Source organism: Pedobacter sp. GW456-11-11-14-TSB4 (genome assembly GCF_059424425.1).
The window spans coordinates 505,058-735,743 of record NZ_JBWKZK010000002.1 but is presented as its reverse complement, the minus strand read 5'-3'; the positions used below and the strand labels follow the sequence as shown (position 1 = coordinate 735,743).

212 protein-coding genes and 1 tRNA gene (1 of these 213 only partly in view) are annotated in these 230,686 nt (G+C 34.1%); 91 read left to right on the top strand and 122 right to left on the bottom strand.

Annotated features, from left to right (window positions below):
• Nucleotides 1-638, bottom strand: the 5' portion of a protein-coding gene (gene recQ / locus AC07XU_RS10600) for a DNA helicase RecQ (RefSeq protein ID WP_494943806.1). The gene continues 1,552 nt to the left of window position 1, outside the view; 638 of the gene's 2,190 nt are visible here — the first part of the coding sequence; the start codon lies at nt 636-638; its stop codon lies beyond the left edge, outside the window.
• Nucleotides 639-725: 87 nt separating this feature from the next.
• On the opposite strand from recQ, the gene AC07XU_RS10595 reads away from it, so the two are divergent.
• Both AC07XU_RS10595 and AC07XU_RS10590 read left to right on the top strand, forming a co-directional pair.
• Nucleotides 726-1,691: a KpsF/GutQ family sugar-phosphate isomerase gene (locus AC07XU_RS10595; RefSeq protein WP_494943621.1), complete on the top strand. Its 966-nt coding sequence runs from the start codon at nt 726-728 to the stop codon at nt 1,689-1,691.
• Nucleotides 1,692-1,712: 21 nt separating this feature from the next.
• Nucleotides 1,713-2,804 carry a mannose-1-phosphate guanylyltransferase gene (locus AC07XU_RS10590; RefSeq protein WP_494943620.1) on the top strand — a complete coding sequence of 364 codons (1,092 nt, stop codon included), beginning with the start codon at nt 1,713-1,715 and terminating at the stop codon, nt 2,802-2,804.
• A gap of 58 nt (nt 2,805-2,862) precedes the next feature.
• Here the strand turns inward: AC07XU_RS10590 and rlmB are convergent, their stop codons facing one another.
• The gene (gene rlmB / locus AC07XU_RS10585) at nt 2,863-3,627 is read right to left on the bottom strand and encodes a 23S rRNA (guanosine(2251)-2'-O)-methyltransferase RlmB (protein ID WP_494943619.1); all 765 of its coding nucleotides are present in this window, start codon (nt 3,625-3,627) and stop codon (nt 2,863-2,865) included.
• Nucleotides 3,628-3,877: 250 nt separating this feature from the next.
• Between rlmB and dnaB the strand changes: the two genes are divergently transcribed.
• On the top strand, nt 3,878-5,440 hold the full coding sequence (gene dnaB, locus AC07XU_RS10580) for a replicative DNA helicase (protein WP_494943618.1): 1,563 nt from the start codon (nt 3,878-3,880) through the stop codon (nt 5,438-5,440).
• Between the two features lie 405 nt (nt 5,441-5,845).
• Here the strand turns inward: dnaB and chrA are convergent, their stop codons facing one another.
• Complete coding sequence (gene chrA, locus AC07XU_RS10575) at nt 5,846-7,045, bottom strand: chromate efflux transporter (protein ID WP_494943617.1); 1,200 nt, start codon at nt 7,043-7,045, stop codon at nt 5,846-5,848.
• Between the two features lie 31 nt (nt 7,046-7,076).
• Entirely contained in the window at nt 7,077-7,412 is a 336-nt protein-coding gene (locus AC07XU_RS10570) for a tetratricopeptide repeat protein (RefSeq protein ID WP_494943616.1), read from the bottom strand.
• A gap of 111 nt (nt 7,413-7,523) precedes the next feature.
• On the opposite strand from AC07XU_RS10570, the gene AC07XU_RS10565 reads away from it, so the two are divergent.
• The 5 genes from AC07XU_RS10565 (at nt 7,524) to AC07XU_RS10545 (ending at nt 12,690) form a co-directional block, all read left to right on the top strand.
• Nucleotides 7,524-8,261 (top strand): electron transfer flavoprotein subunit beta/FixA family protein, encoded by a 738-nt coding sequence (locus tag AC07XU_RS10565; RefSeq protein WP_494943615.1) that lies wholly within the window; start codon nt 7,524-7,526, stop codon nt 8,259-8,261.
• A 111-nt stretch (nt 8,262-8,372) separates the two neighbouring features.
• Complete coding sequence (locus AC07XU_RS10560; RefSeq protein ID WP_494943614.1) at nt 8,373-9,341, top strand: electron transfer flavoprotein subunit alpha/FixB family protein; 969 nt, start codon at nt 8,373-8,375, stop codon at nt 9,339-9,341.
• Nucleotides 9,342-9,419: 78 nt separating this feature from the next.
• The gene (locus AC07XU_RS10555; RefSeq protein WP_494943613.1) at nt 9,420-10,034 is read left to right on the top strand and encodes a bifunctional nuclease family protein; all 615 of its coding nucleotides are present in this window, start codon (nt 9,420-9,422) and stop codon (nt 10,032-10,034) included.
• Between the two features lie 117 nt (nt 10,035-10,151).
• A complete protein-coding gene (locus AC07XU_RS10550) occupies nt 10,152-11,537 on the top strand; it encodes a nucleoside permease (RefSeq protein ID WP_494943612.1) in 1,386 nt (461 codons plus the stop codon).
• 28 nt (nt 11,538-11,565) lie between these two features.
• On the top strand, nt 11,566-12,690 hold the full coding sequence (locus AC07XU_RS10545) for a DUF3667 domain-containing protein (protein ID WP_494943611.1): 1,125 nt from the start codon (nt 11,566-11,568) through the stop codon (nt 12,688-12,690).
• A 394-nt stretch (nt 12,691-13,084) separates the two neighbouring features.
• Here AC07XU_RS10545 and AC07XU_RS10540 read toward each other — a convergent pair whose 3' ends face one another.
• The 5 genes from AC07XU_RS10540 to AC07XU_RS10520 all read right to left on the bottom strand — a co-directional run bounded on the left by AC07XU_RS10540 (nt 13,085) and on the right by AC07XU_RS10520 (nt 16,939).
• Nucleotides 13,085-14,353 carry a citrate synthase gene (locus AC07XU_RS10540; protein ID WP_494943610.1) on the bottom strand — a complete coding sequence of 423 codons (1,269 nt, stop codon included), beginning with the start codon at nt 14,351-14,353 and terminating at the stop codon, nt 13,085-13,087.
• Between the two features lie 103 nt (nt 14,354-14,456).
• Nucleotides 14,457-14,981 (bottom strand): DUF3347 domain-containing protein, encoded by a 525-nt coding sequence (locus tag AC07XU_RS10535; protein ID WP_494943609.1) that lies wholly within the window; start codon nt 14,979-14,981, stop codon nt 14,457-14,459.
• A gap of 147 nt (nt 14,982-15,128) precedes the next feature.
• Nucleotides 15,129-15,659, bottom strand: a complete 531-nt coding sequence (locus AC07XU_RS10530) for a hypothetical protein (RefSeq protein WP_494943608.1) — start codon at nt 15,657-15,659, stop codon at nt 15,129-15,131.
• Between the two features lie 61 nt (nt 15,660-15,720).
• Complete coding sequence (locus tag AC07XU_RS10525) at nt 15,721-16,266, bottom strand: hypothetical protein (RefSeq protein WP_494943607.1); 546 nt, start codon at nt 16,264-16,266, stop codon at nt 15,721-15,723.
• A 169-nt stretch (nt 16,267-16,435) separates the two neighbouring features.
• Nucleotides 16,436-16,939: a hypothetical protein gene (locus AC07XU_RS10520; protein WP_494943606.1), complete on the bottom strand. Its 504-nt coding sequence runs from the start codon at nt 16,937-16,939 to the stop codon at nt 16,436-16,438.
• A gap of 352 nt (nt 16,940-17,291) precedes the next feature.
• Here AC07XU_RS10520 and AC07XU_RS10515 point away from each other — a divergent pair, with 352 nt between their 5' ends.
• A complete protein-coding gene (locus AC07XU_RS10515; protein ID WP_494943605.1) occupies nt 17,292-17,762 on the top strand; it encodes a BON domain-containing protein in 471 nt (156 codons plus the stop codon).
• Between the two features lie 6 nt (nt 17,763-17,768).
• The gene (locus AC07XU_RS10510; RefSeq protein ID WP_494943604.1) at nt 17,769-18,191 is read left to right on the top strand and encodes an SH3 domain-containing protein; all 423 of its coding nucleotides are present in this window, start codon (nt 17,769-17,771) and stop codon (nt 18,189-18,191) included.
• 43 nt (nt 18,192-18,234) lie between these two features.
• Here AC07XU_RS10510 and AC07XU_RS10505 read toward each other — a convergent pair whose 3' ends face one another.
• From AC07XU_RS10505 to AC07XU_RS10475, 7 genes are all read right to left on the bottom strand, one after another.
• Complete coding sequence (locus AC07XU_RS10505) at nt 18,235-18,849, bottom strand: hypothetical protein (protein WP_494943603.1); 615 nt, start codon at nt 18,847-18,849, stop codon at nt 18,235-18,237.
• Complete coding sequence (locus tag AC07XU_RS10500) at nt 18,828-19,982, bottom strand: DNA adenine methylase (RefSeq protein WP_494943602.1); 1,155 nt, start codon at nt 19,980-19,982, stop codon at nt 18,828-18,830. Before AC07XU_RS10500 ends, AC07XU_RS10505 begins: the two co-directional genes overlap by 22 nt.
• Nucleotides 19,983-20,036: 54 nt before the next feature.
• The gene (gene miaA, locus AC07XU_RS10495; RefSeq protein WP_494943601.1) at nt 20,037-20,969 is read right to left on the bottom strand and encodes a tRNA (adenosine(37)-N6)-dimethylallyltransferase MiaA; all 933 of its coding nucleotides are present in this window, start codon (nt 20,967-20,969) and stop codon (nt 20,037-20,039) included.
• 1 nt (nt 20,970) lies between these two features.
• Nucleotides 20,971-21,813: a hypothetical protein gene (locus tag AC07XU_RS10490; protein WP_494943600.1), complete on the bottom strand. Its 843-nt coding sequence runs from the start codon at nt 21,811-21,813 to the stop codon at nt 20,971-20,973.
• On the bottom strand, nt 21,804-22,184 hold the full coding sequence (locus AC07XU_RS10485; RefSeq protein WP_494943599.1) for a hypothetical protein: 381 nt from the start codon (nt 22,182-22,184) through the stop codon (nt 21,804-21,806). The genes AC07XU_RS10490 and AC07XU_RS10485 overlap by 10 nt, the downstream gene beginning before the upstream one ends.
• 62 nt (nt 22,185-22,246) lie before the next feature.
• On the bottom strand, nt 22,247-23,323 hold the full coding sequence (locus AC07XU_RS10480) for an MBL fold metallo-hydrolase (protein ID WP_494943598.1): 1,077 nt from the start codon (nt 23,321-23,323) through the stop codon (nt 22,247-22,249).
• 105 nt (nt 23,324-23,428) lie between these two features.
• Nucleotides 23,429-23,899, bottom strand: a complete 471-nt coding sequence (locus tag AC07XU_RS10475) for a YMGG-like glycine zipper-containing protein (RefSeq protein WP_494943597.1) — start codon at nt 23,897-23,899, stop codon at nt 23,429-23,431.
• A 356-nt stretch (nt 23,900-24,255) separates the two neighbouring features.
• Here AC07XU_RS10475 and AC07XU_RS10470 point away from each other — a divergent pair, with 356 nt between their 5' ends.
• Both AC07XU_RS10470 and AC07XU_RS10465 read left to right on the top strand, forming a co-directional pair.
• Complete coding sequence (locus AC07XU_RS10470) at nt 24,256-24,441, top strand: hypothetical protein (protein WP_055133765.1); 186 nt, start codon at nt 24,256-24,258, stop codon at nt 24,439-24,441.
• Between the two features lie 126 nt (nt 24,442-24,567).
• A complete protein-coding gene (locus tag AC07XU_RS10465; protein WP_494943596.1) occupies nt 24,568-25,953 on the top strand; it encodes an MBL fold metallo-hydrolase in 1,386 nt (461 codons plus the stop codon).
• Here AC07XU_RS10465 and AC07XU_RS10460 read toward each other — a convergent pair.
• The 4 genes from AC07XU_RS10460 to AC07XU_RS10445 all read right to left on the bottom strand — a co-directional run bounded on the left by AC07XU_RS10460 (nt 25,948) and on the right by AC07XU_RS10445 (nt 28,357).
• Nucleotides 25,948-26,286, bottom strand: a complete 339-nt coding sequence (locus AC07XU_RS10460; RefSeq protein ID WP_494943595.1) for a hypothetical protein — start codon at nt 26,284-26,286, stop codon at nt 25,948-25,950. The genes AC07XU_RS10465 and AC07XU_RS10460 overlap by 6 nt on opposite strands.
• Before the next feature lie 121 nt (nt 26,287-26,407).
• Nucleotides 26,408-26,791: a DUF3037 domain-containing protein gene (locus AC07XU_RS10455; protein WP_494943594.1), complete on the bottom strand. Its 384-nt coding sequence runs from the start codon at nt 26,789-26,791 to the stop codon at nt 26,408-26,410.
• Nucleotides 26,769-27,566, bottom strand: coding sequence for a HipA family kinase (locus tag AC07XU_RS10450; RefSeq protein WP_494943593.1), 798 nt, complete (start codon nt 27,564-27,566; stop codon nt 26,769-26,771). Before AC07XU_RS10450 ends, AC07XU_RS10455 begins: the two co-directional genes overlap by 23 nt.
• Nucleotides 27,567-27,655: 89 nt before the next feature.
• Complete coding sequence (locus AC07XU_RS10445) at nt 27,656-28,357, bottom strand: DUF4397 domain-containing protein (protein WP_494943592.1); 702 nt, start codon at nt 28,355-28,357, stop codon at nt 27,656-27,658.
• A 247-nt stretch (nt 28,358-28,604) separates the two neighbouring features.
• Here AC07XU_RS10445 and AC07XU_RS10440 point away from each other — a divergent pair, with 247 nt between their 5' ends.
• From AC07XU_RS10440 to AC07XU_RS10405, 8 genes are all read left to right on the top strand, one after another.
• On the top strand, nt 28,605-29,411 hold the full coding sequence (locus AC07XU_RS10440; RefSeq protein ID WP_494943591.1) for a hypothetical protein: 807 nt from the start codon (nt 28,605-28,607) through the stop codon (nt 29,409-29,411).
• The gene (locus tag AC07XU_RS10435) at nt 29,401-30,750 is read left to right on the top strand and encodes a ComEA family DNA-binding protein (RefSeq protein ID WP_494943590.1); all 1,350 of its coding nucleotides are present in this window, start codon (nt 29,401-29,403) and stop codon (nt 30,748-30,750) included. Before AC07XU_RS10440 ends, AC07XU_RS10435 begins: the two co-directional genes overlap by 11 nt.
• Before the next feature lie 54 nt (nt 30,751-30,804).
• The gene (locus tag AC07XU_RS10430; protein WP_494943589.1) at nt 30,805-31,437 is read left to right on the top strand and encodes a hypothetical protein; all 633 of its coding nucleotides are present in this window, start codon (nt 30,805-30,807) and stop codon (nt 31,435-31,437) included.
• A gap of 4 nt (nt 31,438-31,441) precedes the next feature.
• Nucleotides 31,442-33,529 (top strand): ComEC/Rec2 family competence protein, encoded by a 2,088-nt coding sequence (locus AC07XU_RS10425; RefSeq protein WP_494943588.1) that lies wholly within the window; start codon nt 31,442-31,444, stop codon nt 33,527-33,529.
• Nucleotides 33,530-33,533: 4 nt separating this feature from the next.
• Nucleotides 33,534-34,313: an enoyl-CoA hydratase/isomerase family protein gene (locus tag AC07XU_RS10420; RefSeq protein ID WP_494943587.1), complete on the top strand. Its 780-nt coding sequence runs from the start codon at nt 33,534-33,536 to the stop codon at nt 34,311-34,313.
• 22 nt (nt 34,314-34,335) lie between these two features.
• Nucleotides 34,336-35,013 (top strand): hypothetical protein, encoded by a 678-nt coding sequence (locus AC07XU_RS10415; RefSeq protein ID WP_494943586.1) that lies wholly within the window; start codon nt 34,336-34,338, stop codon nt 35,011-35,013.
• Between the two features lie 224 nt (nt 35,014-35,237).
• A complete protein-coding gene (locus tag AC07XU_RS10410; protein ID WP_494943585.1) occupies nt 35,238-36,938 on the top strand; it encodes an LTA synthase family protein in 1,701 nt (566 codons plus the stop codon).
• Nucleotides 36,939-36,951: 13 nt separating this feature from the next.
• Nucleotides 36,952-39,123, top strand: a complete 2,172-nt coding sequence (locus AC07XU_RS10405; RefSeq protein WP_494943584.1) for a S9 family peptidase — start codon at nt 36,952-36,954, stop codon at nt 39,121-39,123.
• Between the two features lie 411 nt (nt 39,124-39,534).
• Here AC07XU_RS10405 and AC07XU_RS10400 read toward each other — a convergent pair whose 3' ends face one another.
• Complete coding sequence (locus tag AC07XU_RS10400; RefSeq protein ID WP_494943583.1) at nt 39,535-40,251, bottom strand: DUF3307 domain-containing protein; 717 nt, start codon at nt 40,249-40,251, stop codon at nt 39,535-39,537.
• Nucleotides 40,252-40,863: a SatD family protein gene (locus AC07XU_RS10395; RefSeq protein WP_494943582.1), complete on the bottom strand. Its 612-nt coding sequence runs from the start codon at nt 40,861-40,863 to the stop codon at nt 40,252-40,254. It lies immediately after the preceding gene.
• A 149-nt stretch (nt 40,864-41,012) separates the two neighbouring features.
• On the opposite strand from AC07XU_RS10395, the gene AC07XU_RS10390 reads away from it, so the two are divergent.
• From AC07XU_RS10390 to pdeM, 4 genes are all read left to right on the top strand, one after another.
• A complete protein-coding gene (locus AC07XU_RS10390; protein WP_494943581.1) occupies nt 41,013-42,038 on the top strand; it encodes a ligase-associated DNA damage response exonuclease in 1,026 nt (341 codons plus the stop codon).
• 40 nt (nt 42,039-42,078) lie between these two features.
• Nucleotides 42,079-43,671 (top strand): ATP-dependent DNA ligase, encoded by a 1,593-nt coding sequence (locus AC07XU_RS10385; RefSeq protein ID WP_494943580.1) that lies wholly within the window; start codon nt 42,079-42,081, stop codon nt 43,669-43,671.
• Nucleotides 43,672-43,867: 196 nt separating this feature from the next.
• A complete protein-coding gene (locus tag AC07XU_RS10380; protein WP_494943579.1) occupies nt 43,868-46,342 on the top strand; it encodes a ligase-associated DNA damage response DEXH box helicase in 2,475 nt (824 codons plus the stop codon).
• A gap of 161 nt (nt 46,343-46,503) precedes the next feature.
• Complete coding sequence (pdeM, locus tag AC07XU_RS10375) at nt 46,504-47,142, top strand: ligase-associated DNA damage response endonuclease PdeM (protein WP_494943578.1); 639 nt, start codon at nt 46,504-46,506, stop codon at nt 47,140-47,142.
• A gap of 141 nt (nt 47,143-47,283) precedes the next feature.
• On the opposite strand, the gene AC07XU_RS10370 is transcribed toward pdeM, so the two are convergent.
• From AC07XU_RS10370 to AC07XU_RS10350, 5 genes are read right to left on the bottom strand one after another with little or no spacing between them, the layout of a single operon-like run.
• The gene (locus AC07XU_RS10370) at nt 47,284-47,901 is read right to left on the bottom strand and encodes a hypothetical protein (protein WP_494943577.1); all 618 of its coding nucleotides are present in this window, start codon (nt 47,899-47,901) and stop codon (nt 47,284-47,286) included.
• Nucleotides 47,902-47,903: 2 nt separating this feature from the next.
• On the bottom strand, nt 47,904-49,172 hold the full coding sequence (gene bioA / locus AC07XU_RS10365) for an adenosylmethionine--8-amino-7-oxononanoate transaminase (protein ID WP_494943576.1): 1,269 nt from the start codon (nt 49,170-49,172) through the stop codon (nt 47,904-47,906).
• Nucleotides 49,169-50,044, bottom strand: coding sequence for a CPBP family intramembrane glutamic endopeptidase (locus AC07XU_RS10360; RefSeq protein ID WP_494943575.1), 876 nt, complete (start codon nt 50,042-50,044; stop codon nt 49,169-49,171). Before AC07XU_RS10360 ends, bioA begins: the two co-directional genes overlap by 4 nt.
• 3 nt (nt 50,045-50,047) lie before the next feature.
• Nucleotides 50,048-50,482, bottom strand: a complete 435-nt coding sequence (locus AC07XU_RS10355; protein WP_494943574.1) for an NUDIX hydrolase — start codon at nt 50,480-50,482, stop codon at nt 50,048-50,050.
• Nucleotides 50,479-51,456, bottom strand: coding sequence for a cation diffusion facilitator family transporter (locus tag AC07XU_RS10350; protein ID WP_494943573.1), 978 nt, complete (start codon nt 51,454-51,456; stop codon nt 50,479-50,481). The genes AC07XU_RS10355 and AC07XU_RS10350 overlap by 4 nt, the downstream gene beginning before the upstream one ends.
• A 115-nt stretch (nt 51,457-51,571) precedes the next feature.
• On the opposite strand from AC07XU_RS10350, the gene AC07XU_RS10345 reads away from it, so the two are divergent.
• Entirely contained in the window at nt 51,572-52,768 is a 1,197-nt protein-coding gene (locus tag AC07XU_RS10345) for a pyridoxal phosphate-dependent aminotransferase (RefSeq protein WP_494943572.1), read from the top strand.
• An 85-nt stretch (nt 52,769-52,853) separates the two neighbouring features.
• Here AC07XU_RS10345 and AC07XU_RS10340 read toward each other — a convergent pair whose 3' ends face one another.
• Entirely contained in the window at nt 52,854-54,098 is a 1,245-nt protein-coding gene (locus AC07XU_RS10340) for an ABC transporter permease (RefSeq protein ID WP_494943571.1), read from the bottom strand.
• 498 nt (nt 54,099-54,596) lie between these two features.
• Here AC07XU_RS10340 and queA point away from each other — a divergent pair, with 498 nt between their 5' ends.
• On the top strand, nt 54,597-55,646 hold the full coding sequence (queA, locus tag AC07XU_RS10335; protein WP_494943570.1) for a tRNA preQ1(34) S-adenosylmethionine ribosyltransferase-isomerase QueA: 1,050 nt from the start codon (nt 54,597-54,599) through the stop codon (nt 55,644-55,646).
• Nucleotides 55,647-55,717: 71 nt separating this feature from the next.
• Nucleotides 55,718-56,383 carry a 2-C-methyl-D-erythritol 4-phosphate cytidylyltransferase gene (locus AC07XU_RS10330; protein ID WP_494943569.1) on the top strand — a complete coding sequence of 222 codons (666 nt, stop codon included), beginning with the start codon at nt 55,718-55,720 and terminating at the stop codon, nt 56,381-56,383.
• A 53-nt stretch (nt 56,384-56,436) separates the two neighbouring features.
• On the opposite strand, the gene AC07XU_RS10325 is transcribed toward AC07XU_RS10330, so the two are convergent.
• The 7 genes from AC07XU_RS10325 to AC07XU_RS10295 all read right to left on the bottom strand — a co-directional run bounded on the left by AC07XU_RS10325 (nt 56,437) and on the right by AC07XU_RS10295 (nt 59,715).
• On the bottom strand, nt 56,437-56,589 hold the full coding sequence (locus AC07XU_RS10325) for a lmo0937 family membrane protein (protein WP_494943568.1): 153 nt from the start codon (nt 56,587-56,589) through the stop codon (nt 56,437-56,439).
• Between the two features lie 20 nt (nt 56,590-56,609).
• On the bottom strand, nt 56,610-56,762 hold the full coding sequence (locus AC07XU_RS10320; protein WP_494943568.1) for a lmo0937 family membrane protein: 153 nt from the start codon (nt 56,760-56,762) through the stop codon (nt 56,610-56,612).
• A gap of 146 nt (nt 56,763-56,908) precedes the next feature.
• Nucleotides 56,909-57,130 (bottom strand): DUF2795 domain-containing protein, encoded by a 222-nt coding sequence (locus AC07XU_RS10315; RefSeq protein WP_008240955.1) that lies wholly within the window; start codon nt 57,128-57,130, stop codon nt 56,909-56,911.
• Between the two features lie 87 nt (nt 57,131-57,217).
• Nucleotides 57,218-57,766 (bottom strand): cob(I)yrinic acid a,c-diamide adenosyltransferase, encoded by a 549-nt coding sequence (locus AC07XU_RS10310; protein WP_494943567.1) that lies wholly within the window; start codon nt 57,764-57,766, stop codon nt 57,218-57,220.
• Nucleotides 57,767-57,837: 71 nt separating this feature from the next.
• A complete protein-coding gene (locus tag AC07XU_RS10305; RefSeq protein WP_494943566.1) occupies nt 57,838-58,596 on the bottom strand; it encodes an ABC transporter ATP-binding protein in 759 nt (252 codons plus the stop codon).
• 109 nt (nt 58,597-58,705) lie between these two features.
• Nucleotides 58,706-58,996, bottom strand: a complete 291-nt coding sequence (gatC, locus tag AC07XU_RS10300; RefSeq protein WP_494943565.1) for an Asp-tRNA(Asn)/Glu-tRNA(Gln) amidotransferase subunit GatC — start codon at nt 58,994-58,996, stop codon at nt 58,706-58,708.
• Nucleotides 58,996-59,715 (bottom strand): lysophospholipid acyltransferase family protein, encoded by a 720-nt coding sequence (locus AC07XU_RS10295; protein WP_494943564.1) that lies wholly within the window; start codon nt 59,713-59,715, stop codon nt 58,996-58,998. Before AC07XU_RS10295 ends, gatC begins: the two co-directional genes overlap by 1 nt.
• Before the next feature lie 958 nt (nt 59,716-60,673).
• Here AC07XU_RS10295 and trpS point away from each other — a divergent pair.
• The 4 genes from trpS to AC07XU_RS10275 all read left to right on the top strand — a co-directional run bounded on the left by trpS (nt 60,674) and on the right by AC07XU_RS10275 (nt 63,860).
• Nucleotides 60,674-61,672: a tryptophan--tRNA ligase gene (gene trpS, locus AC07XU_RS10290; protein ID WP_494943563.1), complete on the top strand. Its 999-nt coding sequence runs from the start codon at nt 60,674-60,676 to the stop codon at nt 61,670-61,672.
• Between the two features lie 87 nt (nt 61,673-61,759).
• Nucleotides 61,760-62,374 carry a deoxynucleoside kinase gene (locus AC07XU_RS10285; protein WP_494943562.1) on the top strand — a complete coding sequence of 205 codons (615 nt, stop codon included), beginning with the start codon at nt 61,760-61,762 and terminating at the stop codon, nt 62,372-62,374.
• A 196-nt stretch (nt 62,375-62,570) separates the two neighbouring features.
• Nucleotides 62,571-63,299 carry a 3-deoxy-manno-octulosonate cytidylyltransferase gene (kdsB, locus tag AC07XU_RS10280; RefSeq protein WP_494943561.1) on the top strand — a complete coding sequence of 243 codons (729 nt, stop codon included), beginning with the start codon at nt 62,571-62,573 and terminating at the stop codon, nt 63,297-63,299.
• 36 nt (nt 63,300-63,335) lie between these two features.
• Entirely contained in the window at nt 63,336-63,860 is a 525-nt protein-coding gene (locus AC07XU_RS10275) for a hypothetical protein (RefSeq protein ID WP_494943560.1), read from the top strand.
• Here AC07XU_RS10275 and AC07XU_RS10270 read toward each other — a convergent pair.
• Nucleotides 63,857-66,748 carry a triple tyrosine motif-containing protein gene (locus tag AC07XU_RS10270; RefSeq protein WP_494943559.1) on the bottom strand — a complete coding sequence of 964 codons (2,892 nt, stop codon included), beginning with the start codon at nt 66,746-66,748 and terminating at the stop codon, nt 63,857-63,859. The genes AC07XU_RS10275 and AC07XU_RS10270 overlap by 4 nt on opposite strands.
• A 274-nt stretch (nt 66,749-67,022) precedes the next feature.
• Here AC07XU_RS10270 and AC07XU_RS10265 point away from each other — a divergent pair, with 274 nt between their 5' ends.
• The 4 genes from AC07XU_RS10265 to AC07XU_RS10250 are packed head-to-tail and all read left to right on the top strand — an operon-like array spanning nt 67,023 to nt 74,002.
• Nucleotides 67,023-70,124 (top strand): SusC/RagA family TonB-linked outer membrane protein, encoded by a 3,102-nt coding sequence (locus AC07XU_RS10265; RefSeq protein ID WP_494943558.1) that lies wholly within the window; start codon nt 67,023-67,025, stop codon nt 70,122-70,124.
• 9 nt (nt 70,125-70,133) lie between these two features.
• Entirely contained in the window at nt 70,134-71,645 is a 1,512-nt protein-coding gene (locus AC07XU_RS10260; RefSeq protein WP_494943557.1) for a RagB/SusD family nutrient uptake outer membrane protein, read from the top strand.
• Between the two features lie 11 nt (nt 71,646-71,656).
• Complete coding sequence (locus AC07XU_RS10255) at nt 71,657-73,069, top strand: PKD domain-containing protein (protein WP_494943556.1); 1,413 nt, start codon at nt 71,657-71,659, stop codon at nt 73,067-73,069.
• 54 nt (nt 73,070-73,123) lie between these two features.
• Nucleotides 73,124-74,002 carry a glycoside hydrolase family 16 protein gene (locus AC07XU_RS10250; RefSeq protein ID WP_494943555.1) on the top strand — a complete coding sequence of 293 codons (879 nt, stop codon included), beginning with the start codon at nt 73,124-73,126 and terminating at the stop codon, nt 74,000-74,002.
• A 58-nt stretch (nt 74,003-74,060) separates the two neighbouring features.
• On the opposite strand, the gene AC07XU_RS10245 is transcribed toward AC07XU_RS10250, so the two are convergent.
• The gene (locus AC07XU_RS10245; protein WP_494943554.1) at nt 74,061-75,761 is read right to left on the bottom strand and encodes a PAS domain S-box protein; all 1,701 of its coding nucleotides are present in this window, start codon (nt 75,759-75,761) and stop codon (nt 74,061-74,063) included.
• Nucleotides 75,762-76,101: 340 nt separating this feature from the next.
• Here AC07XU_RS10245 and pyrG point away from each other — a divergent pair, with 340 nt between their 5' ends.
• The 5 genes from pyrG to AC07XU_RS10220 all read left to right on the top strand — a co-directional run bounded on the left by pyrG (nt 76,102) and on the right by AC07XU_RS10220 (nt 85,465).
• A complete protein-coding gene (pyrG, locus tag AC07XU_RS10240) occupies nt 76,102-77,718 on the top strand; it encodes a CTP synthase (protein WP_494943553.1) in 1,617 nt (538 codons plus the stop codon).
• 20 nt (nt 77,719-77,738) lie between these two features.
• On the top strand, nt 77,739-79,550 hold the full coding sequence (gene yidC / locus AC07XU_RS10235; RefSeq protein WP_494943552.1) for a membrane protein insertase YidC: 1,812 nt from the start codon (nt 77,739-77,741) through the stop codon (nt 79,548-79,550).
• A 416-nt stretch (nt 79,551-79,966) separates the two neighbouring features.
• On the top strand, nt 79,967-82,837 hold the full coding sequence (locus AC07XU_RS10230; RefSeq protein WP_494943551.1) for a S9 family peptidase: 2,871 nt from the start codon (nt 79,967-79,969) through the stop codon (nt 82,835-82,837).
• A 158-nt stretch (nt 82,838-82,995) separates the two neighbouring features.
• Nucleotides 82,996-84,150, top strand: a complete 1,155-nt coding sequence (locus tag AC07XU_RS10225; RefSeq protein ID WP_494943550.1) for a M14 family zinc carboxypeptidase — start codon at nt 82,996-82,998, stop codon at nt 84,148-84,150.
• 34 nt (nt 84,151-84,184) lie between these two features.
• A complete protein-coding gene (locus tag AC07XU_RS10220; protein WP_494943549.1) occupies nt 84,185-85,465 on the top strand; it encodes a nucleoside recognition domain-containing protein in 1,281 nt (426 codons plus the stop codon).
• 401 nt (nt 85,466-85,866) lie between these two features.
• Here AC07XU_RS10220 and AC07XU_RS10215 read toward each other — a convergent pair whose 3' ends face one another.
• The 4 genes from AC07XU_RS10215 to AC07XU_RS10200 all read right to left on the bottom strand — a co-directional run bounded on the left by AC07XU_RS10215 (nt 85,867) and on the right by AC07XU_RS10200 (nt 91,325).
• Nucleotides 85,867-87,309 carry a SusD/RagB family nutrient-binding outer membrane lipoprotein gene (locus tag AC07XU_RS10215; RefSeq protein WP_494943548.1) on the bottom strand — a complete coding sequence of 481 codons (1,443 nt, stop codon included), beginning with the start codon at nt 87,307-87,309 and terminating at the stop codon, nt 85,867-85,869.
• A gap of 11 nt (nt 87,310-87,320) precedes the next feature.
• A complete protein-coding gene (locus tag AC07XU_RS10210) occupies nt 87,321-90,431 on the bottom strand; it encodes a SusC/RagA family TonB-linked outer membrane protein (protein ID WP_494943547.1) in 3,111 nt (1,036 codons plus the stop codon).
• A 106-nt stretch (nt 90,432-90,537) separates the two neighbouring features.
• A complete protein-coding gene (locus tag AC07XU_RS10205; protein ID WP_494943546.1) occupies nt 90,538-90,792 on the bottom strand; it encodes a hypothetical protein in 255 nt (84 codons plus the stop codon).
• A gap of 89 nt (nt 90,793-90,881) precedes the next feature.
• Nucleotides 90,882-91,325, bottom strand: coding sequence for a PaaI family thioesterase (locus tag AC07XU_RS10200; protein WP_494943545.1), 444 nt, complete (start codon nt 91,323-91,325; stop codon nt 90,882-90,884).
• Nucleotides 91,326-91,365: 40 nt separating this feature from the next.
• Between AC07XU_RS10200 and AC07XU_RS10195 the strand changes: the two genes are divergently transcribed.
• Nucleotides 91,366-91,767, top strand: coding sequence for an OsmC family protein (locus AC07XU_RS10195; protein ID WP_494943544.1), 402 nt, complete (start codon nt 91,366-91,368; stop codon nt 91,765-91,767).
• Between the two features lie 107 nt (nt 91,768-91,874).
• Here AC07XU_RS10195 and AC07XU_RS10190 read toward each other — a convergent pair whose 3' ends face one another.
• The 6 genes from AC07XU_RS10190 to AC07XU_RS10165 form a co-directional block, all read right to left on the bottom strand.
• Nucleotides 91,875-93,461, bottom strand: coding sequence for a M1 family metallopeptidase (locus AC07XU_RS10190; RefSeq protein WP_494943543.1), 1,587 nt, complete (start codon nt 93,459-93,461; stop codon nt 91,875-91,877).
• 273 nt (nt 93,462-93,734) lie between these two features.
• On the bottom strand, nt 93,735-94,769 hold the full coding sequence (locus AC07XU_RS10185) for an aldo/keto reductase (RefSeq protein ID WP_494943542.1): 1,035 nt from the start codon (nt 94,767-94,769) through the stop codon (nt 93,735-93,737).
• A gap of 40 nt (nt 94,770-94,809) precedes the next feature.
• The gene (locus AC07XU_RS10180) at nt 94,810-95,820 is read right to left on the bottom strand and encodes an LLM class flavin-dependent oxidoreductase (protein WP_494943541.1); all 1,011 of its coding nucleotides are present in this window, start codon (nt 95,818-95,820) and stop codon (nt 94,810-94,812) included.
• 41 nt (nt 95,821-95,861) lie between these two features.
• Nucleotides 95,862-96,167: an ArsR/SmtB family transcription factor gene (locus tag AC07XU_RS10175; RefSeq protein ID WP_494943540.1), complete on the bottom strand. Its 306-nt coding sequence runs from the start codon at nt 96,165-96,167 to the stop codon at nt 95,862-95,864.
• Nucleotides 96,168-96,237: 70 nt separating this feature from the next.
• Entirely contained in the window at nt 96,238-96,411 is a 174-nt protein-coding gene (locus AC07XU_RS10170) for a hypothetical protein (RefSeq protein WP_494943539.1), read from the bottom strand.
• A gap of 87 nt (nt 96,412-96,498) precedes the next feature.
• A complete protein-coding gene (locus tag AC07XU_RS10165; RefSeq protein WP_494943538.1) occupies nt 96,499-96,888 on the bottom strand; it encodes a response regulator in 390 nt (129 codons plus the stop codon).
• Between the two features lie 459 nt (nt 96,889-97,347).
• Here AC07XU_RS10165 and AC07XU_RS10160 point away from each other — a divergent pair, with 459 nt between their 5' ends.
• On the top strand, nt 97,348-97,716 hold the full coding sequence (locus AC07XU_RS10160) for a hypothetical protein (protein WP_494943537.1): 369 nt from the start codon (nt 97,348-97,350) through the stop codon (nt 97,714-97,716).
• A 10-nt stretch (nt 97,717-97,726) separates the two neighbouring features.
• Here the strand turns inward: AC07XU_RS10160 and AC07XU_RS10155 are convergent, their stop codons facing one another.
• From AC07XU_RS10155 to AC07XU_RS10145, 3 genes are all read right to left on the bottom strand, one after another.
• Nucleotides 97,727-97,942 (bottom strand): hypothetical protein, encoded by a 216-nt coding sequence (locus tag AC07XU_RS10155; RefSeq protein WP_494943536.1) that lies wholly within the window; start codon nt 97,940-97,942, stop codon nt 97,727-97,729.
• A 125-nt stretch (nt 97,943-98,067) separates the two neighbouring features.
• Entirely contained in the window at nt 98,068-99,132 is a 1,065-nt protein-coding gene (locus AC07XU_RS10150; protein WP_494943535.1) for a glycoside hydrolase family 130 protein, read from the bottom strand.
• Between the two features lie 5 nt (nt 99,133-99,137).
• Nucleotides 99,138-100,844, bottom strand: coding sequence for an FAD/NAD(P)-binding protein (locus AC07XU_RS10145; protein WP_494943534.1), 1,707 nt, complete (start codon nt 100,842-100,844; stop codon nt 99,138-99,140).
• A 166-nt stretch (nt 100,845-101,010) separates the two neighbouring features.
• Between AC07XU_RS10145 and AC07XU_RS10140 the strand changes: the two genes are divergently transcribed.
• Nucleotides 101,011-101,373 (top strand): response regulator transcription factor, encoded by a 363-nt coding sequence (locus AC07XU_RS10140; protein WP_494943533.1) that lies wholly within the window; start codon nt 101,011-101,013, stop codon nt 101,371-101,373.
• Nucleotides 101,374-101,379: 6 nt separating this feature from the next.
• Here the strand turns inward: AC07XU_RS10140 and xth are convergent, their stop codons facing one another.
• Nucleotides 101,380-102,153 (bottom strand): exodeoxyribonuclease III, encoded by a 774-nt coding sequence (gene xth / locus AC07XU_RS10135; RefSeq protein WP_494943532.1) that lies wholly within the window; start codon nt 102,151-102,153, stop codon nt 101,380-101,382.
• Nucleotides 102,154-102,159: 6 nt separating this feature from the next.
• Complete coding sequence (locus AC07XU_RS10130; RefSeq protein ID WP_494943531.1) at nt 102,160-102,408, bottom strand: hypothetical protein; 249 nt, start codon at nt 102,406-102,408, stop codon at nt 102,160-102,162.
• A gap of 215 nt (nt 102,409-102,623) precedes the next feature.
• On the opposite strand from AC07XU_RS10130, the gene AC07XU_RS10125 reads away from it, so the two are divergent.
• The gene (locus AC07XU_RS10125; protein WP_494943530.1) at nt 102,624-102,947 is read left to right on the top strand and encodes a hypothetical protein; all 324 of its coding nucleotides are present in this window, start codon (nt 102,624-102,626) and stop codon (nt 102,945-102,947) included.
• A 56-nt stretch (nt 102,948-103,003) separates the two neighbouring features.
• Here AC07XU_RS10125 and AC07XU_RS10120 read toward each other — a convergent pair whose 3' ends face one another.
• From AC07XU_RS10120 to AC07XU_RS10100, 5 genes are all read right to left on the bottom strand, one after another.
• On the bottom strand, nt 103,004-103,459 hold the full coding sequence (locus AC07XU_RS10120) for a PA2169 family four-helix-bundle protein (protein WP_494943529.1): 456 nt from the start codon (nt 103,457-103,459) through the stop codon (nt 103,004-103,006).
• Between the two features lie 288 nt (nt 103,460-103,747).
• Nucleotides 103,748-105,976, bottom strand: a complete 2,229-nt coding sequence (locus AC07XU_RS10115; RefSeq protein ID WP_494943528.1) for a peptidase domain-containing ABC transporter — start codon at nt 105,974-105,976, stop codon at nt 103,748-103,750.
• Nucleotides 105,973-107,172: an HlyD family secretion protein gene (locus AC07XU_RS10110; protein WP_494943527.1), complete on the bottom strand. Its 1,200-nt coding sequence runs from the start codon at nt 107,170-107,172 to the stop codon at nt 105,973-105,975. Before AC07XU_RS10110 ends, AC07XU_RS10115 begins: the two co-directional genes overlap by 4 nt.
• Nucleotides 107,173-107,260: 88 nt before the next feature.
• On the bottom strand, nt 107,261-107,458 hold the full coding sequence (locus tag AC07XU_RS10105) for a hypothetical protein (protein WP_494943526.1): 198 nt from the start codon (nt 107,456-107,458) through the stop codon (nt 107,261-107,263).
• 83 nt (nt 107,459-107,541) lie between these two features.
• Entirely contained in the window at nt 107,542-107,775 is a 234-nt protein-coding gene (locus AC07XU_RS10100; protein ID WP_494943525.1) for a bacteriocin, read from the bottom strand.
• A 315-nt stretch (nt 107,776-108,090) separates the two neighbouring features.
• Here AC07XU_RS10100 and AC07XU_RS10095 point away from each other — a divergent pair, with 315 nt between their 5' ends.
• The 3 genes from AC07XU_RS10095 to AC07XU_RS10085 all read left to right on the top strand — a co-directional run bounded on the left by AC07XU_RS10095 (nt 108,091) and on the right by AC07XU_RS10085 (nt 109,932).
• On the top strand, nt 108,091-108,357 hold the full coding sequence (locus AC07XU_RS10095) for a helix-turn-helix domain-containing protein (RefSeq protein WP_494943524.1): 267 nt from the start codon (nt 108,091-108,093) through the stop codon (nt 108,355-108,357).
• Nucleotides 108,358-108,417: 60 nt separating this feature from the next.
• Nucleotides 108,418-109,002 (top strand): DUF4142 domain-containing protein, encoded by a 585-nt coding sequence (locus AC07XU_RS10090; protein WP_494943523.1) that lies wholly within the window; start codon nt 108,418-108,420, stop codon nt 109,000-109,002.
• A 159-nt stretch (nt 109,003-109,161) separates the two neighbouring features.
• On the top strand, nt 109,162-109,932 hold the full coding sequence (locus tag AC07XU_RS10085; protein WP_494943522.1) for an alpha/beta hydrolase: 771 nt from the start codon (nt 109,162-109,164) through the stop codon (nt 109,930-109,932).
• Between the two features lie 119 nt (nt 109,933-110,051).
• On the opposite strand, the gene AC07XU_RS10080 is transcribed toward AC07XU_RS10085, so the two are convergent.
• Entirely contained in the window at nt 110,052-110,912 is an 861-nt protein-coding gene (locus tag AC07XU_RS10080) for a ferritin-like domain-containing protein (RefSeq protein ID WP_494943521.1), read from the bottom strand.
• A 17-nt stretch (nt 110,913-110,929) separates the two neighbouring features.
• On the bottom strand, nt 110,930-111,649 hold the full coding sequence (locus tag AC07XU_RS10075; RefSeq protein ID WP_494943520.1) for a ferritin-like domain-containing protein: 720 nt from the start codon (nt 111,647-111,649) through the stop codon (nt 110,930-110,932).
• Between the two features lie 210 nt (nt 111,650-111,859).
• On the opposite strand from AC07XU_RS10075, the gene AC07XU_RS10070 reads away from it, so the two are divergent.
• Nucleotides 111,860-112,549, top strand: coding sequence for an RNA polymerase sigma factor (locus AC07XU_RS10070; protein WP_494943519.1), 690 nt, complete (start codon nt 111,860-111,862; stop codon nt 112,547-112,549).
• A gap of 465 nt (nt 112,550-113,014) precedes the next feature.
• Nucleotides 113,015-113,545: an RNA polymerase sigma factor gene (locus tag AC07XU_RS10065; RefSeq protein WP_494943518.1), complete on the top strand. Its 531-nt coding sequence runs from the start codon at nt 113,015-113,017 to the stop codon at nt 113,543-113,545.
• Between the two features lie 323 nt (nt 113,546-113,868).
• On the opposite strand, the gene AC07XU_RS10060 is transcribed toward AC07XU_RS10065, so the two are convergent.
• On the bottom strand, nt 113,869-114,603 hold the full coding sequence (locus AC07XU_RS10060; RefSeq protein ID WP_494943517.1) for a LytR/AlgR family response regulator transcription factor: 735 nt from the start codon (nt 114,601-114,603) through the stop codon (nt 113,869-113,871).
• Between the two features lie 191 nt (nt 114,604-114,794).
• Here AC07XU_RS10060 and AC07XU_RS10055 point away from each other — a divergent pair, with 191 nt between their 5' ends.
• The 7 genes from AC07XU_RS10055 (at nt 114,795) to AC07XU_RS10025 (ending at nt 121,390) form a co-directional block, all read left to right on the top strand.
• Nucleotides 114,795-116,390 carry a cysteine peptidase family C39 domain-containing protein gene (locus AC07XU_RS10055; RefSeq protein ID WP_494943516.1) on the top strand — a complete coding sequence of 532 codons (1,596 nt, stop codon included), beginning with the start codon at nt 114,795-114,797 and terminating at the stop codon, nt 116,388-116,390.
• 96 nt (nt 116,391-116,486) lie between these two features.
• Nucleotides 116,487-116,729 (top strand): hypothetical protein, encoded by a 243-nt coding sequence (locus AC07XU_RS10050; RefSeq protein WP_494943515.1) that lies wholly within the window; start codon nt 116,487-116,489, stop codon nt 116,727-116,729.
• Between the two features lie 48 nt (nt 116,730-116,777).
• A complete protein-coding gene (locus AC07XU_RS10045) occupies nt 116,778-117,440 on the top strand; it encodes a hypothetical protein (RefSeq protein WP_494943514.1) in 663 nt (220 codons plus the stop codon).
• A 16-nt stretch (nt 117,441-117,456) separates the two neighbouring features.
• On the top strand, nt 117,457-118,599 hold the full coding sequence (locus AC07XU_RS10040) for a peroxiredoxin family protein (RefSeq protein WP_494943513.1): 1,143 nt from the start codon (nt 117,457-117,459) through the stop codon (nt 118,597-118,599).
• 70 nt (nt 118,600-118,669) lie between these two features.
• Entirely contained in the window at nt 118,670-119,356 is a 687-nt protein-coding gene (locus tag AC07XU_RS10035; RefSeq protein WP_494943512.1) for a hypothetical protein, read from the top strand.
• On the top strand, nt 119,316-120,143 hold the full coding sequence (locus tag AC07XU_RS10030) for a TlpA family protein disulfide reductase (protein ID WP_494943511.1): 828 nt from the start codon (nt 119,316-119,318) through the stop codon (nt 120,141-120,143). Before AC07XU_RS10035 ends, AC07XU_RS10030 begins: the two co-directional genes overlap by 41 nt.
• Before the next feature lie 197 nt (nt 120,144-120,340).
• Complete coding sequence (locus AC07XU_RS10025; RefSeq protein WP_494943510.1) at nt 120,341-121,390, top strand: HlyD family secretion protein; 1,050 nt, start codon at nt 120,341-120,343, stop codon at nt 121,388-121,390.
• Between the two features lie 114 nt (nt 121,391-121,504).
• Here AC07XU_RS10025 and AC07XU_RS10020 read toward each other — a convergent pair whose 3' ends face one another.
• On the bottom strand, nt 121,505-121,864 hold the full coding sequence (locus AC07XU_RS10020; RefSeq protein ID WP_494943509.1) for a hypothetical protein: 360 nt from the start codon (nt 121,862-121,864) through the stop codon (nt 121,505-121,507).
• 312 nt (nt 121,865-122,176) lie between these two features.
• Between AC07XU_RS10020 and AC07XU_RS10015 the strand changes: the two genes are divergently transcribed.
• Nucleotides 122,177-124,957, top strand: coding sequence for a lantibiotic dehydratase (locus tag AC07XU_RS10015; RefSeq protein WP_494943508.1), 2,781 nt, complete (start codon nt 122,177-122,179; stop codon nt 124,955-124,957).
• Here the strand turns inward: AC07XU_RS10015 and AC07XU_RS10010 are convergent.
• Complete coding sequence (locus AC07XU_RS10010; RefSeq protein WP_494943507.1) at nt 124,905-126,014, bottom strand: sensor histidine kinase; 1,110 nt, start codon at nt 126,012-126,014, stop codon at nt 124,905-124,907. The two genes, AC07XU_RS10015 and AC07XU_RS10010, sit on opposite strands and share 53 nt — an antisense overlap.
• A gap of 245 nt (nt 126,015-126,259) precedes the next feature.
• Nucleotides 126,260-126,994 carry a LytR/AlgR family response regulator transcription factor gene (locus AC07XU_RS10005; protein WP_494943506.1) on the bottom strand — a complete coding sequence of 245 codons (735 nt, stop codon included), beginning with the start codon at nt 126,992-126,994 and terminating at the stop codon, nt 126,260-126,262.
• 420 nt (nt 126,995-127,414) lie between these two features.
• On the opposite strand from AC07XU_RS10005, the gene AC07XU_RS10000 reads away from it, so the two are divergent.
• Nucleotides 127,415-129,937 (top strand): tetratricopeptide repeat protein, encoded by a 2,523-nt coding sequence (locus AC07XU_RS10000; protein WP_494943505.1) that lies wholly within the window; start codon nt 127,415-127,417, stop codon nt 129,935-129,937.
• Between the two features lie 37 nt (nt 129,938-129,974).
• Here the strand turns inward: AC07XU_RS10000 and AC07XU_RS09995 are convergent, their stop codons facing one another.
• From AC07XU_RS09995 to AC07XU_RS09985, 3 genes are read right to left on the bottom strand one after another with little or no spacing between them, the layout of a single operon-like run.
• On the bottom strand, nt 129,975-131,984 hold the full coding sequence (locus AC07XU_RS09995; protein ID WP_494943504.1) for an OmpA family protein: 2,010 nt from the start codon (nt 131,982-131,984) through the stop codon (nt 129,975-129,977).
• A gap of 13 nt (nt 131,985-131,997) precedes the next feature.
• Nucleotides 131,998-132,990, bottom strand: a complete 993-nt coding sequence (locus AC07XU_RS09990; protein ID WP_494943503.1) for a PorP/SprF family type IX secretion system membrane protein — start codon at nt 132,988-132,990, stop codon at nt 131,998-132,000.
• A gap of 23 nt (nt 132,991-133,013) precedes the next feature.
• Nucleotides 133,014-143,138 (bottom strand): Ig-like domain-containing protein, encoded by a 10,125-nt coding sequence (locus AC07XU_RS09985; protein WP_494943502.1) that lies wholly within the window; start codon nt 143,136-143,138, stop codon nt 133,014-133,016.
• Between the two features lie 189 nt (nt 143,139-143,327).
• On the opposite strand from AC07XU_RS09985, the gene AC07XU_RS09980 reads away from it, so the two are divergent.
• The 8 genes from AC07XU_RS09980 to AC07XU_RS09945 all read left to right on the top strand — a co-directional run bounded on the left by AC07XU_RS09980 (nt 143,328) and on the right by AC07XU_RS09945 (nt 151,380).
• Nucleotides 143,328-145,799, top strand: a complete 2,472-nt coding sequence (locus tag AC07XU_RS09980; RefSeq protein WP_494943501.1) for a hypothetical protein — start codon at nt 143,328-143,330, stop codon at nt 145,797-145,799.
• Between the two features lie 169 nt (nt 145,800-145,968).
• Nucleotides 145,969-146,868 carry a MerR family transcriptional regulator gene (locus AC07XU_RS09975; protein ID WP_494943500.1) on the top strand — a complete coding sequence of 300 codons (900 nt, stop codon included), beginning with the start codon at nt 145,969-145,971 and terminating at the stop codon, nt 146,866-146,868.
• Nucleotides 146,858-148,357, top strand: a complete 1,500-nt coding sequence (gene crtID / locus AC07XU_RS09970; RefSeq protein WP_494943499.1) for a bifunctional phytoene desaturase/3,4-desaturase — start codon at nt 146,858-146,860, stop codon at nt 148,355-148,357. The genes AC07XU_RS09975 and crtID overlap by 11 nt, the downstream gene beginning before the upstream one ends.
• Nucleotides 148,354-149,190, top strand: a complete 837-nt coding sequence (locus tag AC07XU_RS09965) for a phytoene/squalene synthase family protein (RefSeq protein WP_494943498.1) — start codon at nt 148,354-148,356, stop codon at nt 149,188-149,190. The genes crtID and AC07XU_RS09965 overlap by 4 nt, the downstream gene beginning before the upstream one ends.
• Nucleotides 149,187-149,702 carry a hypothetical protein gene (locus tag AC07XU_RS09960; RefSeq protein ID WP_494943497.1) on the top strand — a complete coding sequence of 172 codons (516 nt, stop codon included), beginning with the start codon at nt 149,187-149,189 and terminating at the stop codon, nt 149,700-149,702. The genes AC07XU_RS09965 and AC07XU_RS09960 overlap by 4 nt, the downstream gene beginning before the upstream one ends.
• Nucleotides 149,687-150,208 carry an isopentenyl-diphosphate Delta-isomerase gene (gene idi, locus AC07XU_RS09955; RefSeq protein ID WP_494943496.1) on the top strand — a complete coding sequence of 174 codons (522 nt, stop codon included), beginning with the start codon at nt 149,687-149,689 and terminating at the stop codon, nt 150,206-150,208. The genes AC07XU_RS09960 and idi overlap by 16 nt, the downstream gene beginning before the upstream one ends.
• A gap of 3 nt (nt 150,209-150,211) precedes the next feature.
• Nucleotides 150,212-150,676 carry a sterol desaturase family protein gene (locus AC07XU_RS09950; protein ID WP_494943495.1) on the top strand — a complete coding sequence of 155 codons (465 nt, stop codon included), beginning with the start codon at nt 150,212-150,214 and terminating at the stop codon, nt 150,674-150,676.
• A 2-nt stretch (nt 150,677-150,678) separates the two neighbouring features.
• On the top strand, nt 150,679-151,380 hold the full coding sequence (locus AC07XU_RS09945; protein ID WP_494943494.1) for a lycopene cyclase domain-containing protein: 702 nt from the start codon (nt 150,679-150,681) through the stop codon (nt 151,378-151,380).
• A 16-nt stretch (nt 151,381-151,396) separates the two neighbouring features.
• Here the strand turns inward: AC07XU_RS09945 and AC07XU_RS09940 are convergent, their stop codons facing one another.
• The 3 genes from AC07XU_RS09940 to AC07XU_RS09930 are packed head-to-tail and all read right to left on the bottom strand — an operon-like array spanning nt 151,397 to nt 154,008.
• Complete coding sequence (locus AC07XU_RS09940) at nt 151,397-152,032, bottom strand: YceI family protein (protein WP_494943493.1); 636 nt, start codon at nt 152,030-152,032, stop codon at nt 151,397-151,399.
• A gap of 14 nt (nt 152,033-152,046) precedes the next feature.
• On the bottom strand, nt 152,047-153,372 hold the full coding sequence (locus AC07XU_RS09935) for a hypothetical protein (protein ID WP_494943492.1): 1,326 nt from the start codon (nt 153,370-153,372) through the stop codon (nt 152,047-152,049).
• Nucleotides 153,373-153,396: 24 nt separating this feature from the next.
• Nucleotides 153,397-154,008 carry a YceI family protein gene (locus AC07XU_RS09930; protein WP_494943491.1) on the bottom strand — a complete coding sequence of 204 codons (612 nt, stop codon included), beginning with the start codon at nt 154,006-154,008 and terminating at the stop codon, nt 153,397-153,399.
• A 213-nt stretch (nt 154,009-154,221) separates the two neighbouring features.
• On the opposite strand from AC07XU_RS09930, the gene AC07XU_RS09925 reads away from it, so the two are divergent.
• Nucleotides 154,222-155,094: a universal stress protein gene (locus tag AC07XU_RS09925; RefSeq protein WP_494943490.1), complete on the top strand. Its 873-nt coding sequence runs from the start codon at nt 154,222-154,224 to the stop codon at nt 155,092-155,094.
• Nucleotides 155,095-155,316: 222 nt separating this feature from the next.
• On the opposite strand, the gene AC07XU_RS09920 is transcribed toward AC07XU_RS09925, so the two are convergent.
• From AC07XU_RS09920 to AC07XU_RS09835, 18 genes are all read right to left on the bottom strand, one after another.
• Nucleotides 155,317-155,619 carry a GIY-YIG nuclease family protein gene (locus AC07XU_RS09920; protein WP_494943489.1) on the bottom strand — a complete coding sequence of 101 codons (303 nt, stop codon included), beginning with the start codon at nt 155,617-155,619 and terminating at the stop codon, nt 155,317-155,319.
• 546 nt (nt 155,620-156,165) lie between these two features.
• On the bottom strand, nt 156,166-156,567 hold the full coding sequence (locus AC07XU_RS09915; RefSeq protein WP_494943488.1) for a hypothetical protein: 402 nt from the start codon (nt 156,565-156,567) through the stop codon (nt 156,166-156,168).
• A 25-nt stretch (nt 156,568-156,592) separates the two neighbouring features.
• Nucleotides 156,593-157,624, bottom strand: coding sequence for an alcohol dehydrogenase AdhP (adhP, locus tag AC07XU_RS09910; protein ID WP_494943487.1), 1,032 nt, complete (start codon nt 157,622-157,624; stop codon nt 156,593-156,595).
• A 25-nt stretch (nt 157,625-157,649) separates the two neighbouring features.
• On the bottom strand, nt 157,650-158,930 hold the full coding sequence (locus tag AC07XU_RS09905) for an acetyl-CoA hydrolase/transferase family protein (RefSeq protein ID WP_494943486.1): 1,281 nt from the start codon (nt 158,928-158,930) through the stop codon (nt 157,650-157,652).
• Nucleotides 158,931-159,062: 132 nt separating this feature from the next.
• Nucleotides 159,063-159,764, bottom strand: coding sequence for a sulfite exporter TauE/SafE family protein (locus AC07XU_RS09900; RefSeq protein ID WP_494943485.1), 702 nt, complete (start codon nt 159,762-159,764; stop codon nt 159,063-159,065).
• Nucleotides 159,761-160,189 (bottom strand): FixH family protein, encoded by a 429-nt coding sequence (locus AC07XU_RS09895; protein WP_494943484.1) that lies wholly within the window; start codon nt 160,187-160,189, stop codon nt 159,761-159,763. The genes AC07XU_RS09900 and AC07XU_RS09895 overlap by 4 nt, the downstream gene beginning before the upstream one ends.
• Before the next feature lie 25 nt (nt 160,190-160,214).
• Entirely contained in the window at nt 160,215-160,916 is a 702-nt protein-coding gene (locus AC07XU_RS09890; RefSeq protein WP_494943483.1) for a VIT1/CCC1 transporter family protein, read from the bottom strand.
• Nucleotides 160,917-160,958: 42 nt separating this feature from the next.
• The gene (ccoG, locus tag AC07XU_RS09885) at nt 160,959-162,302 is read right to left on the bottom strand and encodes a cytochrome c oxidase accessory protein CcoG (RefSeq protein WP_494943482.1); all 1,344 of its coding nucleotides are present in this window, start codon (nt 162,300-162,302) and stop codon (nt 160,959-160,961) included.
• A 1-nt stretch (nt 162,303) separates the two neighbouring features.
• Nucleotides 162,304-163,242 carry a cbb3-type cytochrome c oxidase N-terminal domain-containing protein gene (locus tag AC07XU_RS09880; RefSeq protein ID WP_494943481.1) on the bottom strand — a complete coding sequence of 313 codons (939 nt, stop codon included), beginning with the start codon at nt 163,240-163,242 and terminating at the stop codon, nt 162,304-162,306.
• On the bottom strand, nt 163,229-163,411 hold the full coding sequence (locus tag AC07XU_RS09875; protein WP_494943480.1) for a hypothetical protein: 183 nt from the start codon (nt 163,409-163,411) through the stop codon (nt 163,229-163,231). Before AC07XU_RS09875 ends, AC07XU_RS09880 begins: the two co-directional genes overlap by 14 nt.
• Before the next feature lie 2 nt (nt 163,412-163,413).
• Entirely contained in the window at nt 163,414-165,552 is a 2,139-nt protein-coding gene (gene ccoN / locus AC07XU_RS09870) for a cytochrome-c oxidase, cbb3-type subunit I (RefSeq protein ID WP_494943479.1), read from the bottom strand.
• Between the two features lie 429 nt (nt 165,553-165,981).
• A complete protein-coding gene (gene ccoS, locus AC07XU_RS09865) occupies nt 165,982-166,146 on the bottom strand; it encodes a cbb3-type cytochrome oxidase assembly protein CcoS (protein WP_494943478.1) in 165 nt (54 codons plus the stop codon).
• Nucleotides 166,143-168,524, bottom strand: a complete 2,382-nt coding sequence (locus tag AC07XU_RS09860) for a heavy metal translocating P-type ATPase (protein WP_494943477.1) — start codon at nt 168,522-168,524, stop codon at nt 166,143-166,145. The genes ccoS and AC07XU_RS09860 overlap by 4 nt, the downstream gene beginning before the upstream one ends.
• A gap of 9 nt (nt 168,525-168,533) precedes the next feature.
• On the bottom strand, nt 168,534-169,874 hold the full coding sequence (gene hemN, locus AC07XU_RS09855) for an oxygen-independent coproporphyrinogen III oxidase (protein WP_494943476.1): 1,341 nt from the start codon (nt 169,872-169,874) through the stop codon (nt 168,534-168,536).
• Nucleotides 169,864-170,304 (bottom strand): lactate dehydrogenase, encoded by a 441-nt coding sequence (locus AC07XU_RS09850; RefSeq protein ID WP_494943475.1) that lies wholly within the window; start codon nt 170,302-170,304, stop codon nt 169,864-169,866. The genes hemN and AC07XU_RS09850 overlap by 11 nt, the downstream gene beginning before the upstream one ends.
• 382 nt (nt 170,305-170,686) lie before the next feature.
• Nucleotides 170,687-171,715, bottom strand: a complete 1,029-nt coding sequence (locus AC07XU_RS09845) for a response regulator (RefSeq protein WP_494943474.1) — start codon at nt 171,713-171,715, stop codon at nt 170,687-170,689.
• A 2-nt stretch (nt 171,716-171,717) separates the two neighbouring features.
• Nucleotides 171,718-172,905 (bottom strand): PAS domain-containing sensor histidine kinase, encoded by a 1,188-nt coding sequence (locus tag AC07XU_RS09840; RefSeq protein ID WP_494943805.1) that lies wholly within the window; start codon nt 172,903-172,905, stop codon nt 171,718-171,720.
• 37 nt (nt 172,906-172,942) lie between these two features.
• Nucleotides 172,943-174,718 (bottom strand): hypothetical protein, encoded by a 1,776-nt coding sequence (locus AC07XU_RS09835; protein WP_494943473.1) that lies wholly within the window; start codon nt 174,716-174,718, stop codon nt 172,943-172,945.
• A 183-nt stretch (nt 174,719-174,901) separates the two neighbouring features.
• On the opposite strand from AC07XU_RS09835, the gene AC07XU_RS09830 reads away from it, so the two are divergent.
• The 4 genes from AC07XU_RS09830 to AC07XU_RS09815 all read left to right on the top strand — a co-directional run bounded on the left by AC07XU_RS09830 (nt 174,902) and on the right by AC07XU_RS09815 (nt 177,429).
• The gene (locus AC07XU_RS09830) at nt 174,902-175,297 is read left to right on the top strand and encodes a GlcG/HbpS family heme-binding protein (RefSeq protein WP_494943472.1); all 396 of its coding nucleotides are present in this window, start codon (nt 174,902-174,904) and stop codon (nt 175,295-175,297) included.
• 495 nt (nt 175,298-175,792) lie between these two features.
• On the top strand, nt 175,793-176,284 hold the full coding sequence (locus AC07XU_RS09825; RefSeq protein WP_494943471.1) for a hypothetical protein: 492 nt from the start codon (nt 175,793-175,795) through the stop codon (nt 176,282-176,284).
• Nucleotides 176,268-176,675, top strand: coding sequence for a ribosomal maturation YjgA family protein (locus AC07XU_RS09820; protein WP_494943470.1), 408 nt, complete (start codon nt 176,268-176,270; stop codon nt 176,673-176,675). The genes AC07XU_RS09825 and AC07XU_RS09820 overlap by 17 nt, the downstream gene beginning before the upstream one ends.
• Nucleotides 176,668-177,429 carry an oxygenase MpaB family protein gene (locus AC07XU_RS09815; RefSeq protein WP_494943469.1) on the top strand — a complete coding sequence of 254 codons (762 nt, stop codon included), beginning with the start codon at nt 176,668-176,670 and terminating at the stop codon, nt 177,427-177,429. Before AC07XU_RS09820 ends, AC07XU_RS09815 begins: the two co-directional genes overlap by 8 nt.
• Before the next feature lie 13 nt (nt 177,430-177,442).
• Here AC07XU_RS09815 and msrA read toward each other — a convergent pair whose 3' ends face one another.
• Nucleotides 177,443-177,934, bottom strand: coding sequence for a peptide-methionine (S)-S-oxide reductase MsrA (gene msrA / locus AC07XU_RS09810; RefSeq protein ID WP_494943468.1), 492 nt, complete (start codon nt 177,932-177,934; stop codon nt 177,443-177,445).
• 190 nt (nt 177,935-178,124) lie between these two features.
• On the opposite strand from msrA, the gene AC07XU_RS09805 reads away from it, so the two are divergent.
• The gene (locus AC07XU_RS09805) at nt 178,125-180,542 is read left to right on the top strand and encodes a TonB-dependent receptor (protein ID WP_494943467.1); all 2,418 of its coding nucleotides are present in this window, start codon (nt 178,125-178,127) and stop codon (nt 180,540-180,542) included.
• A 193-nt stretch (nt 180,543-180,735) separates the two neighbouring features.
• On the opposite strand, the gene AC07XU_RS09800 is transcribed toward AC07XU_RS09805, so the two are convergent.
• Entirely contained in the window at nt 180,736-181,317 is a 582-nt protein-coding gene (locus tag AC07XU_RS09800; protein WP_494943466.1) for a hypothetical protein, read from the bottom strand.
• 281 nt (nt 181,318-181,598) lie between these two features.
• Here AC07XU_RS09800 and AC07XU_RS09795 point away from each other — a divergent pair, with 281 nt between their 5' ends.
• Nucleotides 181,599-183,698 carry an ATP-binding protein gene (locus tag AC07XU_RS09795; protein ID WP_494943465.1) on the top strand — a complete coding sequence of 700 codons (2,100 nt, stop codon included), beginning with the start codon at nt 181,599-181,601 and terminating at the stop codon, nt 183,696-183,698.
• Here AC07XU_RS09795 and AC07XU_RS09790 read toward each other — a convergent pair.
• Complete coding sequence (locus AC07XU_RS09790) at nt 183,695-186,622, bottom strand: DEAD/DEAH box helicase (protein ID WP_494943464.1); 2,928 nt, start codon at nt 186,620-186,622, stop codon at nt 183,695-183,697. The genes AC07XU_RS09795 and AC07XU_RS09790 overlap by 4 nt on opposite strands.
• A 102-nt stretch (nt 186,623-186,724) precedes the next feature.
• Here AC07XU_RS09790 and AC07XU_RS09785 point away from each other — a divergent pair, with 102 nt between their 5' ends.
• Both AC07XU_RS09785 and AC07XU_RS09780 read left to right on the top strand, forming a co-directional pair.
• On the top strand, nt 186,725-187,144 hold the full coding sequence (locus AC07XU_RS09785; protein ID WP_494943463.1) for a DoxX family protein: 420 nt from the start codon (nt 186,725-186,727) through the stop codon (nt 187,142-187,144).
• Between the two features lie 89 nt (nt 187,145-187,233).
• Nucleotides 187,234-187,413 carry a hypothetical protein gene (locus tag AC07XU_RS09780; RefSeq protein WP_494943462.1) on the top strand — a complete coding sequence of 60 codons (180 nt, stop codon included), beginning with the start codon at nt 187,234-187,236 and terminating at the stop codon, nt 187,411-187,413.
• 219 nt (nt 187,414-187,632) lie between these two features.
• Here the strand turns inward: AC07XU_RS09780 and AC07XU_RS09775 are convergent, their stop codons facing one another.
• The 4 genes from AC07XU_RS09775 to AC07XU_RS09760 all read right to left on the bottom strand — a co-directional run bounded on the left by AC07XU_RS09775 (nt 187,633) and on the right by AC07XU_RS09760 (nt 191,637).
• A complete protein-coding gene (locus tag AC07XU_RS09775) occupies nt 187,633-188,361 on the bottom strand; it encodes a HesA/MoeB/ThiF family protein (protein ID WP_494943804.1) in 729 nt (242 codons plus the stop codon).
• Nucleotides 188,361-190,931, bottom strand: coding sequence for a DUF4132 domain-containing protein (locus AC07XU_RS09770; protein ID WP_494943461.1), 2,571 nt, complete (start codon nt 190,929-190,931; stop codon nt 188,361-188,363). Before AC07XU_RS09770 ends, AC07XU_RS09775 begins: the two co-directional genes overlap by 1 nt.
• 2 nt (nt 190,932-190,933) lie before the next feature.
• On the bottom strand, nt 190,934-191,323 hold the full coding sequence (locus AC07XU_RS09765) for a hypothetical protein (RefSeq protein ID WP_494943460.1): 390 nt from the start codon (nt 191,321-191,323) through the stop codon (nt 190,934-190,936).
• Between the two features lie 240 nt (nt 191,324-191,563).
• Nucleotides 191,564-191,637: transfer RNA gene (locus tag AC07XU_RS09760), tRNA-Arg, on the bottom strand.
• Nucleotides 191,638-191,924: 287 nt separating this feature from the next.
• Between AC07XU_RS09760 and AC07XU_RS09755 the strand changes: the two genes are divergently transcribed.
• Nucleotides 191,925-193,562, top strand: coding sequence for a TldD/PmbA family protein (locus AC07XU_RS09755; protein WP_494943459.1), 1,638 nt, complete (start codon nt 191,925-191,927; stop codon nt 193,560-193,562).
• A 7-nt stretch (nt 193,563-193,569) separates the two neighbouring features.
• Nucleotides 193,570-194,907 carry a TldD/PmbA family protein gene (locus tag AC07XU_RS09750; RefSeq protein WP_494943458.1) on the top strand — a complete coding sequence of 446 codons (1,338 nt, stop codon included), beginning with the start codon at nt 193,570-193,572 and terminating at the stop codon, nt 194,905-194,907.
• A 151-nt stretch (nt 194,908-195,058) separates the two neighbouring features.
• On the opposite strand, the gene uxuA is transcribed toward AC07XU_RS09750, so the two are convergent.
• The 4 genes from uxuA to gatB form a co-directional block, all read right to left on the bottom strand.
• Entirely contained in the window at nt 195,059-196,234 is a 1,176-nt protein-coding gene (gene uxuA / locus AC07XU_RS09745; protein WP_494943457.1) for a mannonate dehydratase, read from the bottom strand.
• Between the two features lie 289 nt (nt 196,235-196,523).
• Nucleotides 196,524-197,213, bottom strand: a complete 690-nt coding sequence (locus AC07XU_RS09740; RefSeq protein WP_494943456.1) for a response regulator transcription factor — start codon at nt 197,211-197,213, stop codon at nt 196,524-196,526.
• A gap of 104 nt (nt 197,214-197,317) precedes the next feature.
• Nucleotides 197,318-198,424 (bottom strand): redoxin domain-containing protein, encoded by a 1,107-nt coding sequence (locus tag AC07XU_RS09735; protein WP_494943455.1) that lies wholly within the window; start codon nt 198,422-198,424, stop codon nt 197,318-197,320.
• 32 nt (nt 198,425-198,456) lie between these two features.
• Nucleotides 198,457-199,914: an Asp-tRNA(Asn)/Glu-tRNA(Gln) amidotransferase subunit GatB gene (gatB, locus tag AC07XU_RS09730; RefSeq protein WP_494943454.1), complete on the bottom strand. Its 1,458-nt coding sequence runs from the start codon at nt 199,912-199,914 to the stop codon at nt 198,457-198,459.
• Between the two features lie 146 nt (nt 199,915-200,060).
• Here gatB and AC07XU_RS09725 point away from each other — a divergent pair, with 146 nt between their 5' ends.
• Nucleotides 200,061-200,426 (top strand): hypothetical protein, encoded by a 366-nt coding sequence (locus AC07XU_RS09725; protein WP_494943453.1) that lies wholly within the window; start codon nt 200,061-200,063, stop codon nt 200,424-200,426.
• A 75-nt stretch (nt 200,427-200,501) separates the two neighbouring features.
• Here the strand turns inward: AC07XU_RS09725 and AC07XU_RS09720 are convergent, their stop codons facing one another.
• Nucleotides 200,502-201,053, bottom strand: a complete 552-nt coding sequence (locus tag AC07XU_RS09720) for a hypothetical protein (RefSeq protein ID WP_494943452.1) — start codon at nt 201,051-201,053, stop codon at nt 200,502-200,504.
• Nucleotides 201,054-201,115: 62 nt separating this feature from the next.
• Entirely contained in the window at nt 201,116-203,824 is a 2,709-nt protein-coding gene (gene alaS / locus AC07XU_RS09715) for an alanine--tRNA ligase (protein ID WP_494943451.1), read from the bottom strand.
• Nucleotides 203,825-204,072: 248 nt separating this feature from the next.
• Between alaS and AC07XU_RS09710 the strand changes: the two genes are divergently transcribed.
• Both AC07XU_RS09710 and AC07XU_RS09705 read left to right on the top strand, forming a co-directional pair.
• Complete coding sequence (locus AC07XU_RS09710; RefSeq protein WP_494943450.1) at nt 204,073-204,408, top strand: MerR family transcriptional regulator; 336 nt, start codon at nt 204,073-204,075, stop codon at nt 204,406-204,408.
• 5 nt (nt 204,409-204,413) lie between these two features.
• Nucleotides 204,414-205,157, top strand: coding sequence for a L,D-transpeptidase family protein (locus tag AC07XU_RS09705; RefSeq protein ID WP_494943449.1), 744 nt, complete (start codon nt 204,414-204,416; stop codon nt 205,155-205,157).
• 54 nt (nt 205,158-205,211) lie between these two features.
• On the opposite strand, the gene AC07XU_RS09700 is transcribed toward AC07XU_RS09705, so the two are convergent.
• The 3 genes from AC07XU_RS09700 to AC07XU_RS09690 all read right to left on the bottom strand — a co-directional run bounded on the left by AC07XU_RS09700 (nt 205,212) and on the right by AC07XU_RS09690 (nt 206,109).
• Entirely contained in the window at nt 205,212-205,403 is a 192-nt protein-coding gene (locus tag AC07XU_RS09700) for a hypothetical protein (protein WP_494943448.1), read from the bottom strand.
• A gap of 144 nt (nt 205,404-205,547) precedes the next feature.
• Nucleotides 205,548-205,781 carry a hypothetical protein gene (locus AC07XU_RS09695; RefSeq protein WP_494943447.1) on the bottom strand — a complete coding sequence of 78 codons (234 nt, stop codon included), beginning with the start codon at nt 205,779-205,781 and terminating at the stop codon, nt 205,548-205,550.
• 94 nt (nt 205,782-205,875) lie between these two features.
• Nucleotides 205,876-206,109 (bottom strand): hypothetical protein, encoded by a 234-nt coding sequence (locus AC07XU_RS09690; protein WP_494943446.1) that lies wholly within the window; start codon nt 206,107-206,109, stop codon nt 205,876-205,878.
• 172 nt (nt 206,110-206,281) lie between these two features.
• On the opposite strand from AC07XU_RS09690, the gene AC07XU_RS09685 reads away from it, so the two are divergent.
• A complete protein-coding gene (locus AC07XU_RS09685) occupies nt 206,282-206,917 on the top strand; it encodes a DUF4142 domain-containing protein (protein WP_494943445.1) in 636 nt (211 codons plus the stop codon).
• Nucleotides 206,918-206,996: 79 nt separating this feature from the next.
• Here AC07XU_RS09685 and AC07XU_RS09680 read toward each other — a convergent pair whose 3' ends face one another.
• From AC07XU_RS09680 to cmoA, 3 genes are read right to left on the bottom strand one after another with little or no spacing between them, the layout of a single operon-like run.
• Entirely contained in the window at nt 206,997-207,851 is an 855-nt protein-coding gene (locus tag AC07XU_RS09680; RefSeq protein WP_494943444.1) for an NAD(P)-dependent oxidoreductase, read from the bottom strand.
• A gap of 38 nt (nt 207,852-207,889) precedes the next feature.
• Entirely contained in the window at nt 207,890-208,612 is a 723-nt protein-coding gene (locus AC07XU_RS09675; RefSeq protein ID WP_494943443.1) for a methyltransferase family protein, read from the bottom strand.
• 2 nt (nt 208,613-208,614) lie between these two features.
• The gene (gene cmoA, locus AC07XU_RS09670) at nt 208,615-209,355 is read right to left on the bottom strand and encodes a carboxy-S-adenosyl-L-methionine synthase CmoA (RefSeq protein WP_494943442.1); all 741 of its coding nucleotides are present in this window, start codon (nt 209,353-209,355) and stop codon (nt 208,615-208,617) included.
• 155 nt (nt 209,356-209,510) lie between these two features.
• Between cmoA and AC07XU_RS09665 the strand changes: the two genes are divergently transcribed.
• A complete protein-coding gene (locus AC07XU_RS09665; RefSeq protein ID WP_494943441.1) occupies nt 209,511-209,891 on the top strand; it encodes a hypothetical protein in 381 nt (126 codons plus the stop codon).
• 12 nt (nt 209,892-209,903) lie between these two features.
• Here AC07XU_RS09665 and AC07XU_RS09660 read toward each other — a convergent pair whose 3' ends face one another.
• The 4 genes from AC07XU_RS09660 to AC07XU_RS09645 all read right to left on the bottom strand — a co-directional run bounded on the left by AC07XU_RS09660 (nt 209,904) and on the right by AC07XU_RS09645 (nt 211,917).
• Nucleotides 209,904-210,215, bottom strand: coding sequence for a hypothetical protein (locus AC07XU_RS09660; RefSeq protein WP_494943440.1), 312 nt, complete (start codon nt 210,213-210,215; stop codon nt 209,904-209,906).
• Nucleotides 210,216-210,390: 175 nt separating this feature from the next.
• Complete coding sequence (locus AC07XU_RS09655; RefSeq protein WP_494943439.1) at nt 210,391-210,852, bottom strand: response regulator; 462 nt, start codon at nt 210,850-210,852, stop codon at nt 210,391-210,393.
• A 238-nt stretch (nt 210,853-211,090) separates the two neighbouring features.
• On the bottom strand, nt 211,091-211,468 hold the full coding sequence (locus AC07XU_RS09650) for a YchJ family protein (RefSeq protein WP_494943438.1): 378 nt from the start codon (nt 211,466-211,468) through the stop codon (nt 211,091-211,093).
• Nucleotides 211,468-211,917: a hypothetical protein gene (locus tag AC07XU_RS09645; RefSeq protein ID WP_494943437.1), complete on the bottom strand. Its 450-nt coding sequence runs from the start codon at nt 211,915-211,917 to the stop codon at nt 211,468-211,470. The genes AC07XU_RS09650 and AC07XU_RS09645 overlap by 1 nt, the downstream gene beginning before the upstream one ends.
• Nucleotides 211,918-212,058: 141 nt before the next feature.
• Between AC07XU_RS09645 and AC07XU_RS09640 the strand changes: the two genes are divergently transcribed.
• Nucleotides 212,059-212,883: a DUF3050 domain-containing protein gene (locus AC07XU_RS09640; RefSeq protein ID WP_494943436.1), complete on the top strand. Its 825-nt coding sequence runs from the start codon at nt 212,059-212,061 to the stop codon at nt 212,881-212,883.
• 293 nt (nt 212,884-213,176) lie between these two features.
• On the opposite strand, the gene AC07XU_RS09635 is transcribed toward AC07XU_RS09640, so the two are convergent.
• The 4 genes from AC07XU_RS09635 to AC07XU_RS09620 form a co-directional block, all read right to left on the bottom strand.
• Nucleotides 213,177-213,368, bottom strand: a complete 192-nt coding sequence (locus AC07XU_RS09635; RefSeq protein WP_494943435.1) for a cold-shock protein — start codon at nt 213,366-213,368, stop codon at nt 213,177-213,179.
• 80 nt (nt 213,369-213,448) lie between these two features.
• Nucleotides 213,449-214,477 (bottom strand): endonuclease/exonuclease/phosphatase family protein, encoded by a 1,029-nt coding sequence (locus tag AC07XU_RS09630; RefSeq protein ID WP_494943434.1) that lies wholly within the window; start codon nt 214,475-214,477, stop codon nt 213,449-213,451.
• A 38-nt stretch (nt 214,478-214,515) separates the two neighbouring features.
• Nucleotides 214,516-215,754 carry a cation:proton antiporter gene (locus AC07XU_RS09625; protein WP_494943433.1) on the bottom strand — a complete coding sequence of 413 codons (1,239 nt, stop codon included), beginning with the start codon at nt 215,752-215,754 and terminating at the stop codon, nt 214,516-214,518.
• Nucleotides 215,755-215,829: 75 nt separating this feature from the next.
• On the bottom strand, nt 215,830-217,779 hold the full coding sequence (locus tag AC07XU_RS09620) for a PAS domain-containing sensor histidine kinase (protein ID WP_494943432.1): 1,950 nt from the start codon (nt 217,777-217,779) through the stop codon (nt 215,830-215,832).
• Nucleotides 217,780-217,994: 215 nt separating this feature from the next.
• On the opposite strand from AC07XU_RS09620, the gene AC07XU_RS09615 reads away from it, so the two are divergent.
• From AC07XU_RS09615 to AC07XU_RS09605, 3 genes are read left to right on the top strand one after another with little or no spacing between them, the layout of a single operon-like run.
• Nucleotides 217,995-218,357, top strand: a complete 363-nt coding sequence (locus AC07XU_RS09615; protein ID WP_494943431.1) for a response regulator transcription factor — start codon at nt 217,995-217,997, stop codon at nt 218,355-218,357.
• A 55-nt stretch (nt 218,358-218,412) separates the two neighbouring features.
• Entirely contained in the window at nt 218,413-218,592 is a 180-nt protein-coding gene (locus AC07XU_RS09610) for a hypothetical protein (protein ID WP_494943430.1), read from the top strand.
• Entirely contained in the window at nt 218,593-219,009 is a 417-nt protein-coding gene (locus AC07XU_RS09605; RefSeq protein ID WP_494943429.1) for a DUF1810 domain-containing protein, read from the top strand.
• Between the two features lie 2 nt (nt 219,010-219,011).
• Here the strand turns inward: AC07XU_RS09605 and AC07XU_RS09600 are convergent, their stop codons facing one another.
• Both AC07XU_RS09600 and AC07XU_RS09595 read right to left on the bottom strand, forming a co-directional pair.
• The gene (locus AC07XU_RS09600; RefSeq protein ID WP_494943428.1) at nt 219,012-219,683 is read right to left on the bottom strand and encodes a peptidylprolyl isomerase; all 672 of its coding nucleotides are present in this window, start codon (nt 219,681-219,683) and stop codon (nt 219,012-219,014) included.
• Between the two features lie 163 nt (nt 219,684-219,846).
• Entirely contained in the window at nt 219,847-220,176 is a 330-nt protein-coding gene (locus AC07XU_RS09595; RefSeq protein WP_494943427.1) for a HopJ type III effector protein, read from the bottom strand.
• Nucleotides 220,177-220,295: 119 nt separating this feature from the next.
• On the opposite strand from AC07XU_RS09595, the gene AC07XU_RS09590 reads away from it, so the two are divergent.
• A complete protein-coding gene (locus AC07XU_RS09590; protein ID WP_494943426.1) occupies nt 220,296-220,856 on the top strand; it encodes a hypothetical protein in 561 nt (186 codons plus the stop codon).
• A 334-nt stretch (nt 220,857-221,190) separates the two neighbouring features.
• Here AC07XU_RS09590 and AC07XU_RS09585 read toward each other — a convergent pair whose 3' ends face one another.
• Both AC07XU_RS09585 and AC07XU_RS09580 read right to left on the bottom strand, forming a co-directional pair.
• Nucleotides 221,191-221,394: a hypothetical protein gene (locus tag AC07XU_RS09585; protein WP_494943425.1), complete on the bottom strand. Its 204-nt coding sequence runs from the start codon at nt 221,392-221,394 to the stop codon at nt 221,191-221,193.
• A gap of 55 nt (nt 221,395-221,449) precedes the next feature.
• Entirely contained in the window at nt 221,450-222,550 is a 1,101-nt protein-coding gene (locus AC07XU_RS09580) for an AI-2E family transporter (RefSeq protein ID WP_494943424.1), read from the bottom strand.
• 191 nt (nt 222,551-222,741) lie between these two features.
• Between AC07XU_RS09580 and AC07XU_RS09575 the strand changes: the two genes are divergently transcribed.
• Complete coding sequence (locus AC07XU_RS09575) at nt 222,742-223,119, top strand: response regulator transcription factor (protein WP_494943423.1); 378 nt, start codon at nt 222,742-222,744, stop codon at nt 223,117-223,119.
• A gap of 44 nt (nt 223,120-223,163) precedes the next feature.
• Here AC07XU_RS09575 and AC07XU_RS09570 read toward each other — a convergent pair whose 3' ends face one another.
• The 3 genes from AC07XU_RS09570 to AC07XU_RS09560 all read right to left on the bottom strand — a co-directional run bounded on the left by AC07XU_RS09570 (nt 223,164) and on the right by AC07XU_RS09560 (nt 226,010).
• Nucleotides 223,164-224,780 carry a PAS domain-containing sensor histidine kinase gene (locus AC07XU_RS09570; protein WP_494943422.1) on the bottom strand — a complete coding sequence of 539 codons (1,617 nt, stop codon included), beginning with the start codon at nt 224,778-224,780 and terminating at the stop codon, nt 223,164-223,166.
• 53 nt (nt 224,781-224,833) lie between these two features.
• Nucleotides 224,834-225,139, bottom strand: coding sequence for a hypothetical protein (locus tag AC07XU_RS09565; RefSeq protein ID WP_494943421.1), 306 nt, complete (start codon nt 225,137-225,139; stop codon nt 224,834-224,836).
• 592 nt (nt 225,140-225,731) lie between these two features.
• Nucleotides 225,732-226,010, bottom strand: a complete 279-nt coding sequence (locus AC07XU_RS09560) for a hypothetical protein (RefSeq protein WP_494943420.1) — start codon at nt 226,008-226,010, stop codon at nt 225,732-225,734.
• 415 nt (nt 226,011-226,425) lie between these two features.
• On the opposite strand from AC07XU_RS09560, the gene AC07XU_RS09555 reads away from it, so the two are divergent.
• On the top strand, nt 226,426-227,808 hold the full coding sequence (locus AC07XU_RS09555; protein ID WP_494943419.1) for a putative sensor domain DACNV-containing protein: 1,383 nt from the start codon (nt 226,426-226,428) through the stop codon (nt 227,806-227,808).
• A gap of 103 nt (nt 227,809-227,911) precedes the next feature.
• Nucleotides 227,912-229,132, top strand: coding sequence for a sensor histidine kinase (locus tag AC07XU_RS09550; RefSeq protein ID WP_494943418.1), 1,221 nt, complete (start codon nt 227,912-227,914; stop codon nt 229,130-229,132).
• A 309-nt stretch (nt 229,133-229,441) separates the two neighbouring features.
• Here AC07XU_RS09550 and AC07XU_RS09545 read toward each other — a convergent pair whose 3' ends face one another.
• On the bottom strand, nt 229,442-229,876 hold the full coding sequence (locus tag AC07XU_RS09545; protein ID WP_494943417.1) for a phage tail protein: 435 nt from the start codon (nt 229,874-229,876) through the stop codon (nt 229,442-229,444).
• Between the two features lie 189 nt (nt 229,877-230,065).
• Here AC07XU_RS09545 and AC07XU_RS09540 point away from each other — a divergent pair, with 189 nt between their 5' ends.
• Nucleotides 230,066-230,467 carry a hypothetical protein gene (locus AC07XU_RS09540; RefSeq protein WP_494943416.1) on the top strand — a complete coding sequence of 134 codons (402 nt, stop codon included), beginning with the start codon at nt 230,066-230,068 and terminating at the stop codon, nt 230,465-230,467.
• Nucleotides 230,468-230,686 lie beyond the last annotated feature (219 nt).

Sequence of the window (230,686 nt, the reverse complement as noted above, 5' to 3'; positions counted from 1 at the left end):
TAGAATAAATTTGGTCTATTAAATGATGATTTAAACAAAGTTGCATCACTCATTTGCAAGTTCTTAATAATGTCTTGCTGTACTTTAGGTGTGGCTGTAGCTGTTAATGCTATAATTGGAATGTGAGCACCTAATCCAGTAATCACCTGTCTAATCTTCCTGTATTCAGGTCTAAAATCATGTCCCCATTCAGAAATACAGTGAGCTTCATCAACTGCAACAAATGATATTTTAAGTAATTTTAAAAACTCTATATTCTCTAATTTGGCTAATGACTCTGGCGCAACATACAAAAGCTTGGTTTGCCCATCTAACAAATCAGATTTCACTTGAGTTATTTCAGTTTTATTTAAGGATGAATTAAGAAAATGAGCAATGCTATCACTCCCTCCAAATGCTCTTAACTGGTCAACTTGATTTTTCATCAAGGCTATTAATGGCGATATTACTATCGCCGTACCTTCGCTCATTAATGCAGGTAATTGGTAGCAAATAGACTTACCACCACCAGTAGGCATAATTACAAACGTATTTTTCCCTTCTAATATATTAGTAATGATGGGCTCTTGGTCACCTTTAAAATTGTCGAATCCAAAGAAAGTTTGCAAATTATCAAACAACGACTTTTTCACGTCCATTTTTTGTATCAAATATTCTGTGCTATTATTGTTCAAAATAACATAATTTTGCAGTAATTAAAGCATCAATATACTAATAAATTCTCTTTGAAAAGTAAAAAATATATAATCGAGTCTGCTGTTTCTACATTAAAGCTAGAATCAGATGCTATTTTAAACCTAATTAACCATATTAACGATGATTTTGTAACTGTCGTACAGGCAATTTTAAATAGTAAAGGTCGAGTTATTGTTACCGGAATAGGTAAAAGCGCCATTATTGCTCAAAAAATTGTAGCTACGTTTAATTCTACCGGAACACCTGCAATTTTTATGCACGCTGCAGATGCAGTTCATGGTGATTTAGGCATGATACAAAAAGATGATATTGTAATTTGTCTATCCAAAAGCGGCAATACTCCAGAAATCAAATTATTGGCTCCCCTATTAAAACGCACTAATAACTTACTAATTGGAATGTTAGGTCAGCTAGATTCTGATTTAGCTAAACAAGCAGATTATGTTTTAAATACCAGTGTTAGTAAAGAAGCTTGTCCGCATAACTTAGCTCCAACAACAAGTACAACCGCTCAATTAGCCATGGGCGATGCTTTGGCAGTTTGTTTGTTGCAGGCTCGAGAATTTAATACTGATGATTTTGCTCGTTACCATCCTGGCGGTTCTCTGGGCAAAAGATTATATCTAAAAGCTGGAGATTTAGCCTTAAAAAATGAAAAGCCTTTTATTTTGCCAAATGCTTCTGTAAAAGAAGTAATTATAGAAATCAGTAAAAATAGACTTGGTGCTGTTGTTGTTACAGAGAATAATCAAATTTTAGGCATCATTACCGATGGAGATATTAGAAGAATGCTCGAAAAACATTCTAACATTGAAAATATCATTGCATCAGATTTGATGAACAAAAATCCAAAGCAAATTGATAAAGATGAATTGGCATTATTTGCAGTAGATGTAATTAAACAAAACAATATAACTCAATTATTAGTTACTAATGGTAAATTGTATTACGGATTAATACATATGCACGACCTTTTACAAGAAGGGATTATTTAAATAAATATATCTTTGCTTTACATGAATAAAAATAATTACGCATTAATTATGGCTGGCGGAGTTGGCAGCCGTTTTTGGCCAGTTAGCAGAACAGAATTTCCTAAACAATTTATAGATTTTTTTGGGGTTGGAAAAACACTTATTCAAAGTACCTACGAAAGATTTTTACAAATTTGCCCAGCCGAAAATATTTTCATAGTAACGAATGATATTTATGTTGATTTGATTAAAGAGCAAATACCAAATATTAGCAACAATCAAATCCTGGCTGAACCAATAATGCGCAATACCGCTCCTTGTATTGCATACGGTTCTATGAAAATAGCCGAATTAAATAAAGATGCTGTAATTGTTGTTGCGCCTTCAGATCATACTATTGCGAACCAGCAAGGTTTTATAAAAGCAATTGAACAATCTATGACTGCAGCAGCTGAAAACAATTGTTTAATAACTTTAGGAATTAAGCCAAACAGACCAGATACTGGCTACGGTTATATTCAATATAACGAAGAACTTTTACCTACAGATCAAGATATACATAAAGTTAAAACCTTTACCGAAAAGCCAAATTTAGAACTGGCACAATCTTTTATCCAAAGTGGCGATTTTTTGTGGAATGCAGGGATCTTTATTTGGTCGGCTAAATCGATTAATAAATCTTTTGAGAAGCATTTGCCAGATATGCATGAAATTTTTAATCAAGGCAAAAACTTCTACAACACTTCAAACGAAGTACAGTTTATTGCAAATGCGTATTTACAATGCACCAATATATCTATCGATTTCGGTATTATGGAAAAAGCTGAGAACGTTTATGTTTTGCCTGCCGATTTTGGCTGGTCTGATTTAGGCACATGGGCTTCTATTTACGAAATGGCTGAAAAAGATTATGTTGGCAATGCTGTTATTCCATCAGAGCAAGTAATGATGTTCGATTCATCAAATTGTATGGTGAATGTACCTTCAGAGAAATTAGTGATTCTGCAAAGCTTGCATAATTACATTGTTGTAGAATCTAATAACACACTGTTGATTTGTCCACGATCTGAAGAACAAAATGTTAAACATATCGTTGCAGATGTTAAGGCAAAGTTTGGAAACAAGTTTATCTAAAAGATTTGAGAAGCTAGATTTGAGACTTTTCTAACTTCTCAAATCTAATGTCTCAAAACTATTGACGTTGCCTTACGGCCTCATATAAAATAACCCCAGCAGCTACAGAAACATTTAATGATTCTATTTTACCTGCCATTGGTATTTTTGCCAAGTGATTAGCAACTCGTAATAGTTCATTAGAAATACCTTCATCTTCGGAGCCCATTACAATTGCAGTGGGCAATGTATAATCCTGATTGTATATTAAATCATTTGTTTTTTCGGTACAAGCAACAATTTGTAAGCCGCTATCTTGTAAAAACAAACAGGTTTTATGCAAATTAGAATGTCTACAAATCGGAATGCTAAACAATGCACCAGCAGAAGTTTTTATGGCATCAGCATTAATTTGTGCAGCATTTTTTAACGGAACAATGATGGCATGCACACCCACACAAGCCGCAGTTCGTGCAATTGCACCCATGTTACGCACATCGGTAACACTATCTAAAACTAAAATTAGTGGGGTTTCGCCTTTTTCAAAAATTGCAGGCACCAAATCTTCTATGTTTTGATAAGTGATTGGAGAAATTACAGCAATTACACCTTGGTGGTTTTTTTGCGACATTCTGTTTAACTTCTCAATTGGAACTGAGCTCAAGGGAATTAATGTTCCATGTAGTAAAGTCTTTAGTTCAGTAAATAAATCTCCAGATAAACCACGTTGTAAATAGATAGTTTCAATGTCTCTTCCTGCTTTTATTGCTTCTATTACTGCTCTAATGCCAAAAACAAATTCATTATTCTCTTTTACGCGTTGTGGTCTTCTAAACTTATCCATTTTGCAAAAGTAAGAAATAGATGTGAGATGTGAGACGCGAGATTTGAGATGTGAGAAATGAGATTTTAGATATGAGATGTGAGATTGGGGCTGTTAATTTGAGATGATCTTTTTTGCTGATTAATCAATTTAGATTCACTTTCTAATCCTGAAACAATTTCAATTTATTAACATAAACACTATCAAGTTGTTAACAAACAACTCAAAACTTGTTAAAACAAAAAACCTAACTTTTAACTACTTTTGTTAAATGAATAACGATAACGAAATACAGGGACAAGGCAAATTTTCAACTTCGGCACGTAAAGCAAGACTAAATACACCAATGACAGCGATGGGTAAAATACCACCGCAGGCAACAGATTTAGAAGAAGCTGTTTTAGGTGCTTTAATGCTCGAAAAAGATGCGCTATCAACTGTAATCGATATTTTAAAACCAGAAGTTTTTTATGCCGAAGCACATAAAAAAATCTTTGAAGCTATACAAAACCTATTTCAGAAATCTAAACCAGTTGATATTTTAACGGTTACTTCTGAAATGCGCACCCAAGGCACTTTAGAAATTGTTGGTGGCGCTTATTACATTACAAACTTAACCAATCGTGTAGCTTCTGCTGCAAATATTGAGTACCATGCTCGTATCATCTCTCAAAAATATATCCAACGTGAGCTGATTAGAATTTCTTCAGAAATTATTCAAAATGCTTATGAAGATACAACTGATATTTTTGATCTTCTAGATCACGCGGAAAAGAATTTATTTGATATCGCCCAAAATAATTTACGTAGAGATACGCAAAAAATGGACGAGATTATTAAGCAATCGTTAGCAACTTTAGAAGAATTACGTACCAAAACGGATGGTTTAACAGGTGTTCCATCTGGATTTACAGATTTAGATAGAATTACTGGTGGCTGGCAAAAATCAGATTTGGTAATTATTGCAGCAAGACCAGCAATGGGTAAAACGGCTTTCGTACTAACTTGCGCCCGTAACGCCGCGGTAGATTTTAAAAGACCAGTAGTTGTTTTCTCGCTAGAGATGTCATCAGTGCAATTGGTTAATCGTTTAATTTCTGGTGAAACTGAAATTGAGCAAGAAAAAATTAGAAAAGGAAATTTAGCAGAATGGGAATGGCAACAATTGCACAGTAAAATTGGCACTTTAACCGAAGCCCCACTCCTAATTGATGATACTCCTGCACTAAACATTTTTGAGTTTAGGGCAAAATGCCGACGTTTAAAATCCCAATACGATATCCAATTAATTATTATCGATTATTTGCAGTTAATGCATGGTAAGGGTGAAGGCCAAAGCGGTGGCGGTAATCGTGAGCAAGAAATTGGTAGTATTTCTAGGGCGCTTAAATCGGTTGCTAAAGAATTAGATGTGCCAGTTTTAGCATTATCGCAGTTAAGTAGAGCTGTAGAGAGCAGACCTGGCCCAAATGGAAAACGCCCAATGCTATCAGATTTACGTGAATCTGGATCTATTGAGCAGGATGCCGATATGGTGCTCTTCTTGTACCGACCAGAGTATTATGGTTTAACAGAAGATGAAAACGGAAGATCGATGGCCGGAGTTGGTGAGGTAATTATCGCAAAACACCGTAACGGTGAAACCGGTATTGTTCCACTTCGCTTTATTGGTAAATACGTTAAATTTGCCGATTTAGAAGATAATTTTGCACCTCAAAATAGTTTTTCGGAAAGCCAAATGATGCCTTCAAGTAATTTCGATAAACCATCTGGAAATGTGATCATTAAACCATCAAAAATGGATGATTTTAATGATGATGATGCTCCATTTTAAATTTATTCAAGTACTATCTAGTCGGTCGTCATGCTGAATTTGTCTCAGCATCGGTTTTGCGTGAAAAACTACTTTCTAACAATAGTGTCTTTGCCAACATATAATTGAATTTTGTTTTTTTTTTGAAAACGATTGTTAGCAATTCTTGGCTTGCACCTGCCCCACTATTCGCTACAATCTTTTACCATTTAATCCAGCCTCGGCTGGAAATGGTAAAAGTATTTTCGCTACTATTGGGTTTAAACAACAAAGCCATTAACTTTTGGGTTAGGTCTGCTCCCTGCAACCCTAAATAGTTGCACTAGCAGCCGTTAAACAAACCTTGGCGCAGCGGCATACCCCGATTTTTCTTCGGGGATATAGCGAAGCAAAGGACTTTCCGTAAAATTTTGAACAGCTGTTGCTTTACAAAAAATAGCCTAAAACAATACCTGCAACAATTATTAATGGCGGACTGATTTTAGTAAAGTTTAGCAAAAGAAAAGTACCTGCAATAATAGAAAGGGGCATTAAATCAAAACCAATTGGTTTTATCAATAAAATAAAAGCGGCAAAAATAAACCCAACACTTACCGCATTAATACCAGAAAGTGATTTTTTAATACGAGTAATTTTTTTTAAATCATTCCAAAACGGAACAATAAAAAGAACCAAAATTAAGCCTGGCAAATTTATACCTATTACAGCTAACAAACCACCAAAAACTTGGCCCACTATACCGTAACCTCCCTGTTTCATGCTTAAAGCACCAAGATAACTTGTAAATGAAAATGTTGGTCCGGGTAATACTTGCTGTAATGCAAACCCAGAAATGAAATCTGATTGGAGCAGGTATTTCTTCATCTCTACAAACTCAGTAAACATTAAGGGAACCAAAACCTGTCCGCCGCCAAAAACGAAAATACCGTTACGGTAAAAATTTTCGAAAAGCCTAATTGGCAAACTAAATGGCGATGTTCTATTAATTAAAGCACCCAACATAGCCATAAATAACAATACACCAATAAAGTAACTTAGTTTACGAGGATTTATATTGGCAAACAAACGAACGCGTATTTGAGCTTCATCGGTAGGTGTAGCAATTGCAGAAGAAACCATGCCACCCACTAAAATAGCTATCGGAAAAACGTATGCATTTTTTAATACCAAAGTAGCAACAACGGCTCCAAATGCCAGTAATACGGTAATTTCTGAAGTAAGTACTTTTTTGGCAAGGTTGTAGGCACCATAAGCAACTATACCAAGTGCAATTGGGTGTACGAATTGTAATATGTCTAAAAATTCTTTTTTTGAATCTAATAAGGCGTAACTAATTGCAGCAAAAGTCATTATTGCTGCTGAAGGTAAAATCCAGATAAAAAAAGTAAGGATTGCCAACTTTAAACCACCAACTTTATAACCAATACCAACTAGTGTTTGGGTAGAAGCTGGTCCGGGTAAAACCTGAGCTAATGCATTTAGTTCTAACAACTCTTCTTCGGTAATGAAATGTGCATTTTTGACAAAGTACCTAAGCAATAAAGAGATGTGCGCTTGAGCACCTCCAAATGCGGTAAATGTAAAGAGAAATACATTTTTAATAAATAAAAGTTGTCGCTTAGCCATAAATTAAATTAGCCTTTATAGGTGTTTTTGGTTAATCATCTTCATAATCTAAACCGGCAGCCGAATTATAGGCGCCTTGCAATTCAGATAATGCATGCATATCTCTTTTGGATCTTGCAGCAAGCATACCTTTTTGATAAATTTCTATTGCCTTATCTTTCTGACCCTCTTTTTCATATAATTTACCCAAATGATAATAGGTGCCCACATAATCAGCATGCTCATTAACCAATTGGTGGTAGTAGGTAAATGCTTTTTCTGTGTCATTTAATGAATTGTATTCTGTAGCTAAAGCGTATAATATAAAGCTATCATTAGGATCATTCTCTAAAAACTCTAATAACTTGGCTAAACGTGTATTTTGCATTTTATTTCCTTGCTTTTTTAATTAGATTTGCATAAAGACAATTTTAAAGAAATCATCATTACGCTTTTTATGTTAATGTTGATTTTATTACCATTAATCAAATGTATACGTATGAAAATATTAGTTTGTATAAGTAATGTGCCAGACACCACAACAAAAATAACTTTTACTAACGATAATACACAATTCAACACAGCGGGAGTTCAATTTATTGTTAATCCGTATGATGAAATTGCATTATCTAAAGCAATTGAGCTTTGTGAAGGTGGCAAAGGAACGGTAACAGTAATTAATGTAGGTGAGGCTGCTACAGAACCTACAATTAGAAAAGCATTGGCAATAGGTGCAGATGATGCAGTAAGGGTAAACGCTGCGCCAAGAGATGCTTATTTTACAGCTTTTCAAATTGCAGAATATGCAAAAGCAAATGATTTCGACATGATTTTGTGTGGTCGCGAATCTATTGATTATAATGGTTCTCAAGTTGCTGCAATGGTTGGTGAGTTTTTAGACATTCCATCAATATCTATTATAAAAAAATTAGATTATGATGGTACAACTGCAACTATTGAGCGTGAGATAGAAGGCGGTAAAGAAGTAGTTTCGGTTACTGGTAAATTTGTAGCGAGTTGTGCAGAAGGTACCGCAGAGGCTAAAATACCGAATATGAGAGGCATCATGTCTGCAAGAACTAAACCTTTAACTGTTGTAGAAGCTGTTGCTATTGATGAATTAGGAAAGGTTACTAAATTTGAAACCCCTGCTCCTCGCGGCGCTGTTAAACTTGTGCCAGCTGAAAGTGCTGAAGACTTAATTGGTTTATTACATAGCGAAGCAAAGGTTATATAGATGAGTTGGCAGTTTAGAGTTTTCAGTTCTAGTTGCCATAATAAAAGAGATAATTAATAGAATCAATTTCATTATAAAATAAAGCTCCCTTTAGGGGATTTACGGGTATATATGTCAGTATTAGTATATGTAGAACAAGCCGATGGTAAGTTTAAGAAGTCTGTTTTTGAAGCAGTTTCTTATGCTAAAGCTATCGCAGATAATCAAAATACAAGCTTAACTGCTGTTTCAATTGGAAATGTAGCAGAAGCAGATTTGAAAGAACTAGGTAAATATGGTGCAGCTAAAGTTTTAAATGTTGCTACCGATGAACTTAAAAACTTTGTAAACCAAGCCTATGCAGCAGTTATTGCAGAAGCAGCGAAAAAAGAAAGTGCAAACATTGTAGTTTTATCTAACTCATTTTCTGGTAAGGGTTTAGCACCACGAATTGCAGTAAAACTTAAAGCAGGTTTAGTAGATGGAGCTGTAGAAATGCCAAATTTTGATGGTGGTTTTTCTGTTAAAAAAACTGCTTTCTCCGGTAAAGCTTTTGCAGTAACTACCTTAACTTCAGAAAACAAAGTTTTAGCCTTAAATCCTAATGCTTTTGGAGTTAAAGAAAACGCAGTAGATGCTACTATAGAAAACTTTAGTCCGGAGGTGAAAGCTACTGATTTAACTGCAATAGTTAAAGAAATAGTAAGGGCGACTAATAAAATCTCATTACCTGATGCAGAGTTAGTTGTATCTGCTGGTAGAGGATTAAAAGGTCCGGAAAACTGGGGAATGGTTGAAGAACTAGCAGAATTACTTGGTGCAGCTACAGCATGTTCTAAACCAGTATCTGATGCAGATTGGAGACCACACTCTGAGCACGTAGGACAAACAGGTATTGCTATTAGCCCTAATTTATATATTGCTATCGGTATTTCTGGTGCAATACAACATTTGGCTGGTGTAAGTTCATCAAAAGTAATTGTAGTTATTAACAAAGATCCAGAAGCTCCTTTCTTTAAAGTAGCCGATTATGGTATTGTTGGTGATGCTTTTGAAGTTGTTCCGAAAATAATTGCTGCGTTAAAAGCACATAAAGGATAATCATAAATTGTCATCCTTGAGCTTGTTGAAAGATTTTTTGAAGATACTTCAACAAGCTCAATATGACATACCTAATCTATGAAAAAAGTAAAACTTGATATTGTTGGCTTATCTTATAGTCAAACCCAATCTGGAGCTTATGCATTGGTGCTTGGTGAAGTAAATGGTAGAAGACGTTTACCTATTATAATTGGCGCATTTGAAGCTCAAGCGATTGCCATTGAGATTGAAAAGATGACCCCTACTCGACCACTTACACACGATCTTTTTAAATCTTTTGCACAAGTTTACCAAATTGAAATTACAGAAATTATAATTTACAACTTAGTAGATGGTGTTTTCTTTGCAAAACTCATCTGTACAGATGGAACAAACATCCAGGAAATTGACGCAAGAACTTCTGATGCTATAGCTTTAGCAGTTCGTTTTAGCGCAACAATTTATACTTATGAATTTATTCTATCGTCTGCTGGAATTGTAATAGAAGGGAATGATTTTCTGTTTTTAGAAAATATGGATGCCATAACCAAAGAACATAGTTCTGAAGATATGCCAACGTCTATTCCAGTTTCCGGATATCAATCTTTATCTGTAGAAGAATTGCAGGCAAAATTAAATGATGCTTTGGCTGAAGAAGCTTATGAAAAAGCAGCAAGAATAAGAGATGAAATAGCCAAAAGAAATGCTGAATAGCTATTAAACACTTAAAGTTTAAAACGTATCTCTTTAAAGTTTTGTCCAACATCATTATTTTTTCAAAATAATAGTTATTTCTGCTACATTTAACCGAACAAACAACTTAAACTATTTATGAATATTAAGATTCGCTTAACCCTGATGAATTTCATGCAATTCTTCGTTTGGGGAGCTTGGCTGATAACTATTGCAAATTATTGGTTTGGTACGAAACAGTGGGATGGCGCTCAATTTGGTTTAATATTCGCTACAATGGGTTTCGCCTCATTATTTATGCCAACCATAACAGGTATTATTGCTGATAAGTGGATTAATGCAGAAAAACTGTATGGAATTTTACATATTCTTTATGCTGCTACCCTAATATACATACCACAAGTAGAAACGCCTAACCAGTTCTTTTGGACGATATTTTTGGCCATGTGTTTCTATATGCCCACCATCTCATTAAGTAACTCAATTTCTTATTCTACACTAAAATCAAGCGATTTAGATGTGGTTAAAGATTTTCCACCGATTAGGGTTTGGGGTACCATTGGTTTTATAGCCGCCATGTGGATTACCAATTTAACTGGCAGTAAAGCAAGCGCTAATCAATTTTATATTGCAGGTGTTGCGGCATTAGCTTTAGGCATTTATGCTTTTTCACTCCCTAAATGTCCACCATCTAAATTAATTGAAGAAAAATCTACCTTATCACAAAAATTCGGTTTAGATGCTTTTAAGCTATTCGCTAATTATAAAATGGCTTTGTTTTTTATATTTTCAATGTTTTTGGGTGGTGCTTTGCAGCTAACAAATGCTTACGGAGATGTTTTTTTAGATGAATTTAAGCTCTTCCCTATTTATGCAGAATCATTTGTTATTAAATATTCTACAATAATTATGTCTATTTCTCAGGTATCTGAGACATTATTTATTTTAGCTATTCCGTTCTTTTTAAAACGTTTTGGTATTAAGAGAGTGATGGTTATTGCCATGTTGGCTTGGGTTTTCCGTTTTGGTTTCTTTGCTTATGGCGATCCACATGGAAATTTATGGATGATCATTTTCTCTTGTGTTGTTTATGGTATGGCTTTCGATTTCTTTAATATTTCGGGCTCATTATTCGTAGAAACGTCTACAACTCCAAAAACACGTTCATCGGCTCAAGGTTTATTTATGATGATGACAAACGGATTTGGAGCAGTTTTTGGAAGTGTGGTTTCTGGTTGGATGATCCAAAAATATTTCACTAAAGCTTACACCAACATTCAATCTTTGGCAGATCATGTAAAATCATCTACTACAGATCCGCATTTGTTAAAGTTTTTAGAAGATAAAGGAATATCTGTTTCTGGCAATGGCGATTTAAGTAGAGCTTTAGATGTTAAAGATTGGCACAACATATGGCTTTCATTTACAATTTATGCTTTAGCGATTACAGTGCTGTTTATGATTTTCTTTAAACATAAACATACCAAAGCAGAAGAAAAAGCAATCGAAGCCATAACTCACTAATCGTAATCCTTTCGAAAATTAAGCTCGTATGTCATCCTTTAAAATTAGAAAAGAGAAAAACTGTCTTAACTGTGGCCATGATGTAGAAGAACATTTTTGCCCGAAATGCGGACAAGAAAATATTGAAGTTAAGGAAGATGCGCTACACATGGTGGCACATGCCATTGCAGATTATTTTCACTTTGAACATAAATTTTTTGGCACATTAAAGCCCCTACTTTTAAAACCAGGAGAATTAACCAAACAATATGTTGCTGGAAAAAGAGTAAAATTTATTCATCCCATTCGCTTATATATTTTTGTTAGCATCGTTTTCTTTTTAGTTGTTCTTAGTGGCAATAAGAAGAATGAAAGTAAATCTGATGAGAAAGAGAAAACTGAAACAACAGCATCAAAAAAGGTAACCGCTAAAAAAGATACCTTAAGTAAACCTAAAAGAGAGTTATCTGCTGAAGAAATTAAAGAAATAAAAGAAACTTTAAAATATGTACCAAATGCCAATGGACTAAGAGATAGTGTAATTAAAAAAGCTATTGAAGAAGAATCTAATGGTAAAAAGGCAGATGATGGACCTAGTATTAGGTTTGGCAATGGAAAAAAGAGAAAATTCTCTAATAAGTGGACTACTTTAGACACAACTGTTGCTCTTTATGAAAAAAATCAAGCTGCGCTGAGTAAAGATAAAAGAGATGGATTTATTAAGCATTACTTTATAAAAAGAACTATTGAATTAGATCAATACGAAAATCCAGAAGAGAAGTTATTAGAAGACTTTGTACACAACATACCAAAAATGATGTTTTTGCTGTTACCTATGTTTGCCTTGATTTTGAAATTGGTTTATATTAATAAAGATAAATACTATTACGAGCATCTAATTTATTCATTTCATGTACACTCTGCCATATTTTTGAGCATTTTAGCAACTATGTTATTTCAATGGCTTTTTGCCTTTGTTTATGATATAACCGGTTGGCTCGTCTTTTTGTGTATTATTTATATCATATGGTACATTTATAGATCTTTAAGAACTTTTTATGGCAGCACAAGATGGGTTACTGTGCTCAAAATGTTTTTCTTAAGTTTTGCTTATAATGTTGTACTTACCATTTGTTTCTTGATTATTATCGCAATTAGTTTTGTGATGATTTAGTAACTCCATATTATTTAGAAAAGCCCGGTTTAGAGATAAATTAACGTCAGCCGGGCTTTTTGCTGCAATCTTTTTGTTTTTAGCTTTGACAACTTTCTATTCTATTAGCTATTAAAGTTGTCAAAGCTTAAAAAAACAAAAAGGATTTTCGCTCCAATCCCGTTTATTTCACAAAAGCTTATGCTACTATGAGGGGTTGCAATTTGCCAAGCACCGCAAACTTTGTAATATAAGCCTAATGGGAACGAGCACGAACCCGATTTTTCATCGGGTGAGTAAAGTGTACAGTAGGGCTACTTTTGCCAAAAGCTTGTGACAATCGTTTTCAAAAAAGTAAGCAAAATAAAAAAGCCAATACAAATGCATTGGCTTTAAATATGGTAAAATGATATAATTACATGTGCTTATCTACATCACCAACGTAAACTTGACGTGGTCTGCCGATAGGCTCTTTGTTTTCTCTCATTTCTTTCCATTGTGCAATCCATCCTGGTAACCTGCCTAATGCAAAAAGAACGGTAAACATTTCTGAAGGGAAACCTAAAGCTCTGTAAATAATGCCTGAATAAAAATCTACGTTTGGATATAATTTACGATCGATAAAGTATTGATCTGTTAAAGCTGCTTGCTCTAATTTTTTTGCAATTTCTAAAACTGGATCATTGATACCTAAGCTTTCTAAAATATCATCGCATGCTTTTTTAATAATTTTTGCTCTTGGATCAAAGTTTTTATAAACTCTATGACCAAAACCCATCATTCTAAAAGGATCATTTTTATCTTTTGCTTTCGCTATCCATTTATCGGTATCGCCACCATCTTCTTTAATTTTCTCTAACATTTCGATTACCGCTTGGTTAGCACCGCCATGTAACGGACCCCACAATGCCGAAATACCTGCAGAAATTGAAGCGTAAAGATTACAATCTGAAGAACCAACAATTCTAACAGTAGATGTTGAGCAGTTTTGCTCGTGATCTGCATGTAGAATCAATAACTTATTCATTGCACTAACCACCTTTGGATTTGGTTCGAAATCTTCAGTTCTCTGACCGAAAGTCATCCATAAATAATTAGTAATGTAATCGTATTTGTTTTTAGGGTAAATTAATGGATGCCCTAAAGATTTTTTATAGATGAAAGCTACAATGGTTGTCATTTTAGCCAACATTTTGATGATGGTATCGTTTTTCTGCTCTTCTGATTGATTAGCCTCTAAACTTTCTGGATAAAAAGTAGAAAGCGAGCACACCAATGAAGATAATTGTGCCATTGGATGAGATTTTGAAGGATAACCATCAAAAAATTTCTTCATATCCTCATGTATTAAAGTATGCATGCTGATATCACTTTGGAACTTCTCTACCTGCTCTTTAGAAGGTAACACGCCGTAGATCAATAAATATGCAACTTCTAAGAAAGATGCTTTTTCGGCCAACTCTTCTATCGGATAACCGCGGTATTTTAAAATACCTTGCTCGCCATCTAAAAATGTAATAGCGCTTTTTGTAGCACCAGTATTTTTATAGCCAAAATCTAGTGTAATGTGACCTGTTAAATCTCTTAGTTTTGAAATATCGATGGCCTTCTCACCTTCGGTTCCAGTAATTACTGGAAACTCATAAGTTTTACCGTCTATCTTAATTTCTGCAATAGCTGACATATATTATAGTTTTATGAATAACAAAAATAGTTAATGTGTTTATAAAAATAGTTTTTTGAACCTAACAATACTGTTAATTTGATGTTAATTTTAACGAAAAAAATTATTTTGTTTTAATTTCTTCTAATATAGCTCCGCATTCCATCATCTCATCGCCGTAATAAGGATTTTGGATCTTTTTTTCAGAAGCAAGCCATTCACCGCCATCTCCATTATTGGCCATCGGACAACGTTGTACATAAATGGTTCCCGATTTTAGCTCCGTATGTTTAAACAGCGCTATCACATCGGTGCTTAAAGCTGTAAATTCTTTTCGCTGAGCTTCAATATTTTTAGCATTTTCAATTTTATTGGCAATTACGGCAGTATTTTCACAACCTGAATAATTTTTTAGCGCTGTAGCCAAAACGTTAGCTTTTTGCTTTGCATCTTCAAATTTAGTAGCTACTAAAGCATCCTTTAAATTAATGTAAGCGTTGTAAAGATTTTGAACTGAATCACTTTGGAAACTAAGCTTTTTTGTTGCTGCTATAGTTTCGGTAGTATCTTGTAGGTCTTGTGTTTTTTGTGATTGATTATTGCAAGCAAAAAGAGCCAATAACAAGCCTATACCTAAATATTTTTTCATACGATGTATATTTGTCATCATCAATAAAAAAATTGCTTCACTGCAATTTCATTGATTTTGTATTGGGCTCAAAATAGCATTTAAAATTTTAAAACCATAAAAAAAACAGTCAAAATTTATCGAATAATAGATAAAATTAGATTTTAATTATAAATGGAAACCCAATTTTAAATTGAACATACCATTGCCAGCTTGGTAGTTTAATGATTTTTTTTGTTGTTGATAGGCGTTGAACATTACAGATAGATCGAACTTGACAAATTCATAACCACCACCTCCTCCATAAATAAATGAAAGCTTTGATCCATTCTGAATAGGAATACCTGTACCAACATTACTAACAAGATATATTCTTTCTATTGCAAATACTTTTATACCTGCTAGAAGTGGCAGAAAATCATAATCGGGAATTGGACTCGTATCTTTTGTAAGCAACTTGGCATAACCTATAGATGAAAATGCACTAAGTTCTTTAGATAGTGAATATTGTGCACCAATATTAAAACCTAACCCATAGTTAAAATTTGATTTTTTAGATGCGACCCCTATTTCACCAGTAAAAATTATTTTGAGATCTTGTTCTAAATAATTATTGCCGCTTTGTGCATATAGATTGTTAACACACAAATTGCATGAAATTAAAATCGCTAAAAAAGTAAGGTGATTTTTAAATTTCATAAGGTAATTTACAAAAAAAGCCCCAATCTTTCGATTGAGGCTTCGTAATAATTTTTACTTATTACAATTTGAAATTGTAACCTAAACGTAAAGCATACTGTCCGTTAACTGGTTGGTAAGTTGATGAAGTACCATCTTGTTGATAACCTTCGTAACGAATACCTAATTCTAAACCGTTGTTCCACTCATAACCAGTACCACCACCGAAAATGAATGAAGTTTTAGAACCATCTTGAATTGCAAAACCTGCACCAACTAAACCGTTAATGTACATACCTTTAATTGGATAAACTTTTACACCGCCTACAGCTGGGATAAAATCATAATCAGCAAAGATACTTCCTTCTCTAGCCATTAAACGAGTGTAACCACCAGATGCAGTTAAAGCAACAGCTGGAGCTAAATCAAGTTGCAAACGAACATCTGCACCAACACCATAACTAAAAGGAGAACTGTCTCTTACAATACCAGCGCCACCGCCTATTCCGATTTTAAAACCAGTTTCTCTTGGGGTAGGCATCATGGTAGTTTGTGCATTTACATTACTTGAAAACAATGTAGCAGAAATTGCTAATGCAGCAATAAAAATTTTAGTAGTAATTTTCATAAGTTTAAATATTAATTAATTTTTTGAGTTTAATAATTCTATTTACGAGCCGAAATGAAATACAGTTTTCTTAAAGTGAATATTTTTTAAAAAAAATACTTTTAATTAAAAAAGGCACAAAAAAGCCCTAACCGTAATTGGTTAGGGCTAATTATAACATTTGTATTAATTACAATTTAAAGCCATAAGCTAAACGAATACCTGCATAACCAGTGTTACCAACACCTTCATATTTAGCAGCTAAATCTAAACCATTGCTCCATGAATAACCTAAAGCTGGAGAATAAACAAATTCAGTACCGCTATAGTTTCCAACTGCAAAACCTGCACCAGCCTCAGCTAAACCATATAAGCCAGAACCAGTAGTGTTAAAGAAATATTTTAAACCAGCTTTAGCAGGAATATATCCATAAGATGGAATATCAATTCCAGTGTTTCCAATTTCTTTACCAACTAATCTGGTGTAACCAGCAGTAATTGGCACAGATAATTGCTTATCAATATCAAATTGGTAACGTAAATCACCACCTATTGCAACACCGTAAGCATCACTAGTAGGAACTCCAACATTTAATCCGATACCAAATTTAGGAGATTGTGCGTTTGCATTTACCGAGAAGAATAAAGCCACCGCAGCTACTGCAGAAGCTATAAATTTTGTAGATTTTTTCATTTTTAAAATACTTTGGTTAAGTTATTTATTATTCATAAAAGCACTAAGTATGCTTATAATATGCGTTTAAACAAATTGTGTGCCATAAGTTTCGCTAACATTACTTTATCAGAGGCAATCAATATTTTTTACACATCATTAATAAATAGACCAAGCTATTTCTTATAAAAGCAAGTATCAATAGATTTCTATTTACGATAACTTAATTCAAACTAATTAACATATGTTTCGCTATAATTAAATTATATAACTAATTGTAAATAAGAAAATTATGTTGATAAATAATTAATTCTGTTTGATATAAACTAACGCTAAAGTTTATAATTTCAGTAAAATTTAAAATCAATATCAAATGAAAATCATGAAATCAGTGGCTGTTATGGCCTTAATTTTTTCGGTATTATTTACAGGTTGCAAACCAAAGGATGCCGATATTAAAAAAGCAGTTGAAAAAAGTATTGCAACTGTACCAAGTTTAAGTGGTACAACTGTAGAGGTTAAAGAAGGTGTTGTTTCACTTTCAGGACAATTGCCAGATGAAACTGCAAAAACCTTAGCTGAAACAACTGCTAAAGCGGTAAAAGGTGTTAAATCTGTTGTTAATAATTTAAGTATTGCAGCTCCAGTTACTATTGCCGTTGATGAAGTTTTAACAAAAGCTGTTAAAGATGCGGTTAAAGATTATCCAACTGTTGTTGCTGCCATTAATGATGGTGTTGTTTCTTTAAATGGAGAGATCAAAAAAGATGCTTTGCCAAAATTAATGATGGCTTTAAGTTCATTAAAACCTAAAAAAATTGATAACAAACTAACTGTTAAATAAATAGAAATGGCTTTACAAGATAAATATAAACAACTAACCGATGCAGCTATTAATGCAGGCATTACAGATTTACAGGTTAGAGAGCAAGATGGAGTTCTTTATGTTGATGGAACTGCAGCTAACGGAGCGGTGAAAGATCAATTATGGGATGTATACAATACTATTGATCCTAACTTTGTTTCTGGCGATTTAGTTTTAAACGTAAATGTATCTATTGATGCAGCAGTTACAAAGGTTAAAGTAATTACTCAAAGTAGCAACTTAAACATTAGAAAAGGCCCAGGTACAGACCAACCAATTGTTGGCAAAGCAGCACACGACGAAGTAATAACTTTAGTTAATAAAAGTAATGATCAATGGTGGTTAGTGAGGACAAACGATGGTGAAGAAGGCTATTGTTATGCCCAGTACTTAGCTCCAGAAGCATAATTTAATCTTATAAAAAATCCCGATTTAACCATTGGGATTTTTTTTACAGCATCCTTTGCCAAAGTTTAAGCTCATTTAAGCTAAAGTGATAATTTACGGTAACTCCCTTATGCTCTCCATTCACAATATCACCTTCTCCGCTTTTTCTTCTAAATCTTCTATTATCGTTTTCTTTTAAATAGATCGGTTTTAACTCGCTAGCAAGGCGATAATAATATTTTTCAGAATTTGTTGGTACAATACAAGGTCTATTTAAAACCACCCAAAATATAAATATGTGAATATTATGGGTTTCTTCTAGTTCAAAATATCTCAATAAATCACTTAAATTTAAAGCAATAGTTTCAGATGGCTTTAATCCACTTTGTGGGATGATATTTTCTACACGCATAAAAGTTCTTTGCTGAACTTTGAGTTCTATGTAAAATTTAAATCCTTCATGAGTACTAACCTCAATATCAGGATATCCCTTTTCGATAGTTTTTTTAGCGATAAAATTAGTAGCCGTGTTGATATGATTAATTAGTTTCTGCTCATATTGTTCAGAAAAAGGAGCATCATTTTCGAAAACATAATTCATTTTGCTCACACCATCGCAAGGTGTTGGGCAAATTTTACAGTCATACACAAAAGGACTTATTTTTTGGTAGCCTCCCATCCTATTTCATAATTAGTAATAATTAAATGCGTAACACCTCTATTATTTCTACCTCTAACATTATAGGTGTAGTTTTTATCGAACGTGTTAATATTTACTAAGGGATGAGTATATATTTTACGTATAAATGCTGTTTCTTTGATAACTACCATCCATTTTGCTTTAGTTTGAAGCAAAAAGCTGGCTAGCCTCTGCTGATCATCTTGAGTAAATGCACTTTGGTCGTATTCAGAAAACTCACTATCATAAGGTGGATCTAAAAATATAAAATCTGTAGATCGGATATCAATTTGATTAAAAAAATGTTCAAAATCTAAGTTAAAAATTTCAGTCTGCTTAAACAAATTTGTTATTCCACCTTTAAAAATATTTTCAACTTTTAACCTAAAGTTTTTTTTGTTGTAGGCAATGCCTCCATAGGGAATATTAAATTCTCCTTTGGCATTAAACCTAAACATTGATCCATAGCAAAACTCTCTTACAAAATACCAAATTGCTGCGGCTTTTGGCGAATTCAATTTTAAAATATCATTATAATTAAGGTTTAATATGGTTCTGGTGAAGAGATAAAAACCACCTTTTATTCCAGTTTCAAAATGATCAAATAATTCATCAAGAGAAAAGGATCTGTTTTCCTTCGCAGATATTCTTTTTATTCTTCTCGCTTTATCGGCCATACTTGCCAACAGCCTATTTTTGAAGAGAATGCTATCGATGATAAATTCTTCATCGTTTAGGATATCTATTTTTTTCAATATTGGAGATAATTGATCATCTAGCGATTTATTGAGTTCTTCTTTTTCAATGTTACCATTAATATAATTGCTATAAATATCAGCAATTTTAATCCATAGCAACTTACTTATTAACCCAAGTTCATCCCAGGCGTTAGCAAACTTCAGCAACTCAATTTTAAAATCTTTATGGCCAACTTGCTTATAAAAGTTAATTAAATCTGTGCTTTTATCATTAATAAAGCTTTTAACTTGAGGTTCCAACGCGAAAAAAACTCCGCCCCCACCAAAAAACGGTTCAATATATCTTTCGAAAGCAGGTATTTGATCAGAGAACAAAGCAAATTCATCATACTTCCCTCCTGTCCATTTAATGATTGGCCTTAACTTTTTACCCATTTTATTGATTTACTGCGCTAAATAAATGCTTAATTAAGCTCAAATATGCAATAATTACTTTTTAAAATAGGCATCAATTATTTTTAATGAATTATTTTTAAGTGCCTCAAAATCCTGATCTGCATCTAACCAGTTAATTTTTACGCCATCTTTCTCCATTTTCCTAAAAAAGGTCATTTGTCTTTTAGCAAATTGGCAAATTGCAATTCCAAGCTTCTCTTTTAAGGTGACTAAATCAAATTCATTTTGTAGATACGAAACAACAAATTTATACTCTAATCCATAAAATGTAAGTACAGCATGATCTATTCCATTTGCGAGCAACGTTTCGACCTCTTCAATTAAACCATTTTGTAGTCGATGATTTAGCCTTATTAAAATCCTATCTCTTCTTAACTCTACATCGCTTTGCAAACCGATAATTAATGGATTAATCTTTTGTCTTGGTATTGGATCTAATGAATGATTTTCCAGATATTCTGCAATTTCAATAGCCCTGATTAATCTTTTTGAGGATGAAAAATCTACATGAGCTGTTAGTTCTTTCGGATATTGATTTAAAACATTTTGAAGATCTATCTTATCAAAATTGATGTATTGTTCTCGAAGATTTTCATTTTTAGGGATGGCCGTTAACTCATGGTTTTGGAGCAAAGCATGAATGTACATACCGGTGCCACCACATAAAATAGGCAATTTGTTGCTCTTTGTAATTTGAGCTAGCGACTTATAAAAGTCTTCTTTAAAAGCATTTACATTATATTTCTCACCAGCATTAACAATATCTATTAAATGGTAGGGGATTTGTTTTTGGCCAATTTTATACTCGGATAGATCTTTACCTGTGCCAATATCCATACCCCTAAAAACTTGCCTACTGTCTGCGCTGATAATTTCAGCATTTAATTCATCAGCTAAATTTACTGCAAGTTTTGTTTTGCCCGAAGCTGTTGCACCAAGAATTATAAGCAAATTTTCTGTTGACATTTTATAGGTAAAGATGATACTTTAAGTTGCCGGTATTAAAAACTTTAATATAGTACAATTGCTTTAAGAATTCATCCAAATTTAAACTATTTTGGGCTTTAAAAGATTGGAGAATGTTTTTAGGCAAACGATGAGCAGCATATCTTTTTAGTGTTTGTTGGTCTAAGTAAAAGTAAATGGGATCAGTTTGGTCTGTTTTTACAAAATTTAATTTCTCATAGCCCTTTCCCAGCGACCAATCTTTATCTGCGTAGCTCATGATATCATTTATCTGAACAAGTTTTGAAAAATGTTTGATTAGTTTACTTAATCCGCCGACAACAGTAACTCCATTTTTAGAAGCAAAGCGAACTAATTCTGCGGATAAGTAATTACTTCCTTTTAGTTTCATGGGTCTAGCATCGCTAAATGTTGCTACAGCAATAATTTCATCATTAGCTAATAAACCAAAAGCATGTTTAGCTTTAACAAAACCTTGGAGATGATTAATTTCTAAAAATGATTTTGTTGTGAGGGCATCAATCTCAATAATCTTCGTTTTTCTACCATGAAACCCAACATTTTTTGACAATAGCGAATTTAATCTAATTAAAACTTGTTCTTTTTTAGTTAGCCAAACATCTTCCCAAAGATGCAATAATTGCTTATTCTCTTTGAGGTATTTTTGCTGTAACTTATTTAACTGAATTGGATTAAAATTATTTGTTATTGGAACCAAATGGATAAGCACTCCATTATCTGTATCAATAATGAGATGTTCATTATCTAACAATTGTTTAGCATTTTCAACTAAGCCAATAACAGCATCAAAAACTTCTTGTTGCCACAAAAAGATTAAACCCACCCGTTCTGTTTAAAATTTGTAAAATTGGCTCCAAGCGTACTAATAATCTGATCGATTAATTTATCATCAAGATTAGTAATATTGAAACAAGAGGTACCATTAATAGAAAGTTCCATCAAATCTGGATGTATAATTTTGCTTAATTCTGGTTCGCTCTGTGTTGATAAAAGACAAAATTGAACAGAATCATCTTCTATGTTTACACTCGCAAAAGGAACAGCCTCAATTTTTTCACCATCGGTATCAAAAAGTTTTTCGCTCCATAGTTCATAAACTGTTTCGCTGTTTACTCTAGCAGTAAAACCATTTGCGGTATATGGCTGTAAATTAGCTCTAATTGTTTGGAAAATTTCTACAAGATCTGTTTTCATAAGTTTAGCATTAGTTTGCCAAAGGTAAACACTAAAATATCATCAATTGTTCGGTTTAACAACTATAAATTTAACCACCAACTTTGTTTAGGCAAATTGCCATTTAAAGTGAATGTTTCTCCTAAATTTGGCGTAAGCAACTCAACGTTTAGCTCATCAGCTTTTGCCTTAAGCCTACGTATTGGTTCATCCCAATTGTGTAAAGCTAATTTATATTTTGCCCAATGCACAGGTAATAAATATTTAGCGTTTAAATCTAAGCTTGCTTCGGCAACTTGTTCGGGCATCATATGTATAAAAGGCCACATTGTATTGTATTGGCCACATTCCAGAATTGCCAAATCAAACGGTCCATGCTCATCACCAATGGTTTTAAAATGATGATCGTAACCCGAATCAGCACCGATGTAGACTTTATTTTTAGAAGTTTGAAGTATAAAAGACGACCATAATGTTTGATTTCTTTTAAATAACCTACCAGAGAAATGCCTTGCAGGTGCTGCTGTAAGTTTGATATTGGCAAAAGGCGATGTTTGATCACCCCAATTAAGTTCAATAATTTTATCTTTGGATATTCCCCAGAATTCTAAATGTGCACCAACTCCTAAAGAAGTGATGAAAATTTTAGTCTTATCTTTCAATTTTAGTATGGATTCTTGTTCTAAATGATCATAATGATCATGAGATATTATCACAATATCTAAACTTGGTAAATCTTCAATGTTGATAAAATTTGTTCCAGCAAACTGTTTTGTTCCGATAAATTGAAATGGGGATGGCCTTTCGTTAAAAACAGGATCAACTAAAATAGTTAAATTATCTACTTGAATTAAATACGAAGAATGGCCAAACCAAGTTAGTTTAAAATCTGCCGAGGGCGAAAAATCTGATTGATGATGAGGTAATGGAAATTTTGGTGATCCATCTTTATTACCTTTAAGCATTGCTTTTATCATCATCCCATACGTTACATCATCAGGTTTTGTAGGTGTATGCGATTGATTTTTAAATTCACCGTTGGTGTAATTAGCTGCCGATTTAATTTTATTTAACCTTTTACCATTTGGATGCTTACCAAAAACTGGAAGATTAAAGATTAGGAAAATAGTTATAACGAGGGCAATAAATAGAAAAGTCATTTATGATTTAATATAAATGCTAAATTACTGTTTAGCAAACAAAGTGCATAAAAAAACCTTCAATCTAATTTAGATTGAAGGTTTTAAATTATTTAGATGCCTAATTTAGTTTTTAGGCTGTACTCTTCCACTTTTTCTATCTTCGGCTCTACCAATTGCATAACCGGCACCTGCACCTGCTAAACCACCGATTACAGCTCCTCTTCCGTCTTTTTTATCAATCAAAATACCTCCTAGGGCACCAACACCTGCTCCAATTGCAGTGCCTTTAGCTGCATCACTCCAACCTTTTTTCTTTGCAGCTGTAGTTGTTCCAGCAGAAGAAGTTGTAGTACCGCCACTTGATGAATATCTTGTAGTCGTTGCACTTCTTCTTGCAGCAGCTAATTCAGCTTGATGTCTTGCTTCAACTTCAGCCTGTTGTCTGGCGACTTCGGCTCTTTTAAAGCTATCTAATTTTAAACTATCTTTAACAGCAGCTACTGCTTGTTGTTTTGCTAATTCTTGTTCTTTAGCACTGTTGCTGCAAGAAGCTATAACTGTAGCCAATGCAACTATTGCGAATATCTTTTTCATGTCTGTTAATTTTTTTAATTTATACTAAACTTCTTATTGTAAAAATGATGCCAAAGATTATTAAAGTTGTAATTTATTTAATTTGTTAAGCATCAACTTATATACAATGTCTACTTAACAAACGATAAAGGAATTTAGTTTTTTCGCATTTTTTACTTATATTTGCAACAACGGAATATCAATATACTTTTCTCTAACAATACCTACTGAAACATTTCAGCACCTTAATCTTTAGCATGCAACCGTTAACATGCAGATTAACATCAAGTTTAGATCAATTTCATTTTAACAATCGAGTTAAAAGATCAACCAAAGGTTAACAGAGAACAGTCTTTTTATCATTAAATTAGTAATATATGGCAAAGTCGCAGGCTACCTTCATGAAAAAGCAGTTGGAAAAAAATAGACAAAAGAAAAAAGAAGAAAAATTAGAACGTAAACAAGAACGCCAACAAAACTCTACAGGTGGAGATTTGGAAAGCATGATGGCTTACGTTAATGAGTTTGGTGAGATTGTATCTACACCGCCAGAAAAAAAATAAAAAATACTCGCTCCCGCTTACACGCGGGAGTTTTAGTTTAAAGCCAAATCTTAAATATTACATTTATTTTAACATTTGGCTTCAAAAAAACTATATCTTGCTCAAAAGTATTTCGATCACTAATACATGAAACTAACCATTTGGGGCGCTGCACAGCAAGTTACTGGCAGTATGCATTTGTTGCAAACAGATAATTATAACATTTTAATAGATTGCGGTTTAGATTATGAAAAAGGAACTTATCAGGAAGAAAATGAGTTCTTTCCTTTTGATCCAAGCTCAATTGATGTTGTAATTTTAACGCATGCACATATAGATCATTCTGGTAATTTACCAACCCTCGTGAGATTAGGATTTGCAGGACAAATACTTTGCACCCCACCTACTGCAGATTTAACGGAAATACTTTTATTCGATTCTGTTAACATTTTTTTGAGCAAACAGAAAAAGAAACCGAAACGAGGCAGAGGTAATTATGGCCCAAAACCACTGTATTTGCAGCGTGATGTGATGGAAACTGTTGATCGCTTTGTAACCATTGGCTTTAACAAATCTTTTAAGATAAACGGAAGTATTAAATTAGAATTTATCCCGGCAGGACATTTACTTGGTGCTGCAGCCGTAATACTTGCAATAAATGAGAATGGAATTTTAAAAAAGATTGGCTTTACTGGCGATGTAGGTCGTAAAAATTATCCCGTGTTGGTTGATCCAGCACCACTACCACAATTAGATTATTTAGTGAGTGAATCCACTTATGGTGGCAGGTTACATACTAAGGATAAAACTCTTGAAGAAACGCTAATTGAAGCCATTAAAGAAACGTGTATAAAAAGCCCAGGAAGACTAATAATCCCTGCCTTTAGTATTGGTAGAACACAATCTTTAGTGTTTACGCTAAATCAAATTTTTAGCAAAGGTTTGTTACCTCCTGTTCAAATTTTTGTTGATAGTCCATTGGCTAATTTTGCTACTGATATTTACAGAAAACACCATCAGCTTGTAAATGAGGAGGCAAAAGTGTTTTATCAAACCAAAGGTGACGAATTTGAATTTGGAAACCTAGTCTACGTTCAAGATAGAAAAGAGAGCGAATCTGTAATGACTTATCTAGAGCCATGTATCATTATTTCATCAGCAGGCATGCTTGAAGGAGGAAGAATACAAGATCATTTATACCATAATATACAGAATTATTACTGTACCATATTATTTATTGGTTATTGCGCTAAAGGAACTTTAGGAGATAGACTTTTAAGAGGTGATCCCATTATTAGATTACGTAACAGAGATTTGATGGTTTATGCTACGATTAAGAAAACTGACCTATTAAGTGGACACGGAGATCATCAAGATTTAGTGGAAACTGCAAAACAACAAGATCCTAAAAAGTTAAAAAAAGTGTTTTTAGTACATGGTGAAGCTAAAAGCATGGATGCATTAGAAATATCCTTAACTGAAGAAGGTTATAATGTAGTTAAACCACTTAAAGGAGAAACGATAGAATTATAAAACCAAGTAAACGTAAAATTTACTATCTCTAACTGGCTGACCTTTGATAGTTAATATTTCTCCTTTGTTATCTCTTAATGGTTTAATTATAAAAGGTTCGTCAGATTTTTGAGCCTCAGCAAATGCTATATTTAATCTATCTATAAAAGTATCTGCCTTAACCCGCCACTTTTTATCGTTGTACCAAAAATAAGCGAACGTTTTTTTGGTATCTCCTTTTAACTTTCCATCTAACCTAACAATACCTAAATTTGCCTTTACCAAAGGCTCAACAGCTTTTTTGTAAAAGGTTTTAAAATCTTTAAATTCTGGTATTACAATAACTTCACTCATTTCTTAAATTTTGGCGCAATTTACATCATTTCTTTGCCTTTTAACTATAGTAAAGACTAAGAATTATTTTCTATTTCTATTTAAAATTAGTCGGTTATTTTATAAAAATCATATTATTCTTTTACAAAACCATCTTATCGAATAATTGATTTAAGGTATCATCAGCATTGCTGCAAAAACCAGGATGAACTTTTGAAGCTTGAACAACAGTACTTCTTGTAGCTGTTAACCACCTAAATCGAGAAGCTAAATCAAGCTGCCCAATTGCACCTGAATTTTTGCCACCACAGCATATTTTATCAATAGCATTTAGATTTGCCAAAATAACATCAGCATCAACCTTGCAATTAAAAGCTGCTAAACGAGGCTCACTAACTTCAAATCTGCATTTCAAAAACTGCTGTTTGGCGCAATATAAAATTACACCAACATTAATAAATTCTTCACGCTCTACCCTAGGCACAACGCGAATAACTGCATACTCAAATAAGTGCCTGTTTTGCATTTTGTGCTTCTTTTACAAAAACTTCCGAGTTGACAATTCTTGTGTTTAAAAATTGAGCGTAAGCAGCTCTTTGTGCGTTGCTACTGTTAAAAATATCTTCATTTAACCATTCATCTGGAATTAAATTTAAAATATCATTTATTACTGTTGGCGTTAAAATGGATTTAAATTGTTGATCAACGTTTTCTAAATCATCAGCTTGAGCAAGTAAAACATGATCTTTTACCAAAACAAAAGGGCGTTTAGCTTGCTCTTGCCAATTTTGCCATGAGTGGTGGAAATATAAGGATGCACCATGATCTATTAGCCACAATTCTTTATGCCAAATCAGCATATTGGTGTTTCGAGCTGTACGATCCATATTTGTTAACAGACAATCTAACCAAACAATTTGAGCTGCCAAGATGGGATCTATCTTAGTAACAGTTGCATCATAAGTTATTGCTCCACTCAAATAATGAAGTGCCAAATTTAGTCCAACACTTGCTTTTAGTAAATCTTGAATTTCCTCATCAGGTTCGGTTCTTCCGAAAGCTTCATCAAGGTTAGCAAAAACAATTTCTGGCACTTTAAGGCCTAATTTGCGAGCAATCTCTGCACCTATTATTTCAGAAATTAAGGCTTTATATCCTTGTCCGGCTCCTCTAAACTTAATCACATACAGAAAATCGTCATCTGCCTCTGCAATGGCCGGCATAGAACCGCCCTCTCGCAAAGGAGTAACATATCTGGTTACATTTACCGTTCTTAAACTTAATGGTTGTTGATTGTCCATATCACCCAAAAATAGAAAAATTTAATAGTTAAGACACAAAAAAAGCATCCCAACAATTTGGGATGCTTTAGAAATATTCTTTTTGAAAATTAGTTTTGCTGGATTACGTGAAATTTGGCGCTCGTTGTTGTTGCTGCATCAAACCAAATGGTGTAAATTTTGCCAGCAGTAAAGTTAGTCGCAGGAATTGGCACTGAAATACCAGAATTAACCACACTAACTTGTAAAGCAGCGGTAGCATCAACTGTAAGATAACCGCTAGAATTAGCATTGCCAAAACTCAAACCATTTACAAGAGCAGTATTATCTGCTAATGAGATATTTAAGGTATTGTTTAATGCTGGTGCTAAATTAACAAAGCGAACTCTAATTTTCCCAGCAGCAGGCGCAGTTGGATCATCAGAAAAACCAGTTATTCTCGGTGTTCCAGATTGGTCTACATAATAAAATGCAGTGTATGATAAATCTGTATTTAAACCTGCCTGAAGTGAGGCCGAAGCAGTTGTAGATCCCGTATTTCTAAAAGATATCACAGAGGTACCTGCTTTAACTGTATAGTAAGTGCTTGTTTGTGCATAAGCCACAGGCGTAGTGCTTATTTTTGTGTCGTTCTGGTAAAAATCTTGAGCATTTGAACCTGAAATTGTATTGGTTACGCTAATTTTCGCATTACCGTATTCAATTGGTTGGATATCCTCTCTTAAATCTTTTTTGCATGAGGATAATGATATTGCAAATGTACTTAACCCAATAAGTAAAGTGGCTGTTTTTTTGTTGATAAAGGTTTTCATAGGGTGTTTAATTTTTAAAATGTTTCAACTATTTATAAACCCAAATTTAATCATAATCAAAATAGTAAACAACAACATGGGTGTTTAGATTTTATCCTTCACCTTTTGTAAATAACTCTGATAATAGTTTAAAGAAAAATATTTTACTGCAAAATTAAATTATTTAATTGTAGTTAAATATAAAATTAAATTCTGAATTTAACTTTTATTTTAATATTGGTTTAAGTAAATTGGTTTACCTAAACTTATGAAAATCATATTTAATCTCTCACTTTTACTGCTTTTTCTAGTAGGAAAATGCTCATTTGCACAAAATAATTTCGGTCCGAGGCTAACGGCAATGGGAAATAATGGCGCTGCAGTAAATGATGTTTGGAGTTTAGAAGCTAACTCAGCCGGAATAACAACATTAAGTAAACCAACATTAGCTGCTAATTATACCAGACTACTAGACAATGATATTAGCAAGCAAGGAGTTGTATTTGTTCTACCTGTCAAAAGAAATTATATTGGCTTTAGCTTTAACCGCTATGGGATTTCTGAATACAATGAGATAAAGGCGGGCTTGGCAATTGCAAAAAAGTTTGGCGATGATTTATCTATTTCAATAAAAGGCAATTACCATCAAATTAGCATTATTAATTATGGTTCTACAGCTGGTTTTTCTTTAGATGTAGGCGCAATGTATAAACTTAACAACCTGCTCACGGTTGGTTTGTACATTAACAATCCATCAGTACAAAATTATAGCTCCAAAATAATTAAAACATCAATTCCTACGGTATTCTATTTGGGTAGTAGCTACCAATTTTCAGATAAGCTTTTAATAGCAAATACTTTAAGCAAAAATTTAAAAGGTAAGGTAGATATGAGTTTAGGCTTAGACTATAAAATTATCGAAATGATAAGTTTAAGAGCTGGCATAAGTATAAAACCATTTAAACATTATGCTGGATTTGGTTTCAATTACAAAAATCTGATGGTTGATTTTGCAGTTGAAAATGACCCAAATTTAAATTATACGCCTCAAATTGGTTTAGCTTATGCGTTTTAAAATCATCGTAGTTTTGTTATTGTGTACTGCTTTGGCAAAAGCTCAAAGTCAGGAAGATGCGTTTATTAAAGATTTGATAGAAAGTATAGCAGAAAATCTTCCAGACGACATCGATTTATCGGAACTTCAAGATAGATTTAGCTATTATATAAAAAGACCAATCAATCTAAATAATACAAATCCAGAAGAACTTAAAACGTTATTCTTCTTATCACCCATCCAAATCAGTAATATTTTTACCCATATTAAAAGCAATGGAAAGTTTATCGATGTTTTAGAACTGCAAAGCGTACCAGATTTTGATGTTGAAACCATTAATAGGCTTTTACCTTTTATAACCTTAAATCAGCAAGACTTAGCAGATAAAATTACATTAAGAAATCTTCGAATTTTGGGAGATAATGATTTGGTTTTAAGGTTAGGCAAAGTTGTAGAAAAACCAAAAGGCTTTACCGATTTGCCTGGCAGTAGATATTTAGGGACGCAAGATAGATTTTTATTAAGATATAGATTTGACTATTCTAATCGAATTTCGGCCTCATTAATAGCCGAAAAAGATGCTGGAGAAAATTTTATAAGAGGAGAAAAACAATTTTTGTTTGATTATCAGTCTTTTCATATCGGACTCTATCATACTGGCAAATTTAAGAAGATAATTATTGGTGATTACAGCATGCAATTTGGGCAAGGCTTAACGCTATGGACAGGTTTCTCTTTTGGCAAAGCACCAGATGTGGCAAGTATTGCAAAAAGAGATGTTGGTTTAAAAGCCTATACTTCGGCTAATGAATACTCTTTTTTAAGAGGTTTTGCAACAACTGTTCAACTAACTAAACATATTGAGTTTACTCCTTTTGTTTCATTAAGAAATTTAGATGGAAGCTTGAGTTTAGATGGGAATGGAAATCAAGTATTAGAAAACATTAACGAAACTGGTTTACACCGCACGGCTACAGAAATAAAGAACAAAAACAGCATAAGGCAACAAGTTTACGGTGGAGTTTTGCAATACCAAAAAGATAATCTAAGTATTGGTGCTATTGGCTATCAATCTCAGTATAGCAATTCTTTTATCACTGCCGATCAACTATACCGACATTATAACTTTACAGGTAAAAATTTAACAAATGTTGGTTTAAACTACAACTACACTTACAAAAACGTTTATTTTTTTGGCGAAGCTGCAAAAAGTTTAAATGGTGGTTTAGCTTATTTAAATGGTGCATTAATCAGCTTATCCTCAAAAACATCAGCTGCCATATTACACAGAAATTATCAAAGCAATTACCATAACTTTTTTAATCAGGCAACTGCAGAAGCTAGTGAAGCATTTAATTAAAAGGGGTTATACGTAGGATTAAACATTATCCCATCTAAAGCATGGAATTTATCATTGTATGCCGATTATTTTAAATTTCCTTGGCTAAAGTTTAGAGTTGATGCCCCTTCTGATGGATATGAAATTTTAAGTCAACTAACTTACACGCCTACCAAAACCTTTAAAGCATTTATCAGATACAAATCTGAATTAAAACAGCAAAACACAGATTTAGAAGTACCAATTAACTTTTTAGATAATGTAAAAAGAGAATCTTACAGAGCAGATGTAAGCTGGCAGTTGAGCAAAACTATTAAATTTCAAAACAGAGTTGAAGTTTCACAATTTAAAAAAGGAGTAGCCATGGCAGAATTTGGATACATGGCCTATCAGGATGCAAGTTACACTCCTAACCTATCTAAATTAAGCGGCAACATTCGTATTGCCTATTTTAATATCCCATCTTTTAATAGCAGAATATATGCATACGAAGATGATGTGTTATACAATTTCGCCTTTGCAATGTATAATGGTAAAGGTTTTAGAACCTATGCAAACTTAAAATATAAGCTGATAAAAAGACTAGATCTATGGGTAAGATACGCCATGTTTTTATATCCGAAAGAAGAAACTGTAGGTTCTGGTTTAGATGAAATTAACGGAAATAAAAAAACTGATTTAAAAATTCAAATAAGGTTTCAGTTTTAGCAAAATGACATTCAAATCTGAGATCATATTTGTTAGAGTTCTTGCAGCATTTGCAGCTGGCATTGTTGGCTTTTTCCTTATTTCAAATCCAAATCTTGTTAATCCAATTTTAAAAATCAATGTATTTTTATTCACTATTCTTCTAATTATAAACATTTGGTACAAGAAGATTAAGGCTTATCGATATAAAAATATTTTAGCATCAATATTTTATTTATTCTTTTTCGCCTTTGGCGGATTAATTACGCTTTTATATCATCAATCATTTAAAGCAGATTATTTTGCCAAGGCTAAGTACAATTATTTAAAGGTTTGGGTAAACGATGAACCACAATTAAAAAAAAATATCCTTAGATTTGAAGTAAACGTAACACATGGCTTTAATGATAACAAGGTTAATTCTGTATCAGGTAAACTATTAATTGCGCTAAAGGTTGATAGCTTAAATCCTGTAAAACTTAACTATGGAGATGAATTAATCATTACCAGTAAATATTTACCAGTTGAACCTGCCTATAACGATGGTGAATTTGATTTTAAATCTTGGCTTGCCTTAAAAAATATTGATCAACAGACTTTCATCAACCAAAATCAATTGATAAAGCTAAATCAGAACAAAGGCAACAAAATCATTAAGTATGCCATTGATCAGCGTAAAAACCAAGTTGAAATTTACAGAAAGTTAATTAAAGATGATGAGGCATTTGCTGTTGCTTCAACTTTAGTATTAGGTTACCGAGCAGATTTAACAAAAGAAACATTAGCTGCCTATAGCAAAACAGGCACTATTCATGCGCTATCGGTTTCAGGAGCACACGTAGGTATTATTTTCTTTCTGCTCAACGCAATGCTTGCATTTTTAGACAAAAATAAAACCTTGAAACTAGTTAAATTGCTGTTGATCTGCAGTTTGATTTGGTATTACGCTTTGTTAACAGGGTTCTCATCTTCTGTACTTCGTTCGGCTATCATGATAACCATTTTCATTTTAGCAAAATCATTTAATAGAAGCAGTAATAACTACAATATTCTAGCATTTACAGCATTCATCCTACTCTTTTACAATCCATTTTACATCTGGGATGTTGGTTTTCAACTCTCATTTTTAGCTGTATTTGGTTTAATTTATTTACAACCAAAAATATACAAGTGGCTATGTTTTAAAAATAAATGGGCCGATAAATTATGGTCTGCAACTACTTTAAGTTTGGCTGCACAATTGGCTACATTTCCTTTAAGCGTGTATTATTTTCATCAATTCCCAGTTTATTTTCTGTTAGGCAACTTATTCATTTTGCTTCCTTTAGTTGGATTGATGTATTTAGGCATAGGAATTTTAGTACTTAGAGTTTACTTTTTAGCACCAATATTCGAGTGGCTCATTACTTTTACCAACAACGGCTTAAAATTAATTGCTGATTTGCCATTTTCAGGCATTACTTCTATTTGGTTAAATAAGTGGCAACTATTCTTACTTTGTGTAGCGATTGGCATGTTGATTTATGCGCTATCAAACTATCAAAAAAAGCTTTTAATTGTTGCTGTTTGTTTAATTATAGCCTTTCAATCATATGCTGCATATATATCATTTTCCGCTATGCGACAAGAAAAAGTTATATTTTTTACATTACGGAAAAATTATGCCGCTGCATTTATTAAAGCCGATAAGGCAATTTTAGTTACCGATTTAACACCTGATGACAAAAACTATCAATTTTTTGTAGAGCCTTGTTTAAATAAAATTCAAGTTGAAGATGTTTTGTTCGTCGATTGGAAAAAAGACACTTTACTCACCAATTTCAACAAGTTTGATCATCAAATTAGATTTTTAAACTTTAAAATTTTATTGGTAGACGAAAAGTTCAATTATAAAAAAATTGAAAATCTACCAAAATTTAACTCCGTTTGGTTACACAACAATACACGCAAAATCATTAAAGATCTAAAGGGCGAAGTCATTTTTAAAGAATTGATTATTGATGCAAGTAACAGGGATTATATGATTAAAACCTATGAGAATGAAGCAAATAATTTTAAACTAAAATATCATACTTTAAAGAAAAATAATTCATATTTGATAAACCTTAAGTAAGCACATGGCTGAGCATTTAGTTTTATATGAAGTAAAAGATAGAATTGCTACTATCACATTAAACAGAGTTGAAAAACGCAATGCGTTAAACCCTGATTTGGTAGAGCAGCTTACTTATAATTTGTTAAAAGCAGAAGAAGATGATGATGTTAAAGTTATCGTTTTAAAAGCAAATGGCGCTGTATTTAGTGCAGGTGCAGATTTAGCATATTTACAACAGCTTCAGCAAAACAGCTACGAAGAAAATTTAGCAGACTCTAATCAGCTAAAAAAACTGTTTACTACCATCTGTTATTTGCCAAAAATTGTAATTGCACAAATTGAAGGGCACGCTATTGCTGGCGGTTGTGGCTTAGCTACAGTTTGCGATATTATTTTTGCAGTACCAGAAGCAAATTTTGGATATACAGAAGTTAAGTTAGGCTTTGTACCAGCTATAGTTTCATGCTTTTTAATGCGTAAAACGAGTGAAACAATTGCTAAAAAGATATTATTAACCGGAGAATTATTTTCTGCAGATCAAGCTCTGGCCTATAATTTAATCACTTTTGTAACAAAACGTGAGGAAATTGCTCAAAAGGTAAATGAATTTGCATTAAGCCTGTGTAATAATGCTTCGTCAAACTCATTAATGATTACTAAGCAATTAATTAACCAAACAACCTATCCATTATTAGATAAAACGTTGGATATGGCGGTACAAATTAATGCTCGGGTTAGAGAAAGTGACGATTTTAAAAGAGGTGTGTCATCTTTTTTAAATAAAGAAAAAATTAATTGGTAAACTAAAACTTAAATCTATAAATATGTTTAAATCAGTAAAAACAGGCGTTTTAGCCGCAATTTTAATTAGCACGGCTTTAATAGCAAACGCTCAAAAGAAAATAAGCGAAGGCACAGTAACTTATGGTGTTGAATATGCTCCTACCTCAGAGCAAGAAGGAATGGTTGGAATGTTACCAACTGAGCAAAAGATAAAATTTAATGGTAACGTGATCAATATGGTTATGGAGCAAGGTCCTGCTACAATTACTGTATTCTCTGATATTGCTACTCAATTAGGATTAGTTTTAATTGACGTACCTGTAGCACAAATGCAATTTGCTGTTAAGCAAACTAAAGCAGACTACGATAAGCAAAGAGCTACTGCGCCGAAATTTAGCGACTTTAAGGCAACTGGCGAAAAGAAAATGATTGGAGCATACAATACAGAGAAATATACCTACAAAGATGACAAAGGTGGAGCTTATGAGTTGTGGGCAACAACTGATGTAGAATTACCAGCAGGTTTTGCAGGCGAAGACTTTAAAGGCATTAAAGGATCTTTAATTAAATTCACTAGCTTTTCTCAAGGTATGAAACAAACTTTAACAGTTAAAGATATTAAAGAAGAAAAAACTGGTCCTTTTAGCCTTGAGGTTCCTAAAGGATATGAAGTAAAAACCATGGAAGAAATTATGGCAATGCAGGGCGGCGGCGAATAATCAGCTACACCTTATATTAAATCAGGCTTTTATTTTGGCATTTTTAGTAAATTGCGCCAATGTTTAAAAGCCTGATTTTTTTTGTCCGTTTTTTTTTACTCTGGTTACTATTTTTTGCCATTGATCGTTTTGTCTTCATGTTTATCTTTCATAAAAAACTGAGAGATATTCCCCTAAGCGATAAATTTTATACCTTTTATCAGGCCCTAAGATTAGACCTATCGATGGCAGCTTATTTAGCTGTAATCCCAATAATTGTTTATATTATATTTCTTTTCACTAAAAAACAAATTCTCAATTTTAATTGGGTTGTTATTTATAATAGAGTATTAATCATTTTATTTGGGTTCTTTTCAATTATAAATTTTAACACTTACCGAGAGTGGGGAAGCAAAATTAATTACAGTGCAGTTGCTCCAATTATCTTTACTCCTAAAGAAGCAATTGCCTCAAGTGGTACATCGCCATTTATGTTCTCTATGTTTATTTGGGCCATTTTAATTAGTTCTGGTTTTTACCTTAATTTTTTATTAACCAAAAAACAAATTCAGTTTAGCAAAACTCCACTATATCTTAAAGTTGTTGTGGCCATTTTGCTAATGGGTTTTAATTTTTTATTAATTAGAGGCGGTTGGGGTACTGCTCCAAACAGTCAGAGCATGGCTTATTTTTCTAAATATGAAATTTTAAATCACGCATCTTTAAACACAGAATGGAATTTAATGTCGAGCATTTTAGCTGCTAATAAAATTAATAAAAATCCATATGCATACATGGATCAGAAAGCGGCAGAACAAACCATTAAAGAACTTTACCAAGTTGAGAAAGACAGCACTATATCTATTTTAAATACATCACGACCTAATATTGTTATTTTTATCCTCGAAAGTTTTACAGCAGATTTAACAAAAACTTTAGGAAATGAAGATGGCATCTCTCCTACTTTTGATAGCTTAGTTAACAAAGGTGTATTATTTACCAAAATCTATTCCGCTGGTACGCGTACCGATAAAGGAATTATCGGCACATTAACTGGTTTTCCAACCCTAGGAAATGGAAGCATAGCAAAATGGCCAGAAAAGATGAAAAAAATACCTGCAATTAGTCAAAAGCTATTTCAAAATAATTACGAAACATCATTTTACTATGGCGGAGAGGCAGAGTTTGGTAATTATAAAGCATTTATCTTAAGCCATGATTATCAAAATTTAATTGACAAAAATAGTTTTGAAAAGAAAGACATGAACTCTAAATGGGGAGCATTTGATGGCTTGGTATTTAACAGACAACTTGAAGATCTGAATTCGGCAAAAAAGCCTTTTTTCTCTACAATTTTATCTCTTACCAATCATGAGCCATTTGAAGTACCTGGAACTGCTAAATTTGGCAGAAAAACTAGCGTCGAAGCTTTTAAAAGCACAGCATATTACACCGATTCATGCATCAATTCTTATTTAACACAAGCAAAAAAACAAGATTGGTATAAAAACACCTTGTTTATTTTTATAGCAGATCATGGTCATTTATTCCCAAAAAACAAATCAGAAATATTTCAGCCCGAGCGCTACCATATTCCTTTGCTTTTTTATGGAGATGTAATTAAAGATGAATTTAAAGGTAAAAAATTCGATCAAGTTGGTAGTCAGCAAGATTTATCTGCTACTTTATTAGCACAGCTAAATATTCCGCATCAAGACTTTTTATGGAGTAGAAATCTGTTAAATCCATACACCAAAAATTTTGCTTTTTTTACTTGGGATAATGGATTAGGCTTTATCAATAACAATCATTATGTTACTTTTGATACCATTGGAAACAACATCTTGTACAATAGCAATCCATCAGATCAAAAACAAACCAATCTAAATTTAAATCAAGGTAAATCATATTTACAATCTGTATATCAACAATTTATAAAACTTTAACTAACCAAATTCAATGAAAAATACCAAGTTGTTAATCGCTTTGCTATTTATTTCCTTTTTAGGCATAAACCTAGCTAAAGCACAAAGAGGTGGCATTAACTGGACAAAAGATGGCAATAGCTATTACCAAAACGCCGGTGGCGAAATTGTGACAATAACTTTGCCTAAAAATGAAAGAAAAGTAGTAGTTGGCAGACAGTTGCTTACCCCAGCAAATGCTCAAAATCCTTTAAACGTTAGAAGTTTTCAATTTTCTAGTGATGGTACGAAGGCATTAATTTACACCAATACAAAACGCGTATGGCGACAAGATAGCAGAGGCGATTATTGGGTTGCAGATATTACCAACAATACGTTAAAGCAGATTGGCAAAGGTAAGCCGGCTTCATCATTAATGTTTGCTAAATTTTCTCCAGATGGAAACAAGGTGGCTTATGTTAGTGAGCATAATATTTATGTAGAAGATTTAGCAACCAATACAATTAAACCTTTAACCACAAATGGAACATCTCGAATGATTAATGGCACGTTCGATTGGGTTTACGAAGAGGAATTTGGTTGTTTAGATGGTTTTAGATGGTCTCCTGATGGAAATTCTATCGCCTATTGGCAAATTGATGCTACCAAAATAAAGAATTTTTTAATGATCAATAATACCGATTCTATCTATTCATTCAATGTTCCGGTAGAATATCCAAAAGTTGGTCAAGATCCTTCTGCTTGTAAAATTGGCGTGGTTGATGTTGCTACGGCTCAAACAAAATGGTTGGCTGTACCAGGTAGCGAAATCCAAAATTACATCCCTCGTATGGATTGGATACCAAACACAAACGAAGTGATTTTACAGCAATTAAACCGCGAACAAAATCAAAGTAAATTATTTGTAGCAAATGCTGGTACTGGCTCAATTACCGAAATTTATAAAGAAACTAACCAATCGTGGATTGATGCTCAAGACCAATTTATCTGGTTAAATGGCAACAAAGAATTTATCTACCAAACAGAAAAAGACGGTTACAACCATTTCTATAGAGTTAGTAAAGATGGAAAAAAGGAAACTTTAATTACCAAAGGCGATTATGATATAATTGATTTAAGTTTAGTTGATGAAAAAAACAATACCATTTATTTTTTAGCATCACCTAGCAACGCTACACAAAAATACCTTTATAAAACAAAGTTAGATGGCAAAGGTAAATTAGAAATGGTTACTCCATCAATTTTCCCTGGTACACACAGCTATTCTATTTCACCAAATGGTTTGTTCGCTCGCCATACTTATCAAAGTTCAACAGTTTCGCCAGTTACCGAATGGATGAATTTTGCTGCCCAACAACCAACTACTATGGACGGCAGTATTACCAACCAAATTGCCAAACAACAACCTATTAAAAACAAAGTTGAGTTTTTTAAAGTAACTACAGAAGATGGCGTAACATTAGATGGTTGGATGAAAAAGCCAGATAATTTTGATGCAACTAAAAAATATCCAGTAGTATTTTATGTTTACGGAGAACCTGCATCGCAAACCGCTGCAGATGTTTGGGGTGCCGGAAGAACTGGTTTATATGCTGGCGATATGGCCAAAGATGGTTATATCTACATTTCTATGGATAATCGTGGTGCACCTGTACCTAAAGGAACTGCGTGGCGCAAAGCAATTTACAAAAACATTGGTGTTTTAAATATCCGCGATCAGGCTATGGCAACCAAAAAATTATTGGCTACCTACCCTTTTATGGATAAAGATCGCGTTGCTGTACACGGATGGAGTGGCGGTGGTTCATCAACCTTAAATTTGCTTTTCCAATATCCAGAAATTTATAAAACTGGTATCGCTGTAGCTGCGGTTGCCAATCAATTAACTTATGATAATATTTATCAAGAGCGTTATATGGGCACTCCTTTTCCTACTACAGATGCGTATGTAAAAGGCTCACCAATTACGCATGCAAAAAACTTGGTAGGCAATTTATTGTACATACACGGTACTGGCGATGATAATGTTCATTACCAAAATGCCGAAATGTTAATTAACGAATTGGTGAAGCACAAAAAAGTTTTTCAATTAATGAGTTACCCTAATCGTACCCATGGCATTGGCGAAGGTGAAGGAACCAGAGAACATTTGTCATTAACTTTCACTAAATTTTTAAAAGACAACTGCCCTCCAGGAGCAAGATAATTAAGTTAATTTTTAAGAGCCGCAGATACACAGATTTTTACTGTAGATCTGCGGTTTTTTTATTTAAAAAGGTACTGTAGCATTTCTTATTAACATTAGTCCCGCCCTCGCTGCAATCTTTTTTGTGATCCTTTTACAGTCATCCGATGATCATGGACATACTGCTTATATTCATCGGATGACTACATGGGCAAAACAAAAAAGTATTTCCCGCTAAGTCGGGTTTAGTACATAAAAGCTTGCGCATCTAGCTGCGGTTTCCTTGCACTAGCCTAAGTTAAATAGCCACAATTGGAGCGTAAATCCTTTTTTAATGTCACTCTGAGCGTAGTCGAAGAGTAATTAAAAAAGATTGCAGCAAAAAGCGTGATTGACAATAATAGTTACACAGCCATTGCGCTTCAAAAATATTTAAAGATTAATTTTAAGTACTCCTAAAGCTACAATTAATGCGATACCAAAGCTCAATAACGTTCCTATAAGTACGTATTCGGTTAACTTTATATCATGAGCCTCCTTTAAATCGCCAAACCTAAAAATAGATTTAGCAGCCAATAAAAAACCTACCGCTTCAAAATGGTTTGTACAAACAAATAAATAGATCAGCAAGCGCTCTATAATGCCAATAAACTTGCCTGCATCTTGCAAAGAAGTAGTTGATAGTTGGTTAGACGGCTGTTGAGGGATCCACTTGGCAATAATTACTCTAATAAAAATAGCTGCTGGAGTAGTTAAAAACAAAGCCCCAACTGCAAAAAGCCAAAGTTTGCTATCGTGTAAAAAACTAAGATTTAATTTAGGGTGGTAAATGTTATGCCAACACACAAAAATTAAGGCTACATGCAGCATTTGATCTGCAAAAAACCATTTTCTTTTGGTTTTCTCTAACTGAAATGTGAGTTTCATGGCATCAATTATTCCATGCCCTATACCTACCACAAAAGCCAATTTCCAAACACTAAAAGAAGCAAAAACGATAAATATCAACGCTATATGTACAGCAATATGTAAATAAAGCTTATCTGATTTTAGCTTTTTCCTTTCCTTTTCTGCTACCCAAGCATCGGGTTGTAAGAAGAAATCGCCAATAATATGTGCCAGAAAAAGTTTTAGTAGCGCAATCTCCATTTATTTTTTAATTAGTTTGGCAACTTGTGTTCTATATCTATTTTCTAGTTCCATAATTTCGGTAAAATGAGCTCTTTTTAAGGCCTCACTTACAGAAGATTGACTTCTACCAGATATTTTTGCAATTTTATCTTGCTTGGTATTTTGGTTTTCTATGGCATATTTAACCATTTCTGCTGCAATTTGCCCCCAACTATCCATTGTTATTAAAGCCAATTTAATAAATAAATTCAACTCTTCATCAAACTTTGGCCATGGTGTAATTAGTGCCATATTTACTTTATTGGTTTTTAAGGCATCAAATGCATTTCCAGAATTAACAAAAGCTTCTCCATTAGCTTCAGTTACCTTTTCGGCATTAATGGTTTTTTTTCCAATTCCAATCCCTATTCTCACATCGGCACCTTTTAAAGTTTTAATACAAGCTTTTATATAAATGGAATTTATTAACGCATCTTTGGCGTTTAATTCTACTTGAAAACTATCTCCACGAAATATTTCCCAATTGATATTTTTACCAAAAAGACCATTTAATGCATCTTTAAGCGTACCAATCCATTCATCTGGTAGTTCTCTTGAGTTAATGATATCTCCTGTTATAACTGCTATCATAAATCTAATATCGGGTATTTACCCGATAATTCAAAATATCGGTTATTTACCCGATAATTTAAGATATCGGCTATTTAGCCGATAATATGCTATATATCTTATAGCTATAAAAGCAAAAACTTATTGTTAATTTGTTCGTTATTATAACTATGGCACTAATTGAGTTTACAAATAGAGGTATTTATTGCAAGCAGGGTAAGTTTTATATAGATCCTTGGCACCCGGTAGATTATGCCGTTACCACACACGGACATGCAGATCATGTAAAGTGGGGCAACAAAAATTATTTATGCCATGATTTAACCAAACCAATTTTAAAACAGAGATATGGCTTGGAAGATAACGTACAAACACTTCCGTACAATAAAGAGATTGATATAAATGGCGTTAAATTAAGCCTTTTTCCTGCAGGACATGTAATTGGTTCATCGCAAATAAGATTGGAGTACAAGGGAGAAATTTGTGTGGTTTCGGGAGATTATAAAGTAGAATATGACGGGATAAGCACTGCTTTTGAACCTGTAAAATGCCATACTTTTGTTTCTGAAAGCACTTTTGGCTTACCCATATATACTTGGCAAGCACAAGAGTTAATTTTTGAACAAATTACAAATTGGGTTACAGACAATAACAATAAAGGTAAAACAAGCATTTTAGTAGCGTATAGCCTTGGTAAAGCGCAACGCTTAATTAAAAATTTAGCAGGAACTTTTCCAATTTACGTACATAATTCAATAGCCAACTTAAACCAAGGTTTTGCCGAGGCCGGCGTTGAATTACCAGAAACAATAAGAATTACCCCAGAAATTAAAAAAGATGAATTACAAAAAGGTATTGTAATCATTCCGCCAGCATTGGCCGATGGCAGATGGGTTAAGAATTTACAACAACCGGCAATTGGTGTTTGCTCTGGTTGGATGGCCGTAAGAGCTGGACGTAGATGGAGAAGCGCAGATGCTGGTTTTGCTTTAAGCGACCATGCCGATTGGCCTGGACTATTAACAGCAATTAAAGCTACTGAAGCAGAAAAAGTTTTCGTTACACATGGTTCAACTGCGGTTTTCTCGAAATATTTGAATGAAATTGGCATAAGCTCTGCAGAAGTAACTACAAAATATGGCGCTGAAGATGATGAAGTAATTGGCGAAGCAAATGAAAATTTAAAAGAGGATTAAGTATGTCTAAAATTTCACATCTTATTACTCAAATCTAATTATGAAGCGTTTCTCACAACTTATACAAGAGCTAGAGCTCAGCAATAAAACAAACGATAAAATTGCAGCATTGGTTAGCTATTTTACAGAAGCCGACGATAGAGATAAACCCTACGTAATAGCCATGTTTACTGGTAAAAAACCTAAAAGACCAATAACTACAGCATTAATTAAACAATGGGCAATAGAATTGAGTTGCATTCCAGAATGGTTATTTGCCGAAAGCTATAGCAGTGTAGGCGATTTAAGTGAAACTATTGCTTTGGTACTTCCGCCAGCAGAAAATGCAGTTGACAAGCCACTACACCAGTGGATTGCAGAACTTGCACAGCTACAAGGCAAAACAGATGAAGAGAAAAAAGATTACATTTTAAGTGCCTGGAATAGCTTAAATACACAAGAACGTTTCATTTTTAACAAGTTAATTTCTGGCAATTTTAGAATTGGTGTTTCTAATAAAATGCTGGTTAATGCCATTGCTAAACATAGTGAAGAAGATAGCAGTAAAATAATGCACAGCATTATGGGCAGATGGCAATCAAACGAGATCACTTACAAAGAACTAATTGAAGGAGCGCATGTAAATACAGATAACTCATGGCCCTACCCTTTTTGCTTAGCGTATGCTTTAGAAACCGAGCCACAAAATTTAGGCGATACCAATGCATGGCAAGCCGAATGGAAATGGGATGGCATACGCGGACAAATTGTTAAAAGAAATGGAGAATTGTTCATTTGGTCGCGAGGTGAAGAACTGGTAACAGATCAATTTCCTGAGTTGCATTTTTTAAAAGATGAACTACCAGACGGAACAGTTTTAGATGGAGAGATACTTTCTGTAAAAGAAGGTAAAGTGCAATCATTTAGCACCTTACAACAAAGATTAAATCGTAAAACAATTAATAAATCTCAACTTAGCGATGCACCAATTGGTTTTTACTCCTATGACATTTTAGAGTTCGAAGGTAAAGACATTCGGCAAGAACCCTTATCTATGAGAAGGAACGTATTGGTAGCTGTGATAGATCAGTTATTGACCAAAAACGTTGCCTTGCTTTCGCCTGTAATTGAGTTTAAAAGTTGGGATCAACTAGCTACCATAAGAGAAACTGCCAGAGATTTAAATAGTGAAGGTATTATGCTTAAAAAATTGGATTCTGTTTTTCATACAGGTCGTAAACGTGGCGATTGGTGGAAGTGGAAAATAAATCCTTATACAGTTGATACCGTAATGATTTATGCCCAAAAAGGAAGCGGAAGAAGAGCAAATTTTTATACCGATTACACCTTTGCAGTTAGAGATGGTGAGCAACTCATTACCATTGCGAAGGCATATTCTGGCTTAACAGATAAAGAAATTAAAGAGGTAAACTCATTTGTAAATAAAAATGCTATTGAAAAATTTGGTCCGGTTAGAACGGTAAAACCAGAGCTGGTTTTTGAAATTGCATTTGAAGGTATTGCTGAAAGTAAAAGGCATAAAGCAGGTTTAGCTTTGCGTTTTCCACGTATTGCCAGATGGAGAAAAGACAAAAAAGCAGAGGAAATTAATACTTTAGATGACCTTAAACAACTTTTAAATTCTACTTTGTAAGATAGGTTTAAACAATATTTAGGGCTTAAGCTAGGTTGTAGTTACTTGTACAAATTAAAGTTGTTAAACCCGACAGAAGCGAAAATACTTTTTTGTAAGCTGAACTAGTGAAGCGCAAACGAAAAAGATTGTAGCAAATGGCGGGACTGCTGAAACAAAAGAATTGCTGCCATTGCTTTTCTAAAAAAATAGATGAATGAAAAAAACCAACTCAATAGGTTATAAAAAAGTATTAGCTTGGCTTAAAAAAGATGATAAAAAGCCTTTTGAGTTTCAGGAAGAGGCTTGGAGCTATTATGCAAAAGACTACAGTGGCCTAGTAAATGCCCCTACAGGTTTTGGTAAAACATTTTCATTGTTTTTAGCGGCGGTAATAGAAGGTATTGATTTAGCAGAAACAAAGGATAAAAAAAAAGCGAAGGATCGATTACAACTCATCTGGATTACCCCCTTACGCTCGTTAGCTAAAGATATTGCAAGAGCCATGACCGAAGTTTTAGCAGAACTTGAATTGGATTGGCATGTTGGCGTAAGAAATGGTGATACCAGTCAGGCAGAAAAATTGAAGCAAAAAAAATCGATGCCAGAGGTTTTGCTCATTACGCCAGAAAGCTTACATCTTTTGTTGGCACAAAAAGGTTCATCAACTTTGTTTAGCAGCTTAAAATGCATTGTTGCCGATGAGTGGCATGAGCTTTTAGGCAGCAAACGCGGTGTTTTGGTAGAATTGGCTATTTCGAGGATTAAAGGCTTGCAAAAAGCCACTGAGAAACAACATTTAAGAGTTTGGGGTATTTCTGCAACGATAGGCAATATAGATGAAGCTTTGGATGTAATTGAGCCAGACGTAAATGCAAAACGCATCATTATTAAAGCAAAGCTTGATAAAAAAATTGTCATCAAATCTATTTTACCAGATGATATTGAAACTTTACCTTGGGCAGGGCATTTAGGATTAAAACTAGCTTACAAGTTATTACCAATCATTGAAAAAAGTAAAACCACTTTAATTTTTATCAATACTCGCGGTCAAAGTGAAATGTGGTACCAGCATTTGCTAAATTTAGAACCAGAGTTGGCAGGCAGAATTGCCATACATCATGGTTCGATAGATTTTGAGCTGCGTAATTGGATAGAAGATGCATTACACACTGGAATGTTAAAAGCTGTAATCGCCACATCTTCATTAGATTTAGGTGTAGATTTTAAGCCTGTGGATACCGTTGTACAAGTTGGTTCGCCAAAAGGAGTTGCTCGTTTTTTACAAAGAGCTGGTCGTTCTGGCCACTCACCCGGCGAAACATCCACTATTTACTTTTTACCTACCCACGCATTAGAACTTGTTGAAGCTGCCGCCATAAAAGAAGCCGCCAAAATTAAAGCTATAGAAAGCAGAGAACCTGTAATTATGGTTTTCGACACGCTAATACAATACCTAGTTACATTAGCCATAGGCGATGGATTTGATGACAAAATAATTTATGAAGAAATAAAAAACACCCATGCTTTTAAAATGATTTTGCCTGAGGAATGGGATTGGATTATGCAATTTATTACTTATGGTGGAGATAGTTTAACTGCATATCAGGAGTTTAAAAAAGTTACCAAAGATGAAGATGGTTTATGGAAAGTGAAAAGCAGACAAATTGCTATGCGCCATCGCTTACATATTGGTACAATTGTTAGCGATGCCATGCTAAAAGTTAAGTTTTTATCTGGTGGATACATTGGTATGGTAGAGGAATACTTTGTTTCTAAATTGAAAACTGGAGATAGTTTTACCTTAGCAGGAAGAATTTTAGAATTTGTAAGTATTAAGGATATGACGGTGGTTGTTCGCAAAAGCAAACAGAAAAAAGCCATGGCGCCAAGTTGGTTAGGTGGCAGATTGCCGTTATCATCCAATTTAGGTGCAATTTTGAGAAAAAAATACAATGAAGTTTTAAATAAAACACATCAGGAAGAAGAACTGGATGTGGTTTATCCGTTGTTTTTAATACAACAAGAAAGATCTCATGTGCCTAGAAATGATGAGTTGTTGATAGAAATGATCAGCAATAAAGAAGGGTTCCATCTATTTGCTTACCCTTTTGAGGGCAGATTAGTACATGAAATATTAGCGGCATTAGTTGCCTACAGGTTAAGTAAACTATTGCCAATTACGTTTTCTTTGGCGATGAATGATTATGGTTTTGAGCTATTGAGTGATATAGAAATTCCGATGGATGATGCGATTGCTTACGAGGTTTTTTCTCCAGAAAATTTAACTGAAGATATTTCCTTAAGTATTAATTCTACAGAAATGGCTCGCAGAAAGTTTAGAGATATTGCCTGTATTTCTGGCCTAGTTTTTCAAGGTTATCCAGGTAAATATGTTGCCAATAAACATTTACAGTCATCTGCAGGTTTGTTTTTTAATGTTTTTAGTGATTACGATAAGCACAACTTACTTTTACGCCAAGCATATGATGAAGTCTTTTACCAACAATTAGAAGAACCTCGATTAGCAGCAGCTTTGCACCGTATACAGCAAAGTAATATCGTAATCACTTATCCAAAACGTTTTACTCCGTTATCGTTTCCAATAAAAGTTGATAGTTTAAGAGCAAATATGAGCTCTGAAGAATTAGAACATAGAATAGAACGTATGAAAGTGGAGGTTTTTAAGTAGCTTTTTTGTCATTCCGAGCTTGCGAGGAAGCTCATTGATAACTAAAAAAAAGACCTTTCACTGCGTTCTGGATAACGAAAAGGAGTTTATAAAGATAAAATCACTTAACTTTGCATTAAAAATAGATGCTTCCACAAGCTTAGCAAGACAAAAGATAATAAATGACGATAACGATTAGAGACGAGGAGCTAATTTTAGCAAAAGAAAGAGCCATTTATTTACCAAAAGAGAAACTCTTAGCCATAAGCGATTTACATTTAGGCAAAGCTGCGCACTTTCGTAAAGCTGGCTTACAAGTACCATCAACATTAGCACAAAGTGATTTAAATAGGTTAAGCTTTTTATTAGATCAATACGAACCTAAAACTTTGTTAATTAATGGCGATATGTTTCATCACGAAGTGAATACTGATATTGATGATTTTGATATTTGGAAAGCAAAATATAGTGAGGTAAAATTTGTTTTGGTAAAAGGTAACCACGATAAACTGGACGAAAAACAATACCACAATTTAGGAATTGAGATACACGAACCAAGTTATTGTACCTCGAATTTTTGTTTTATTCACGATGCTGTAAAATGTAGTGAGAAAAATCTTTATCCAGTTAGCGGCCACATACACCCTGGAGTTAGTATTTATGGGAAAGCCAAGCAATCGCTTAAATTTCCATGTTTTTACTTTGGCGAAAAATATGCCGTGATGCCTGCCTTTAGTGCTTTTACCGGTTTAAGCTTGGTAAAACCTAGAATAACAGAGCAGGTTTATGCGATAACGCCTACCAAGGTGGTAAAGATGTAACTAAGTTTACTAAACCAGATTGAAATGAAAATGCCTTTGCGGCTTTGAGCACAAAACTTTCGTTAAGTGTTTCAGCGCAAAGGCATTGTAATGTAAAGCGGGACTAATCATATGAAAAACTGCCCTTGCTTTTCAAACTTATTAACTCAATACTAAAACTTCTTTTTCTAAACCAATCATCCAGTCTGAGAACATCTGATCTTCAATCTTCACGATCTCATTTGCATGTTTTTCCCAATCTGGTGAAAATTCTCTTAGTTGGTTAAGCATCTCTTCTAGATGGCCTTCTTCTTCTAAGATTATCGATTTTACAGTAACCCTGCTTTGTTTAGCACTTAAAACTTCTTGGTAGATTGGATAAAGCTCATCTGCTCTAACTTCTATGGCGTAAGTAACAAAAAGATAGGCGGCGAATTTTAAATCGTAACCGGATAGGTTAAAGTGTTGCTTTAAATACCTACAAACTTTTACATCTAAATTGTTAAGGTAAAATTTAGTATGATTTGGAGCTAGTAATTCTGCATTTGTATAGGTCTTGCACAAGTTCTCATCTAGTTTTCCTAATTGTTTTTTTAGGTAGTAAGCATGGCGATGTTCTTCTGCTGCGTGCTTTAAAATTAAAAGGCTCACTTTTTCTTTATGTTCAGAAGCTGAAATCTTTTTTGCACCTGCATTTTCCATGTAAGATAAAGTATTTAACCACTTAGAATGCAGTGCATTATCGTTAACAATATTTTCTAAAACTGAGGTTAATTGCATATTTAAATTTCTTCTAAAGCTTGTTGAATTGAACTGTAAATGTACGTTAAATCATCATTTGAAATGACATACGGAGGTAAGATGTAAATGATATTTCCTAACGGGCGGAGAATAATTCCTTTATTTAAAAAGTAATTGTAAAGTTGATCTCTTAACCCATTTAGATAAGATGTATTATCGCCAGTTTGCCACTCAATGGCAATGATTGTACCTGTTTGTCTGAGTGTTTTAACCTTTGGATGATTTTCTATCTGCTTAAAAAACTGTTGATGCTGTTTCTCTATTCTTTTGATGTTGGCTAAAGTTTCTGGCGCCAACAGAATATCTAAACTGGCCAATGATGCAGCACAAGCAACTGGGTTTGCGGTAAATGAGTGACCGTGATATAGCGTTTTTAATTTATCATCACTTAAAAAAGCCTCAAATATTTTTTGGTTACATGTAGTTACACCCAATGGCATAGTGCCGCCAGTTAAACCTTTACTTAAGCAAAAAATATCAGGATTATTGTTTAGCTGTTCGCAAGCAAAGTAAGTCCCTGTTCTACCAAATCCTGTCATCACTTCATCGGCAATTGTTAAAACATCATTCGCTTTGCAAGCAGTTAAGAGTTCATCAAGGTATTTAGCCTCATACATGAGCATGCCACCTGCACCTAAAATTAAAGGTTCGAAAATAAAGCAGCACAGCTGAGATTTGAGATTTGAGATGTGAGATGTGAGATGTGAGATATTATCTTTATTTGGCAAATCTATAAACTCTACATCAAACAACAACTCGTTAAATGGATTGGTAAATATGCTTCTCCCACTTACCGACATAGCCCCAAAAGTATCGCCGTGGTAAGCATCTTTAAAAGCTAAAACCTTAGTTTTTTTGGTTTCTCCGCTATTGCTCCAATACTGTAAACACATCTTTAAAGCTACCTCTACAGCCGTTGAGCCATTATCGGTATAGAAAACCTTCTCTTGCTTGCCTGGTAATAAAGGCAATAGTCTTTCTGCTAATTGTACAGCGGGCTCATGTGTAAAACCGGCAAAAATTACGTGCTCTAATTCAGTTAACTGTTTAGCTACCTTTTGCGCAATATGTGGATGAGCATGACCGTGTATATTTACCCACCACGATGAAACTGCATCTATGTACTTATTACCATCCTCATCAAACAAATACACTCCTTCTCCCCTTTTTATTGGGATTGGTTTTTGTGCATTTTTCATTTGTGTATAAGGATGCCAAACTACTTTTTGATCTCTTTCTATTAAACTCATTCTTTTATATCCTCATTTTCAATTAGATGATAAGAACTTTCAATTGGTTCGAATTCACTTTTTAACAACAACCAAACAATTAGCAAAATTAACAAGATTGAGCAAATAATAGAACCTTCGATACCAAAACTACCACCTGATAAATATTCAGGACCAATCGGTTTAGCTGTTAATATCCCTGTAGAATTGGTACCGCTAACCTTGTAGCCTAATAAAGTTCCTTGAGCAAAATTCCAGCTGAAATGTATGCCTATTGCCCAGCTGATGTTCTTTTTTAGCAAGGTAAATATTGAGAACAATGCTCCCGCCAAGGTAATATTTAGCATGGCCAACCAAGTAAAACCCGGATTACCCATATGAATAAAACCAAATAACATTCCATTGATTATTATAGCAAAAATGAAATGATAGCGCTCTGCAAAAACAAATAATGGAATTGTTCTAAACATAAATTCCTCAAAAACTGATACCAATAGAAAAAAGAAAAGGTATCCTATAAATACCGCTATACTAATTTTACCTAAGGTTAGGTTCACAAAACCCAAGGCATACAATATTCCGCCAGCCAATAGAATTAGAACAAAACCAATGGCACTACCTTTTAAAAACCCCGAAACTGCATTTTGTTTAACTACAAAAACATTGTTGAAATTAATAGCTGGAAATGTTTGAAACATCATTAGCAATGCAGAAATCACTACAATTACCAATGCACTTTCTAAAAAAATATCCGATAAAATTGAATCTTGAGGTATAGTGATTAAATTCATTTGAGCGATGAGCCCAAAAGGTAATAAACTTATAAAAATGAAAAATATAAAAGCAATTACTTTTAGCAATGGCATAATGTTGTGCAATATCCTATCTCCCATTTTTTAAAACTTCTTCTTTAACATATCAACCACTGTTTTGTCTGTTTTAAAAGTTACGTCATTTGTCGTTATGTCATCAATTTTTACCCATCTAAAAGATTGATTAAAACCTTCCTCGAAATCAAAAACAACCGATTTAAATTTTAAAGCTAAGGGCTTAATCTCTTTAACAAGATAATAAACACTTATAACCTGACTATCATTAAATGAAGATTTTTCATAAAAATCTGTAGTGTAAAAATGTTCAACTACTTCAATTTCTGCATTGCACTCTTCAACAAACTCCCTTTTCAGGGCATCAATTAAACCTTCACCAAACTCGACACCACCGCCCGGAAACTTAGAAAAATATTGATCGTATTCAAATTCATCACTTACCAGTATCTCGTTTTGGTTGTTAATAAGTAAACCATAAACCCTTACATTAAAATAACTCATTGATTAAAGTGCTTTTGGTTTTTAGTTACATTTTCCATATCCCAAACAATTTCACCTTTAAACTCTTCCTGTCTAACTCCACAATTTGGCATTTTGCAATAATTACAACAAGCAGACAAACACGGGTCAGCATGAATAAAAAGCTCAGTTTGATAAGAACCTGATACGTTAATGGTTTTGTCTATGTTTGATATTTCTTGATGAACTGTATTTAAATCGAAATAATAAGGAAGAGTGACATGGCAATCTATATGCAAATCTGCTCCATATTGCTGTGCCCTTAAATTGTGAATATCTATCCAGCTATCTTGCCTGTTATTCTGTAAAATCACCACAATATCCTTAACAAGCTCAATATTGCTTTCATCCATTAAGCCGCCGACAGATCTTCGGGTTAATTTGTAACCATTAAAAACAATATAGCAACCCAAGGCAATTGAAATAGCACTATCTAACCAGAGCATTTTAGTGTAATAGATAACAAAAATGCCAACAACTAAACCTGCACTGCTTATAGAATCGGTTAATAAATGCTTGCCATCAGCTTCCAATGTTAACGATTTATGCCTTTTTCCAGTATTAATTAAATAAAATCCAACTATTAAATTTACAATTCCTGTAGCTCCAATAATTAATGCTCCATCAAAAAGTTGTTTAATTTCTTTAGGGTAAAAAAGATCATAGCTCGATTTAAAAATAATAATTAAGCCAGCAACACCAATTAACACACCTTCCACAAAAGCAGAGAAAAATTCTACCTTACCATGTCCGTACGGATGATTTTCATCCTTTGGTAATGTGGTTAAATAAACGCTGTAAAACGCAAATGCACTGGCAATTACATTAACAATGCTTTCTGCAGCATCGGTTAAAATTGCATTAGAGTTGGTAATAAAATACGCAATAAACTTGGCAAGCATTAAAAGGATGCTTACACAGAGTGAAATCAGGATGGCTTTTTTTTTCGGCTGCAACTTTATGAGTTTGGAGCCTCAAAAATACAGTTTAACATGGTAATTTTAATAAAAACTATCTTTTTTATTGCCTAATAGCATATGGTTTTTATATTTGCGCAATCACAAATTTATTATGGCAGTTTTATCTCAAAGAATCAACAACTTATCAGAGTCAGCTACACTTAAAATGACCAAACTTGGTCGCGATTTAGCCGAAAAAGGTATTAACATTATTAGCTTAAGTATCGGTGAGCCCGACTTTAACACACCAGACCATGTTAAAGAAGCAGCTAAAAAAGCGCTAGATGATAATTATACACGTTATTCTCCAGTTCCTGGTTATCCAGAATTACGCAAGGCGATTGCTAAAAAGTTGAAAACAGAAAACAATTTAGATTATGACTTCTCTCAAATTGTTGTTTCAACTGGTGCTAAACAGTCATTATCAAATGTGATATTAACTTTAATTAATCCGGGCGAAGAAGTAATTATACCTACTCCTTATTGGGTTTCGTACTCAGAAATGGTTGTATTAGCAGAAGGTAAATCTGTTTTTATCGATACTGATATCGAAAGTGATTTTAAAATCACACCAGAGCAATTAGAAGCTGCAATTACCCCTAAAACCAAACTTTTCATGTTTTCATCTCCTTGTAACCCTACCGGAAGTGTTTACAGCAGAGAGGAATTAGCAGGTTTAGTTAGAGTATTCGAAAAATATCCAGATGTATATATTTTATCTGATGAGATTTATGAGCATATCAACTTTATAGATAAGCACGAATCAATTGCTCAATTTGATAGCATCAAAGACCGTGTTATTATTGTAAATGGTTTTTCTAAAGCCTTCGCTATGACGGGTTGGAGACTAGGTTACATAGCTGCTAATAAAGAAATTGCTGCAGCTAATGACAAAATGCAGGGACAAACTACCTCTGGAACTTGTTCAATAGCACAACGTGCTGGTATTGTAGCTTATGAGCAAGGTTTAGAAACAGTACTTGAAATGAAAAAATCATTCGCAAGACGTAGAGAGTTAGTTTTTAATTTACTAAATGAAATTCCGGGTGTAAAAACCAATATGCCTGATGGAGCATTTTACTTTTTCCCAGAAATAAGTTCATTTTTTGGTAAAAAAGATCCAGATGGAAATACAATTAAAGACTCTGCCGATTTAGCTTTATATTTATTAAACTTTGGCCATGTGGCAACCGTAGGCGGCGATTCATTTGGTAATAATAATTACATCCGCCTTTCTTACGCTGCATCAGACGAGAGCTTAGTTGAGGCTTTAAGAAGAATTAAAGAAGCATTAGCTAAATTAGCATAAAAAATATTCAGAAAGTTTTTAGACCGAAAGTCCGGAAGAACAAAATATCTTCCGGACTTTCTGACTCTCAGACCTTCCCAGCTTCTTAAGACCTAATGGCCTCAACCGGATCTAACCTCGAAGCGGCAAATGCTGGCCAAAAACCTGCAATAATACCAATTGCTACAGACCAGCCAATACCACTTAATATATTTCTGAAGTAGAGGATAATTTCAACATCTACCACATAGGTGAATACGAGTGTTAAAATATACACCAAACCTAAGCCAAGTAATCCTCCCATTAGACAAAGTGCTACAGATTCTAACACAAACTGCAATAAAATAAAGTAATTTTTAGCACCTAATGATTTTTGGATCCCTATAATATTTGTACGCTCCTTAACAGAAACAAACATAATATTTGCAATACCAAAACCACCTACCAAAACAGAAAATATACCAATAATAAAACCTGCCGTATCAACCACACCAAACATAATATCTAATTGATTGCTCAACATGGTCGTTTTGTTTAACGAAAAATCGTCTTCTTCACCAGGTTTTAGTCTATGTATCGAACGCATTAAACCTTTCAATTCGCTCTCCACTTCTTCTAAAGCAATGTTTTCTTTGCCTCTTACGGTAACTTGCGGGTTGTATCTTTCGTTGTTAACATCAAAAATTCCTTTTGCTAAATTTAAGGGGATCAGTACATTTTTGTCTTGAGACATGCCCATCATATCCTCGCCTTCCTTTTTGTAAACACCAATAACGGTAACTCTGCGTCCCATTACTTTTATTTGTTTACCTATCGGGTTATCGCTATCAAATAAACCTTCTGCTATTTCTGCACCTAAAATACAAACCGGCGAGCCGTACTGACTTTCGCTAGCCGTAAAATACCTACCATCCTGAAATTCTAAATCCCAAGTTTTGTTATATTCATGTGAAGCCGCATTGATGTTTGCTCCGTCTACCGAATTGCTTTCATATTTAATAGTTCGGTTACTTGCATTTACCTCGTAACAAACACCAACAGCCATATCCATTCTATCTTTTAAGCCATTATAGTCTCTTAAAGACGGCTCAGGGCGATTTACATATTTCCACCACGGAAAGTTACCACTAAAAACCCATGGCCATTTTTGTACAAACAATGTGTTAGAACCTAATTTATCAACACTGCTCTGTATTTTATCACGCATGGTATCAACACCGGTAGAAACCGCAATGATGATAAAAATACCAATCGTTATACCCAATAAAGATAAAGCAGTTCTTAATTTGTTTTGGCGTAATGCATCCCAAGCAAACCTGAAACTTTCGCCTATAAGTCTAAATATCATCATAGTATTGTTTAGACCAAAATTACCTAAAAAGGTTACAACACTTACAGTATATTAATAAAAATACATTCAATTCTAAAAAAATGTAATTCTAAAAGCTATTAAACCTCAATTTCATCTTTTTTTGAAGAGCAATAGCAATGCAGAATTTGAAGTAACTCCTGCTATCCGTTTCAATCTTTTTGTATGCTACGCATTAAACAAAAAGTATTTGCACTACTATCAGGTCTAAAAACTTCGGCTTGTGCAATAAAACCCCTCATAGTAGCAAAAACACTGCTACTTAAACCTGATGGCAATGGAAAGCTTTTGTTTTTTGGCACATTGCGCAGGGCAAACAAAACTTGTAATGAACAGCAGGGCCAAATTAAGCGATTAGCACTTACCTAGCTTTTCTAAATAAAATTTAAATTGTAATAGTTGTATTAACAATGCAATATAAATTACAAAAAAAGAATTATAATTTGTAAATTTGCGCCCTAATTTACTACATTAATAAACATGAAGTTATCTCAATTTAAGTTTAATTTACCAGACTCGCTGTTAGCGAATACGCCTGCAGAACAAAGAGACGAAGCCCGTTTAATGGTTTTGCACAAAGATAGTGGTAAAATTGAGCATAAGATTTTTAAAGACGTTTTAGGATATTTTGATGATAAGGATGTAATGATTCTTAACAACACAAAAGTTTTTCCGGCTCGTTTATACGGTAATAAAGAAAAAACTGGCGCAACGATAGAAGTTTTTTTACTTCGCGAATTAAACAAAGAATTACGTTTATGGGATGTTTTAGTAGATCCTGCTCGTAAAATTCGTGTTGGTAACAAACTGTATTTCGGCGATGACGATCTATTAGTTGCAGAGGTTGTGGACAATACCACATCTCGTGGCCGTACAATTCGTTTCTTATTTGATGGAACTGATGAAGAGTTTAGAAAAAACGTGGAGATTTTAGGTGAAACTCCACTTCCTAAATATATTAAACGTAAAGCTACCGAGCAAGATAAAGAACGTTACCAAACCATTTTTGCTAAACATGAAGGTGCTGTAGCGGCTCCAACTGCTGGTTTACACTTTAGCAGAGAGTTAATGAAACGTTTAGAATTAAAGGGTGTTGATTTTGCTGAAGTTACTTTACACGTAGGTTTAGGTACTTTTAGACCAGTTGAAGTAGAAGATTTGACAAAACATAAAATGGATTCGGAGCAATTCATCATCGAGCAAAAAGATGCTGATATTGTAAACAATGCATTAGATAACAAAAGAAGAATTTGTGCGGTAGGTACAACATCTATGCGTGCTATCGAGTCTGCAGTTTCATCTAACAGAAGATTAAAATCTGCTAACGATTGGACAAGCAAATTCATCTTCCCTCCTTATGATTTTAGCATTGCTAATTGCATGATTACTAATTTCCACACTCCAGAATCTACTTTGTTAATGATGGTAAGTGCATTTGGTGGTTACGAAAATGTAATGAATGCTTATCAAGTAGCATTAAAAGAAAAATATCGTTTCTACAGTTATGGTGATGCGATGTTGATTATATAGACACAAGTAACAAGTATCAAGTATCGAGATTTAATCTTGCTACTTGATACTTAAATCTTGATACTAACAAAATGAAATACTACGCAATAATAGTTGCTGGTGGTTCTGGCACAAGGATGCAAACCACAATTGCTAAACAATTTTTATTGCTTAAGGACAAACCAGTGCTCATGCACACTATTTTAGCCTTCGCTAACTGTTCTTATAAACCTCAGCTTATTTTAGTTCTTAATCATAACCTTATTACCTATTGGGAAGAGCTATGCCTAAAACATAATTTCAATATTCCACATTTGGTTATTCCTGGTGGCGATCAGCGTTTTCATTCGGTAAGAAATGGCTTAATGGCTATTAAAGAAACGGGGGTTGTAGCCATTCATGATGCAGTTAGACCTTTGGCTAGTCAAAAACTAATTGATACTACATACCAAATTGCAGAAGAGCTAGGCAATGCCATTGCAGTTATTAAACCAAGTGATTCTGTAAGAAAATTAGTAGCTAATAACAAAAGCGAAATTGTAAATAGAGATGAGCTGGTATTGGTACAAACACCTCAAACATTTCACATTAGTCAGCTTAGAGCGGCTTACCAGCAGCATTATAATAGTAAGTTTACGGATGACGCCTCTGTGGTTGAAAGCGCAGGATTTGCTATTAACTTGGTAGAAGGAGAGCGAAATAATTTTAAAATTACATATCAAGAAGATTTAGAGTTAGCTAATTTTTTGATGAAATAAAAAAGAGAAACCTTTCAGTTTCTCTTTTTTATTTATTGATGAATTAGACTGTTTTAAGCCGCTCCTCTAATAACTCTTAAAATTACAGCTATAATTGCTATAACTAATAGTGTGTGTATAATGCCACCTGTGTAAAAGCCTCCTAAAAAGCTGATAGCCCAAATGATTACTAAAATTACTGCGATGATATAAAGTAGATTTCCCATAATATTTATATTTTAAATGACTAAGCTGCCCCTCTAATAACTCTCAAAATAACAGCAATAATTGCGATTACCAATAATGTATGAATGATACCACCTGTGTAAAAGCCTCCTAAAAAGCTGATAGCCCAAATGATTACTAAAATTACTGCGATGATGTAAAGTAGATTTCCCATGATGTTTTTTCTTTAGTTGATAAATGTTTAATTAATAATTTTTAATTTCTAAGCATTAACAACTACAATCTCTAAATTGTTCTAGGAAATATAGGAAATAAAAAAAGTCCCGAATTTCTTCGAGACTTTTAATTTTTTATGATTTTTTAGTATTCATCTTCATTGAAGAAGAAATCATCTTTGGTAGGATAATCTGGCCAAATTTCTTCTATCGTTTCATAAGGCTCACCATCATCTTCTAAAGCTTGTAAATTCTCTATCACCTCTACAGGTGCACCAGAACGAATACCATAATCAATTAATTCGTCTTTTGTTGCAGGCCATGGAGCGTCTTCCAAGTGCGATGCTAATTCTAATGTCCAATACATATTATTCTTTATTAAATTATTCTATTTTCTATTTGCGCAAAAGTATGGTAAAAAAAATGAGCAAAACAAATATTTTTTTCCACCATTTTAAAGTCGCGGTAGCCAAACGTTTTCTTGCGTTTTAGCATCTGCACTCAGTTTTCGTGCCAAAACAAACAAATAATCGCTTAACCTGTTCAAATAGATTGTAATATTGCTGTCAACAAAACTTTCTTCGGCTAAATGAACCGTCAATCGTTCTGCTCTCCTGCATACGCAACGAGCTAAATGACAATAAGATACAGTTGTATTTCCACCTGGTAATATAAAATGTTTTAGCTCTGGTAACTGCTCATTCATTCGGTCCATTTCATTTTCTAACAAAGTGATGTCAGTAGCCAAAAGGTCTGGAATTTTCATTTTAGACTTTTCTGGATCAGATGCTAACGAAGATCCAATTGTGAATAACCTATCTTGAATTTCTTTTAAAATGGTTTGATAATGAGCATCAATTTCTTGACACATGATCAAACCTATATAAGAATTTAACTCATCAACGGTGCCGTAACTTTCTATCCTGAGGTGATATTTAGGAACTCGAGTACCACCAATTAATGAGGTTTGGCCTTTATCTCCTGTTTTAGTGTATATTTTCATGATGAGATATGAGAAGTGAGATATGAGATATGAGAATTGAATTGTCTCATATCTCATATCTCAAAGCTATTTTATACTATGCTTTCAAAATCGTCGCCTTTATTTTTCAAATGAGACAAACGTGGCGAAACTGTTTTGATATCCTCATTAACGTAATCCTTTTCAATTAAACCATCACGCATACGTACAATTCTGTGAGCGTGTTGCGCAATGTCTTCCTCATGCGTAACTAAAATAATGGTGTTGCCTTTGCTATGTATTTCTTCTAGCAAACCCATAATTTCAATTGATGTTTTGGTATCTAAGTTACCAGTTGGTTCATCTGCCAAAATGATAGATGGATTATTAATTAGTGCTCTAGCTACTGCCACACGCTGACGCTGACCACCTGAAAGCTCATTCGGTTTGTGCGTAATACGATTACCTAAACCTACATTTTCTAAAGCTTTAGTTGCACGCTCATCACGTTCTCGCTTGCCAGCACCCGCATATATTAAAGGCAATGCTACATTATCTAATGATGTTGATCGAGGCAATAAGTTAAACGTTTGAAAAACGAAACCAATCTCTTTGTTTCTAACCTCAGCCAACTCATTATCAGACATTTGACTTACGTTAGTGCCATTTAAAATATAATCACCTTTACTAGGTGTATCTAAGCAGCCTAAAATATTCATTAAAGTAGATTTGCCAGAACCTGATGGCCCCATTAATGCAACAAACTCACCTTTGTGAATATCTAAACTAACAGATTTTAACGCATGAATAACTTCAGAACCGATAACGTACTTACGGCCAATATCTTTAATGTTGATTAGAGCTTTTTGCATACTTGTTGCTATTTTTTGTTTGGCAACTATCCAGATTTTTTATTTAATCCTGATGGTTGTATTGTATATTGGTTTAGACCCCAAACCGCATAAAATGTTACAGCTTACGCTATTTTTCTATAATTTTTGGAACAAAGAAATAACTCTCGTTATGTTTTGCCGCATTTTTTAAACCATCAGTAACCGTAATCTCCTGTTTGGCAACATCTTCTCTCCAAACGTTTACTTCCTCATTCATGTAAACTAAAGGTTTTACACCTGTGGTATCTACCTCGTTTAACTTTTCCATAAACGTTAATATTTTGTTCATTTCTGCAGTTAAACCACTAATTTCTTGGTCTTTTATTTCTATTCTAGCCAAATCGGCAACTTTAATTACAGTTTCTTTATCTATTACCATTAGCTTAACTTGCTATTAATTTTGTTAAAAACCTCATCCTTTAATACGTCTGCACTTTCCGTTGCTAATATAACGGTTGAAATCGGTTCATGCACATAAACTTTTCCAATGCCTGGTCTAGTGCCATATTTCGAACCATCATCCCACATCAATTGCCAAACATTAATACTTACAGGCACAATTGGCACATTGTGTTCAATAGCTAACCTAAAAGGTCCATTTTTAAATTCATGCAGCTTTGGTGGGTACAAATCATCAATTTTACCTTCCGGAAAAATGATTAAACTCATTCCTTTATCAAGATTTTCACCAGCTTTTTTAAATGCCCTAAATGCAGAAATTTTACTTTCTCTAGCTACAGCAACATCAATTGTACTAAAAAACAATCCTAAAACAGGGTTTTTAGTCAATTCTTCTTTGCCCATAAAATGAAAGCGACCTTTAGCCAACAAACAGAATAAGATAATATCTAAGTTAGAAGTATGGTTAGCACAAAAAATGTAGGTTTCATTTGCCAATGGCTTTTCGAACTCGAAGCTAAAAAACACACCAGATAAGGCAGTTCCTAAAAAAGAATGGATGGTTCTAAACCTATTTAAAAGTAAATACCTACTTGGTTTTCTGCTACTCCAATAGTAAATAGGCCAAAAAAGGAAGAAGAAAAATAAAATCCAAAAGATAAAATAAAAGAAGTGTAACTTCTTAAGCAGCTTAATCATTGTTTCAAAAGTACAAAATATGGCAAATCATTTTTTCATTTTTTTGAAAAAGCTTGTCAGTAGTTTATGGCAAATTAGTCCCGCCCTTTGTTACAATAACCCAAAACCTGTGGGTTAGGAAATATGAGTGATTGAAATGGATTATTTTTACTCCGGTCGGGTTTATAGTACAAAGGCAGTAGTTCTTTTGAATTTTTAAAAGCTAATTTTTTTAAAGTGTTCTGTGTGCCACAGACCACGGGGACAGCTTAAACAAATTCCAACGTTGGCATACCCTCCTACGCTTAAATTAGCTTAAATATGAAATATTAAGGTGCAACCTATTTAGGAAAACCCGAGTTAACTAGACCCGACAGAATGGAAAGCCCACAGGTGAGGCACGAACCGAGGACTTGGAATGATGGCGGGACTATCTTAACCGATGAGTATTGTCATTGCTCTTAAAAAAAATCAAACGACGAATAAGCAAATGTTTTGCAAAGTGAAATCCCGACTTCTCCTATCATGTAAATACAATTATTAATCTATTTTTCGCTCTATGCCGCGAGGCATTTTACTTTTGAGGCATCAAAAGTTACCAAAATGCATGCCAATCCCGCTATGTGCCTTTTTACAGGCCATCGCTCATCAAAAAAACAGCGGCACGTTTTGTTCGGTTGCAATAAATTAAAGCATCTACAAACTCGAACACAAAACCATTGCGTTTAAGGTTTGGTAGTGCTATTTGTTCTGTGGTGCTCCTGTTTTTTTGATCAGTTTGGCACTTGGGTTTGACGCGTTCTTAGCTCAAGACAGAAATATATTAACTGAACCTAGTATTTTGCCAAAATACAATGAGCAAAAAGATGTGTCAACACGATGAGACTTCTTGAGAAACCAATTCAACTAATGAACTATTATTGAACAAAAAGTAAATAATTAAATTTCATGTTTAGGTTTTTTCTTAATTTCGGCAATTATGAAAGAAACAGTAGTGAGCGGTATCCGTTCTACAGGCAAATTACACTTGGGAAACTATTTCGGCGCCTTAAAAAACTTTATACAAATGCAAAATGAGTATAACTGTTATTTTTTTATAGCCGATTTACATTCATTAACAACACACCCTACTCCTGCCGACTTACATGGTAACGTAAAACATGTTTTGGTAGAGTATTTAGCTTGCGGAATTGACCCAGAAGCGTCTACTATATATGTACAATCTGATGTGCCAGAAATTGCAGAATTGTATTTGTATTTGAATATGAACGCTTACATGGGCGAATTAGAGCGTAGCGCTTCCTTTAAAGATAAGGTGAGGGCTAACCCAGATAATGTTAATGCAGGTTTATTAACCTACCCTGTTTTAATGGCTGCAGATATTTTAATACATAAAGCTACCAAAGTGCCTGTTGGTAAGGACCAAGAGCAACATTTAGAAATGGCTCGTACTTTTGGCAATCGTTTTAACAGATTATACAATCAAGAATATTTTCCAGAGCCTTACGCTTTTAGCTACTCAAAAAACTTAGTGAAGGTGCCTGGTTTAGATGGTAAAGGTAAAATGGGTAAATCTGAAGGAGAAGGAAATGTTATCAATTTATCTGATTCGCCAGAAGTTATCCGCAAAAAAGTTTCGAGAGCAATTACAGATAGTGGACCAACAGCAGAGTTTCAAGAAAAGCCAGAGGCGATCCAAAACTTATTCGATTTAATGAAAATTGTATCATCTGAAGATACTTTAGCACATTTTGATGAGCAATACAATAAAATGGCAATCCGTTATGGCGATTTTAAGAAGCAATTGGCAGAAGATATGATTGTTACTACCGCACCTATGAGAGAGCGAATTAATGAGATTGCTGCAGATACCGCTTATTTACGTCAGGTGGCTAGGCATGGTGCTTTAAAGGCAAGAGAAAGTGCTCAAAAAACCATCAGAGAAGTAAGAGAATTAATTGGGTTTAGAAGTTTTTAATTGATAGATTTGAGATGTGAGAAGTTAGATTTGAGAACGCTTATCTAAACTCATATCTCATATCTAATATCTCATATCAAAAAAAATATGCATATAGCCATAGTTGGAAATATTGGTGCCGGTAAAACAACATTAACAAGTTTGTTGGCCAAAAATTACGGATGGGAAGCTTTATATGAAGCTGTTGATAACAACCCCTATTTGGAGGATTTTTATGGCGACATGAAGCGTTGGAGTTTTAACCTTCAAATTTATTTCTTAAACAGTCGTTTTCAGCAGATTGTAGAAATAGAAACCAACAAAAGAAACGTAATTCAAGATCGTACTATTTATGAAGATGCCCACATTTTTGCAGAAAATTTGCATGAAATGGGTCTAATGACTTCTCGCGATCATGATAATTATAGAGCTATTTTTAGCAATATTACTTCTTTTATTAAACCACCAGATTTGTTGGTTTATTTAAGAGCTTCGGTACCTACGCTTGTTAACAATATACAACGCCGAGGTAGAGAATATGAAGCTAGTATTAGAATTGATTATTTATCGAAATTAAATGAAAAATACGAAGCCTGGATTAAAGATTATAGTTTAGGCAAGCTTTTAATTTTAGATAAAGACAAACTTGATTTCACGAACAATCCTGAAGATTTAGGAATAGTTATCCAATCTATAGACGCTGAAATTAACGGTTTGTTTTAGACATGAAGGACTTCCAACATGAAAATCCTGAAAATTGGAAGTGGGGTATTTTTTATTTCAATAAAAAAGATTTTAGGTATGTAGTGCCCAAAAGAAATCAAATGTTGGGTTGGACATTTAATTTTGCTCACCCAACTGTACACATCGCATCATTTTTAATACTTGCTTTAATCATTTTGCTATCAATAATTACACGATGAAGACCATAGGTATTATTCCAGCTCGCTATGCTTCTACCCGGTTTCCGGCAAAACCGTTGGTTGATATTGCAGGCAAAACCATGATACAACGCGTTTATGAACAAGCCAAAAAATGCGATTTGGATGAGGTTGTTGTAGCTACTGACGATGAAAGAATATCATCGGTTATTGAAGCTTTTGGTGGAAAAGTTATCATGACTAGTACCGAGCACCAAAGTGGTACCGATCGTTGTGCTGAAGTGGCTAAAAAATTACCTGGTTACGATGTTGTAATTAATATACAGGGAGATGAACCATTTATTGATCCTACTCAAATTGCCTTGGTACGCTCTTGTTTTACAGATAAAAATATTCAGCTTGCAACTTTAATTAAGGAAATTCATACCGACGAGGAACTGTTTAATGCTAACATCCCGAAGGTTGTCATCAATTCAAAACAACAAGCTATTTATTTTAGTCGACAGCCTATTCCTTATATCCGCAATGCGAAAAAGCAAGGAGATTGGGTAACAGCTCATCAATTTTATAAACACATTGGGATTTACGGTTACACCACACAAACCTTACTTGAAATAACCCAGCTTAAGCCATCATCCTTAGAACTAGCAGAAAGCCTAGAACAATTACGTTGGTTAGAAAATGGCTATCAAATTGCAACCAAAGTTACTGGATTAGAAACCATAGCTATTGATACTCCAGAAGATTTGCAGAAAATTATTTTTTAAGATATTTTTTTATCTTCGGGATTAATCAAGCCTACCATGAAGAAATCTTACCTACTACCCTTTTTGCTTTTAGTTTGCTTTGCTGCGTGTAAAAATGAAAAGAAGGTAGAAGCAATAACTGAAATGTCTAAAACATTTGCTTTTAGCGATACTTTAAAGTTGGATACGTTTAAGGTTACCCTAAGTGGCGAAAAATCTGAAGACATGATTTTAAAATTTACAATTAACAATTTTAATGGTAAAGAAATTTACCAGAAAACCATTACAGGTTCAGAATTATTAAAAAGCTATTTGGATAGTGAAGATTTAAAAAAAGAGAACGATAAAATTGCTTTTATAAACAAGCAAATTAATGCCTTTTTTACTGAAGAACACTTTCTGGAACCAGCTGTAACAGATGAGCAAGATCTAGATGACAACACACCTGACGAAGCTTTTTACAATGAACTTAAACAGACAAAACTCAATGGATTTTATTTTAGTTTAGGTAAAGACAAAAGCATTTACATTGCTTGGTCTGTTAAAGAACAAAAAGTAAAAGTTTATTACAAGTGTTGTTAAGTAGTTTTCACTGCATTGTTCAACAAGAAATCAAATAGATTTACTTCTGGTTTTAGGGCCAATTTTTTTCTTAACCTATACCTGCTTACTTCTACTGCTCTGGGCGTAATATTTAATAATTGTGCAATTTCTTTAGATGATAGATTGAGCTTTAAGTAAGCACAGAGTTTCAAATCACTCGGACTTAAATTCGGGAAATTATTTTTTAAATTAGTCAAAAAATTTGCATGCACATGATCAAAGTGTATAGCAAATTGATTCCAATCATTGTCTAATTTTTTGGCTTCATTAAGTAGCCTGATAACTTTCTTTAAGTCATTGGCAGTATCTTTACTTGTAGTTTGTTCAACCAAAGGCAAAAGTTCATCTCCAATTTTAGATAGCAACTTGCCCCTTTGTACCAAATGCATTGTTGTTGTTGCCAACTCCTTATTTTTAAATTCAACATCGGCTTCTAATTGCTTTTTTTGCAGTTTAGTAATTTGTTGCTCGTTTCTTTCTATTTCTAATTGGTGCTTTTGCCTTAATTTATCTTGTTGTTTTAAATGTTCCTTTTCTTGCAACTTAATAAGCAGATATACCAGACAGCCAAAAATTAAAAAATAAAATACATAGGCTAAATTGCTTTTATACCATGGTGGAGAAATTACGAAGCTATAACTTGTTGGCTCAGATTCATTACCTAAATTATTTCTGGCTTTTACTAAAAATGTATATTTTCCGTGAGGTAAATTGGTATAATCCTTTTCACTTTTACTACTCCACGATGACCATTCATCATCATAACCTTTTAATTGATAACTATATTCGATGTTTTGTTTCTGTTCATACAATGTTGATGCATATTCGAAATGCATAGAATTATACTCGAATGCTAATTTTTTGACTGTATTTTCTTCTTTGCTGTAATATCCCCCAAAAAATACACTATCGGTTTTGCCGATAATTTTGATCTGTCCAAGCAAAACGTTAGGTTTATAAATGTTAGCTGCATATTTTCGATAATCGATGTGAATTAAGCCTTTATTTGCGCCTATAAAAATGTTTCTTTCATTATATGGATAGATATTTTCAAAACCTGCCAATATTTTAGAGGTTAGTTCAGGAAATTCTACTATTGTAAAATTCTTTAAATCAAGTTTCTTCTTAAAATCTACAACACAAACTCGTTTTTCTGAAACAAACCATACATTTCCATCCTTATCTTCAGTTAACAACTGAATAGACATGTTTTTAAATATGGGTCTAAACAATGAGCTTTGATAAAATCGCTTCTTTGCATTATTGTATTCATAAATACCATCTGCGGTAGCTGCAACTATTTTACCTTTAATTTTGAAGATGTAATTGTAAAGTGTTTTAGGAAGTCCATCATTTTTAGTCAGCAAGGTTGTTTTAATAATCTTTTCTTTATTGGCAGAAAGATCTAACTTATAAATCCCTCTATATGGATGTGATGCCCAAATACAATTTAATTGATGATCTACGGCAATAAACCTCAATGGCTCATTCAATGCAGATAATGTTCCTTTTGTACTAAAAATCGCATTATTATAGCCTAATAATTCTAAACCTGTGTAAGTACCAGCTACAACTTGATCATCTTCATTATCTTTAGAGAGTGAGGCGAATAACCATGTTCCTAAACCGCTATAAAGTTGAGTAGCACTATAATCATTAATTTCGTAGCCTCCATCTTCATTGGCCAATAATAAATGTTTGTTAACCTCAGTCAAACCCCAAGTCTGGCCTTTTGAATTGGCTACTTCAGTAAATTTTGCTTGAGAATTACTTAAATCATCAACACTTAGATCAATTGGAGCAGCTAATAAACCATTAGAAGTACCTATATAAAGTTTATTGTTAAAAATCTTTGTTGCATAACTAGAAACTTGCTTATTCCTATCGGGATAAATGTGCTTGATTGCGCTATTAAAGGCAATAAATGAAATACCATCATCCAAACCCAACCATAAATTTTGGTGCTGATCTAATAAAACACTTCTTATATTATTATTATTTAAACCTTCAGCATAAGAAAACTGCCTTTCAATTATACCTTGTTTATTAATAATGAGCAATGCGGATGAAGTTGTACCTAAAGCGTATAAATTTTCATTGATTTTTAATGCGCAATTAATTCTGTCATTTGCAAATATCTTATCGTTAATGGTTCTTTTTTCAATTAACTGATTACCTTTTAATAAGAACAAACCATTTTTTAAGGTCGTAATTAATAAAGTATCAGCATTGTATGGTAATATAGCGGTAATGGTTGAGTTTAAAATCCGTTTATCATCGCACTTAACAAGCCATTGGCCATTTTTAAAATATTTTAATCCAACTTTATTTTCATGTGCAAGCAATTCTTTATTTACTATACCTGCATATACCCATGCGTTTCGAGTAATGTAAACATCAATTTTATTATTTTTTAATCTGAAAATCTTATTAACTGTTCTAAAAAAGATCTCGTCGTTTGATAAATGAATATCCCAAATATCTGCAAACTGTCTTTCACCTGCCGGGATAAGGTCTTTAATAGAATGATAGATTAGCGTACCACTTTCATTTGGAAAAAAATAACCAAGCTCATCCTGACCACCGACATAAATTTTACCGTCTGTACTAATTTTAACGGAGCGAACAACAGTTTTATTAGGCAGCAAGTACGATTTCCAGTAAGCACCATTATATGTAATCAATCCCTCATTGTTCGCAAAATAAAGAATACCATTTTTATCTTGAGTAATGCCCCAATTTTGTGTACCACCTTTATATTGCAAATTGCTAAAACTACTTACTTGAGGCAAACCTATTGGGCCTTGCGCCTTAACCAAAATAGCTGGCATAAATAAGTATAGAAATAAGAAATAGAGATATCTCATTTGTTCAATTGTGAAAAAGTTTATATCTAGTTTAATATTGCAAATGGCAATTGGCATGAAGATAGCAAAAATTTTAATGTTGTAGTTAAACATTGCTATTTGGCTTCATTTTTAAAGAAAAAAGTTGTTATTGTATGGGTATTGTAGTAGCCAAATTTTCTCTCAAAGAAAATGCTAGAGCTATATTTGTTTCATAATGCTTGCAAAATTGTGCTACATAATTAGTACAACTGAGCAATTACTTTAACCAAATTATAAACTTAAATTATTTGTTATGAAAGGAAAATCTACGTTCATTCTTTTGCTGTTTTCCATGCTATTTTCTTTGGCCACAAGGGCACAAGAAATTAACGTGACAGGAAAAGTTACTTCCAAAGACGGCTTACCCATTCCGGGCGTTTCCGTTTTAATCCAAGGCACCAAAAATGGTGTTGCAACAAATCCAAATGGAGAATTTAGAATTGCAGTACCAAAAGCTGGTACAAATTTAGTATTCTCTTTAATCGGTATGGCATCGCAAACGATTGCGGTTAATAACAGTCAGCCAATCAATGTTATTTTATTAGATGCTGCAAGTGATTTAGATCAAGTTGTAGTGGTTGGTTATGGTACACAAAAGAAAAGTGTAGTAACTGGTGCAATTTCTCAGGTTAAGGCCTCAGATTTAGAAAACATGCCTGTTATGCGTATTGAGCAATCATTACAAGGTAGAACATCAGGTTTAACCATTACTACAAGTTCTGGTCAGCCAGGTGATGGAGCTACCTTACGTATTAGAGGTACTACTTCAATTAACAATAGTGAAGCATTATATATTGTTGATGGAGTGCAAGTTGGTGGCGGTATTGATTATTTAAATCAAGCTGATATCGAATCTATCGAAGTTTTAAAAGATGCAGCATCAGCAGCTATTTATGGAGCTAGAGCTGCAAACGGTGTGGTTATTGTTACGACAAAAAAAGGTACAAGAAGCGGTAAAATGAGTGTTAACTATAATACTTATTTAGGTACACAAGCACCGGCAAGAAAATTAGATTTGTTAAATGCTACCCAATATGCAACGTTATACAACGAAGCTCAATTTGCTGCAAATCCTAATGTTGGTACGCCACGTTTCCCAAATCCATCGCAATTTGGAGAAGGAACAGATTGGCAAGCTGCAGTATTTAATAACAGTGCTAAAATTCAAAATCATGAATTAAGCTTAAGCGGCGGTGGCGAAAAATCTACTTACTACAGCTCATTTGGTTATTTCGATCAAGATGGTATTGTGGCAACAAGTAATTCGCAGTATAAAAGATTTACTGCTCGTTTCAATTCAGATCATCAAATCACTAAAGCGATAAAATTTGGTCAAACTATTGGTTATACTCGTACCAATTCTGTAGGTGTTGGTACAAATACAGAATATGGTTCTCCGCTTGGTAGAGCAATCAATATCGATCCATTAACACCGATAGTAGAAACTGATCCGGCAAGAATTAACTTACCTATTTATGTAAACAATCCGGTAGTTAGAAATGCGCAAGGTTTACCTTACGGGATTTCAGAATATGCACAATCTGAAATTTTAAACCCTGTTGCGGCTTTAGCTGTGGCGCAAGGTAGAGGTTGGTCTGATAAAATTGTTGGTAACGCGTTTGTAGAAGTTGAACCAATTAAAGGTTTAAAATTTAGATCACAAGGCGGTGTAGATTTAGCTTTTTGGGGCAGTGAAGGCTTCACTCCTATTTACTATTTAAACTCTATCAACCAAACTACTATAACTTCTTATAACAGAAACTCAAACAGAGGCTTATTTTGGTCATTAGAAAACACAGTTAGCTATAACAAACAAATTAACAAGCATAATTTCACAGTGTTATTAGGTTATTCTGCTCAAAAGAATAAAGGAGAGACCAATGGTGGTACAAAAGACGGAATTCCTGTAACGAATATCAAAGATGCTTCTTTACAATTCCCTGTATCAAGAGCTAATGATGTATTTTACGGTGGAGAATATTTAAATACGTTGAACTCTACATTTGCTCGTTTAACTTACGATTTTAACGAAAAATACTTATTCACAGGTATTATCCGTAGAGATGGTTCATCACGTTTTGGTCCAAATAATAAATACGGTTATTTCCCTTCAGGTTCAGTGGGATGGATTGCAAGTAAAGAGAGTTTCTTCCCTCAAAACAACGTAGTAACTTTCTTAAAGTTTAGAGGTTCTTATGGTGTTACTGGTAACGATAACATCGGAGATTTTAGATATTTATCAACAGTTAGTGGTGGTAGAAATTATACTTTAGGTACTTCTGCTGGTTTAAACAACGGAGTTAGTCCAGATGCTTTATCAAACCCAGATTTAAGATGGGAAGAAACTTCATCAACTGATATTGGTTTAGATGCAACATTATTTGGAAACTTTACCATTACTGCAGATTGGTATCACAAAAAAACTTCTGGTATGTTATTACAAATTGATGTACCTGGCTACGTTGGTAACTCTGGTCCGATTGGTAACATTGCTGATTTATCTAACAGAGGTTTCGAGTTAGAATTAGGTTACAATAAAAGAATTGGCGAATTGTCTTTCAAAGTTGCCGCTAACGGTTCATTCTTAACAAATAACATCGATTTCTTAGGTGATGAAAAACAATTCTTAGGCGGACAAACAGTTACGCCACAAGGTTTAGAGGTAACTCGTACAATGGTTGGTCACGCAATTGGTTCTTTCTTCGGATATAGAAGCAATGGTTTATTCCAAAACCAAACAGAAATTAACAATTACAAAAATGCTGGAGGTACATTAATCCAACCTAATGCAAAACCTGGTGATATCAAATTCATCGATTTAAATGGCGATGGTTTAATTAGTGATAATGACAGAGAAATAATTGGTGATCCAACACCTGATTTCACTTACGGTTTTACTATAAATGCTGCATACAAAGGCTTTGATTTTGTAATGTTAGGTCAAGGCGTTGCTGGTAACCAAGTATTTAATGCATTAAGAAGATTTGACTTACCAACCGCAAACTACACCACTGCAATATTAGACAGATGGAGAGGTGAAGGAACTAGTAATGTAACACCACGTTTAACGTTGCAAGATGACAATAAAAACTACAGCCGTGTATCTAGTTTATTTTTAGAAGATGCATCTTATTTCAGAATTAAAACTTTGCAAGTAGGATATTCTTTACCAACTTCTTTAATTAGCAAAGCTGGATTAAGCAAACTTAGATTTTATGTAATGGCTAACAACTTGGTTACCTTCACTAAATACACAGGTTACGATCCAGAAATTGGTGGTGGTAGTTTTGGTGTAGATCGTGGTTTTTACCCACAAGCAAGAACATTTTTTGCAGGCATAAATGTTGGTTTTTAATAAAATAAAATGATGAAAAATAAATATATCAAATGTACCATTGCAATAGTTGCAATGATGCAGGTTTTCGTATCATGTAAAAAGGATTTTTTGGAGCTAACTCCAAGAGGAACAGCTCTAGAAGACAATTTCTACAAAAATGAAACTGAAGTAATGCAAGGTGTAATCTCAGTATATGATGTTATGCAATGGGGTACTACAGGTGGTTATACCATGAAAATGCCTTTATTAAGTGCTGCGTCAGATGATACTTGGGCAGGTGGTAGTAATGCCTCAGATCAACCAAATTGGGTTGCTTATGATAATTTTAACATGGATCCAAGAATTGGTCCACAAGGTGGATTATGGAGCAAAAACTTTACGGGTATCAATCGTGCTAACTTAATTTTAAGCAAAATTGAAAGTGCTACTACTTTAAGTGCACCATTTAAAGCTAGAGTAACTGCAGAAGCAAAATTCTTGAGAGCTTATTTCTATTTTGATTTGGTTAGATGGTTCGGTAGAGTTCCATTAATCACAGCAGTACTTCCAACTGCTGATCTTTATAAACAAGCACAATCAACACCTGCTCAAATTTATGCTCAAATAGAGAAAGATTTGAGAGAAGCTTATCCTAACTTACCGGCAACCATTTCTTCGGCAGAAAAAGGTAGAATTTCTCAAGGTGCTGCAAAAGCTCAACTTGGTAAAGTTTTATTGTACCAAAATGACAATACTAAACTAGCTGAAGCTATTACTTTATTCGAAGATGTAAATAAAGTTGGTAATGCTTATGGCTATTCTTTAGTACCAGTTTATGCTGATATTTTTAATCCAGCAAATAAATTTAACAGTGAATCTATTCTAGAAATACCTCACTCTAACAATGCAGCTTGGGGAGATTGGGGATGGATTAATGGTGGCGAAGGTAACGTTGGTACTCAGTTTATCGGAATGGATAGCTACAATGGCGATACTTACTCAAGCGGATGGGGCTTTTGCCCTGTTACATTAGATTTAGTTAATGTTATGAAAACAGATCCTCGCTTTGCTGCAACTATAATTGATGGTGCAGCTTTAAAAGCTGGAGGTGCAACTTACAATGCTCGTTACCAAAACACTGATTACTTTATTAAAAAGTATGCTCCCTTAAAAGCTTTCCGCTCTGCGAGTGGTGTAGCTGAGCAAAACTGGCCAATTAATGAGATCGAAATCAGATTAGCTGATACTTATTTAATGCAGGCAGAAGCTTTAGTAAAAGCAAACCAAAACCCTACAAGAGCTAAAGAATTATTAGACGCAGTTAGAGGAAGAGTTGGTTTAACTTCTGTACCGGTAACGTTAGATAATATTTACAACGAACGCAGATTAGAATTGGCAACTGAAGGACACCGTTTCTTTGATTTGGTTCGTACCGGTAGAGCAGTAACGGTTTTAGGTCCGGTAGGTTTTAAAGCTAACAAAAGTGAGTATCTACCAATTCCACAAACAGAAATAGATATTACTAAAGGTATTATTACTCAAAATCCAGGTTATAATTAATCATTAAAAAAATGAAAACATTAAAATACACTATAAAAACATCAATCTGGGTAAGCTTAGGATTGATGCTTACTTTGGGTTCTTGTAAAAAATCGGGAGTTGATGGCGAATTAGGGGCTGCTCCTACTTCTGCTCAAGTTCAGTTTACAGCAACACCAACCGCTACTAATGCAAATGTGATCCAATTCACTAATACTTCACCGGGTTTTAAAGCCATATGGGATTTTGGTAATGGTGCAACAGCCGAAGGAAATACTCCACAAGCATCGTATCCATTAGCTGGAACTTACACCGTTAAATTAACCATTGTTACTGATGGTGGTTATGCATCAAGTACCAAAACGGTAACTATAGCTTCAACTAATCCGGCCATGTTAACAGATCCAGCTTTTACTTTATTATCTGGTGGTTTAACAAATGCTAACGGTAAAACTTGGGTAATTGATCAAACACAAGTTGGTCATTTAGGTGTTGGTCCAATTGGTTCGCAAACACCAGAGTGGTACCAAGCTGGCCCTAATGAAAAAGCGGCAGATGGCTTTTACGATGATGAAATGACATTTAACATGAATGCATTGAAATATACGTATGCTAACAATGGTACTACTTTTGCAAATGCATCTAACGCTGCAGGTATTGGTGGTCCAACAGGCGGAGGTGATCCATCAGTAGCTTATACACCAGCAACTAACTTAACATGGTTAGTTACTGAAAATAACGGAGCAAAATACATTACCATCAGCAATAATGGTTTTATCGCTTATTATTTAGGTGTTTCTCAATATCAAATTTTAAGCTTAACAGCTGATGAAATGTGGTTGAGATGTTTAGATAAAGCTAATGCTGGTAATGCCTGGTATTTAAAATTAATTAGAAAAGGTTATGTTAGACCAGTAGTTCCTCCTGTACAAAAACCAATTCAAGCTGCAAACTTAACAGATGCTTTTACGTCAACCAATTCTATAGCTTGGGGTGCAGAAAATATGGATTTCTCTAGAGGTTATACCAACCCTTTCCGTATCGGTGTAAATACCTCAACAACTGTTGGATATTATGAAAAAAGATCAGGTAATGATGGACAATATGGAAACTTAAATATTACAATGCCATATCGTTTTGATTTAACTGCGAAAAACAAAATTCGTCTAAAAGTTTTTGTTTCTGGCGCTAATGATTTTACTAAAGTAGAGCCAAAAGTTGCTGTAAAACTTCAAAACTCTTTGTTAGGCGGCAATGCATGGCAAACTCAAATCGAAATAGCTAAAGTAATTACGGTAAGTCAGCAAAATCAATGGGTACAATTAGAATTTGATTTTTCTGGATCAGCTTCACAAACACTTTACGATAAAATCGTTATTCAATTAGGAGGCGAAGGACATCCACATCCTGGTATTTTCTATATTGATGACTTTGAATTTAATTAATAATAACACTCCTGTTTGGCTTAACAACCAAACAGGGGTTAAAATAAAACTACTATGAAAATTGATATAGTAAGAAAAGGTTATGCCCTAATAGCCGTTGCTGCCGGATTTGTGATGTCTTGTCAATCATGTTCATCAGGCAAAGAAGAAGAAGCGATTATTCTTCCTCCCACCCCTACCGTAGTTGTAGATAAAAATTGGTCATTTGAAGCCAGTCCGTTTTGGGCTGATGAATTTGATTATACTGGTTTGCCTTTAGATACCAAATGGGATTATGATTTAGGTGGTTCTGGTTGGGGAAATAATGAAAAACAACTGTATACAAACTCCCCATCAAATGTTAACGTTGGTGGTGGCTTACTAACCATTACGGCTAAAAAAGAAAATGTAAATGGCATGGCCTATACATCTACCCGTTTGGTTACCAGAAATAAATTAGACGTGTTATATGGTAGAGTTGAAGTAAAAGCAAAATTACCAACCGGTAGAGGCACATGGCCTGCAATTTGGATGTTACCAACAGATCGTGCTTACGGTGATTGGCCTAAATCTGGCGAAATTGATATTATGGAGCATGTTGGTTACGATCAAAACAAGGTTCATTTTAGCACACATACAGAATCATATTATTTTAAAATTAACACCACAAAAACAAGTAGCAGAACAATTTCTGATGCAAGTACGGCATTTCATTTATACAGATTAGATTGGACACCTTACGCAATTAGAGGTTATTTTGACAATGCTTTAGTATTTGAATTTGCTAATGAAGGTACTGGTTATAAAGTGTGGCCATTCGATAAAAGATTTCATGTTTTACTTAACCTAGCAATTGGTGGAGATTGGGGCGGTGCGCAAGGGATAGATGACAGTATTTTCCCTCAAAAATTTGAAATTGATTATGTACGTTACTATAAAATGATTGAAAAGTAGAATTTAATTTCATTGATTAAAAATGCCCAGCAATCTGTTGGGCATTTTTTTTTAATTTTTAGGTATTATTAGCAATATCTCGAATAATTTCATCTAGTTGTTTAGTTGATTGATCTAGAATAACTAATAATTCCTTCTGCGTTTCATCCGGATCATTTGCTTTTAATAATTCTGATATAGACATAATTCTTGCCAATGGAGTTCTCACTACATGAGATTGCAACCAACTAATTTCTTTCAATTTTTTATTTTGTTTCTCAATATGCTGTATGTACCTAAAACGCTCCGTAATATCTCTTTGTATACTAATCCATCGGATTAACTCACCATCATTTCCAAAAATTGGTGTAAGACTAACGCTTACATGATAAGCTATACCTAATTTTGTATAATTTAAAAGTTCTACCGTAATTTCACTTTTACTTTCTATTGCTTGTTGCAATAGTAATAAATCTTTCTGCTTAGTATTATTTCCATGTAAGATAGTTGGGCTATTTCCTATTAATTCATTTTCACTATAGCCAGACATTTTTAGCATAGCTTGATTTACATAAATAATTTTTGTTTCTATAGAAGTTGCGTCAGTAATTAAAACTCCATCTGAAGTGTTAACAACTACAGATTCTAATAATTTAGACCACTCTTCATCTTGCTTTCTTAATGTAATATCTTGCATGGCACCAATCATTCTTTTTGGCACACCATCTTCATTAAAGGTTATAAATCCTCTATCAAAGAATATTTTATAATTAGTATCACCACAAAGGAAACGATATTCATCGGTCCAGTTTGAAATGCCATTTTCAACATGATAATCTAACTTCGATAAAACTCTTTCTCTATCTTGTGGGTGGATTAAATTTTTCCACCATGTAAGACTGGTAAGCGTTGTATCATATTTCAATACGCTTCTAATAGCTTCATTCCAAATCAATTCATCCTTTTCTAAATTGCAATCCCAAATTATATCACTGGTAGCCTTTGATACAATATTAAATCGCTCAATATTTTCTGCTACAATTTGTTCTGATTTGATCTTTTCGGTGATATCTTTAGATGTGCAAACAATACCTGCCACCGCTGGATCTGAAAATAGATTGGTTGCTTTAGTATCAACCCAGAGCCAACTACCATTAAATGCCAAGTATCGATAAGGTGACAACTGTATTGTCTTATTTGTCCATATCTCTACTCCTTCTTCTTCAACTCTTTTTTTATCTAGTGGATGAATAAAATCGAAAGCCTTTTTCCCAATAAAATAATCTGGAGATAGTCCAAATACTTTTTCAGACGCAGGACTTACATAAATATATTTAAAATCTTTGTCAATAATGGTAACCATATCAGAACCATCCTGAACTAAAGCCTTAAATCTACGTTCAGTAATTTGTAATTTCTGCTGGGCCTCAATTTTCTCAGTAACATTCATGGCTAATACAAACCTAGCTGGCCTAGCATTAAATGTTATTAAGTTACTTGCAATTTGAACATAGATTGTTTTACCAGTTTTGGTAATGTGGCGGAAAACATTTTCGTAAAACAACCCACTAATCGAATTCTCCTTAACAATATTTATTACATCCAGTACATCTTCTCCAGACCTAATATCATTAATACCCATTAGCAGAAACTCTTCTCTTGAATAACCATATTCTCTTACAGCAGCAAGATTAACATCAAGAAAATTTAAACTTTCGATATCGAAAATCCACATCGGACTTGGGGATAGCTTAAAAAGTTGGTAAAAATCATTTTCCATGGCAATTACAGATTAAGCTTTAGATAGTATATATAAGTGTTTATGCAGCCACAGCAAAAACGACATATAAACATACAATTAGATACCTGAATATTTAACTATGAATGTATATATTTTAATTTTAAGTTAATACAATGATGTTAATTAAATTGCAATAATGAGATTTTTAGAATTGTCGAAAATTATTAAACACCAGAAATTCGAGTATTACTTTGACTATCAGTAAAATAATAATTTAAATAATTAGTACCCTCAAACCAGATATTTTCATACCTTTGTATCCCGTACAAAAACAATTAAAAAGGCTTAAAAACCTGCTTAATTTCACAAACTCACAAACATGACTAAGTATATTTTTGTTACGGGCGGTGTTACTTCCTCATTAGGTAAGGGCATCATCTCCGCTTCATTAGCCAAACTTTTACAAGCAAGAGGTTACCGAGTAACCATCCAAAAATTTGATCCTTACATTAATATCGATCCAGGAACTTTAAACCCTTATGAACATGGCGAATGCTTTGTAACTGAAGATGGTGCTGAAACAGATTTAGACTTAGGTCATTATGAGCGTTTCCTTAACACACCAACTTCCCAAGCTAATAACATCACTACTGGTCGTATTTATCAAAACGTAATTAATAAAGAAAGAGCTGGCGATTATTTAGGTAAAACCGTACAGGTTGTGCCACACATTACCGATGAAATTAAGCGCAACATGCGTATTTTAGGTGAAAGTGGCGATTACGATATCGTGATTACAGAAATTGGTGGTACCGTTGGCGATATAGAATCACTTCCATTTGTAGAGGCTGTTCGTCAGTTTAAATGGGAGGAAGGTGCTAACAATGCAATAGTTATTCATCTTACCTTAGTACCTTATTTAGCAGCTGCAGGCGAGTTAAAAACTAAACCAACTCAGCATTCGGTAAAAGCGTTACTAGAATACGGCATCCAGCCTGATATTTTGGTTTGTCGTACAGAACATCACATCAGTCCAGAAATACGTAAAAAAATTGCTTTATTCTGTAATGTAAATGTGAATGCGGTAATCGAATCAATTGATGCTTCATCAATTTATAGTGTGCCTTTGTTAATGATGAAAGAACAGTTAGATAAAACTGTTTTAGCAAAGCTGAAATTACCTTCTAAAAACGAACCCGATATGGAAAGCTGGAAAGATTTCTTAGGTCGTTTAAAAAATCCAACTGCAGATGTTAGGATTGGTTTAGTTGGTAAATATGTTGAGTTACCAGATGCTTACAAATCAATTACTGAATCATTCATCCACGCGGGTGCTAAAAACGAATGTAAAGTTCGTGTAGAGTATATCCCATCAGAAAGTATTTATGATGACAATGTAAAAGAAAAATTAGCGCACTTACATGGAGTTTTAGTTGCTCCTGGTTTTGGTAGTCGTGGTATTGAAGGAAAAATTACGGCTATTAAATATGTTCGTGAAAACGAAATTCCATTCTTTGGGATCTGTTTAGGTATGCAGTGTGCTGTAATTGAGTATGGAAGAAATGTTTTGGGTTTAAAAAACGCAAACACAACCGAAATTGATGAAAATGCGGCCCATCCAGTAATTAACATGATGGAAGAGCAGAAAAACATCACTTTAAAAGGTGGCACCATGCGTTTAGGCTCTTATCCTTGTGATATTAAAAAAGGAACAAAAGCTTATTCGGCTTACGGTAAACAACATATTAACGAGAGACATAGACATCGTTATGAATTTAATAACAGCTATTTAAAACAATACGAAGAAGCTGGTATGACAGCCTCTGGCATTAATCCTGACAGCAATTTAGTGGAAATTGTAGAATTAAAGAACCATCCATTTTTTGTTGGTGGACAATTTCATCCAGAATTAAAGTCAACTGTTGCAAATCCTCACCCACTTTTTGTTAAATTTGTCGCCGCTGCAATGGAGCATGCCAAAAAGAAAACAATTTAATACAAGTTTAAAACAATATAATGGATAGAAATACATTTACAGGGCTCTTCCTAATTATGGTAATTATTGGAGCTTCTGTTTTTTTTATGAAGCCAAATGAGGCTGATATTAAAAAAGAAAGAGAAAGAATTACCGCCGACTCGCTAAGTAAAGTTAAAGCTTCTCAAACAACGGCTAATGTTGCAACTGTTAAACCTTTAGATACACCTAAAATTGACACAGCTACTTTAAGCGGACCATTTGGTGCAAATTTAAATGGAACTGCACAAACAACAGTAGTAGAAAACGATATACTAAAGTTAACTTTTACCAATTTAGGTGGTAAAATTTTAGCAGTTGAGTTAAAAAATGAAAAAACTTACGACAATAAACCAGTTATTCTATTTAACGGAAACGAGAATAAATTTGGTTTAAATTTAAACATAGACGGTAAGATTATTAATACCAATAACTTATATTTTACTACTGCTAATAAAACTGCAAACAGCATCAGTATGCGTGCAAATTATAGTGTTGATAAATATATTGAGTTTGTATATGATGTTAAGCCTAAGAGTAATAATGTAGGTTTCAATATTAATTTGAACGGCTTGAATAAAGTTGTACAGGGTAATAATGTTTCTCTAAATTGGGAAACAACTTTATTAAAGCAAGAAAAAGACACCAAAAAAGAGCAAGAACACTCTTCTCCTTACTATAAGTACATTGATGAAAATCCAGACCATATTGGTATGGGAGCTGATGAAAAAGAGGAATTAAAAGAAGGTAAAATTGAGTGGTTCTCTTTTAAACAACAATTCTTTTCGGCAGTTTTAGTTCCTCAAGTACCTTTTGAAAAAGGAGATTTAGAAGTTAAAATTTTAACTGATACTGGTAAAGTAAAATGGTATGGTGCTAATATGCAAATGCCATTTAACCAATTAACAGCGCAAAGTTATGCCATGAAGTTTTATTTCGGCGATAACAAATTTGACAACCTAAAAGCACAAGGACAGGAAATTGAGAAGCAAGTAGACATGGGCTACTGGCCCTTAAAATACATCAACAGATTTGTTGTATTGCCTGTTTTCCAGATGTTGGAGAGTTTTGGTTGGGGTTATGGTTTAATCATTTTAGTTTTAACCATATTGTTAAAATTAGCCATGTCGCCGCTAACTTATAAATCGTACATTTCGATGGCTAAAATGAGAATTTTAAAGCCTGAGATGGATGAGATAAAAGCAAAAGTAGGTGAAGACAATGCAACACTTTTACAACAAGAATATTTAAAGTTGTATAAAAAAGTTGGTGTAAATCCGCTAGGTGGATGTTTGCCAATGTTATTGCAACTTCCATTTGTTATGGCGTTCTTCTTCTTCTTCCCTAATTTATTCGAATTAAGGGGCGAAAGCTTTTTATGGATGAAAGATTTATCAACTTATGATGATTTCATCAAATTTGGTTTTACCATTCCTTTTATCGGCGATCACTTAAGTTTGATGTGTATTTTGATGACCATTTCTACATTGATTTACACATACTTTAACAATCAAATTTCTGGCGCTACTGGACAGATGAAATACATTGGTTACATTATGCCAATCATCTTTTTAGGTGTGTTAAACAGCTATCCATCTGGCTTAAACTATTATTATTTCTTAGCAAATATGTTTACGTTTTTACAACAGTATTTGATTAGAATGATGGTTAATGACGATAAAATTCATGCTATTTTGCAAGAAAATAAAGCAAAACCTCAAAGCGAAAAGAAAAAATCAAAATTTCAAGCTCGTTTAGATGACTACATGAGAACCCAAGCTCAGGCTAAAACGCAAGAGAAAAAAGGGAAATAAGTTAGTAGTTTTCGGTTGGTAATTTTTCAGTTTTGGAAATGTACCATCGATCTTATAATTGTGAATTCCAAACTACGAATTGACAGCCGCAGAGGTAAAGATTTTAATCTGACTTCTGCGGTTTTTTTATGCATTTACTTTTGCCATTCGAAATATGTAATTCGTTCGTTTTGCCACTTGAAATAGTAGCACAGCATAGCGTGAAATAAACTGGATTGGAGCGGCATCCCCCGATTCTTCATCGGGGATATAGTGGAAAGCCAGAATAACTTTAATTAATACATCAAAATTGCTTTTCAAATCTTTATTTACTGCTTTATTTTGTAAAATTTGACATACATATACTTAAATATGCGTAAAATTTGCAATTTTTATATTTCAATAACATCCGAACCACAAATAACCCAAATTTTATCATGCAAAAAAAACTAACATTACTATTTTTATTGTTTGCAAGCGTAGCTTATGCTCAAAAAAAACCTATAGACCACAGTGTTTACGACAATTGGGAATCTGTAGGAATTAAACAAGCGTCAAATGATGGAACATGGTCTGCCTTTAGTATAAATAAACAAGAAGGTGACGGGAATTTATATTTCCAAAACAATCAAACTGCTCAAAAAATTACAGTCGCAAGAGGAACCGGAACTGGTGGCTTTGGTGGCGGATCTTCATTATTTAGCGCTGATAGTAAATTTGCAGCTTTTACCATAAAACCGTTATATAAAGATGTTAGACAGGCAAAAATTAAAAAGAAAAAACCTGATGAAATGACCAAAGATACTTTGGGCATTGCCAATTTAAGCACTTTAGCAATTACTAAAGTTCCTAGAGTTAAATCTTATAAATTTCCAGAAAATGGGAGTGCAATTTTAGCTTATTTGTTGGAAAAACCATTAGATACAAGCAAAAAAGCTAAACCCGCAACTGCACCAGAAACGAAAAATGATGGTGATTTATTTTTCGCTGATGATGAACCTGGTGCAAGTGCAAGTAAAGAAGGTACAGATTTAGTGGTTAAAAATTTAAATACTGGCACCGAACGCATCTTTAAATTTGTTACAGATTTTGCTTTTAGTAAAGATGGAAAACAGTTAGTTTTTACCAGCACAGGGTCTAAAAAAGACAAAGCAGCGCCAGTTGGTGTATTTTTACTAAACAATACTACCGGTGTTTTAAAAACTTTGGTTAAAACTAGAGGGAATTTTAAGAGCTTTGTATTTGATGAGGAAAGCGAGCATTTAGCATTTTTAGGCGAAACTAGTCCTGAAAAGCAAGAAGTGAAAGAGTTTAGCCTTTACTACAACTCTCCTACTTTAGACACTGCCCAAATTTTGGTTGATACTGACATGACTGGGATGCCTGACAAATTTGGTGTAAGTGGTGATGGAAGAGTAACTTTTAGCAAAGATGGTGATAAATTATTTTTTGGAATAGCTCCAATTAAACTACCAAAAGACACCACTATTGTAGATTTTGAGAATGCTAAATTAGATATTTGGGGTTATAAAGATGATTATTTGCAACCAATGCAATTGAAAAATGCAGATAGAGAATCGAAAAGAAGTTATTTAACTGCAATTGATATTTATAGTACAGATCCAAAAATTGTACCGCTTACTGATGTTAAATTGCCTGATGCAACAATTGTTAATGAAGGTAATGCAGCTTTTGTTTTAGCTTCTACAGATTTTGGTAACCGTATTCCATCTCAATGGACTGGCGGCACAGTTCGTGATTATTATTTAGTTGATGTTAAAACTGGAGCTCGTAAAAAAATAATTGAAGGTTTAGATGGAAATGCTTCTGCATCGCCAAATGGCAATTATATAATTTATTATAACGACAAAGACATGACTTGGAATACCTACCAAGTTTCAACGGGTAAAAAGACAGTTTTAAACACAGGCATGTCTGTTAAGTTTTATGATGAAGAAAATGACGTTCCTGCACTACCAAATAGTTACGGCATTGCAGGCTGGTCTGAAGATGATAAAGAAGTTTATTTATATGATAAATTTGATATTTGGGAATTTACACCAGATGGCAAATCTGCACCAAAAAACTTTACCAATGGTTTTGGTAGAAGTAACAACCTAACTTTTAGAATGTCTAGAACTGATCCTGATGCAAGATTTATTGCTAAAAAAGATGTTTTGTGGTTGAGCACTTTTAACAACGAAACCAAACAAAATGGTTTTTATCGCAAAGCAGCGAATAGCAGTAAAGCACCAGAATTAGTAATTATGGCTCCATTCACTTATTCTAATTTGGTAAAAGCTAAAAATGCTGATGTGTATATTTTTGATAAAGGAAATTATACCACTTCACCAGATGTTTATGTATCTAAAGACGGATTAAAAACAGCTGCCAAATTAAGCAACACTAACCCGCAACAAGATTTATACAATTGGGGCACTGCAGAATTGGTAAAATGGACAACACCGAAGGGATATAAATCTGAAGGTATTTTGTATAAGCCAGAAAACTTCGATCCGAATAAAAAATACCCGATGATTGTATATTTCTATGAGAAACTTTCTGATGGTCTGTACAGTTATCAAGCTCCAGCACCTACTCCATCACGTTTAAATATTCCTTATTTTGTAAGTAATGGTTATTTAGTTTTTGCACCAGATATTAGTTACGAAACTGGTTACCCTGGTAAATCTGCCGAAGAGTTTATTAACTCTGGCGTAGAAAGTTTAAAGAAAAATGCTTGGGTTGATGGAACTAAAATAGGTATCCAAGGTCAGAGTTGGGGCGGTTACCAAGTTGCGCACTTAATTACCAGAACAAACATGTATGCAGCAGCTTGGGCAGGCGCTCCGGTTGTAAACATGACTTCTGCTTATGGTGGTATTCGTTGGGAAAGTGGTATGAACCGTCAGTTTCAATATGAAAAAACCCAAAGTAGAATTGGTGCAACCCTTTGGGAGAAACCAGAACTATACATAGAAAACTCACCATTATTTAGTTTCCCTAAAGTAAATACACCTGTTGTGGTAATGGCAAATGATGCTGATGGAGCTGTGCCTTGGTATCAAGGTATTGAAATGTTTACAGGCTTAAAACGTTTGGGTAAACCAGTTTGGTTGCTAAACTACAACAACGAAGCACATAACCTAGTACAACGCCAAAACAGAAAAGATATTCAAATTAGAGAGCAACAATTTTTTGATTACTACTTAAAAGGTGCCAAAGCGCCAGTTTGGATGGTGGGTGGCATACCTGCAACAGAGAAAGGAAAGACTTGGGGCTTTGAATTAACTGACGAAAAACCTTAGTCAGTTGGCAGTTGCCAGTTTTCAGTTGGTAGTTTACAGTAACCATCTATTAGCCGTCATTTCGAGCGCAACGCAGTAAAATACAGAAATCTAACTTTTAAGATTTCTGTATTTTACCAAATTTCAATCAAAATGACGGCATTTTTATATCTACAAAAATGACCCTAAATTCCATTCTCTCAAGCTACATCAATTTCAAAGAAAAAACATTGAGTAATCGTTTTTTCAAACACGAAGACATTATCCAACTAATCAATCAACTTCCTCCTCAGTTTTACGTAGCGCAACTCGGAATATCTGCACAAGGACGTTCTATTAACGGCATAACATGGGGAAGCGGCGAAACAAAAATAATGTTGTGGAGCCAAATGCATGGCGATGAAGCTACAGGTACAATGGCTCTTCTTGATTTGTTTAACTTTTTGCAACAGGATAATGAAATTGTGCAACTGTTGGCTAATCAGTGCAAACTACATTTCATTCCAATGGTAAACCCAGATGGTGCTGAAGCCTTTACCAGAAGAAATAGCCAACAAATAGATATCAATCGTGATTTTTTAAACGAAGTTACTGCTGAAGCAAAAATATTGAAACAATATAGGGCAAATGTTAATCCAGATTTTGGGTTTAACTTACACGATCAAACTACGTTATGGAGTGTTGATGAAACCTTAAAGCCTGCCACACTTTCATTTTTAGCTCCAGCGATAGATAAACAGTTAACTATTAATCAAACTCGCCAAAACGCAATGCTAGTAATTGCCGATATCTTTAAAGACCTGAATGAAATTTTGCCAGAACATATTGGTTTGTTTGATGATGAATTTGAACCTAGAGCTTTTGGAGATAATTTCCAGAAAGCTGGCACTTCAACTATTTTAATTGAAGCTGGCGGTTATAAAAATGATCCTGAAAAGCAGGAACTTAGAAAGTTCTACTTCGCTTCTATCCTATCGGGATTAATTTCTATCGCTAGCAAAAGTTACCACAACCAAAAGTTAGAAAACTACTTTGCCATTCCTAAAAACAACAAACAAATTTTTCATTATTTAATACACAATGTGATACTTGATGGCATTAAAGTTAGTTTAGGCATCAATTTCGAAGAATGCCCAACAACTGATGGCCTAAATACCACAAAAATATACAGCATTGAAGATATTGGAGATTTAAGCTTTTGCGATGCTTATGAACAACTAAACGGTGATAGCTTCGAAATTAAAGGAGAAATAAAGCTATTTAAAAATGCTAACTTTCAGCTGTTTGATGCTAATCAGTTGATTTTATCATTTGAAGATGGAAAATTGGTTTAAAAATTTTATACATTCAACAACAAATTAATATTAAATGGCATTAAGTAGAATTTGGTCTGGTTTTATCATCATCGCAATTGTTGTAGCTGCGATAAAATGTTTCTTTTTCGGACAGTCAGAAATTTTTAGCTGGATGGTGGTTGGCAAAGCCGATGATCCTACAAATTTGACCAAAGTAAACGGTATTATAGAAACCTGTTGGACCTCAGTTGAGCTTTGCTTAAAGCTGATAGGTATTTTAGCCCTATTTATGGGTTTCATGAGCATTGCAGAAAGAGCTGGCGGTATTCGTTTATTGTCTCGCATTGTTGGCCCATTTTTCTCTAAACTTTTCCCAGAAATACCAAAAGGTCATCCATCAATGGGTCATATGATCATGAACTTTTCTGCCAATTTATTGGGCTTAGATAACGCAGCAACGCCATTCGGTTTAAAAGCTATGGAAAGTTTGCAAGAACTTAATCCAAACAAAGAAACGGCAAGCAATTCGCAAATTATGTTTTTATGCCTACATGCGGCAGGCTTAAGTTTAATTCCGGTGAGTGTAATCGCTATTCGTGCATCGCAAAATGCTTCAGATCCTACAGATATTTTCATTCCATGTTTAATCGTAACTTTTGTAGGTACCATGGCAGCGATGATGATTGTTTCATTTAAACAAAAAATCAATCTTTTTCAACCAGTGATAATTGGTTGGATTGCCAGTATTTCTGCTCTTATCGCACTTTTGGTTTTATATGTAACCTCTTTAAATGCAGAAGGTATTAAATCATTTTCGGGCGTTTTGAGTAATGGTTTAATCTTATTGGTATTTCTACTGATTGTTTTAGGGGGTATCTTTAAAAAAATAGATGTTTTTGATGCCTTTATTGATGGTGCAAAAAACGGCTTTGAAACTGCAGTAAAAATTATTCCATATTTAGTGGGTATGTTAGTTGCCATCAGTATGTTGCGTACAAGCGGCACATTCGATGTGGTAATTTCGGGAATTAAAAGCGTATTTGTGTTTTTTGGTTCAGATACCCGCTTTGTAGAGGCATTACCAACCGCTTTAATTAGACCCTTAAGTGGTGGTGCAGCTAGAGGTATGATGGTGGATACGATGACTGCCTACGGAGCCGATTCATTCGCCAGTAAATTATCAGGCATTTTTCAAGGCGCATCAGATACTACATTTTATGTAATTGCAGTTTACTTTGGTTCGGTAAGCATTAAAAATACAAGGTATGCAGTTGGTGCTATGCTTTTAGCAGATTTGGTGGGCGTTTGCACCGCAATTGGTTTAGCTTATTTGTTTTTTGGTAATAGTTTGTAAGCATCATCTTTAATTTGTTTAACGCTAAGTCACTTTCTTGGTAAAACGGATTAATTTATCTGAAAAGCTTAAGCAGCAAAACTATTTACGGTAGTTCTGCCAAATGCTACTCCCGAGAAATCGGGATTTGCGTATGTCAGGTTTAGTTTATGCAGGTATTCGGCAACAATTTAGGTTTTACCCACACAGGCATTCAATATAGCCTTGATTGGAACGGCATCCTTTTTTGATGTCATCCTGATGTATACCGATTTTACATCGGTAGCGTAGTCGAAGGATCATCAAAAAAGATAAAGTGGAAAGCAGGAACAAACTGCATAGAAAGCAATTGCCTTGCGCTTCAAAAAAAATCCCGCTCTAAAAATTAGAACGGGACTTTAAAATTGTTAATTGAAAACTGACTATGGTTTATCCCACCACAAATTAACATCTAGATTAACAGCAGCTGGAACATTAGCTCCGTTTTTAGTCGTTTCTCCAGATGGATAGGCAACCCTTCTGATAAAAGTTGAAAGTGCTGCATTAGCCGGCAAAGTGAAATCCTTATATTGATAATTATTTCTTCTTGCATCATTCCAAGCTTCTGGATTTAGATAAGTTGCTACATATTTTTCTTTAAAAATTAATGCTTTGGTTAAGCTAGCGGCTCCTACCGCAACAGCAGGATTTGCTAAATACGCCGCTTTATCCACTGCTGGAACTTGTAACTTATCCATATTTGCGCCAATACCAGCTAAGTAAGCGGCATAAGCACGAGTTGGGTTAGTTGCTAACGCTGCCTCAGCTTCGATAAACTTTAACTCAGCAAAAGTAACTAACAACAATGGAGCGGTATCGCTTGTCCATGGAGAACTAATAGCAATATAATTTTCATCTTTTACTGTATTGTTATTTGGCGGATTGCTACGGTTACCAGCACCATTTACTGTACCAATATAGGCAGGGTAAGTTGGGTTACTTGGTACCGAAGTTGGGTCGGTTATTTTACGAATGCGAGGATCAAAAATACCGTAAGTTGTACCGTTTAAATGATCAATTAATTGCTCAGAAAGCCAGCCTCCTAAAGTTAAGCTTGCATTATTACGTGCAACAGTAGCCCAATTATTTCTAAGTACAAACGAAGCCATACCAGCATCATCTGCATTAGATGCGTAAGAACTACTAACTGCTGCAAGTACGTTGGTTGGGTTATAAGCAGCTTTTTTACTTATTTTATTCAATGCTCTTGCTTTTAATGCATAAGCAGTTTTTAACCATTTTGCTCTGTCACCTGCATGTATCAAATCGCTGGTTGCAGCTAATTTTATAGTAGCTGTTGTTTTGGTTAATTCTACAATTGCTTCATCTAACAATGTGTTAATAGCATTGTAATTTTGTTCTTCAGTATCATACTTTGGAGTTAAGGTTGCTGGATTAAAAGCATCGGTATATGGAGCGGCACCCCATAAATCGGTTACCAAACTTAAATTATAAGCTAATAGAACATTAGCTACTCCAATATACTCGCTAGAACCTTGTGCTATTGCATTTGTCCTTAAATCTTTTGTATCTGCCATTGCAAAATATAAAGCATCCCAAGTTCCGGTATAATCTACAATTTGGTAGGTATCCCCTGCTGCAGAAGCTACAGGATTAGCTGTGTATTGTACAAAATTATTTGTGATACTTGCAACATTAAAACTATTAATACCAGCTTTACTTGTAGCGGTACTCAACAATGATGGTAAGGATGGGTTGCTAACCTGATTTGGATTTACATTTTGATCGAAATAATCTTTACATGATTGTAATGAAAAGACCGAAATCAAAAGTGCAAACATTATTAATTTTTGATATTTTTTCATGTCTTATAAAATTAGAAACCAACGTTTAATGAGAATAGGAATGTTTTAGCACCTGGATAAGTGAAACCCGCAAAACCATCAACATTACTGCCGCTGTTTGTAGAACTAGATTCTGGATCTAAGCCATAAAACGGAGTGTATAAAATAATGTTGTTTGCTGTAGCTGAGATTGAAGCACGTTTTACTACTTTACTAGGTAACCATTTAGCTGGTAGCGTATAAGATAGATCTACGGTTCTTAATTTTACAAAAGATGCATCTTGAACAAAGTTCTCAGAAACTGTTCTGTAAGAGTTGCGATAATAACCTTCCGTATAATTTACGCCATCTGGCCCAACACCTTGACCTAACCATACATTCTTAGTATTTGGATTTCCATTAGCCAATACACCATCAAAAACTCTAAAATCACGTCTATCAGCAGTATAATCTGCGATACCAAAAGCCGCATACCAATTTTCTAACTGATTGTATTTTTCTAAACCGAATCTAGCATCAACAATTGTAGTTAATGCGAAATTTTTGTATTTAAAAGTATTGGTAATTCCTCCAATCCAATCTGGTTGTGAATTGCCTAATAATTTTTGGCTTGCTAGAGGTGCTCTAACCGGGAAACCATCAGCACCAATTACAATTGGTCTTGATTTATCTGTACGTAAAGGATCTTGCGCATCGGCTCCATAATACCTCAAATAATGAGTTCCGTATAAATTACCATAAGCCTCACCAGGAATTAATTTCATGGTAACAGTTGCTCCTGAATAACCAGATTGAGAAGAATATACAATCTCGTTTAGGCCTTCTTTAATGCTTAAAATTTTGTTTCTATTAGCAGAAAAGTTTAAACTAGTTTCCCAAGTAAAGTTTTTACTTTGAACTGGTGTACCTCTTAAAATTAATTCTATACCTCTATTTCTCATGCTACCAGAGTTGATACTCGCGGTTACATAACCTGTACTTGATGATATGTTAGCATTAATAATTTGGTCTTTACTAATTGAATTGTAGAAGGTAAAATCCAAACCAATTCTACTTTTAAAAAACGACATTTCTAAACCAGCCTCGAATGTATTGGTAAATTCTGGTTTTAGACCTGGATCACCTAGATTTGAAGCTCTTGTAAAACCAGTGCTACCTGCTGGCAAGCCAGTATAAGTTGCATAACCTGTTGAAGTAGAATATTCTGCTGCATCTTTACCAATTTGGGCATAAGAAAATCTAGCTTTACCAAAATTAATTACACTAGGTAATTTTAAATGATCGCTAAATACATAACTCACGCTAGCCGAAGGATAAAAGAATGAATTATTTGGGCTCAACAAAGTTGATGTAATATCGTTTCTACCAGTAAAAGTTAAGAATAGATAATTTTTGTAATCTAATGATGCCTCACCAAAAACTCCCATTAAACGGTAAGTTCTTTGAGACGGAGGTGTTGGTGTAATTACCTTTGCATTTGCAAGTGTAAACCAATCTGGTATGGTTAAAACCGTACCTAATACGCCTACATTTTTTACTTTTCTGTCATACAACTCATGGCCAACTCTTAATGTGCCATTAAAATTACTACCAAGTTTTGTTTTTGCAGAAGCTACGAAAGTTGAGTTGATCGCTCTAAAGTTAGTATTGTACTCGCCAATGAAGCCATCTGCGTTATCATATAAACGCTCGCCAGCTATTCCTTTAGGTCCTGGAGCCGTTCTTATTCTGTTATCAGAATAGGTATCAAAACCTAGTCTATAATCGAAACTTAACCAACTAACTGGAGCATAATTAAACGCAGTACCTCCAATAAAGCGGTTCACATCATCAACCATTTTATTGGTAGCTGCACCAAAAATTGGGTTGTTAGTACCTCTCCATAACTGCGTACCATCTGGATTGAGGTAATCTCTTACATCCCATCTACCAGAAAAATAGGCTAAACTTTCTCCAAATCTATCGGCATTGTATCTATCTCCGCCAGATTTGGTAAAACTCATGTTTACAGAAGTTTTAAATTTTTCACTAATCTTAAAATCAGTATTTAAACGGCCATTATAACTTTTAAAGCTAGTAAATGGCAACATTCCTTCTTGATCTGTATAGCCGAAAGAAGAGAATACATTTACTTTTTCGGTGCCACCAGATAAAGTTAAAACATTTCTAGTCTGATGACCAGTTCTGTAAGCTCTTTCATAATTGTCGAAAATCTCATCTGGATGAGTTGGATCAATTAATTTTGCCTCGGCAACCGTTGGACCAAAAGCTGGGCCTAAACCGATTGGTACGTAAGCACCTAAGATACCTGCGGTATATGTTTTTTGAATTTCAGGTTTTTTGTTGATATTTTCTATCCCATAGGTAGAACTGAAATTAACATCAAACTTACCTGATTTTCCTTTTTTGGTAGTAATTACCACTACACCATTTGAACCACGCAAACCATAAAGTGCAGTTGCGGCACCACCTTTCAATACGTTAATTGTTTCAATATCTTCTGGATTAACATCTGTTGCTCTATTGCTCATGTTACGTAACTCGGCACCAGAACCAAATGTAGAAGTCGAATTATCAATTAAAATTCCATCTATTACAAATAAAGGTTCATTAGACCTGTTAGGATCAATTGAGTTGATACCTCTAATACGTATTGATGAACCTTGACCAGGAGCACCACCAGTACTAGAAATTTGTGCACCAGCAACCTTACCTTGCAAAGCATTTAGCACATTGGTTTGCTTGTTAACGTTCAATTCTTGTGCAGTAACGGTTTGAGCTGAATAAGCTAATGACTTTTTCTCTCGCGATATACCTAAGGCAACATTAACAACATCTAAAGTTTGGGCATCTGATGATAGGCTAACATTAATTTCAGATTTGGTACCAATGGTAATTTTTTGGCTTATATATCCTAAATACTTAAATGTTAAAACAGTACCATTTGCTGGTACATTGATGGTAAAATTACCATCATTAGTTGTCATCGCTCCAGCTGATGTCCCATCTACAAGAACACTTACGCCAGGAATTGGATTTCCATCTGCTGCATCAGTTACTTTACCTCTAATTACTTTTTGGGCAAAGGCTAGATTGGCAAACAGCAAAAATCCGAATAAAATTAAGATAGATTTTCTGTTCATAGTCTGTGAATTAAGTTTAAGTTGTCTGAAATTTACAAAAAAAACCTCAACATAAAACTAATTCTACAGAATCAAGATTAAAAAATTAAAGAATTAATAATAAAATCTATGACACAGTGTATTCTTGCTCTTGGCCAATACTTAGTTTGCCGATAATTTGATCTAATACTGTAGGATCTAAATTTGTAAACTTTGATGAGCACCATTTATGCTTTTTTTCATCCAGCCAAACACAAAAAGAATGGCAGTCTTCTAAAATAACAGCATAGGTAACATGAAAATCATCGTGAATTCTCATACAAAATCCTTTGAAGGTTTTGCCTTTAACATCAAACTGGAGGTTCAAATATTCGTTCAACATGGCATTTGGTTTTAGGGTGATGTATTAACAAACCTAATAACCAATTGTTTAGCCTAAATTAAAATTATATTAAATAATTAATTTAATCATCATCCAATATTAAGCATATTCGAATAACCTTTGGCAATAAGCCTATTTTTTGCAGGTAAAAATATTTCGCATTGCAAATTGATAATGCTTCTGCCCTGCTTTACTACAGTTGTTTTTGCGGTAATAACATCACCTTCTTTAGCAGGAGCAAAATAATCGATATTGTTATTTACAGTTGTAAAACGATGCTGAAGACCTAAAATAAAAACTGTGGCTCCTATTAAATCATCAACTATACCTGCGGTGATACCTCCGTGTAAAATAGCGTAAGGGTTTGTCATTTCCTTTCTAATTACATAACTACAATGCAAGCTCCCTTTCTCAGCGTTAATCAGCGTTGGTTTTAGCCAGTTCATAAATGGTGATGGGGAGTTTGTAATTTCATTGCCTGTTAACGATTGGAAGTTAATTAATCGTTGTTGAGCTTCGTTATGTTCTTCCATTTTATGTTATGTTTATGGTAAATTTAATATTTATATCAATATGAGTAATTCAATCATCACCGCTATTACAGAGTTAGATCAATCTCGCTATAAAACTAAAGTATTTTCTGATGGACATTTAGTATATGCTGATGAACCTGAAGAATTGGGTGGAACAAACGAAGGAATGACACCTGGGGCTTTACTGTTAGCAAGTTTAGGGAGTTGCACTGCAATAACCATTAGAATGTATGCTGATAGAAAAGAAATTCCACTTGAAAATATAAAAATTGATTTGGCTATTTGCAAAGAAGAAGAAATGAGTAAGGAAACTACCATTACCAGAAAAATTGAATTTACAGGAGAACTAACGCAAGAGCAAAGGGAAAGATTGATGGTTATTGCAGATAAATGTCCAATTCATAAACTATTGACTAACCCAATTAAAATTACAACAACTTAGTAATCATTTAAATTGCTTAAAATATTATGCTTTTGTTTGTATATATACCTACCATGATTTGAGCCTTGGTAGGTATATAAACTAACAGCGGGTGATAATAAACAACCTTATTTTGCCTCTTTAAATGATCCTTCTTTTTTAAGTAAATCGAAATATTTATCTAAGTTAGAACCTATTGATTGTTCAAAGGAAGCTTTCATATCTGCCGGAGTTGGGTGTTTATGCTTCCAATTGTTATAGTAGTTTTTAAAAGCTAAATCGACTTTCTCTTTTCCAATGGCCGACTCTAACATGTACAACCATATGGCTGGCTTAATGTAAGATGCCATACCATATTCATCTGATGTGGGAAAATCTGCAGCTGGAGTTGCTATAGCAGATTTAATAGGTATACCTAACATTGCATTGTATACGGTCGATTGGAACTGGTCTACAGGTAGGGCTTTTATATTTGCAGGAATTTCGCCCATAACAGAGTTAGATTTATATTTTTCAGCTTCGTATCTAAATTGATAATATGAATTTAAGCCTTCATCTTGCCACGAGTGCATACGTTCGTTGCTGCCTAACATACTCATAAACCAATTGTGGCCAACTTCATGCGTGATTACGGCATCTAATGTTTCTGGTTTAGCATCAGGACTGGTAATTAGCGTAATTGTGGGATACTCCATACCTCCGCTTGCGTTGTTCTTCGGGCCTTCTACAACTTGCACCACAGGATAATCATACTCACCTATCCAATTGCTATATTTTTTAGTCGCATCCTTTGCATAATCAACGCTTTGCAACCAGAGGGAATTTTTCTTATTGTAATAATAGGTAAAAACATCGACTACTTTACCAGAATTTAATTTTACGGTATCATAGGCAACAACATATTTCTTATCGGCAAACCAAGCAAAATCAGGAGCATTTTTCATCACATAACTTAATGTTTTGTTACCCGATTTACTTTGAGGAACATACAATACAGGTTTATCGTTTTTTGTTAAATAGTTTTGGGAACCTATTTTTTTATACTGAGCCAACTCATCTGCATTTTGCAAAACACCGGTAGCACCAACCACATAAGTTGAAGGCAGTGTGATGTTCACTTTGTAATCAGCATATTCGCTATAAAACTCTCCCATATCTAAATAAGGAAACTCGTGCCAACCATCTTTATCATAAACTGCAGGTTTCGGATACCATTGGGTAATCATAAATTCTCCATCAGCATATCCCGATCTCGAAAAATAAGATGGTAATTTCACTTTAAAATCTGCAGAAATTACAGTTGAATCTCCAGGTTTTAAAGCATACGGCAATTTTAATTTAATTATATCTATATATTGAGGATTTGGATGTGCCTCAGTTTCGGCTGTTTTGCCATTTACTTTAAAATTTAATCCAGTTATTTCTCCGTAGGTAAATTTATCTAACTTTTTACTACGTGATGTATCATTTTTAATTTGCTGAAACATAGCAGTTGTTTCATTTTTATAAGCATTAGGATAAATATGGAACCAAATAAAATCTAAACTAGATGGTGAATTATTTTTGTAAACAATGGTTTCAAACCCAGTTAATGATTTATCTATATCATTTAGTGTAACATCAATTGTATAATTAAGATGTTGCTGCCAATATTTTTCTTGCGCTAATGTGCTTAAAGAAAGACAACTAAAAATGAGAATTGCTATTTTTTTCATAATGGTTATTTTTTGGAAGATACTAATTTTGCCATAAAACAAAAAGAGGCTGTATCAGAATTAAAAAATCAAAAACTTCAAAATTATTAAATTTGGTAGTTTCGTCATGCTCAGCTTGACTGGGCATCGTAATGCGCTTAATAGGTGATGATAATTAACCTCTTATAGCATTAAGATTCCCGTTTTCACGGGAATGACGACCGCACAAAATATTATTCTTTATTTCGATCTTTAAAATCAAATCTGATACAGCCTCTTACAGATTATCTAACCCTAGTAAAATTTAGGTTGAGGAACTAAATTGGGGTTTTGCTGCTGATGCCAGTACGGATATGCCGGGTAAACGTAACTTGCATTATCTAATCTTTTAACTTGGTCTGAGGTCAAATTCCATCCCACAGCTTGTAAGTTTTGTTTCAATTGTTCTTCGTTTCTTGCACCAACTATAATGTTAGCAACTGTTGGCCTTTGTAATAACCAATTTAAGGCTACTTGTGCTACCGTTTTTTCAGTTTCTTGTGCAACAATTTTCAAAGCATCAACTATTTTAAAAAGTCTTTCTTGGTCAATAGCTGGCCCATGTGAGCCACCTTGTTGGATGCGGTTATCAGTAGGAATTGGTTTTTCCCTATCGTATCTACCACCTAATTTACCTGATGATAACGGGCTCCAAACCAATGTACCAATGTTTTGATCAATACCTAAAGGCATCAATTCATTTTCAAATTCTCTATCGTAAAGCGAATATAAAACTTGATGACCAATGTATTTAGACCATCCATATCTTTCTGAAACAGATAAAGATTTCATTAAGTGCCAACCAGAAAAATTAGAACAAGCGATGTATCTTACCTTACCTGATTGAATAAGACCATCTAAAGTTTTAAGCGTTTCATCAACTGGCGTAGTAGCATCAAAACCATGCATGTGATAGATGTCTATGTAGTCAGTATTCATGCGCTTCAAACTTCCGTCAATTTGCTTGGTTAAATGCAATCGGCCTGAACCAGAATTATTTATACCCTCTCCCATTTCAAATGTAGCTTTGGTTGAAATCAATATTTTATCTCTATCAATTCCGGCTATAGCTTTACCCAAAATTTCTTCAGCTACACCTTGCGAATATATATTTGCTGTATCAAAAAGGTTAACACCCGCCTCTAAACAAAGTTCTACTAAATGTTTAGCCTCATTAACTTGTGTAGTGCCCCAAGCTTTAAAAAATTCGTTAGTGCCGCCAAAAGTAGCTGTACCAAAACTGAGTACAGGCACATTTAAGCCAGAGGCTCCTAATCTTCTATATTCCATATTGTTATTATTGAGTTAATTATTTGTTGAATTGTTGAACTTAATTTTCTTTAATAATATCTGCCAAAAGCTGATAAGAGTATAGTCTTGCTGTATGATCATAAATATGAGATGTAGCCATAACTTCATCAACACATGTTTGAGCTAAAAAGGATTGTAAATCGGCTTTAACACTTTCTTTACCTCCAATTAGAGAAACTGCAAGCATTTGATTAACAGCTTCTTCTTGCATATCATCCCAAATACCATCCATACTCTGTACAGGTTCTTGTAATAACTTCCGCTGACCTGTAACTATGCCAATAAATAACTGTTTTAATGAGGTAGATAATCGCTCTGCTTCTTGATCTGTATCAGCCAGAACAACATTAACACAAGCCATAACATAAGGCTGTTGTAGCGAAGCTGATGGTTTAAAGTTATCTCTATAAATTTTAATGGCTGCCAAAAATTGCTGAGGTGCAAAATGACTGGCAAAAGCATAAGGCAAACCATAAGCAGCTGCCAAATAAGCACTATCCGTACTTGATCCCAAAATCCATATCGGTACATTTGTACCTTCTCCAGGAATTGCCCTTACTTTTGCATTTTTATTTTCATCAGATAAATAAAGCTGTAATTTTCTTACATCTGTCGGAAAATCATGAGCAGCATTAAAGCGGTCTCCCCTTATAGCCATAGCGGTAACTTGGTCACTTCCAGGTGCTCTACCTAATCCTAAATCTATCCTATCGGGATATAAAGTTGCTAAAGTTCCAAATTGCTCGGCAATAATTAATGGCGAATGATTTGGCAACATGATACCACCAGAACCCACTCTTATTTTTGTTGTTTTTTCGGCTACGTGCCCAATTAGTAATGAAGTTGCTGAACTTGCAACGCTAATCATATTATGATGCTCGGCGAACCAATACCGTTCATAACCCCAATCTTCTGCATGGCGTGCCAAATCAACACTTCTTTTAAATGTATCGGCTGCCGTTTTTCCTTCAATTACTGTTGCTAAATCTAAAATAGAATATGTAAGGGATGATAAATTTTTAGTACTCATAAAATAGGTATGTGTTATAGGCTTTTGCAAGCCCAATTAATTTAAATATCTGATGAAATGATTTTACTTAACGCTACAAATGCTTCCTCATTTCTTTTGTAGTAAGTCCACTGCCCTGATCTTGTAGCTGTAACCAAGCCAGCACGTTGTAAAAGCGATAGATATTCTGAGATAGTTGATTGCGTTAAACCTGCCTTTTGTTGGATATGACCAACACAAACGCCTAAACTTTGCTTATCACAAGTTAGTTTGTAATCAGGAAAATGTAGTTCCGGTTCTTTGAGCCACGTTAAAATCTGTAACCTGGTCTTATTAGAAAGTGCCTTGAAAATCTCAATCTGATCCATAGCACAAATATATATCGGAATTTCCCGATATACCAATTAAATAAATTATATTGACATGATTATGAAGATTTCAATCTTCTATACCTTCGCCAAAGTCAGCTTCAGATTTTTTTTTAGTCGATTTCTTTTTATCTTGATGATTTTTTTGGTCATCAACAATTTCGTCGCTCAACTCTTCATTGCTGGGCCTTGAAACAATTTTAAGATCTTGTTGAGGCGATGTAGATTTTTTATTCTTTTCCATGTTAATCATTTTATGTAAAAAGACTTATTAGCGCAAAAAAGTTTCAAAAAAAATATAATGGTGGTTGATGGAAGTATTGAGGAAGAATTACATTAATTCTAAAAGTGCATTTTTACTTAGCGGTTTGCTTATTAACTCGGCTACAAATTGATTGGCTTTAATTTTTTCGAGATCTGCTTTTACATCTGAACCTGTAAGCACAACAACATTGCAATTTTTAACGAGTTGTGCATTTAATTTCGAAAAACGTTCCAAAAATTCAAATCCATTAACACCAGGCATGTCCAAATCCAAAATAATCAATTCAGGTAATTCAGTTATGTCTTGTTGATGTTCTGAAAGAAAAAACAAAGCCGCTTCGGCACATTCCATTACCATAATATCTTCTATGGCAAAATTATGCTTGAGAATGTATTTGGTTATCATATGATCTATAGGATTGTCATCCACAATCATAATTTTATTTATTGCTGCCATTGTAATTACAGAATTAATTAAATCTATGTTTTGGTAAACACCTTTTTCTTTTAAAAAATTAGTGATTTATATTTTCTAAAAATATAATATAATCAAGTTTAGGTCCAAAGCTTACATACAGTTGTGGCCTTATATCGTATCATTAAATTTATTAGGCTTTATTAAACAAAATATGTGGCATATCTAAACTTTGCACATCTATCAAGCTTTAAATAATATGTTTAAACAGCTTTATTCCTTCATTTGCAACAACATTTTAATTAGAAATATCAATTTTTATTGATAATTATATAAAATAAAATTCCCAATAGTGTGCATTAATATCCCCTAAATGGGTATAATAATTCCCAAGAAACTGAAATAATTTAATGAAAAATATTGCAGCATCATTAATGTTTAAACAATAGATTAAAACATACTTCGAGATTTTAGGTTTATAGATACAATTAAACTAATGATATGGAAATGATTTTCATACTAGCAATACCAGTCGCTTGTATTGCTTGGACTGTAACTAAAGAAGAAGTTTTTAGAGAAGCTAGAGAATTTTGTGTTGGCAAATCACAAAATTGTAAATCATTATTACAAAGAAAATTCTTTTACCTTTTTACTTGCGAATACTGTTTCAGTCATTATGTAACAATATTGATTTTAGCAATTACTAATTATACTTTGATTTATGATGGTTGGAAAGGATATTTTTTAGCTGGCTTTAGCATTATATGGATTGCCAATGTTTACATGAGTTTGTATAATTTGATTAGAATAGACCTTAAAAAGCAAAAAATAATAGCCAAAAAGGAAGAGCAAACTCTTCCTCCTGACTAATTTAAAATCACTATTGCATATTAACAGTAGTATCAGTGCTAGTGGTATCAGAACTCACGCTGGCAGTATCTATCATTGTGCCATCACTCATATTTCCAGATGATTGCCCATTCATGCTAGTGTCAATGCGATTTGAGTCAGCATCAGCTGCATCATTTTTTTGATTAGTACTGCATCCTAACGTTACCATACCGGCAAGTGAAAGAACAATTAGTAAGTTTTTCATAGATTTTAGATTAATTTTTATTCTTTTAAAATACAACAACAGCATTCATTTAGCCTTGCCATTGTTACACAATTAGTTATCGACTACTTTATAAATAACATTGCCGCTAAAAAAGTTTAAAATATTTAAAAAGATGTTGGTTTAAAACTAATTGCTGCTAAAATTTCTCTAATTGAAAAATTAGCTCCACAAACAAATTCATCAGCTGCACCATAGTAAATGGTTAGTGTGTCTTCCTTTACAATATGTCCGTTGGTAAAAACTACCTCACCAAAAAATCCATTTAATTCATAATTTTCGGTAGGTAACATAATAGGTTTTTCTGTTCTACCAATTACTTTCCAAGGCTCATGTAAATCCATTAAAAAAGCTCCCAAGGCATATTTATTATTTTTATCAGCTCCGTGATAAATTGATAACCAGCCAACCTCTGTTTTAATGGGCGATGCACCAGCGCCAACTCTTGCGTTATCCCAAAATCCAGTTCTGCTTTTTAAGATGCATTTATGATTACCCCAATGCACTGCATCAGTAGATTCGGCTATCCAAATAAAATTGCCACCTATTGCAACGCTACTTGGCCTGTGTAAAGCATAAAATATTCCATTAATTTTCTCCTCAAATATGGCACAATCTTTATTGTGAGGAGGCAAGATCAATCCCTTGTGTTCAAATCTCTGCCAATCTTTAGTAGTTCTCAATCCTACGCCTACCCCACTATCAGAAACTGCAGTATAGCTTAAATAATAAACTTCATCAATGTAACTCACCCTACAATCTTCTACACCAAAGTTTTCTAATACACCATCTCCAATTAACGGTGGGTAAGCTAAATCTTCAATAAAATTGATCCCATCCTTACTGCTTAATAAACGTAAATGAGAAACTGTAGTTAAATAATCATCACCTTTATAACTTATAACTCTAACATCATTTGCGATAAGTTCTGGATTATCAATTGAAACTTCAATAATTTCAATTTCTTGAATTGAATTTAATTTAGGAATACTGATCACACCTTTCTTTGGTTTAATATTTTCTGCTACTCTTACTATAAGCCATATTTTATCATCAAACCTAAAAACACCCGGATTGAGTAAGCTCACAACAACCAAATTGCTATTGCTCGCTTTTAAATCACTGGGTTTTAAAAGTGGATTTTGGCTAAAACGTTTGGCAATGTCGCTCATGTAGTTTAAAATTGATCAATTATTCTTTGCGATGCTTCTTCACTAAAATCGATACCCGAATAATCTGGATTAAAGCCACCTATGTAAGGAACTGCCATTATGAAAATATGTTGATTTGCTTTTCCGTCTCCATCAACAATTTGAAAGTTATCATTTATAGTAATTCCTGGCACATTTAACATATAAGATCCCTCATCTACCTCCTGTACTTTCTCATTATTTTCTATTTCATCAGCTCCAATTTGTTGATTTTTGAAAGCTAATTGTGCAGCACTAATTGCTCCCGCAGATTTTAATCCATCGAAAATAAATTTATCGAAATCTAAATGCGGCTGGCCAACACAATCTACAAATGTTTGGTATGACTGGGCAACCGGTTCATCATTTTCATCTTTGTAATGATAAACTATACCACCCTGATCAGCAATTTCAATTTCGCTATCATTACCAACAGATACAATGTCTAAAACCCCAGCATCATGTAAGGCAATTAATTCTTTACATGAACTTTGTGGCACAAATGCAATTACGATTGAAATCAACGGCATAAGCTTTTTCTGAAGCCTTAACATATCCTCTGCAGAAAAATATTTAGCTGGATAATTCATCGAGAAGCTTAAAATAGCCAGCATTTCCTTCCAATAAATCGATTCTTTTCTTTTGATTGATTTCTCTGCCTGAGTATATTCTGCTTTGAGCAATTGAAAAGGCGGCAATTTCTCTCTTAATTCCATCATTGCATCTACGAATGTCTCCACATCCATATCTTTAATTTCATCATAAAATGATGGATCTTTTTCTTTAAAAACTTCCTTAAAATCTTTTTCAAAAACGTAATCCAAAGAAATAAAACCTCCATTTTCTTCTCTATGAAGGTTAAAATCTGCAATACTCAATAATGAATCGTTTTTTAACCTCGAATCTTCTAAGTGAAATCTTACGGCGGGCAACAGTCCATTTCTAGAGTGCATCATCATGCTAAAATATTCACTATCTTTTGCTAATTGATAGCTCATTTTTCCATCATCATCCTTTATAAAACTTCCGTTATGCCTAGCTAATGTTCTAATCGCATCTATAGCTGTAAGTGATGAACCTTTTAGTGCCACTGGATGATTTAACTTCAAAGCAATTTTTGCTGGCGGATAAGGGGAATCGTAATACCCTTTTACTAAGCCTTCATATTTTTTTGGCCAATTGTGTCCTGTTGAAATTACAACTTTATCAAATTTAAAAATGCTTTGCTCAGCTAAAACCCAAACTTCATTCAATTCATCTTTATAAATCACATCATCTACATTACAGTTGGTTTTAACTGTAACAATCATATTTTGTTCTACAGCCTTTTTAAGCAATAGCTCAAATTGAGATTGCAGATATGCCCCGAAAAATAACCTAGGCAATACTTTGTATTCGTTAAAATTTTGTGGGTTAATTTGATATCTATCTAATAATTGTTGTGGAGCTTGTTTAGTCCAATCTTCTATAGAATTTACAAAATTAGGCACCTCGTTATCAGAAACATTGGTAATATGTTCGTCGCTAGCTCCTTCTTTACTGTATGGCATGCCAGCGCCTAATTGATCTTTACGCTCAAAAATAGTGGTTTCAAAATTTGGATTATTTGCTTCAACTATTCTTTTAAACATAAACAAACCGCTTGGCCCGCCTCCTAATATTGCAATACGTATTTTATTTTTTGATATATCCATTAAAACGTTAATTGTTACCGATGTTGAACAACCACCTGAGCAATATGTTTAGTTTAAAAAAAATTGTAATGATTAAAATACAACCTATAGGTTTAAACCCTCTTTTGGCTTAAACAAAATATGCGCAATTGTGGTTAGCTATAAAGTTCCTAAAACACCTAACCCTATGAAAAAAAGCATTTATATTTTAGATGATACTGAAGATATCCGAAACATCATTACTGAAATATTAACAGAAAAAAATTTTGAAGTTAAAGGTTTCGCAAACGTAAAAGAATTTAGAAAGGGCATTTTACACGCTCAACCCGATCTTTTTATTTTAGATATCATGCTACCAGATGGAAATGGAATTGATGTTTGCGATGAATTAAAAGACAATAGAAACACTAGACATATTCCTGTATTGCTTATGTCTGCAAACAATGCTTATAGCGAAGCTAAAAAAATGTGCGAAACGGAAGACTTCATCAACAAACCATTCGATATTGATGAATTTGTTGAAAGAGTTGAAGACCACTTATATGGATAGTAGAATTTAAATTGCTAACTCTATCCAAACTGGGCAATGGTCACTTGTTTTTTCCCAACCTCTAACGTGCTTATCAACCTTTGCATTAGTAAGTTTAGGCTTTAAATGGGGGCTAAGCAAAAAATGATCAATTCTTAGACCAGCATCTCTGCCGTAGGCATTTCTAAAGTAATCGTAAAATGTGTAAATTTTATCATTCGGATAAAGTGATCGTAAGGCGTCTGTCCATCCTTGCGCAACTAATTTTTCGAAAGCTGCTCTAGTTTCAGGTCTAAAAAGTGCGTCTTCAATCCACCTTTCTGGTTTATACACATCAAGCTCTGTTGGCATTACATTGTAATCGCCTACTAAAACAACCGGAAGATCATAAGTCAACAACTGGGCTGCATGTTTGGTTAAGCGTTCAAACCACCTCAGTTTGTAATCAAACTTTGGTCCCGGTGCAGGATTCCCGTTAGGTAGATACAAACAACCTATAACAACGCCATCAATCATGGCTTCAATATACCGGCTGTGTAAATCCTCATCCTCACCTTCCAACCCTCTACGCAACTCCTTAATTTCCTTATTTTTAGCTAAAATAGCAACCCCGTTCCAGCTTTTTTGTCCATGCCAAATGGCATTGTAACCTGCATCATTTATGGCTTGTAAAGGAAATTTCTCGTCTGGCGCTTTTAGTTCTTGCAAACAAACCACATCGGGACCAGTTTCTTTTAGCCATTTTAAAAGCACAGGCAATCTGCCATTAACACCGTTTACGTTATAGGTTGCTATTTTCATTTTTAATTAATCGTCATGTTGTGGTTTAGCAAAGTCGCCCATAAAGCCTTTACCATCATTGTCTGTTGCAGATTCATCTTCGTGATCTTCTTTTTCTTCTGGCGGAAGATTGCCCGATGCATTACCTGCAATATCATTTTGTGAAAAATCTTTATCTTCCTTTTCTAATTTTTCGTTGCTATCATGATCTAATTCAGATTCATTTCTTTTCTGATTTTCATTGATGCCTTGAGGCTCATTTTCTAATGGTAACATAGGTTTAGGATTTAAATTTATAATAAATATTTAACACCGCTACATCTATATTGTTTAGATCTATCCATTTGCTTCAATTTCAAATCAGTATATTAAAAAATTATAGTGTATCTTCACCGCAGAAAATCAAACCATATCTTCTTCATTTTCTGAATATCGCTTACATCGATTTAAAAGATGTAGCGCTAAAATTGCCAACATAAAAAATAGCACACATGAGCACTAAAGAAATTCAATATCAAATTGGACTTTTCCTTTTCCAATTAAACAACACATCAGATGAGAGCGGTTTTAAAGCCGACGAAAAATGGGAAATCAAATTGAGCAATGAGATTGATATGAAGAAAATTGTGAAAGATTATAAACCTGCAATTGCAACTCAAATTGCTCCTAATATTATTGTTGAGGTTTACCAAGCTATAAGAGCCAAACTAAACCAAGGTGAAGATATGGAAGTAACGTTGTTAGATAAAAAATCAGTTGAGAAATTGGAACTTAATTATGTGGTGGCTTACAATGCAAACAGACCAATTCGTTAAGCACTAAATAAATAAAAGCAAAAAGTCGGCACGTTTATGTACCGACTTTTTTTGTATTAATTGGTAAATTGCTGATGTAGTTCTTCTACCTCTTTAAGTGCATTAAGAATGCCTGCTCTGTGATGAAGTAAAATTGGCACATGAGCTTCAATTTCTTCACTTTCTGCCAAATACTGATCGTACTTAGCCAAAGCCGATTGTTCCCCTGCTTTTACAGCAGCTAAAATTGCAGCATCATCTCTTGCATTTAAAGCATCTTTAACTTCTAACCAAGTCCGCTGTATGATACCGAGCAAACCACCTTTCTCATTTTCTGCAATATCACCTAAACTTAAAATATAACTTTTTAACTCTTGCTCAAAAACTATTCGTTCTTCTATTTTTTGGGTAAAAAGATTTTTCAAAAACTCATAGTTAGTGGCATCTGCGGCAACTTTATAACCTTCTTTACCATCATTTACAACTTGCACCAAATCTTTAAGATCTATTATAATGTCTGTATAACTTTTCATACATTAAAAACTCAACACAGTTTAAATGGTTTCAAAAAATTGAATTTAATGACATGAATTAAAGCTGAAATTGCAAACTTCAAAATAAAGAGCATGTCATTATCTATTAAAATTGATGTTAATTAAGTTCCATGTTGATAATCCACATACTGTGTAAAAGTTTTTAAATGAACTAAACCTTTAAAAACTTAAATTGTTATCACATTAGTAAAATGATAAAAAAGTCCTGTGAACGGGTAATCCGTGAAGGGCAGGCACACCATAAAACTAGACCAAAGAAGCCCCTCTTTAAACAAGTGGGGCTTTTGTTTTGGGCTTAACTGATGGAAATTGTTTTTCCCACATGGCATAATAAGCACCTTTATTTTTGAGCAAAGCTTGATGTTTACCCTCTTCTAATAGCTCACCATCTTTTAACACCACAATTTTATCGGCATTAACAACTGTGCTCATTCTATGTGCAATTAAAATAATCGTTTTACCTTGCGCACGCAATAAATTAATGGCGTTATGAATGTGCTCTTCAGAAGTTGAGTCTAAAGAAGATGTAGCCTCATCTAAAATTAAAATTTCTGGGTTACGGTATAAAGCCCTTGCAATAGCTAATCGTTGCCTTTGTCCGCCAGATAAATTAGTTGCATTCTCCCCAAGATAAGTAGTAAATCCATTGGGTAATTTTTCAATGAAATCGATAATATTTAAATCATTACAAATATTGATGATCTTTTTCATATCAGGCTCCATATCCCCTACTGCGATATTTTCAACAACGTTGCCGGCAAATAGATGAACATCTTGCGGTACAACCGAAACCAATTTTCTTAAACTTTCATTGGTAAGATAATTTAAATCGAACTCACCCAACATAATATGGCCGCTTTGCAAAGGATATATATTTTGCAACAGGGAAAGTAAGGTAGTTTTACCAGAGCCACTCTCTCCTACTATGGCAGTAATTTTTCCTTTCGGGATACTTAAATCGAAATCTTTAAATACAGTTACCCTTGTTCCATATCTAAAGTGAACATTCTTAAATTCAATATCACCAATCATATCTGGCGTAAGCTCAGTTCTATTTTCAGTTTTTTCACGTTCCAAATCCATGATTTCAAACAAACGATCCGCGGCAATTCTTGCATCTTGAAAAACCCTATTCATACCTATTAAACTAATTACTGGTCCAGTAAAATATCCAATAATTGCATAAAATGATAAAAGCTCACCAGGAGTAATTACATTTTCGATTACAAAATGAGCACCAGTCCACAATAAAATTACAGCGAACAAACTTGAAACAAATCCACTAGAATTACCGATCCACAACGAATTGGTGCTAGAGGTATAAACTGTTTTTAATAAATTGATGAAGCGTATTTCTGTTTTAAGATTGGCAAACTTTTCTAAACCAAAACGTTTAATGGTACTTACAGCATTTACAGATTCTACGAGTTGGTTTTCTAGCTCAGCGCTCTTTTCCATCAGCTTACGCTGTGTTTCTTTATTTAATTTGTTTGATACGTAATAGATTAAAGAATAAAGAGGCACTACTACCAACATAATTAAAGCCAGTTTCCAATAGTAGGTAAACATTAAAGCGAAAGAAAAAATCAGCACAAAAACGTTAACCGCAAAACCAACTAAAACATCGTTGATAAAAGCCCTAATTTTCACAGCATCATTCATCCTAGAGATGATTTCACCTACCCTCATTGTATCAAAAAATTGTTGGGGCAGATTTAATAAATGCTTGTAATAACCCAATATTAATCTGGCATCAATTTGTTGCCCAGTTTTAATAGTTAATATAGTTTTGGCATGATTGATAAATATTTGTAACAAGATAATGATGATCATTACCGTACCCATCAAATTGAGCAGATTTGTATTCGCCTCTGGCAAAACATTATCTACTATCTTTTGCAAAAAAATTGAGGTTGAAAGACCGAGTAGTGTATAAAAAATTGCTCCGATTAAAACTTGGATTAATACAGAGCGATGTGGCATTAATAGATAGATAAATCTTTTTTCTAATGATATTTTCTCTGTACCAGCTGTAAAATCATCGCCAGGCAAAAGCAAAAGCAAAACACCTGTCCATATTTGCCTAAATTCATCAGGGCTTAGCTTTACCATTTCACCGTAAGCCGGATCCATTATTTCTATATATCCTTCACTCACTTTGTAAAGCACCACGTAATGATCAAGATTATTTTGCCTAACATGGGCAATAACTGGTAATGGTATATTCTGCAAGTTTTCAAAATCTCCTTTAACACCCTTTGCAGAAAAACCCAAACGCTCTGCCGCTTCAATTAAACCCAAAACATTTGTGCCCTTTTTGTCTGTAGAGGCATATTGTCTGATACGAGCTATCGGCAAATCCAATCCATAATGTATGGCAATAGAAGCTAAACAAGCAGCACCACAGTCTGTAATATCATGCTGTTTAATGATGTGCTTTTCATGCTTTGTTTTACCACCGAAATACTGTTTCAATTTACTAAATATAGCTTTCATATGCCTGCCACTTCTTTTTTATCAGGAATTACATTTGGATTTAACCAGTCATCTGCTTTATCATACAATAACTGAAATAAGGTTCTACGGGTTACGAAAAACCTGGCTTGTAACGTCATGCCCTTTTTAATGCGACCAACGTAACCATTCTTTAGTTTTAAAGCATTTTTATCAAGTAAACATCTTACTTTAAAATAGGGCTGTGCACCATTTTCCATAAAAACATCACTTGAAATTGAGATAACTTTACCAGTAACCATTCCCCATTGGTTATAGTTATAAGCATCTATTTGAAACCTAGCTTTAGTCCCGATCTTAAGTAAACCAATATCTTTAGGCATTACATAAGTTTCTGCTATTAAACCTGAGTCTGGAGATATTTCACCTAATATTTCATTAGCAGAGATAGAACTACCAGTTTGTATGCCTTTAAGTTGCTGCACTGTTCCGGTTAATGGAGCTTTTATAGTATAAAACTCTTTTTCTTCATCAAACTGCTTTTCTTGGGTACTTAGTTGTTGGTTCTGAATAAGCAACTGATTTAATTCTGTTTGCCATTTATTACCTTGTTCTTCACCAATTAGTGATAATTCATTAAACACATTATCTTTTTGCAATTTAACTTGCTCGTATTCAACTGCCGAAACTACCTGAGTACGGTAAAGCTTTAAAAACCGTTGGTAATTTCGGTAAGCCAAGTGATAGCGAGTCTTGGCTTCGGTTATACGCTGCATAAATAAACTATATTGTTGGCCATACACACCTGATTCCAACTCCAATTTTTTTGACCAGTCATTTTTTCTGTAGGCATAAATCAGTTTCTTCAAATCTGCCAATTGTAGGTCTAAATCATCTTGCCTAAATTGGTTCAACTCATCTTGTCCTTCGATAATTTCTTTCTTGATCGTTAATAAAATTTGCCCTTTTTTAACATGCATGTTCTCTTTAATAAAAAGAGAATCTATTCTACCAGCAATTAATGGTTTAATCTCATTGCGGTCTTGTATAGGTCTAAAAATACCTGTGCTTTTAACATTCACATCTACCTTAAGAAAAAATAAGCAAAGAAAAGAGACAAACAATACCAATAAAATAACTTGATAAATTACTTTGGTAATTGAGCTATGAGATTGAAAATGGTATTCAGCGGTATTTTCAATCACTTCTTGGGGGAATATAAATTTATCGCTATCCATAAACATATATACGGCTGAGAAAAAATTTAGATTTTATTTCAAAAAAAAAGACCAAAAATTTTGGTCCTTTTCTAATTCAAAACTTAACTTATTTGTTATGATGTGTTAACCTTAAACCGAGGTCAACATTATTTCCGATAGCGATCTGAGTTGTTTCTTGCCTTTCACCAAAAGTTCTGGTAAAGGTAAGCGAGAATAAGCTATCTTGAGTGCTGCTTAAAGAAATGCCGCTGTTTGAACTTCCTCCATTAATGGTTGCTAGTTCTGCAGTTGTTAAATTTTCCATAAACTAATGTAATTTGTTTTAAAATAGAAAAGGAGAGGTTAAAAGCTCTCCTTTTCATTCAATTTTAATTTTCATTGTGTCGATTAGCTTCTAATACTGTCGAACAAACCAGCTAAACTTCCGCCGATGTTGTTTCCTAATGAAAACTGAGTGCTACTTGACTCATCTCCATCTTGGGTTTGATTTGAGAATGATAGCAAATTACCGATATTCAATGCTCCACCTAAGCCACTTGAGCTCGCTGAATCATTACCACCAAATAAACCACCACCGTTAATTTCTGTTAACTCTTTTGCATTTAATTCTTGAAATTTCATAACATATAATTTACTTTTACCTACTCTTTTTATGGTTTTCGGTTTCCCCACTCTAACGTAACTAAACGCTATTTGTAATCATTAACGCCATTAATTTAGATTCAGATTTTTTTAGGGTAGTTTTTAAAACAACAGCACAGAATATAATAAAGCCTGAAGTTGTGTTTTATAAAAAACCGCGGTTTTTTATAGATCAAACACACTTTTTTAACATCAAAAAGGAGTAGTTAATTTTTAACATTTTCAAGAAATTACTGATGAAAATCCAAAACTTTTGAATTTTCGTTTCTAAATAAGTACAAAACTTCAATACCTATGGAAGATCAAAATGCTTTAAAAGTAAAGAATGTTGCAAGCAATATTAGAAAAGTGAGAGAGTATAGAGATTATACTCAAGATTATTTAGCTGCAAAATTAAATATTTCGCAAAACGCATATAGTAAAATAGAGTTAGGTTATAGTAAAATAACCATTGATAGGTTATTTGATATTGCAAGCATCCTAGAAATAGATCCGGTTGCGCTTATTTCTTTAGAACACACAGAGCTGATAAAAATTTCATCCGAACGGATTAACAACTAGGAGTAAAAAATCAAACCTTTTTTGTGAGTTAGTGTTTTTTTAGAAACAAAAACCTTTATCATGAAAAAATTAGGATTAATTACATTATTAGGCATTGCCACCTTTAGTTTTCAGGCATGCAATAGCGAAACAAAAGATTCGAAAGAGCTAGCAGATAGCTTAAATAAAATGGCTGACAGTTCTAAAGCAGGAGATAGTATTATTGCTATGGAAGCACCGAAGGATGATGCTGAATTTGCCACAGAAGCTGCTATTGGAGGAATGGCCGAAGTTGAGTTTAGTAAATTGGCATTATCTAAGAGCAGTAATGGTAAAGTAAAAGATTATGCAACTATGATGGTTAACGATCATGGAAAAGCCAATGAAGAGCTTATGACTTTGGCCAAAAGTAAAAATATAAGCTTGCCACTTGTGCTTGATGACAAACACCAAAAAGATCTAGATAATTTAAATAAAGAAACTGGTGCTAATTTCGATAAAAAATACATAGACTACATGATTGACGATCATCAAAAAACAGAGAAATTGTTAAAAGATCAAAGAAAAAATGGAACTGATCAGGAATTAAAAGCTTTCGCAAATAAAACTTTGCCTGTTGTTCAGGCTCATCTAGAAACAATTAGGAATATCAAAAAAAGCATGTAAGCTAAACCAGATATTCTTTCTGAATAAGTTTAAACCCTAAGATAATTTTTAGGGTTTTTTTATGCTAATTACATTCCCTAAATGAGTGGTTAATTATCAAACTGCAAATCTATATTGTTGTTAATTAACTATTATTAATTATCAAAACATCAAATACTTATGAAAGACATTGTTTTTATACATGGAATGTTTCAGAACCCAAAGAGTTGGGAAAAGTGGATCAATTATTTTAGTGATAAGGGTTATAATTGTGTAGCACCAGCTTGGCCATTACATGCAGGTGAACCCGCAAATTTAAGAACAAACCCACCTGCTGGCTTAGGCGACTTAACTTTAAATGAAATTGTGAATGAAATTGAGAAAGTTGTTCAGCAGCATAATCAACCTATAGTTATTGGTCATTCGGTTGGTGGTTTAATTGCACAAATTATGGTGAACAAAAAGTTAGCTAGCATTGGTGTGCCAATTAGTTCGGTTGCACCTAACGGGATGTTAGATTTCGACTGGGGATTTTTTAAGAATAGTGCATTAATCGCAAATCCTTTTAAAGGTAACGAACCATTTTTTATGGATGCGGAAGGATTTCATGGATCTTTTGCCAATACATTATCAGAATTAGATGCGAAAACCGCATTTGAAAATTTTGCTACTCATGATAGCAGAAACGTATTAAGAGATTGTATGGGTGATGATGGAAAGATTGATTTAGACGAACCTCATGCTCCACTCCTTTTTATTGCCGGAGAAAAAGATGAAATTATTCCATATACTTTGAACGATAAAAATGCCAAAGCTTATACCGATGAGAGTAGTTTAGTTGCTTACCAAATGTTTGAGAACAGAAGTCATTTTATTTGTGGCGAACCAGGCTGGGAAAAAGTGGCAACCACCATATACAATTGGTTAGAAACTTTACCAGAGAACAAATAAATAAATTTTACAAAAAAAAATGCCCAGACTTAAATCTGGGCATTTTTTCTGTTTAAAATTAGTTAATAAAAAGGGAAGAAAATATCCATTCCCTTCCCTTAACTTAAACCAATAAAAACTTATGCTAATTTTTTAGTTCTAATGAAAATGTTTGCAATAGTTTTAACTGCAGATCCAGTTAAAATCTCATCAAAACTTTCGGCAGCTTGGGTTTGAGTTACTGCAGTACCATTGATACCAATAATTTCAAAACCAGCTTGCATTGTATTTTGCTCACCAGCATAAACAGGATTAACTTGAGTTATACCTGTATCGTTACCATTCGCTGCATAAGCAATCCATGGTTTTAACCCAACACCTAATGATGCAGCAGTCATTTGACGTAAGTGTGCAGCATGACGAGCTTCTACTGAGTGGATTTGCAAAGCGGTTGTTAATACCGCATTTCCTTTTAATACACCAGCTTGACCTTTGTAAGCTCTTACGCCTGTATCTTCAAAAGCAGTAGCAACTTTTAAGAATGTTTGATAATTACTGAAAACATCTGCAAAAGCAGTACCGAAAGTAGCAGCCCCTGTAAAATCAAAATCAGCATCTACGTAACCATCAGCACCTGTAATATTTAATGCACCTTTTAACAAATCTACGTGAGCACGCTCATGGCCACGGATGGTTTCAATTGCAGTTCTTGATGCCGCGTTAGGGAAAACAATTGTAGAGTTTGTTAAAGCATGGTTGTAATAATTCCACTCTAAATATTCTAATGCTAAAGCGAAGTTTAATACTTCGGTAACACTTGCCGGATTAGTTTGTCCGTATGCTTTCTTAAACATAGAACCTAAAGCCAATGGTAATGCTGCTAATGAAACTTTTTTACCTACATTAAAAAAGTCTTGCATTGCTTTACGTCTTGGGCTTAATCTTTCATAGATCTCACCGTCAACTTTTTCTATTTCTTCTAATATATTTACGATATTCATGATTGTTGAGTTAAAGATTAAAGATTGATTACGTTAATTTGTGTTTTGATAAAAGGTTTGGCAAGTGCTAACACTCTATCTGGTGTTAATGCACCATCAAGTCCGCCAGCTACATTAGCTCCAAAAGGCACTAAACTAGCTAAGTCAGAAAACGATCCATTAGTTCTTTGATCTCTAATCCAAGCAGCATGACGAGCCTCTACAGAAACAATTTGTCCGGCTATAACTAAGTTAGCAGTGTTTGTAATTCTTACGCCTGCACCATTGTAAGCTGCAACACCTAAATCTTCAAAAGTTTGAGCAGCAGCTAAAACTGCAGTTCCACTTGTAAAATCGATAGAAGAAAAATCAACCTCTAAAGATCCGATTGCCGAATTACCAAGCGCTTTTTTAAAGAATTCTCTGTGTGCAATTTCATGAAACTGTACATCTTGAAAATAGTTTCTTTGTACAGTTGTAAAAGATGATGGTAAAGAAGATGCTACTTTAATATAAAAAGCTGCTTCTAATTGCTCTAAGGCATAAGCATAATTAAGTACACCCACATCATCTTTAAAATCAAGCGTTGCGCCCATGTTCGGTATAGCCACGCGATCTTTTCTACAGCCTGCTGCTGTTAAAGCTACAACTGCTGCACCTGCTCCTGCATAACGCAAAAAAGAACGACGCTGTAATTTAGCTTCCAAAATTGTACTCTCATTCAGTACTTCTTGTTTTGGTTCGTTTAAATTTTCCATAAGAAATTAATTTATTTTAAGTTTCGTAATAAGGTCTTATATGTTGCACATACGTGGGATATTTTACTTTGGTTTTTGCCGAACAAATAAATTAACCAATTATCACACTCCTTTTCAGAATATTGATTTTCATAGTTTGAACCATATATATAGTGTTTCATTTAATAAAAGCTATAGTTCAATCATAACCTCAATTTCATATTTGTTTAAATGCTCATCATAAATAGCATTCTTTATAGGAATATTACCAACAATTTAAATACTGCTGTGTTATACCTCCAATTATTAAAGAATACAGTAATGATGCTTGCCTTTAAAACTTCAGTTCAAGAACTTGAAAAGCATAACTTAAAGTTGGTTAAAACATCAACTACTGAGGATGTATTAGTTGCATCATTAAAAGAGGGCGATCCATTATCAATTCAACAACTGTATAAAATGTATGCCCCAGCTTTAAATGGCATTATCAAAAGAATTATTAAATATGATGAGGTTGCTGAAGATGTTTTGCAAGATACATTTGTAAAAATTTGGAAGTCTATTAACCAATATGATGCTACTAAAGGCAGGCTATTTACATGGATGGCAAATGTTGCTAAAAACATGGCTATTGATCAAGTAAGAAGTAAGGCCCATATCAACGCTTCAAAAACAGATGATATTTACGAATTGCCCATCGGAATAATTGAGCACCGATCTTATGTTTCGCCAAATATGGAAACTATTGGCGTTAAACAATTGCTTGGCCATCTTAAAGCTGATCAGCAAGAGATTATCGATTTAATTTATTTTAAAGGTTTCACTCACGTTCAAGTGGCTGAAATGTTGAACATCCCTTTGGGTACTATAAAAACAAAACTTAGATTAGCAATTTTAAAGTTGAGAAAATATTTCAACTAAGCTAAAGCTTCCAAAAATTTTATAATTATATCCCTTCACAGTTTTACTTTGCGCCTTTAATTGTGATTATCTTTTACCTAGTTTCTCAAAAAACAACAATCAAAACTCACCTGTAATTCAATAATTTTTAGGTAGTATTAGGGTGATATCTTGTACATTTTCTTAACCAGTGTTTTTAATTATGAGCAATAAAAGTATAGCTTTTTACTATCCAAAAACTGCGTAATTTACTTATTGTGTTTGGTATAAGTACCCAAATTATAGTTCATCCAAATTCAGCCTTCTTTTCAAATGCACCATAAAACATACAAAAATATGTAAAGAATGATGATTATGCATTTATTGCCCTTTTAATGCAACATTTTGGATAGGTTTAGGGCTCGAAATTTTTCTTTAGTGGTATAGTGTTTGACGCAATTTTGTTGTTAGCGAATTAATCTCTGAAACAATTAAATCTACCCTATTATGGCAACAGAAATCCTCAATTTTGATTCAATGATTACCCCATACCGTGCAAAGCTTAAAGCTTATGCAATGGGTTTTACCAACGACGAAGAAAATGCAAATGATTTAATGCAAGACACCTTATTAAAGGCATTTACTTACTTCGCCAAATTTAAACCTGAAACTAATTTTAGGGCTTGGCTTTTTACCATTATGCGTAATACATTTATCAATGATTATCGCCGTAATGCCCGCACACAAAAAGTTATGTCAACTTCCGAAGAAATATCATCTAGTCAGTTGTTACATAGTGCTTCAAAAAATCAAGGTGAGCAAAAATTTATAAATGCTGATATTGAGAAAGCGCTGAGCTCATTACCGGCAAATTTATATGAGCCTTTTATGCGCTACTTCGAAGGTTACAAATATCATGAAATTGCTGAAGAGTTTAATATGCCAATTGGCACTGTTAAAACTAGAATCCATTATGCCCGTATGCATCTTAAAAAATATTTAAAAGTATACGAAGAGTTAAAGTGCAAAATAAATTAAGCTTATTTACATCTACCTATTAAGCCTCGACGAAATGTTGGGGCTTTTTTATTACTCATTTTTAAACGATTAACTAATAGTTTTAAAAAATTTAAAAATTTATTCTTTTTAATCAGACTAATCTCTATATTTGCTCTTGAGAGCGTTAATTTAAACGGGGATACGGTGTTAAAACTGTGTCTCCGTTTTCTTTTTTAATCCTATTTTGATCCTATCTCAAAACATTAAGAATACTATCCTTATTTACGAGCAAGAAATCAATTGTAGCCAAAAGATTGATGACGATAGAGTAGAAAAGTTCTTAGCAAAACATAAAAAATTTTTTAATTATTCTTTCCCTTTAACAATCCTTCTTTTAGAAATTCATAAAAAGCTGGTTTGTATACTTCGCCAATTTGAAAGCTTTGACCATTTTTAAGTTTAATGATATTGCCTTCAACCTTTCTTATTGCCTGTTTAGAAACAATGTAAGATTTATGGATCCGAATAAATTCATCAGGATCTAAGGCCTCTTCTACATGATTTAAACCTATATGTGTAATAAAATTTTCCTGCTCACTTTCAGTAAAAATGGTTACATAATTTTTAGCGGCCTCAATATGCGTAATGCTTGATGAGTCAATATAATGGTATAAATTTTTCTGATCTGCTTTAACGAACTGCAATTTAGGCTTAACATATTCTTTAACTGTTTCAGATTCCTTAGTTAATAATTCTGCTATGGTTATTGCAAATTTGTTAAATGAAATAGGTTTAAGCAAATAGTGACTTGCTTTTAAATCAAATGCAGTTATGGCATGGCCGCTATGTCCAGTTGTAAATACCAAATGTTTTGTTTTAGCACGAAGGGTCTTCGCCAAATCCAATCCGTTAATTTCTGGCATTTCAATGTCTAAAAAAATAAAATCAATCTGGTCTTCTTCTTTTACAGCCATTAACGCCTCTACAGAGCTAAGGTAAGTAGTATGCAAATATAAATTTGGTATTTGAGTAATAAATGCCTTGAGTTGATCAATTGCATATTGCTCATCATCTATAATAATACATTTTATAGGCATAAGGATGTGTTTTGGGCAATTTAACAACATTTTAACTTAAAATAAAATATTCAACCTATTCATAATTTAAATTTACTCCAATTTAAAGTCATACACCGTTACAAGGCGTTGGTACCACCAAAACCATAGTTGGTACAATAAATTTTTATTTGAGAAAAGTACTTACTAATCTTAACTATTAATTAAATGCTATGCTCAATATTTTTAAATCACAAAAGCATAATGCCATTAGTGTAACCAAACACTTATTAAATGAGCTAAAAGTTAATGTTAGTAGTGATACGATTAACAGCACCTTAACTGAACATCCAGACTATCCTAATTTATCTTCTATTAGCGACAGTTTATCAGAATGGCATGTTTCCAATCAAGCTTATCATATAGAAAAAGTAGGCTTTGATGCCACCGATCTTTATTATCCTTTTATTGCTCATACAAAGGATAATGGTGGCCGTTATTTTTTGGTTCATCAAATAGGAAATAAACAAGTAATTATTAGTGATGAAAAAAGTAAAAATGCAACCCTAACTGAGCAGGAGTTTTTAGACAAATGGAGTGGCATTGCATTGCATGCTACAGCGACAACGAAAAGTGGCGAGAAAGATTACTCTAGTAGGCGAACTATAGAAATTTTTAACCAAATCAAACTTCCCTTATTGCTCTGTATTGGAATTGGCATTTTACTCATGCAAATAGACCAACAGTTTTTAGGTTTAACTTATTTAAGCCTGTTAATTATTAAAATGCTTGGCATTACAATAAGTGTTTTATTATTGATGCAAAGTGTTGATGCAAACAATCCCTTTATACAAAACTTATGCAACATAGGTAAGAAGAATGGCTGTAATGCCATCTTAAAATCTGATGCAGCGAAGCTTACATCATGGTTAAGTTGGACCGAAGTTGGCTTTTTTTATTTTACAGGGAGCTTCCTTTCCCTCCTATTTGTACCAGCATCCATATCTGTTTTAGCGTGGCTTAGTATTTTGGCACTTCCTTATGCTATCTATTCAATCAGCTATCAATATCGACATAAAAATTGGTGTATCTTATGCTGCACGGTGCAAGTATTATTAGCTATGGAGTTTTTAACTGTTATGTTGGGCTCGTTTAAAGCTCAACTCTGGACTCTTGAAATCAGTACCGAAACTTTATTATCTAGTTTTACCGCATTTATAGTAACTGTATTAAGCTGGTCGGTATATAAAAACATACTACTCAACGCTAAAAAAGTTAAACCGCTTCAGCAGCAATTAAAAAAGTTTAAATACAATACTGAACTCTTTCAACAAGCCTTAAAAACTCAACCAAAATATGGCATTGGTAACGAATTGATGCCAATTGTATTAGGCAATTCTGATGCCGAAACTATAATTACAATGGTGAGTAATCCATTTTGTGGACCTTGTGCACAGGCGCATCAGGTGTTAGATGAATGGTTAGCCTATCGAGACGACATTCAAATAAAAATACTTTTCACTACTGCAGATCATGATGATGATCAGAAAACAAAAGTATCAAGACACATTAGCGCCCTAAGTTTATTGAATGATACTGCATTAGTTGAAAAAGCATTGAATGATTGGTACAGCCAATCAAGTAAAAAATATGATGAATGGGCAAAAAGGTATCCGATTGAATTGAGTGAGAAAATGGCAGAGGTAACGGCTAAACAAAAAGCCTGGTGCGAACTAACGGGAATAACTTTTACTCCTACCTTTTTAGTAAATGGCTACAAATTACCAGCTCCTTATAGACTAGAGGATATTAAATATTTATTAAGTTAAAGATCTTTTTGTACAAAAAAGGGGCAGCACGGTTGCAACGAAACTGCCCCAAAAACGAATGCCGACGTTATTCGGCATCGCCTAAGTAAACCTGGCGTGACAGATTTACAAAACCTTAAATACAAAGTTAAACTTAAAATTATGAAAAAGTTAAATTTACTCAGCAGGGCTGAAATGAAAAACGTAATGGGTGGTAATGGTGGATATGATTGCGAAAGTTGGAGAAGTCAAGAATATATGACCTGCTATGGTTGCTGTATTACCGTTTATGATAATGAGACTTGCTTATTACCATCAAACTGCGGTCCATCTCCTGTAGTAATTGAAAACATACCTTAACAAAAATAGTATCTACACTAAGTGTAGATACTAAAATTCATAACCCTTATGAAAATACTAGTTACGATCATTATATGCCTAATGTGCTATTCGATAAATGCTCAAACAACTAAATTCAAAATAGATGGTACGATAGAAAACACTAAAAATGCAAAGTTTGCTTATTTGTCTACACTCTCTCAACAGATTTCAATATCAAGTGACAAAATTTTTATGATGGTACCCGTTGTAAATGGCAAATTTGAATTTAGAGGCGAATTTGATCTTAACGGTAAAATGATGCAGCATGCCTGTATCTTCTTTGATGAAAGAGGAAACATTAATAAATATGAATTGGCATTGAAATTCAAGAATTTGATATGGGTAACTGGACGAGACGCACACTTACTAAGAATTGTGCTGGAGAACTTAAGTTTGCAAGTAAAAAATCGAGATGACAATTACACAGCTAAGGTTACAAAGAACGGCAATTACACTAAACAATATCATGAATATCTGCTTTCGGTAAAGAAAGGGCGCAAAGATGTTGTAAACGTTATCAAAAAATATCCGAGTTCGCCAATTAGCCTAATCGCTCTGCAATGGGTATATTTTAACGGAGAAACTTATGACTCTAAAGAATCTGTATCTTCAATATATGATGACCTCACTTCAACCGTGAAGACAAGTGCTGAAGGAAAAGCTTTGAAAAAAAATTTGCATATTAAATAAACCTGAAAATACCGAGATGAGGTTATTATTCACTATTTTATTTTCTAGCATACTGCTTATTACAAACGCTCAGGAGCAACAAAAATTCGCACTAAAAATATCTTTTGCAAATGGGGTAGACATTCCTAAACAAGCTATACTAGAATTAACTCATTTCGATAAGAGCGAACCTATTAAAAACCAGCTTAAAATAGACGGCAATAACATACTTGCTAAAGGAGATATCGCAGAGCCAGTATTGGCAATGTTGGATTTGAATTGGCAAAACAAGTCTATTAGAATTCAGTTCCTTCTTCCGGCGGATACAGGAGAAATAAGGGTTGATGCCAATAAAAAGGTAACTATTAATTTCAAAAATCAAAATAAATTATATGAAGATTATTCGAGTTTAATCAGACAAATTTCAAGTCTTCGGCAAAAATCAAATGAAAGAGTTAAGGCAATTAATTATGAGAATAGATTAATGTTGGAAGTTCAGAAAGAGATCGACTCAATAGAAACTTACTATGAAAAGTTAATTGATAATGAAGTGTACATTAAGACTTTTGAAAAACAAAATAATTCATTTTTAGGAGCGATAGCCTTAATGGCTTATGCAGAGCGACCTAATAGCCATCAAAGGAGAAAGTTTGAAACGGACTCCCTTTTAAAAATGTTTGGTTCTTTTACATCGGAAATAAAAAAATTACCTTCAATGAAGGCATTTCATAATCTCTTGCTTTATGAAAAGACACTAACTGCTGGAAATTCTTTTCCTTCATTTAAATTAAAAGATACGCTCAATAATACACACGAGTTAAGTAAATTTTATGGAAATAAATATACGTTAATAGACTTTTGGGCAAACTGGTGTGCCCCATGCCGTGATGAACATCCAAATATGCTAAAACTATTTAAGAAATATAAGGATAAAGGCTTTGAGATTATTAGTGTATCAATAGATAAATCTAATGATTTACACCTATGGAAAGAAGCAATTATAAATGATAAAATTGATGTTTGGCCGCATTTCATTGATTCTAATCAGCATGCAAAAGAACAAATGAAAATCCGTTTTATACCGGCCAACTTTTTAATTGATAGTAAAGGAAATATTAAAGCGAAATACTTGAGGGGAGCTGACCTAAACAAAGAGTTGGAAGAACTTTTTGGGTATTGATCAGTTAGAATCGATATCAAGTATTAAATAGAGAAATACAAATATGATGTAATCGCAGATGCAAATGTCGATGCCACTAGTGGGAATTGTGGTAGAGCTAGATGGTGCTGCGATCCTTGTGCTGATTTGTAATAGATTTAGTTATATCCATGGGGTAAAAAGCCCCATAGATATTATTTTAAAGACAATAGATATGTTATTAAGTAAAAAAAATATCATCACTACATTAATTCTACTAATGAGTTGTTCTAACAATAAAGAACAAGAACAGGATCATATTAATAATTTTATTACAATAATAAATGAAGTACCGGGTGCTAAGCAAAAGTTTAAGTATATAGATTATATTGGAAGTTCTGAATATATAGACCTTGATAACGACACTGTCAAAATTTCATCTGATCAGCCCATCACTTCCTACAGCTATAAAAATGCAAATAACGTAAAATATTATTTCATTAAGCCCAATGATACAGTATACATTAAACTAATTGATGGTAATAATTTTCCATTTTCAAACAATAAAAATAATAATCGTTTACTAAAGCTAATGAGTAAATTCTCCTTTAGTTTAGGTTCTATTAATTTCGAGAATAAATCATCTTATGATGTAGGAAAACAGCAGATTGAAGCTAGTTTTCAATTGAAAAATGATATTATTGAACGTTTTGGAGAAAGAGTAGATGATAAAGAATTTATGAAAAGATTTGTTGTATATGATAAGTTTACTAGCCTTCTGGTTTTATGTAAGAAGTAATAAAACCGATAAAATTTTTGAAGATGTTATAAAGAATGTAGTGCCGCTTGATACTAATATGATAACTTTTAAATTATTTGTTAACAACTTCAATTCATATACGGCAAGTAAAAATTCATATAATGTCTCCACTTATTTCAAAAAGGTAGAAAACGAATATCCAGAAATTGTAAAATCATATGTGCTATTCGATTTAATAAAATCATACCAACCATACAGTGAACAAAAAGTTGATACCCTAAAAAGCTTAATAAAAAGGTATTCCTCAATTTCAAAAAATCTCAATTTCATTAACTACTTAAACAAAAATTTAGAAAAAATTACAGGGGATAAGTCATCAGAGAAAGATGATAAAGTACAAGTCCTTAATTTATTATCTGATAAAAAAATATCATTTGATGAAGTTTTAGCACAACATAGAGGTAAATTTATTTATATGGATATTTGGGCTAGCTGGTGCATACCTTGCGTTTCGGAGATGCCCTATTCTAAATCGCTATATGCTGAATTAAAAGCTAAATCATTGCCAGTAGAGTTTATTTATGTTTCCGAGGATGAAAATATGGCTGTCTGGGTAAAAAGAAGCATGGAAATGAAACTACCTAATGAAAGAAGTTTCTTATTTCTTAAGAATAACGCTTTACAAAAATTTCTTAATCAATATGAAATAAAATCGATCCCAAGGTATTTACTCTTCAATAAAAAGGGAATTGTTATCGATTCAGATGCATTAAGGCCAAGCGACAAAATTCTAAAAGAAAAAATAATAAAGTTGTGTTATGAGTAAGCATAACTGATGTTGTTCTCGGAAAAAAATTGTAAAAAGCAAATTACTAATAATGATCTATTGGTTTTTAAACAGTTGATAATATTCTCCCTTGTTACTGGTTAATTCTGCATATTGTAAAAACTTCACTTAGAGTAAATTCACTCAACTCACCAAAACCCGTTATTGCACATCAGCAAGGTAAATTGTTTAAAATTTTGGTAAATGAAGGTGATTTAGTAAAAGAAAAACAAGCTTTAGCATTCGTAGAAAGTACAGCACAACATAACGATGTGATTATGCTTTCCGAACAACTTCAAGCATTACAGCAGAAATTAAACACCACGGCCAGTATTGACCCTAAAGATCTTAGAACTACATCATTACAATTAGGCGAGTTGCAAAATAGCTATCAGTCCTTTTATCAAGAATATCTTGATTTCATCAACACTCAAAATGGTGGTTTTTACCTCACTCAAAAAAGTTATCTGCAAAGAGATCTAATAGAAATTCAAAAACTTCAGCAGCAAATTAAGCAGCAACAGCTTATACAACAGCAAGAGTATGCTAATGCCGAAGAAGAATATGCAGCCTACAAAAAACTTAAGAGTAAAAATGTAATCTCTAACAGCGAATTTAAACAACAAGAAAATAAATACCTCTCTAGCAAGTATCCATTACAGCAATCGGCCACAGCATTACTAAATAACAACGCAAGCTCCTTAGCCAAACAAAAAGAGTTAGCCAGTTTAGATCAAACGATAAAAGAACAACAAGCCAAATTTAGACAAGCTTTGAACAGTATAAAAAATGAGACTGAGGCTTGGATCATGAAATATGTAGTTACTGCACCACTTGATGGCAGAGTTGGTTTTGCAGGAATTATACAAGAAAATCAACAGGTGGTTATAAATCAGGAACTTTTTATTGTAAACCCTGGGAATACCAATTTCTTTGGTGAGGTTCAAATTCCGCAATACAACATGGGCAAAGTAAGTCTGGGCCAACGAACCTTAGTTAAGATGCGAAGTTTTCCATTTGAAGAATATGGAGTTATTAATGGCAAGATAAGCTACATTACAGATGTTGCGCTAAAGGATAGTGTTTTTATTGCAAAAATTGATTTTAGCACAGTTGAGCAGAAAGATAAGGAACATCCAATTGTACTAAAGCCGGGTATGATGGCAGATGCAGAAATTATAACGAGGGAAAGTAGTTTGTTGCAACGCTTTTTGAGAAATATCACTAAAATGCTCAACAGCAATTAAATAAAAATACCTAAAATCAGGTAATTTAGGTGATTTTCATTCACTAATAAGATTTTAGCGTTTCAATTAAAAGAAATAGGTTGGCGCACCACCAACCTATAAGAGAGCGAGGGGTTAATATTCTTTACTCAACAATGTAGTAATCATAATTACCAAGAGCAAAATACCCAAGAGATAGATAATTAAATGATTGCGGTGAGTTTGATGTGGAGAAATAACTGGTACAACTCCATTAGCCACAAATTGTAAAGCAGATGCGCTATAGATTTCTTGAGTTATTTTTGATGGAGATTGTATAAAATCGGCCACTAAATTGCTATGAATAATAATTTCGCCATTACTTAGGTATACTATATAATTGAAATTAAATAGCATACTACTGCTTACATAAGTGCCAATACTCGTATTATATTGCCTTAATTTATCTAATAGAGGAATTAGGAAAATTCTTTGTTCCGTTAAAGGCTGTGGCATCGAGATCATTAATAGCTTTTGTAAATGTTTCGATAATATTAATAGTTGTGATTTAAGGAAACAAATTTATTGTACCAACTGGTTACTTGCGTGTATTAACTGGCTGTTTCGGTGTATGAGATTTTAAAAGACTTCTATTTTTTAGGATTTTTTGGGTGATGATTTAGAATCAGATTTGTATACAATACCATCAATCGGCAAATACTAAATAAACACTGTTCACCTCTTCTTTTACGGTTTCCCGTATTTGGTTATCATCCCACTTGTGGAAATTTAGGCTTATCATTATCATTTGATAAAAACTTAAATACTATGATAAGAATTAATGCTTTTGACAAAATGATTTGTCGCACACCAGCTTTTTCTGTTAACCAGCAACTACAAAATGTTTGGAACGAACTAAAAGCGAAAATAGAAGAATCGTCTCCTGCTTTTTATGCCATTATTAAACATGTTGATGCTAGCGATTTAGCTCAACTTGATGAAAAAACTAGATTTACAATTTGGAAATACTTGAATAGAGCTAAATATCGTTCTACCCCATTTGGTTCTTTTGCAGCAATAAGCTTGATGACGATCGGCTCTGATGATGCTGTTAATATTCAGATCAACAAAAAAATGGATTTGCATCAATTTACAGATTGGTCTCAAAAAACAAAACATATACCTACAAATCTCAGCAAAATTAATTTGCTAATCAGCAATAGTACGATTTACATGGTAGATCAAGAGATTAGGTATATCAAAGCTAAAGATGGCACGTTTGAATTGGCTGCTGTTGAGACTATCCCAGAATTATATAACATTTTAATGTTTTGTAAACGGAAGAGTAATTTAAATGAATTGATAGAATTGATGAAATATACCTTTAATTATGATAGTGAGCGCACTAAAGCTTTATTGATGCAAATGATTGACTTACAGCTGCTTTTTACAGATCTACATCCGAATATTACAGGGAGTGATTACTTTGAACGATTAGGGGTAAGTTGCCAACCTGATGCTTCAAATTACATCATGGCAGAAAGAAAGATTGGCAAGGGTAATTTTGACGGCAATTTATTACAACATTTACCAAATTACATTCATCAAATGCAACAGCTTTTGCCTGTAACCATAAATAATAACTTAGAAGAGTTTAAACAGTCTTTTACAAAAAGATACGAACAGAGAAAAGTGAACTTGGCGATTGCATTAGACCCCGAGCTTGGCATTGGATACGGGAAATTAGCACAGCCTAGCAATACCGATCCTTTAGTAAAAGAAATTGAATCAAACCTTGGTAATCAAACTCCTCATCAAATTGAATATGGCTCTCTACAGCAATTTTTATTACGCAAAATAATAGAAGGAAATCCAATTAATATAGATGAATATCAAATTGAAAAGGAGTTAAAAAACGTATTACCCAATTCTTTAAGTATAATTTTTAATGCGCATGAAGGAAATTTAGTACTAGCAAGTGCCGGTGGCACTAGTGCAAATATTTTATTAGGCAGATTTACCAATTGCGGCGCAGAATGGGAAAGTTATGGTTTGGAAATTGCACAACTAGAACAAACAGCAAATGAAGAAATCGATTTTTTTGACATCGCTTACCAAGCAGAAAAAAAGGTAGACAATGTTAATAGGCGAAAACAAATGTATGCTAATGAGTTGCCAATTTTATCATGGAGTGAAGTTGATAGTTCTTTAAATTTGAATGATATTTTGGTATCTGTAGTGCGTAATGAGGTGATTTTGATTTCAAAAAAATCAGGAAAGCGATTGATACCTCGATTGGCTAGCGCTTACAATTATACGCGATCTGATTTAGCAGTATATCGATTTTTATGCGATATACAAACACAAGGATTAGCTATAAATTTAAATTTCAATTTAAGCACCTTTTTTCCCAAGCTTAATCACTACCCTAGATTATATTATAAAAATATCATTGTAGAAAGAGCTACTTGGTTAGTACCACTTCCAATCATTAAAAATGAGGAAAGTTTATTACTTTGGTTAGCAGAAAATAAAGTTGACAATCAACTTATTGTAGGCGATACGGATCAATCGCTATATTTTGATTTAACTAAACATGAGGATGTTTGGGCATTTTTAAGATATGGAAAGCAACAAGAGACTGATTTTTACGTAAGAGAAGCTCTAATTGGTGAAAAAGATTTGATTAAAGATGAAAATAGCTTGGAATATTATCCACAGTACATCGTTAACTACTATCATAAAAACACCATTTATCAAAGGAAAAAAAATGACCTAACAGCCAGTGAGCATCAAATTTATTTGCCAGGTTCTAATTGGCTTTATGTTGAGATTTACTGCCACATTTCTTTTAGCAACCATTTGCTATTATCCTTAAATCAATTCATAAAATCTCACCAAAAAAACATAGTTACCTGGTTTTTTATTAGATATTCAGATCCTAAACCACATATCCGCTTACGCTTAAAAACCAAAAATGAAAAAGAAAATTTTCAATTGTTATCCGCTTTGCGCAACCTAGCCGACCCACTTGTGAAAAATGGTAACATTAGTGATGTACAGGTGAAAAGTTATCAACCAGAATTGGATCGCTATGGCCAAAAACGAATACTTCTGGTAGAACAGTTTTTTAGTATTGACAGTATTTTTGTGCTTTGGATGTTACGCAAAAATAAGCAAGAACAGATTTTGAAAATACTTGCATTGGAAACCTTAAAAACCATGTGTAAACTAGCCTATCCCGATATAGAAAATCAACTATCTTTTGCCAAAACTATGGCAGCTACTTTTGCAAAAGAGATGGGTTTAGCAGCAATATTATTTAAAAAAATAAATTCGAGTTACAATGAAATGAAGTGTGTAATGGATAAAGAAAATCATCAACAACCAGTAGCAATTACTAGAAAACGTAGCGAATTATTAGCGGTTTTATTTGAGCAATGCGAAAACGACCAAATTAAAAGAAATTTGTTAGCAGATCTCATCCACATGCACATCAACAGGTTGTTTAATGATGCACAAAGAATTCACGAAACGATTTTATATCAATTTTTAGCTAGGAAATTACAGACTGATTTTTCATTACTAAAAGCGAAACAGGCACTTTAATGCTTAAGCTAAAATGAGTATGGGTGATGTGGTGATTAAAAATTGCTGCATCGCCATAAGCATAAAACAATCTTTTGTTGATATTGGACAAACCAGATTGATTGCTTGGTGAAGCTTTGTGTAACGCAATTCGGTTGCCAGTATCTAGATAAAATATCTCGTCAACAACTTTTAAGTTTAGATATGCAGGATCACTCTCATTATAAATGTCTGCATGTTTAAAAATATTTTCTGCCAAGGTTAGCAATATAAGAGGAATTAGACGCAGGTGTTTAACCTCGTTTGCATATGAGAAATAAATATGCAAAGGTGCAGATTTTCTAATCTGGTATAGGTGTATCAAATTTTCTACCTGTTCAATTTCATTTGCTAAGGCAATATGATTTCCAGTATCATCCGCATCAATAGCAAAGCGCATCATTTCAGCTAGTTTAATGATTGCCTCTCCGGCAATTGCAGAATGTGAACTAACTTTATAATGAATAAAATCTAAGGTGTTAAATAAAAAATGAGGATTGATTTGAGCTTTTAGGAACGCATTCTCTGCCAACACCAATTCCTTTGCCATTTTTTGCTGCTGAATGATATTTTCTAATCGCTCTTTTTCCAATTGTTCAGTTTTTTTTCGCTCCGCGATATATGTTTTTATAAAATAATATCCTGTAGAAAATCCGAAGAAGTAAACACCTCTATAAAGATTACGAGTTATAACATTTATGTTAAGTACATAAACTTTGTTAAGCTTTATAACCTCTAAGGCAATTAATATTTTATCTAATGTAAAATGAACTAAAATGTAAGCAAAGAGCTGAAAAATTAGTACAGGCACTAAAAAATAGATAATTCTATTCTTTTTTTTAAAAAGAAACGGTAATGTAAATTCTGCATGTAAATAGAAAAATGCAATATTTAGCATTAGGTGCAATGGATCTACCAAAGGATGGGGAAATAAGCCACCTAAAATTCCAAGTAAACCAAGTTCATAAACGGCAAATGTGAACCAACTAATAAAGTGAATTCTTTTCCCTAGTATCAAATCGTAGATTTTTATGCGCATTTAAGACATTATAAATAGAATATAGTGCTGTCTGTATAAACTTTTTTTAACAAGAAAAGCACATGGCTAAGTTTCATAAAAAATTTAAAATTATGAAACAGAAAGCATTAAAAATTAAGCAAAAGTCACTTTTTATCTACAAAACATTGCAATCAAAATCTTCTCAATCAAAAAACGACACTGAAACAACAACGAGAACCCTTCTTACTAACACATCTTTAACCTGCTAGTATTTGTAAGCGGGATTACTTGCGTTTTCCCGCTTTAATTAAATGCTTTGATAAAAATTCGTTGAAATTTTTTCGGTAATATTCTCCAACGCCAATCCGTATTCCATTATTCATTTTTACCAAAGCACCATCAATGTGCTCAATTTGGTCTATATTAATTACAAAACTTCTATGTAATTGCATAAAGCCGCCATATGATGTTAAAATTTTAGTAATTTCACTTAGTGACATATAAGTTAAAACTTTTTTTGCCTTAGTATGAATCATAATATAGTTCTGCTGCCCTTCTACAACTACAATTTCATCGTATCTAATTTTCACCATTCTTAAATCATCTTCCTTACTTTTTACAAAAAAATAATCTTTTATTTCTTTTAAAGACTGATTTTCAAATGATTCGGGGAATAGTTTGTTTACTGTAATTACAAATTTACCTAGCGAATATGGTTTTAAGAGATAAGCATCTGCATTTACTTCAAAAGCCTCATAAGCGTATTTGCTATGTCCGGTAGTAAATACTATTTTTTTGGTGCTATTTTTAATCTCCGAAGCCAATTCTATACCGCTAATTTTAGGCATATCTATATCCAAAAAAACAACGTCAACCTGCTCATGTTTTCCAATTTCTCTAAGCGCTAACAAAGGATCTGTATAAGTTTCTATAATTGATAATTCTGGCAAAGTAGAAATATAGGCACTTAAACCTTCAATAGCATGCTCTTCATCGTCGATAATAATACATCTATACATTAATAGTTATGTCTTTAAGTTTGCAATACAGCTCATAACTGAGGTGTTAAAATTAAAATAGCAACCATTTACTAACAGTAACTTGATGCTTTTTTAATTTTTTTTAATTGAATGCTGCAAGAAAAAAACTATAGTAAATGAAATTAGGTAAGTTAATTTTCTACACCAAATTTACATATTTCTACACCAACCATTGAAGATACTTGACTAAATAAAAAACACCAAAATCTTAAACATATAAGTTTTAAATAACAAGTTTGTTACACCGAAATTTATCTTCTAAAATTTACGTAAACATAACATATTGGCTTCGTGTTTATTAATTAACTTGAAGTAAAAAAAACTCAATATCAAATTAGATAAGCGGTTTTTCTAGTGAACTATATTAGGTATATTGCTAAAGATAAATGCTCAAAATATATGTCTGATAAGCTACTTTTACAAGAACTTAAACGTCTGATTATACTTAAGAACGAGATCAAAAATCCTAGTCCCTCTGATTGCCGATTTATTGCTGCAGATATACGTAAAAACTTACGCAAAACAATTAGCGAAACTACCCTTAAAAGACTTTTTGGTTTTGCTTCTGTAAAACATGAGTTTTCTAAATTTACCATTAATACACTAATGGAATATACAGGCATTGTTGAAGACGATGTAAAATCTGAGTTGCAAATTTTTAACAATTACGAAAAGGGTGAAGACATTGATTTAATAAGAGCAAAAGCAAACCGAATTACAAATTGTACCTTATTAAATATTAGTAATCGATGCACTGTGCCTTACGATTTAACTATTGGAAGAAATTTCGCCAAAGAAGAACTTGCGATTTTTACAGAAAGTGAATACAGTTACACTTTATTTATTTCTCAACCAGGTTATGGAAAGAGCATCTTGCTAAGTCATCTTATTCAAGATATGTTTATGGATGAGAACTCCATTTATAAAAAACATGTGATCCTGTTCATCAATGCAGATCATATTTTTAATAGCGATTTAGCCGATTTAACGTTGGAAGACCGCATTAAACTTAAACTAGGATTACTCCCAAAAACAAGCCTTATTTCTTATTTTGATGAGCAATTTCGGATCAATGGAACTAAGTTTTTCTTTGCTGTTGATGGTTTATCAGACATGATCATCACCAAACATTTGAAACCTAAAATTTTTGATCGGATTATTGATTTTATTAGCACCATTTCAGATAGCGATAATGTAAAAGTAATTTTAAACATGAGATCTACAACTTGGAGCAGGTTTTATGAAAGGATTAGGTTTGCTCCATTTTTTAAAAACAAATGGTATGCCGGTAGCCACTATCAAAGTCATGCCGCTTCAAATGTGCCTCCTTTAACGCCATTAGAAATAGAAGAAATTTTTAATAAAATCAGTCCCTCAACTTTTACTCCAATAAGTGAAGAATTAAAACAGCAGCTTAAATTTCCATTCCATATACAGTGGTATTATCAATTGCGTACCGCCTACCCCGATTTTGAATCTTATACCAATATTGTTTATTTCGAAATTATTGCCAAGTTTATTCTAGAAAAAATTTACAATTCTACCTACGCAACAGAAAAAGTACTGTTTTGCAAAAAAATCATTTTTTTAACAAATTATGGGCAGAAAACATTTAAGGTAGCCAAATTAGACTTAATGAATGAAATGCCTGTTTTTAAAAATGCTTATTCAGAATTGTTAAGTGATGGAATTATTACAGAAGATAAAGAATTTGAAAATGAAAGTTATGTTGAATATGTGAGATTTATACAGCCTCATGTTTTCGAGTATTTTCAATTTATAGAATTATACGAATTATTTGGTCAAAAAATTGACGATCGCTTTTTCAATATCATAAATAAAGAATATACAGGAAATCAATCTCGTTTTCAGCTTTTGCAATGGGCCATTAGGTTCTTAATAAAAAGACATCAATTTAAAACACTAAATCAGATATTAAATCTAGATTTAAGTAACTTCGAGAAAAACTATTTGTTATTTTTTATTGCCGAAAATCTTAAATACCGTACTAAAACTAATCCCGCATTTAAGCATGAAATTGAAAATCAGCACTTTCATCAAATGCTCATTAAACATTTAATTCATTTTGATTTTATAGATTCTTCTTATAACCAAGCTATTGCTTGTTTAATTGAAGTAGCTGATAATGAGCAAACAGACTTAATTTACCAGAGTACCTTGGTTTTATTTGATTGTTTGGGCTTAGACGAAAAACAGATTAAATACAGACTTACAAAACTAAAAGAACTGCACCCCCAAGGCAATCAATGGTTTATTAACCCATATGATGCTACAGCATTGCTTCACAATAGACTTTGGGGCAAAGAAAATATACAGAATTCAGTTTTGCAAAGTATTGAAGACTTTAAATCTTTAAAAAACGTATATCCAGTAAGCAAGTTGCCAAACGCAAGCGAGGCAATTAGTTATTTTTTTATGCTCTCTGTAAATTACCTTTACGGCAGTCAAAAAGAAGTTGCTCAAATCGTAGCTGCTATATTTTATAAACATCCAAAACTAAAGAAACCAAAAAATCCGATCGCCATTTATTTACTTAGCTTTTTAACGCTTGCTTCTGCACGAACCAATCCAAGTGAACAGACCGACCAAATGGAGCGTATTTTAACGAACCTTTTAGAAAAGGGATCAAAATATATATCTGCATTATACGCTAGATCGTTATTATTATGTATTAAGGCAGAACAAAGTAAAAATAGAAAAGAGTATGAAAAGGCCATTTACTATGCTGAAGAATTTTTAAAAATTCATCAAACTAATGAATTAGCGGTACATCAACTAGCAGCTTACAACTTGTTAATTCAGGTTTATCAATTACTTAATCAGCCAAGCAAAGCTGAAGAATGTATTGTAAAAAAGAATAATTTATTAGTAGAAAAGAATATCCCGATAGGTGCTTTTTAAAAAAGAAAAGAGGATTTCTCCTCTTTCTCTAAGTCGTTTACTTTTTAGTTACCTTGAATTCTGTTCTTCGGTTAAGTGCCCTACCCTCCGGATTATCTTTTCCTTTGGCCAAGTTATTTGGTGCAATTGGCACGCTAAAACCATACCCCTTACTTGTCATTCTATTTGCCGAAACACCTTTACTTACCAAATAATCTACAACAGATTTCGCCCTCCGATTTGATAAATCTAAATTGTAATCGGCACTTCCAATATTGTCTGTATGTGCAGCAAGCTCTATTTCAATATTTTCATTTTCAACCATTATGTTGTAGAGGTTTTCTAAGTTTAGTTTGGCAGTTTCTGTTAAATCTGCGCTATCAAATTCATATAAAATATTTTTGAGCACAATCGGTTTTTCTGGTATTTTATCTATACAAAGTTCACTTTGCAAAGTATCAATCGCAGCTAGTTGTGCTATCGTATAATCTATGTTTTTGGCAAAAAATTGTTTGTGGCTTGCTTTTACATGAAAGCCTCTGTTGTTGTTGATAACAAAGTTATATTTTCCATTTGCATCAGTTACAGCACTCATTTCTTGTAAATCTTGTCCGCTTAAGGTTACTGTTGCCCCAACAACAGGTTTTAAAGTTTCGCAGTCAATAAGCTTTCCATTAACACTCATAGTCTCTGTTTTTACATGAAACAATTCTAAACAGCAAACAGATTCACGATCTGAACTCACGTAGCCTTCGCTATCAGCTTCATTAAGCGATGTAAAATAAAGATCATCCTTTGGCGAATTAAAAGGATAGCCCATATTTCGTGGAGATGCCCATGTTTTAAAATCACCTTCGGCATGGTAAAAATCAAAACCTCCCATACCAATTCTACCGTTAGAACTATAAATTAGTTTTTTAGTTTTTGGGTTATAGTATGGTGCTTGTTCATCGCCTTTAGAGTTAATAACATCACCCATGTTTATTGCGTTACCAGTATTTCCATCAGCTCTAATTGGCGCATACCATAAATCATATTTACCTAAGCCACCGGGTCTATTCGATGAAAAAATTAAGTACTTACCATCTTTACTAATCGAAGGCTGCATAGAATTAAAACCTAAAACGTTAATTTCACCACCTAGTAAAACCGGTGCCGACCAATTGTTATCTGATGTTTTTTTAGACACATAAATGCTTCTGTTTTTATCATCCTTATTGTACCATGCTGTAAAATACATTAGTTGCCCATTAGGATGAATGGTTGGCGCCGCAGCTTCCATCATTTTTGTATTAACTATATCAATACGCTCAATTGATGATGCGTCTGCATTAGGGTTTTTATTAGTAGCGTAAATAGCATTTATATAAGGTGTTTCTTTTTTAGCAACTGTTACATTGTTATTGGTACCAGTTAAAATCTCAGTTTTTCCGTTGTTGTTAATAGGCCTTGATGAGGTAAAATAAAAATGCTGAGTGCCCAATGCAGATGCATAGTTTGAGCCAGCCATATTGATATTAGCTGGCAGCTTACTTAGTTTATACAATCGAGGATATTTAATTTCTGCTAAAGCAAATTTACATGATTCGATGTGATTTAACGCATTAACGCTATACTCGTCTTTAGCATTATGCTTAGCAATAAACCCTTCAAAAGCAGTAATTGCCTCTTCGAACTTGAAATTTGACCTCAAACATTCTGCGTACCAATAACTACTTAGCTCATATTTAGGGTTGGTAAAATTACTTGCCACAACATACCATTTCTCAGCATCCTGAAAGTTTTTGTATAGTCTTAATGATGTAGCTAGTTGAAATACAGCATATTCGTAATCGCTTCTTTTATTGATACTGCTTTCTTCTTTTATTTTTTTCTCGAAACCATAGGGTACTACAAACCCTGCACTATCTGCAGAAATTGACAATGCTTTTTTGTAATATTCTGCCGCAGCATAATATTCTTTATTTAAAAAATAAACATCGGCAACTCTTTTACTATCGGTTACCATTTGTGAGTTTGCAAACGTGTAACAAAAAATTAATAGGATAACAACTCTTAAAGCTCTCATATATTGGGATGGATTAAAGACGTGGACAGAAAAAATTTGGACCAACAATTCCTTTTCTGCTGGTAAATGAAACAGATAATTCTAAACCACCTCTGCTACCGGTAGCTCTGTTTAGTGATGATGTATTGAAATCGTAACTTACGCCAAAAACCATGCTTTTGTGGTGTATACCCAAAAAAGCAATAGCAGCGTCATCTACTCTATAATTAGAGCCTACTAATAAATCAGACTCTGGACTTAACATCATTTGTGCATAAGCACCAGCTGCTATTTCTTGGGCATCGCCTTGCTTAATGTAAATGAAGTTTGGCGTAATATCTAGCAAATAGTTTAGTTTAATACGAGCGCCTCCATGTCCATTGAAGCGCATAGGCAAACGTCCGTTCTGACCTACAAAGCGGTCTCTTGGGGTTGTTAAGTGTGCTACGCTAGCACCTGCGAAAACATTAACATTTTTATTGCCACTGCCATCAAAAAACATAAGTCCTGCATTAATATCTGGCGCCAAATAGCTAGCAGAGCTGATGTCATCATTCATTCCCATACTCGGGTCATAACCTAAAACTGGATTATACTGACTACCTAATGTAACTCTAGAAGCATCGAAACTTTTATTAATGATACCAGCCTGCATGCCAAAATTTATAATTTGCTCACCATCTCTACCCAACCTAATTCGATAAGCGGCAGACACTAGCGCATTAAGTTGGTTGTAATTAATAGCACCAGCAGTTTGGTTGATAATCATTGCCCCTATTGCTAAATTTTTTGTTGGCGATTTATCTATTGATGCTCCAGCTGTTAAATAGCCGTTATTTAAATTACTCCATTGTTGTTTTGCATTAATATTTACTCTATAATCTCCATCGGTAACACCAGTTAATGCAGGATTTAACCATAATGGATTGGCATAATACTGCGAAAAATGTGGATCAATTTGTGCTTTCGTATACTGGGCGCTAAGAACAATTACTAATGCCGCTGCTAATATTTTAAAGTTTTTCATTTTTTTTAATTTTAGGTTAGACATTATCTTAAAAGTGTGATTGTTCCTTTAAACGATTTGGTGGTGCCATCATTAAAAGTGACATCGATGTAATACACATACACCCCACTTGGTTGCATATTGCCTTTATATCGTCCATCCCAGCCAGCTGTTAATGAATTAGATTCAAATAAAAACTCTCCCCATTGGTTATAAATTCTCATTCTAAATCTCGATACGGTATTACCATAAGCTAGGAAATCATCATTTCTGCCATCGCCATTAGGCGTAAATGTGTTCGGGATAAACAAATCATTTTTAAATGGATTACTAGATGTACCTGTTACAGGTGTAGAGTTGGCACTTGTTTGGCAACTTAAAGTTCCAATGGCTCTTACAATAATGGTTACACTTTCGCCTGGTTGCAAACCTAATATGGTATGTGAGGTACCGCCATTTGATACTGACCAATTTACGCCGTTATTAGTTGAAACTTCGTAGCCACTTGCGCCGTTTACTGCATTCCAAGTAAACGTTATGCTATTAGCAGTTACGCCGCCTACGATAACAGTTGGTGCTACTAAAACTGGTAAAACATTAACAGTAATAGAAGTTCTATTGATACTTGCGCAGCCACCTGTTTTAGAAACACTCTCTACATAATAAGTTGTGTTAGTGGTTATTGCAGGAGTGGTAAATGAGCTACCTTCAGCTAACATTGTGCCACCAGAACTACTTGTATACCATCTGTAATTTAAATTAGGATCAGGATTGTTTACGCTTATTATGGTTGTACCACCTGCACAAATTGGATTATTAGTAGCACTTAAACTAAGCGGAGCCAATGGAACAGGTAAGGCTGTAATGGCAACAGGAGTTCTTGTACTCGATTGACATGAACCAGATACCGCTTCGGCATAATAAGTAACATTCGTAGTAATTATTGGGGTTGTAAAACTAGTTCCATTACCAACTGGTAAACCACCTGTCGCAGTTGTATACCAATTGTAAACTACATTAGCTACAGGATTAGATATGCTTAGAATGGTACTAATACCTATACAAACACTGATGTTATTTGAGGCAACTGTTGGAGGAAGTGGTTGTGGAGTAACTGTAACCTGAACTGCAATTCTACCACCCGTATTGCTACATCCGCCTGTTCCAATTGCTTGTACATAATATGTTGTATTTGCATTTAATACTGGAGTGGTAAAATTAATACCCACAAATACTGCAGTGCCGTTAGTAGCCGCTGTATACCATTCGTAATTCACTCCATTAACAGGATTATTAATGGTTAACGTTGTACTTTGTCCGGCGCAAATGTTTCTACCTGTTGAAGCTATAATTGGATCTGCTGGCGTAGGATTTACAGTGATTAATACAACTTTAGCATTAGCTGATGTATTTTCACAACGATTACTTCCTTTTACCGTTACGTAATAAGTTGTGTTTACTGATAAATTAGGTGTTGTGTATACAGCGCCAACAAATACTGGGTTAGTAAGTGCAGCATCACTATACCATGTAAATACCGGATTGATTACTACCGTACTACCTGCCGTTAATGTTGTTGTATTGTTGCCACAAATTGTTGTATTACCATTAACAATGATCTCATTTGCTATAGCAATTGGGTTTACATTTATGGTTATTGGTTTTGCATTTGCAGCTGTATTTTCACATTTGTTACTACCTTTAACTGTAACATAATATGTTGTACTACTGGTTAATGTTGGTGTTGTAAATGCCGGACCAACAAAAACAGGCGCTGTTAAAGATGCATCGCTGTACCAAGTAAACACAGGATTGCTTACCGTTACGCTACTTGCATTAATAGTTACGCTACCACTGCCGCAAACTAAGCTTGGTGTAGATAATACTATATCTGCTTGTTTCGCTCCTTCATTAACAGTAACGCTAACCAATTTAGCGGTAGCTGGCGAATTTTCGCATTTATTACTACCCTTAACAGTTAAATAATAATTTGTATTGCTGTTTAAAATTGGTGTTATAAATGTTGCACCACTAAAAGCAACAGTTGTTAAAGCAGCATCTGTATACCAAGTAAATATTGGATCTGTTACAGTTGTAGTACTTGCCACTAGTGTTGCACTACTACCTTCGCAAATGCTTTGGTTCGCGGCTGTTATATCATTGGCAGTAGCAATAGGTGATATTGTTACTTGTACAACTTTGGCATTAGCGGGTGCATTTTCACATTTATTATCGCCTTTTACAGTTACATAGAAAGTTGTATTTATAAATAATGGTGCGCTAGTAAATGATGGGCCGATGAATACCAAATTGGTTAAAGCTGCATCGGCATACCAACTAAACACTGGATTGTTTACTGTTGCACTAGTTGCTGTAAATTGAGCAGAAGAACCTGCGCATGCAGTAGCATTGCCAGTTACGATAATGTCTGTCATCCCAGCCAGTGAATTTACGGTTATGGTTACTACTTTTGCATTTGCAGGAGTATTTTCGCATTTATTTGTACCTTTTACAGTTACATAATAAGATGTTGTTGTAGTTAATGCAGGTACGATAAAAGTTGGGCCAACGTAAGCTACAACTGTTAATGAAGCATCACTATACCAAGTAAATACTGGGTTTGTTACCGTAAAACTAGAAGCGTTTAATGTAGTTTGGCTACCAGAACAAATTACAGCATCACTTACCGTGATATCTGATGCTAAAGCATACTCTTTTACAGTTACTGTAATTTGAGCAGCATTTGCTCCAGAACTTTCACATTTATTATCTCCTCTAACAGTTACATAATAGGTTTTGGTACTTGATAATAATGGAGTACTAAAAACAGCACCTGTAAATGCAACATCCGTTAAGGCTGCATCATTATACCAAGTGTATATCGGGTTATTTATAGTTGTACTACTTGCGGTTAAAATGGTATTTGTATCCTTACAAATTGAGGTATTACCATTAACAACAACGTCGGATGCTTGCGCACCAGGATTTACAGTAATGGTAATTGATAATGCATTAGCAGCTGTATTTTCACATTTGTTATCTCCTTTAACAGTTACATAATACGTAGTATTTTGAGTTAAAGCTGGCGATGTAAATACCGAACCTACAAAAGCAACATCTGTTAAGGTAGCATTGCGATACCAAGTAAATATCGGATTAGTAACCGTGGTAGAACTAGCCGTTAAACTTACTGTGCTACCCGAGCAAATAGTACTTATACCCGATAAATTAATGTCGGCAGCAGTGGCTGATGGATTAATGATTATTGATATTGACTTGGCATTAGTAGGTGAATTTTCGCATTTATTATCTCCACTAACAGTAACATAATAAGTAGTGTTATTAGTTAAAACCGGAGTTGTAAATGTGCTCCCAACAAATGCAACATCAGTTAATGTTGCATTGCGATACCAAGTAAATACTGGATTGGTTACCGTACTAGAGCTCGCAGTTAAAGTTGTTGCAGAAGTGCCGCAGATGGTTAAATTTCCAATTACGGTAATGTCATTTACTGTAGCAGATGGATTAACAGTTACAGAAACTTTTGTACGAGTGGCGCTGGCACAAGTATTTCCATTTACGGCCTCAACAAAAAAATCAAATATTCCTGCTGTAGTAAAAACAGGTGTTGTATAAGTTGAATTATTGAGAACTAAAAGATTGCCATTGGCATCGTACCAGTTGAAATTAACACCAGCAACAGCTTGTACACCTAATGTTACGCTACTGCCTGTACATGCTTTTGTTGGATTACCAGTTACAGGAATTGGTGGAGCTGGAGGTGCTAATACTGTTACCACTACTTTTGTTGGCGTACTTTCGCAACCAAAAGCAAATGCTATTACAAAATAATTATAAGTACCAGCCGCTAATGTAGTTGGTGTAGTGAATGTAGGTCCATCTGCCTGAAAAGTGTTTTCTAAAAACCATCTATAAGTTACGCCTGCTTGAGGGTTATTTACACTTAATGTTGCAGTAGCACCTTGACAAAAACTTACTGCTGTAGCTGCTACTTCGGGAGCTTTATTGATGCGTTGTGCATAATCAAAATTTACAGAAGTTAAAGCACCTAAAAAACCAGAGTTTAATCTAACCTCTACCCCATCAAAAGTTGTTGTTGGAACAAAAGATAAGGTTAACGAACTTCCATCGCTTAATAAATCTAATTGTATTAAAGGATTTGTAACAACCAAAGCATCAGCATTGCTAGTTGAGCCATTGTATGTTGTAATACTTATATTAGGCAATACTGCTAAGGATAGTAATCTAGAAGGAGATGAGAGTTTAATTCTTAATGTATCTCCAACTCTAGATAATCCACCATCAAAACCAACCCTTTGAAAAACTGATGCACTTAAAGCACCAACCGGCATTAGTAAACTAGAACCTGTCTGTGTATTATTGTCAATTGCTAAATTAGGATTAACCACACCTGCCAATAGCGCAACACCAGTTACACCATCTGCAAGTGCAATAGTAGCAGCACCACAAGGCGTAGCAATTGGCGTTCCATTAGGGATAACCGTAACTAATACTGATGTTCGGGCAGATGCCGGACAAGGACCAGGAACTACAGCTTCTACAAAATAAGTGGTATTTGCAGTTAATGCCGGAGTTGCAAACGTAGAACCAGTAAATATTATTGTTGTTGATGTTGCTGTTGAGTACCAATTAAAAACAGCACCACTAGTACTCGAACTTGCTGTTAATATTGCTGAAGATCCTTCTGATACCGATACTGAAGCTGGAATTACTACAGGAGCATCAACTGTGGCACCTACCGTGATGTTTGCTGTTGCTCTTGCAGAAGTACCACATGCATTTACTGCTTCTACAGAAAAGGTTGTATTTGAAGTTACTGTTGCGATAGTAAATGTGTTTCCATCCTGCCCAGCTTGGTATACACCACCACTATTGTACCATTTGTACGTTGTGCCTGCAACTGGATTTTTCACTTCTAAGACAACGTTGTTACCTGAACAGGTATTCACATTTGCAAAAAGCAATTCTGGCAAAACTGGCAAAGGATTAACAGTAACAGTAACTTGTGTTTTTGCGCTTTCGCAACCTGAAGCTGTACTCACAGTTACAAAATAACTATTGTTAGCTGTTATTGCTGGAGTAGTAAAAGTGGCCGTATTCGTTGTGGCTAATAAAACTCCACTAGCATCATACCACTTATAGGTGTTAGTGGCATTGAAATTACCAACCGTTAGTGTAGCTGGCTGATTAGCACAAACTGCAACATTTGCAGCCGTAACAGTTGGCTTAGTAATCACACGTTGCGCATAATTTACGTTTATGGAAGTTAAAGCTCCAACCAATCCAGAATTTAACCTAACTTCTATTGCATCAAAAACAGCAGTTGGTACAAAAGTTAATAGCGCTTGTGAACCTCCACTTAAAAGATTTAGATTGATTAGCGGATTATTAGAGAATGCTGCATCGTTATTGCTTGCCCCAGCATTGTAACTAGTAAGTTGTAAACTGCCTAATACTGCTGCTGATAATAATCTACCTGGAGAATTGATTAAAACTCTTACAGTATCGCCAATATTGGAAGCACTTGGAAATGATAATCGTTGATATACTGAACCTGCTAATCCAACCGGGATTAATAATGTAGAGCCTGTTTGTGTGTTATCATCAATGGCTAAGTTAGCATTTGATACACCAGCAAGAATAGTTAACACACCATTAACACCATTGGTTTGAGAAGTTGCTGCTTCGCAAGGTACCGGATTAACAACACCTGTTCCATTTACGTTAATGGTAACCTGAACTCTATTTGATGAGACACAAGAAGTAGCAGTATTAAAACTTTCTACAAAATAAGAAGTAGTGGTATTAAGTGGTGGAGTTACAAAGGTAGCGCCTGTAAAAATTGGACTTGTTGCGTTGGTAGAATCAAACCAATTGAAATTAACATCAGCTTCTGTAGAACTTGCTGTAATTACTGCAGTTTGCCCTTGATTAATTGTTGATGAAGAAGCTTGAACTTGTGGAGCGGCTGGCCTAGGATTTACAGTTAAAGTAACCGCTGCTCTTGTAGCACTCACACATCCACTTTGTGAAGCCTCTACATAATAAGTTTTGTTTGCGGTTAAACTTGGAGTGGTAAATGAAGTTCCTGTAAAAATTACCGTTCCATTTGTAGCAGTTTCGAACCATTGATAGGTAATTGTAGGATCTGGATTGCTAACTGATAAAGTTGTAGTAGCACCTTGACAGCTTGCTGTTGGTGCAACAATTACTGGAACAGCTAGTACAGGCGTAACATTTACCGTTACTGGTACCCTTTCTGCATTTGCACATCCAGCTTTGCTAATTTCTATATAATACGTTGTTGTTGTAGTTAAAGCTGGCGTGGTGTAAGTATTTCCATTTGCTAATACAGTACCACCAACCGCTGCACTATACCAGGTTAATGCAGTACCTCCATTTGGAGTTGCGTTTAAAGTTATAGTGTTACCTGAGCAGATTGATAAATTAGTTGTGGCAAGTGTTGGCTTAGGATATTTGATTTGTGCACTGTAAATATCTATGCTATTCAATGCAGCAACTGTGGCAGCAAATCTCACCTCAACCCTATCATACACACCACCTGCTAACAATGTGGCTTTAAATCGATTACCACCTAAAAGTCTGAGCTCAATTAAGGCCGAGTTTAATTGGTAACTACTTACCACAGAAGAGCCGTTCATTACACTCACCGTTACTCCACTCAGCACTCCTAAATCTAACAACCCAGTAGGCGTTGCCAAATCTAAACTGATACTATCTGTTGCAGTACCTGCTGATGGAAAAATTAAGCGTTGGAAACCTTGAGCGCCAACACCTACTGCAAGCGTAATTCTAGTAAAGTTGTTTAAATCTGCATCTGTAGAATTTGATGGATTACTAATACCGCAACCAATGCATATTCCTGAAATACCACTGTTTTGACTGTTTGCAAAATTACAGTTAGGCGTTGTGCCACCATTTAAAACTGTAACTGTAACCGCCACTCTAGTTAAGCTTGCGCAACCAGCTGCACTTACAGCTTCTGCATAATAAGTTGTGGTTGTAGTTAAATTTGGTGTAGTAAAACTTTGTCCACTAGCTAGGCTAGCACCACCTGTTGCTGTTGCATACCAGCGTATAGTTTCTCCGGCATTTGCCGATGCTTGTAATACTGTATTTTGACCGCTATTGATAATTTGATTGTTAGTTAGCACCGTAGGTGCATTTGGTGCAGGATTAATATTTACGGTAACTGCTATTCTGTTACTCACTGCAGTGCCAGATACTGCTTCTACATAAAAAGTAGTTGTGGCATTTACAATTGGTGTAATAAAAGTTCCGTTATTATTGGTTACCAAAGGAGTATTTCCTGTTGGGCCATACCAATTGTAAGTTACACCTGCTTGTAAATTGCTTACCGTTAATGTTGCTGCCGAGCCGCCACAAATAGTTGCATTGGCAACAATAGGAGGATTTACGTTAACAGTAATGCTATAATTTGTGCTAACCGTATTGCCGCCAGCATCTGAAGCTGTTAAAGAAATTACAAAATTGCCACCTTGAGTTGGTGTACCTGTTACCTCTCTGGTTGAAGGATTAAAACTTAAACCAGGAGGCAAATTAGTAGCTACGTAGCTGTAAGGCGATGTTCCACCAGTTACTTCTGGTAACGTTTGTGTTGGATAAGTTTGACCAACAATACCATTTACCAAAGTTGCAGTAGGTAAGTTTAGTGCCCCAATTACTTTTAGTGAGTAGGTATTACTAATTGTTTTTAATTCTGCATCTTGAGCAGTTAAAGTAATGCTGTAATTACCTGCTTGTGTGGGTGTGCCCGTTATTTGGCGTGTTGCATTATCAAAAAGTAAACCGTTTGGTAAGTTACTGGCCGTATATGTGTAAGGACCAATACCACCACTTGCAGCTGGAAGAGTCTGTGTTGGATAAACCATATTCACATTTCCATCAGGCAAGGTTTGATTTGGCAAACTCAAAGGGTCTTGAATTCTAATCGAATAATTTACAGTAGTTGTTCTGCCTTCACCATCACTTACTGTAACTGGAATAACAAATGTGCCTGATTGACTTGGAATGCCAGTAATTTCTCTAGTACTACCATTAAATGATAATCCTGGAGGCAAATTATTTGCGGTATAAGTATATGGAGTTGTTCCCCCTGTTGCAGGCAAAATAGTTTGGGTTAGGTATGTACTCCCAACAATACCATCTGCTAATGGTGTAGTTGCAAGAACTAAAGGATCTTTAACTACAATAGTGTAATTGTTAGAAGTTTGATTACCATCAGCATCTGTTACCACGATATTTACCACGTAACTACCTGCTTGTGTTGGAGTTTGCGTAATGGTTCTGGTAGCGGGATCAAATGATAAACCAGGAGGAAGATTAGTTGCTAAATAAGTATAAGGACCTGTACCACCTGTTGCTGCCGGAATAATTTGTGGTGGATATAGCGTACCAACCGTGCCATTAGGTAATGTAGCTGGTGCAAGTTGCAATGGAGTAGTAACTTTAATGTTGAAAGTTGCAACTGCCGTACAATTTTTACTATCTGTAGTTGTTATGCTAAATGAAAAATCTCCAGCGGCGGTAGGTGTTCCTCCTATTTGTCCACTAGTTGATAAAACTAATCCTGCCGGTAATTGAGAGCCAGCAGTTAATGCATAGGTATAAATTGGTGTACCACCAGTAGCCACATTTATTTGCTTGCTATATGCAGTACCTACATTCGCATTAGCCAATGTTGTGGTACTAAAATTAATTGCTGGATTTACAACCACATTAATTGGCACTCGCAACGATTCTGCTGTACAGCCAATTTTACGTGCAGCCACATAATAAGTTTTATTTGCTAATAAAGTAGGTGTAACGAATGTGGCATTATACGCAGTGGATGCTAAAGCTGTACCACCCTCCAATACATCATACCAAACCAATTCATTAGCACTATCTGTTGTGGCAGCAAGTGTAGCGGTAGTATTATAACAAATGTTTACAGTATTAGAAATAGGTGCATTAAAAGTTGGTCGAGCAGCGGAACTGAATACACTATATAAGTTTACAGTTTGCGTTAAACCAACATTTAAGAGAGAATTAAGCCTTATCTGTACCCTATTAAAAGATGAACTTGGTTTAAACGGAATACTGGCAACATTACCTCCGTTTAATAAACCCAACAAATCTAGGGTAATTAATGAATTTAAATTCTGTGAAAAAATCTCGGTATTACCATTGTAAGCACTTATAGTAATGTTATTTAACACATCGGCGCTAATAAGTGCCGGATTAATGCTTAAGCGAACACTAAACTCGTCTCCTGGGGTAGATAATGTTGAGAAATAAATATTCTGACTAATTGACCCAGCAACACCTAGTGCACCTAAACTAATTTCAGAAAAATTAGTTTGATCTGCATCAATTGCCCTTTCCGCATTTGTTACTCCGGCCTTTCCAATCCCTAGTACATCAACAGTTAATCCGTTACCTTCAAAACCGGTTGCAAATCCATTAGCACAAGCTTCGCTGCCCGAAAAATAAAAAGCATTGTAAACTCTTGTTTCGTTAGTTGTACCCAACAATAATGCATTGGTAATATCTTTTACATAAACTTTATCATAAGCCTGCGTTGGCGTAATTGCCATATAAAATAAACCTGCACCATCTTTAATTAGCCTTAAACTAGGACTATTAAAACCTGTTGAACTTGACCCAGAAATTAAAGTTGCACCTGCTGCGTTTCTAGCTCCAACTTCAAAAACATGATCTCCTAAAACAACATTACCAACAACATTTGCTAATAGGCTACCTAAATTGCCGCCTAACAAGGCATTTAAAATATCGCTATCAGTATCTATTCTTATAAAACTCGTTGTATTTGCGGGTAAAACCGATGGAAACTTAAGTTCTAACTCACCACTAAATTTTCCAAGTCCCAATGTTCCTCCTCTTGACCTAACTGTTGCAAAATTGTTTGCATCAGTAGTTGCATTATTAGGATTGTCTACTTGATTGGCTTTTACTGTTGCTGTTGTGGCATAATTTTTAGTTTGCGCATACGAACTAATACAAAATAGCGTTAGTATACTCAAAGTGCCTACAAATGCGATCCAAGAATGAAATCGGCGTTTTAGCGTAAAAATTAAATTCATAGAATAGGGATTAAAGGTTAATTCTGTTGCAATTTTAAGCAGCAAAACCACTCAATCCTTCGTTCACTTTGTTCAAAGAACCCCTCACAAGTATAAATTTGTTCATTTTGTTCATTACCTGAACAGATACCATATTGCGTTATAGTTAATACTATATTAGAGCTCATTCAATATAACTGCTCTTAAAAAATGAATAAGTTGAGTTTACATGAGCTTAGGCATTTGATTTTACAAAAATTTGGTATCCGTAAAATTAGCCCCTCCGATTGTAATACTATTGCATTAGAAATATCGCGTAAGACTAAAAAAACCATAAGCGCTACCACAATTAAAAGATTTTTTGGTTTTGCTGCTGTGAATTATCAATTCTCAAAATTTACGGTTAATACACTTATTTCATTTTTAGAAATAGATCATGATGGAATTTTAATTAATAATTTAACTCCCGATAAAGAAATAGTAAATGATCCGGAATCAATTATCCATGAGCGGGCAAGGATAATTTCAACAGAAACATTAGCCAAAATTAAGGCTTTTAGCACTATTCCGTATGGTAATACGATCCCCAGAAAGTTTGCAATGCACGATTTTGATTTATTTTATCGTGGCGATTACAACTTTACAGCTTTTATTGCTCAATCTGGTTTCGGCAAAAGTATTTTACAAAGTCATCTGGTTTATGAAAATTTTTTAGCAAAAAATGCCAAGTACCAAAACGACATTATTTTATACATTTCCGCTGAAAAATTAATCAATATTAACAGAGACTTTATTGATATTGAAGAAAATATTTTATCTATTCTAAGTATCCAAACTAAATTATCCTTTACTGAATACTTTAATCACATCCACATCAAAAGCGGTAAAAAACTGGTTATCGTACTTGAATCATTATATGTAATATGTAAAGAAAAAGGAATTAAACAGCGCATTTTTGATGGTATCATTAGATTTTTACTAAATATAGAAAGTAGCAGTGCTATTAAATTCGTTTTTGGTGCTAGAACTTATGTGTGGCGCAGATTTTATGAGCGAATTAAACACTCGGTATTTTTAAGGAAAAAGTGGTTCCCCGGAAGTTATTATAGAACAACTGAACAGCAAAACGTACCAGCATTAACCATATCAGAAATTGATTTGATATTATCAGGAATGTATATCGATCCAAAAAGGATAAATCCAGAAATAAAAGCACAATTAAGATATGCATTTAACTTTCAATATATTGATCAACTTAAAGAAAAGGGTATCTTAAGTAGTTCGATTTTACCCTTCAAAATTATTCAACTTTTTCATGAGCAAAAATTGCTCAATAGTTCTTTTATAGACGAGAAGAAATTATTTTTCAACCACTTCATTGAGCATACTGGTTTTGGGCAAAAAGGTGAAATGATCGAAAAATCGCTTTTAATGAAAGATTTCCATCATTACAAACATGCCTATATGGAATTGCTTTTTGAAGGAATAATTACTGAAGAAAAGCATTTGAAAAATGGCTTTCAAGTTGAACATGTTAAATTTACCTATCCGTATTTATTCGAATATCTGGTTTATCATAATTTAATCGATAAACAAAAAGAGCTTACCGAGAGCTTAAAAACGATTTTAAACTTAGAAGTGAATGTACTTGCAAGATTAAAACTATGCTCGTTTGAGCACATCAACAAACATCGTTTTAATATTATTATTGAGGCTTTTAATTTAAATATACATACCAAAGAACTTACACAATTAATGAGTTTTGTATCTGACTGTATAAGTATACAAATCAACCAAAACCCAGCAATTGTTAATCAATTAAAATTCTATAAATTTGATATTGAATTTAATAAAAAATTATTAAATATCGATTTTCTGGATCCTTTAATTGTTCCGGTTTTGCAGCAATACTTAAAGTTTTCTACAAACTCTGATACATTATTTTATTGCGAAACTATACTTTGTTTACATGATTGCTTCAACCTAAATGTTTCGAATTTATCCATACGTTTAAACGAACTTGAGCACTTAAATATTACTAATGATGCACTTAAACCGAGTATTTTATTAATTAGGTATGCTATTTCAAAATTGAATAATAATTTATCTGAATTTGATCTGCCAGACAATCAGATTAGCAAAATTTATGAGCAAATATCAGCACTTCCGTCTACCTATGGAAAGAAATTAATGCAAATTGCTTCCTTAATCATTAACTGGATTTGCACCAAAAAAATTGAATTAATACCAAAAGATATTAATCAAATTATAAATAAAATCAACTCTCAGAACACTTCTATTGATGTGAGTTACGAAACTGATTTATTAAGACTAATTTTTTTACAAAATCAACCCTTAATAAAGTCTGAAAATTACCATAATATGCTTTCAAAATTGAAAGCAACCTCCGAAGGTAAAACATTTTTCACATCTGCAATTAGGTATTTGACAGATACGCAAACACAAATAAATTTAGGAGATACCGAAGGTGCTATTGCTACAGCACAACTAGCCATAGATTTTTACAAAACACATCAGCTTAAAGCATTTGAGGTTAAAGTATATAGGTTACTTATCGAAATTTATGAGGAAAAGAACGACTTAGAAAAAGTAACCGAATACAAATATCACCTGCTTCAATTGTCTGAAAATAATCAATTTAAAAATCAGCAAGTTAGCTAAACCTCAATTTAACAGCTCTCTATAATTACATTCAATCATATTGAAATAGTTTGTGGCATACATATCTTTAGAAGTAGTTTTTGAACCATTTAAAACGTAACAAAAATGATAAATTCTGCTAAGCACACATCCAGTTTGTCTAAATTTTCGTTTATTTACTTAGACAAAAATGAAGTTTTCAATCTCGCATTTAGAGCAGCTTACCGGTGTACCAATTCATACCATTAGAATTTGGGAAAGAAGATATCATGCCCTATTGCCAGATCGCACAGAGGGCAATACAAGAATTTATTCTGATGATCATTTAAAAAGATTGCTAGATATTGTAAGTTTGGTACAATCAGGGGTTAAAATCTCAAATGCTTGTTCACTTTCGCAGCAACAAATTAATCATTTTTTAGAAGCTGAATTCAGTAAAACTGCTGGCATTGATGAAAAACATGAGTTTTACATCTCCCAATTGATAAAATATGGCTTAACTTTTAATGAAGTTGATTTTAGTAAATTATTACAAAATTGCTTTAATAATTATTCTGTAGAGAAATCTTATCAATATATCATTTATCCAGTATTACAACGAATTGGATTGTTATGGCGTAAAGATGAAGTTTGCCCTGCTCAAGAACATTTTGTTACCAACTTAGTTCGTCAGAAACTGATGGTAGCAATAGAGCAAATTCCGTTAGCCTCTTTAAAAAAATCTACTTGGTTGCTTTGTCTTCCTGAAGATGAAGAACATGATATTCCACTTCTTTTTGCTAATTATTTATTACGCAACAGCGGATTTAAAGTAATTTATTTAGGTGAAAAAGTACCATTAAGTTCAATACAAAACGCAATACATCAAAATAACATCCCTCACCTTTTATTATTTATGGTTAGACAAAGACCAATAACAGAAACTAAAAATTTAATTAAGGAGCTAAGCACTCAAAATCCAGCAATTAAAATCCATGTTTCTGGAAATGCCGCATTAATTAGCTCTTTAAAGTTAGATCAAAACATCAATCATATATCGTCTATAGCCGCTTTTAACACCTATCTTCATCAACTTATTTATGCCAATTAAACAAATAAATCAACAAAAAATAGCCATTATAGGCTCTGGCTTTGCAGGTTTAAGTGCAGCATGCTATTTATCTAAAGCTGGATACAATGTTGATGTTTATGAGAAAAACGAAGACATTGGTGGCAGAGCAAGGCAAATGGTTACAGACAATGGCTATAAATTTGACATGGGACCAAGTTGGTATTGGATGCCAGATGTTTTTGAAAGGTTTTTTGCAGACTTTGGAAAGAAACCATCAGACTTTTATGAACTTACCCTATTAGACCCAGGTTTTTCGATTGTTTTTGGGCAAAACGACGTAATGGATATCCCAAATGATCAGTTAGCTTTGGATGATCTTTTTGAAAGTATTGAAAAAGGTAGCGCTAAAAAACTAAAACAATTTTTAGAAGAAGCCGCCTATAAATATAAAGTAGGCATGGATAAACTGGTTTACAAACCTGGTTTATCAATTACGGAGTTTATTGATCTAGATATTTTTAAAGGAATTTTCAAGCTTCAATTACTTACCTCATTTCATAATCATGTACGTAAGTTCTTTAAGCATCCAAAACTAATTGCTTTAATGGAATTCCCAATTTTATTTTTGGGTGCCACCGCTTCTGACACTCCAGCTTTATATAGTTTAATGAATTATGCGGGCTTAAGTTTAGGTACTTGGTATCCAAAAGGTGGTTTTGTTGCTGTAATTAACGCAATGAAAGATTTAGCTGTACAACAAGGGGTTAAGTTTTATACCAATGAAACAGTTCAATCTTTTGTAATTGATGATCATGAAGTTACTCAGCTAAAATCGACTACTAAAACAGAAGATTATGATGGTGTAATTGCAGCTGCAGACTACCATCATATTGAAGAGGTGTTAGGAGATAACTACAGAAATTACAAGGAAAAATATTGGGATAAACGTGTAATGGCGCCATCGAGCTTATTATTTTATTTAGGTGTAACTAAAAAAATCCATAAGCTGCATCACCATACTTTATTTTTTGATGAAGATTTAGCTTTACATGCCGAAGAAATTTACACCACACCAAAATGGCCAAGTAAACCTTTGTTTTATGTGTGCTGTACTTCAAAAACAGATCCTGATGTAGCACCAGCCGGCCACGAAAATGTATTTATTCTTATTCCTTTAGCACCAAATTTAGAAGATACAGAAGCTCTGAGAGAAAAATATTATCACATAGTGATGGAAAGGTTAGAGAAATTTACCGGGACAGCAATTGCCAATTCTGTAGATTATAAAAAGAGCTATTGCATTACAGATTTTGTAAGTGATTATAATGCCTACAAAGGTAATGCTTATGGTTTGGCAAACACTTTGCCACAAACGGCAAACTTAAAACCTTCTATTCAGAATAAAAAGCTGGCTAACTTTTGCTATGCTGGTCAGTTAACAGTTCCAGGTCCTGGTGTACCGCCTTCTATAATTTCGGGCAAAGTAGCCAGCGATGTACTTACTAAACACCTAGAGAAACAAATATGAAACAGACATTTGACACATTATCTGCCTCATGCAGCAAGCTAACTACTTTAAGGTACAGCACTAGTTTTTCGTTAGGCATTTATTTTTTGCATAAAAAACTTCGTCAGCCAATTTATGCAATTTATGGTTTTGTTAGGCTCGCTGATGAAATAGTGGATAGCTTTCATGATTACGACAAGCCTTATTTACTACAAAAATTTAAGAGCGATTGCAATGAGGCCATAGAACAAGGCATTAGCTTAAACCCGATCTTAAACTCGTTTCAGCAAGTTGTTAACCAATACCAAATTGACCATGAGTTAATTGCTTTATTCTTGAAAAGCATGGAGATGGATTTAAATGAACAGACTTATTGCAATGATAAGTATGATGAATACATTTTAGGTTCTGCTCAGGTTGTTGGCTTAATGTGCTTAAAGGTTTTTACCAATGGTGATGAGGCTGAATATCAAAGATTAAAACCTTCTGCGATGCGTTTAGGATCTGCATTTCAAAAAGTTAATTTTTTAAGAGATTTAAAAGCAGATTTCCAACAGTTAAATCGCTCTTACTTCCCTAATATCGATTTAACTAATTTCAGTATCGCAGCAAAAAAAGAAATAGAGGCTGATATAGAAAATGAATTTAAATTGGCTTTAGAAGGGATAAAACAATTACCAAAAAGCGCTAAAAAAGGGGTTTATTTAGCATATATCTATTATTTAGAACTGTTTAAGAAAATTAAAAAAGCACCACCAGAAAAAGTGATGAATAATAGAATTAGAATTTCAAATGGCCACAAATTTGGTTTGATGTTCGATTCATTATTAAGACACAAAATGAACGTGTTATGAAATTTTTAGCGGTGCTGATATTATTTATGGCTTCGGTTGCGTTAAAATTTAATGATACTGATGTGGCTACTTTACGTAAGCTATATTACGAAGCCGCAGAAAATAAAGCTGCTGTAAAAAAACTATCAGCTTTGCTTAGTAAAGTTAATGATAATTCTGAGGCACTTTTAATTGGTTATAAAGGCGCAGCAGAAATGATGGAAGCTAAATATGCTTTTAATCCAATTACCAAACTAAGCAAATTTAACAAAGGAAAAACCTATTTAGAAAAAGCAATAAAAAAAGACCTAAAGGAAGTAGAGTTAAGATTTATCAGGTTTTCGATACAAACAAACCTACCCTCTTTTTTAGGATATAATGATCATATTAAAACTGATAAAATTTTGCTGATTAATGCTGTTCCATCTGTTACAGATAAGCAGCTTAAAAATAACATTATAGATTATTTAATTATATCCAAGCAATGCAATCAGGAAGAAATTAAAAAATTAAAAGCTTGGCAGAAGACGTAATTTTAGTAGACAATAACGACAATGAAATTGGCACAATGCCAAAAATGGAAGCGCATGTTGATGGCATTTTACATCGTGCTTTCTCGGTGTTTATTTTTAATACCAAAGGCGATTTATTATTGCAACAGAGAGCATTTGATAAATACCATTCTGGCGGAAAGTGGACTAATACCTGTTGCAGTCATCAAAGAAGTGGCGAAAAAAATATCACGGCAGCAAACAGAAGGCTGTTAGAAGAAATGGGTATGAGCTGCCAATTGAGTTATGGTTTTAACTTTTTATACAAAGCCAATGTAGAAAATGGTTTGATAGAACATGAATTTGATCACGTATTTTATGGCATAACAGATGACTTGCCGATTATAAATTTAACAGAGGTAGCTGATTATAAATACTTAAATTTGTATGATTTGGCTGATGAGTTAAAAAGAAATCCAGATCAATATACAGAATGGCTTAAAATTGCTATCGATAAGATTTTAACGCTATACAAAACAATTTTTTAGAATATGCAAACTTTAATAAATATTGGTATCGTTTTGGCAACATTTTTCGGCATGGAAGGCGTTGCTTGGCTTACGCATAAATATGTAATGCATGGTTTGTTTTGGTTTTTGCACGAAGACCATCACCAAAAAGACCCCAACGACTTTTTAGAGAAAAATGACTTTTTCTTTTTAATTTTTGCAATACCAGGTATTATCTGCCTTGCTTTAGGAAACTTTTATGATGTTAGAGTTGCACTTTACATCGGCATCGGCATTACACTTTATGGGTTATGCTATTTTTTAGTGCATGATATTTTCATCCACCAGCGTTTTAAAATTTTTAGAAATACCGATAATTGGTACTTAAAAGCCATTAGAAGAGCGCATAAAATGCACCACAAACATTTAGGTAAACACCAAGGCGAATGTTTTGGTATGTTATGGGTACCTATTAAATATTTTATGCAAGCAAAAAACAGTAAATAATAATGAAGTATACTTATTTGCTAATTGATTTTTTTACAATCATTGTTCCCTTTTTATTCTCGTTTCATCCAAGGTTAAAATTTCACAAAACTTGGCGTTCGTTTTTTCCAGCAGTGCTGATTACAGGTTTGGTTTTTGTTTTGGGAGATGTTTATTTTACCCATTTAGGCGTTTGGGGTTTTAATCCAACTTATTTAATTGGTATCACTATTGGCAATATGCCTATCGAAGAAATTTTGTTCTTCCTTTGCATTCCCTTCTCATGTGTATTTACTTTTCACTGCCTTAACATCCTTTTAAAACTAAAACTAGCAGAAAGAACTACAAGTTTAATCACCTACTTTTTTATTGTAATGGGTTTTGTTGGTGGCTTTTATTTTTTAGATCAGCTGTATACCACAGTTACTTTATTTAGTCTTGCGGCTTTACTTATCATCGCAAAATTTGTTTTAAAAGTAAATTGGCTTGATCGTTTTTATCTTGTCTACTTGATATTACTTATACCCTTTACCATTGTAAACGGACTGCTAACAGGAACCATGTTAGATGCACCAGTTGTTTGGTATAACAGTAATGAAATTATAGGGATAAGAATGTTAACTATACCTATTGAAGATATATTTTACGGAATGAATTTAATTTTGCTAAACCTTTTAATTTATCTGGGGCTTGAGCAAAAATTCAATCAAGAAAAGCAAAATTAATTAGGGGTTTCTCAACTTATATTGCTCTTAAATTTAAGTTAAATACAACTGATAGTTTATCATTTGCTCTTACCAAATGGCCAACCTTTTTGGGAGGTATAAGATTAAAATCAGAAAAATGAATAGGTTGCACACCAATCAAAGTCATGGTGTTTCTTTCCATTAACAACTGATATGTAATTTCGTAACGTTTGCTAACGCCGGCAATAGTAATCTCTACATTACCACAAATTTTATTTACGTTCTGATTAATATTTTTAAGTTCTTTTAACGATAAAAACTTAACCTTTAAATGCGGAAACTGATCTGCCTTTAGCGTCTTGCGCAATTCTCTAGTCATCATAAAATTACTACAACTAAAGTTGGCAACTTTAATGTTAAACGCACCAGTAAGGATAATTTTATCACTCCTATCCTGAGCAATAACTACGGTATCAGTTTTAGCATACTGATCTATATTGCAAGAAAATTTACCAACGTTTGTTGTGCCATTTACACTCAAATTGCTATGCTCAGCTATAATCCATTTGGTATTTGTTGCAGTTTTTTTATGTGTAACAAAGCTAGTTAATACAAAAAAAACGATTAAAAGTGTAAGGTATTTCATCATGGTAATTGCATAAAAAAGCAGAAGCAATTTGCTCCTGCTCATTAATATTTGGATAATTAAAAACCAACTACAGCTTGGATCACGTATCCATTAAATTTACCAGCATTTCGAAAATCTGCTGTTGGAAAATCTTTATATTTTTGGGTAACATATTCACCTTTCAGCAAGATGTTTTTAGTTAAAAACCATCCAGCTGCAAAAGCAACGCGATCAACTTTCACATCACCGGCATAATTAATTGCAGGTGATGTACCTACCGCGGCAACATTAGCCAAAGCTGCAGTAACCACATTGTATTTTGCTCCGATAAAGAAATTTTCTTCCACTCCAAATCTGTATACACCATCAATAGCTATTTGCTCTGCTCCTCTGGTGCTAGTTTCATTTTTTGATCTGCCTTTGGCATTTTCATAAGTTGCAAACAATTCTAATCCTTTCAATTTTACAAAAGCATTTAATTGTACCGCATTTACTTTTTTGGTAAACCCTGGATTAAATCTTCCAGAGAAAGCATTAGCTGCAGTTGTTGCGCCAATTTTTTCCATTACCATGAAATAGTTTGATCCAGTTCTGTCGCCACCATATAACGTTTGTCCGCCAGAGCTATTGTTACTATAAAACGAGCCTGCAAAACGAACTCTCATATCTATATTTAACTGTTTATCGAAACCACCTTTAACATATATAGCAGGCGATTTATGAACATTTGCATCTTGTGTTGTGGCAATTAAACTATCAATGTTCCCTTTAATCATTCCGTTAGATACTCCTAACATTCCGAACAATCCATTTTTTCTCAAGAGAATTTCTCCACCAATTTCTGTTGTAAAACCATCCATAATGTAGTTTTCTATAAATGGATTGTAAATGGTTTGTCCACCATCAGATCTACGAAAGTGCTGATCGCCATAATTGATTTCCATGTGGCCAATTTTGATGGTTGTGACAGACATAATATCTTCCCATAATTTGCCTTTAAATGGTAATTTGTCAAATTGAATATATCCACCTTTTACCCATGTTTCGTTGTGGTGACGAGATGATAGATAGCTCGTTAAATTCAGTCTAATTCCATCTGCCAATTGCACATCCATAAATAAGTTGGCATTTGCAGTATTAAAACCAGGTGTCATTTTGTACAATCCGCCAGCCGTATTTTCATGTTTTAAACCCTGAAAAGACTGGGTAAAGCCAGCACCAAATTGCACTTTTAGTTTATCGAAAATTGTAGTGCTATCTTTTGGCGCTTCAAATACATTAATTCCAGATTTATCGTAAGGACGAAGATTGGTAACCTGTGCTTGAGCTTTGTTTATGCCCAATGTGCTGACAAAAAGAAGTGCTATCGCAGCAACTTTTACTATTGTAAAATTAGTTTTCATGATGTTGATTTTAGGGATTTCGTATTATTTAGCGTATGTAAGATTAAATTGTATGGTTAAGTCGTTGCCAACTTTCATTGCGCCAAGCATAAAACTTGGTGGCTGTATACCGTAATCTGTAAGAATTAAATTTTCTTGTCCGTGGCAAGTAACAGTACCATCTGCATTTACCAGAGCCATTACTTTCATGGCAATAACTTGAGTTTTACCAGCAATGGTTAAATTACCTGAAGTTTGGATGCTATATTTGTTGGCCTGTACCATGGTTACAGTTGCGAAAGTAAGTTGATAAGTAACCTTAGGAAATTGATCAGCTTTCATCGCTTTGTAAGTTCTTTCATCCATTGATGTTTTATCACTTTTTAAGCTCTTAGCCAAAACACTAAATTTGAGCGAGGTTAAGTCTACCAGCTCATTGTTACTGTCAAATTTAAAGGTGCCATTACTTTCTAATCCTTTAGCTACCATTGTCCAATCGTGCACGTTAGATTTACCTAAAACTTTAATGCTATTATCTTTAGATGATGCTAGTTTATAGCTAGTTTGAGCCATTAGCATTTGAGGAGAAAGCATAAATAAAATGATGCTAACTTTTAAAATTATCCTTCCAAAATGGGTTACTTGATTTGTTCTCATGGGGGTGATTGATTAAGTTTTTATTGTTAATCAAATGTACAGCTACCCGTCAATACTGCTTATGATAAGCAATAGCTTTTAAACTGATTGATATCACTAATTGAATTCTTAATTAATTGAAAATCAATATTATGAAAAACATCACTTGAGATTATGATCTAGCTTACAATTTGAATTTGATCATCACTTAAATTTGATAAAAACTAAATCATCATGAAAAAAATATTAGTCCCAATTGATTTTTCAGAATGTGCAGACAATGCATTAAGCTATGCAATTAACCTAGCTAAAGTCATCAAATTTAATATCCATGTATGCCATTCAATTGTACCTATCGCAAATAATGCGATGTACGGCATTACCATGATTACGCCTACTGAAGAACAAAGTTACATTGAAAGAACTACAACATATTTAAAAACTTACGCTGAAAAAATTATTGAGAAAGAAAGTTTAAACACTCCAAGCACACCTACTTTAACTTATAGCATTGAACATACAACAGCTAATGAGGCAATAGATCAATTAATAGATCGCCATGATTTTGATTTAATTGTAATGGGATTATCTGGTGCAGGTGCGGTTGAAAAATTTTTAGTAGGCAGTACCAGCAGAAAGCAAATTGATCAGACAAAAATTCCAACTTTATTAATTCCTAAAAATGCAAAGTATTGCAAAATAGATAAAATTGCTTTTGCGACTGATTTAAATGTTGGTGATATGAATTCCTTACAAAATATTGCCAGGCAATTTTGCAGGTTTGAGCCAGAAATTTTGTTGTGCCACATTCACGGACTAGCATCAGATTTTCATGATCCTTATAGCAAAGCCAATATTTTTTTGAAAAATGTTACTGGCAAAATCAACTATCCTAAAATATACTATCGCCACATTCAGCAAAAAAAGGTAAATGATGGTTTATTATGGCTTACACAAAAAGGAGATGTAGATATTTTGGCTATGGTACACCGCCAAAAAGGAATGTTCGCAGAGTTTGCATACGGCAGTCACACCCAGCAAATGGCAAAAACAATTAGCATCCCATTAATAGTTTTACCAGAAGGAAATGAAGTTATTGGGTGGTAAGTTAAATGGATCCTTCACTGCGTTATGGATGACAAGTGTTCATTATAAAGTTTGTCATTCCGAGCTTGCGAGGAAACTCAAGGTGTTAATGAAGAACTACTGATAAATAAGGTTTTATATAGAGATCCTTCACTGCGTTCTGGATGAAAAATTATAGTCTGGATGAAAAGTGTCCTTAATAAACTTTGTCATTCCGAGCTTGCGAGGAATCTCAAATACAAATTACCTTTCTATCACATCCTCATTTAGGAATCTCCAATCTTCATTATCAATCTCTATTAATGCATCTTTCTTTGCTCGCGACCAACCCTTAAGTTCTTTTTCTCTTGCAATTGCGTCCTCAACATATTGGAAATGCTCAAAATGAACTAAATAAAAACAATTGTATTTAGAAGTAAATGAAAATGCATTATAACCTTCAACATGTTGTTTTAATCTATTAGATAAATTATTAGTTACCCCTATATACAAAACAGTTCGTGCCTTATTAGTCAGAATGTAAACAAAGTAATTATGATAATTCATAATTGAACTTACAAAATAAACTATTGTATTAAAAATTTATCATTCAGAGCCTTGGATAAATGTCAAGTCTTTTTAAAGAGATCCTTCACTGCGTTCTGGATGACAAATTATAGTCTGGATGAAAAGTTGTTTTATAAACTTTGTCATTCCGAGCTTGCGAGGAATCTCTAATGTTGTAATGCAGAACTAGCGATACATTGTTTTATAGAGACCCTTCACTGCGTTCGGGATGACAAATTACAGTCTGGATGACAAGTGTGCTTTTTAAACTTTGTCATTCCGAGCTTGCGAGGAATCTCTAATGTTGTAATGCAAGAACTAGCCATACATTGTTTTATAGAGATCCTTCACTGCGTTCTGGATGACAAATTATAGTCTGGATGAAAAGTGTGCTTTTCAAACTTTGTCATTCCGAGCTTGCGAGGAATCTCTAATTTTGTAATGCAATAACTAGCCATACATTGTTTTATAAAGATCCTTCACTGCGTTCTGGATGACAAATTACAGTCTGGATGACAAATAAAGTTATAAAGACAAACTCACTTATCAATCCACCCCTTCTACCAATCTAAACAAATCAGATTTAACAATTCGATTAGCTAACAATTGCTCGTTAATTTCTTTTGTAAGTTTGCTATGTTCCTCAATTAAATTCATATCCACCTTCAAATCCTCAGTTTTCAAAATCCCTTCCAGCAGGTGCTGATGTTTATTTACCAATGCCTTTAACGTAATTGTCTTCTCATTTAAAATAGATAAGCTTTCTGAAATGGCTTCAATTTCTTTAGCTGTATGTTTCTTGCCGATAAAAAAAAGTTTCTCGCCGAATAGTTTCTGGTAAAATCTACTTTCATCTTCTAAAAAGCAAACTAGCAACATCCATTCTTTATTCTGTAAATAAAGTTCTTGTAGCTCTGTTGATAATGTTGACTCTGATATTAAATTCATGACCGTAATGATTAAATAAAATTTATTATTCTGCGATTTGCAATACTATTCTTCCTTCAATTTCTCCTTTTTTCATCTGCGCTAAAATTTCATTAATATCTTCCAATTTTGCAGCATGAATCGTAGCTTTTACTTTTCCTTCTACAGCAAAGCCGATGGCTTCTTGCATATCTTTACGCGTGCCAACAATAGATCCTCTTACCGTATAACGGTTTAAAACAGTTTCAAAAATTGGCAAATCAAAACTTCCCGGAGGTAAACCATTTAAAGAGATAGTACCTTTTCTACGTAAGGCAGTAAGCGCTTGTTTAAAAGCAATTGGCGATACTGCAGTGACTAAAACGCCATGCATGCCGCCAGTTTTTTCTTTTAAATACTTGCCAGGATCATCATGTAATGCATTTACAGTTAAATCAGCACCTAACTTTTTAGCCAAGGCTAATTTTTCATCAGATATATCAATTGCTGCTACATGCAAACCCATTGCTTTGGCATATTGCACAGCTAAATGCCCTAAACCTCCAATACCTGAAATAGCTACCCATTCGCCTGGTTTTACTTCAGTTTCTTTTAGTCCCTTATAAACGGTAACTCCGGCACAGGTTATAGGCGCCATTGCTAAAAAATCAATATCTTTCGGAAAACGAGCAATGTATCTGGCATCGGCTACAACATATTCTGCATAACCACCATCAACACTGTAACCGCCATTTTGCTGACTTTCGCATAAGGTTTCCCATCCGGTAATGCAATATTCGCAACGCCCGCAAGCACTAAAAAGCCACGGCGCACCAACTACATCTCCTATCTGTACATTTTCTACTCCTCTGCCCAAAGCCACAACATTACCTACAGCTTCGTGACCAGGGATTAAGGGTAATTTCGGCTTAACTGGCCAATCGCCCTCACAAGCATGTAAATCGGTATGGCAAACACCGCTTGTAATAACTTTAATTAAAACCTGATTTTCGCCGGGCATTTTAACTTCAACCTGTTCTATGGTAAGGGGTTTGCCGAATTCATGCAGCACAGCCGCTTTCATTGTTTTTGGAATCATGGTATTGATATTTTAGGGTGAAAAATTAAGTATTGAAACGTTGATGGTATGACCTATCCAGCATTTCTCTGTGATTAGGATGTGCGATTGCTATTAATGCTTTTGCTCGTTGCTTAAGGCTTAATCCAAATAAATTTACCTTGCCGTACTCGGTTACAATCCAATGTACATGGCCGCGAGTAGTTACCACTCCTGCTCCCTCTTTTAAAAATGGAACAATTCTACTAATTCCCTTATTGGTTTGTGATGGCAAAGCGATAATGGGTTTGCCGCCTTCAGAAAGTGAAGCGCCATGAATAAAATCCATCTGACCACCAATGCCAGAATACTGATAAGTACCAATAGAGTCTGAACATACCTGTCCGGTAAGATCAATTTCTATAGCACTATTAATGGCGGTAACTTTTGGGTTTTGCCTAATGATGCTTGTGTCATTTACATAACCAATATCCATTACTCTTATTGAAGGATTATCATGTACAAAATCATATAATTTTCGGGTTCCGGTAATAAAAGAAGTAACAGATCTGCCTACGTTCAACTTCTTCTGACTATTGTTAATTACGCCGCTTTCTAATAATGGAATAATGCCATCAGCAAACATTTCGGTGTGGATCCCTAGATTTTTATGCGTGGTTAAATTTTTTAAAACTTGATCTGGTATACCACCAATACCCATTTGCAGCGTTGCACCATCTTCTACAAGCGATGCTACATTCAATCCAATTTTCTCTACTACATCATTAATTTGATTGGAATAATTCACCTCTGGCAAATCTGTGTTGTACCAAACCATGGCATCAATTTTATTAATATGTAAAAAACCATCACCATGTGTACGCGGCATGAGCGGATTTACTTGCGCAATTACATGTTTAGCCATTTCTACCGCCGACTTGGCAATATCAACAGAGGTACCTAATGAACAATAGCCATGTGCATCTGGTGGCGAAACCTGAATTAAGGCTACATCAATTGGTAAAATATTTTTGCGAAACAATTGTGGTATCTGACTTAAAAAAATAGGCACATAATCGCCGTTTTCACTATTGGCAACATTTCTGGTTGCTGCAGATACAAATAATGAATTGAAGTAAAATGAATTTCTGAACTCAGGTTGATCGAAATTAACATCGCCCAAAGTGGTGATACTAACCAATTCTACATTTTTTAATTGCTGATGCCTTTTTTGTAAGGCTTTTACCAAGCAAATTGGTGTGGCGGCGCCACCGTGTATAAAAACCCTATCGCCAGAATTTACAATGGCTAAGGCTTTATCTTCATCAATATAATTAGGAACTTTCATGTACAATATTTACAACCGATTAGCGTGTTGCTGATTGTGGTAAAAGTAGCTTGAAAAGCTCAGTTAATAAATGATAATCAATAAGTTAAAAACTGATTTTCATCAGCTTTGATTTATATAATATGATTTGATTTACATACATTCTGCCACATGCCCAGGATGTGTTGCATGTATTGCTGGAGATAAAAATGGAATGCCTAGTTCTGCACTGCGCATGATAAACAGAACGCCCAAAAAAAGCATAAACCAGGGCACCAATTTGTTGGGGTTAAAACGAATGTATTGTTTTAAATAAATACCACCTAACGAGATTAATAACATTAATGGAGTGGTACCTAAGCCAAACAGGAACATAAAAACACCTGCTTGCTTAACCGATGCTGTACTTAAAGCGGTTGCTAAAGCTAAATAAACCATGCCGCATGGAATAATACCGTTTAACATACCCGCAAAGAAACCCCAAAAGGGCATACCATAAATTTTGCCCATTAATTTTGCAATTGGAGCAATCAATTTTGATTGAAAGGAGTTAAAAACTTGAAGATAACTTTTACTGAAATACAAAACCGTAAATAGCACTAACAATATGCCTATAGTTAAACTTAAAGTATTTTGACTAACAACCAAACTTAGGCTCTCACCTAAAAAACCAACTAAAATACCCATTATGGTATACATGAGCACCCTACCAAATTGGTATATCAACAAATTTATAGCTGCTTTAAAATAGTTTTGTTTGGGCAAAGGTAAACTTAACATTAACGGTCCGCACATTACCGCACAATGCAAACTGCCAAATAAACCTAATAAAAATGCTAAAGGTAATCCGGTCACAGGGTGATGCTTTTTTTATGTTGATATTTTTTTGAGTTGCTTGTCCATTTAAGCTCTAAAAACCATAGTCCGCTATGCATATTTTTTCGGTTAATGATAATCAAATGAGCATCGCTTACCGTTGCTCCGCTATCAGTTAATTTGTCTTTATTGGTTGATGGTCTGACCAAGCTTAAATTATAATTGGCACTATCTTTTAATTGAATAATGATTTGGCTGTCGCTGATTGTAATTTTTGGTTCAGCCTTATCCTTAATTACATTCTGATTGGCATTGTATTCATCGTTGTAATTGATCCCTTTTTCGTAATAATCTTCATCTACCAAAGTATCATTTCCGTGTACGCTAAACATATACGCTACCATACCGATGATAAACAACATGAATACCACCATTCCTAAAATTATTTTTGTTCCCCAATTCATGTGCTTAATTTTTTATTATAATTTGTTAAACCTTTACGCCAAAAACATAACCTACCAATGCAGATAAACCCATAGCAATTGTACCCCAAATGGCAATACGCAAAACCCCTTTACCTATGTGTGAACCGCCAGTTTTTGCTGCAACTGTTCCTAAAATCATCAGAAAAATAATAGTACAAGCATAAAGCCAATACTCCATCCCCTTTATAGGAGCAAACAACACCACCATTAATGGCAATATCCCGCCAACAGTAAATGAAGCTCCAGAGGCAAATGCCGCCTGAATGGGTTTGGCTTGGCTAATTTCATTAATACCTAACTCATCTCTAATATGCGTAGCTAAAGCATCTTTTTCAGTTAATTCTATAGCAACTTGCAATGCAGTTTCCTTTTTTAATCCCCTACGTTCGTAAATTTGAGCCAAAATTTTCAGTTCTTCTTCTGGCATATCCAACAACTCTTGTCGCTCTCTTTCTATATCTGCTTTTTCTGTGTCGGTTTGCGAACTTACCGATACATATTCTCCTGCTGCCATTGATAAGGCGCCAGCAACTAAGCCAGCAACCGTTGCTAAAATAATAGGCTCTTTAGCTGTACTCGCAGCCGCAATACCAATTGCTAAACTCGAAACCGAAATTATACCATCATTTGCACCTAAAACAGCAGCCCTCAGCCAGTTACTTCTGTGTATGTAATGACTGTCTAAATAATTATCTATCGTTACCATTTGATTTGTTTAAGTATTCATAAAAATACTAAAAAGCTTCTACTAAGGTTGGGCGAAAAAAGTGGTTTCTGCTGTGCTAATTATTTCATTTTTTGTAATTATTTTAAACAGCACATCGGTTTTAAAACCAGCTATATCATTCGGCTTTTTGATTAAGAAAAAGGTTAATCTAACTGTACCTTCTTTAGGCAAATAAACCGGTTTCTGAATAAATTCTATCCTATCTGTAGGATTATCAGATTTAAAAACAAAGTTGATGTCTTTATTGGTTTTATTGATGAGTTCTGCATTGTACAAATTACTGATAGAGCCGTCTTCCCTAACTTGATAAGTGGTACCGCTTGCTCTTAAAACCGTAGTTTGTACGTTTTGCCTTTTGTAAATTAAGCTCGAAAACACTAAAACAACCACAAACAAAACAGCTGTATAACCGTAAGCTCGCAAACCTAATTTAAAAGGCTTTTCTTTTTGGATATAATCTTGGGTAAAAAAGCCGATCAAATTTCCTGGCTTGTTAATTTTATGCATCACTTCGTTACAGCTATCAATACAAGCTGTACAGTTTACGCATTCTAATTGGGTGCCTTTTCTAATATCAATCCCTGTGGGACAAACCTGTACGCATAAACCACAATCAATACAATCGCCTTTACTCAAATCTACCTTGCTTTTTTGCAAGTGAGCCCTTGGTTCACCTCTTTTTTCGTTATATGCAACAATTAAGCTTTGGTTATCTAGTAAAACTCCTTGCAACCTACCGTAAGGACAAATTACTGTACAAACCACCTCACGCACATAAGCGAAAACCATATAAAATATAAAGGTAAAAACCCAGATAGAAACAAAGCCAGAAATGTGCTGTGTAACGGGTTCAGTAATAATTTCATACAGTACATTAGAACCAATAATATAGGCTAAAAAAGTATTGGCAATGCCGAAAGATATGATTAAAAACAAAAAGTGCTTAAAACCTTTTTTTAAAAATTTTTCACTTGTCCATGGCTGGGCGTCTAATTTTTTCTGCTGGTTAGCATCACCTTCTATCCAATACTCAATTCGCCTAAAAACCATCTCCATAAAAATAGTTTGCGGACAAGCCCATCCACACCAAAGCCTCCCTAAAATTACCGTGAAGCAAACAATGAAGATCATAAAGATCAGCATCGCCAGTGCGAAAAGATAAAAATCTTGAGGCGTAAAAATCAAGCCAAAGAAAACGAACTTACGTTCTAAAAAATTTAACAAAACCCATTGCTCGCCTTTAATTTTTAAAAAAGGAGCAGCAAACAAAAAAACTAAAAGGACATAGCTTACCCACTTGCGGTAATTGTATAATTTACCAGCAGGTTTTTTGGGGTAAAGAAATTTACGTCCTATTAGTTTCATATTAATTTTTGGTTATTAAATTAGTTTTGGTAGTATCTATTTCTAATTTCTCTTCGTATTTTTCTCCTTGTGGAGCTTTGGCACCCGCCGGATTTGTTCCTTTTAGCGACATAATGTAATTGGTTACTTCACTGATCTTTTGAGAACTTAAATTCTTCTCCCAACTTACCATACCTTTTGCCGGTACACCATATTTTACCACTTTAAATACATCAACCACACTACCGCCATGTAACCAAAACTCATCTGTTAAATTAGGACCGACTAAACCTTGTCCTTTATCGCCGTGGCAGGCAATACAATTTGCGTCAAAAACACCTTTACCATTTACAATTTGTGCAGGATCAATTTTCACATTACTTTCATCAACCTTAGTAGCAGATTTTGCTAAAAATGCTTTTTGATCCTGATCAGCTTTGGTCATTTCGGTAACGTACTCCTCATCCTGTCTTTCTCCGTATTCACCTATGTGGTAATAGTACAAATAAGCCAAACCAAATATAACAGTACTAAAAAAAAGCACATTAAACCATGCAGGCACAGGATTACTAAGTTCTTTGATTCCGTCATAAGCATGCGGAATTTCAAGATTTTTCTCTTCTTCCATTGGTTTTAAACTCAAAAGCTTTGTCCAAATGTTAGGTGTTGATTTTTTACTTTTTAACCATTGGATATAATCTAACTGCACTGGTTTTTGATATTTAACATAAGGTTGAGGATTTTGCTGTTCTTTTAGCATCACCTTAAAAGCATTAAAAAGCGTTACCGAAACCACCAATAGAACAACTGCAAAAAAAAGCAAGGCGATAATGAGCATTTCTGTAGTACTTACACCAATGCTAGGTTCAGGAATAACAATTTTTGCAGGTGCCGGAGTGGTTTGGGCAAAGGCTCCACAACTCAAAAACAGGAGGCTAATTATTAATTTAATCTTCTTCATATCCATTAGATTGATTGTCTTCGAAAGGTAGCTTACTCATTACACTAATGTGGCTTTTGCTTAATTTATAGAGGTATAAACTAACTATTAAAAAGAAAACCATAAATATGATGAGTGATGTGATGAGGTAAAATTCGCCCCCGGCTAAATCTTTTATTTGCTTAAACATAACTATTGATTTGAAGGAATTGTCATTCGGTTTGCTTTGATATCTGTACCCATGCGTTGTAAATAAGCAATTAGGGCTATAATCTCTTTATCACTTTTTACGTTGATGTTATTTTGTTTCAAATCCTTTGCAATTTCATCAGCTTGGATTTTCAATTTATCATTTGCTTCAGAGGCAAAACCATCACGATAAGGCACACCTAAGGTTTGCATAGCTCTTATTTTTGCTGGAGTTGTAGACACATCTAACGTTTGCTGAATTAACCAAGGGTATGGTGGCATAATACTTCCTGGCGACATAGATGTTGGATCAACCATGTGGTTAAAATGCCAAGCATTTGAGTATTTGCCACCTATTCGGTGCAAATCTGGTCCGGTGCGTTTACTACCCCATAAAAATGGATGATCGTAAACAAATTCTCCAGCTTTGCTGTATTCACCATATCTTTCAGTTTCTGATCTAAATGGACGTATCGTTTGCGTATGGCAACCCACACAACCTTCTCTGATGTATAAATCTCTGCCCTGTAACTCTAAAGGAGAATACGGTTTTACAGCAGCAATAGTTGGGATATTGGATTCGATTGTGAAAGTTGGCATCATCTCTACCATACCACCAATCAAAATCACGATTAATGACAAAACCATAAATTTCATTGGTTTACGCTCCAATACTCGGTGCCATTTTTTATCATCAGGATCAGTAGATTCTACTGCTTTAGCTAAAGGCATTGCCTCAACGGTTTCGTCTACCAATTTAGCTTTTAACATTGTTTTACCTAGGTTAATTGCCATTACAATTACACCTGTTAGGTACATTGCACCACCAATACCGCGAATAATATGCATTGGAATAATCTGTAATGTTGTAGTTAAAAAGTTAGGATATTTCAACAAACCTTCGGCGGTAAATTCTTTCCACATTAAGCCTTGTGTAAAGCCAGCCCAATACATCGGTACAGCATAAAACAAAATCCCTAAAGTGCCAATCCAGAAGTGGAAAGAAGCCATTTTTTTAGAGTACAATTCTGTTTTATATAGTTTTGGCACCAAATAATACATGATCCCGAAAGTTAAAAATCCGTTCCACCCCAAAGCACCTACGTGTACGTGTGCTACAATCCAATCGGTAAAGTGTGCCACGGCATTAATTTGCTTAAGCGATAACATTGGTCCTTCGAAGGTTGCCATACCGTAAGCAGTAATGGCCACAACCATAAACTTCAAGGTTACATCTTCACGAACTTTATCCCATGCACCACGTAAGGTTAACAAACCGTTAATCATACCACCCCAACTTGGTGCAATAAGCATTATAGAAAAAGCTACACCTAAAGATTGTGCCCATCCTGGTAAGGAAGTGTACAACAAATGGTGTGGCCCAGCCCATATATAGATAAAAATTAGCGACCAGAAGTGTAAAATACTTAGTTTGTAAGAGTATACAGGGCGATTAGCCATTTTAGGCAGAAAGTAATACATCATTCCTAAATAGGGCGTGGTTAAGAAAAATGCTACTGCATTATGCCCATACCACCATTGCACCAAAGCATCTTGCACACCTGCAAAAACGTAGTAACTTTTTAAAAAAGAAATGGGTAATTGAAAAGAGTTTACGATGTGTAAAACCGCAATAGTTACAAACGTAGCAATGTAAAACCAAATGGCTACGTATAAATGGCGCTCTCTTCGTTTAAAGATGGTACCAAACATATTTACGCCAAACACTACCCAAATTAAGGTTATGGCAATATCTATTGGCCACTCTAATTCAGCATACTCATGCGATGAGGTAAAACCTAACGGAAGTGTAATTACTGCAGACACAATAATGAGTTGCCAACCCCAAAAATGGATTTTGCTTAAGGTATCGCTAAACATACGTGCTTTTAACAAGCGTTGAAGCGAGTAATAAACACCCATAAAAATGGCATTGCCTACAAAAGCAAAAATTACGGCATTGGTATGTAACGGCCTAATTCTGCCAAACGTGGTATACTGATTGCCCATATTCATTGCAGGTTGAAAGAGCTGCAAAGCGATGAGCAAGCCCACTGTCATGCCGATGATACCCCAAATAATGGTTGCAATACCAAAGTTGCGGACAATTTTGTTGTCGTAAGTAAATTTTTCTAACTGCATAAAATAGTTGTGATTTGTGATGAAACAAAGGTATTTGCTAAATGAAATTTGGGGGGTGATAGTGCTTAGTTGAAAATGTGATTTTAGTCACTATTGAGGGAGATTTGGAATTTTAAAATCCACCGTCATTCCCGCGTGGGTGGAAATCGTAATGTGCTAAATTTTATTTTGTATTGCATTATGATTGCTACTTGAGCTAGCAATGGAGGTAATTGCTTATTGGCGCTTTAACCTAAATAGTACCACAATCTTTTTGTTTTTAAACCCGGTTGTAGTGGAAATCTTTTTTACAAACCTCTTAGGTTTGTAAAAAAATTGGAACGGAAAACGGGGCTGAATTAACCTGTGAATTACGGCCTTTGCTTTTCAGAATTTTATATATTTCTTTTAAAAAAATCTTTTTCGAATTACGATTGCCATTAGAGCTGGCTACTGAAAATTGTCAACTGAAGAATCCTCATCCTCAAACAACACCCTTATCCCTGGCGTAACCACATCATCATGCTGGCCGTTTTTGAGCGACCAAATAAACGCTCCTAAAAAAATTAAAGCCATTAACACACTACAGCCTACCAAAAAATAAAGTATGTTCATAATAAGTTGTTTTTACGTGCAAAAAATCTAGTGGCTATGGTAGTAAAACTGATGATGGTGATGGTACTAATGGGCATCAGCACCGCTGCAACTAAAGGGTAAAGCGTACCTTGTACAGCATAATATAAACCCACACAATTGTAAGCTATTGCAATAGCAAAGCTGATTTTAATGATTTTTAACCCATCTTTACTGAGTTGATAAAAATTTGGAAGTAGCGGCAATGAACTGCCTTTTAAAATGGCATCGCAACCGGGTGTAAAATTGTTTACATTATCAGTAATTGCGATCCCAAAATCACTCTGTTTTAAAGCTCCCGCATCATTCAAACCATCGCCCAGCATCATTACTTTTTCTCCATTTCGTTGTTGCTGCGTTATGGCAGCTAACTTTTGTTGTGGGTTTTGCTCAAACTTAATATCCGCCAAAGGCGAAAAAAACGTTTTTAAGGCCTGTTCATCTTTATTGGTATCACCAGAAAGCACTTTTAGTTTAAAATGGTTGGCTAAGTCTGTTATCAGCTTTGCTAAATTAGGGCGCCACTGTTGGGCAATAACAAATGTTCCTTTGTATTGATCATCTATTGCAATGTGTACACCTGATTTTTCTTTAGAGTGGATAGCAAAAGGCAAAAGAGATTGATTGCCAGCATAAACCATTTGCTGATTAACAATTCCTTTAATTCCTTTACCTAAAACCTCTTTATATTGTGAAATGGGATAAAATTGATGACAGGATATACTTTTTAAAATCTGTCGGCTTAATGGATGTGAAGAATGGTTAAGCAACGAAACCAACACCTTTTTTTCTTCATCAGTAAGGTTGCCACTAAAACTGATAATTGCGTTTTCTGAAGTAGTTAAAGTTCCTGTTTTATCGAAAACGATTGAGTTACAACTGGCTAAATCTTCTACCGCATCTGTATTTTTTACATAAAACCCTTTTTTATCGAAAACTGCTAAAATAGCCGACAAAGTGAATGGCGTACTTAGGGCCAATACACATGGACAAGCCACAATAATTACTGCCGTAAATGCAGCCCAAGCTTTAGCCGAATTATCAAAGTAAAACCAGTAAGCCATTGCGCTAAAAGCAATTATAAATACAGCAATGCTGAAAAATTTAGCTACACTATCATTAAAATTTTGCTTGAATTTAGCTTTGTAATTTTCTTTGTTCCATAAACTTGTGAGGTAACTTTGCGAAGCAATTTTAACTACTTCAATTTCAATTCCTTCGCCCATTTGTTTACCACCAGCATAAATAATTTCGCCTAAAACCTTGTGTTGTGGTTCGGTTTCGCCAGTTACAAAACTCATGTCTAACCATGCATCTCCCTTCATTAAAATAGAATCTGCAGGTACCAATTCTCCGTTTCTAATCCATAACCTATCGCCAATGGCTAGTTCATTTATAGCTTTTGGTTTTTCTTTTCCATCCTGTAAAGTGGTAATGGCAATAGGGAAATAAGAACGGTAATCTCTATCAAAAGAAATATGATGATAGGTGCGTTGTTTAACCCATTTACCCATCAATAATAAAAAAACCAATCCGGTTAAGGTATCGGCAAAACCTACTCCATCATTAAAAATTACCGAATAAGTAGTTCGTAAAAACAAAACGGCAATAATTAAAGCTAAAGGTGTATCTAAATTTATATGCCTGTGTTTTAAGCTCGCATAGGCGGATAAAAAATAATCTTTGGCACAAAATAAAACCACTGGAATAGAAAAAGCCAGATTTAACCAAGCAAATAAAGCTTTAAACTGTGGTTCTAAATCAGACAATCCGAAATATTCTGGGAAGCTGAACAGCATCACATTGCCCATGCAAAAGCCAGCTACTGCTATTTTTAAAATCAGGCTTTTGTTTACAGCATTACTGTTTTCTTTAACAACATCTTGTAAATTAATGGCTGGTTCGTAGCCAATTTGCACTAAGGTTTCTACCAGTTTTCTCAAACTTATTTGTTGGTGTTTAAAACTAATGCTGACTTCCTTTTTAAGAAAATCGATACGAGAATTAAACATGGCTGCGTCTATTTTATAAAGATGTTCTAACAACCAAATACAAGAACTGCAATGAATTGCCGGAATGTAAAAAGTAACTATACTACTCTTTTCATCCTGATAGTTGAGCAGCTGTTTAATGATGCTTGGCTCATCTAAATATTCGAAATGTGTGTTGTGATCTAGTCGTTTACCAGGCGTATCATTGTATGCATAATAAGCACACATGTTATTGCTTGCCAAAATTTGATAAACGCCTTTACAACCAGCACAGCAAAAATGTTTGTCGTCAACAACCAAATTCAATGCACCAACTTCTTCGCCACAATGATAACATAAACTTGCTTCTATAATTTTTTGCTGTTGCATAATAATGTTTTAAACTGCGTTGCTAAACAAATTCGTTTGTGGATGGCTTTGCCATAAACGCTCGTCGAAAGCCATGCAAATATTCCTTAAAAACGATTTTCCTTTCGGTGTAATTTGCACTTCATTATGCGTAACTGTGATTAGAAAATCATAGATAAAAGGTGTCAATCTCTCTAAAATAGGTAAAGGAATTTCGGTCTTAAACTTGGTAAACCCTTTACACATGAGGTTTAAAATGTGTTTTCTGATATTCAGATCTTTATCAGTTAAAAGATGACCTTTTTCTATCGCAAAACAACCATTATTAATTTGCTCAAGATAACCTTCTACCGTTTTGCTGTTTTGGGCAAAAGCAGTTTGGCAATCGCTAATTGAAGAAACCCCTAAACCGATTAATATTTGGGTTGGCAAGTCTGTATAGCCCATAAAGTTGCGGTGTAATTGCTGGTTTTGACTTGCTTTATAAAGATTATCATGCTTAAGCGCAAAATGATCCATACCAATTTCTTCATAACCAGCTGCAATCAAAGCGTTTGTCCCTAATTGGAATAAGGAAAATTTTTCATTTCCTGTCGGGATGTCTTTTTCGTCGTAATGTCTTTGTCCGGGTTTAAGCCAAGGCACATGTGCATAACTGTAAAATGCAATACGTTCTGGCCGCATTTTAATCACTTCTTCAATGGTTTCAGTTAGCCCGTTAATGGTTTGTCCGGGTAAGCCGTAAATTAAATCGAAATTGATAGACACGTAACCTAACTTGCGAGCTTCGTTAGTTATGCTTTGTACCTGAGCAGGAGTTTGAAAGCGATTGATCATCATTTGTACTTTAGGATCAAAATCCTGGATCCCCAAACTTAAACGCGTAAAACCTAGTTCGCTTAGAGTTTTTAAATGATCTTGGGTGGTATTATCAGGGTGACCTTCAAATGAAAATGAAATATCATCAACTTTGTTGCCTTGTAAAATTACATTTAGTAAGCGCTGTAAATTAGCTGCGCTAAAAAAAGTTGGTGTACCACCGCCTAAATGTAATTCCTTAATTTTTGGCTTCTCGCCTAGTACTTCGCAGTACATTTCAAATTCTTTAATCAGCGCATCAATGTATGGGTTTTCTACTCCATGGTTTTTAGTGATACGTGTATTGCAGCCGCAATAAGTGCATAAGCTTTCGCAAAATGGCAAATGAATGTAAAGGCTAATTCCATCTGCGTTGTTTTCTGCATAAGTTTTTTGCAATGCGGTTAAATAACCATCAAGGGTAAATTTATCGATTTCCCAATACGGAACGGTTGGATAGCTGGTATATCTTGGTGCAGCAATGTTGTACTTTTTGAGTAACTCAGTGTTCATGGTGATTTTTATCGACAATAGGTTTAATGGCACAACTATTTTGGCAACAACAGGCATTGCCTACACATTTACCGGCTGCCCAATTATCAAGGTTTTTAATTACCTGATGCATGTTTTCTAAAGCTCCACCATCTTTAAATGGAATATTAGCAATTTTTAAACCTGCTTCTTTTGCTGCAAATAAATCGATGTGGCTATAATCAAATGAGGATGTTGCAATATATTTAACACCTAAAGCTTTTAAGCCTTTGATAATATCGGCACTTAAGGGATCTTGATTAAATATGATAAGTGCTTCTTTGCCAGAAGAAAAATTGAGTGTATCTAAAGTTAAGCTATTGGCTATAACCGTTATTTCATGCTTTTTGTAGTTGGCTAAAATAAGCCATTCTTTTTCTTTAGAATCGATGTTGTAGGCGATAGCTTTCATTAATGCATAGTTTATACTAAGCAAAACTATCAAAGTGCGAGCTGTTGTTGAGTGAGATTAGTTATGAGAAAAAGTGATCTTCGTCAGAAAAGGTGAAAAGGTAGAGGGTTGCAAGGAAGGAAGTAGGCTTTTAAAGAATAAGGAATTAAGCAGGAAAAATACACGTATTTTTAACTTGCCGTCATTTAGAGCCAGCGCAACAGCAAGAAATCTATTCATTTTACTTGAAAAAACTTTAATCCTGTAGACAAAAACCTAAAGATTTCTCGTTGGAAATGAGTTAATTTCGACATGACGTGAACCTAAAACTGTCAACTGATAACTGTTAACTTTTAACCGAAAACTGAAAACTGTTAACTGTCAACTGTCAACCGAAAACCGCCTACTGCTTCACATTTCTTAATTTTTCTATAGACAGAACTCTTATGGCATTTCCGTTTTTTTCGATGAGTTTTTCGTCTTTAAAATCGGCCAGCATTCTGCTTACTGTTTCGCTAGCTGTACCCACTAAAGCCGCCAGATCATCTCTCGATATTTTTAAAGTGCAAGTATCAGTATTGGGTTCACCAAATTTAGAGGCTACTTGCACCAAGGCATCTGCAACGCGTTTACGCACAGAAAAGTAAGCTAATCTTAGCATCTGCTCTTCCTTTTCTTGTACACTACCAGAAAGCATATCAATAAATGCATTGGCAATTTCTTGATGGTTGAGTAGAAAATCCATAAAATCAGCTTTGCTAATTAATGAAATTTCACTATCGCTTAATGTTGCAGCATTATCTGTGTAATTGCTTTCTTTGCATAAACTTTCATATCCAAAAAAGTCTCCATCTTTATACAAAGTAGATGATAATTCTCTACCATCCTTGGCTCTTTTATAAGTTTTAACTTGGCCTTTTTTAACGTAATATAAAAACAATGGGTCGTCGTTTTCTACATAAATAATCTGCTTATTGGCAAATGATCTAGATTTACCTTTAAGTTTTAGCGCTTCTAACAAACTGTCTCTGTCGCCACCAACAGTTTTAAATCCTGCAATTTTATTTTTCTTTTTTAACCTACTTTCAATGGCGTTAAACAATTCTACATCATCAAAAGGTTTGGTCAAATAGTCATCTGCACCCATTTCCATGCCTTTACGCATATCTGCACGTTCGGCTTTTGCGGTTAAAAATATAAAGGGAATATTTACGGTTTGCGGATTTTTTTGCAGTAAATACAATACACCATAACCATCCAATTCTGGCATCATTATGTCGCATAAAATGATATCTGGCAAATGTTTTACAGCAAGCTCTACTCCTATTTTTCCATTTTTTGCGGTAAAAGTTTCGTAACCTGCTAAATCTAATATCTCTGCTGTACCTTCTCTAATATCGTCGTTATCTTCTATTATTAATGCTTTCTTCATGATTAGAATTTAAAATGAAGTCTAAAAGTAGTTCCTACATTTTGTTCACTTGTGCACGTGCAACTACCGTTCATTAAACCCACGTATCGTCTCACAATATTTAAACCTAAGCCAGTTCCTGGTATATCGCCAGTATTATGAGCTCTAAAAAATGGCTCAAATAGATTATCCATCTCTGTGGCGGGTATGCCTATACCATTATCTTTCACATCAATAATTAATTCGTTTTCATTTACAATGCTGTTAAATTGGATCATTGTATCTTCTCCAGAGTATTTAATGGCGTTTGATATGAGATTGATGATACAGTTTTTTAGCAAATTCTGGTCTAAAAATACCTGACTAGTTGTACCTCGATGCTCGTAAACAATAAGCTGTTTTTGCTTAGTCATCAACTGCATTTCTTCTGCAATTTCTTCTGCAAAAGTAAAAATATCAAAGCTTTGTTGGTTAACCTCAACTTTACCGGCTTCCAGCTTCTCTAACGAGAGAAAATCATTTAAAATGGTAGTTAAATTATTTATCGCATTTTTAATTTTTGAAGTGTGTTTCTCTACACTTTCAGCATCTTGTTTTTCTACATATTTATTAATCAGCGAAGCTGATAACTGTATAGAACTCAAAGGGGTACGAAACTCATGTGAAGCCATTGATACGAAACGAGTTTTAAGTTGGTTAAGTTCCTTTTCCTTCTCAAAAAGCGCACTCACATGCTCTTTTGCCGTTTCTAATTCAGTAATAGATTTTATGAGCTCACGGGTACGCTCCTTTATTTTAACCTCTAGTTCTTCGGTGTAACTTTTAATTTTTACTTCATCTTCCTTTTGCCTACTCAAATCATGTATAAAACCAGTGTAAATTCGCCTGTCGCTAAATTTAATCTCGCTAACACCTAACCTAAAAGGAAATGTAGAACCATCTTTACGCTGTCCGGTTACCTCTCTACCAATGCCGATTATCTTTTTATGTCCTGTTTTTTCATAATTCGCAATGTAATTATCGTGCCTTTGTTTATCAGGCTCGGGCATTAAAACAGACACATTTTTTCCTAAAAGTTCTTCTCTTGTTTCAAAACCGAAAAGTTGCAATCCGGCCGGATTTATATTTTCAATTAATCCTCTATCGTCGATTGTAATAATTCCATCAATTGCATTTTCAATAATTGCAATTAATAACTTCTCTCTTTCCATATCTAAAGGTTCCATCCAAATATAGTTTAATTATAAGTTAAATGGACGTTTCTTTTAACCTCATTTCTGCTGCTAATAATGGTTGATGAAATTTATCTTTAAACAAACTACTTTGATTGGCAAACTCATTGATTAAATATTTATAGTAATCAATTCCATCTAACAATTGCGTTTTAAACTTTTGCAGTTGAACTTGTTTTTTAGCGCTAACTTCATCTAAAAACAATTTAATTTCTTCGTTAAAATAATTAATGTACAAATCTAGTTCTTTAATAAAAAAGTTTGGCCTTTTTACTTTTTCTAATAAATCTACTTTCCCATAAATATGGCCAACCATTTCATCCAAAGAATAAATTCTATTAAAATAAGCCAAATTCGGACCAGGGCAAATAGCAACCGCCTTACTTTCTTTAGGCTTTAAAACACCAATTTTTTGATAAGTAGAACTGCATAAACCTTCACACAAACACACTTTTTCGGTTATTCGCTCCAATTGCTTTTCATAAATGGTAATTGGTAGTTCTTTTGTTTTTAACTCCTTTATTTTTAATGCCTGATACTTTCTAGAAGCGGTACAAATTGGCTCAGTAGTAAATTCGGTGTTGGTGCATAAGTACTTTTTTGTGCATGGACTACCAGGATTACCTTTTTTGATGCGCTCTAAACGTTGCAAATCTATACCACTATTCTTAAAATTATTAAAAAGTACACCTAACGGAGACGAATTGCTCACATAAAATGAATCCTCATTTGCAGCCATTAGGCTCAGTAAAGTTTTTTCATCCACATTTGTGGCATCTGGTACTAATAAAAATGGACTACCCCAACCTATAGAATTTAGGCGATAATGTTTAAGTAAAAACTCATTTTCTAAAGCTGTGCCTACCCCTCCTTGCACACTTAATTTTTGTTCGGGTAAGTTAATTTTATCAAAACCTTTATCAAGCAATGCTGATGTGTAAATATCAAAAAGTTCGTTTGTCATTTGAACTTTCATCTGCTTAAATTCTTCTAAAATTGGACCTAACAAATATCCTGCAGTTGCAAAGGCATGGCCGCCACAATTTAAGCCACTTTCTACTCTAAATTCTGAAACCCAAATTCCTTTCTTCGCCAAAAATTTAGCTTGGATGTAGGCAGATCTAAAATCGCTTACTTTTAAAATAACCTTCTTAATAATTTCACCTTTTTCATTAGGAAAAAAGTCTTCAAATTGTTCTAGATAGCTATATAATCTTGCGTTCATTCCAGCCGATAAAACTAACGAAGAATTTAACCTGCTATTGGCAAATCCACGTAAAGCAGCCAAAGCATCGCTATCTTCATCGCCAGTAAAATTACTGCCATTTTTATGATTTACCCGATCTACTTTAGACATGATATTTACATCTATAGCGCCTTTAACCATCATATTTCGCAATAAATTTTCAAATATTTTTTTCCGTTGTCCTGTCGGATAATCCATCATTAAATCGTATCCCTGTTTCAATTGGCTATCTTCTGGCAACATTTCAAAATATCTGCAAAGCTCATTTCCAGTCGTAAATGGGAGTTTTTTTAGCTCACTAAAGTCATGATCTACCATTCGATCCAACATATTTAGGTAACAAGTAATCCTTCGAGCCCTACTGTCTTCATCCTTTTTTCCTATTGGGATGTATTCGATATCTTTGCTATGATAAGCTCTCATCCGCTCTATCAATTCATCATCAACAATAGAAACTACAGAAGATATGCCAAATTTGGCGACTTTTAAAGGAGTATCAATCGAGTAACCAAGACCTAATACCGGGATATGAAATTTATGTATCATTAGTTTTCTGAGTAAAAAAATATCTCAAATCTATTGTAAGTACAGTTTTCATAAACTTTATTTAATCATGTTAAAAAGTGATTTATATCACAATTAGAATAATTAGCTCTACTTTTTCTTATCAAATACTTTTTAAAGAAGAACTTATCAAGCATTTAAGTGTTTATTAGAAAAAAATTAAATATGAAATTAACTTTAGAATTAGCAGAAAAAATTGCTGCAGCGGCCATTAAAAAAGCTGCTGAAATTGGCGTACCAATGAATATTGCGATTGTAGATGAAGGCGCAAACTTAAAAAGTTTCCATAGAATGAATAATGCATGGTTAGGATCTGTGGATATATCTATTAAAAAAGCTAAAACAGCACGCTTTTTTGATATGAATACTGGTGAGATTGGTAAACTATCACAACCGGGACAACCTTTATTTGGTATAGAACACTCAAATGGCGGATTAATTTCTTTTCCAGGTGGTGTAGTTTTAAAAAGTGGTAATGAAATTATTGGTGCAATTGGTGTATCAGGTGGCTCAGTAGAGCAAGATCATGAAGTGGCATCAGCTGGTGCAGAAATTATCTAAACTAAAAAGCATATTTGATCTTTCCTTTTAACCCTACCCTATGAAAGTTTGGGTTAAAAGCACTACCTGTACTTTGAGGCTGTATCAGAATTGATTTTAAAAATTGATTGTCAAAATAATATTTCGTGAGGTCGTCATTCCCGTGAAAACGGGAATCGTAATGCTATAAAAGGTTAATTATTAACGCCCATTAGACGCATTACGATGCCCAGTCAAGCTGAGCATGACGAAACACCAAATTTAATTCTTTTTTAAAGTTTTGAATTTTTAATTCTGATACACCCTCATATGCAGAAAGTTGCAACTAGCTTCAGCATTAATTGGTGAGGCTTAAGTTGGTAACATTCATACTTTCCATCAACTGTCCTTACCTTAATAAAACTTTTTTTCAAACAAACTCAGACTCACCTCCCAATAATTATTAGTTGCAAATATTTGGATGGTAAAAAATTTATTCTTTACTTTGAATTACAAAGTGCTTTTTAATTCAACATCATGACTGCTACAGAGGTAAAAATTAGATCACGCTTAAAAATCTTAATCGTAATTATTATTGGCGGTTTAGCTTTGAGCGGTATAACTGCCTTCCCTTTAGAAAGTGAACTTGCTTATTTGGTAAACAATGATACTTCTATACTGCAACAATGGCTTAATAAAGTTTATTCGGCAGTTAAAATCACCAATGAAAATTATCCTTTTTTAAGTTATGGTACAGATTGGCTTGCTTTTGCCCACCTCATGTTAGCTGTTCTTTTTATTGGCCCATTTAATAATCCAATTAAAAACAAATGGATTATTCAATTCGGTATAATATGTTGCGTTATGATTATTCCGTTGGCGCTAATTGCAGGCAACATTCGCGGCATACCTGTTTTTTGGCAATTTATTGATTGCTCTTTTGGTTTAATCGCAATTGTTCCACTCTACCTCTGCCTTTTATATATCAAAAAATTAGAAAAATTAAATAATCATGAGATTTATCTTTAACAAATTCTATTTCATTTGTACACTCCTACTCTTGACTATAGAAATATTAATTGCCATATATACCAACAACTGGATTAGAGCGTATTTTGGAGACTTTTTAGTGGTAATTCTGCTACATTGCTTAATCTTAAGCTTTGTTAAAACGAATAAAATAAGTGTATTAATAGGTGTTTTATTATTTAGTTATCTAGTAGAAATACTGCAATACTACAAATTTGTTGAAGTGATAGGATTACAGAAATACGCTATCGCAAATACACTTATCGGCACTTCTTTTTCTTGGATTGATATGCTAATGTACACATTGGGCATTTTTTTCGTGGCAATTGTCGAGCAGTTTAATTCATCATCAGCTTTATTAATAGATCGTAAAACGATACCCAATGGATAATTTTGTAGACAAGCATTCTATAGTTAGAAAAATTTGGAGTAACCCTGATGTTGTATTGTTTATTTTTGCTGGTGCTGCTGCACAATTTAGCGTAAATAAGGCCGTCGACTGGCTTTATTTTACAGGTAAGTTGCCAAATGATCCACTAGGAAGATTATTTTCTACTGTTGCCTATGCTCAAAAAATTGTTTTCTCTACAACTGAAAAAGCAAACGCAGCCATAAATCAAATTACACAAATTCATCAGAACGTAGAAAATGCCAGAAATAGCAAAATACCAGATTGGGCCTACAGAGATGTATTATTTATGCTGATCGATTACTCCATCCGTGCTTACGAATTATTAGAAAATGAATTAAAACAGCCACAAAAAGATGAGGTAGTAAATGTATTTTGCAAAGTTGGTTCTAGAATGAAGATTAAAAACTTGCCCAATAACTATAATGAGTTTAAAGTTATTTATGAGCAAGATTTAAAGGAAAACTTGATTTATGGTAATTTTTCTGAAGACTTATATAAACAGTACAAAAAACATTTAGGTTTACCTAGGTACTTCTTAATGAAGAAAGTGCAATCGATATTAGTGCCAAACCATGTAAAATCACTCTTAAAATTAGATAATAGTTTTGGAATTAAAACACTCATTAAATGCTATAAAATTTTAAAAGTGATAAATTTAAGTGAAATACTTAAGGTATTAATTTTACCAAAAGCATATCAAACACAAATTAAAAAAATAGCAGTTTTAACTTAAGTTAGCTTTAAAACTAACTTAATGTCCATTCTGGTCTTTCGTAATCACAAGTATAACCATAAGGATTTTTCTGTAAATAATCTTGGTGTTCTTCTTCTGCGTTCCAAAAATCGCCCACGGCTATAACTTGTGTTACAATTTTGCCTGGCCAAACTCCGGATGCATCCATTTCTTCAATTAACTGGTTGGCTGTATTACGTTGCTCATCTGTGGTATAAAAAATAGCAGATCGATATGATAATCCAACATCATTACCTTGCCTGTTTAACGTGGTAGGATTATGAATTTTAAAGAAATATTCCAATAAGCTACGATAAGATAAAACAGTTGGATCAAAGGTAACCTCAATTCCTTCTGCATGTGTTCCGTGGTTGCGATAAGTTGCATTTTTTACATCTCCGCCAGTGTAACCGACAAAGGTTTTAATTACACCTGGTAATTGGCGAATTAGTTCTTCCACTCCCCAAAAACATCCGCCAGCTAAAACTGCTTTTTCTGTATTCATAAATGTATATTTTATTAATGTATAAAGCTACAACCATAACAACACAAATAAAAAGTGGTTTGATAACAGCAATGTAAATTTCATTACTCATCACATTTTTCGAGGTTTTCATCACATTTTGTTAAAAGAATTAATTTTTCGTTGTATACTTGTGTACTATTTAACTAATACACTAACTTAACAATTAAAAATGAAATCTTTAATCTTCCTAATGATCAGTTTATTTGCTGTACTCACAGCTCAAAGTCAAACTAATACTGCACATCGTATATCTGGTGTTGTACTTGATTCGGTAAATAAAAAGCCATTAACATTTGCTACCGTCATTCTAAAAAATGACAAGAATATTCAATTAAGTTCGGTTTTAACCAATAAAGATGGATTATTTGATGTTGACAAGTTAGCTAACGGCAATTATCAATTGGTAATAGTTAACGTAGGCTATCAAAATAAATCAATAGCTGTAACATTAAACAATAGCTCGAAAAACTTGGGCTCTCTCTATTTATCGCCATCTCCTACTCAGTTGAAAGGAGTAACTATTTCTGCAGAGCGACCATTGATTAAACAAGAAATTGATCGAATTTCTTATGATTTAAAGGCTGATCCCGAAAGCAAGGTGAATAATGTTTTAGAGATGATGAGAAAAGTACCGATGCTAAGTGTTGATGGTGATGATAATATTCAACTCCAAGGCAATAGTAATTATAAAATATTGATTAATGGGCGTCCCTCTGGTATGATGGAGCGAAATCCGAAAGATATTTTGAAAAGCATGCCTGCATCAAGTATTGAAAGAATTGAAGTGATTACCACGCCCCCAGCAAAGTACGATGGAGAAGGCTTAGCAGGAATTATCAATATTATAACTTTCAAAAAATTAGATAATGGTACCAATGGAACCATAAACGTCAATCACCGATTTCCGGTTGGTGGCCCTGGAATGGGTGGTTCGTTTACACTAAAATCTGGAAAATTTGGCATGGCAAGTAATTTAGGTGGAAATTTAAGCAGCACTCCATTGTTAGATAACAGCAATTTTAGACAAACAACAGGAGTTAATCCAACTAATTTATTGCAGACAGGAATTAGAGATTACAATGGCAAAAGCGGTTACATAGGCACTGAGTTAAGCTTTGAGATTGATAGTTTGAATTTAATTTCGGCTCAAATTAATTACAATGCTAGCGACAATGATAGTTTTAACGCTCAAAATTCATTACTTAGAAATAACGATGCAATTTTACAGAGCTATGAATTGAGAAACACACTCGAAGGATCTGGAAATGGTATTGACGCCGCAGTTAATTATCAATTGGGTTTTAAAAAAGATAAAAACAAAATCCTAACCTTCTCTTACAGATACTATGATTTTACGAACAAACAATTTAATAATGTAAACATCTTAAATCCCGTATCCTATAATTTAACTGATTATCAGCAATTTAATAATGGAGGGTCTAAAGAGCAAACTATACAGGTTGATTACACACTGCCGATAAAAAAATTGATGATTGAAGCTGGAGCGAAAGTAATTTTTAGAGAAAATAGTAGCAATTTTGAAGCGCTATCACTTAATCAAAACGGAGATTATGTTATAGATCCGCTAAGAACAAATATTTTAGACAATACCCAAAATGTGTATGGCATTTATAATACATATCAATTTAACCTCAAACAATGGGGAATAAAAGCCGGGGTAAGAGCCGAACAAACTGCTATTAAAGCCAATTTTTATGGTGCTAATGAGCAATTTACTAGCAATACCTTAAATTTTATACCTTCAATTTCAATTAATAGAAAATTCAAAAACAACACAAGTATAAATTTTGGTGCAAGCTCAAGAATACAAAGACCTGGAATACATCAATTAAATCCATTCGTAGATCGATCTAACCCTAATTTTGAAACTACGGGAAATCCAGATTTAAAGCCTATGTCTGGAAATAGTTTGGAAATGAGTTATAGCTATTTTAAGAAACTCCAGCTTAACGTTGGTTTAAGAGGTATGTTTTTTAAAGACATTATTATGCCGAGAGTAGTAACTGATGAACTAACAAACATTACTCGTTCTAGTTATGGAAATAATGGAACAGCAACGATGGTAGGTTTAAATGTTAATGCAAATTATCCTTTTAGTAATAAGTTAAGAGCAAGTTTAAATTTATCAGCTAATTATGGTAGGGTAAGCGGTGAAGTAAACGGCACTTTGATTGAAGCCAAAGGTTTCATGAAAAGGGCTTTTGGCTCGCTAACCTACAAACCAAGTAAAACATGGCAAGCTACTGGAAGTGTAAACTACAATGGCCGTAATTTTACGTTACAAGGCAGTTCTAATGCATTTGTAACTTCATCACTAAGTATAAACAAAGACCTTTTAGATAATAAATTGAGTATTTCTTTAGCAGCCAACAATGCATTTAATAAATACAGAAATATAATTAATAGTGTAAACGGACCGAGTTTTACGCAAGAAAGTTTTAACCAAAACTATCAGCGAAACTTTACAACAAGTATTAATTATAGATTTGGTAAACTTAAAGAAGCAATCAAGAAAAATAAAAAAGGCATCAACAATAGCGACGTTTCATCAGGCTCGACTATGTAATTGATTTTACTCCTTAATATATTTCAATACTGAGCTTAGTCGATGAGCATTAATTGTTTTTCGATTAGGCTCAGACTTGTAAAAGGTAAAATGAACCTCAGTTATTTATTAAAATTTTAAGATGTAATGTTCCTCAAATATTAATTTTCTATTTGATATAGCAAATTGATTGACTATTAATTTCAGTAAATCTTTAATCAAATTTCGCAATCATGTTTGATGGTTTAATGAGACTAAAATTAATATCAAGTACAATTTTATCATTAGTGTGGCATTCTTTAATGTCTTTGGGAACGATTCCGAATTGATACAGCCAAATAGTTTGTTTACCCGTTACGGTAATAGTTTGGTTATCTTCTACCTTATAATTTAGAACCAATGGCGAGTAATAGCTCCCCCCATTCATTTTTACATCCATTGTAAAATGAGCCATTTTCATTACAGGTAAAATCATCAAATTCATTTGAGTAAAATTGATTTGATGGATATCATTTTTAATTAATACTTTTTTTATGGAATGGGAAATTTTGCTCTTTTTTAAAGAACTATCATTTACGTATAATTTAATCTTTAAATCAGATATTTCATCTAAAACTTGTTTTTTAACAATAAACTTTCCTTCTAAATCTATATTGGCTAAGAGCGGTTTCCAATTTTTCAATTTACCCGAACCAACAGCGCTGATTGAAGTATTTTGAACAAAATAAGTTTCTTCTTGAGAAAATGCATTTGCGCTAAAGAAAATAAATAAAACACAAGTTAAATATTTGAACATGATGGCGTTAATTAATATTTCTTGAATTGTTAACTAGTATTATAAATGCAATTGTATCATTTTTTAAAATGTTTAAACAACATTAACGAAAAATAGTTCTAAAACAAAGGATTTATAGCATTTAGAAGTATTTTTATTTTAGAAAGGAAAAAAATTTAGAGAATATAGCAGCGAACAATCTGATAATCAACATATAAAAGATGAAAATATTTTTAACTTATAATTAAAATTAAATTGATTTTTTTTTTAATCTTTAAGCACTTATCTCGCTTAAAGTAATTATGCTCAAATTTATAATTAGTGCTCTCCTATTTAGCTACTTTACACTCATAACTCATAGTTCGTCAGCACAAAAAACAGCTCATACAGATAGTACCTATCAATCAATTCAGAAAATAAAGGTAGATAGTATTAGAATTAAAAAGACAAATGAATATGCTTACAGCTTACTTATTGGCAAAAAACCTTTAGCAGCAGAAATGGCTGAATTGGCAATTGCCAACGCCATCAAACAAAACAATAACCGTTATTTAGGTTTAAGTTACTTAACTATAGGTTATGCTCATCTACTCACAGGCAATTATTCGAAAGCCTATCCATTGTACATGAACGCTCTTGATGTTTATCAAAAAATTAATGAGCCTAAAAATTTATGGCGAGCCTACTTAGATCTTACTTGGATCCAAATTCAGCTTAAGGCTTATAATAATGCCGAACAGTTGATACAGAATGCCATCAGCATTGCTAAAAAAGAAAATTTAACAATAGAACAAGCCGTAAGTTATAATTATGTAGGAATATTAAATGACAGTCAAGGTAAATTTGATAAAGCTATTGATGCCTATAAATTAGCATTATCCCTAAATCAAAAAAAAGGGATGGAAAATAACCAAATCAGCACCTTGATCAATCTGGGTGTTAGTCAGCGAAGATCTAAAAAGTTTAAAGATGCTTTAATGTCTTTCGAGAATGCCAAAGTTTTAATCGACAAAGCAAATATTGCTTATTACAAGCAAAGCATTTATCAGAATTTAGCAGAACTAACCTTCGAGATGAAAGAATATGATAAAGCAGAAACTTACATTTTACAAGCATTAACTAACTCAAACAATAACAACGAATTGGTATCAAAAAGAGGGTTATTTAGCAACCTTTACAATGTTTACAAAATAAAAGGAGATTATAAAAAAGCGTTAGCTTACGCTGATTCTATAAGTGTTTTAGATCAAAACCTTTATGAAAAGGAGAAAGTAGCAGAAATATTAAATCTTCAAGCAAAGTATGACACCAAACTTAAGGACGAAAAAATTTCTAGACAGCAAATTTTAAACCTCCAACAACAACAAGCATTATTACTTAATCAAAACTTGTTACAGCTTACCTTGCAGCAGAAACAAAACAGTGAACTTTTATTTAATAAACGTAAAAACGAGCTAGAAAGCCAGAAAAAATTGCAAGCTATTGCTATGCAGAAAGATAGATTGCAAGCCAAAATAGACAAGCAGACTAGCGAACAACAAATTTTCTCTCAGAAAAAAGAGATAGAAACCAAAACACGCCAACAATTATTTTTTGGAATTTTGGCCGTAATGGCAATCGGCATTGCATTAATTATATTTTACAATCAACGTAAAACTAGAAAACTTAATCAGTTAATTACACTCCAAAAACAAGATTTGGAGCAAATTAATGCAGTTAAGGATAGAATTTTTAGCATTATTGGGCATGATATGAGAGCACCTGTAAATACCCTTATTTCCTTTAATCACCTACTAGAAGACCATCAAATATCTCCGGAGAAACTTAAAACATATTCAGAAAAAATAAGCCACACGCTCAATCACACTTCGGTGATGATGGAAAATTTATTGAACTGGAGTAAAAGCCAACTTCAGGGCTACCAACCCAATTTTCAAACCATTTCACTAGATAGCATTGCTAAACAGGTTATTGAAAATTTGGCAGCACAAGCCGCTAAAAAAAATATCAATATTGTGAATAAACTAGGTAACGCTGGTGCTTTTGCAGATAGTGACATGACTGAAATAATGCTACGTAATATCATATCTAATGCCATTAAGTTTACACCCAACGATGGAATAATTGAACTTAAAGCTGATAAAAATGATAACACAACTACGCTAACCGTTACAGATAATGGAATTGGGATGCCTCAAGAAATGGTTAAAGAGTTAAATAATAAAATCGAAATTTACAATCAGAAAAGTAGACAAGGCACTAATAAAGAAACAGGAACTGGTTTAGGGTTAATGCTCTCTAAAACATTTGCCAATTTAATGGCTGGTGGCTTAACCTTTTTTAGCGAACAAAACAAAGGTACTAGGGTTGAAATAAAATTCTTAGCAACAGAAATCAATTAAATTAAGGCCAACAAGTCTTTTTTTGTTAAAGATTTAAAAATAGCCTCTTCATTTCTAATTAAATCATGAGCTAAATCTTTTTTAGCATCTTGCATGAGCATTATTTTTTCTTCAATCGTATCCGGACAAATTAAACGAACGGCCATTACATTATTTTGCTGTCCAATTCTATAGGCCCTATCTATTGCCTGGTTCTCAACGGCTGGGTTCCACCACGGGTCAATCAAGAAAACATAATCTGCTTTTGTTAAGTTTAAGCCAACGCCTCCTGCTTTTAAACTAATTAAGAAAACTTTTACTTCAGCATTATGCTGAAAAGAATTAACTACTTCTTCCCTATTTTTGGTTTGGCCGGTTAGGTAGGCAAAAGCAATTTTACGGTCTTGTAATTGTTCTTTAACTAAATCTAACATGCTTACAAACTGAGAAAAAACCAATATATTGTGTTTAGCCGCTTTATTCTCAATCTGCTCCATTAATACATCCATTTTAGCAGATGCATTACCATAATATTTTTCTTTACTTAAAATAGCTGGCGAATTACAAATTTGCCTCAACTTGGTGATACCTTGTAAAACATGCATGCTACTTTTTATCAGCTCATTTTCTGGATTTCCCATCAAATACTCTCTAATTTCGGTTCTGCAACTTTCATAAATTTCACGCTGTTGCTTACCCATTTCGCAGTAAATCACTATTTCCGTTTTGTCTGGCAACTCTTTAGCTACTTGTTCTTTGGTTCTTCTCAAAACAAACGGATTAATTTTTTGCTGTAATTCGGCCGCTCGTTTTGCATCCTTAAACTGATCTATCGGAACAGAATAAATTTGTTTAAACTGCTCTTTTGAACCTAGCAAACCCGGACAAGCGAAAGAAAGTTGCCCGTACAGATCAAAAGTATTATTCTCTATAGGCGTGCCAGTAAGCACAATTTTATTGCGAGATTGCAACAACCTAACCGCTTTATACCTTTGCGAATCTGTGTTTTTTATATTTTGCGATTCATCTAAAAAAATATAGTTAAAACGGTATTCTTTTAAAAATTTAATATCTGATAATAATGTACCATAAGATGTAAGTACAACTTCATAAGCACTAAAATCAATGCCTGTCTTATTTCTATCTGCACCATAAATAGTTAATAGCTTTAGGCTTGGTGCAAATTTTTCGATTTCTTTTTGCCAGTTAAACACCAATGAAGCGGGTACAATTATTAGATTCGTATTGAGTTCTGTTTTTTCGCGTTGCGATAAAATAAACGCCAAAACTTGAATGGTTTTACCCAAGCCCATATCGTCTGCCAAACAGCCGCCAAAATTAAATCCATCTAAAAAGTTAAGCCAGTTCAACCCCTCTTTTTGGTAATCACGTAAGGTTGCATTTAAACCTTCAGGCACCGCTACAGCTTCGATATTATCAAAAGCAGCCAATTTAGCCTTGTAAAGTTCAATGCGTTGTTTACTTTCCACATCTAGAAGTTCAGTTTCATAAAGCTCTTCTACGGTTGCATAGCTAATATTTGGCGTATGTAATTTTTCCTCAACAATTTCTGCCGCGGCAAAATAAGCTTCAAATTTAGCTAACCAATCGCTTGGCAAAATGCCAGTAGTGCCATCATCTAATTGTACGAACTTGCTTTTATTTCTAATAGATTTATGCAGGTGTTTAAGAGATACCGTTTGTTTATTAAATTTTACTTTAATGGCAGTTTCAAACCAATCAATACCGCTAATTACATCGATATTAATTTTTGCTTGGTAAGCGCTAAGCTTATTATTTTTTAAATCATTAAAACCTAAAATAGCAATCCCCTTACTTCGCCAAGCCTCAAAAGCAGTTAAAAACCACTCTGGAGATAAAAAATGCTTGCGGTGCATGTAAAAACAATCGGTATGTAATTGCTCAGAAAACTCAGTTATCTGTTCCTCAAAATAAGGATGCATTTTGGCAATATTCGTTATAAATTGAAGCTCTTTTTCTTTATCGCGTTCCAGAGTAAAAAGCTTGCCCCTTTTATCTTTTGTTTGTATTTGTTTTTGGGAAATAACCGGAATTTCTAAACCGCCATAGCGCATAACCGGGGTAAGCAAAACAAAATCTTCCGATTCGGTGAGATAAATAATTTGCTCATTCTCTAAATCAAAACCTTGCTCAATAATTTGTTTTTGAGTAGCTGGTTTTAGGTAAGAATAATTGATTTTAATTTTATCTTCAAGTTTAGCAAGTATGTTTTCCTGAAACTCTTCATAATCTACGCGTTCTAAAACTAAATTATTCTGATGTTTTTTAAAAAAATCAATTGCATCAATAAAGTATGGATTAGAAACGAGGTACAGATGATTTTTAACCTGTACAAAATATTGATACTTAAGTACCAAATCTTCAAGATCATAAATCTTATTTTGCAAATGTAACCAACCAGAAATAGCAAAACTATCTCCTCTTTCATCAACATTAATCTCAAGATTTACTTTTAAAACAAAAACACTTACCGCTACAAGAGAGCTTGCATTTACTGTAGCACCAATTTTTTCATCGTGCTGGTAAAATTTTAACTGAAAAGGATTTTTAACGATTGCTTTTAATGCTGCAACTTCAGTATCGTTTCTTCCCTCATTGTAATTATTTTTAAAGCGAGAAATCCCGGTGTAAAACTTAATTTCGTCTTGTTGTTCTGCCTTCCATACAAAATCTAATGGATCTAAAATTTTTACAGGATTTTTTAGCTTTCCGCCTTGCGTTAAAGCGGCTTTAGCCAATTCAACAACCAAATGCCTGTAATATTTATGCCTACTAAAAATTACAATTTTAGACAATAAACTTTCATCAGCAAGATTTAACTTACCTGATTTTCTGCTATTTAATGTAGTTAAAAGCTTATCAATACTAGGCTTTTCCGGCTCAAAATCTAAGTTATCGTTCATTATTTACTGGCGGATAAAGATAACAGAAATTGAAGAAAAAGGACATTTAAAAACATGTTTTGCTAGTCAGTTGTTTGTTAAAAATATATATTTACAAGAAAGATGAAATCAAATCAAACTAGCTTTTTACAGCATTCGGTAAGGATATTATTAGGTGTTTTTATGATTGCTGCCGCAATTGGGCATTTCACTTTCCAGCGAGCAGAGTTTCAGGCTCAAGTACCCAATTGGATTCCTTTAAGCAAAGATGCGGTTGTATTACTTTCTGGCATAGCCGAAATAAGTTTAGGACTTGCTATGCTATTTTATACCCGACAAAGAATAAATGTAGGCATAGCTTTGGCCATTTTTTATGTAATAATTTTCCCTGGTAATATTGCGCAATATACCAACAGAGTTGATGCTTTTGGTTTGAATACAGATAGTGCCAGATTAACCCGCTTATTTTTTCAACCTGTACTTATTTTTTTAGCTTTGTGGAGCACCGGAGCGCTGAAATATCTATTTGCAAAAAGAGCATAGATTAAATACTATTTTTTGTTAAATTTTCTTTCGAATCTAAAAACCAAACCTCTTTTTTTGTGTTTTAAGGATATATTTTTAATCTCCTTATGCAAACATTATTAGAAAACACGAAAACACCTTCATTTACACAAAGTGAAAAACCGATTTTATTAAAAAGAACTATTATTGAGTTAGCAGAAAAAGAAGAGGCAACTCAACTTCCTGTAAAGCAAAATACAACGCCAAGGTATAAATATCCTACAAATGGCTTGTATGGCTTACTATAAAAGTTCGTTATCATAAATTATAATTGTTTTCACTAAGTTGTGCTTAGCACTAACAATACTTAAGTCTTTTCTTAACCAATAGCAGCATATTAGCTATAGAATAAGAAAAGGCTATTTTAGTTTATGAAGATAGCTAAAATAGCAAAAGATTAAGTTTTCAGAAAATTGGTTTTTCAAAAGGTAATGAAATTGGCTTAATTAAATAATCTGCTTTTAGTGCTAAGACCTTAAAGTTTCATTACGACCCGAATTAAGCCGAAAATACCTAAAAACATCTTCTTTTATATCTGCACAAAGCAAATGTCCATCTAACTTACTAGGCAAATTCAATATTATTTTTAATACTTCAGTAGCCTGCATGCTTGCAAATACACCACATACACTACCCACAATACCATAATTGCTACAACTTTGCTTCTCATGAGCTTTTAGCTGTTCGGCCGTAAAAATATCGTTCAGCCTAAATTTTTGATGGTAGTTAAGTACAGTAAGATAGCCTTGCCATCCTAATACCGCAGCGTAAATTAAAGGCTTCTCTTGTTTAGCACTTTCTAGAGAGATAATGATGCGGGTATCAACATTATCTGTACAATCGCATATAATATCATAATCGGCAATGATGGTTGCTGCATTTTGCTGGTTAAGATACATCAGATAGCTATTGATAACCACTTCTTCATTGATCTCAGCTAATCGCTGTGCCAAAACTTCAACTTTAGCTTGTCCTATATCCGCTTTGCGATATAAGAATTGACGATGCAAATTGCTTTCGGCCACCTTATCGCCATCTACTAAACCTAAAAATCCCACACCTGAGCCTGCCAGATATGTGGCTAATGGAACGCCTAAACCTCCTGCACCAATGATCAGTACTTTAGCACAACGAATAGCTTTTTGACCTTCGTTACCCACCTCCTCCACTAGCATTTGGCTCATGTAATTCCGCATCACTTTCTATTGATTTGAGAGGTGATAGTCCCATCTGTAATCTGATCGTCGTTGGCTAGCAAAAAAGCTTTAGAAAGAATGATAGATAAGCCATTGTCACCTTCAAAGGGGATAAACAAGTTCTCGGTATGGTTTTTTTGACTCCGATCTGGAACAATACATAAATACTGGTCGTTGGGCTCCATTAAAATATTGGTACTGCCCAAATGAATTTTATACGTTCTGAGCTTTCCTTCAACTACTAAAAAGCGATCTTGTATGGATGATACTTTTGCAATTTTAAGTCGCGGAATTAATCCTTCTAGTATTTCCTTTCGATTTTTGGCAACTTCAGAAAGATCACCAAATGAATAGCTAGTCCAGTAGTCTCTGTACGCAGGCACACCTCCCGAATCTTGCCACGTTGGATCATTCCCAACACTGGCTACGCCTACAAAAAGATCCACATCTCGTAATACTTCTGAAAATGCCAATGGCGGAATATCAATCAGTTGTACGGTATCATTGGTAACTGTACTTACGAATCTTACCTGATCGGTGCTAATATAGTTCCAAATGCCAGTATCATTCATTTGGTTATCGGCATTTACTTCATTTACCCAATACTCTGCACGTAGTTGGTACTCTGGCAGTAGAAGCTGTGCAGCATCATTGTATGCACCATTATCGAAGGCTCCCATAAGCTGAAATTTCCACCCCCGAGTTTTTGCCAACATATTAAATTGATGTTGTTTAAGTACATGAGAAGCCATACGATTACTATAAGTACGGGTGTTCACCTCTGCATCTGTAAGAAGGTAAACTTCTCTAAAGGCCTGTTTTAAAGGTTGCTGTATTTGCAGGCTAAGCAGCAAATTGCGCCATGATTTGGTTTCTGCAAGCGTACTTAATGCCGGATGCCATAATGAGACCAAACTCTCTTCATGTGGTTTAACTATTTCTTGTTGCACGTTTAGCCAATTTTCATCTACTTTAATGGCTGAAGTTTGCCCACCATCATCACTAAATATCCAAATCAGTCGCTGCGAAATTACATTTAGCAGGCCATGCTCTAAATATAGTTTTTTGAAATCGGCATATTTCCATTGGCGCCCACTTTTGAGCATACGATCTATCCTATCTCTCTGTGCTGCTGTGGTTTGATCAATTTGCTTTTGTGTATCTTTTACCTTTTTGAGTTTAGCAGCATGTTTTTCTTTTACGAAACTTGGAAGCGTTTTTTGAATCTGACCATCAGGTTTAAACCATTGTAGTTCAGATTTTCCCATGCCTGTAACGCTTAATATAGCTTGGTAATCATCGAACTGGTAAGTTCGTTTACCTGCCTGCAACTTAAAATCCTCTACAGCCATATCTTCTATCTCATGGGTAGATACGCCTTGCTTTTGTGCAGCTTCTGCAATGTATTTTTCGATCAATTGTTGGGTGCTATGTTGTTTGATACGCAACTTTAACCGTGATAGGTGCCCTATGCCATCTAATCCTTTAGATTGATAAAGACTATACAAACAAGCATTACCAAGCGCCGCAGCTGTAGGCCCTTGGCCTGGAATTTTCTTAAAACATCGCTCTCCTAATTTAGCAATCAAATTCAATGTTTGTTGGTCGTGGAAATTAGCGCACATCCACACCAAACCTTTCAAATGATCAAGGTTGATACTTGTTAAAAACTCCCAAGTGGTGTAGGTATATCGTTGTGCTCCCTGACCGTAAACATGTTGGTGGCTATTTTCTTTGTGGTTAATCACGAAAGTAAACCAATCGCTGATCATTTTTTTAAAGGTATCGGTACCAAGGGCTTTGGTTAGGCTTAAACTTTCCGTAAGGTATTTTTGCGTAGGCTTAGAACCTTTGGCTTTAAGTGCCTTGTCCATCACGGCGAACCAAAGCTGCTGAGTTTCGGTAGGTAATGCCAATAATAAAGGGTTGGCATATTGCATAAAGTCGTCTTGCCCTAAAAACAAAATTGGTTTAAGCTTAGCTTCGCCTATTTCTTCAAATAAGAGGCTTTCTATCTTGGCAATAAATTGTAGCTTTTCTTTAGCTCCATATTCATTTTTAGCTTCTTTAACAGCTTTAAGCAATGCTGATAATGATAACTTTATCTCCTCAGGCACACTCCTATCTTTATACTGCCTGTTCAATTGATTTAGTAGTAACCCTAAAGGCCAATGCAATACAGAAGCCCATTCCCACCGATTGTATTTTACTAATGCGTTTACAAGCAGATCCAAATTCTCAGTATCTAAACTGAGTTTGGCTCTTAGCAGCTGGTTAAGATAAGCTTCGCGTATGGTATTTTCTTGACGTGCCTGCTGATCATGATCATAACTCTTGCCATATTGACAAATCTCTTTTATGCAATATACCAAGAATGCTGTTTTTCTTTTGTCGTCCCAATTTATAACTTGTGTGTTATAGTCGGGCACTGAAGCAAGTTTTACCTCCCAAAAATTTCTATCATTTTGCTCACAAAATTGTCTGGTACTTTTTATCAATTCGTCTAATTCAAACTCCTTGGTAATAGCATTTGCAAACAATGCTTTTTTGATCTTCCCTAAAATACCCATTCCTATCCGCCAACTAAAGGTGTTAACTTGATGAAACTTACAACAGTATCAGCTTTCAAATCAACCTCTTGCTTTAAACTCTCTGATTGCACTTGGTCTACAAGAACGAAAAAGCCATTTTTCTGAAAAGCATCTAAAGCTACATAGACTTGTTTTTCACCATCGATAACTTTTTTTGCCTTTAGTTTGAAACCATTTAGCGTACGCTCCGCATCCTTAGGTTCAACCAGTCCATTAAAATGTGAAGGCAATGTTAGATTATAATCATCTACTTCCTTTAGTACCCTAGCTGCAATAATATCTTTAATGGTAGCTTTTTTGGCAGAAAGATGGAGGGTGATTTCTTTTAAAACCTTTCCAGAGAAAGTTTCGTCCTTGATGAGAATGTTCATATACGCTAATAAGTTTAAAAAATGAGCAGCTATAAATATATGAATTTGAAATATTGATAGTTAATGTAATTTTTATTGATTTGAAAATTCTAAAAGATCTAAAACCTACAATTTAAATTACCTGAAAATGAATAAATTGGTAAATTAGATTTTACAAAATCGAGGTAAAATCACCGAGAATTGGAAGATTTTACAACAAAAAAATAGCTAACAATTAGATTGTTAGCTATTAAAAAAGTGTACCCCCAATAGGATTCGAACCTATGACCTACGGTTTAGAAAACCGGTGCTCTATCCAGCTGAGCTATGGAGGCATCCTCAACCCAATCATCAATGATGTATGGATTAATGCTGCAAAGATATAATTTCAAAAGGATAATTTATCAAAATTTTATAAAATATTGATTGGTGATACCATAATTGCTGTTAATCAGTAATTTAAACTTTACAGCAACAAATAATTCAATGAGATTTGCCTTTACAAAATGGAATAAAATAGATCCATCAGTGAAAAATTTCATCTACCTAAGTTATTTGTTTAAAAAATATTCTTTTTTAAATAAGCTAAAACACTTATATTCAAGATCTAAACCAATAAACCTTGAAACGTAGAAATTTTATTTATTTAACTGGGGTGGGTGCTGCAGCAGCAATGCTGCCTGCAATTCCGGTTTTGGGAGACGAGATTTCCCCAGAACGGGCACTAGAATATATAGACCCATCAGCCAAAAAAATCATGTCGGATGTTGCATTAAATGCGGCTCGATCTAAAGGAGCAACTTACACCGATGTCCGTGTAGGAAGATACCTGAACCAGTTTGTGGTTACCCGCGAAGATAAAGTGGAAAATATCGTTAACACAGAATCTTATGGCATTGGCATTAGGGTAATTGCAAATGGAAGTTGGGGCTTTGCCGCTACAGATAAAATGGATAAAGACAGCATTGCAAAAGCTGCTGAATTAGCTGTATCAATTGCCAAAGAGAATGCTCGTTTGCTAAGAGAGCCTGTACAATTAGCGCCTCAAAAAGGCCATGGCGAGGTAAGTTGGAAAGCACCTATAGAGAAGAATGCTTTTGAAGTTCCAATGAAAGAAAAGGTAGATCTTTTATTATCTGTAAATGATGCAGCCATGAAAGGTGGGGCAGATTATGTGAATTCAATTTTATTTATGGTAAACGAGCAAAAATATTTTGCTTCTACCGAGGGCTCTTATATAGACCAAGATATCCATAGAATATGGCCAACCTTCTTTATTACGAAAATAGACAAACAAAGCGGCAAATTTGAGACTAGAAACGCTTTAAGTGCGCCAACTGGTAAAGGTTACGAATATTTAGATGCCAGACCACAAGATAAAATCCAAACTGCTTCCGGTACACTGTATAAAGGTAGGTATGATATGCTTGAGGATGCAAAACAAGCCGCAACCCAGGTTGGAGAAAAATTGAAAGCCAAATCTGTAGAGGCTGGAAAATATGACCTTATATTAGATCCTTCTCATTTGTGGCTTACCATTCATGAATCATGCGGGCACCCAACTGAGTTAGATCGAGTATTGGGTTACGAAGCAAACTTTGCAGGAACCAGTTTCCTTACTTTAGATAAATGGGAATCTAAAAAGTTCAATTATGGCAGTAAAGAGGTAAATATTACTGCTGATAAAACTGAAGTAGGTTCATTAGGTGCTGTTGGATATGATGATGAAGGTGTAAAATGTGGCAAATGGGATATTATTAAAGATGGCATTCTTGTCAATTATCAAGCGATTAGAGATCAAGCACATATTTTAGGATTAGAGGCTTCTCAGGGTTGCTGTTATGCAGATAATTGGAGTAGCGTTCAGTTTCAACGGATGGCGAATATTTCTTTACAGCCAGGTAAAGCACCCCTAACCATCGCAGATCAAATTAAAAATGTAGAAAAAGGAATTTATATAGTTGGCGATGGCTCTTTCTCTATCGACCAACAGCGTTATAATTTTCAGTTCGGCGGACAATTGTATTACGAAATTAAAGAAGGCAAAATTACCGGTATGCTTAAAGATGTGGCCTACCAAGCAAATACCCAAGAGTTTTGGAATTCTTGTAGCGCAATATGCGATGCTAGCGATTATCGTTTAGGGGGTTCTTTCTTTGATGGAAAAGGACAGCCTAGCCAGTCAAGTGCAGTTTCTCATGGTTCTGCAACCGCTCGTTTTAATAAAGTAAATGTAATTAACACCGCAAGAAAAATCTGATATCATTATGCCAATATTAACAAAAGAAGAAGCTAAGGCGCTTTTAACTAAAGTACTAGCCTTATCTAAAGCAGAACAATGCGAAGTAAATTTGAGCAGTTCAGATGGTGGAAACATCAGATATGCTAGAAACTCAGTTTCAACCAGCGGAGGAATTAGCAGCAACAGCCTTGTTGTTAGCTCTGCATACGGTAAAAAATTAGGTATTGCAACCATTAATGAATTCGATGATGCTTCTTTAGAGAAAGTGGTTCGAAGAGCTGAGGAGTTGGCACAGCTAGCCCCAGAAAATCCAGAATTCATGCCTTTCCTTGGTCCGCAAGAATATGGTGCTGATTCGCCAACGTTTTCTGAAGCTACTGCAGCTGTAACACCCAAACAAAGAGCAGATGCTGTTCAAGATAGTTTAAAACAAGCTATGGACAATAAATTGAATGCTGCAGGATTTTTATCTAACCAATTAGGCTGCGTAGCTTTAATGAATAGCAAAGGATTATTTGCCTACAATGCATCAACAAATGTAGCTTTTAACGTTACGTTAAGAACCGAAGATGGAAGAGGTTCTGGATATGCAACTAAAGGATATACCGACTTCAGTAAACTAAATGCCAAGGCAGATACTGCCATTGCCGCTAAAAAAGCAATATCTTCTGTAGAAGCCAAAGCAATTGAACCTGGAAAATATACGGTAATTTTAGAACCTACTGCAGTTGCAGTAATGTTAGAGAACTTGTTTTTTGACATGGATGCCAGACAAGCTGATGAAGGTCGTAGCTCGATGAGTAAACCTGGAGGCAAAACCAAACTTGGTGAGCAGTTGGTAGATGAACGAGTGAATATTTATTCAGATCCATGGAATACAGAATTACCAACGCCTAATTGGTCTGGTGATGGAAGAGCACAACAGAAAGTAAATTGGATTGAAAAAGGAGTTGTTAAAAATTTTTATAATTCAAGATATTGGGCGCAAAAAACAGGGATTAAATCAATTCCAAGGCCAGATGGCATGATTATGCAAGGAGGCACAAAATCTTTGGAGGAATTGATAAAAGGTACTGAAAAAGGTATTTTAGTTACCAGATTATGGTATATCAGATCTGTTGATCCGCAAACTTTATTATTGACTGGTTTAACAAGAGATGGTACTTTTTATATCGAAAATGGCGAAATTAAATTCCCAGTTAAAAATTTCCGCTTCAATGAAAGCCCTATCATCATGTTAAATAATATTGAAGAAATAGGAAAAACTGAAAGAACAGTTAGCGCAGAATCTGATGCCAACTACTTGTTACCTACACTAAAAGTTAAGGATTTTACATTCACCTCTTTATCTGATGCAGTTTAATTAAATTAGATCCATCAGTTATTGATTAAGGCTGTCTCAAATTATCACTCTCATTTTCAAAAGCAAATAAAAGCTTTTGGAAATGATTAAACTCTTCCGGAAAGAATAGAGTTAATTGATGGTTTTTGAGACAGCCTTCTATATTTTACGTTTAGTAGTTACCTGTTACCCCTACTTCAAGCCCTCTCAGTTCGGCTAAACCTCTTAATCTGCCTATTGCAGAATAGCCCGGATTGGTTATTTTATTTAAATCATCTAACATCTGGTGACCGTGATCTGGCCTAAACGGAATAGGTGTTGCTCTTCTCGCGTTTTCTGTAGTAACAACCTTCATCACATCATACATATTTACATCGCCACCTAAATGATCTGCTTCATAAAAATTACCTTCTTCATCTTTGGTCACATTCCTCAAATGCAAAAAATAAACTCTTTCCTTTACTGCTTCAAAAATATCAACCAAATTATTAGTCATGCCTGCACCTAAAGAACCTGTACAATAACAGATCCCGTTAAATTCTTCATCCACACTTCTAATAATCGAAACTAAGTCTTCTTTTGTGCTTGCGATACGTGGCAAACCTAAAATTGGATACGGTGGATCGTCTGGATGGATCGTCATCTTTATGCGGTTATCGGTACAAGTTTGTGCAATCCCCCTTAAAAACCAAGCTAAATTCTCCTTTAAACCTTCTCTTCCAATTTCTTTATACTCATCAATACTGGCACGTAGTACTTCTATTTCAATTTCTTTTTCGTTGGGTATGCCCATCAAAACATTCGTACGCAATTCATCCAGCTCAGCTGAAGTCATTTTTTCATATTTAGCTTTGGCTTTAGACAGTATATTTTCATCGTAATCTGCAGCTGCATCTACCCTGTTAAAAATATACAAATCGAAAATGGCTAAATCAGTCCAATTGAAATAAAGTGCTTTAGAACCGTCAGTCATCTCTAAATCTAACTGCGTGCGGGTCCAATCTAAAACAGGCATAAAGTTATAGCAAATGGTTTTTAAACCACATTCTGCCAAATTTTTAAGAGATTGATTGTAATTTGCTAAATATTTTTCGGCATCAGCTCTGCGAGTTTTTATCGCTTCGTGTACAGGCACACTTTCTACAACAGCCCAAGTTAAACCCGCTGCTTCAATTATATTTTTTCTTTCAATAATATCTGCAATTGGCCAAACTTCACCGTGTGGGATATGGTGCAATGCCGAAACTATGCCAGTTGCCCCAGCTTGTTTTACATCTTGTAGACTAACTGGATCTGTAGGCCCATACCAGCGCCAAGTTTGTTGTAGTTTATGATGATTTGTACTCATTTATATTTGGTATTAGTTTTATACTGCACCAATATAATTGAAAAATAAAATGTAGGCGCAAAAATGACCCAAATTAATTACGGAAACGTTAGCGTAAATAGATTGGAGTTTGAAGTTCTAAGTTTGGAGTTCTGAAATTAAAGCTTAATGGATGCTCAACATTTGATCAGATTTTAAATCATTGCAGGTAAACAAGCAACAATTTTACACCTAACCAGCTAATCACCTTAACAACTCACCATCTCCACAACTAAATCAACTCCACAACTAAACCAACTAACCCTTTCTCCTAGCTCAATTCAAATTTGTAACCCACACCTTTAACAGTGGCTACATAATTCTCGCCTAATTTTTCACGAAGTTTACGGATGTGCACATCGATAGTACGATTGGTAACTACTACAGAATCTTCCCAAATATTTTTAAGGATAGATTCTCTTGTATATACTTTACCTGGCTTAGAAGCCAATAGATATAATAATTCGAATTCTTTTTTAGCCAATACCACTTTGGCACCATTCTGATAAACCAAATAAGCTTCTCTGTCAATTACCAAATCACCAACCTCAACTTTGTTGTCAGAAACTTCTTCGCCGCTAGCATTTCTGCGTAAAATGGCATTTATTCTGCTTACTAAAGCTCTAGGTTTAATTGGCTTGGCAATGTAATCATCTGCACCTACATTAAAACCAGCAATCTCCGAATATTCTTCGCTTCTGGCAGTTAAAAACACCATAAAAGTATTTTTAAACTCTGGTATAGCTCTCATTAAACGGCAAGCCTCAATTCCATCCATTTTAGGCATCATGATGTCTAAAATGATTAAATCTGGATGTACTTTTTTCGCTAAGGCAATACCTTCTTGGCCATTGCTTGCTAAAAATACCTGATAACCTTCTTTTTTTAAGTTGTACTCAATCAGCTCTAAAATATCTGGCTCGTCATCAACAATTAATATTTTTTGTTTGGCTGTACTCATCGTTTAATTTATTTATTACGAAAGTAAGTATACAAATGCATTAATGCGTTAAAAGTAGGTTAACAAATTGTTAAACTACTCTTTATTTTAACATTGACTTAGAGTTAAGGTAAAGTTTTGTTTAAGAAAGCATCTAAATCCTCGCCTCTTAAGTTTCTCGCAATAATTTTTCCTGTAGGATCTATCACAAAAGAAGCCGGTATAGCTTCAACCTGATACAACTTAACAGTAGAGCCTTCAAAATCTGCCAATTCACTTGCATGATCCCAAGTTAAATTATCTTGTTTTATAGCCTGTTGCCAAGCTGCTTTATCTTTATCTAATGAAATACCTAAAATGGTGAAGTTTCTATTTTTAAATGCATTATAAGCTTTCACCACATTTGGATTTTCTGATCTACATGGTCCACACCACGATGCCCAGAAATCAATTAGTACGTATTTACCTTTATAATCTGACAGTTTAATTGGTGTACCTGCTAATGAATTGATGGTAAAATCTGGTGCTGGCTGACCAACTTGTACAGCTTTCAGTTTCATCACTTTATCAACAAAGGTTTTCACAGCAGCGTTTTTCTTTAAATTCTCATCAACCTTTTCTGCATAAGTAACCATTGCTGCCTCATTACCTGTCGGATTAACCAAGCTAATGGCATAAAAACTTACTAGATATTTAGAATTATCATGAGCAAATTTAATAATGGCATTATTTAAATCTTCTAAAGCTTTAGTGTAGGTTGGGGTAAATTTTTCTATTAATGCATCTCTATTAGCTGGATTAGCAGCAGCTTCAGTTTCGAATGCTGTTTTTACTGAATCTAAACCCGCACTATATTTAAATTTCAAAGCATTAAATTCTGCCAATTTATCGGCATCATCAGCTCCGCTAATTTTGTAACCATGATTTTTATCTAACAAATCTGCCTCAATTTTAACCACATCGCCATTTTTAGCTATTAACATATATTCACTAGCGCCAATGTTTACTCTAAAAAAATCAGTTTCTGGTGATACACGATTGAACTTAAATTCTCCTTTTTCTGACAAAGTAGTTGAATCAACCACGGTCATCCCTTTATCAGACATCCCATATAAAAATACCTTTTTCTCCGCTCCCGGATTTTCAAATTTACCTTCAATTACAAATTTGGTTTTGTCTTTACAAGCAGCAAATACAGCTACCAAACCCAGCATCAAAATTAATTTTTTCATCTATTTATTGTTTTAACGATGATAAACACCATCTATTTTAATTTTTCTATTATTAAATCACTTACTTTTTTAGCGTCAGCTTTACCTTTTGCCAACTTCATCACCTCGCCAACAAACAAACCTAAAACGCCTTTTTTACCAGTTTTGTATGCCTGTACTTGTGGTTGGTATTTAGCCAAAACTTCTTCTATATACGATGAAATCTCATCCTTGTCTTCAACAATTAACAAATTAAGTTCATTTGCCAATTGCGATGCATCTTTTTCGCCTTTTAGGTTTGGCAGCAACTCTTGTAATGCACTTTGCTGACTAATCTTTTTCTCATCAACCAAATTAATTACCGCTGCCAGTTGTTTTGGCGTAACCTCATATTGTGCAATGCTGATATTTTGTTCATTTAACAAAGCCCTAATAGAACCTAATAACCAATTAACCAAGCTCTTCTGATTGGTAACTGCAAGCTTAGCTTCATTAAAGTATTGGTATAATTCTGTATCCTCTGCCAATAAATTTGCTTCAGTTTTATTGATCCCGAATTCAGCTATCAATTGTTTCGCAATTTCTTTTGGTAAAGCTGGCATACCCGATTTTATTGAACTTAACCATTCATCAGAAATTGAAATTGGCTGCAAATCTGGATCTGGAAAATAACGGTAATCATTTGCCTCCTCTTTTGTGCGCATAGGCGATGTTGTGCCTTTGTCTGCATCAAAATTTAAAGTACTTTGGATAATTTTCTCTCCATTACCGGTAACTTCAACCTGTCTGTTAAATTCAAAATCCATCGCCCTGCGAACATTACGAATAGAGTTCAAATTTTTAACCTCGCAACGCGTACCAAACTCGCTTGTTCCTTTTGCTCTAATAGAAATATTGGCATCGCAACGTAAAGATCCTTCTTCCATGTTGCCATCACTCACATTTAAATGGCGTACCAATTGCCTAATTTCCGTCAGCAAAGCTGATGCTTCTTCGGCACTGCGGATATCTGGCTCGGTTACAATTTCAATTAAAGGCACACCTGCCCTATTTAAATCTACGTAAGAATATTGTGGATCTTGATCGTGCAAGCTTTTACCAGCATCTTCTTCTAAATGGATTCGGTTGATACCAATTCGTTTTTCTTCGCCATTTGGAAGCACAACATTTAAAAAACCATTTTTACAAATCGGACTGTTGTCTTGTGTAATTTGGTATCCCTTTGGCAAATCAGCATAAAAATAATTTTTACGATCGAAGAAATTATGCTGATTAATTTCGCAATTTAAAGCTAAGCCAATTCTAATGGCTTTCTCAATTACTTCTTTGTTTAATTTAGGCAAAGCGCCTGGCAAGGCTAAAGAAACGGCAGAAATGTGTTCGTTGGGTTGAGCTCCAAAAGTGGCACTATCCGACGAAAATATCTTAGAATGTGTATTTAACTGTACATGTATCTCTAATCCAGAAACCAATTCGAACTTATCACTTTCAGTTGTGGCAATTGTACTCATTAACGCGTAATATCTTGTAAAATGGTCATTTATGACTGCTCAAAGATAAGTAATAATGTATCAATTCTATTGCAAAAACAGGTAACAATATACTTATGGCACAAAAATGGAGTTTTAATTGATACACACGAATTAAATTTAGTTATATGAAAAAGTTTATCTTAATGGCATTAGTAGCAGTTGCTGCCGCCATTTACCAACCAGCACAAGCGCAAGTAAGTTTAAGCGTTAATATTGGCGCACAACCGAGGTACGGATTTTATAACGATTATTACGCAAGGCCCGTAGTGCACCGAACTTATTACGCACCTGCACCAAGAGTAGTTTATGTTAAACAAAACAATTTTTCTAACCGTAGATACTACACACCAGGTAGAAGAGTAGTAAGTAGAAGCTACAACAGACCAGCTACTCGATATTACAATGTAAAACAAGTGTATTATAAAAATAACAAACATGCTTACAAACATGGCAAAGGACACGGTAAAGGTCATGGCAAAGGCAGAAGATAATCGACCTTGATCCAAAAAAAAATCCGCTAGTTAATTACAACTAGCGGATTTTTTTTTATCCTAAATTAATGATCTTTAAAATCTCTTACCAATGGTGATACCAATACGAGGATAAGCTTCTAAATTGCTCTCTCCAAAAATTCTTCCCACTCCAAAATATGCCTCGCCAATAAAACCACTTTTTGTTAAAAATTTACCACCAGCTGCAGCGCCTAAACCAAATCTAGTTATAGTAGTTGGTTTTGATGCGGCATATGTTCCGAAATACTGATCTTCGAAATATTGATATACATTACTTTCTAGACTTAATACGGCAGCATTAGCTTCAATAAAAAATCCACTTGCCTTTTTTGAGCCAAAATAAACCCTGTAATAGGGAATAGCTCCAAATTTGTAATCAGATTCATCACTATTTACACCAACTAATAACGCTAAACCTACAGCTTGATCATCAGCAACTATCCTTTCGTAATTAAGCTCAGGAATACCAGCTATGCTCATTAATAAGTTAAGCTTAATTTCATTATTTCCGTTTCTTCCACCTTTTGTTGCGGTGGTATCTTTACTTTGCGCATTAACAAATAATGCTGAAGCCAACAAAAGGCCTGAGAGTATTAATTTTTTCATTTAGATAATTTTATTTCTCTAAAGTAGAAAATTTTTATAATAACTAATGCTATAGTTAAATATTAGATCAAAAATTGTTTGGCTTTTTCTAACACATTGGCCAAGCCTGCTGCATTTTTACCTCCAGCAGTTGCATAAAATGGCTGACCACCGCCACCTCCTTGTATTTCTTTACCCAATTCTCTAACAATTTTGGCTGCATTTAAATTTTCTGAAACGATATTTTCTGCAATCATAATTGTAATCCCAGGTTTTTCATCAATTAAAGTAGTAAATACCAAATACAAATCAGGCACTAAAGCTTTAACCTCAAAAGCTAAATTTTTAACCGCATCTGCATTTGGTAAATCTACCTGCGTGGCAATAAAATTGATGCCATTAATATTTTCTGCTTTAGCTGCAATTTCTTGTTTCATATCGCCAGCTTTTGCCAATATGCTTTTCTCTACTTCCTTTTTTAGTTTTGCATTTTCATCAATTAAAGCCTGCACAGCTGCGCTAATGTTTTGACTACCCTTTAACAAAGCCTTTAACTGATTAAGCTCTTTGCTTTGATTAGCAATGAATTGCTCGGCTTTATCTGCGGTTATAGCTTCTATACGGCGAACACCTGCTGCCACAGCACTCTCAGAAATGATTTTAAAATAACCAATTTGTCCTGTTGCTTTTACGTGCGTACCACCGCAAAGTTCTTTACTAAACTGATCATCAAAAGTAATTACACGCACAAAATCTCCATATTTTTCGCCAAATAAAGCAGTTACCCCTGAGTTGATCGCTTCATCATAAGGCACATTGCGTTGCTCATTTAGTTTGATATTCTCTCTAATCTTCTGATTAACCAAGCGCTCAATCTCTAATAAATCTTCTTCACTTATTTTAGCGAAATGAGAAAAATCGAAACGCAAGTTATCTGAATTTACCAAACTTCCTTTTTGGTTAACATGTGTACCCAAAACCTTTTTTAATGCTGCATGCAATAAGTGGGTGGCAGAGTGGTTATCTTCTGTTAAAATCCTTTTATCCTCATCAATTACTGCCCAAAATTTGCCATCTACATCTGTTGGCAGCGTATTTGTGTAATGTACAATTACACCGTTTTCTTTTTTGGTATCGGTAATGTCTACCCAAAACTGGCGACTGTGGTCTTCTAAGCGACCAGTGTCTCCTACTTGTCCGCCACTTTCTGCATAAAATGGGGTTTGGCGTAAAACGATTTGATATTGTTCTTTACCCTTTGCACTTACTTTGCGGTATTTTAAAATTTCGGTTTCTATTTCAGTTAAATCATAACCTACAAATTCGGTATCATTATCTTGGTTAACAATAATCCAATCCCCAGTATCTACAGCTGTTGCGGCACGAGACCGGTTTTTTTGTTCTTCTAAGGCTTTGTTAAATTCCTCTATATTAACAGAAAAATCTTTTTCACGTGCCATCAACTCTGTTAAATCTATCGGAAACCCAAAGGTATCATATAACAAAAACGAAAAATTACCAGAAATGCATTTTACTGGCACATTTTCTATTGATGAACCATCATAATCAAAACCATATCCATGACCTTCATTATTTGCAGGAACAACCGTATTATTTAAATGACTTTCAAAAAGTGTTATCCCCTTCTCTAAAGTCCTTAAAAACGAAACCTCTTCTTCTAAAACCACCTTTTGAACGAAATCCTTCTGCAAATATAATTCATCGAAAACACCATTAAACTGATCTGCCAAAACCGGCACCAATAGGTTTAAAAATGGCTCTTTAAGGTTTAAGAAAGTATAGGCATAACGAACAGATCTACGCAAGATACGGCGAATAACGTAACCAGCTTTGTTGTTGGATGGCAATTGTCCATCAGCGATTACAAATGAGATTGCTCTAATGTGATCTGCCATTACACGCATCGCAACGGCTTCATTCCAGCCTTTATCGCCTGGTTCGGCACTACTTACATATTCAAATCCAGATTTTTCTGAAATAAATTGAATTAAGGGTTGAAAAACATCGCTATCGTAATTGGAAGTTTTACCTTGCAATACCCGCACCAAACGCTCAAAACCCATACCTGTATCCACATGCTGTGCTGGTAAAGGTTTTAAAGAACCATCCTTTATGCGGTTAAACTGCATAAATACATTGTTCCAAATCTCAATTACTTGAGGATGATCTGCATTTACCAAAGTTTTTCCGCTTACAGTTTCCCGCTCTGCTATAGGCCTACAATCTACATGGATTTCTGAGCATGGTCCGCATGGCCCAGTATCACCCATTTCCCAAAAATTGTCTTTTTTATTCCCTAAAATGATACGGTCTTCGGGTACAAACTGCTTCCACAATTCAAAAGCTTCAGTATCTCTTGGCAAACCTTCTTTTTCATCTCCCTCAAAAATAGAAACATACAATTGATCTTTCGGAATTTTGTAAACCTCGGTTAGTAATTCCCAACTCCAAGCAATGGCTTCCTTTTTAAAATAATCGCCAAAACTCCAATTGCCCAACATCTCGAACATGGTATGGTGATAAGTGTCAATACCTACTTCTTCTAAATCATTATGTTTGCCCGAAACACGCAAACAACGTTGGGTATCGGCAACACGTGGATATTTAATGGCAGCTTCACCTAAAAACAAATCTTTAAATTGATTCATCCCTGCATTGGTAAACATTAAAGTGGGGTCGTTTTTTACCACTATTGGCGCAGATGCCACAATATGATGCTGTTTACTTTTAAAAAAATCTAAATAGGTCTGTCTTATTTCTTTAGCTGTCATTTGGTAGTATTGTAATGTTTTGATGTTGAAATGTTTTAAAGCTGTAAGGCTGAAATGTTGCGAATTGTCAAATAATATTAGTTAACAATTTCATAGCCTACAACAAAAATCCATTTGCGTTCTTTGTGTGTTGATGGTTATTTAAATCTAGAACAAAATTAAAATTTTATTGCGGTATTCTACTAAAATCACCTTACATTTGAATACTTTAAGTAAAAGCTACAATCAATTCATAATCAGTTAGAACCATGCCATACAAAGAGAGAGAGATTAATAAAATGTACTACACCATGGGTGAAGTTACCGAAATGTTTGGTGTAAATGCTTCGCAAATTAGATTTTATGAAAAAGAATTTGATGTACTGCAGCCAAAGAAAAACAAAAAAGGAAATCGTTTATTTACTGCCGATGACATCGAGAATTTAAAAATCATATTTCACTTGGTAGATGAAAAAGGTTTTACCTTAAAAGGCGCAAAAGAACATTTGAAAAACAACTCTGGTGAAGTAAAAGAAAACCAAAAAGTGATTGCATCCTTAGAAAAATTGAAAGATTTTTTATTGAAATTGAGCGATCAAATGTAAAATCGATGAGAAATTACCCAAAATTAACTGCTCTTTACGCTTGGTTTTTTGGTTTATTATTGCTGGCACTTCTAGTTTTTTCAAACTTTGAGGCCACTGCACAAGATAACAAGATCTTATATCAGGATCAGCTTTTGAATACAACTGTTGATCAAAACGATCTCAAACAGTACATTCAACTAAAGAAAATTACTGATACTGTTGGCAAAACAAAATTATTTCTTCAAATACTGAGTAACGCTAAAGCAAGAATGCGTTTACAAGAATCCACATCAATCCAACAGCAAAAAAAATCTTACGAACAAATACTTGCAGAGGCTGAAGAATTTATTGAACGCAAAAATCTAGTAAACAAAGTGCTAGTGGTTAAACATGAGCGAAAAATGTATTTATTAAAAGATGGAAAAACGATAAAAACATTTCCGGTAGCGCTTGGCCCTAAACCAATAGGACAAAAAGAATATGAAGGGGATGGCAAAACGCCAGAAGGTGTTTATAAGTTAGATTGGCAAAAATGGAATAGCACAACTCTTCACTCTTTCCATATCTCCTATCCAAATAAAATCGATTCAGCGAGAGCAAAAGCTAAAGGACTACAGCCTGGCAGCAATATTATGGTTCATGGAACAAGCAAAGGCACAAAGCGTAAAAAGGATTGGACAAATGGATGTATTGCTTTAAGTAATGATGATATGCTATGGTTTCGGAAAATGGTTTTTCAAGATACAACCATAGAGATTGTAAAATAAAAAGCAACTGTAAGATAACCTACAATTGCTTTATATAATTAACTAATTAATAGTCTATTGAACGCCAGTAGTGTCTGGCACCTTAGTGGTATCTGGCATACTATTCATCGTATCACGCATCATCGAATCTCTTTTCATGCTATCAACCGCTGATGAATCCATAGCGCCACTATCTGTTCTGCTTGAGCTACAACTTGCCATCGCCATACCGACAACTGCAAGCATCATTACAAATTTTAATTTCATTATTTTTTCTTTTAGTTTAACTTTAATTTTTTCACCTCTATTTAAAGAGATATCTATTAAAGAAAAATCGTAATAAAAAGTTTTTAAAATTTAGAAATATTGCCCTCGCTACCCTTTAAAACCAACAACTAAAAGTTGTAACCACTACTGATTAGACGAAAAAGTATCTGTTAAATTGCCATTAGCATCCATGATATTAATTTTAACGATGCTTAAATCGTCAATAATTGACAATAAATTGTCTTGTAGTTTCTGAGTGAAATTAGTCGTATTAACATCCTTTGTAAGTTGTATCGATAACTCTGCAGGTCCTACTTGCTTAATTTCACTAATTTCTGAACCGTATTTTTGAGTAATTTTTTGAATGATGTTTTCCATGATTTACTTATTTAAAAAAGCAACCTGAAAAACCATCGATTGTTTAAAATAAATGAAATGATTTTATCAAACTAATAAACTCTGGCGAATTGGGTTAATGAGTTAATAAATATTCATGTTCAATTACCTCTCCCATTTTACTGATAAATTCATCAGACATTCTGCTTCCGCCAATTTGCTCCCAGCCATTGGTAACCTTATTTATAGTTCCTACCAATTGATCGCCTACACAAATGTAGAACAGTTCCTTACTGTCGCCTTGCATAAGGGTAAATAATAAAGGGAGTTGATTTTCAAAAATATCGTACAAATAATCAATCTTAACCATGATATTGAAATTAACTAATGAAAAACGCTAATGTTTAATAACAACCAAAAAATTCGACAAAATGTTTTTGGAAATCATGATGAATATTTGGCTCTTATAATATCAAAGTGAATCTACTAATTTTTTGTTAAACATAAATGCAACATACTTGTTAAGTTTTTAAAAATCTATTATGAAAAATTCCATATTTATCTTATTCCTTTTTGTTTTTGCCGCATGTAGTAATACCAAAAGCGATAACAAAGACCAAGCCGACACTAGTGCAAATGCAAGCGCAGATACGCTATTAAACGAAACAAACGAAGCTGTTGACTTAGAGCCAGATAGTCGACTATTTTTAGAAAATGCAGCTTATGCCAACATGGTTCAGTTAGAAAGTAGCAATAAAATTGCAAGTGAAACTGTTGACCCAAAAATTAAAAATTTCGCTTTAATGTTAAGTAAAGAGCATCAAATGCTGAATACTAAATTAAATGATCTTGCTTCTCAAAAAGGTTTCGTGTTACCTAAATTATTGCCTAACAGTAAAGTTGAGCTAATTAAAAAAATGGATGAGTTGAAAGATGAAGGCAGAAACGAATTTTATGTAAAATTAATTATCAATGAAAATCAAGATGCTATTGATGCATTTGCTCTAGGAAGCAGATCAAAAGATAATGAAATAAACAATTTTGCTACTGGAGCTTTACCAAAACTAAAACAATATCATCAACAAATTTTAAAGATAGATACCGCTATTATGGTACCAAAAGTTAATCAAGGCGATGATCCATTGAAAATCAGCAATCGAAATAAACAAGCTGGATAGCAAATTGAGTAAAGAAAAAAAATCCGATGATCTTATGTAATTCACATAAATTCATCGGATTTTTTAATTTAAAGCTTAATCAAAGCGATAACTTTTTATAAATTGAAATAATATCCTCATCACCTATTTCATCTTGCGCAGCAGTAAATTTTTGCAAGGCTGTATTTGCTAAAGGGCTATTAATTCCTGCATCTTTAGCAAGTTGCAAATCTTTCACAATATGTTTCAATGCAAAAACTGGAGCATAATTTTCATTAAGTATAGCTTCTCCTTTAATTTTCATAAAAGGATTTGCTAAAGCACTTTCATTAATCAAAGCCAATAACTGAGTTTTACTTATACCTTTTTGTTCTGCAAAATTAACAGCTTCAGCCAATCCTAAGGCATGAAAACTAAGTAATGCATTAATCGCTAGTTTAGCAGTATTACCAGATCCTGTGTTGCCAACGTGAAGCGAAAATTTACCTAAGCAATTAAAAATGGGCAGTATTTTATTGTAAATAGCTGCATCGCCACCTGCCATAATTACTAAAGTACCTTCTGTTGCTTGTTTCAAACTTCCTGATACAGGTGCATCAATGTATTGTCCACCTTTTTGTATCAGCAAATTCTGCATTTTTATACTGATTGCTGCAGAAACAGTGCTCATATTTATGATAATCTTTTCCGAAGAATCACCTGCTAGCAAACCATTTTCTCCTGCAAATACTTGTTCTATGGCTTCATCATCAGAAACCATGATGATCACAACTTCACAATCTGCTAGTAATGATTTTGGACTTTCAGCAATCTTTGCATGATTGTGCTCGAAACTTGCTAGCACTTTTTTACTCCGATTATAAAGTGACAATTCATAACCAGCATTGATTAGGTTTTGAACCATCGGAACGCCCATTTTACCTAAGCCAATCCAGCCAATTTTAGTTAAATTCATCACCAAAGTTAATTAAATGTAACCATTGTTTTGGTTTGCTAACCCTTCCATTTTCCGCTTTTCTTTAAATACCTTATGGTAAAATAATAGGCGGCAAGTATCACTAAGGCAGTAATACCAATTCTATCTCTCAAAACAGCATCACCATTGGTAAGTTGAGGATAATAATATAGTAAAATAACAACAATACCTAACAACCAAACCGTTTGCGTGTTGTACTCTTTAATTAGCCAGCGTTTGCCATTAAAAGCCATGCTACCTATGGTTTTACCAATGCCGCTAAAATTAATCCACCAACGATTTACCCTTGCGCAATAAGCATCGAACTGAGATCCGAATTTACCTCTCAAAAAATTCTCTTCGGCCAATACAATAGCCTGATAAATAAATAAAAACAGTGGAATGAAAATACACATGAAAACAACAGAATTCATTAAAATACCCACCCCTACCAACATTAAAATATTACCTACATAAAGTGGATTTCTACCATGGTTAAAAAATCCTTCGGTTACCAAATCTTCGGCATAAACATTTTTGTCTCTACCACCTCTAACTATGTAAGCCAAAGAGATAGCCACACCGCGTATCAGCTGACCGAAAATTGTGATAAAAAGACCTATAATTAATGGATAAAGGTAATAGTGTTCACCAATGGTACTCTCTCTAAATATTTGAGGCGAAGGGATAAAAAGGGCGAGATACAAGAAAATAAATAAGAAGTTTCTGTATTTGAAAAAAAAGTTGCCTATAGCTATCATAATTAGTTTTTTACAGCGATAAAACCAGAGAAATTATACCATTTAAAAAATGTTTCTACCAATGGGAAACCAGCTTCTCTGAGCATTTTAAAATTCTCGCTAAGCTTATACGGGATCAGCACATTTTCTAAAGCCTCTCTTTTTTGCGAGATTTCCATCTCACTGTATTGATTACGGCGTTTATAATCATAGTAATATTTAATGAAATTCCTGTTAAACATGCTGTCTTCCGCTAATATCTTTTCTGAAATTATTAAAACACCACCGGGTACTAAACCATCATAAATCTTTTTTAACAAACGCTCGCGGTAAATTGGTCTAAGAAATTGTAAGGTCAAACATAAAATAACTACAGATGCGGTTTCAATTTTTACATCCTCATGCAAATCGCCTACAACTAATTCATAGCTTCTTTTAAAATTAGCTTCTTTCAATTTCACATCGCATTTTTTAAGCATTTCTGTTGAGTCATCCAAGCCAATAAATTTAATGCTTTCGTCTACGAGTGGGTTTAGCCCTATCATGGTTGTACCTGTGCTACAACCCAAATCTACCACATTAGTATTTGGCATAGCATGCTCTGCAGCAAGCTCAATAATCATTCGTTGGATTTCATTATAAAAAGGAACGGAGCGCTCTACCATATCATCGAAGGCATTTGCTACCGTAGCACCAAATTTAAAATCAGAGGGTTTTTTAATCTCTTCTTTAAAAACTTGATCTAGATTGTTTTTTTCATTCATAAATTGTTGTTGGTTAAGGCAATGGTGTTTTGACTACACAATTTAAGAATAGTTTAGCCATTTCAAACATTAAATAAATTGGGCTTAGAAATATTAGTAACGTTTTATAAACAAATGGTGAATAGAATGGTTAACTATACTAAAAACCTATCCTTATGAAATATCAGCAATATTTAAAAAGAAGCTTGTTAAACAGAAGAAATAATAACATGGCAACCGTAGCAATTATTGGCGGCGTTGCTGTAGGATTAGCAATTGGAGCACTGTTTGCCACTAAAAAGGACAAATTAACCCAAAAAAAGATCAGCAATTTATTCGATAAACTAGTTGGCAGAAGTAAAAGTACGGCTAACCAAAAGTTAATGAATGTTATTGCTGATGTAAGAACTCATGTGACACAAAACGCAGAAGGCTTGTTGGATAAAAAGCAACAAACAGGTGCATCAACAGATATTAAGTTAGAAAATGTAACTTCTAATTGGAAAAAAGACAAAGAGCAAATCATTTTTCCGAATGAACCTTTGCAAGTAGACTAGTACTCAAATGTATTACTTTTTGCCTTTAAGCATACTTACGGTAGTAGTTTTCCAGGCGATGTATCCTTTTAGTGCACAGATATGTGCAACCTCTTTCTCAATGTAATCTGGTACATCATTGGCAATACGCCATCTTACCGTATATTTTAAATTATAGCTAATGTAAACCACAACGTCTCCATCCATTGGGGGCATTGTGCCGAGCGGCTTTAACGCTACATCTTGCAATTCTGCAGCTAAGCGAACTAATCTTTCTTTAAGCACCTTGGCTAAAGGAGCATGTGGATTAAATTCATCAAAAATGGCAACTACTGTAACGATCATGAATAAAAATTTGCTATTATTTTTAGCAAATGTAAATAATAATAAGTACAAAACACTTATTTTATTACGTTTTTTATATGGAAAACCGCTATTTGGTTAATTAAGAGCTTGTTAAACTAACAATTAATTTTTTGGAAAATTTAAACTTAGAAAATAAATTTAAATGATCGTAAGTTTAGGCTAAAAGCAGCATGTGGATAAAGTCTTGAAATTTCTTAATATTTAAAGGCTTCTTTAATAAATAGTCAATTCCGATATCTTTTTTAAGCTCCTCCTCTGGTATGTCTGTCGTAGAAATTACAATAATCGGTGTATCAATAGACAACGCTTTAATACGTTTTGAAGCTTCAAAACCATCCATTTCCGGCATATATAAATCCATAATTACCAGGTCTGCTTTCTCTTTTTGAAACTTTTCAACAGCATCTAATCCATTTACCGCAATAACCAACTGAAACTGATAGGGCGCCAGTATTTTTTGGATGACCATAATACTCATGGGCTCATCCTCCACAATAAGGATTTTCTTTTTTACTTCTTCGGGTTTTTTGAAAGAGAATTTCACAATAGGTTTTGTTTTTAAAGGGATAATGTAAATATAAAATAATGAAACACAACTTACAATATTTCTTTTCACAATAAAGTGAAACTAAATTCTATTAAAAGAAGCAATAATTCTAAATCTATTTTCAACAAAACTGGTTTAGGCTCTACATCAAGCACATATTTGCCAACTTTAACAAGATTTAAAAGTTAGACTACGCAACAATGATTATCTAAATGTAATGTTTAATAAAAATGTTACATTTCAATTGAATTCTAATGTAGTGTTTTAAATTTAAAATTAAGTTTTCGATGATCAAACAAACATCGCTTTAAAAATAAGTTCCACTTAAATAATACCATTTTTGCTTGTCGTTCAAAAAAGTAGAACGCTCATGGTGCACGTACATTTTGTTTTGATGTGTATAATAAGCTTTAAACTCAACAAGGTCACCTTTTGCATTGCATATCTCTAATTTTAACCAAACGTTGGCTTTTGCCCAAGCTAAAATTGAGGCTTGCGGGTGTAGATGCCTAACACTAGCATGGGTTGTTGCAACTAAATAATCTGCAAGATGCAAAGCATACGCACAATACCTAGATCTCATTAGCAATTCTGGTGTTGTAGCAGTTTGCTTTTTCTGGTGATAAGGCTCACAGCAATTAGCGTAAGTTAAGCCAGAGCAACATTTACATAAGCTGTTTTCCATTAATATTTACAAACGGTCCTTTCAAAAACAAACCTCCCTTTATTATAATCAACAGGCACTCCTTCTTTAAAAACACCAGAGCCCCATACCATTACAATATCTCCTACCCCCATTATCAATTTATTCTCTTTCCTTAAAAAAGAAACCGGATTTCTATACCACTTATCAACTTTGTTAACTTTAAAATCGTAGTGTGCGTTAAGTGTATCGTTTTTTATTGTGCCCTTAATTTCTCCATGATATCTCTTTTTTCCACCATAACTCATGGTAAACAATCCCTTTATTTTTTGGTCAGTAGTATCTATATCCAACCAGGCAGTATCACCTTTATTGATTGCGATATAACAGTTAAACTTTGATGGATCTAGTGGTTCATCTTTACCAAAAAAATTACAGCTACTTATAAATAGCACTGCAAATAGCACAATTACCAATGTTGTATTTTTCATGTTATAAATTTAAGTTTTCTATTTCAGCCGAAAAAATTTAATTGTATAGCTAAATAGTGGCAAGCAAGGTTAAATCAAAACCCAACCTAAAATAAACAAATGACTTTTCTCAGAAAATGCTTGATGTTCTAACATTTATATTTGCAACAAAGATTAAAGATTATGTTGCAAGATTTAAATAAAATTCAAGAAGAAATAGCATCATTAAAGGCAGAAATTGTAAACCATAAAGTTTATGAGGTGATAGAAACCCTTGCAGATTTGCGTATTTTTATGCAATATCATGTATATGCGGTCTGGGATTTCATGTCGCTCTTAAAAAGCTTACAGATTAATTTAACTTGTGTACAAACACCTTGGTTTCCGGTAGGTAATGCCAATACCCGATCTTTAATTAATGAAATTGTTACGGGCGAAGAATCTGATATTGATGCAAATGGCGATAAAAAAAGTCATTTTGAGATGTATTTAGAAGCAATGGAACAGTGTGGTGCAGATACCACAGCAATAAATAAGTTTATTGATAGCTTAAAAACTAATGGCGATTTTGATGCTGCTTATAAGGTTGCTCAAACCCCTGAAGCAGCAAAATCATTTGTAAACTATACTTTCGAAATCATCAATAGCAACAAAGCTCATTTACAATCGAGTGTTTTTACGTTTGGTAGAGAGGATTTGATACCAAATATGTTTTTAACGATTGTGAATGACCTAAACACGAAATTCCCAGAGCAAATTTCTTTGTTTAAATATTATTTAGATAGACACATCGAGGTTGATGGAGATCACCACAGCAATCTAGCTCTAGAGATGACAGCAATTTTATGCGAAGGTAAAGCTGATTATTTATTAGCTGCTCAAAATGCAACTCAAATGGCCCTACAACAACGCATCACCTTATGGAATGGTGCTTATGAAGAAATATTAGCACTTAAAAAAACGAAACAGTCTTTAGTTTTTAACTAAGGTTGTTGCTTGTCTTTTTTAAAAATGGAATAAAAAACCAACAAACCACTTAAACACGAAACAATACCAAAAATTAAAGAGGTTCTATCATCCATAAACTTGAGTAAATATGTAGACATGAATTTGCCTATATCTAATGATAGTGAAAAATGAATGAGGATTGTAAAAAACGCCTTATTTATTCCTTTTTGCTCTGCTTATTTTAGTTTTAGGTTCTAAAATCAAATTTTTCTGCCAAAAAAAAACATCCGCCTTATTAGACGGATGCTTCTCAATTTATGAAGGATAATCTCTTAGTCTATCTTAACATTAACTGCGTTAAGGCCTTTTTTGCCTTGCTCTACATCATAGCTTACTGAATCATTCTCACGAATTTGATCAATTAAGCCTGATACATGGACAAAAATTTCGCTATCACCATTCGCTGGTACGATAAATCCAAAACCTTTTGTCTCATTGAAAAATTTTACTGTTCCTTGTTGCATTATATTGTAATTAATTAAGTTGTAAAGGTAAGTTAAATTATTGACAATAACTAATACATTGCCAAATGGCGCAAACTGTACTATGTTGTGGCATTAATTTTTTCAGCTGCCAATTCTAGATCTCCTGCGTCAGCTTTTGGTTTTTCATTCAAATAATCAGCAGGTGGATCAAATTGTAAGTTTACACACATTGGAAAATGATCCGATCCGCAACTCTGCATTCTTTTTATTCCTGTTAAGGTAAAATTAGAGGAACAAAATATATGATCTAAAGGAAAACGTAAGAAAAAATATTTGGCATTAAAACTATTAAAAAAGCCTCTACCCCGCCTTGGATCTAATAAACCGCTTACCTTACTAAACAATGCCGTGGTATAGCTCCAAGCTACATCATTTAAATCGCCCATAACAATTACAGGAAGTTTATCATTTTTGGCTTTTTTAGCCACCAATAATATTTCTTTATCACGTTCGGTAGAGCGTGGGTTTTCTTGCGGTACGGGTGGTTGTGGATGCAAACAATACAGCTTAATCCACTGTCCAGATTTCAATTGAACTTCTACGGCTATTGATGGTATATCATTTTCTACCAAATAATTGATGCTTCCATTTCTAAGCGCAAACTTGGAATAGAAAATCATTCCATACGTATTTTCTAATGGAATTTTAAGTTGATGAGGATACTGATCACCGATAACATCGATTTGTTGTTGCCACCATAAATTGGTTTCTACCATTAAAATCACATCGGCATTACATTCATTGATCAAACTTAAATAAGCCTTACTGTTTCTATTATCTTGATAAACATTTGCTATTAATAATTTGATATTTTTATCCCCCGTTGGGAACCTACTTTTTATAATTTGCTTTTTGCCAAAAATGGTAAAAGGAAAAACCTGATAGATGAGATAAATTAAATTAATACTCAATAAACCAATAAACACCAAATGAGGCGTGGTCCTGTTATAAAAAACTAATCCCAATGCCAATAGCAAAAAATTGACACTTAGTTTTTGTAAACGAGGATATTCAAAAACTCTAAACACCCAAGAGTCATGTCTGATTAGGGGCACAACTGTAGCAATTACTAAAAGTACTGTTATCAAACAATAGCTGTTATACATATAGAAATGGTGTTAAAAGGTTAATCTTTAGCTCTTGTTTCAACTTTTAGGTATTTTAAAATTCTATCAGCAGTAGCCCCATGTATTAAAATAGATAATAAAATGGTAAAGGTAACAACTGCCCATAATTCTTTTTCCTCGCTAAAGTTAGCGGTTACAAAGGCAAATGATAAATAAAAAATAGACCCCATTCCTCTAATACCAAAAAAACCAATGGCAATTTTATCTTTAATATCTATTTGTCTGCCAAACAGGGATATATAAGCAGATAATGGTCTTACAATAAATACAAATACAAGAGCGAACACTATCATTTTCCAGTCTAATGCATCTAATATACCTGATACCAATGCTCCTCCAAAAAAGATAAGCAAAACAGCTAACAATAAGCGTTCTATTTGCTCGGTAAAATCATGTAATTCTAAATGAAAATCGTGTTCCTTTTCTGAATGCCTTAGCACCAAAGCACTTACAAATACGGCTATAAATCCATATCCGTGAGCGATTTCGGTAATTGAATACACACATAGCGTAAGCGAAATCGCCAAAAAACCTTGCGTTGGCTTTAACACTTTATATTTTCTAGACAGTTTAAAGATGACAAATCCGACAGCTTTACCAGCGAGATAACCAATTATGGCTCCGGCAATTATTTTATAAACTAAATGGTAACCGAACCAGTTAATGATGCTGGCTTCTTTTTGCTGAGCCATTAATGCAAACGTAATTGCTAACCAAACAAAAGGAAAAGCCATTCCGTCATTCAATCCAGCTTCTGAGGTTAAAGAAAACTTAGTTTCTGACTTTGTCTTATCATTTGGCGGCCCTACCTGTACATCGGATGCCAGAACTGGATCTGTTGGCGCCAAAACTGCGCCGAGCAAGATTGCACTTGGTATTGTGAGCGCTAAAAATCCTAAACCAAAAAGAAAACATGCTGCAATGCATAAAATCATGGCAATTGAAATTAGCCTCAAAGGAGTATTCCACTTCTTAAAAGAGAAATCTCGGTCTATTTTTATGCCTGTTCCCATTAAAGAGATGATGACAATTAACTCTGTGAGATGTAAAGTGAGCTCCGGATTTGAGCTTGGTAATGGAGATGGAAGCGCCGAACCAAAAATAGCATAAATTACCACCCCTATCACTACATAAATTATCGAATAGGAAATCCCGATCTTTTTTGAAATGGCAGGCATGAAAACCATTAATAAGGTGGAAAGCCCAATAAGTAAAATGATAGAAATGTACGAAGTCATTAAAACAAGCTATTAATTAAATGTTTGATAGTAACAAATGTAAACCAGCTATGTTCTAATGACCAAGCAAATAAATTAGGACAAGGGTAACGTAAAACAAAAAGTTGAACCTTTTTCTAACTCACTTTCAGCCCAAATTTTACCATTATGCCTGTTAATTACTTCGGCGCTAAGATATAAACCAATACCAAAACCAGAAATTTGGCTTTTAGTTTCTACCCTGTAATAACGATCAAAAAGATGTTCAATATGCTCTTTAGAAATGCCTATCCCCTCATCAATTACACAAATTTTAACTTCATTTGCCATAGTTTCGCAAGTAACTTTAACCAATTTGGCATGAGGAGAATATTTTACCGCATTGCTCAAAAGGTTACTTAATACGCTCCCTATTTTTAGTCGATCTGCAAACAATTCTACAGCGCACGACTGGTTAAGATCTATAGCATGTGTTGAATCAATCAACCTCGATTCGTTTACTATTTCTATAATAAGTTCATCAAGTTTAAAGTGTGTTTTATCTAATACAACTTTACCTGATTCTAATCTTGATAAATCTAAAAACCCATTCACCATTTCATTCATTCGTTGCAATTGTCTCACCGCAGAAGCAGTAATGTCGGCGATTGCCATATTACCTTCTTTTTTGGCCATTCGCTGCACTAATTGTATATACCCATTTATAGAGGTGAGTGGCGTTTTTAGCTCGTGACTAACAATGCCTATAAAATCATTTTTACGCTGTTCATCTTTTTTTGCCTGGGTTACATCCATTACAAAACCAGAAAATAAGGTTTCACCATTCACTTTATTAATCTTTCCGAAAGACCTAAGCCAAATGACTTCTCCATCATTAAATCTGCGTTGCGTAAAGGTTACATCATAAACTCCCCCATCATCAATTGCTCTTTCAATTTCTTTGGTTAAAGCTTCTCTGTATTCTTCAGAAACTTGCCCAATTGCGTCCTCAAACTTCATAGGTTCATCCTTATCATATCCATACATACGTGCCAAAGCAGCATTGTAGCGTAAATCCTTAGATATTGGATGAATTAACCATGATCCTAAATTGGCAGCATCAATTGCCATATCCATCATTTCTTGAGTTCGTTGCAGAGCTAATCGAGCTTCAACTTGTATGGTTACATCAATAACAACTTGTAAAACACCTTTATTTTCGCCATTTGCACCTTTTATGGTTTTACATACAAAATTATAGTAGCCATCAGTTAATTCGCCGTTTCGCATTACCATTGCTCGGCTTTCTTGCGCAACATAAGGTTTACCTGTAATAAGCACATTTCTTATTATTTCTTCAAACGGCTGACCTTCTAATTCTGGCAAAGCCTTAGATAAAGGCATTCCCAAAACTCTTTTATCCTTACCCCAAATTGCCAACATTTCGGCATTTACAATGTCAACTTTTAAATCTAAACCATCAAACACCGCTATGGCAAACGGTGCCTGCTCTACTAAACGTTTAAATTGTTCGGCATTTTCTAAAGCTTCTTTAGAAATCAGTTGAACTTGAGATTCAAGCTGATATTTTTCCGTAGTTAACAGCAAATTATTGGCTTGCTCTTGCTCTAAAGCCTTAGCATTCTCAATGGCTGCATCTATAATTTTTTGATTAATTACCCGCTCTGTAACATCAACTGCCGAATTGATAATACAATAAACCTCACCTTTATCATTTTTCATGGCTCGGTACTCAAAGTCAAAATAAAAAGTACTGAGTTTGCCATCAACAACTAAATCTGCCGGTGTAGCTGTACCTATATGGATTAGGCCTTCTCGCCAAACTTTAGCTAATAATTCACCAAAAGGCTGTCCTTGTAATTCGGGTAGGGCTTCATGTAAATACAACCCAACAACAGATCTATCCTTACCCCAAACATTTAACATGGCGTCATTAGCAAATTGAATGAGCGCATTTTCGCCTATATAAATTGCAGTAGCTGTTTTACTTGTATTCAATACATCTATAAGTTGCTGCTGATTTAATAATGGTGCTTGCTGATGCATTATTTTTTGTTACTATCAGTTAAATAAATGGATAACATAGAATGAGTTTAATTGTTTGAAAACTTTGCGATCAAAAATGCATAAAATACCTGCTCAAATGCTCAAAATCAAAACATATTATTTTAAATGGTGGATAACTTATTGAAAGTGGATAATTTACATAAACTTCTGTTAATCAATTTGGTTAAGTAACTAAACCTTAAAATACTAAAGCTATGAAAAAGTGTATTTATGTAGTAGAGGATAATGCAGCCATTAGAGAAATGATTTCTTTTTTGCTAATAGAAGAAGAATATGAAGTTATAGCCTGCGGCAATGGAACAGAATTTTGGCAGCAAATGCAACAGCAACAGCCAGATTTAGTGGTTTTAGATGTAATGTTACCAGATGACAACGGAATATCAATTTGCGCAAAGCTAAAAGAAAATATAAAAACCTTTCATATTCCAATTATGATGATGTCTGCAGGTAATACTTTGAACCAAGTAAAGTCAAAATGCAATGCAGAAGATTTTATCAATAAACCTTTTGATATTAATGATTTTGTACACCGTGTAGAGCGATATGCGCCAATGTAATTGTTCTTAATTTAAACTTTATCACAACAATTGTTGTTAAAGAAAATAAAAGATCATGGAAAACTCACCTCAAAACCAAACGAAAGAAAAAGATAAGGCAACTGAAGCTGAAAACGCAAAAGTAAAAACCAATAAGTATACACCAGAAGAAAAAAAATTTGCAGATGGCGAAGGCACTGAATTAGATGATGCTATTGACGGTGATGCCTCAAACCCTGCGACTAGAGGTGATTAAATGTACAATTTAGATCGATTTATAGAGGCTCAGAAAAGCGACTATAACATTGCTTTTGAAGAGATTAAAGCTGGAAAAAAGCGAAGCCATTGGATGTGGTATATTTTTCCGCAACTTAAAGGTTTAGGCCAATCTGAGACTTCAATTTTTTACGCAATTGATAATTTAGCCGAAGCTGAAGCATTTCTTAAGCATCCCCTACTTGGCAAAAGATTAGTGACAATTTGCGAAGAACTGATGAAGCTAAAAACAAAGAACGCAAAAGCTGTGTTTGGTAATCCAGACGATTTGAAATTGAAATCGAGTATGACCTTATTTGATGCTGCCAGTTCTCAAGAAAATATATTTGAAGAAGTGTTAGCTAAATATTTTGATCATCAAAAAGATCCCCTAACAATCAAACTGCTGCATGGATAATGCTATAGTGAAAGTTTTTTAACTTCTTTCTGATTTAAGACTCTAACTTTTAACGTTATCGGATTTAATGGTTGATCCGCCTTGTTTTTATTTGCTGCAGCAATTTGATCTAAAACTTCCCATCCTCTTACCAATTGCCCGAAAACCGTATAATTTTGGTCTAAGTGTGGTACACCTCCAGTTGTTTGATATGTATTTCTTGCTTTTTCGGTAAATTTAAACCCATTGCCCAATCTCTTTTCTACAGCATCAAGCTGGATAGTAGTATACTTTTTTCCATCAACAACATAAAATTGGCCCTTAAACGATTTTTTTTCCTTGTTATCATCTCTACCTGCTGCAAGTGCACCTTTTTGATGAAATAAATTACTAGCAAATTCCGGTTTGATATATTTTACTGAACTGGTATCCCTTTTCAACATCTCGGCATAGGCCGAGTCAGTTTCTCCTCCTTGTATTACAAAACCTTTAATTACTCTATTAAAGGTGTAGCTATCAAAATAACCCTTTTTTGCCAATTTAATAAAGTTCTTACTGTGCATTGGCGTTTCATTAGCCAATTGAAAAATCATCGCCCCTAAATTGGTCTCTATCTTTACGAATTTGTTTTTGTTTTGAGCATTTAGCAGCAATACGCTAAACAGCATCAAAATAGAACAGGTCATTTTTTTCATAAATATGATCAGCTAATTATTTTTGTTATTTTACTTATACCCTCTACAGGTTATGGAGTTACATTATTTATGTGTTGGCGGTGACAGCAGCATTTGAAAATTCAAATTTTAGTATGCTTTGCAAAGTTTAACTTCCATACTTTAGCCAACAGTATTTTACTATTTATTTCGCTGTTAATGCTTCTCCTTCAAAGGTAATTCCATCCCAACCATGGAGCATAAATTGCCTAATATTTTGGTGATTATTACCTTCAGGATCTTCCAATACAGCTTTATAATGCTCAGCAAACAACAATAACGTATCTTCTTTGCTTAAATGATTGATCCGGGCAAAAGCAAAAACCTTGGCACTGCCTTGGTTTTGATCGGCCTCATTAAAAACATCTCCGTTTTTAAATGCCGTTGGCGTATGCTGATAATCTTTTTCTATGCTTTCAATGATGTTAACAAATGGTATCTCACTAGTTTTTAAGTCGCTTATTAAAGTATTCATTTCTTAAAATATTAATCTTGAATTAGTAATGTTTTGATTAGGCAATAATTTCCATCAATAAAAACACCTTAATGTTAAACCAAAAGGTTGTTTGGCTAAATTATTGTTTTGGTAAAGTTATGAAAAAGCTCATACTCCCCATCTTATACTTTGCACTTTTTGGCTGCAATCAACCAGAAAAAGAAAATCAAACTATAACAAAAGATAGTAGCAGCTACATTCCTGAAGTTAAAGTGATACCGAAAGAGGTCTCCAACGATCCGATTGATATCATCAAACAAAAAGTGACTAAAATAAATACCAGTACTTTAAATCAAAAACATTATAATTTTACCTGCGACGAACGCACAAAAGTGGATTATCATTATAGCAATAATGAGTTAGTTAAAATAAGTATTGATTTTGGTACGGTGGGCGATGCCTATGCCAAAGAAGATTATTATTACGATAAAGGAGAATTGATATTTAAATACGAATTTGTAGAAGGTGGTCCGGCTTGTGAAGGTTGCATCACTACAAATGAGTATAGATCATATGTACTGAATAACAAGGTAATTAAATACCTAAAAAATAAGGATGTTGAAACATGTAGAAAGTGTGAGTTTTCTGCAAATTCTAAGGAGTTGCTTTTACTTAAAGTAAATGATGTAGATGGGATTAAAGGAGTGTTGTGCAGGTAATTGACCTTATGAAACGATGCCTACCCACAAACTCGACCCATTCACCCAGTGTTCAAAGAGCGCTGCCTGAAAGAACTGCGGACCACGCGGTTGTCTAGAGCGTGGAAGCATCGTTCTTTCTTGATGTTATTCATCAGTTCACATTGGCTTCGGCATTCAGGCTTTCGCAAGCTCAAGTTTCACTACTTTTTCATCAAGGAAAAAGCAGATTTTCTCCGCAGCAGAGAGGGGAAAAACATTATCCGCTAAGGATGCGAAAAATCCATCATCGCAACGGCAATGTTATTGCAGGATTAGCGCTGCTTATCCCCTAAACCAATCTACTACCAATTCACTACTCTTCTTCCGCCTCATGAAAATCTTTGCCTTTACTGCCTGTACCACTTTCATCATCATCATTTGCGTTTGCAGTAGGTTTTTTTGACGAACCTGTAAAGGCATCATCAGATAAAGAGTCTTTACCTTGGGTACCAGTATTATCATAACCATCTCTTGGCGCTACTGTTTCTGGAGATATTTCTTTTTTCTTAGTCATCATATGAAATTGTTATTTATAGAACAGTGCTAAAAAAATAAAGTTTCAGCCCATGAGTTTAATCCTTTTTAGAAAACCATTTTTTTAGGTAATCAATTACGCTTCTTTTCGGCTGTTTGGGGTTTTCTGGTCCGATTAAAAACCCATAAGGCTGTAATTCTGGATAACTATCGCAGATAATCTTTAACATCCCCAGTAAAGGTATCGCTAAAATCATCCCTGCAATGCCCCAAACCAACTCACCCAGTACCAAAGCCATAATTGTAAACAAGGGATTGATGTTAACCTGCTCGCCAACAATTAAGGGCTCTAAAATATAGGTTTGGATAAACTGAACTAAAAAATAAGTGATCAGTACACCTATAATCATTTTACTATCTCCACCTTGTGCAGTAACAGCTAAAACCGTAATGCCTGTACCTGTTATGTTACCTACAAAAGGAATAATCTCTAGCAAGCCACACAGAATAGCAAAAAATAAGGCACTCTCTACTCCTACAATGCTAAATCCAATGCCATACATGATCCATAAAACAACAATCATTGCTGCTAAACCGCTTAGGTATTTTTGAGAAACTTTACCTGTTTGATGTATGATTGCTGTAGTGTCTGCCCCTTCTTTTTTTGGAACCAATTTTAAGATAAACTTTTTGATGTGACTACGCATAGCCAAAAACAAATACATGTATACCAATACCAAAATTGTATTCACCATGATGCCCATTAAACCAGAAGCGAAGGCTAAAATCATACCGCTTGATTTACCATTAGTACCTTCTTTAATGATTTTATTTTGTTCTGCTTTTTCGATACCAATGGTTTCATTTACCCATTGTTTAATTGACTCGAGCATGGATATTAATCTATTTTCCATTCCATCAATATTTTCGGCCAAACTACTCAACTGAAACGATAGAAGCGTGAAAACTGTGGCAATCGCCAATATAAAAATAAGGATGCAATACAGTGAAGCATAGCCCCTGCCAACTCCTTTGCTTTCAAAAAAATTACTTAGCCTAATAAACAACATGGCTAATACAGCCGCTAAAGTGAGCGGAATAAGGTATTCTGCAGCAAAATATAAGCCAGCAAAAGAAAGACTAATTAACAGCAAAATATTTACTGATTGACTAAGTTTCATCATATGATAAGCAAACATTTTTCCTTGTTAAAAGTTTTGATGCAATATTTACCAATTGACAATTTTAAAGTTAATTATTGATTAAAAATATGGCCCATTTACAAATTAACACAAGTACAACTAACCATCATGATCAGTAATACGCTTATTTTATATTAATGCAAACAAATTGTAGCTCAATTAAGTTAGTACCTAACACACTATGAAAAATGAATGTTAAAAAAGAAATATTTATTCTTGAGGATAATCAAGACCTTAGAGAACTATACGAGTATATACTAGAAGGCGAGAATTATAACATTACTACATTTGCTACAGTTACAGCATTTATGGAAAAGGCTACACATGTACCTGATTTATATTTATTAGATGTGATGTTACCAGACGGAAATGGACTTGACTTGTGCATAGAGTTAAAAAATAGACCTATGAGTGCTAACATACCAGTAATTTTGGTTTCTGCCCATAAACAATTGCATGAGGTTAAATCTGCTTGCCCTAGTGCCGATTTTATTCCTAAGCCTTTTGATATTGAGTATTTAGTAAATAAGATTGCTATCAATCTAAATGCAGGTAAAGCAAATTAAGGATTAAGTTAATTGGTAAGATAAATATATTTCTTTATCTAATTCTATATTGAAACTGGTAAACTCACAAAAAAAGTTGTTCCATTGCCCAGTTCACTTTCTGCCCAAATAGTGCCTCCGTGTAAACTTATCAGTTGTGCACTCAGGTACAGGCCAATACCAAAACCAGAAATATTTTTGGTTTCTTTTCGATCTACTCTATAATATCGGTCAAAAATTCGGGCCAAATCATGCGATGCAATTCCAATTCCATAGTCTTGTACCGAAAAAATTAACTGTGCATCATTAACCCTACAATTAATTTTAATTTTCCCGCCAATTGGCGAATATTTCATGGCATTTGTTAATAGATTTGTTACTATAGATATGATTTTTTCTTTATCAGCATAAATCATGTAATCAGTATTACATGTTAATAGGAGCTCGTAGCCTGCTGATGAAAATTTCAATTCTTCTATCACATCTGCTACTAAAGCGGTAAAATTAAAAACAGTTTTTTCGATGTGGATCTGGCCCGATTCTAATCTGGAAACATTTAAAAAGGAATTGATCATTTCGGTCATACGCTTTAATTGTACCGCTGCTCTTTGCATTCCATTTACAAGAAATTCATCTGCATGTTCTGCTTTCTGTAAACGTAAATTACTCAGTTGAACTATTGCGTTCAACGAAGTCAATGGGGTTTTTAATTCGTGGCTTACAATACCGATAAAGTCGTTTTTACGGATTTCTTCTCGTTTACGCTCTGTAACCTCTAATGCGAGTACGAGTACACCTATTACTTCTCCATCAACATTAAATCTGGGCTGATAAGTTAGGTCAAAATATCTATCTTCTATATCCCCTCCATCAGTACGAGACATGGGAATCAATTCATCTATCCCTAAATAAGTTTCTCCGGTTTCCATAACTTTATTGAGGATTTTCATAATGGGATCGTCAACCAGCTCAGGGATCGCTTCTAAAACTTTAAGCCCTAACAATTTCCTTCCAGGGAAGAACTCTTGATAGAGGGAGTTTACCATATTAAACACAAAATCCTTTCCATCGAGGATGCAAACTCCGGCAGGTATTTGCATAAAAAATTGCATCAGTCTATCACGTTCCTCTTCAGTATGCAGTTTAGAATCTTTTAATTCCTGTTGAGCATCTTCTAATTGCCTAAAGGTGAAAACTTTTTCGCTAGTTTCAATTACGTTGGTTAATACCCCACAAATATTCCCTAGTTCATCTGAGATGGGACTATATGAAAAATCGAAGTAACATTCTTCTCGATAACCATTTCGATCTAAAAACAATTGAAAATCGCTTATTCTAACTGGTTCACCTTGCATTACACCAGCAAACATAGGCCCTATAGTATCCCAAATCTCTGGAAAAGATTGTGCAATAGGTTTACCCAAAGCATCTGGATGTTTAGTTGCACCTAATACCGGTCTGTATCCATCATTATATAACTGTATAAAATTCTCGCCCCAAGTAATATGCATTGGGAATGGAGAATGGAGCATGATGCTAACTGAAATTTTAAGTGCCGTATCCCATTGAGATGGGCATCCTAAAACACTTTGTTGCCAATTATAGTTTCTTATGAGTTGACCCATAGCACCACCACCTTGTAAAAAAGGATATGGCTTTGTTTGATGCAGGGTATTCCCCATAATAGAATTTTTAGTTGAGTTGAATGCGTTAATTTAGAAGGAGAACAAAAAAATTAGGTAGATGTTTGACCATCTCGATCTTGATCGGCATCGCTACCTGTAAATTGATCTTCTTTTTTATCCATCAATTGATCACTATCAGCATCACTACCTTGAGGTCCTTTATTATCTATAGAGGGCAATTGATCTGCTCTTGATGAAGTGTTTTTTCCGCCATCGGCACCATATTTCGGCCGTTGTTGATTTGGATCTCCTTCTTTTACATCCGTGTTTTTATTTTGTGGTTGGGCTTGAGGAATAGCTGCTCCTGTTGAGGGGTTTGCTGCTCCGTTTTGTGGTTTTTTATTTTCGTTTTCCATAATGGGTAGTTTTGTTAAAGTGTTAACCGTTGGGAAAGCATATTGTTTAGAATTTGTGTTGAGGAAACATCCTACCAAATCATTGAATGCAGCGTTAGAGGTTTTTAATTATGGCAGGTAAGCAATATGCTCTCCCCCTCTAAAAGATTTAATCCGATCTATTGGTGATGTTGGGGCAGCTACTTTCAAACGCTCACGCCTTGCCTTCACCCTACGGCAAATACGCGGCTCATCGCCGCCGAGGGCTTCTTACCTTTCCCTTGAAGGAAAGGTTACCACCCTGAGCAAGCATGAATACCTTTAAAAACAACAACTACACATGAATAACATCAAGGCTGTGTATCCGATCTCGGTCTGCCACGTAAAATCGGATTTGTACCACAGGCTGAAACGTATGAATCGTACTGCTTGGTTTGCAATGGTTATCTACCAAACCCTAAACCATTCCCCAATATCCCCAAGAGTGCTAGCTTGAAAGAATGTCGGGCCATGCGGTTGCCTAGAGTGGGGAAAAATTAAAACAAATTAGTCAACTTACGAATTGGGTGTTATGAATGACTACCTTTTGCAATCATCAAAGAATCGATAAGGGTTAAGAAGCGATGGTTTTGGTTTTATGAAATGCATCAAACTTATTTTTCGTCTTAAATTCTGCAGCTTTTTCTTTAACAATCTCCTCTATGGCCAATCCTCGTGAAACTGCTTCATTTTCAAATCCTACATAAATTTCCTCGAGCATTTCTCCTAATTTTTCATCATCTTGAAGCAAAAATTCAACGTAGTCAAATTCTGCTTGGTTCACTAACTCCAACGCATATCTCAAGATCAAATCCTGCTTAGCATCGTCGTTTTTTAAATCATCTTTTATCATCTACACAGTGGTTACAACATCTAAGCCACAATAATTTTAGATAACTTAATGATCCTTGATTACACTCCCTTTTAAACAATGGTCACCAGTTAATCCGTCAATAATTAAATTTAAGAAAAAATTATATGAAGCTGTAGAATTGAGGGGTAGATTTAGATAATTATTTGCAACATACACAGTTATCATCCTTAGCAAAAAATGTTGCTAAATCATAATTCCTATAATCAAAATGAAGCATGGATTGGTTTAAAAGTCGTCCTAAATAGCATACATTTTTTTTTGTCTCACAGCCTCATTTTAGCGCTTAAAGCCAATTGAAGCGAGTATAGCTTCTTGATGTAAACATAAACAATTTACGTTAATAGATTGTTGTATACCAAAATTTAAAAATTGCAATCATCAAAGGTGCTTTAAGATGGCCGAGGAAAAATCAAAAACAACAGAATTGGCCAAGCATGTACGCTCGAAGCTACTACATAGCAGGTTAAAACTAACCGTTCCACCGCTTAGCGTTTTGGAAGATTTATTTGAATGTTTATTTTACGCAAGTATGCGCACTGAGGAGAGCCACCTTACCAAAGTAACCATCACACTCATCGACCCACAAAACCCAGATCCTAACCCTCCAAAAAAAATTGCTTTTGAACGTTGGAGTGTGGTCAGTTTCGAACATTACCTTCCCTTAGAAATTAAGTCACTCGTTAAACTTTCGAAAGCTGCTGATCCCTCTAGTTCTTCATTAGCTGTATATTATGATGAAGGTGGTAAATTATTTATATGGGGCATGATTGATCAAGCAATGCACTACCAAAGCTTTTTAAATTATGAATCCGAATCGGGCTCCGAGCAGCCTGGTATTTTTCAGGTATCAATTAGTGATATCGGAACGCTGCATGTGTTGTTTGATTATGAACTCCTCGCTACGCTAAAACAAAATGTGCTCATCCCTAGGTACCTTGATGTATTCACCATTGGTCCAATTTCGAAAATGATCAAAAAAAATGCGGGATCCTTACAAGCAGAAATGCGAAAATTTCTCGCCTTAAATCATCCTAGCGAAAGCTTTAGCGACTGGGAGGGATTTATAAATAGTATCTGGACACAAACCCTTTCTCGTTTATTGCTAAAAATACAAAACTATAGGCACGGCGGGGCCATCTTAATAACTGATGATATAAACGATCTAGATATCAAATATCATATTCAATACGAAAGATTGATGTTGGCCATGACCAGTTATGCCAAAGAAACTATAAATAGTTATGTAGCTGAAAGTAAAATAGAGGAAAGGCTATCAGAAGGCAAACAAACCATTACAAAAAACCTATACATTAAGGAAAGCATCTCAACTTATGCCAAAACCGAAGTGGCTAATGAAATTAAAGGTGCAGTGAGTTTTGTGGCCTCTCAAAGCTGCGTAGATGGCGTGATATTGTTCGGCCAAAACATGGTTGTAAATGGTTTTGGAGCGGTAATCAAACCTAAAAGGATGCCTAAAAAAATATTTATTTCGCCTACCGCAACAGCAACTAGTAAAACACTGATTGCTGCAGATCCCAAACTTTTCGGCACACGTCACAGATCGATGATCTCCTATTGCTGGAACCATCCGGGAAGCTTGGGATTGGTTATTTCACAAGATGGTGACATCAGAGCATTCTCTAAAATTGAGGATAAACTGATTTTATGGGAGAACATCAAAACCCAACAATATTTAAAAAGTAGAAAGTTAAAACGATTATCAAATGAGTATGATACCAAAATAAATAACACCACGCCGCAATACGCAAAACCATAGGTTTTAAATGTACCATTTCTGTCCGATCTAAGGATGGAAGTGTTTCATCCTAGCCTAGAATTAATATCTTTGAAAACGATTTAGGTTAGCTATAAACTAACCAATGCTACAACTATCTAATTTGAACAACATCCCCCCACATTTAAAAAACGAAAGCGATCGATTGGCTGCGCTTGATTCTTACCTGATTATGGATACTGATCCAGAAGCAGATTTTGAGGATCTAACTCGAATGGCCTCAGAGATTTGTGATACGCCAATTGCCTTAATTACGCTGGTAGATCAAAATAGACAGTGGTTTAAAAGCAATGTTGGCCTTGATGTTTCAGAAACACCAAGAGAACATGCCTTTTGTGCCCATACAATTGTAAATCCTTCTGGCACCATGCAAATTCAGGATGCAAGAACTGATGAGCGGTTTGCCAACAACCCGCTGGTAACTGCTGCTCCAAATATTGTTTTTTATGCCGGAGTTACATTAGAAACTCCTGAAGGGCACAATTTAGGTACCTTATGTGTGATCGATCGAGTACCTAAAAAACTAAGCGATCGGCAGTTGCAATGGCTGAAGATATTAGCCAAGCAGGTAATTACGCAGATGGAACTGCGTAAAAAGCTTAAAAATCTGGTAATTAGCAATAAACAATTGGGCGAAACAAATGAGTTTATGCAACGTTTTGCTACTTCTGCAGCACACGACCTTAAAAATCCACTAAGCAGCATTTCAATGAGTGCAGAGTTATTGGTTAGGCATTTAGAAAAAAATGGCGACGATAAAGGTTTAAAGCTTGCCTCCACCAACCTATCTTCTACCAAAACTTTAGCACAGCTGATAAATGACATGTTAGCTTATTCGCTACGACCAGAAATATTAAGCAATAACCATAAAGAAATCTTTTTAAAGCCCTTTTTGGAACAAACCATTGGGATGATCACCATGCCCGAAAATGTAATCATAACATTGCCTGCAGACCCTCATAAAGTAACAACTTCAGAAATTGCCTTGAAGCAGATTTTCATTAACCTACTCACCAATGCTGTTCGCTATAACGACAAAAAAATCTGCAAAATTGACATTTCAAGTCATGCAGAAAATGGTAAAAACATGATTACAGTACAGGATAATGGAATAGGAATTAAACATGAGGACTTGCAAAGAATATTCGATAGAAATGTAACACTCAATCGGGCAGACCGATTTTCGCAAAGTGGCACCGGGATAGGGCTTTTTACAGTGCGTTTATTGATTGAAAAACTTGGTGGAAGCATACAGGTAGAATCTGAACCTTTAATTGGTAGTAGATTTATCATTTGTTTGCCTTAGTTAACAAAACGCTTTATTTATGTGCTTTTACCAAACAGACATTTTATTGGGTGTGATCTGCTTAGCAATTTGTCATCTTGAATAAGCAGCGACTTGTCATCCAGAGCGCAGCGAAGGATCTCGTTGTTAAGCGCATTCAACTTAAACTTTTTTAGCATACGGGAAACATCTTCTACCGATGTAAAATCGACACAAGCTGCACAGTATTCCCTAAAAATTAATCTTTAGATTATTAATTCCGTTGATATGTTTTTAGATTGCAAATCACGAACAGCGTGGTCCTAAACAGATCTCTCAAACAAAAGCCAATTAAATATTGGCAACTTCAAATTTAGTATAAGCAAATTCTACTTTTTCGATGGCAATGAGTTGATCATCAGATTTTAATGTCTCCAACTTCAAAGCAACAGGATAGGCATTTAAAAAAGTCCATTGGCGAATTACACTGCCATCCTCAGCAACTAAACTTACACTTATCGTATGGGTGGTAATTGGTACGCTTAGTCCTTGATTTAGTATGTTATTGCACCATTTGAAAAATTGAGTGCTTTTTGAAACTAAACCTCTTTTGAGCACCAAATTAGAAAAATTAGATTTTTTTGGCTGTAGATGTAAAAATTGGTTTAAGCCTCCCTCTGTCTCATCCGTTAAATTTGAAACATTATCAATACCAGTTACTTCTAGAAAGGTAAGTTCTTCTTCATTAAGGCTAAGCTTAAAATAATATGATACCGAATAATCCATTTGATTGGTTTGAATAGGTGGTGGGGATTTTTCTTTTAAGATAGGATAATATTCTGAATATGGTTATTTAATTTAGCCTACGGCAGACAGGCAGACAGCTTTAATTTCTGACAATCCTATAAATTGATTTTTTAACGCTAATTCACTGAGGCCGGATAAGTGCTTGGCAATGGTATTGCTTGAGTAGCGATGGCTACCCACAGAAATAACCCACTTGCTAATTCTACCTCCCCCTTCCGCGTCATTGCGAAGCCGATTTTTCATCGGGTGTGGCAATCTCCTGCTCACTTGTCATCACGAGTTTTTGAAGGATCTCTTACAATAAACAATCCCAACGTTTTTGTTTGCTCGCCGCCGCAGGGCTCTTTGTTTTTCGGTTGTTGTAGTTTTATTTTAGCCCTCAAGATTGCTACGCAATATTGGCTTGAACCAAAAGAAACAAAAGTTCAAGGCTACCGATGTAAAATCGGTACAAGTTGCACCGAATTCGCTAAAAATCAAATCTTCGGATTGGAAATAAAAGAACTCGCTGCGCTTCAGCCTACGGCAGACAGGCAGACAGCTTTTATTTCTGACAATCCTACAAATTGATTTTTTAACGCTAATTCACTGAGGCCGGATTAGTACTTGGGAATGCTAGTGGTTAATTAGCGACGGTTACGCCCCCGACACTTAACATTTACCACAGCAATCTGCTCCTTCCGCGTCATCTCGAACGCAGCACAGCGAGGGTTGGAAATAAAAGAACTCGCTGCGCTTCAGCCTACGGCAGACAGGCAGACAGCTTTTATTTCTGACAATCCTACAAAT

Coding starts and splice junctions, on each gene's coding strand:
- AC07XU_RS10590 (WP_494943620.1), top strand. CDS start 1,713: ATGAATAAAAATAATTACGCATTAATTATGGCTGGCGGAGTTGGCAGC.
- rlmB (WP_494943619.1), bottom strand. CDS start 3,627: ATGGATAAGTTTAGAAGACCACAACGCGTAAAAGAGAATAATGAATTT.
- dnaB (WP_494943618.1), top strand. CDS start 3,878: ATGAATAACGATAACGAAATACAGGGACAAGGCAAATTTTCAACTTCG.
- chrA (WP_494943617.1), bottom strand. CDS start 7,045: ATGGCTAAGCGACAACTTTTATTTATTAAAAATGTATTTCTCTTTACA.
- AC07XU_RS10570 (WP_494943616.1), bottom strand. CDS start 7,412: ATGCAAAATACACGTTTAGCCAAGTTATTAGAGTTTTTAGAGAATGAT.
- AC07XU_RS10565 (WP_494943615.1), top strand. CDS start 7,524: ATGAAAATATTAGTTTGTATAAGTAATGTGCCAGACACCACAACAAAA.
- AC07XU_RS10560 (WP_494943614.1), top strand. CDS start 8,373: ATGTCAGTATTAGTATATGTAGAACAAGCCGATGGTAAGTTTAAGAAG.
- AC07XU_RS10555 (WP_494943613.1), top strand. CDS start 9,420: ATGAAAAAAGTAAAACTTGATATTGTTGGCTTATCTTATAGTCAAACC.
- AC07XU_RS10550 (WP_494943612.1), top strand. CDS start 10,152: ATGAATATTAAGATTCGCTTAACCCTGATGAATTTCATGCAATTCTTC.
- AC07XU_RS10545 (WP_494943611.1), top strand. CDS start 11,566: ATGTCATCCTTTAAAATTAGAAAAGAGAAAAACTGTCTTAACTGTGGC.
- AC07XU_RS10540 (WP_494943610.1), bottom strand. CDS start 14,353: ATGTCAGCTATTGCAGAAATTAAGATAGACGGTAAAACTTATGAGTTT.
- AC07XU_RS10535 (WP_494943609.1), bottom strand. CDS start 14,981: ATGAAAAAATATTTAGGTATAGGCTTGTTATTGGCTCTTTTTGCTTGC.
- AC07XU_RS10530 (WP_494943608.1), bottom strand. CDS start 15,659: ATGAAATTTAAAAATCACCTTACTTTTTTAGCGATTTTAATTTCATGC.
- AC07XU_RS10525 (WP_494943607.1), bottom strand. CDS start 16,266: ATGAAAATTACTACTAAAATTTTTATTGCTGCATTAGCAATTTCTGCT.
- AC07XU_RS10520 (WP_494943606.1), bottom strand. CDS start 16,939: ATGAAAAAATCTACAAAATTTATAGCTTCTGCAGTAGCTGCGGTGGCT.
- AC07XU_RS10515 (WP_494943605.1), top strand. CDS start 17,292: ATGAAAATCATGAAATCAGTGGCTGTTATGGCCTTAATTTTTTCGGTA.
- AC07XU_RS10510 (WP_494943604.1), top strand. CDS start 17,769: ATGGCTTTACAAGATAAATATAAACAACTAACCGATGCAGCTATTAAT.
- AC07XU_RS10505 (WP_494943603.1), bottom strand. CDS start 18,849: ATGGGAGGCTACCAAAAAATAAGTCCTTTTGTGTATGACTGTAAAATT.
- AC07XU_RS10500 (WP_494943602.1), bottom strand. CDS start 19,982: ATGGGTAAAAAGTTAAGGCCAATCATTAAATGGACAGGAGGGAAGTAT.
- miaA (WP_494943601.1), bottom strand. CDS start 20,969: ATGTCAACAGAAAATTTGCTTATAATTCTTGGTGCAACAGCTTCGGGC.
- AC07XU_RS10485 (WP_494943599.1), bottom strand. CDS start 22,184: ATGAAAACAGATCTTGTAGAAATTTTCCAAACAATTAGAGCTAATTTA.
- AC07XU_RS10480 (WP_494943598.1), bottom strand. CDS start 23,323: ATGACTTTTCTATTTATTGCCCTCGTTATAACTATTTTCCTAATCTTT.
- AC07XU_RS10475 (WP_494943597.1), bottom strand. CDS start 23,899: ATGAAAAAGATATTCGCAATAGTTGCATTGGCTACAGTTATAGCTTCT.
- AC07XU_RS10470 (WP_055133765.1), top strand. CDS start 24,256: ATGGCAAAGTCGCAGGCTACCTTCATGAAAAAGCAGTTGGAAAAAAAT.
- AC07XU_RS10465 (WP_494943596.1), top strand. CDS start 24,568: ATGAAACTAACCATTTGGGGCGCTGCACAGCAAGTTACTGGCAGTATG.
- AC07XU_RS10460 (WP_494943595.1), bottom strand. CDS start 26,286: ATGAGTGAAGTTATTGTAATACCAGAATTTAAAGATTTTAAAACCTTT.
- AC07XU_RS10455 (WP_494943594.1), bottom strand. CDS start 26,791: ATGCAAAACAGGCACTTATTTGAGTATGCAGTTATTCGCGTTGTGCCT.
- AC07XU_RS10450 (WP_494943593.1), bottom strand. CDS start 27,566: ATGGACAATCAACAACCATTAAGTTTAAGAACGGTAAATGTAACCAGA.
- AC07XU_RS10445 (WP_494943592.1), bottom strand. CDS start 28,357: ATGAAAACCTTTATCAACAAAAAAACAGCCACTTTACTTATTGGGTTA.
- AC07XU_RS10440 (WP_494943591.1), top strand. CDS start 28,605: ATGAAAATCATATTTAATCTCTCACTTTTACTGCTTTTTCTAGTAGGA.
- AC07XU_RS10435 (WP_494943590.1), top strand. CDS start 29,401: ATGCGTTTTAAAATCATCGTAGTTTTGTTATTGTGTACTGCTTTGGCA.
- AC07XU_RS10425 (WP_494943588.1), top strand. CDS start 31,442: ATGACATTCAAATCTGAGATCATATTTGTTAGAGTTCTTGCAGCATTT.
- AC07XU_RS10420 (WP_494943587.1), top strand. CDS start 33,534: ATGGCTGAGCATTTAGTTTTATATGAAGTAAAAGATAGAATTGCTACT.
- AC07XU_RS10415 (WP_494943586.1), top strand. CDS start 34,336: ATGTTTAAATCAGTAAAAACAGGCGTTTTAGCCGCAATTTTAATTAGC.
- AC07XU_RS10410 (WP_494943585.1), top strand. CDS start 35,238: ATGGCAGCTTATTTAGCTGTAATCCCAATAATTGTTTATATTATATTT.
- AC07XU_RS10405 (WP_494943584.1), top strand. CDS start 36,952: ATGAAAAATACCAAGTTGTTAATCGCTTTGCTATTTATTTCCTTTTTA.
- AC07XU_RS10400 (WP_494943583.1), bottom strand. CDS start 40,251: ATGGAGATTGCGCTACTAAAACTTTTTCTGGCACATATTATTGGCGAT.
- AC07XU_RS10395 (WP_494943582.1), bottom strand. CDS start 40,863: ATGATAGCAGTTATAACAGGAGATATCATTAACTCAAGAGAACTACCA.
- AC07XU_RS10390 (WP_494943581.1), top strand. CDS start 41,013: ATGGCACTAATTGAGTTTACAAATAGAGGTATTTATTGCAAGCAGGGT.
- AC07XU_RS10385 (WP_494943580.1), top strand. CDS start 42,079: ATGAAGCGTTTCTCACAACTTATACAAGAGCTAGAGCTCAGCAATAAA.
- AC07XU_RS10380 (WP_494943579.1), top strand. CDS start 43,868: ATGAAAAAAACCAACTCAATAGGTTATAAAAAAGTATTAGCTTGGCTT.
- pdeM (WP_494943578.1), top strand. CDS start 46,504: ATGACGATAACGATTAGAGACGAGGAGCTAATTTTAGCAAAAGAAAGA.
- AC07XU_RS10370 (WP_494943577.1), bottom strand. CDS start 47,901: ATGCAATTAACCTCAGTTTTAGAAAATATTGTTAACGATAATGCACTG.
- bioA (WP_494943576.1), bottom strand. CDS start 49,172: ATGAGTTTAATAGAAAGAGATCAAAAAGTAGTTTGGCATCCTTATACA.
- AC07XU_RS10360 (WP_494943575.1), bottom strand. CDS start 50,044: ATGGGAGATAGGATATTGCACAACATTATGCCATTGCTAAAAGTAATT.
- AC07XU_RS10355 (WP_494943574.1), bottom strand. CDS start 50,482: ATGAGTTATTTTAATGTAAGGGTTTATGGTTTACTTATTAACAACCAA.
- AC07XU_RS10345 (WP_494943572.1), top strand. CDS start 51,572: ATGGCAGTTTTATCTCAAAGAATCAACAACTTATCAGAGTCAGCTACA.
- AC07XU_RS10340 (WP_494943571.1), bottom strand. CDS start 54,098: ATGATGATATTTAGACTTATAGGCGAAAGTTTCAGGTTTGCTTGGGAT.
- queA (WP_494943570.1), top strand. CDS start 54,597: ATGAAGTTATCTCAATTTAAGTTTAATTTACCAGACTCGCTGTTAGCG.
- AC07XU_RS10330 (WP_494943569.1), top strand. CDS start 55,718: ATGAAATACTACGCAATAATAGTTGCTGGTGGTTCTGGCACAAGGATG.
- AC07XU_RS10325 (WP_494943568.1), bottom strand. CDS start 56,589: ATGGGAAATCTACTTTATATCATCGCAGTAATTTTAGTAATCATTTGG.
- AC07XU_RS10320 (WP_494943568.1), bottom strand. CDS start 56,762: ATGGGAAATCTACTTTACATCATCGCAGTAATTTTAGTAATCATTTGG.
- AC07XU_RS10315 (WP_008240955.1), bottom strand. CDS start 57,130: ATGTATTGGACATTAGAATTAGCATCGCACTTGGAAGACGCTCCATGG.
- AC07XU_RS10310 (WP_494943567.1), bottom strand. CDS start 57,766: ATGAAAATATACACTAAAACAGGAGATAAAGGCCAAACCTCATTAATT.
- AC07XU_RS10305 (WP_494943566.1), bottom strand. CDS start 58,596: ATGCAAAAAGCTCTAATCAACATTAAAGATATTGGCCGTAAGTACGTT.
- gatC (WP_494943565.1), bottom strand. CDS start 58,996: ATGGTAATAGATAAAGAAACTGTAATTAAAGTTGCCGATTTGGCTAGA.
- AC07XU_RS10295 (WP_494943564.1), bottom strand. CDS start 59,715: ATGATTAAGCTGCTTAAGAAGTTACACTTCTTTTATTTTATCTTTTGG.
- trpS (WP_494943563.1), top strand. CDS start 60,674: ATGAAAGAAACAGTAGTGAGCGGTATCCGTTCTACAGGCAAATTACAC.
- AC07XU_RS10285 (WP_494943562.1), top strand. CDS start 61,760: ATGCATATAGCCATAGTTGGAAATATTGGTGCCGGTAAAACAACATTA.
- kdsB (WP_494943561.1), top strand. CDS start 62,571: ATGAAGACCATAGGTATTATTCCAGCTCGCTATGCTTCTACCCGGTTT.
- AC07XU_RS10275 (WP_494943560.1), top strand. CDS start 63,336: ATGAAGAAATCTTACCTACTACCCTTTTTGCTTTTAGTTTGCTTTGCT.
- AC07XU_RS10270 (WP_494943559.1), bottom strand. CDS start 66,748: ATGAGATATCTCTATTTCTTATTTCTATACTTATTTATGCCAGCTATT.
- AC07XU_RS10265 (WP_494943558.1), top strand. CDS start 67,023: ATGAAAGGAAAATCTACGTTCATTCTTTTGCTGTTTTCCATGCTATTT.
- AC07XU_RS10260 (WP_494943557.1), top strand. CDS start 70,134: ATGATGAAAAATAAATATATCAAATGTACCATTGCAATAGTTGCAATG.
- AC07XU_RS10255 (WP_494943556.1), top strand. CDS start 71,657: ATGAAAACATTAAAATACACTATAAAAACATCAATCTGGGTAAGCTTA.
- AC07XU_RS10250 (WP_494943555.1), top strand. CDS start 73,124: ATGAAAATTGATATAGTAAGAAAAGGTTATGCCCTAATAGCCGTTGCT.
- AC07XU_RS10245 (WP_494943554.1), bottom strand. CDS start 75,761: ATGGAAAATGATTTTTACCAACTTTTTAAGCTATCCCCAAGTCCGATG.
- pyrG (WP_494943553.1), top strand. CDS start 76,102: ATGACTAAGTATATTTTTGTTACGGGCGGTGTTACTTCCTCATTAGGT.
- yidC (WP_494943552.1), top strand. CDS start 77,739: ATGGATAGAAATACATTTACAGGGCTCTTCCTAATTATGGTAATTATT.
- AC07XU_RS10230 (WP_494943551.1), top strand. CDS start 79,967: ATGCAAAAAAAACTAACATTACTATTTTTATTGTTTGCAAGCGTAGCT.
- AC07XU_RS10225 (WP_494943550.1), top strand. CDS start 82,996: ATGACCCTAAATTCCATTCTCTCAAGCTACATCAATTTCAAAGAAAAA.
- AC07XU_RS10220 (WP_494943549.1), top strand. CDS start 84,185: ATGGCATTAAGTAGAATTTGGTCTGGTTTTATCATCATCGCAATTGTT.
- AC07XU_RS10215 (WP_494943548.1), bottom strand. CDS start 87,309: ATGAAAAAATATCAAAAATTAATAATGTTTGCACTTTTGATTTCGGTC.
- AC07XU_RS10210 (WP_494943547.1), bottom strand. CDS start 90,431: ATGAACAGAAAATCTATCTTAATTTTATTCGGATTTTTGCTGTTTGCC.
- AC07XU_RS10205 (WP_494943546.1), bottom strand. CDS start 90,792: ATGTTGAACGAATATTTGAACCTCCAGTTTGATGTTAAAGGCAAAACC.
- AC07XU_RS10200 (WP_494943545.1), bottom strand. CDS start 91,325: ATGGAAGAACATAACGAAGCTCAACAACGATTAATTAACTTCCAATCG.
- AC07XU_RS10195 (WP_494943544.1), top strand. CDS start 91,366: ATGAGTAATTCAATCATCACCGCTATTACAGAGTTAGATCAATCTCGC.
- AC07XU_RS10190 (WP_494943543.1), bottom strand. CDS start 93,461: ATGAAAAAAATAGCAATTCTCATTTTTAGTTGTCTTTCTTTAAGCACA.
- AC07XU_RS10185 (WP_494943542.1), bottom strand. CDS start 94,769: ATGGAATATAGAAGATTAGGAGCCTCTGGCTTAAATGTGCCTGTACTC.
- AC07XU_RS10180 (WP_494943541.1), bottom strand. CDS start 95,820: ATGAGTACTAAAAATTTATCATCCCTTACATATTCTATTTTAGATTTA.
- AC07XU_RS10175 (WP_494943540.1), bottom strand. CDS start 96,167: ATGGATCAGATTGAGATTTTCAAGGCACTTTCTAATAAGACCAGGTTA.
- AC07XU_RS10170 (WP_494943539.1), bottom strand. CDS start 96,411: ATGGAAAAGAATAAAAAATCTACATCGCCTCAACAAGATCTTAAAATT.
- AC07XU_RS10165 (WP_494943538.1), bottom strand. CDS start 96,888: ATGGCAGCAATAAATAAAATTATGATTGTGGATGACAATCCTATAGAT.
- AC07XU_RS10160 (WP_494943537.1), top strand. CDS start 97,348: ATGGAAATGATTTTCATACTAGCAATACCAGTCGCTTGTATTGCTTGG.
- AC07XU_RS10155 (WP_494943536.1), bottom strand. CDS start 97,942: ATGAAAAACTTACTAATTGTTCTTTCACTTGCCGGTATGGTAACGTTA.
- AC07XU_RS10150 (WP_494943535.1), bottom strand. CDS start 99,132: ATGAGCGACATTGCCAAACGTTTTAGCCAAAATCCACTTTTAAAACCC.
- AC07XU_RS10145 (WP_494943534.1), bottom strand. CDS start 100,844: ATGGATATATCAAAAAATAAAATACGTATTGCAATATTAGGAGGCGGG.
- AC07XU_RS10140 (WP_494943533.1), top strand. CDS start 101,011: ATGAAAAAAAGCATTTATATTTTAGATGATACTGAAGATATCCGAAAC.
- xth (WP_494943532.1), bottom strand. CDS start 102,153: ATGAAAATAGCAACCTATAACGTAAACGGTGTTAATGGCAGATTGCCT.
- AC07XU_RS10130 (WP_494943531.1), bottom strand. CDS start 102,408: ATGTTACCATTAGAAAATGAGCCTCAAGGCATCAATGAAAATCAGAAA.
- AC07XU_RS10125 (WP_494943530.1), top strand. CDS start 102,624: ATGAGCACTAAAGAAATTCAATATCAAATTGGACTTTTCCTTTTCCAA.
- AC07XU_RS10120 (WP_494943529.1), bottom strand. CDS start 103,459: ATGAAAAGTTATACAGACATTATAATAGATCTTAAAGATTTGGTGCAA.
- AC07XU_RS10115 (WP_494943528.1), bottom strand. CDS start 105,976: ATGAAAGCTATATTTAGTAAATTGAAACAGTATTTCGGTGGTAAAACA.
- AC07XU_RS10110 (WP_494943527.1), bottom strand. CDS start 107,172: ATGGATAGCGATAAATTTATATTCCCCCAAGAAGTGATTGAAAATACC.
- AC07XU_RS10105 (WP_494943526.1), bottom strand. CDS start 107,458: ATGGAAAATTTAACAACTGCAGAACTAGCAACCATTAATGGAGGAAGT.
- AC07XU_RS10100 (WP_494943525.1), bottom strand. CDS start 107,775: ATGAAATTTCAAGAATTAAATGCAAAAGAGTTAACAGAAATTAACGGT.
- AC07XU_RS10095 (WP_494943524.1), top strand. CDS start 108,091: ATGGAAGATCAAAATGCTTTAAAAGTAAAGAATGTTGCAAGCAATATT.
- AC07XU_RS10090 (WP_494943523.1), top strand. CDS start 108,418: ATGAAAAAATTAGGATTAATTACATTATTAGGCATTGCCACCTTTAGT.
- AC07XU_RS10085 (WP_494943522.1), top strand. CDS start 109,162: ATGAAAGACATTGTTTTTATACATGGAATGTTTCAGAACCCAAAGAGT.
- AC07XU_RS10080 (WP_494943521.1), bottom strand. CDS start 110,912: ATGAATATCGTAAATATATTAGAAGAAATAGAAAAAGTTGACGGTGAG.
- AC07XU_RS10075 (WP_494943520.1), bottom strand. CDS start 111,649: ATGGAAAATTTAAACGAACCAAAACAAGAAGTACTGAATGAGAGTACA.
- AC07XU_RS10070 (WP_494943519.1), top strand. CDS start 111,860: ATGCTCATCATAAATAGCATTCTTTATAGGAATATTACCAACAATTTA.
- AC07XU_RS10065 (WP_494943518.1), top strand. CDS start 113,015: ATGGCAACAGAAATCCTCAATTTTGATTCAATGATTACCCCATACCGT.
- AC07XU_RS10060 (WP_494943517.1), bottom strand. CDS start 114,603: ATGCCTATAAAATGTATTATTATAGATGATGAGCAATATGCAATTGAT.
- AC07XU_RS10055 (WP_494943516.1), top strand. CDS start 114,795: ATGCTCAATATTTTTAAATCACAAAAGCATAATGCCATTAGTGTAACC.
- AC07XU_RS10045 (WP_494943514.1), top strand. CDS start 116,778: ATGAAAATACTAGTTACGATCATTATATGCCTAATGTGCTATTCGATA.
- AC07XU_RS10040 (WP_494943513.1), top strand. CDS start 117,457: ATGAGGTTATTATTCACTATTTTATTTTCTAGCATACTGCTTATTACA.
- AC07XU_RS10035 (WP_494943512.1), top strand. CDS start 118,670: ATGCCACTAGTGGGAATTGTGGTAGAGCTAGATGGTGCTGCGATCCTT.
- AC07XU_RS10030 (WP_494943511.1), top strand. CDS start 119,316: ATGATAAGTTTACTAGCCTTCTGGTTTTATGTAAGAAGTAATAAAACC.
- AC07XU_RS10020 (WP_494943509.1), bottom strand. CDS start 121,864: ATGCCACAGCCTTTAACGGAACAAAGAATTTTCCTAATTCCTCTATTA.
- AC07XU_RS10015 (WP_494943508.1), top strand. CDS start 122,177: ATGATAAGAATTAATGCTTTTGACAAAATGATTTGTCGCACACCAGCT.
- AC07XU_RS10010 (WP_494943507.1), bottom strand. CDS start 126,014: ATGCGCATAAAAATCTACGATTTGATACTAGGGAAAAGAATTCACTTT.
- AC07XU_RS10005 (WP_494943506.1), bottom strand. CDS start 126,994: ATGTATAGATGTATTATTATCGACGATGAAGAGCATGCTATTGAAGGT.
- AC07XU_RS10000 (WP_494943505.1), top strand. CDS start 127,415: ATGTCTGATAAGCTACTTTTACAAGAACTTAAACGTCTGATTATACTT.
- AC07XU_RS09995 (WP_494943504.1), bottom strand. CDS start 131,984: ATGAGAGCTTTAAGAGTTGTTATCCTATTAATTTTTTGTTACACGTTT.
- AC07XU_RS09990 (WP_494943503.1), bottom strand. CDS start 132,990: ATGAAAAACTTTAAAATATTAGCAGCGGCATTAGTAATTGTTCTTAGC.
- AC07XU_RS09985 (WP_494943502.1), bottom strand. CDS start 143,138: ATGAATTTAATTTTTACGCTAAAACGCCGATTTCATTCTTGGATCGCA.
- AC07XU_RS09980 (WP_494943501.1), top strand. CDS start 143,328: ATGAATAAGTTGAGTTTACATGAGCTTAGGCATTTGATTTTACAAAAA.
- AC07XU_RS09975 (WP_494943500.1), top strand. CDS start 145,969: ATGAAGTTTTCAATCTCGCATTTAGAGCAGCTTACCGGTGTACCAATT.
- crtID (WP_494943499.1), top strand. CDS start 146,858: ATGCCAATTAAACAAATAAATCAACAAAAAATAGCCATTATAGGCTCT.
- AC07XU_RS09965 (WP_494943498.1), top strand. CDS start 148,354: ATGAAACAGACATTTGACACATTATCTGCCTCATGCAGCAAGCTAACT.
- AC07XU_RS09960 (WP_494943497.1), top strand. CDS start 149,187: ATGAAATTTTTAGCGGTGCTGATATTATTTATGGCTTCGGTTGCGTTA.
- AC07XU_RS09950 (WP_494943495.1), top strand. CDS start 150,212: ATGCAAACTTTAATAAATATTGGTATCGTTTTGGCAACATTTTTCGGC.
- AC07XU_RS09945 (WP_494943494.1), top strand. CDS start 150,679: ATGAAGTATACTTATTTGCTAATTGATTTTTTTACAATCATTGTTCCC.
- AC07XU_RS09940 (WP_494943493.1), bottom strand. CDS start 152,032: ATGAGCAGGAGCAAATTGCTTCTGCTTTTTTATGCAATTACCATGATG.
- AC07XU_RS09935 (WP_494943492.1), bottom strand. CDS start 153,372: ATGAAAACTAATTTTACAATAGTAAAAGTTGCTGCGATAGCACTTCTT.
- AC07XU_RS09930 (WP_494943491.1), bottom strand. CDS start 154,008: ATGAGAACAAATCAAGTAACCCATTTTGGAAGGATAATTTTAAAAGTT.
- AC07XU_RS09925 (WP_494943490.1), top strand. CDS start 154,222: ATGAAAAAAATATTAGTCCCAATTGATTTTTCAGAATGTGCAGACAAT.
- AC07XU_RS09920 (WP_494943489.1), bottom strand. CDS start 155,619: ATGAATTATCATAATTACTTTGTTTACATTCTGACTAATAAGGCACGA.
- AC07XU_RS09915 (WP_494943488.1), bottom strand. CDS start 156,567: ATGAATTTAATATCAGAGTCAACATTATCAACAGAGCTACAAGAACTT.
- adhP (WP_494943487.1), bottom strand. CDS start 157,624: ATGATTCCAAAAACAATGAAAGCGGCTGTGCTGCATGAATTCGGCAAA.
- AC07XU_RS09905 (WP_494943486.1), bottom strand. CDS start 158,930: ATGAAAGTTCCTAATTATATTGATGAAGATAAAGCCTTAGCCATTGTA.
- AC07XU_RS09895 (WP_494943484.1), bottom strand. CDS start 160,189: ATGAATTGGGGAACAAAAATAATTTTAGGAATGGTGGTATTCATGTTG.
- AC07XU_RS09890 (WP_494943483.1), bottom strand. CDS start 160,916: ATGGTAACGATAGATAATTATTTAGACAGTCATTACATACACAGAAGT.
- ccoG (WP_494943482.1), bottom strand. CDS start 162,302: ATGAAACTAATAGGACGTAAATTTCTTTACCCCAAAAAACCTGCTGGT.
- AC07XU_RS09880 (WP_494943481.1), bottom strand. CDS start 163,242: ATGAAGAAGATTAAATTAATAATTAGCCTCCTGTTTTTGAGTTGTGGA.
- AC07XU_RS09875 (WP_494943480.1), bottom strand. CDS start 163,411: ATGTTTAAGCAAATAAAAGATTTAGCCGGGGGCGAATTTTACCTCATC.
- ccoN (WP_494943479.1), bottom strand. CDS start 165,552: ATGCAGTTAGAAAAATTTACTTACGACAACAAAATTGTCCGCAACTTT.
- ccoS (WP_494943478.1), bottom strand. CDS start 166,146: ATGAACATACTTTATTTTTTGGTAGGCTGTAGTGTGTTAATGGCTTTA.
- AC07XU_RS09860 (WP_494943477.1), bottom strand. CDS start 168,524: ATGCAACAGCAAAAAATTATAGAAGCAAGTTTATGTTATCATTGTGGC.
- hemN (WP_494943476.1), bottom strand. CDS start 169,874: ATGAACACTGAGTTACTCAAAAAGTACAACATTGCTGCACCAAGATAT.
- AC07XU_RS09850 (WP_494943475.1), bottom strand. CDS start 170,304: ATGAAAGCTATCGCCTACAACATCGATTCTAAAGAAAAAGAATGGCTT.
- AC07XU_RS09845 (WP_494943474.1), bottom strand. CDS start 171,715: ATGAAGAAAGCATTAATAATAGAAGATAACGACGATATTAGAGAAGGT.
- AC07XU_RS09840 (WP_494943805.1), bottom strand. CDS start 172,905: ATGGAAAGAGAGAAGTTATTAATTGCAATTATTGAAAATGCAATTGAT.
- AC07XU_RS09835 (WP_494943473.1), bottom strand. CDS start 174,718: ATGATACATAAATTTCATATCCCGGTATTAGGTCTTGGTTACTCGATT.
- AC07XU_RS09830 (WP_494943472.1), top strand. CDS start 174,902: ATGAAATTAACTTTAGAATTAGCAGAAAAAATTGCTGCAGCGGCCATT.
- AC07XU_RS09825 (WP_494943471.1), top strand. CDS start 175,793: ATGACTGCTACAGAGGTAAAAATTAGATCACGCTTAAAAATCTTAATC.
- AC07XU_RS09820 (WP_494943470.1), top strand. CDS start 176,268: ATGAGATTTATCTTTAACAAATTCTATTTCATTTGTACACTCCTACTC.
- AC07XU_RS09815 (WP_494943469.1), top strand. CDS start 176,668: ATGGATAATTTTGTAGACAAGCATTCTATAGTTAGAAAAATTTGGAGT.
- msrA (WP_494943468.1), bottom strand. CDS start 177,934: ATGAATACAGAAAAAGCAGTTTTAGCTGGCGGATGTTTTTGGGGAGTG.
- AC07XU_RS09805 (WP_494943467.1), top strand. CDS start 178,125: ATGAAATCTTTAATCTTCCTAATGATCAGTTTATTTGCTGTACTCACA.
- AC07XU_RS09800 (WP_494943466.1), bottom strand. CDS start 181,317: ATGTTCAAATATTTAACTTGTGTTTTATTTATTTTCTTTAGCGCAAAT.
- AC07XU_RS09795 (WP_494943465.1), top strand. CDS start 181,599: ATGCTCAAATTTATAATTAGTGCTCTCCTATTTAGCTACTTTACACTC.
- AC07XU_RS09790 (WP_494943464.1), bottom strand. CDS start 186,622: ATGAACGATAACTTAGATTTTGAGCCGGAAAAGCCTAGTATTGATAAG.
- AC07XU_RS09785 (WP_494943463.1), top strand. CDS start 186,725: ATGAAATCAAATCAAACTAGCTTTTTACAGCATTCGGTAAGGATATTA.
- AC07XU_RS09780 (WP_494943462.1), top strand. CDS start 187,234: ATGCAAACATTATTAGAAAACACGAAAACACCTTCATTTACACAAAGT.
- AC07XU_RS09775 (WP_494943804.1), bottom strand. CDS start 188,361: ATGCGGAATTACATGAGCCAAATGCTAGTGGAGGAGGTGGGTAACGAA.
- AC07XU_RS09770 (WP_494943461.1), bottom strand. CDS start 190,931: ATGGGTATTTTAGGGAAGATCAAAAAAGCATTGTTTGCAAATGCTATT.
- AC07XU_RS09765 (WP_494943460.1), bottom strand. CDS start 191,323: ATGAACATTCTCATCAAGGACGAAACTTTCTCTGGAAAGGTTTTAAAA.
- AC07XU_RS09750 (WP_494943458.1), top strand. CDS start 193,570: ATGCCAATATTAACAAAAGAAGAAGCTAAGGCGCTTTTAACTAAAGTA.
- uxuA (WP_494943457.1), bottom strand. CDS start 196,234: ATGAGTACAAATCATCATAAACTACAACAAACTTGGCGCTGGTATGGG.
- AC07XU_RS09740 (WP_494943456.1), bottom strand. CDS start 197,213: ATGAGTACAGCCAAACAAAAAATATTAATTGTTGATGACGAGCCAGAT.
- AC07XU_RS09735 (WP_494943455.1), bottom strand. CDS start 198,424: ATGAAAAAATTAATTTTGATGCTGGGTTTGGTAGCTGTATTTGCTGCT.
- gatB (WP_494943454.1), bottom strand. CDS start 199,914: ATGAGTACAATTGCCACAACTGAAAGTGATAAGTTCGAATTGGTTTCT.
- AC07XU_RS09725 (WP_494943453.1), top strand. CDS start 200,061: ATGAAAAAGTTTATCTTAATGGCATTAGTAGCAGTTGCTGCCGCCATT.
- AC07XU_RS09720 (WP_494943452.1), bottom strand. CDS start 201,053: ATGAAAAAATTAATACTCTCAGGCCTTTTGTTGGCTTCAGCATTATTT.
- alaS (WP_494943451.1), bottom strand. CDS start 203,824: ATGACAGCTAAAGAAATAAGACAGACCTATTTAGATTTTTTTAAAAGT.
- AC07XU_RS09710 (WP_494943450.1), top strand. CDS start 204,073: ATGCCATACAAAGAGAGAGAGATTAATAAAATGTACTACACCATGGGT.
- AC07XU_RS09705 (WP_494943449.1), top strand. CDS start 204,414: ATGAGAAATTACCCAAAATTAACTGCTCTTTACGCTTGGTTTTTTGGT.
- AC07XU_RS09700 (WP_494943448.1), bottom strand. CDS start 205,403: ATGAAATTAAAATTTGTAATGATGCTTGCAGTTGTCGGTATGGCGATG.
- AC07XU_RS09695 (WP_494943447.1), bottom strand. CDS start 205,781: ATGGAAAACATCATTCAAAAAATTACTCAAAAATACGGTTCAGAAATT.
- AC07XU_RS09690 (WP_494943446.1), bottom strand. CDS start 206,109: ATGGTTAAGATTGATTATTTGTACGATATTTTTGAAAATCAACTCCCT.
- AC07XU_RS09685 (WP_494943445.1), top strand. CDS start 206,282: ATGAAAAATTCCATATTTATCTTATTCCTTTTTGTTTTTGCCGCATGT.
- AC07XU_RS09680 (WP_494943444.1), bottom strand. CDS start 207,851: ATGAATTTAACTAAAATTGGCTGGATTGGCTTAGGTAAAATGGGCGTT.
- AC07XU_RS09675 (WP_494943443.1), bottom strand. CDS start 208,612: ATGATAGCTATAGGCAACTTTTTTTTCAAATACAGAAACTTCTTATTT.
- cmoA (WP_494943442.1), bottom strand. CDS start 209,355: ATGAATGAAAAAAACAATCTAGATCAAGTTTTTAAAGAAGAGATTAAA.
- AC07XU_RS09665 (WP_494943441.1), top strand. CDS start 209,511: ATGAAATATCAGCAATATTTAAAAAGAAGCTTGTTAAACAGAAGAAAT.
- AC07XU_RS09660 (WP_494943440.1), bottom strand. CDS start 210,215: ATGATCGTTACAGTAGTTGCCATTTTTGATGAATTTAATCCACATGCT.
- AC07XU_RS09650 (WP_494943438.1), bottom strand. CDS start 211,468: ATGGAAAACAGCTTATGTAAATGTTGCTCTGGCTTAACTTACGCTAAT.
- AC07XU_RS09645 (WP_494943437.1), bottom strand. CDS start 211,917: ATGAAAAATACAACATTGGTAATTGTGCTATTTGCAGTGCTATTTATA.
- AC07XU_RS09635 (WP_494943435.1), bottom strand. CDS start 213,368: ATGCAACAAGGAACAGTAAAATTTTTCAATGAGACAAAAGGTTTTGGA.
- AC07XU_RS09625 (WP_494943433.1), bottom strand. CDS start 215,754: ATGACTTCGTACATTTCTATCATTTTACTTATTGGGCTTTCCACCTTA.
- AC07XU_RS09620 (WP_494943432.1), bottom strand. CDS start 217,779: ATGCATCAGCAAGCACCATTATTAAATCAGCAGCAACTTATAGATGTA.
- AC07XU_RS09615 (WP_494943431.1), top strand. CDS start 217,995: ATGAAAAAGTGTATTTATGTAGTAGAGGATAATGCAGCCATTAGAGAA.
- AC07XU_RS09610 (WP_494943430.1), top strand. CDS start 218,413: ATGGAAAACTCACCTCAAAACCAAACGAAAGAAAAAGATAAGGCAACT.
- AC07XU_RS09605 (WP_494943429.1), top strand. CDS start 218,593: ATGTACAATTTAGATCGATTTATAGAGGCTCAGAAAAGCGACTATAAC.
- AC07XU_RS09600 (WP_494943428.1), bottom strand. CDS start 219,683: ATGAAAAAAATGACCTGTTCTATTTTGATGCTGTTTAGCGTATTGCTG.
- AC07XU_RS09595 (WP_494943427.1), bottom strand. CDS start 220,176: ATGAATACTTTAATAAGCGACTTAAAAACTAGTGAGATACCATTTGTT.
- AC07XU_RS09590 (WP_494943426.1), top strand. CDS start 220,296: ATGAAAAAGCTCATACTCCCCATCTTATACTTTGCACTTTTTGGCTGC.
- AC07XU_RS09585 (WP_494943425.1), bottom strand. CDS start 221,394: ATGATGACTAAGAAAAAAGAAATATCTCCAGAAACAGTAGCGCCAAGA.
- AC07XU_RS09580 (WP_494943424.1), bottom strand. CDS start 222,550: ATGTTTGCTTATCATATGATGAAACTTAGTCAATCAGTAAATATTTTG.
- AC07XU_RS09575 (WP_494943423.1), top strand. CDS start 222,742: ATGAATGTTAAAAAAGAAATATTTATTCTTGAGGATAATCAAGACCTT.
- AC07XU_RS09570 (WP_494943422.1), bottom strand. CDS start 224,780: ATGGGGAATACCCTGCATCAAACAAAGCCATATCCTTTTTTACAAGGT.
- AC07XU_RS09565 (WP_494943421.1), bottom strand. CDS start 225,139: ATGGAAAACGAAAATAAAAAACCACAAAACGGAGCAGCAAACCCCTCA.
- AC07XU_RS09560 (WP_494943420.1), bottom strand. CDS start 226,010: ATGATAAAAGATGATTTAAAAAACGACGATGCTAAGCAGGATTTGATC.
- AC07XU_RS09555 (WP_494943419.1), top strand. CDS start 226,426: ATGGCCGAGGAAAAATCAAAAACAACAGAATTGGCCAAGCATGTACGC.
- AC07XU_RS09550 (WP_494943418.1), top strand. CDS start 227,912: ATGCTACAACTATCTAATTTGAACAACATCCCCCCACATTTAAAAAAC.
- AC07XU_RS09545 (WP_494943417.1), bottom strand. CDS start 229,876: ATGGATTATTCGGTATCATATTATTTTAAGCTTAGCCTTAATGAAGAA.
- AC07XU_RS09540 (WP_494943416.1), top strand. CDS start 230,066: ATGGCTACCCACAGAAATAACCCACTTGCTAATTCTACCTCCCCCTTC.